The sequence below is a fragment of the Streptomyces sp. NBC_00442 genome (assembly GCF_036014195.1).
In the GTDB taxonomy this organism is placed as follows: domain Bacteria; phylum Actinomycetota; class Actinomycetes; order Streptomycetales; family Streptomycetaceae; genus Streptomyces.
The window spans coordinates 1,309,525-1,540,210 of sequence record NZ_CP107918.1; the positions used below are offsets into that span (position 1 = coordinate 1,309,525).

171 protein-coding genes, 3 rRNA genes, 7 pseudogenes and 1 riboswitch (2 of these 182 running past the window's edge) are annotated in these 230,686 nt (G+C 71.2%); of the genes and pseudogenes, 63 read left to right on the plus strand and 118 right to left on the minus strand.

Features of this window, described 5'->3' with window-relative positions; translation table 11 throughout:
- Window positions 1-1,430 carry the 3' portion of a dihydrolipoyl dehydrogenase gene (gene lpdA, locus OG432_RS05915; RefSeq protein WP_328308441.1) on the plus strand. Its footprint begins 40 nt before the window's first position, so 1,430 of the gene's 1,470 nt are visible here — the last part of the coding sequence; its start codon lies off the left edge, out of view; the stop codon is at window positions 1,428-1,430.
- Window positions 1,431-1,478: 48 nt separating this feature from the next.
- On the opposite strand, the gene OG432_RS05920 is transcribed toward lpdA, so the two are convergent.
- Entirely contained in the window at window positions 1,479-2,033 is a 555-nt protein-coding gene (locus OG432_RS05920) for a DUF1707 and FHA domain-containing protein (protein ID WP_328308443.1), read from the minus strand.
- Window positions 2,034-2,225: 192 nt separating this feature from the next.
- Between OG432_RS05920 and OG432_RS05925 the strand changes: the two genes are divergently transcribed.
- Both OG432_RS05925 and treZ read left to right on the plus strand, forming a co-directional pair.
- Window positions 2,226-3,179 (plus strand): GNAT family N-acetyltransferase, encoded by a 954-nt coding sequence (locus tag OG432_RS05925; RefSeq protein WP_328308445.1) that lies wholly within the window; start codon window positions 2,226-2,228, stop codon window positions 3,177-3,179.
- Window positions 3,180-3,252: 73 nt separating this feature from the next.
- Window positions 3,253-4,995: a malto-oligosyltrehalose trehalohydrolase gene (gene treZ / locus OG432_RS05930; protein WP_328308447.1), complete on the plus strand. Its 1,743-nt coding sequence runs from the start codon at window positions 3,253-3,255 to the stop codon at window positions 4,993-4,995.
- A gap of 36 nt (window positions 4,996-5,031) precedes the next feature.
- On the opposite strand, the gene OG432_RS05935 is transcribed toward treZ, so the two are convergent.
- The 6 genes from OG432_RS05935 to OG432_RS05960 form a co-directional block, all read right to left on the minus strand.
- Window positions 5,032-6,162, minus strand: coding sequence for an aminopeptidase P family protein (locus OG432_RS05935; RefSeq protein ID WP_328308449.1), 1,131 nt, complete (start codon window positions 6,160-6,162; stop codon window positions 5,032-5,034).
- A gap of 99 nt (window positions 6,163-6,261) precedes the next feature.
- Entirely contained in the window at window positions 6,262-7,215 is a 954-nt protein-coding gene (locus OG432_RS05940; protein ID WP_328308451.1) for a hypothetical protein, read from the minus strand.
- Window positions 7,216-7,255: 40 nt separating this feature from the next.
- Complete coding sequence (locus OG432_RS05945; protein ID WP_328308453.1) at window positions 7,256-7,900, minus strand: nucleoside/nucleotide kinase family protein; 645 nt, start codon at window positions 7,898-7,900, stop codon at window positions 7,256-7,258.
- 103 nt (window positions 7,901-8,003) lie between these two features.
- Window positions 8,004-8,120, minus strand: a 5S ribosomal RNA gene (gene rrf, locus OG432_RS05950).
- A gap of 90 nt (window positions 8,121-8,210) precedes the next feature.
- Window positions 8,211-11,335 (minus strand): 23S ribosomal RNA (locus OG432_RS05955).
- Window positions 11,336-11,619: 284 nt separating this feature from the next.
- Window positions 11,620-13,145, minus strand: a 16S ribosomal RNA gene (locus OG432_RS05960).
- The 16S, 23S and 5S rRNA genes sit together here, the layout of an rRNA operon.
- A 607-nt stretch (window positions 13,146-13,752) precedes the next feature.
- Between OG432_RS05960 and OG432_RS05965 the strand changes: the two genes are divergently transcribed.
- Together OG432_RS05965 and OG432_RS05970 are read left to right on the plus strand one after the other, a co-directional pair.
- On the plus strand, window positions 13,753-14,487 hold the full coding sequence (locus tag OG432_RS05965) for a 4'-phosphopantetheinyl transferase family protein (RefSeq protein WP_328308455.1): 735 nt from the start codon (window positions 13,753-13,755) through the stop codon (window positions 14,485-14,487).
- Between the two features lie 329 nt (window positions 14,488-14,816).
- Window positions 14,817-15,515 carry a hypothetical protein gene (locus OG432_RS05970; RefSeq protein ID WP_328308457.1) on the plus strand — a complete coding sequence of 233 codons (699 nt, stop codon included), beginning with the start codon at window positions 14,817-14,819 and terminating at the stop codon, window positions 15,513-15,515.
- On the opposite strand, the gene msrB is transcribed toward OG432_RS05970, so the two are convergent.
- From msrB to OG432_RS05990, 4 genes are all read right to left on the minus strand, one after another.
- On the minus strand, window positions 15,469-15,882 hold the full coding sequence (gene msrB, locus OG432_RS05975; protein ID WP_328308458.1) for a peptide-methionine (R)-S-oxide reductase MsrB: 414 nt from the start codon (window positions 15,880-15,882) through the stop codon (window positions 15,469-15,471). The genes OG432_RS05970 and msrB overlap by 47 nt on opposite strands.
- Window positions 15,883-15,943: 61 nt before the next feature.
- Window positions 15,944-17,338 carry a UDP-N-acetylmuramate--L-alanine ligase gene (gene murC, locus OG432_RS05980; protein WP_328308460.1) on the minus strand — a complete coding sequence of 465 codons (1,395 nt, stop codon included), beginning with the start codon at window positions 17,336-17,338 and terminating at the stop codon, window positions 15,944-15,946.
- A gap of 152 nt (window positions 17,339-17,490) precedes the next feature.
- The gene (locus OG432_RS05985; RefSeq protein ID WP_328315016.1) at window positions 17,491-17,958 is read right to left on the minus strand and encodes an indole-3-glycerol phosphate synthase; all 468 of its coding nucleotides are present in this window, start codon (window positions 17,956-17,958) and stop codon (window positions 17,491-17,493) included.
- Between the two features lie 154 nt (window positions 17,959-18,112).
- Window positions 18,113-18,895 carry a pyrimidine reductase family protein gene (locus tag OG432_RS05990; protein WP_328308462.1) on the minus strand — a complete coding sequence of 261 codons (783 nt, stop codon included), beginning with the start codon at window positions 18,893-18,895 and terminating at the stop codon, window positions 18,113-18,115.
- Between OG432_RS05990 and zapE the strand changes: the two genes are divergently transcribed.
- Window positions 18,894-20,000, plus strand: coding sequence for a cell division protein ZapE (gene zapE / locus OG432_RS05995; protein ID WP_328308464.1), 1,107 nt, complete (start codon window positions 18,894-18,896; stop codon window positions 19,998-20,000). The two genes, OG432_RS05990 and zapE, sit on opposite strands and share 2 nt — an antisense overlap.
- Window positions 20,001-20,066: 66 nt before the next feature.
- Window positions 20,067-20,492 carry an OsmC family protein gene (locus tag OG432_RS06000; protein ID WP_328308466.1) on the plus strand — a complete coding sequence of 142 codons (426 nt, stop codon included), beginning with the start codon at window positions 20,067-20,069 and terminating at the stop codon, window positions 20,490-20,492.
- Between the two features lie 97 nt (window positions 20,493-20,589).
- Here the strand turns inward: OG432_RS06000 and OG432_RS06005 are convergent, their stop codons facing one another.
- Window positions 20,590-21,354 carry a hypothetical protein gene (locus OG432_RS06005; RefSeq protein WP_328308468.1) on the minus strand — a complete coding sequence of 255 codons (765 nt, stop codon included), beginning with the start codon at window positions 21,352-21,354 and terminating at the stop codon, window positions 20,590-20,592.
- A 283-nt stretch (window positions 21,355-21,637) separates the two neighbouring features.
- On the opposite strand from OG432_RS06005, the gene OG432_RS06010 reads away from it, so the two are divergent.
- The gene (locus tag OG432_RS06010) at window positions 21,638-22,519 is read left to right on the plus strand and encodes a polysaccharide deacetylase family protein (protein ID WP_328308470.1); all 882 of its coding nucleotides are present in this window, start codon (window positions 21,638-21,640) and stop codon (window positions 22,517-22,519) included.
- Between the two features lie 68 nt (window positions 22,520-22,587).
- Here OG432_RS06010 and OG432_RS06015 read toward each other — a convergent pair whose 3' ends face one another.
- The 4 genes and pseudogenes from OG432_RS06015 to OG432_RS06030 form a co-directional block, all read right to left on the minus strand.
- On the minus strand, window positions 22,588-22,794 hold the full coding sequence (locus OG432_RS06015; protein WP_328308472.1) for a hypothetical protein: 207 nt from the start codon (window positions 22,792-22,794) through the stop codon (window positions 22,588-22,590).
- 32 nt (window positions 22,795-22,826) lie between these two features.
- Window positions 22,827-23,504, minus strand: coding sequence for an ABC transporter (locus OG432_RS06020; protein WP_328308474.1), 678 nt, complete (start codon window positions 23,502-23,504; stop codon window positions 22,827-22,829).
- A 239-nt stretch (window positions 23,505-23,743) separates the two neighbouring features.
- Window positions 23,744-24,341: pseudogene (locus OG432_RS06025) on the minus strand (ATP-binding cassette domain-containing protein); the annotation flags it as partial.
- Window positions 24,338-25,015, minus strand: a complete 678-nt coding sequence (locus OG432_RS06030) for an AIM24 family protein (protein WP_328308476.1) — start codon at window positions 25,013-25,015, stop codon at window positions 24,338-24,340. The pseudogene OG432_RS06025 and the gene OG432_RS06030, both read right to left, overlap by 4 nt.
- 70 nt (window positions 25,016-25,085) lie before the next feature.
- On the opposite strand from OG432_RS06030, the gene OG432_RS06035 reads away from it, so the two are divergent.
- From OG432_RS06035 to OG432_RS06060, 6 genes and pseudogenes are all read left to right on the plus strand, one after another.
- The gene (locus OG432_RS06035) at window positions 25,086-25,868 is read left to right on the plus strand and encodes an aminoacyl-tRNA hydrolase (RefSeq protein WP_328308478.1); all 783 of its coding nucleotides are present in this window, start codon (window positions 25,086-25,088) and stop codon (window positions 25,866-25,868) included.
- A gap of 446 nt (window positions 25,869-26,314) precedes the next feature.
- Window positions 26,315-26,908: pseudogene (locus OG432_RS06040) on the plus strand (DUF4142 domain-containing protein); the annotation flags it as partial.
- A gap of 106 nt (window positions 26,909-27,014) precedes the next feature.
- Window positions 27,015-28,406 carry a DUF692 domain-containing protein gene (locus OG432_RS06045; RefSeq protein WP_328315017.1) on the plus strand — a complete coding sequence of 464 codons (1,392 nt, stop codon included), beginning with the start codon at window positions 27,015-27,017 and terminating at the stop codon, window positions 28,404-28,406.
- A 162-nt stretch (window positions 28,407-28,568) separates the two neighbouring features.
- Window positions 28,569-29,357, plus strand: a complete 789-nt coding sequence (locus OG432_RS06050) for a DUF4142 domain-containing protein (RefSeq protein WP_328308480.1) — start codon at window positions 28,569-28,571, stop codon at window positions 29,355-29,357.
- A 74-nt stretch (window positions 29,358-29,431) separates the two neighbouring features.
- Window positions 29,432-30,190 carry a TIGR04222 domain-containing membrane protein gene (locus tag OG432_RS06055; RefSeq protein WP_328315018.1) on the plus strand — a complete coding sequence of 253 codons (759 nt, stop codon included), beginning with the start codon at window positions 29,432-29,434 and terminating at the stop codon, window positions 30,188-30,190.
- Between the two features lie 106 nt (window positions 30,191-30,296).
- Entirely contained in the window at window positions 30,297-31,895 is a 1,599-nt protein-coding gene (locus tag OG432_RS06060; protein ID WP_328308482.1) for an alpha/beta hydrolase, read from the plus strand.
- Window positions 31,896-31,958: 63 nt separating this feature from the next.
- Here OG432_RS06060 and hemQ read toward each other — a convergent pair whose 3' ends face one another.
- Both hemQ and hemG read right to left on the minus strand, forming a co-directional pair.
- On the minus strand, window positions 31,959-32,675 hold the full coding sequence (hemQ, locus tag OG432_RS06065; RefSeq protein ID WP_328308485.1) for a hydrogen peroxide-dependent heme synthase: 717 nt from the start codon (window positions 32,673-32,675) through the stop codon (window positions 31,959-31,961).
- Between the two features lie 4 nt (window positions 32,676-32,679).
- The gene (hemG, locus tag OG432_RS06070; RefSeq protein ID WP_328308487.1) at window positions 32,680-34,110 is read right to left on the minus strand and encodes a protoporphyrinogen oxidase; all 1,431 of its coding nucleotides are present in this window, start codon (window positions 34,108-34,110) and stop codon (window positions 32,680-32,682) included.
- A 207-nt stretch (window positions 34,111-34,317) separates the two neighbouring features.
- Between hemG and OG432_RS06075 the strand changes: the two genes are divergently transcribed.
- Window positions 34,318-35,694 carry an FAD-dependent oxidoreductase gene (locus tag OG432_RS06075; protein WP_328308489.1) on the plus strand — a complete coding sequence of 459 codons (1,377 nt, stop codon included), beginning with the start codon at window positions 34,318-34,320 and terminating at the stop codon, window positions 35,692-35,694.
- Between the two features lie 3 nt (window positions 35,695-35,697).
- Here the strand turns inward: OG432_RS06075 and hemE are convergent, their stop codons facing one another.
- A complete protein-coding gene (gene hemE, locus OG432_RS06080; protein ID WP_328308490.1) occupies window positions 35,698-36,765 on the minus strand; it encodes a uroporphyrinogen decarboxylase in 1,068 nt (355 codons plus the stop codon).
- A 91-nt stretch (window positions 36,766-36,856) separates the two neighbouring features.
- Between hemE and OG432_RS06085 the strand changes: the two genes are divergently transcribed.
- From OG432_RS06085 to OG432_RS06105, 5 genes are all read left to right on the plus strand, one after another.
- Window positions 36,857-37,510, plus strand: coding sequence for a DUF3000 domain-containing protein (locus OG432_RS06085; protein WP_328308492.1), 654 nt, complete (start codon window positions 36,857-36,859; stop codon window positions 37,508-37,510).
- A 302-nt stretch (window positions 37,511-37,812) separates the two neighbouring features.
- A complete protein-coding gene (locus OG432_RS06090) occupies window positions 37,813-38,475 on the plus strand; it encodes a helix-turn-helix transcriptional regulator (protein WP_114039865.1) in 663 nt (220 codons plus the stop codon).
- Between the two features lie 78 nt (window positions 38,476-38,553).
- Entirely contained in the window at window positions 38,554-39,837 is a 1,284-nt protein-coding gene (locus OG432_RS06095; protein ID WP_328308497.1) for a ribonuclease D, read from the plus strand.
- 375 nt (window positions 39,838-40,212) lie between these two features.
- Complete coding sequence (locus OG432_RS06100) at window positions 40,213-41,439, plus strand: thiolase family protein (RefSeq protein ID WP_328308499.1); 1,227 nt, start codon at window positions 40,213-40,215, stop codon at window positions 41,437-41,439.
- Entirely contained in the window at window positions 41,436-43,568 is a 2,133-nt protein-coding gene (locus OG432_RS06105; RefSeq protein WP_328308502.1) for a 3-hydroxyacyl-CoA dehydrogenase NAD-binding domain-containing protein, read from the plus strand. The genes OG432_RS06100 and OG432_RS06105 overlap by 4 nt, the downstream gene beginning before the upstream one ends.
- Window positions 43,569-43,782: 214 nt before the next feature.
- Here the strand turns inward: OG432_RS06105 and OG432_RS06110 are convergent, their stop codons facing one another.
- The 11 genes from OG432_RS06110 to ngcE all read right to left on the minus strand — a co-directional run bounded on the left by OG432_RS06110 (window position 43,783) and on the right by ngcE (window position 58,726).
- Window positions 43,783-44,934 (minus strand): hypothetical protein, encoded by a 1,152-nt coding sequence (locus tag OG432_RS06110; RefSeq protein WP_328308504.1) that lies wholly within the window; start codon window positions 44,932-44,934, stop codon window positions 43,783-43,785.
- A 193-nt stretch (window positions 44,935-45,127) separates the two neighbouring features.
- Window positions 45,128-46,624, minus strand: coding sequence for an ArnT family glycosyltransferase (locus OG432_RS06115; protein ID WP_328308506.1), 1,497 nt, complete (start codon window positions 46,622-46,624; stop codon window positions 45,128-45,130).
- Between the two features lie 72 nt (window positions 46,625-46,696).
- Entirely contained in the window at window positions 46,697-48,190 is a 1,494-nt protein-coding gene (locus OG432_RS06120) for an amino acid permease (RefSeq protein ID WP_328308508.1), read from the minus strand.
- Between the two features lie 146 nt (window positions 48,191-48,336).
- Window positions 48,337-50,262 (minus strand): 1-deoxy-D-xylulose-5-phosphate synthase, encoded by a 1,926-nt coding sequence (dxs, locus tag OG432_RS06125; protein ID WP_328308510.1) that lies wholly within the window; start codon window positions 50,260-50,262, stop codon window positions 48,337-48,339.
- Between the two features lie 176 nt (window positions 50,263-50,438).
- Window positions 50,439-51,752 (minus strand): sugar ABC transporter permease, encoded by a 1,314-nt coding sequence (locus OG432_RS06130; protein ID WP_328308511.1) that lies wholly within the window; start codon window positions 51,750-51,752, stop codon window positions 50,439-50,441.
- Complete coding sequence (locus tag OG432_RS06135; protein WP_328308512.1) at window positions 51,749-52,537, minus strand: ATP-binding cassette domain-containing protein; 789 nt, start codon at window positions 52,535-52,537, stop codon at window positions 51,749-51,751. Before OG432_RS06135 ends, OG432_RS06130 begins: the two co-directional genes overlap by 4 nt.
- A gap of 208 nt (window positions 52,538-52,745) precedes the next feature.
- Window positions 52,746-53,849 (minus strand): ABC transporter substrate-binding protein, encoded by a 1,104-nt coding sequence (locus tag OG432_RS06140; RefSeq protein ID WP_328315019.1) that lies wholly within the window; start codon window positions 53,847-53,849, stop codon window positions 52,746-52,748.
- Between the two features lie 133 nt (window positions 53,850-53,982).
- The gene (locus tag OG432_RS06145; protein ID WP_328308514.1) at window positions 53,983-55,182 is read right to left on the minus strand and encodes an ROK family transcriptional regulator; all 1,200 of its coding nucleotides are present in this window, start codon (window positions 55,180-55,182) and stop codon (window positions 53,983-53,985) included.
- Between the two features lie 225 nt (window positions 55,183-55,407).
- Window positions 55,408-56,319, minus strand: a complete 912-nt coding sequence (locus tag OG432_RS06150) for a carbohydrate ABC transporter permease (protein ID WP_328308516.1) — start codon at window positions 56,317-56,319, stop codon at window positions 55,408-55,410.
- A gap of 10 nt (window positions 56,320-56,329) precedes the next feature.
- Window positions 56,330-57,256 (minus strand): carbohydrate ABC transporter permease, encoded by a 927-nt coding sequence (locus OG432_RS06155; protein ID WP_328308518.1) that lies wholly within the window; start codon window positions 57,254-57,256, stop codon window positions 56,330-56,332.
- Window positions 57,257-57,301: 45 nt separating this feature from the next.
- Window positions 57,302-58,726, minus strand: a complete 1,425-nt coding sequence (gene ngcE, locus OG432_RS06160) for an N-acetylglucosamine/diacetylchitobiose ABC transporter substrate-binding protein (protein ID WP_328308520.1) — start codon at window positions 58,724-58,726, stop codon at window positions 57,302-57,304.
- A gap of 485 nt (window positions 58,727-59,211) precedes the next feature.
- On the opposite strand from ngcE, the gene OG432_RS06165 reads away from it, so the two are divergent.
- Window positions 59,212-63,033, plus strand: coding sequence for a GH92 family glycosyl hydrolase (locus OG432_RS06165; protein ID WP_328308522.1), 3,822 nt, complete (start codon window positions 59,212-59,214; stop codon window positions 63,031-63,033).
- A 150-nt stretch (window positions 63,034-63,183) separates the two neighbouring features.
- Window positions 63,184-64,119 carry an FG-GAP repeat domain-containing protein gene (locus tag OG432_RS06170; protein WP_328308524.1) on the plus strand — a complete coding sequence of 312 codons (936 nt, stop codon included), beginning with the start codon at window positions 63,184-63,186 and terminating at the stop codon, window positions 64,117-64,119.
- 123 nt (window positions 64,120-64,242) lie between these two features.
- Here the strand turns inward: OG432_RS06170 and OG432_RS06175 are convergent, their stop codons facing one another.
- Window positions 64,243-65,199, minus strand: coding sequence for a hypothetical protein (locus OG432_RS06175; protein WP_328308526.1), 957 nt, complete (start codon window positions 65,197-65,199; stop codon window positions 64,243-64,245).
- Between the two features lie 349 nt (window positions 65,200-65,548).
- Here OG432_RS06175 and OG432_RS06180 point away from each other — a divergent pair, with 349 nt between their 5' ends.
- A complete protein-coding gene (locus OG432_RS06180) occupies window positions 65,549-65,893 on the plus strand; it encodes a hypothetical protein (RefSeq protein WP_328308527.1) in 345 nt (114 codons plus the stop codon).
- 210 nt (window positions 65,894-66,103) lie between these two features.
- On the opposite strand, the gene acnA is transcribed toward OG432_RS06180, so the two are convergent.
- Complete coding sequence (acnA, locus tag OG432_RS06185) at window positions 66,104-68,818, minus strand: aconitate hydratase AcnA (protein WP_328308528.1); 2,715 nt, start codon at window positions 68,816-68,818, stop codon at window positions 66,104-66,106.
- Window positions 68,819-69,921: 1,103 nt separating this feature from the next.
- On the opposite strand from acnA, the gene OG432_RS06190 reads away from it, so the two are divergent.
- On the plus strand, window positions 69,922-70,260 hold the full coding sequence (locus OG432_RS06190; protein WP_328308529.1) for a hypothetical protein: 339 nt from the start codon (window positions 69,922-69,924) through the stop codon (window positions 70,258-70,260).
- Between the two features lie 112 nt (window positions 70,261-70,372).
- On the opposite strand, the gene OG432_RS06195 is transcribed toward OG432_RS06190, so the two are convergent.
- The gene (locus tag OG432_RS06195) at window positions 70,373-71,263 is read right to left on the minus strand and encodes an aminoglycoside phosphotransferase family protein (RefSeq protein WP_328308531.1); all 891 of its coding nucleotides are present in this window, start codon (window positions 71,261-71,263) and stop codon (window positions 70,373-70,375) included.
- 511 nt (window positions 71,264-71,774) lie between these two features.
- Between OG432_RS06195 and OG432_RS06200 the strand changes: the two genes are divergently transcribed.
- The 6 genes from OG432_RS06200 (at window position 71,775) to OG432_RS06225 (ending at window position 79,693) form a co-directional block, all read left to right on the plus strand.
- Window positions 71,775-73,301 carry a helix-turn-helix domain-containing protein gene (locus OG432_RS06200; protein WP_328308533.1) on the plus strand — a complete coding sequence of 509 codons (1,527 nt, stop codon included), beginning with the start codon at window positions 71,775-71,777 and terminating at the stop codon, window positions 73,299-73,301.
- Window positions 73,302-73,652: 351 nt separating this feature from the next.
- Window positions 73,653-75,077 carry a hypothetical protein gene (locus OG432_RS06205; protein ID WP_328308535.1) on the plus strand — a complete coding sequence of 475 codons (1,425 nt, stop codon included), beginning with the start codon at window positions 73,653-73,655 and terminating at the stop codon, window positions 75,075-75,077.
- A gap of 257 nt (window positions 75,078-75,334) precedes the next feature.
- Window positions 75,335-76,375: an N-acetyl-gamma-glutamyl-phosphate reductase gene (gene argC, locus OG432_RS06210; protein WP_328308536.1), complete on the plus strand. Its 1,041-nt coding sequence runs from the start codon at window positions 75,335-75,337 to the stop codon at window positions 76,373-76,375.
- The gene (argJ, locus tag OG432_RS06215; protein ID WP_328308538.1) at window positions 76,372-77,523 is read left to right on the plus strand and encodes a bifunctional glutamate N-acetyltransferase/amino-acid acetyltransferase ArgJ; all 1,152 of its coding nucleotides are present in this window, start codon (window positions 76,372-76,374) and stop codon (window positions 77,521-77,523) included. Before argC ends, argJ begins: the two co-directional genes overlap by 4 nt.
- 80 nt (window positions 77,524-77,603) lie before the next feature.
- Window positions 77,604-78,494 carry an acetylglutamate kinase gene (argB, locus tag OG432_RS06220; RefSeq protein ID WP_328315020.1) on the plus strand — a complete coding sequence of 297 codons (891 nt, stop codon included), beginning with the start codon at window positions 77,604-77,606 and terminating at the stop codon, window positions 78,492-78,494.
- Window positions 78,491-79,693: an acetylornithine transaminase gene (locus OG432_RS06225; RefSeq protein WP_443058342.1), complete on the plus strand. Its 1,203-nt coding sequence runs from the start codon at window positions 78,491-78,493 to the stop codon at window positions 79,691-79,693. Before argB ends, OG432_RS06225 begins: the two co-directional genes overlap by 4 nt.
- 77 nt (window positions 79,694-79,770) lie before the next feature.
- Here OG432_RS06225 and OG432_RS06230 read toward each other — a convergent pair whose 3' ends face one another.
- From OG432_RS06230 to OG432_RS06240, 3 genes are all read right to left on the minus strand, one after another.
- A complete protein-coding gene (locus tag OG432_RS06230) occupies window positions 79,771-80,298 on the minus strand; it encodes a GNAT family N-acetyltransferase (RefSeq protein WP_328308540.1) in 528 nt (175 codons plus the stop codon).
- Between the two features lie 244 nt (window positions 80,299-80,542).
- Window positions 80,543-80,809 carry a hypothetical protein gene (locus OG432_RS06235; protein WP_328308542.1) on the minus strand — a complete coding sequence of 89 codons (267 nt, stop codon included), beginning with the start codon at window positions 80,807-80,809 and terminating at the stop codon, window positions 80,543-80,545.
- Window positions 80,810-80,875: 66 nt separating this feature from the next.
- Window positions 80,876-81,088, minus strand: a complete 213-nt coding sequence (locus tag OG432_RS06240) for an MbtH family protein (RefSeq protein ID WP_328308544.1) — start codon at window positions 81,086-81,088, stop codon at window positions 80,876-80,878.
- Window positions 81,089-81,275: 187 nt separating this feature from the next.
- Here OG432_RS06240 and OG432_RS06245 point away from each other — a divergent pair, with 187 nt between their 5' ends.
- Entirely contained in the window at window positions 81,276-82,421 is a 1,146-nt protein-coding gene (locus OG432_RS06245) for an alpha/beta fold hydrolase (protein WP_328308546.1), read from the plus strand.
- Between the two features lie 360 nt (window positions 82,422-82,781).
- Here the strand turns inward: OG432_RS06245 and OG432_RS06250 are convergent, their stop codons facing one another.
- The 8 genes from OG432_RS06250 to OG432_RS06285 form a co-directional block, all read right to left on the minus strand.
- Complete coding sequence (locus OG432_RS06250; protein WP_328308548.1) at window positions 82,782-84,485, minus strand: ABC transporter ATP-binding protein; 1,704 nt, start codon at window positions 84,483-84,485, stop codon at window positions 82,782-82,784.
- On the minus strand, window positions 84,472-95,424 hold the full coding sequence (locus OG432_RS06255) for a non-ribosomal peptide synthetase (protein ID WP_328308550.1): 10,953 nt from the start codon (window positions 95,422-95,424) through the stop codon (window positions 84,472-84,474). The genes OG432_RS06250 and OG432_RS06255 overlap by 14 nt, the downstream gene beginning before the upstream one ends.
- 57 nt (window positions 95,425-95,481) lie before the next feature.
- Window positions 95,482-97,272: an ABC transporter ATP-binding protein gene (locus OG432_RS06260; RefSeq protein ID WP_328308552.1), complete on the minus strand. Its 1,791-nt coding sequence runs from the start codon at window positions 97,270-97,272 to the stop codon at window positions 95,482-95,484.
- Window positions 97,273-97,274: 2 nt separating this feature from the next.
- On the minus strand, window positions 97,275-98,330 hold the full coding sequence (locus OG432_RS06265; RefSeq protein ID WP_328308554.1) for an iron-siderophore ABC transporter substrate-binding protein: 1,056 nt from the start codon (window positions 98,328-98,330) through the stop codon (window positions 97,275-97,277).
- Window positions 98,331-98,441: 111 nt separating this feature from the next.
- A complete protein-coding gene (locus OG432_RS06270; protein ID WP_328308556.1) occupies window positions 98,442-99,287 on the minus strand; it encodes an ABC transporter ATP-binding protein in 846 nt (281 codons plus the stop codon).
- A gap of 39 nt (window positions 99,288-99,326) precedes the next feature.
- A complete protein-coding gene (locus OG432_RS06275; protein ID WP_328308558.1) occupies window positions 99,327-100,388 on the minus strand; it encodes a FecCD family ABC transporter permease in 1,062 nt (353 codons plus the stop codon).
- Window positions 100,385-101,443 carry a FecCD family ABC transporter permease gene (locus tag OG432_RS06280; RefSeq protein WP_328308560.1) on the minus strand — a complete coding sequence of 353 codons (1,059 nt, stop codon included), beginning with the start codon at window positions 101,441-101,443 and terminating at the stop codon, window positions 100,385-100,387. Before OG432_RS06280 ends, OG432_RS06275 begins: the two co-directional genes overlap by 4 nt.
- 205 nt (window positions 101,444-101,648) lie before the next feature.
- Window positions 101,649-103,016, minus strand: a complete 1,368-nt coding sequence (locus tag OG432_RS06285) for a lysine N(6)-hydroxylase/L-ornithine N(5)-oxygenase family protein (RefSeq protein WP_328308562.1) — start codon at window positions 103,014-103,016, stop codon at window positions 101,649-101,651.
- A gap of 261 nt (window positions 103,017-103,277) precedes the next feature.
- Here OG432_RS06285 and OG432_RS06290 point away from each other — a divergent pair, with 261 nt between their 5' ends.
- Window positions 103,278-104,225, plus strand: a complete 948-nt coding sequence (locus OG432_RS06290; RefSeq protein ID WP_328308564.1) for a methionyl-tRNA formyltransferase — start codon at window positions 103,278-103,280, stop codon at window positions 104,223-104,225.
- Window positions 104,226-104,255: 30 nt separating this feature from the next.
- Here the strand turns inward: OG432_RS06290 and OG432_RS06295 are convergent, their stop codons facing one another.
- From OG432_RS06295 to OG432_RS06310, 4 genes are all read right to left on the minus strand, one after another.
- A complete protein-coding gene (locus OG432_RS06295; protein WP_328308566.1) occupies window positions 104,256-105,257 on the minus strand; it encodes a proline racemase family protein in 1,002 nt (333 codons plus the stop codon).
- Between the two features lie 20 nt (window positions 105,258-105,277).
- On the minus strand, window positions 105,278-106,186 hold the full coding sequence (locus tag OG432_RS06300; protein WP_328308568.1) for a dihydrodipicolinate synthase family protein: 909 nt from the start codon (window positions 106,184-106,186) through the stop codon (window positions 105,278-105,280).
- Between the two features lie 141 nt (window positions 106,187-106,327).
- Window positions 106,328-106,726, minus strand: coding sequence for a RidA family protein (locus OG432_RS06305; RefSeq protein WP_328308570.1), 399 nt, complete (start codon window positions 106,724-106,726; stop codon window positions 106,328-106,330).
- Window positions 106,723-107,832 (minus strand): acyl-CoA dehydrogenase family protein, encoded by a 1,110-nt coding sequence (locus OG432_RS06310; protein ID WP_328308572.1) that lies wholly within the window; start codon window positions 107,830-107,832, stop codon window positions 106,723-106,725. Before OG432_RS06310 ends, OG432_RS06305 begins: the two co-directional genes overlap by 4 nt.
- Window positions 107,833-107,996: 164 nt before the next feature.
- Between OG432_RS06310 and OG432_RS06315 the strand changes: the two genes are divergently transcribed.
- Together OG432_RS06315 and OG432_RS06320 are read left to right on the plus strand one after the other, a co-directional pair.
- Window positions 107,997-109,649: an AMP-binding protein gene (locus tag OG432_RS06315; RefSeq protein ID WP_328308574.1), complete on the plus strand. Its 1,653-nt coding sequence runs from the start codon at window positions 107,997-107,999 to the stop codon at window positions 109,647-109,649.
- 4 nt (window positions 109,650-109,653) lie between these two features.
- A complete protein-coding gene (locus OG432_RS06320; protein ID WP_328308576.1) occupies window positions 109,654-110,496 on the plus strand; it encodes a PaaX family transcriptional regulator in 843 nt (280 codons plus the stop codon).
- Window positions 110,497-110,524: 28 nt separating this feature from the next.
- Here OG432_RS06320 and OG432_RS06325 read toward each other — a convergent pair whose 3' ends face one another.
- The 3 genes from OG432_RS06325 to OG432_RS06335 all read right to left on the minus strand — a co-directional run bounded on the left by OG432_RS06325 (window position 110,525) and on the right by OG432_RS06335 (window position 114,555).
- Window positions 110,525-111,262: an ATP-grasp domain-containing protein gene (locus OG432_RS06325; RefSeq protein ID WP_443058553.1), complete on the minus strand. Its 738-nt coding sequence runs from the start codon at window positions 111,260-111,262 to the stop codon at window positions 110,525-110,527.
- 135 nt (window positions 111,263-111,397) lie between these two features.
- Entirely contained in the window at window positions 111,398-113,725 is a 2,328-nt protein-coding gene (locus tag OG432_RS06330; protein ID WP_328308580.1) for a bifunctional salicylyl-CoA 5-hydroxylase/oxidoreductase, read from the minus strand.
- 2 nt (window positions 113,726-113,727) lie between these two features.
- Entirely contained in the window at window positions 113,728-114,555 is an 828-nt protein-coding gene (locus OG432_RS06335; protein WP_328308582.1) for an enoyl-CoA hydratase family protein, read from the minus strand.
- A 275-nt stretch (window positions 114,556-114,830) separates the two neighbouring features.
- Between OG432_RS06335 and OG432_RS06340 the strand changes: the two genes are divergently transcribed.
- The gene (locus OG432_RS06340) at window positions 114,831-115,286 is read left to right on the plus strand and encodes an ATP-binding protein (protein WP_328308584.1); all 456 of its coding nucleotides are present in this window, start codon (window positions 114,831-114,833) and stop codon (window positions 115,284-115,286) included.
- Here the strand turns inward: OG432_RS06340 and OG432_RS06345 are convergent.
- The 7 genes and pseudogenes from OG432_RS06345 to OG432_RS06375 form a co-directional block, all read right to left on the minus strand.
- Window positions 115,261-116,703 carry an amino acid permease gene (locus OG432_RS06345; protein ID WP_328308586.1) on the minus strand — a complete coding sequence of 481 codons (1,443 nt, stop codon included), beginning with the start codon at window positions 116,701-116,703 and terminating at the stop codon, window positions 115,261-115,263. The two genes, OG432_RS06340 and OG432_RS06345, sit on opposite strands and share 26 nt — an antisense overlap.
- A 147-nt stretch (window positions 116,704-116,850) precedes the next feature.
- Entirely contained in the window at window positions 116,851-117,882 is a 1,032-nt protein-coding gene (gene argF, locus OG432_RS06350; RefSeq protein ID WP_328308588.1) for an ornithine carbamoyltransferase, read from the minus strand.
- Window positions 117,883-117,973: 91 nt separating this feature from the next.
- On the minus strand, window positions 117,974-119,206 hold the full coding sequence (locus OG432_RS06355; RefSeq protein ID WP_328308590.1) for an arginine deiminase: 1,233 nt from the start codon (window positions 119,204-119,206) through the stop codon (window positions 117,974-117,976).
- Between the two features lie 209 nt (window positions 119,207-119,415).
- Window positions 119,416-120,627 (minus strand): annotated as a pseudogene (locus OG432_RS06360) (polynucleotide kinase-phosphatase); the annotation flags it as partial.
- A pseudogene (locus OG432_RS06365) lies at window positions 120,534-121,280 on the minus strand (3' terminal RNA ribose 2'-O-methyltransferase Hen1); the annotation flags it as partial. The pseudogenes OG432_RS06360 and OG432_RS06365, both read right to left, overlap by 94 nt.
- 47 nt (window positions 121,281-121,327) lie before the next feature.
- Entirely contained in the window at window positions 121,328-122,266 is a 939-nt protein-coding gene (gene mmuM / locus OG432_RS06370) for a homocysteine S-methyltransferase (RefSeq protein WP_328308592.1), read from the minus strand.
- Window positions 122,267-122,268: 2 nt separating this feature from the next.
- The gene (locus OG432_RS06375; protein WP_328308594.1) at window positions 122,269-123,198 is read right to left on the minus strand and encodes an LLM class F420-dependent oxidoreductase; all 930 of its coding nucleotides are present in this window, start codon (window positions 123,196-123,198) and stop codon (window positions 122,269-122,271) included.
- Window positions 123,199-123,446: 248 nt separating this feature from the next.
- Between OG432_RS06375 and OG432_RS06380 the strand changes: the two genes are divergently transcribed.
- Entirely contained in the window at window positions 123,447-123,764 is a 318-nt protein-coding gene (locus OG432_RS06380) for a hypothetical protein (protein WP_328315372.1), read from the plus strand.
- Between the two features lie 366 nt (window positions 123,765-124,130).
- On the opposite strand, the gene OG432_RS06385 is transcribed toward OG432_RS06380, so the two are convergent.
- From OG432_RS06385 to OG432_RS06405, 5 genes are all read right to left on the minus strand, one after another.
- Entirely contained in the window at window positions 124,131-124,622 is a 492-nt protein-coding gene (locus OG432_RS06385; protein ID WP_328308596.1) for a DUF6099 family protein, read from the minus strand.
- Window positions 124,623-124,748: 126 nt separating this feature from the next.
- Window positions 124,749-125,138: a nucleotide pyrophosphohydrolase gene (locus OG432_RS06390; protein ID WP_328308598.1), complete on the minus strand. Its 390-nt coding sequence runs from the start codon at window positions 125,136-125,138 to the stop codon at window positions 124,749-124,751.
- Window positions 125,135-126,292 carry an AAA family ATPase gene (locus OG432_RS06395; protein ID WP_328308600.1) on the minus strand — a complete coding sequence of 386 codons (1,158 nt, stop codon included), beginning with the start codon at window positions 126,290-126,292 and terminating at the stop codon, window positions 125,135-125,137. The genes OG432_RS06390 and OG432_RS06395 overlap by 4 nt, the downstream gene beginning before the upstream one ends.
- Window positions 126,293-126,374: 82 nt before the next feature.
- Window positions 126,375-126,764 carry a cell division protein SepF gene (locus OG432_RS06400; protein WP_328308601.1) on the minus strand — a complete coding sequence of 130 codons (390 nt, stop codon included), beginning with the start codon at window positions 126,762-126,764 and terminating at the stop codon, window positions 126,375-126,377.
- 200 nt (window positions 126,765-126,964) lie between these two features.
- Entirely contained in the window at window positions 126,965-127,375 is a 411-nt protein-coding gene (locus tag OG432_RS06405) for a Fur family transcriptional regulator (RefSeq protein WP_328308602.1), read from the minus strand.
- Between the two features lie 636 nt (window positions 127,376-128,011).
- Here OG432_RS06405 and katG point away from each other — a divergent pair.
- The 3 genes from katG (at window position 128,012) to OG432_RS06420 (ending at window position 132,666) form a co-directional block, all read left to right on the plus strand.
- Window positions 128,012-130,240 carry a catalase/peroxidase HPI gene (gene katG, locus OG432_RS06410; RefSeq protein WP_328308603.1) on the plus strand — a complete coding sequence of 743 codons (2,229 nt, stop codon included), beginning with the start codon at window positions 128,012-128,014 and terminating at the stop codon, window positions 130,238-130,240.
- 754 nt (window positions 130,241-130,994) lie between these two features.
- Window positions 130,995-131,516 (plus strand): regulator component, encoded by a 522-nt coding sequence (locus OG432_RS06415; protein ID WP_328308605.1) that lies wholly within the window; start codon window positions 130,995-130,997, stop codon window positions 131,514-131,516.
- A complete protein-coding gene (locus OG432_RS06420) occupies window positions 131,506-132,666 on the plus strand; it encodes an MAB_1171c family putative transporter (protein WP_328308606.1) in 1,161 nt (386 codons plus the stop codon). Before OG432_RS06415 ends, OG432_RS06420 begins: the two co-directional genes overlap by 11 nt.
- 54 nt (window positions 132,667-132,720) lie before the next feature.
- On the opposite strand, the gene OG432_RS06425 is transcribed toward OG432_RS06420, so the two are convergent.
- Window positions 132,721-133,566, minus strand: a complete 846-nt coding sequence (locus tag OG432_RS06425; protein ID WP_328308608.1) for an SDR family NAD(P)-dependent oxidoreductase — start codon at window positions 133,564-133,566, stop codon at window positions 132,721-132,723.
- 155 nt (window positions 133,567-133,721) lie between these two features.
- The gene (locus tag OG432_RS06430) at window positions 133,722-134,093 is read right to left on the minus strand and encodes a MerR family transcriptional regulator (RefSeq protein WP_328308610.1); all 372 of its coding nucleotides are present in this window, start codon (window positions 134,091-134,093) and stop codon (window positions 133,722-133,724) included.
- 48 nt (window positions 134,094-134,141) lie between these two features.
- Here OG432_RS06430 and OG432_RS06435 point away from each other — a divergent pair, with 48 nt between their 5' ends.
- The 3 genes and pseudogenes from OG432_RS06435 to OG432_RS06445 form a co-directional block, all read left to right on the plus strand.
- Window positions 134,142-135,029 (plus strand): NAD(P)H-binding protein, encoded by an 888-nt coding sequence (locus OG432_RS06435; protein ID WP_328308612.1) that lies wholly within the window; start codon window positions 134,142-134,144, stop codon window positions 135,027-135,029.
- 272 nt (window positions 135,030-135,301) lie between these two features.
- On the plus strand, window positions 135,302-138,766 hold the full coding sequence (locus OG432_RS06440) for a type ISP restriction/modification enzyme (RefSeq protein WP_328308614.1): 3,465 nt from the start codon (window positions 135,302-135,304) through the stop codon (window positions 138,764-138,766).
- 105 nt (window positions 138,767-138,871) lie between these two features.
- A pseudogene (locus tag OG432_RS06445) lies at window positions 138,872-139,099 on the plus strand (transposase family protein); the annotation flags it as partial.
- A gap of 123 nt (window positions 139,100-139,222) precedes the next feature.
- Here the strand turns inward: OG432_RS06445 and OG432_RS06450 are convergent.
- A complete protein-coding gene (locus tag OG432_RS06450; protein WP_328308616.1) occupies window positions 139,223-139,483 on the minus strand; it encodes a hypothetical protein in 261 nt (86 codons plus the stop codon).
- A gap of 108 nt (window positions 139,484-139,591) precedes the next feature.
- Here OG432_RS06450 and OG432_RS06455 point away from each other — a divergent pair, with 108 nt between their 5' ends.
- Together OG432_RS06455 and OG432_RS34915 are read left to right on the plus strand one after the other, a co-directional pair.
- Window positions 139,592-140,206 carry a TetR/AcrR family transcriptional regulator gene (locus OG432_RS06455; protein WP_328315022.1) on the plus strand — a complete coding sequence of 205 codons (615 nt, stop codon included), beginning with the start codon at window positions 139,592-139,594 and terminating at the stop codon, window positions 140,204-140,206.
- Between the two features lie 1,398 nt (window positions 140,207-141,604).
- Window positions 141,605-141,934: pseudogene (locus OG432_RS34915) on the plus strand (DUF6531 domain-containing protein); the annotation flags it as partial.
- Between the two features lie 376 nt (window positions 141,935-142,310).
- On the opposite strand, the gene OG432_RS06460 reads toward OG432_RS34915, so the two are convergent.
- Complete coding sequence (locus OG432_RS06460) at window positions 142,311-143,681, minus strand: class I SAM-dependent RNA methyltransferase (protein ID WP_328308618.1); 1,371 nt, start codon at window positions 143,679-143,681, stop codon at window positions 142,311-142,313.
- A gap of 101 nt (window positions 143,682-143,782) precedes the next feature.
- Window positions 143,783-145,828, minus strand: a complete 2,046-nt coding sequence (locus OG432_RS06465) for an APC family permease (protein WP_328308621.1) — start codon at window positions 145,826-145,828, stop codon at window positions 143,783-143,785.
- Between the two features lie 228 nt (window positions 145,829-146,056).
- Here OG432_RS06465 and OG432_RS06470 point away from each other — a divergent pair, with 228 nt between their 5' ends.
- Both OG432_RS06470 and OG432_RS06475 read left to right on the plus strand, forming a co-directional pair.
- Window positions 146,057-146,725, plus strand: coding sequence for a potassium channel family protein (locus OG432_RS06470; protein WP_328308623.1), 669 nt, complete (start codon window positions 146,057-146,059; stop codon window positions 146,723-146,725).
- Window positions 146,725-147,393, plus strand: a complete 669-nt coding sequence (locus OG432_RS06475) for a potassium channel family protein (protein WP_328308625.1) — start codon at window positions 146,725-146,727, stop codon at window positions 147,391-147,393. Before OG432_RS06470 ends, OG432_RS06475 begins: the two co-directional genes overlap by 1 nt.
- 105 nt (window positions 147,394-147,498) lie before the next feature.
- Here the strand turns inward: OG432_RS06475 and OG432_RS06480 are convergent, their stop codons facing one another.
- The 8 genes from OG432_RS06480 to OG432_RS06515 form a co-directional block, all read right to left on the minus strand.
- Window positions 147,499-148,236, minus strand: a complete 738-nt coding sequence (locus OG432_RS06480) for a DUF3159 domain-containing protein (RefSeq protein ID WP_328308627.1) — start codon at window positions 148,234-148,236, stop codon at window positions 147,499-147,501.
- Between the two features lie 3 nt (window positions 148,237-148,239).
- Window positions 148,240-148,638: an OB-fold nucleic acid binding domain-containing protein gene (locus OG432_RS06485; protein WP_078966308.1), complete on the minus strand. Its 399-nt coding sequence runs from the start codon at window positions 148,636-148,638 to the stop codon at window positions 148,240-148,242.
- Between the two features lie 119 nt (window positions 148,639-148,757).
- Window positions 148,758-149,450 carry a response regulator gene (locus tag OG432_RS06490; RefSeq protein WP_328308634.1) on the minus strand — a complete coding sequence of 231 codons (693 nt, stop codon included), beginning with the start codon at window positions 149,448-149,450 and terminating at the stop codon, window positions 148,758-148,760.
- Window positions 149,451-149,493: 43 nt separating this feature from the next.
- Window positions 149,494-152,037 (minus strand): sensor histidine kinase KdpD, encoded by a 2,544-nt coding sequence (locus OG432_RS06495; protein WP_328308636.1) that lies wholly within the window; start codon window positions 152,035-152,037, stop codon window positions 149,494-149,496.
- Between the two features lie 183 nt (window positions 152,038-152,220).
- Complete coding sequence (locus OG432_RS06500; RefSeq protein ID WP_328308638.1) at window positions 152,221-152,955, minus strand: ABC transporter ATP-binding protein; 735 nt, start codon at window positions 152,953-152,955, stop codon at window positions 152,221-152,223.
- 261 nt (window positions 152,956-153,216) lie between these two features.
- Entirely contained in the window at window positions 153,217-153,999 is a 783-nt protein-coding gene (locus OG432_RS06505) for a DUF3710 domain-containing protein (RefSeq protein ID WP_328308640.1), read from the minus strand.
- A gap of 1 nt (window position 154,000) precedes the next feature.
- Entirely contained in the window at window positions 154,001-154,531 is a 531-nt protein-coding gene (dut, locus tag OG432_RS06510; RefSeq protein WP_328308642.1) for a dUTP diphosphatase, read from the minus strand.
- A complete protein-coding gene (locus OG432_RS06515; protein ID WP_328308644.1) occupies window positions 154,531-155,115 on the minus strand; it encodes a PaaI family thioesterase in 585 nt (194 codons plus the stop codon). Before OG432_RS06515 ends, dut begins: the two co-directional genes overlap by 1 nt.
- Window positions 155,116-155,172: 57 nt before the next feature.
- On the opposite strand from OG432_RS06515, the gene OG432_RS06520 reads away from it, so the two are divergent.
- Window positions 155,173-155,631 carry a DUF3093 domain-containing protein gene (locus OG432_RS06520; RefSeq protein ID WP_328308646.1) on the plus strand — a complete coding sequence of 153 codons (459 nt, stop codon included), beginning with the start codon at window positions 155,173-155,175 and terminating at the stop codon, window positions 155,629-155,631.
- A gap of 13 nt (window positions 155,632-155,644) precedes the next feature.
- On the opposite strand, the gene OG432_RS06525 is transcribed toward OG432_RS06520, so the two are convergent.
- From OG432_RS06525 to OG432_RS06540, 4 genes are all read right to left on the minus strand, one after another.
- A complete protein-coding gene (locus OG432_RS06525; protein ID WP_328308648.1) occupies window positions 155,645-156,655 on the minus strand; it encodes a hypothetical protein in 1,011 nt (336 codons plus the stop codon).
- An 11-nt stretch (window positions 156,656-156,666) separates the two neighbouring features.
- On the minus strand, window positions 156,667-156,963 hold the full coding sequence (locus tag OG432_RS06530) for a DUF4193 domain-containing protein (RefSeq protein ID WP_100575921.1): 297 nt from the start codon (window positions 156,961-156,963) through the stop codon (window positions 156,667-156,669).
- Between the two features lie 394 nt (window positions 156,964-157,357).
- Window positions 157,358-158,596, minus strand: coding sequence for a sensor histidine kinase (locus OG432_RS06535; RefSeq protein ID WP_328308657.1), 1,239 nt, complete (start codon window positions 158,594-158,596; stop codon window positions 157,358-157,360).
- A 5-nt stretch (window positions 158,597-158,601) separates the two neighbouring features.
- Window positions 158,602-159,255 carry a response regulator transcription factor gene (locus tag OG432_RS06540; protein WP_328308659.1) on the minus strand — a complete coding sequence of 218 codons (654 nt, stop codon included), beginning with the start codon at window positions 159,253-159,255 and terminating at the stop codon, window positions 158,602-158,604.
- A gap of 389 nt (window positions 159,256-159,644) precedes the next feature.
- Here OG432_RS06540 and OG432_RS06545 point away from each other — a divergent pair, with 389 nt between their 5' ends.
- Window positions 159,645-159,815, plus strand: coding sequence for a hypothetical protein (locus OG432_RS06545; RefSeq protein ID WP_189390026.1), 171 nt, complete (start codon window positions 159,645-159,647; stop codon window positions 159,813-159,815).
- A 101-nt stretch (window positions 159,816-159,916) separates the two neighbouring features.
- Here OG432_RS06545 and OG432_RS06550 read toward each other — a convergent pair whose 3' ends face one another.
- Both OG432_RS06550 and OG432_RS06555 read right to left on the minus strand, forming a co-directional pair.
- Window positions 159,917-160,717, minus strand: coding sequence for an inositol monophosphatase family protein (locus OG432_RS06550; protein WP_328308662.1), 801 nt, complete (start codon window positions 160,715-160,717; stop codon window positions 159,917-159,919).
- A 9-nt stretch (window positions 160,718-160,726) separates the two neighbouring features.
- Entirely contained in the window at window positions 160,727-161,884 is a 1,158-nt protein-coding gene (locus OG432_RS06555) for a ferrochelatase (protein ID WP_328308664.1), read from the minus strand.
- 141 nt (window positions 161,885-162,025) lie between these two features.
- On the opposite strand from OG432_RS06555, the gene OG432_RS06560 reads away from it, so the two are divergent.
- Together OG432_RS06560 and OG432_RS06565 are read left to right on the plus strand one after the other, a co-directional pair.
- Window positions 162,026-163,267, plus strand: coding sequence for an MFS transporter (locus OG432_RS06560; RefSeq protein WP_328308666.1), 1,242 nt, complete (start codon window positions 162,026-162,028; stop codon window positions 163,265-163,267).
- Window positions 163,233-164,546, plus strand: a complete 1,314-nt coding sequence (locus OG432_RS06565) for a D-arabinono-1,4-lactone oxidase (protein ID WP_328308668.1) — start codon at window positions 163,233-163,235, stop codon at window positions 164,544-164,546. The genes OG432_RS06560 and OG432_RS06565 overlap by 35 nt, the downstream gene beginning before the upstream one ends.
- Before the next feature lie 26 nt (window positions 164,547-164,572).
- On the opposite strand, the gene OG432_RS06570 is transcribed toward OG432_RS06565, so the two are convergent.
- Window positions 164,573-165,658 carry a hypothetical protein gene (locus OG432_RS06570; RefSeq protein WP_328308670.1) on the minus strand — a complete coding sequence of 362 codons (1,086 nt, stop codon included), beginning with the start codon at window positions 165,656-165,658 and terminating at the stop codon, window positions 164,573-164,575.
- A 498-nt stretch (window positions 165,659-166,156) separates the two neighbouring features.
- Here OG432_RS06570 and sepH point away from each other — a divergent pair, with 498 nt between their 5' ends.
- Complete coding sequence (gene sepH, locus OG432_RS06575; protein WP_328308672.1) at window positions 166,157-167,236, plus strand: septation protein SepH; 1,080 nt, start codon at window positions 166,157-166,159, stop codon at window positions 167,234-167,236.
- A gap of 112 nt (window positions 167,237-167,348) precedes the next feature.
- Here sepH and OG432_RS06580 read toward each other — a convergent pair whose 3' ends face one another.
- A complete protein-coding gene (locus tag OG432_RS06580) occupies window positions 167,349-168,197 on the minus strand; it encodes a sulfurtransferase (protein WP_328308674.1) in 849 nt (282 codons plus the stop codon).
- Window positions 168,198-168,407: 210 nt separating this feature from the next.
- On the opposite strand from OG432_RS06580, the gene OG432_RS06585 reads away from it, so the two are divergent.
- The 3 genes from OG432_RS06585 to OG432_RS06595 all read left to right on the plus strand — a co-directional run bounded on the left by OG432_RS06585 (window position 168,408) and on the right by OG432_RS06595 (window position 172,058).
- Window positions 168,408-169,181: a VOC family protein gene (locus OG432_RS06585; protein ID WP_328308676.1), complete on the plus strand. Its 774-nt coding sequence runs from the start codon at window positions 168,408-168,410 to the stop codon at window positions 169,179-169,181.
- Between the two features lie 124 nt (window positions 169,182-169,305).
- Window positions 169,306-170,073 (plus strand): ABC transporter ATP-binding protein, encoded by a 768-nt coding sequence (locus OG432_RS06590; protein WP_328308678.1) that lies wholly within the window; start codon window positions 169,306-169,308, stop codon window positions 170,071-170,073.
- Window positions 170,073-172,058: an ABC transporter permease gene (locus OG432_RS06595; RefSeq protein WP_328308680.1), complete on the plus strand. Its 1,986-nt coding sequence runs from the start codon at window positions 170,073-170,075 to the stop codon at window positions 172,056-172,058. The genes OG432_RS06590 and OG432_RS06595 overlap by 1 nt, the downstream gene beginning before the upstream one ends.
- 206 nt (window positions 172,059-172,264) lie before the next feature.
- Here the strand turns inward: OG432_RS06595 and OG432_RS06600 are convergent.
- The 6 genes and pseudogenes from OG432_RS06600 to OG432_RS06625 all read right to left on the minus strand — a co-directional run.
- Window positions 172,265-173,203 (minus strand): annotated as a pseudogene (locus OG432_RS06600) (AfsR/SARP family transcriptional regulator); the annotation flags it as partial.
- Window positions 173,110-176,226: an AfsR/SARP family transcriptional regulator gene (locus OG432_RS06605; RefSeq protein ID WP_328308682.1), complete on the minus strand. Its 3,117-nt coding sequence runs from the start codon at window positions 176,224-176,226 to the stop codon at window positions 173,110-173,112. The gene OG432_RS06605 and the pseudogene OG432_RS06600, both read right to left, overlap by 94 nt.
- Window positions 176,227-176,429: 203 nt before the next feature.
- Window positions 176,430-177,080 (minus strand): thymidine kinase, encoded by a 651-nt coding sequence (locus tag OG432_RS06610; RefSeq protein WP_328308684.1) that lies wholly within the window; start codon window positions 177,078-177,080, stop codon window positions 176,430-176,432.
- Between the two features lie 50 nt (window positions 177,081-177,130).
- The gene (locus tag OG432_RS06615) at window positions 177,131-178,318 is read right to left on the minus strand and encodes an alkaline phosphatase family protein (RefSeq protein WP_328308686.1); all 1,188 of its coding nucleotides are present in this window, start codon (window positions 178,316-178,318) and stop codon (window positions 177,131-177,133) included.
- Entirely contained in the window at window positions 178,318-178,905 is a 588-nt protein-coding gene (locus OG432_RS06620) for a DUF5998 family protein (RefSeq protein WP_267056834.1), read from the minus strand. Before OG432_RS06620 ends, OG432_RS06615 begins: the two co-directional genes overlap by 1 nt.
- A 38-nt stretch (window positions 178,906-178,943) precedes the next feature.
- Complete coding sequence (locus OG432_RS06625; RefSeq protein WP_328308692.1) at window positions 178,944-181,877, minus strand: bifunctional acetate--CoA ligase family protein/GNAT family N-acetyltransferase; 2,934 nt, start codon at window positions 181,875-181,877, stop codon at window positions 178,944-178,946.
- Between the two features lie 152 nt (window positions 181,878-182,029).
- Here OG432_RS06625 and OG432_RS06630 point away from each other — a divergent pair, with 152 nt between their 5' ends.
- Window positions 182,030-182,311 carry an HPr family phosphocarrier protein gene (locus OG432_RS06630; RefSeq protein WP_100575907.1) on the plus strand — a complete coding sequence of 94 codons (282 nt, stop codon included), beginning with the start codon at window positions 182,030-182,032 and terminating at the stop codon, window positions 182,309-182,311.
- Between the two features lie 272 nt (window positions 182,312-182,583).
- Here the strand turns inward: OG432_RS06630 and OG432_RS06635 are convergent, their stop codons facing one another.
- From OG432_RS06635 to OG432_RS06650, 4 genes are all read right to left on the minus strand, one after another.
- Window positions 182,584-183,252 carry a GntR family transcriptional regulator gene (locus OG432_RS06635; RefSeq protein ID WP_328308697.1) on the minus strand — a complete coding sequence of 223 codons (669 nt, stop codon included), beginning with the start codon at window positions 183,250-183,252 and terminating at the stop codon, window positions 182,584-182,586.
- Window positions 183,253-183,430: 178 nt separating this feature from the next.
- Window positions 183,431-184,195, minus strand: a complete 765-nt coding sequence (locus OG432_RS06640; RefSeq protein WP_328308699.1) for a M23 family metallopeptidase — start codon at window positions 184,193-184,195, stop codon at window positions 183,431-183,433.
- A 14-nt stretch (window positions 184,196-184,209) separates the two neighbouring features.
- Window positions 184,210-184,368, minus strand: a riboswitch (cyclic di-AMP (ydaO/yuaA leader).
- Between the two features lie 213 nt (window positions 184,369-184,581).
- Complete coding sequence (locus tag OG432_RS06645) at window positions 184,582-185,946, minus strand: M16 family metallopeptidase (protein ID WP_328315023.1); 1,365 nt, start codon at window positions 185,944-185,946, stop codon at window positions 184,582-184,584.
- Between the two features lie 17 nt (window positions 185,947-185,963).
- Window positions 185,964-187,301 carry a M16 family metallopeptidase gene (locus OG432_RS06650; RefSeq protein WP_328315024.1) on the minus strand — a complete coding sequence of 446 codons (1,338 nt, stop codon included), beginning with the start codon at window positions 187,299-187,301 and terminating at the stop codon, window positions 185,964-185,966.
- 208 nt (window positions 187,302-187,509) lie between these two features.
- On the opposite strand from OG432_RS06650, the gene OG432_RS06655 reads away from it, so the two are divergent.
- Complete coding sequence (locus OG432_RS06655; protein ID WP_328308701.1) at window positions 187,510-189,972, plus strand: DNA gyrase/topoisomerase IV subunit A; 2,463 nt, start codon at window positions 187,510-187,512, stop codon at window positions 189,970-189,972.
- A gap of 40 nt (window positions 189,973-190,012) precedes the next feature.
- On the opposite strand, the gene OG432_RS06660 is transcribed toward OG432_RS06655, so the two are convergent.
- Entirely contained in the window at window positions 190,013-191,224 is a 1,212-nt protein-coding gene (locus OG432_RS06660; RefSeq protein ID WP_443058343.1) for a CobW family GTP-binding protein, read from the minus strand.
- 296 nt (window positions 191,225-191,520) lie between these two features.
- The gene (locus tag OG432_RS06665) at window positions 191,521-192,681 is read right to left on the minus strand and encodes a citrate synthase/methylcitrate synthase (RefSeq protein ID WP_328308705.1); all 1,161 of its coding nucleotides are present in this window, start codon (window positions 192,679-192,681) and stop codon (window positions 191,521-191,523) included.
- A gap of 119 nt (window positions 192,682-192,800) precedes the next feature.
- Between OG432_RS06665 and OG432_RS06670 the strand changes: the two genes are divergently transcribed.
- A complete protein-coding gene (locus OG432_RS06670; RefSeq protein WP_328308707.1) occupies window positions 192,801-194,033 on the plus strand; it encodes a citrate synthase in 1,233 nt (410 codons plus the stop codon).
- A gap of 123 nt (window positions 194,034-194,156) precedes the next feature.
- Here the strand turns inward: OG432_RS06670 and OG432_RS06675 are convergent, their stop codons facing one another.
- The 6 genes from OG432_RS06675 to OG432_RS06700 form a co-directional block, all read right to left on the minus strand.
- On the minus strand, window positions 194,157-196,667 hold the full coding sequence (locus OG432_RS06675; RefSeq protein ID WP_328308709.1) for a discoidin domain-containing protein: 2,511 nt from the start codon (window positions 196,665-196,667) through the stop codon (window positions 194,157-194,159).
- 62 nt (window positions 196,668-196,729) lie between these two features.
- Window positions 196,730-198,301, minus strand: coding sequence for a glycoside hydrolase family 13 protein (locus OG432_RS06680; RefSeq protein ID WP_328308711.1), 1,572 nt, complete (start codon window positions 198,299-198,301; stop codon window positions 196,730-196,732).
- Window positions 198,302-198,409: 108 nt separating this feature from the next.
- Window positions 198,410-199,285, minus strand: a complete 876-nt coding sequence (locus tag OG432_RS06685) for a carbohydrate ABC transporter permease (protein WP_328308713.1) — start codon at window positions 199,283-199,285, stop codon at window positions 198,410-198,412.
- Window positions 199,286-199,298: 13 nt separating this feature from the next.
- The gene (locus tag OG432_RS06690; RefSeq protein ID WP_328308715.1) at window positions 199,299-200,243 is read right to left on the minus strand and encodes a carbohydrate ABC transporter permease; all 945 of its coding nucleotides are present in this window, start codon (window positions 200,241-200,243) and stop codon (window positions 199,299-199,301) included.
- A 66-nt stretch (window positions 200,244-200,309) separates the two neighbouring features.
- Window positions 200,310-201,734 carry an ABC transporter substrate-binding protein gene (locus tag OG432_RS06695; protein ID WP_328308717.1) on the minus strand — a complete coding sequence of 475 codons (1,425 nt, stop codon included), beginning with the start codon at window positions 201,732-201,734 and terminating at the stop codon, window positions 200,310-200,312.
- Window positions 201,735-201,946: 212 nt separating this feature from the next.
- Window positions 201,947-202,954, minus strand: a complete 1,008-nt coding sequence (locus OG432_RS06700) for a LacI family DNA-binding transcriptional regulator (protein ID WP_328308719.1) — start codon at window positions 202,952-202,954, stop codon at window positions 201,947-201,949.
- Window positions 202,955-203,122: 168 nt separating this feature from the next.
- Here OG432_RS06700 and OG432_RS06705 point away from each other — a divergent pair, with 168 nt between their 5' ends.
- On the plus strand, window positions 203,123-203,530 hold the full coding sequence (locus OG432_RS06705; RefSeq protein ID WP_328308721.1) for a YciI family protein: 408 nt from the start codon (window positions 203,123-203,125) through the stop codon (window positions 203,528-203,530).
- A gap of 8 nt (window positions 203,531-203,538) precedes the next feature.
- A complete protein-coding gene (locus tag OG432_RS06710; protein ID WP_328308722.1) occupies window positions 203,539-204,717 on the plus strand; it encodes an RNA polymerase sigma factor in 1,179 nt (392 codons plus the stop codon).
- 63 nt (window positions 204,718-204,780) lie between these two features.
- Here the strand turns inward: OG432_RS06710 and OG432_RS06715 are convergent, their stop codons facing one another.
- Window positions 204,781-209,088 (minus strand): discoidin domain-containing protein, encoded by a 4,308-nt coding sequence (locus OG432_RS06715; protein ID WP_443058344.1) that lies wholly within the window; start codon window positions 209,086-209,088, stop codon window positions 204,781-204,783.
- Between the two features lie 382 nt (window positions 209,089-209,470).
- On the opposite strand from OG432_RS06715, the gene OG432_RS06720 reads away from it, so the two are divergent.
- Window positions 209,471-211,222, plus strand: a complete 1,752-nt coding sequence (locus tag OG432_RS06720) for a sensor histidine kinase (protein WP_328308725.1) — start codon at window positions 209,471-209,473, stop codon at window positions 211,220-211,222.
- On the plus strand, window positions 211,219-211,896 hold the full coding sequence (locus tag OG432_RS06725) for a response regulator (protein WP_328308727.1): 678 nt from the start codon (window positions 211,219-211,221) through the stop codon (window positions 211,894-211,896). Before OG432_RS06720 ends, OG432_RS06725 begins: the two co-directional genes overlap by 4 nt.
- Before the next feature lie 52 nt (window positions 211,897-211,948).
- Here OG432_RS06725 and OG432_RS06730 read toward each other — a convergent pair whose 3' ends face one another.
- The 3 genes from OG432_RS06730 to OG432_RS06740 all read right to left on the minus strand — a co-directional run bounded on the left by OG432_RS06730 (window position 211,949) and on the right by OG432_RS06740 (window position 214,907).
- A complete protein-coding gene (locus tag OG432_RS06730; protein WP_328315025.1) occupies window positions 211,949-212,941 on the minus strand; it encodes an ABC transporter substrate-binding protein in 993 nt (330 codons plus the stop codon).
- Between the two features lie 252 nt (window positions 212,942-213,193).
- Window positions 213,194-214,102: an ABC transporter permease gene (locus OG432_RS06735; RefSeq protein WP_443058345.1), complete on the minus strand. Its 909-nt coding sequence runs from the start codon at window positions 214,100-214,102 to the stop codon at window positions 213,194-213,196.
- Complete coding sequence (locus OG432_RS06740; RefSeq protein WP_328308729.1) at window positions 214,092-214,907, minus strand: ABC transporter ATP-binding protein; 816 nt, start codon at window positions 214,905-214,907, stop codon at window positions 214,092-214,094. The genes OG432_RS06735 and OG432_RS06740 overlap by 11 nt, the downstream gene beginning before the upstream one ends.
- A 200-nt stretch (window positions 214,908-215,107) precedes the next feature.
- Here OG432_RS06740 and OG432_RS06745 point away from each other — a divergent pair, with 200 nt between their 5' ends.
- Window positions 215,108-215,791 carry a response regulator gene (locus tag OG432_RS06745; protein ID WP_328308731.1) on the plus strand — a complete coding sequence of 228 codons (684 nt, stop codon included), beginning with the start codon at window positions 215,108-215,110 and terminating at the stop codon, window positions 215,789-215,791.
- A gap of 49 nt (window positions 215,792-215,840) precedes the next feature.
- Here OG432_RS06745 and OG432_RS06750 read toward each other — a convergent pair whose 3' ends face one another.
- The 6 genes from OG432_RS06750 to OG432_RS06775 form a co-directional block, all read right to left on the minus strand.
- Complete coding sequence (locus OG432_RS06750; protein ID WP_328308733.1) at window positions 215,841-217,439, minus strand: solute symporter family protein; 1,599 nt, start codon at window positions 217,437-217,439, stop codon at window positions 215,841-215,843.
- Entirely contained in the window at window positions 217,436-217,981 is a 546-nt protein-coding gene (locus OG432_RS06755) for a DUF485 domain-containing protein (protein WP_328308735.1), read from the minus strand. The genes OG432_RS06750 and OG432_RS06755 overlap by 4 nt, the downstream gene beginning before the upstream one ends.
- A 117-nt stretch (window positions 217,982-218,098) precedes the next feature.
- A complete protein-coding gene (locus OG432_RS06760; protein WP_443058346.1) occupies window positions 218,099-218,794 on the minus strand; it encodes a response regulator transcription factor in 696 nt (231 codons plus the stop codon).
- Window positions 218,791-219,981 (minus strand): sensor histidine kinase, encoded by a 1,191-nt coding sequence (locus OG432_RS06765; RefSeq protein ID WP_328308739.1) that lies wholly within the window; start codon window positions 219,979-219,981, stop codon window positions 218,791-218,793. Before OG432_RS06765 ends, OG432_RS06760 begins: the two co-directional genes overlap by 4 nt.
- A complete protein-coding gene (locus tag OG432_RS06770) occupies window positions 219,978-220,493 on the minus strand; it encodes a DUF1453 domain-containing protein (RefSeq protein ID WP_328308741.1) in 516 nt (171 codons plus the stop codon). Before OG432_RS06770 ends, OG432_RS06765 begins: the two co-directional genes overlap by 4 nt.
- 215 nt (window positions 220,494-220,708) lie before the next feature.
- Complete coding sequence (locus OG432_RS06775) at window positions 220,709-222,826, minus strand: DNA gyrase/topoisomerase IV subunit B (protein WP_328308743.1); 2,118 nt, start codon at window positions 222,824-222,826, stop codon at window positions 220,709-220,711.
- A gap of 433 nt (window positions 222,827-223,259) precedes the next feature.
- Between OG432_RS06775 and OG432_RS06780 the strand changes: the two genes are divergently transcribed.
- Window positions 223,260-223,490 carry a DUF7455 domain-containing protein gene (locus OG432_RS06780; protein ID WP_328308744.1) on the plus strand — a complete coding sequence of 77 codons (231 nt, stop codon included), beginning with the start codon at window positions 223,260-223,262 and terminating at the stop codon, window positions 223,488-223,490.
- Window positions 223,491-223,583: 93 nt separating this feature from the next.
- On the opposite strand, the gene OG432_RS06785 is transcribed toward OG432_RS06780, so the two are convergent.
- The 6 genes from OG432_RS06785 to OG432_RS06810 form a co-directional block, all read right to left on the minus strand.
- Window positions 223,584-224,402 (minus strand): S1 family peptidase, encoded by an 819-nt coding sequence (locus OG432_RS06785; RefSeq protein ID WP_328308745.1) that lies wholly within the window; start codon window positions 224,400-224,402, stop codon window positions 223,584-223,586.
- Window positions 224,403-224,531: 129 nt separating this feature from the next.
- Window positions 224,532-226,085, minus strand: coding sequence for an RNA polymerase sigma factor (locus OG432_RS06790; protein ID WP_328308747.1), 1,554 nt, complete (start codon window positions 226,083-226,085; stop codon window positions 224,532-224,534).
- 322 nt (window positions 226,086-226,407) lie between these two features.
- Entirely contained in the window at window positions 226,408-227,292 is an 885-nt protein-coding gene (locus OG432_RS06795; protein ID WP_328308749.1) for a FadR/GntR family transcriptional regulator, read from the minus strand.
- A gap of 160 nt (window positions 227,293-227,452) precedes the next feature.
- The gene (locus OG432_RS06800; RefSeq protein ID WP_328308751.1) at window positions 227,453-229,177 is read right to left on the minus strand and encodes an ATP-binding cassette domain-containing protein; all 1,725 of its coding nucleotides are present in this window, start codon (window positions 229,175-229,177) and stop codon (window positions 227,453-227,455) included.
- Window positions 229,178-229,560: 383 nt separating this feature from the next.
- Entirely contained in the window at window positions 229,561-230,325 is a 765-nt protein-coding gene (locus OG432_RS06805; protein ID WP_328308753.1) for an NUDIX hydrolase, read from the minus strand.
- Window positions 230,326-230,420: 95 nt separating this feature from the next.
- Window positions 230,421-230,686, minus strand: partial view of a glycogen debranching N-terminal domain-containing protein gene (locus tag OG432_RS06810; RefSeq protein WP_443058347.1) — the end only. 1,765 nt of this gene lie beyond the right edge of the window; 266 of the gene's 2,031 nt are visible here — the last part of the coding sequence; its start codon lies off the right edge, out of view; the stop codon is at window positions 230,421-230,423.

Genomic DNA, 230,686 nt, shown 5'->3' on the forward strand with positions numbered 1-230,686 from the left:
GCGACCACCCGACGCGCGGTGCGAGCGACGACCGGGTGGCCGATGTGATCGTGATCGGCGGCGGCACCGGCGGGTACTCCACCGCCCTGCGCGCCGCCGCGCTCGGCCTGAAGGTCGTGCTCGCCGAGCGCGACAAGGTCGGCGGGACGTGCCTGCACCGCGGCTGCATCCCCAGCAAGGCGATGCTGCACGCCGCCGAGCTGGTGGACGGGATAGCCGAGGCCCGCGAACGCTGGGGAGTGAAGGCGAGCGTGGACTCCATCGACTGGCAGGCGCTGGTGGCGACGCGGGACGACATCGTCTCCCGCAACCACAAGGGCGTCGAGGGCCATCTGTCGCACGCGAACGTCGAAGTGCTGCGCGGCGGGGCCCGGTTGACGGGTCCCCGGAGCGTCCATGTGGAGGGCCACGGGACCGTGGTCGCCCGGCGCGGCATCGTGCTCGCCACCGGTTCACGCCCGCGGATGCTGCCGGGCCTCGCGGCGGACGGACATCGCGTGGTGACCAGCGACGACGCGCTGTTCGCGCCGGGACTCCCCCGGTCGGTGCTGGTGCTCGGCGGCGGCGCGATCGGTGTCGAGTACGCCTCCTTCCACCGGTCGATGGGAGCCGAGGTCACCCTGGTCGAGGCCGCCGACCGGCTGGTGCCGCTCGAAGACGCCGATGTCAGCCGGCACCTGACCCGCGGCCTCAAGAAGCGTGGCATCGATGTGCAGTGCGGCGCCCGGTTCCTGGACGCGGCCGTCCTGGGGGACGGTGTACGGGCGTCGGTGCGCACCTCGCGCGGCGAGATCCGCGCCGTCGAGGCGGAGCGCCTCCTGGTCGCGGTGGGCCGCACGCCGGTCACCGACGGCCTCGGCCTGGCCGCGGCCGGACTCGCCCCGGACGAGCGGGGGTTCGTCGCCCCGGCCGACTGGTCGCGGCTCGAAACCGCGGTACCCGGCATCCATGTGGTGGGCGATCTGCTGCCGCCGCCCTCGCTCGGTCTGGCCCACGCCTCTTTCGCCGAGGGGCTGTTGGTCGCCGAGACGCTGGCCGGGGTGGCCTCGGCGCCGGTCGACTACGCGGCGGTACCCCGGGTCACGTACTCCTCGCCGCAGACCGCGTCGGTGGGTCTGACCGAGGCCGACGCACGCAACCGCGGACACGACGTCGTCGTCAACACCATGCCGTTGACCGCCGTCGCCAAGGGCATGGTGCACGGGCAGGGCGGCGTGGTGAAGGTGGTGGCGCAACGGGCCGGGCAGGTCCTCGGTGTCCATCTCGTCGGTCCGAACGTGTCCGAGATGATCGCGGAGAGCCAGCTGATCGTGGGCTGGGACGCCGAGCCCGCGGACGTGGCCCGCCACATCCACGCCCACCCCACGCTCTCGGAGGCCGTCGGTGAAACCTTCCTCACCCTGGCCGGGCGGGGCCTGCACCAGAGTTGAGGACGTGCGCGGGCACGCGGGTGCGTACGGGCCGTCGTGGGCCGCCGCTCAGTGCGTGGCGAGCCGGAAGGCCATCCGGCCGAAACTGACCTGGTCTCCGTCGGCCACCTCCACCACTCCCGTCACCCGGCGCCCGTTGACGCAGGTCCCGTTGGTGGACCCGAGGTCGCGCAACTGCCAGGCCCCCGACTGGAAGACGAGCTCCGCGTGCACCCGCGACACCGTTTCGTGGCTCAGGCGGAGCCCGTTGGCGGGGTCCCGGCCGATCCGCAGCGGATAGGGGCCGGGCGCGGGGAAGAGGAGTTTGGGCAGACGCTCCGACTGCCAGGCCCTGCGCAGCGAGACGGAGAATTCCGACACCCGGCCGACCGCGCCGAACACCGCCTTCGCCCACCGGCCCCGGCTCTCCAAGTCGACGGTGAGCGCGGCCAGTTCGTCGGGCCTGCGGGCGGCCAGGGCGATGTCCATCCGCCGCAGGAACGTGTCCTGAGACAGCTTGCCCTCGGCGGCGCCCTCGCGCAGCACGTCCAGGACCCGGTCGCGTTCCGCGTCGGAGAGCCGCGCGGGCGCCGAGGAGGTCCGGAATTCAAAAGAGGGCGTCACACCGGCGATTGTCCTTCCCCGGGACCGGACGTGTCCAGCAGAAGGCCGCCCCCTCCTGCCCACGACTCCTCCCCCACCGCCCCCACGCTGACCTGCGCCGCAGAGTCACCACCCGCAGCATTTCCCTTGCGGACGCTCCCCTTGGCGCTGTTATGGTCCCCCGACTCGCTCACGCTCCAGGGGGAACCTCTCTTGCCGAACACCGCGTCGGACATCACCGTCCGTCCGCTCGCCGGGCCCGAAGAACTCGGACGCTTCCAGCAACTTTCCTACGTCCTCGACGACGAGTTGGCGGACGACCTGGCCACCGGCCGCCGTATCCCGCGGTGGATGTGGGTGGCCGTGCGCGACGGCCGCGTCCTGGCCCGCATCGCATGGTGGGCGGCGAAGCTCGGCGACGCCCCGCACAACCTCGACTTCTTCGACGTCGACGACGGCCTGCCCGCCGCCGAGCGGCACGAGATCGGCCTGCGCCTCCTGGAGACGGCGACCGCCGCGGTGGTACCGGCGGGCGCCCCGCGCCCCGAGTACGGCCGCTTCCTGCCCAGCGACTGGCGTGCGGACCCGGCCGCCCGTGAGGTCGTCGAGACCAGGCTGAGCATCCTGACCGCGGCCGGCGCGACCCCGCTCGTCGAGCGGCTGCGCCTGGAATGGCGGCCGGGCACCCCGCTCGCCGAACCGTCCGGGCGCCTCGCGTTCCGGCCGGCCACCGACCGCGAGGAGCTCATCTCCCTGATGACGCTGGTCGTGGAGGGCTCGCTCGACGAGCACACCCGCGAGGAGCTGCTCACCATGACCCCGCGCGCGTCCGCGGAGCTCATGTACGAGGAGGAGTTCAGGTCGTACAGGACGCCGCGGGAGTGGTGGCGGATCGCCGAGCTGAAGGACGGCGGCGAGCCGGTCGGCTTCGTGATCCCGGCGCGCAACAGCTACAACCCGATCATCTCCTACATCGGGGTGCTGCCCGCCCACCGCGGCCACGGCTACATCGACGACATCCTGGCCGAGGGCACCCGGGTCCTCGCCGAGCAGCACGTACCCCGGATCCGTGCCGCGACGGACCTGCCCAACGTCCCGATGGCGAACGCGTTCGCCCGCGCCGGATACGTCGTCTTCCAGCGCGTGATCAACATGATCTGGAAGTAGTCACGAATTGCGGGCGTGTCCCTCTTCTCTGTCGCACCATGGTCGCAACCGGTTACGACAGGGGGACACGCCAATGCTGTTCGAAGTGTGGGCACCGCACGCCGACCGGGCCGCCCTTCTCCTGGAGGGCGCCACCCATCCCATGCGTCGCCATCCCGTCCGCGCGGGCTGGTGGCTCGCCGAGGCCGACGCCCACTCCGGCGACCGCTACGGCTACGTCCTGGACGACGGGCCGGCCCTGCCCGACCCCCGCTCGCGCCGCCAGCCCGACGGCCCGGACGGCCTCAGCGCCGTCGTCGTCCATGAGAGCTTCGGCTGGCAGCACCCCTGGCGGGGCGGCCGCCCGCTCCAGCGCTCCGTCCTGTACGAGCTGCACATCGGCACGTTCACGCCCGAGGGCACCCTGGACGCCGCGCTCCAACACCTCGAGGATCTGGCCGAGTTGGGGATCACGCACATCGAGCTGATGCCGGTGTGCCCGTTCCCGGGCCGGCACGGCTGGGGGTACGAGGGCGTCTCGCTCTGGGCGGTGCACGAGCCCTACGGCGGCCCCGACGCCCTGAAGAGGTTCGTCGACGCGGCCCACGACCACGGCCTCGGCGTGGTCCTCGACGTCGTGCACAACCACCTGGGTCCGTCCGGGAATTACCTCCCCGCCTTCGGGCCGTACTTCACGGACACCCATCACACGCCCTGGGGTTCGGCCGTCAACCTGGATGCCGCCGGCTCCGACGAGGTGCGCGCCTTCCTCCTGGAGAGCGCACTGGCCTGGCTGCGCGACTACCACCTGGACGGGCTGCGCCTGGACGCGGTGCACGCACTGGCCGACACCCGTGCGCTCACCTTCCTTGAAGAGCTCTCGGCCGCCGTCGACGTGCTCGCCGCCGAGCTGGGCCGGCCGCTCTTCCTGATCGCCGAGTCCGACACCTGCGACCCCCGCACCACCACCCCGCGCGACGAGGGCGGCCTCGGCCTGCACGCCCAGTGGAACGACGACTTCCACCACGCGCTGCACGCCGTGCTCACCGGCGAATCCCAGGGCTACTACGCCGACTTCGCCCGCGCCCCGCTCTCGTCCCTCGCCAAGACCCTGGCCCGGGTGTTCTTCCACGACGGCACGTATTCGAGCTTCCGGGGCCGCACCCACGGCCGCCCCGTCGACCGCGCACGCACCCCCGCCCACCGCTTCCTCGGCTATTCCCAGACCCACGACCAGATCGGCAACCGGGCCCAGGGCGACCGCCTCTCGGCCACCCTGTCGCCCGGCCTCCTGGCCTGCGCGGCGACGCTGACCCTCACGAGCCCGTTCCCGCCGATGCTGTTCATGGGCGAGGAGTGGGGCGCACGCACCCCTTGGCAGTTCTTCACCGACCACACCGATCCGGAGCTCGCCCAGGCCGTACGGGAAGGCAGGCGGCGGGAGTTCACCTCGCACGGCTGGGCCGCCGAGGAGGTTCCCGACCCGCAGGACCCGGCGACGCGCGCCCGCTCGTGCCTGGACTGGACGGAGCCCGCGGGCGACCCCCACGCGCGGCTGCTCGCCTGGTACCGCGCTCTCATCGCGCTGCGTCGCGACCGGCCCGACCTCACGGACCCCGACCTCGCGGCCGTCAAGGTGGCGTACGACGAGGAAGCCCGCTGGCTGACCTACCGGCGCGGTGACCTGCGGGTGGTGGTCAATCTCTCCAAGGAGGCCGTCAGGATCAAGCTCGGCGGCGGAGGCCGGGTCCTGGCGGCCTGGGAACCGGTCGAGGCACCCGGCGCGGACGGCCTGATGCTGCTGCCGCCGGAGTCCTGCGCGGTCCTCGGGCGCTGAGCCGGTCCGGCCCAACGCCCCGATCGGACACGCCGGTTACTCGACGATGGCCATCGCGCGGTCGGTGTTGTTGAAACGCCGGCCGCCGTCGTCCGTCACGGTGACGATGTCCTCGATGCGCACGCCGAACCGGCCGGGCAGATAGATGCCGGGCTCGACGGAGAAGCACATCCCGGGCACCAGCGGCAGCTCCTCGCCCTCGATCATGTACGGCGGCTCGTGGGTGGTGACGCCGATGCCGTGGCCGGTGCGGTGGATGAAGTACTCGCCGTATCCGGCCTCCGCGATCACCGCGCGCGCCGCACGGTCCACGTCCTGGCAGGTGGCGCCGGGCCGCACCGCGGCGAACCCCGCCTCCTGCGCCTCGCGCACCACGTCGTGGACGCGCCGTTCCTCCGCGCCGGGCTCGCCGACGTGGACGGTACGGGTGGTGTCGGAGCCGTAACCGTGCTTGAGGCCACCGAAGTCGAGCACCACCATGTCGCCGTGCCCGATCGTGCGGTCGCCCGCCTCGTGGTGCGGATTCGCCCCGTTGGGCCCGGACCCGACCACGGTGAAGTCCACTTGCGCATGGCCGTACTTGATGAGCAGGGCGGCCAGATCGGCGGCCACGTCCGTCTCCTTGCGGCCCGCGAATCGCACGGTGACGATCTCCTCGTACGCCGCGTCGGCCGCCGCGCCCGCCGCCTCGAGACGAGCCAGCTCGTGTTCGTCCTTGACGGCCCGCAGCATGGGCAGCGCTTCCGTCAACGAGACGTACGAGGTGCCGGGCAGCTCCTTCTGGAAGCCGAGCAGATGCATCGCCCAGGCGTTGTCGCTGACTCCGAACCGCCCGTCGGCGTCGAGGTGCGGCGCCGTCACGGCGTACGGGTCCTTGCCGTCGGTCCAGTCCCGCAGGGTCAGCGAGCCGGCGCCCGCGGCGTGCGCGGCGTCCGGTGCTTCCAGGGTCGGCACGACAAGTACCGGGTCCCGGTCCTGTGCGAGCACCAGGACGGTGAGCCGCTCGGTGGTGGCGGTCGGCTGGTAGCCGGTGAGGTATACGAGGTCGGGGCCGGGCGCGACGAGCAGGCCGGCAAGACCGGCGTCGGCGGCGGACCGGGTGGCGCGGGCCATCCGGGCCCGGTAGTCGTCGGCCGTGAAGGGCGCGGGGGCAGCGGTGGAGAGCATGGCCTCATCCTGCCCGTACGCCCCTGCGGACGCGAGCGATCCGGGAGCGGGGGGCTGCGTGACGCGCTTCCGAACGGCTGCGGCGGAGCGGCTCCGACCTCAGAGCCCGTCCGTCTCCTCGGCGACGAGCCGCTCCAGGAGTTCGCCGAACTCGTCGCCGACGACGATCCGCAGCCCCTCGCCGTCCCGGTCGCTGAGCTGGGTCAGCATCCCGCCGCGCCACCAGTAGACGTACGGGCTGATCGCCCCCGGTGTGTCCTCGAAGCCGGAGGCGGCGAACGATGCCATGGCGTTGAGGGCGAGGACCATGCCGGAATCCCGGATGACGTGGAAAGCGAGCTGATGCCGGAAGGGCATCGCGACGAGCGCTCCGTCCGGCGGGATCTCCTGTCCTGCGACCTGGCGGACCAGGGTCTCAAGAGCGAGCACCCGGCTCGCCGTGTAGAAGGAGTCGCCGACGACGATGTCGAAGTGCGCTCCGTCATCGCCCTTGACTCGCTCGTGGCTCTCGACGGGCAGCTCCCGCAGGTTGCGCAACGCCATTTCGCGCAGGTCAGGCACCTTGCCGAGGGGTTCGAGCGCCTCGTCGGTCAGCATCATGACGCTCTCGGGGAGATCGAGGGCGAGGATCTCGTAGAGGCCGGGCGCCACACTGCGCGCATAGCCGAAGCTCTGCGGATCAAGGCCGTCGCCGCTGATCACTCGGGGGTAGAGCTGGGCCCGGATCTGGTCGGGCGGCATGGTGTCGAGCGCGGACGGCGCGTCCATCGTGCGCAGCACCATTCCGACGTGCCTGCGGATCAGTTCCGGCCACGCGCGCGGCCCCCGGGGTTCGTTGTGGCAGACGGCGGCGAGATTGCCGAGCCCGAACCGCCGGCCGCCGCTGTCCTTCACCGAGTCCGCGTAGACCGTGACCTCCAGGCCGAGCTCGGCGAACGCCTCTCGGACCAGGGCGCGGAACCGGGCCCCCTCGTCCTGGGAGAAGAAGCCGAACTCGGAGTCCCGTGGAACGTCGCTCGCGTCCCGCCTCGGCCCTCGTCGGAATATCCCCACGTCTGCTGCCTTCCCTTGCACGGTCGCCAGAGTTGCGAGCCTACCCAGTGTGCGCCTGGGTGATGACAAGATCGGCCCGCGTACGGGCGGCGGCCACGAGACGCGCGTTGACCTCGTCGGACTCCCTCACCCAGCGCTCGGCGCCGGGCCGGGTTCTTCCGTGCCGCACATGCCGCTCGACCAGCCGGCGCACCCGCTCCTCGTCGTCGAGGTGGAGGTACCAGATCTCGTCGAGGAGGTCCGGCACCTGCTGCCAGGCACCGTCGTCGTGAAGCAGGTAGTTGCCTTCGGTCAGTACGAGCGGCACCGCGGGATCGACGGCGATGCTCCCGGCCACCGCTTCCTCCAACGACCGGTCGAAATCCGGCGCGTAGACGACGGTGCCGGGGTGGGGCGAGCGCAGCCGACCGAGCAGGGCGGCGTATCCGGCCGCGTCGAAGGTGTCGGGAGCGCCCTTGCGTTCGGCACGCCCGAGACGGCGCAGTTCGGCGCCGGCGAGGTGGAAGCCGTCCATGGGCACCAGCACGGCCTGCCCGTCGAGCCGTCCCACCAACTCGCTTGCCAGCGTGGACTTCCCAGCTCCGGGAGGCCCTACGATGCCGAGGATGCGCCGCCGACCGGGGACGATGAGGCCGCGGGCCCGGCTGGCGAGCCGGTCCAGATCGAGATCCATGTCGAGATCCATGCCCGCATTGTTCCCCATCGTTCCCCAAGATCTCGGAACGCGAAAAAGCCCCGCACCGTGACCGTATTTCTACGATCTGGTGCGGGGCTTTCCCCTAAAATTTGTTCGGCGGCGTCCTACTCTCCCACAGGGTCCCCCCTGCAGTACCATCGGCGCTGAAAGGCTTAGCTTCCGGGTTCGGAATGTAACCGGGCGTTTCCCTAACGCTATGACCACCGAAACACTATGAAGTTGAACTCGACCAGCACACACCCAAAGAGGCATGCGGGAGTTCATTGCTTCAGAACAAACACAGTGGACGCGAGCAACTGAGGACAAGCCCTCGGCCTATTAGTACCAGTCAGCTCCACCCGTTACCGGGCTTCCACATCTGGCCTATCAACCCAGTCGTCTACTGGGAGCCTTACCCTCTCAAGGAGGTGGGAACACTCATCTCGAAGCAGGCTTCCCGCTTAGATGCTTTCAGCGGTTATCCTTTCCGAACGTAGCCAACCAGCCATGCCCTTGGCAGGACAACTGGCACACCAGAGGTTCGTCCGTCCCGGTCCTCTCGTACTAGGGACAGCCCTTCTCAATGTTCCTGCGCGCGCAGCGGATAGGGACCGAACTGTCTCACGACGTTCTAAACCCAGCTCGCGTACCGCTTTAATGGGCGAACAGCCCAACCCTTGGGACCGACTCCAGCCCCAGGATGCGACGAGCCGACATCGAGGTGCCAAACCATCCCGTCGATATGGACTCTTGGGGAAGATCAGCCTGTTATCCCCGGGGTACCTTTTATCCGTTGAGCGACGGCGCTTCCACAAGCCACCGCCGGATCACTAGTCCCGACTTTCGTCCCTGCTCGACCCGTCGGTCTCACAGTCAAGCTCCCTTGTGCACTTACACTCAACACCTGATTGCCAACCAGGCTGAGGGAACCTTTGGGCGCCTCCGTTACTCTTTAGGAGGCAACCGCCCCAGTTAAACTACCCATCAGACACTGTCCCTGATCCGGATCACGGACCGAGGTTAGACATCCAGCACGACCAGAGTGGTATTTCAACGACGACTCCACAACCACTGGCGTGGCCGCTTCAAAGTCTCCCACCTATCCTACACAAGCCGAACCGAACACCAATATCAAACTGTAGTAAAGGTCCCGGGGTCTTTCCGTCCTGCTGCGCGAAACGAGCATCTTTACTCGTAGTGCAATTTCACCGGGCCTATGGTTGAGACAGTCGAGAAGTCGTTACGCCATTCGTGCAGGTCGGAACTTACCCGACAAGGAATTTCGCTACCTTAGGATGGTTATAGTTACCACCGCCGTTTACTGGCGCTTAAGTTCTCAGCTTCGCAACCCCGAAAGGTCACTAACCGGTCCCCTTAACGTTCCAGCACCGGGCAGGCGTCAGTCCGTATACATCGCCTTACGGCTTCGCACGGACCTGTGTTTTTAGTAAACAGTCGCTTCTCGCTGGTCTCTGCGGCCACCCCCAGCTCAGAGAGTAAATCTCATCACCGGTGATGGCCCCCCTTCTCCCGAAGTTACGGGGGCATTTTGCCGAGTTCCTTAACCATAGTTCACCCGAACGCCTCGGTATTCTCTACCTGACCACCTGAGTCGGTTTAGGGTACGGGCCGCCATGAAACTCGCTAGAGGCTTTTCTCGACAGCATAGGATCATCCACTTCACCACAATCGGCTCGGCATCAGGTCTCAGCCTTAATGTGCGACGGATTTGCCTACCGCACGGCCTACACCCTTACCCCGGGACAACCACCGCCCGGGTTGGACTACCTTCCTGCGTCACCCCATCGCTTACCTACTACCACCTTGGGTCAGCGGCTCCACCACTCCCCTCAACTCCGAAGAGATCAGGGCGGCTTCACGGCCTTAGCATTAATGGGCTCGATATTGGGCGTTTCAAAGCGGGTACCGGAATATCAACCGGTTGTCCATCGACTACGCCTGTCGGCCTCGCCTTAGGTCCCGACTTACCCTGGGCAGATCAGCTTGACCCAGGAACCCTTAGTCAATCGGCGCACACGTTTCTCACGTGTGTATCGCTACTCATGCCTGCATTCTCACTCGTGAACCGTCCACCACTAGCTTCCGCTGCAGCTTCACCCGGCACACGACGCTCCCCTACCCATCCATACAGGCGTTGGCCCTATGTGTATGAATGACACGACTTCGGCGGTACGCTTGAGCCCCGCTACATTGTCGGCGCGGAATCACTTGACCAGTGAGCTATTACGCACTCTTTCAAGGGTGGCTGCTTCTAAGCCAACCTCCTGGTTGTCTCTGCGACTCCACATCCTTTCCCACTTAGCGTACGCTTAGGGGCCTTAGTCGATGCTCTGGGCTGTTTCCCTCTCGACCATGGAGCTTATCCCCCACAGTCTCACTGCCGTGCTCTCACTTACCGGCATTCGGAGTTTGGCTAAGGTCAGTAACCCGGTAGGGCCCATCGCCTATCCAGTGCTCTACCTCCGGCAAGAAACACACGACGCTGCACCTAAATGCATTTCGGGGAGAACCAGCTATCACGGAGTTTGATTGGCCTTTCACCCCTAACCACAGGTCATCCCCCAGGTTTTCAACCCTGGTGGGTTCGGTCCTCCACGACCTCTTACAGCCGCTTCAACCTGCCCATGGCTAGATCACTCCGCTTCGGGTCTAGAGCGTGCAACTCAATCGCCCTGTTCGGACTCGCTTTCGCTACGGCTTCCCCACACGGGTTAACCTCGCTACACACCGCTAACTCGCAGGCTCATTCTTCAAAAGGCACGCAGTCACGACGCACTGAGTAAACTCAATGCGCGACGCTCCCACGGCTTGTAGGCACACGGTTTCAGGTACTATTTCACTCCGCTCCCGCGGTACTTTTCACCATTCCCTCACGGTACTATCCGCTATCGGTCACCAGGGAATATTTAGGCTTAGCGGGTGGTCCCGCCAGATTCACACGGGATTTCTCGGGCCCCGTGCTACTTGGGTGTCTCTCAAACGAGCCGTTGATGTTTCAGCTACGGGGGTCTTACCCTCTACGCCGGACCTTTCGCATGTCCTTCGCCTACACCAACGGTTTCTGACTCGCCTCACAGCCGGCAGACTGTGAAAGAGAGATCCCACAACCCCGCATGCGCAACCCCTGCCGGGTATCACACGCATACGGTTTGGCCTCATCCGGTTTCGCTCGCCACTACTCCCGGAATCACGGTTGTTTTCTCTTCCTGAGGGTACTGAGATGTTTCACTTCCCCTCGTTCCCTCCACATACCCTATGTGTTCAGGTATGGGTGACAGCCCATGACGACTGCCGGGTTTCCCCATTCGGAAACCCCCGGATCAAAGCCTGGTTGACGGCTCCCCGGGGACTATCGTGGCCTCCCACGTCCTTCATCGGTTCCTGGTGCCAAGGCATCCACCGTGCGCCCTTAAAAACTTGGCCACAGATGCTCGCGTCCACTGTGCAGTTCTCAAACAACGACCAACCACCCATCACCCCCACCATTCAGTGGAGTTCACTGGGGCCGGCGACCGAAGACACAACCATGACGGCCGTACCTTCAGATACCCAACAGCGTGCCCGGCCCAGCCAGTCGATGTGTCCGCTTTCCACGCCGAAGCAGTACTCGCAAAACTCATCCAACTGAACTGTGCCGAATAGTCAACGTTCCACCCATGAGCTGACCGTGCAGAACATTTGTCTGCAGACGGTGCTGTGCTCCTTAGAAAGGAGGTGATCCAGCCGCACCTTCCGGTACGGCTACCTTGTTACGACTTCGTCCCAATCGCCAGTCCCACCTTCGACAGCTCCCTCCCACAAGGGGTTGGGCCACCGGCTTCGGGTGTTACCGACTTTCGTGACGTGACGGGCGGTGTGTACAAGGCCCGGGAACGTATTCACCGCAGCAATGCTGATCTGCGATTACTAGCAACTCCGACTTCATGGGGTCGAGTTGCAGACCCCAATCCGAACTGAGACCGGCTTTTTGAGATTCGCTCCGCCTCGCGGCATCGCAGCTCTTTGTACCGGCCATTGTAGCACGTGTGCAGCCCAAGACATAAGGGGCATGATGACTTGACGTCGTCCCCACCTTCCTCCGAGTTGACCCCGGCAGTCTCCTGTGAGTCCCCATCACCCCGAAGGGCATGCTGGCAACACAGAACAAGGGTTGCGCTCGTTGCGGGACTTAACCCAACATCTCACGACACGAGCTGACGACAGCCATGCACCACCTGTATACCGACCACAAGGGGGGCACCATCTCTGATGCTTTCCGGTATATGTCAAGCCTTGGTAAGGTTCTTCGCGTTGCGTCGAATTAAGCCACATGCTCCGCTGCTTGTGCGGGCCCCCGTCAATTCCTTTGAGTTTTAGCCTTGCGGCCGTACTCCCCAGGCGGGGAACTTAATGCGTTAGCTGCGGCACCGACGACGTGGAATGTCGCCAACACCTAGTTCCCAACGTTTACGGCGTGGACTACCAGGGTATCTAATCCTGTTCGCTCCCCACGCTTTCGCTCCTCAGCGTCAGTAATGGCCCAGAGATCCGCCTTCGCCACCGGTGTTCCTCCTGATATCTGCGCATTTCACCGCTACACCAGGAATTCCGATCTCCCCTACCACACTCTAGCTAGCCCGTATCGAATGCAGACCCGGGGTTAAGCCCCGGGCTTTCACATCCGACGTGACAAGCCGCCTACGAGCTCTTTACGCCCAATAATTCCGGACAACGCTTGCGCCCTACGTATTACCGCGGCTGCTGGCACGTAGTTAGCCGGCGCTTCTTCTGCAGGTACCGTCACTTTCGCTTCTTCCCTGCTGAAAGAGGTTTACAACCCGAAGGCCGTCATCCCTCACGCGGCGTCGCTGCATCAGGCTTTCGCCCATTGTGCAATATTCCCCACTGCTGCCTCCCGTAGGAGTCTGGGCCGTGTCTCAGTCCCAGTGTGGCCGGTCGCCCTCTCAGGCCGGCTACCCGTCGTCGCCTTGGTAGGCCATTACCCCACCAACAAGCTGATAGGCCGCGGGCTCATCCTTCACCGCCGGAGCTTTTAACCCCTCAAAATGCTTTGAGGAGTGTTATCCGGTATTAGACCCCGTTTCCAGGGCTTGTCCCAGAGTGAAGGGCAGATTGCCCACGTGTTACTCACCCGTTCGCCACTAATCCACCCCGAAGGGCTTCATCGTTCGACTTGCATGTGTTAAGCACGCCGCCAGCGTTCGTCCTGAGCCAGGATCAAACTCTCCATGAATGTTTACCCGTAATCGGGTGCACACATCACGTAAGAGCGGGACGGAACCACCGGAATAAGGCGGCCCGTCCACAGCGTCCTCGCTGTGTAATCGCCTGCCGGCCACAAGGACCGACAGGACTTTTCAAAGGAACCTCGCTCCACCGAAATGGAGACGGGGTTGTCAATCTGGCGTTGACTTTTGGCACGCTGTTGAGTTCTCAAGGAACGGACGCTTCCTTTGTACTCACCCTCTCGGGCTTTCCTCCGGGCGCTTCCCTTCGGTATTTCGTGTTTCCGACTCTACCAGACGCTTTCGTGTCCGATTCCCCGTCGGATCGGGGTTTGTCTTTCCGGCTGTTGGGCCGTTCCGACGTCCCGAACTCTAGCTGATTTCCCCGGCCGATTCATAATCGAGTCTTCCGGTCCGACGAGAAAAATGAATTCGGCATGCCGAATTCGGCCCCGTCGAGGGATCGTGCTGAGTTGGGTGGCCGCAGAAGCTGCGGCGGACGGTTGTCGCAGAACCGTTCCGGCTCTGTGGCAACCCGTGAAACCTTACGCCTCCGCTCACCTTGAGTCAACTTGGCCGTCAACCCCGCGCCGTCCTGCGTTGTAGCGTGCTGCCGTGACCTTGATCCTCGAACCCGGCACCGCTGTCGCGCACGCCTGGTGGTGGCGCACCGAAGGCAGTTCCCCCGATCCCCGCGACCTGGCTCTGCTCAGCGAGAACGAGCGGGAGCGCGCCGCCAGGATCGTGCATCCGCCGACCGCGGTGGGCTTCGTCGCGGGGCGCGCCGCGAGCCGGCGCATCCTCTCCGGACTGCTCGGCGTGGCTCCCGCGGAGATAGGCCTCGGCCGCAGGCCCTGCCCCGGGTGCGGTGACCCGCTCCACGGCCCGCCCGCCGTGCTGTATCCGCAGTCGCCGCTCTGGATCAGCATCTCGCACACCACCGGCTGCGGCATGCTCGCCGTGGCCCGCGTTCCCGTGGGAGTGGACGTCGAGGGCGTACGGGATTTCCCGGTCGAGGAGCTCGCGCCCGCCACCCTGACCGAGTCGGAGCACGAGGTCGTCCTGGGTGCCGAGCAAGGGGGCGCCCGCACGTGGGCCTTTCTTCGCTGCTGGACCCGTAAGGAAGCCGTCCTGAAGGCGGTCGGTATAGGGATCACGACCGATCTCCGCGCCGTCGAGACCCGCCCGGAGAGCGCGGGCCCGGTGGTCGTGGCCGCCGGGGTGCCGGGCACGCCCGCGTCGTGGACCGTGGCGGACCTCGCCGTGCCCGATGCCTGGGCGGCCGCGATCTCCGTACCCGCGCCGTCCGACGGCAGCGTCTTCGAAGTCCGGTTGCGCGAACACGCGTAGCGCGCGGCCAGGCACGGCCGGCTGCCGCGCGGGAGCCGTGACCGGCGCCGCGCGCCCGACGCCCGGCCGAAATCGTCCCTTGCGTACCACCGGCAACGCCTCTTAGGTTCAAGGCACTTGCGGCCTGGGAGGCGCCACGGGGAGCGACAAGGAACCAGCGGACGACACTCGGACCAAGCCGGAGACCAAGAAGGTGCCCGTCCGCGACGAGGACAGGAAGCGCGAGCGGCTCACGATCGACAAGCGGCCGGCATCCTGACCGCGAGCGCCCGTCGGCGGTGTGAGCACGGCCGTGCGGACAGGGCCTTGTGCGCGTTCATCCGGTGGCCATGCCCTGGCAGCCGCTCGACCTGCCCTCTCTCCGGATCGGCCTGCTGCACGCCCTGCTGACCCGCACCCGGCCCCTCGACGAGGTCCGCGAGTTTCACGGTTCGCTGCGCTGGGCCGAGTTCCTGCTGGAGCGCACGGACGGGCTGCTGCGCCCGGCCGACCATGTCGAGATGGGCCGCGAATCGATCTTCGACAGGCTCGGGGACGGTGTGTTCTCGGGCGTGCTCTACGGGAATCCCGACTGGGGCGTGGCGCGACCCGGTGCCCATGCGCGGCGGCGCGAGGTCCCGGTGGACACGGCGCACGCCATGCGGCTCCACGCGGCGGACTTCGTCTCGCGCTGCGCCTCGGAGATCCTCGCCGAGGATCCGGACGTCGTCGGGTTCCTCCCGCTCCTCGCCTATCAGCTGGCGTTCGGCATCACGGCGACCGTCTGGGCGATCTCCATGCGGACCGCCCAGCAGCTGGTCGCCCCGTCCCAACTCCAGGGCCGCGTCGCCGGCTTCACCCAGGCCGCCCCGCCGGCCACGGTTCCGGCCGGGGCCCTGACGGCGGGCGCGCTCGCCGCCCGCCTGGGGAATGTTCCCGTCCTGACCGGCGGTGCGACGACCGCGCTCCTGGCCGCGGCCTGCTTCTGGCTGCCGCTCCGCGTCAGTTCGCCGCGCCGTCCGGAGTCAGCCGCAGCGAGATCGAGTTGATGCAGTAGCGCTGGTCGGTCGGGGTCGCGTACCCCTCCCCCTCGAAGACGTGGCCGAGGTGGGAGCCGCACTTCACGCAGCGGACCTCGGTGCGGACCATGCCGTGGGAGCGGTCGGCGATGAGTTCGACCGCGTCGCTGTCCTTCGGGTCGTAGAAGCTCGGCCAGCCGCAGTGCGACTCGAACTTCTCGCGGGAGGTGAACAGTTCGGCCCCGCAGGCGCGGCAGGAGTAGACGCCCTCCGTCTTGGTGTCGGTGTACTCACCGACGAAGGCGGGCTCCGTGCCGGCCTGGCGCAGCACCTGGTACTCGGCGGGCGTCAGCTCCGCGCGCCACTGCTCGTCCGGCTTCTCTACGTCGTACGCCATGGGGTGCTCCTCGCTCGGTTCGGTGTCGGGTCGCCGGCGGGCTGTGCCGGAGCGTGTCCGGTCAGTTCGACAGGCGGGCCAGGATGGCCGGGCCGAGGTCCGTCACGTCACCCGCGCCCATGGTGAGAACGAGATCACCGGGGGCCGCCATTCCCGCGATGACGTCCGGGACGGTCTCCTTGTCGTGGACGGCGGTGACCGTGGCGCCCGCCGCCTTGGCCGCGTCGATGATCAGCTCGCTGGTGACACCGGGGACCGGGTCCTCGCGGGCCGGGTAGATGTCGAGGACGACGGAGAGGTCGGCCAGCGCGAGGGCCTCGCCCATCTCCTTGCCGAGCTCCTGCGTGCGGGAGAAGAGGTGGGGCTGGAAGACGACGAGGAGGCGGGCGTCCGTGGCGGCTCCGCGCATGGCCTCCAGGTCGGCGGTCATCTCGGTGGGGTGGTGCGCGTAGGAGTCGATGACCTGGACGCCCTTCGCCTCGCCCTTGAGCTGGAGGCGGCGCTTGACGCCGGTGTACTTGCCGAGCGCGGAGGCCAGATTGTGCGCGGGGATGCCGAGGGCGACGCCCGCGGCGAGCGCGGCGACCGCGTTGAGGGCGTAGTGGCGGCCCGGAACCGAGACCGTGAAGGTCAGGAACTTGCCGTTCAGGAGGACGGTCACCTCGGAGGTGAGGCCGCGCGGGGTGATCTTGTGGACCTTCACGGCGGCGGCGTCGGACTCGCCGTACGTCACGACGTTCAGGCCGGCCTGGTCGCGCACGCGCCGCGCCAGCTCGACCGCGCCCTGCTGGTCGGCGGAGATCACCAGGGTGCCGCCGGGGTTGACCTTGCCCACGAAGGTCTCGAAGGACTCGTAGATCTCGTCCATCGAGGCGTAGTTGGCGTGGTGGTCGAGCTCGACGTTGAGGACGATGGCGACCTCGGGGTCGTACTTCTGGAAGCTGCGGTCGCTCTCGTCGGCCTCGGCCACGAAGATGTCGCCCTCGCCGTGCCGGGCGTTGGTGCCGGGGCCTTCGAGGTCGCCGCCGATCGCGTACGAGGGGTCCAGGCCCAGCTCGGTCAGGGCGACGGCCAGCATCGAGGTGGTGGTCGTCTTGCCGTGGGTGCCCGCCACGGCGATGGCGCGCAGGCCGTCCATGAGCGAGGCCAGCGCGTCCGAGCGGTGCACGACGGGCACGGCCAGCTCGGCGGCGCGGGCCAGCTCGGGGTTGTCGGCGCGGATCGCGCTGGAGACGACCACACAGGTGGCGTCGTCGGCGAGGTGTCCTGCGGCGTGGCCGATGTGCACGGTGGCGCCGAGGGAGCGCAGCGACGCGGCGGTGGCGGACTCCTTCGCGTCGCTGCCCGCGACCTCGGCCCCGCGCTGAGCCAGGATCTTCGCGATGCCCGACATGCCGGCACCGCCGATGCCGATGAAGTGCGGCCGTTCCATGGCGGTGGGAATGGCGGAGGCCATGCGGTTCTCTCCCGGGGTGCGACGTACAGAAGGAGCCCCCAGCCTAGTTCCCCCGGGGGCTCCGCTCCGTACACGGCTCCGTGCGGGGCCGTGCGCCGTTCCGCTCGCTGTCCTGCTCGGTCCTGTCCGGTCGTGTCCGGTCCTACTCGGTCCTACTCGCTGTGCGCGAAGAGCTTGAGGACGGGCACGCCCACCTTGTGGCGGGCCCGGGAGGCCCAGTCGCGGTGGAAGAACTCCTCCACGTAGTGCGGGGCGGTCAGCACGATGACCTCGTCGGCGCCCACCTCGTCGACGACGGCCTTGAGCATGTCCAGGGGATGGTCGTCGACGACCTGCCCCACGGCCTTGCTGCCCGCGGCACGCAGCGACTGCACCGAGTGCTGGAGGGCGAGCTCGGCGGGGCCCTGTGCGGCCCTGCCCTCGGGTTCCTCGTTCTCGTGGACGGCATCGTCGAGCTCGCCGAGCGCCACGTCGTCGATCGCGCGGAGAAGGCGGTCCTGATCGCCCCTGGGCTGCATGAGCACGACGAAGGACACCGGCTCGTCGCCGTGCAAAGTGGTGACGAATTCCACGTCGACGGAGGTCAGGGGCTTCTCGATCATCAATACGCTCGTGAACACCACAGACGCCCTTCTGTTCTCTCCATGGCCGCCGCCACCACGACGTGGCGGGTCCGGCCCCTGCGGAAACCATCCTTCCCCGTGCCCACACGGGGTGTGCGTGAGGTAAGTGTGCCCAGCGTGAGCTAACCGGAACGACAAATTCCGCCGATCGTCAGATCCGACGGTAACGCGTGTAGAGGAACCCGGCGTCTTCCAGTACCGACGTCGGGGCGAACCGCTGGGGGACCTGCACCGCGGGCCCTCCGGCGATGCGCTGGGCGTCACCCGCGGTCAGCGTCGGGGACATGGTCAGGCACAGCTCGTCCAGGACCTCCGCGGCCACGAACTGGCCGAGCAGCCGGGGCCCGCCCTCGGTGAGGAGGCGCAGATGGCCGCGGTCGGCGAGGGCCCGCACCGCCCGGCGCGGTTCGACGCCGGGCCCGTCGCCGGCGACCAGCACCTGCGCGCCCGCCCGTTCGGCCGCACGGACCCGGTCGGGATCCGCGGCCGCGCCGGTCAGGACCACGGTGGGGACGAGCGGCGAGGTGAACAGCGGGAGCGAGAAGTCGAGGTCGAGGCTCGCGGTGACCACGGCGATCGCCGGGGCGGGTCCCTGCCCGGCCGCTTTGCGGCGTTCCGCGAACTCAGCCCGCGCCCTGGCCGGCCGGTAGCCCTCCAGGCGTACCGTTTCCGCACCGACGACGACCACGTCCGCCAACGCCCGCAGGGTGCCGAAGATGCGCATGTCGGTCTCGCTGGAGAGGGGCTGCGAGCGGCCTTCGTGCTGGCCTGCCCCGTCGAGCGAGGACACCATGTTGGCCCGCAGCCAGGGGCCGTCCGTGCGGGGATACGCGTACGCGTCGGCCAGTTCGTCGAGCGACCACTGCGCGCTCGCGCCGGATCCGGCGCCCTCGGCCCGCGGTGTCTGGTCGGTCACAGGGAACAGTTGTCGCATGCCGTGCAGTCTGGCACGCCCCTTACAGTGGGGAACTGTGTCGACCAGCCCCATAGCCCAAGCGGCCCCGGTGTCCCTCTGTGCCCGCGCGCCGCACGTCCCCGCCGACCGTCTGGTCGCGGAGATGGTGCCGCCGCCGCGGTTCGACTCGGTTCGCTTCGAGACGTACGTGCCGGACCCGAACCAGCCGAGCCAGGCCGAAGCGGTCACCGTGCTCTCCTCCTTCGCGGCGGGGCTCGGCGGAGCGCACGCCTCCGGTGCCAGGCGCCGGTGGTTCGCGAAGAAGCCTGCCGCGGCGGCCGGCCCGCGCGGCGTGTACCTCGACGGGGGGTACGGCGTCGGCAAGACCCACCTGCTCGCCTCCCTGTGGCACGCGACCCCCGCCGAGCCCGCGCTCAAGGCCTTCGGCACCTTCGTCGAGCTGACCAACCTGGTCGGCGCCCTGGGCTTCCAGCAGACCGTGCAGACGCTCAGCGGCCACCGGCTGCTGTGCATCGACGAGTTCGAGCTCGACGACCCGGGCGACACCGTGCTCGTCTCCTCGCTGCTCCGCAAGCTCGTCGAGCAGGGCGTGGCGCTCGCGGCGACCTCCAACACGCTGCCGGGCAAGCTCGGCGAGGGCCGGTTCGCGGCCGCCGACTTCCTGCGCGAGATCCAGGGTCTCTCGGCCCACTTCCGGCCGCTCAGGATCGACGGCGAGGACTACCGCCACCGCGGGCTGCCCGAAGCCCCTCCCCCGTACTCCGACGAGCAGGTCACCAAGGCCGCGTACGCCACCGAGGGCGCCGCGCTCGACGACTTCCCGCAGCTGCTCGACCATCTCGCGCGCGTCCACCCCAGCCGGTACGGGGCGCTCACGGACGGGGTGCGCGCGGTGTGCCTGACCGATGTGGGGCCGGTGCCCGACCAGTCGACCGCGCTGCGGCTCGTGGTGCTCGCCGACCGCCTCTACGACCGCGAGGTCCCGGTCCTGGCCTCCGGTGTCCCCTTCGACCGGCTGTTCAGTGACGAGATGCTGAACGGCGGCTACCGCAAGAAGTACTTCCGGGCGATCTCCCGGCTGACCGCCCTGGCGCGCGACGCGAAGGGCCTTGTGGGGCAGTAGGTTTGGCGCCGAGGGGGCTCTTGCTGCATCCGTCCACCGCCCCCTCGGCCACAGAAGGGAATCATCATGGCCACCACGCGCACGGCGCACACGGTCTGGGAAGGCGAGCTCGTCAAGGGCTCCGGCACCGTCACCTTCGACTCCTCGGGCATCGCCTCGCAGGCGGTCTCCTGGCCGTCCCGCGCCGAGCAGGCCAACGGCAGGACCAGCCCGGAGGAGCTCATCGCGGGCGCCCACTCCAGCTGCTTCTCGATGGCCCTCTCGCACGGTCTGACGCAGGCGGGCAACCCGCCCACCCGCCTGGAGACCAAGGCCGACGTCACCTTCCAGCCCGGCGAGGGCATCACCGGCATCCACCTCACCGTGCGCGGTGAGGTTACCGGCCTCGACGCGGACGCCTTCCAGGCGGCCGCCGAGGACGCCAAGAAGAACTGCCCGGTGAGCCAGGCCCTGTCCGGGACCACGATCACGCTGAGCGCCGAGCTCGTCTGAGGCCGGCGCCACCGGTGGCGCCGGGCCGCGTTCCCTCGCACGATCGGGGGAACGCGGCCCTCGCGCGCTTCAGGACGCGCCGCTCACGACGCGCCGATCAGGACGCGCGGTTGGTGAGGCCCGAGATGTCGACGGACTGGTCGGCGGGCGGGGTCGCTGTCGGTACCGGCTTGTCGTAGCCGTCGAAGCGTATGGTCGCGTCGGGGGTCTTCGCGCCCGCCTTGGCGATGGTGATCCGGACCGGGTAGGGCGTGCCGGTCGCGGCCACGTCGAGCGTGATGGTGCGGCCCTGCTGGGTGCCGGTGACGGGGATGACCGCGACGCCGTCGACCGTGGTCGGCTTCCCCTTGGTGAGCCCGGTGGCGGGCTGCTGCGTGGCGCCGGCGATGGACTGCCGGAAGGTGTCCAGGTCGCAGACGTCTGTGCTGGTGCGCAGGACCGGGTCGTTGGTGGTCCCCTTGAGGTAGCGGCCGCCGACGAGGGAGGCCAGCGCGCTGCCGCCGCCCGGCACCTCGTTCTTCCAGAACGCCGCGTCCGGCTTCAGCCAGACGTCGCTGCCCCGCTTCACGATCTGGACCGAGCCCCGGGGGCCGAGGCCGACCGAGCCGCGGCAGTTCCCCGCCCTGTCCAGTGTGAGGTCGAAGGAGGTCGAGCTCGCGGCGCCGGACGTGCCGAGGTCGCCCTTGGCCGTCATGTGCAGGGACGTCGCGCCGAGCAGGGCCGCGCGGGAGCGCTGGGCGATCTGCTGGGCGGTGAGGGAGCCGGTGTCGTCCGCGTGCGCGGTGGCCACGCCGGCGAGGGCGACCAGGGCGGCGGTCGAGCAGACCGTCGAGCACACGGCCGCGGTACGGGATCCGGACACATCGCCTCCCGGGGGCGTGCACCACGCCCTGCCTGCGCACGGGCGCGTTCGGGTGGGCCTGCCGTATGGAACGAGCCTAGTCCGCGCCGCCGGATCGCGCGTCGCGGGCCGCCGGGCGCGGGCCCACGGGCACGGCCCCGGGGGGCGGCACGGGCCCGGCGTAGACGCCGAACCCCACCGGGACGAGGGAACCATGCCGGCCCTGTCCGGCATTGGCCGGAATCTCCGGCATGGCGCAGGCACCCTGAACAAATCGTCCTATATGACCAGCTACGTTCCGAACGTGACTATCTCTGTGCGAAAGCTGCTCGCTGTGGCCCTGCTCGGTGCGTCGCTCGCGGGCTGCGGCTCCGACCCGGCCTCGGCCCCGCCCCGGCGGACCGACACGTCCGCTCCCTCCGCGCCCGGCCCCGTCGGCGCGGCCGCGCCCTCGGCGGCCCAGAGCGCCCCGACCATGGCCCCGGGCCCCGGCGGCGTCACCCCGGTCTTCCAGCGGGCGCCCGGCACCCAGGGCGAGAAGGTCGTGGCGCTCACCTTCGACGCCGACATGACGGCCGACCAGGGACCGCGCGCGGCCGGCGGCGAGCGCTTCGACAACCCGGCGCTCATCGCCGATCTGCGCCGTCTGAAGGTGCCGGCCACGGTGTTCATGACGGGCCGCTGGGCCGAGGAGTACCCGGCCGAGGCACGCGCCATCGGAACGGACCCCAACTTCGAGATCGGCAACCACTCCTACAGCCACTACTCCTTCACGTCCGACTGCTACGGGCTGCCCGTGGTCGAGAAGGGGCAGATGCGCGCCGACGTGGAGAAGGCGACGGCCCAGTTCAAGAAGGCCGGGGTGCGCAACGCCGTTCCGTACTTCCGCTTCCCCGGCGGGTGCTACAACGACGAGGTGCTGCGCGAGCTCGCCCCGTTGAAGATGACCGGCGTCCAGTGGGACGTGGTGAGCGGCGACGCCTTCGCCACGGACGCCAACGCGGTGGCCGAGCAGGTCCTCGCCGGGGTCAAGCCCGGATCCCTGGTGGTCATGCACTGCACGCGCAGCGCGGCGCCGGTCACCGACACGGCGCTCCAGCGCGTCGTGCCGGAGCTGCGCAAGCGCGGGTACCGCTTCGTGAAGGTGTCCGACCTGATCCGCGGAGCGGCGGCGGCGCACCACTAGGCGTCGCTCGGGACGGGCGCCGCTCGGGGACAGGCGTCGCTCGGGGAAGGGCGCGGCAGCGGCGCCGGTCAGCCGGAGCAGGCCGTGCGCTGCGCCTCCTGCCACGCGCACACCGGGCAGAGCGTGCTGCCCTTGGTGGACTCCGGGTACTCGGTGGGCGCGCGGCACAGGACGCACTCGGCGAAGGGGCCCTCGTACGCAGCGGGCGCGGGGGCAGCGGCCACGGGCCCCGTCTCGCAGTAGGTGGTGTCGTCGTGCGGCCGTGTCTCGTCCATGGCCCGAGCCTAATCGGCCCCCGGGGGCCGGCTCACCGGCGTCGCGAGCTGAGCGCGCAGACCCCGGCCGCGGCCGCCGCGGCGAGCGCGAGGGCCGCGGCCAGGGGCAGCACCGCCAGGGGTACGGCTCCGGTCCGCGCGCCGGTGACCAGGCCCGTCACCGCGTACTTGGCGGGGGACGGCGTGAGGACCAGGGCGAGCAGCGCGGCCGACGCGGTGAGCGCGAGGGACCAGCCCCGCGCGTGCAGCACGGGCCGGCTGCCGAGCGCGCCGACCGCGGCGCCGGTCAGTACGCACACCGCCGCGGCGAGCAGACCCGCCGCCATTGCGGAACCCGGCGCCACCGCGATCCGCCGGTTCCCGCTCACCGGATCGCTCACGGCGACGACGTACGCCGTGCCCGCGAGGCCCAGCAGGGCCGCCGAGCCCGTCGCGCAGAGCAGGGCGGCGAGGTGGGCGCGGCCCGGCCCCGCCGCCGCCGCGGTGCACGCCCGCGCGGCCTCCGGCTCGTGGGTGACGCAGAGGTGCACCAGCCAGGCCGCCACCGGGAGCAGCCCGGCGGCCGCGTACCCCAGCGAGTCGAGCACGCGATCCCCCGCCCGGACGCCGATGCCGAGGAAGGCGGCGTACAGCAGGAACGGTGCGAGCCAGCGCTGGGAGCGCAGGAGCAGCGCGCTCTGGTAGCGGACGAGCGGCAGGAGCGGGCTCACGGTCTGCGTACCCCTTCGATGTGCCAGGGCGGGCCGGCCGCGAGCAGGGCCCGCAGCAGGTCGTCGGAATGGACGGCCCGGAACGCGCAGCGTGCGCGTTCCGCCGGGTCCGCTCAACTCCTCCGGCGATCCCGGGAGTTGGGGTGGCAGGGGCCCGGTGCCGGCTATGTCGACAAGGACGGACGCCTCCGGGTGGCGGGCGGTGTCGGGGGCCACGGGTACGGGGCGCAGACGCGCGTCCGCCACCGCGTAACGCGCCGTCCCGCTCCCCGGGAGACGTCGGGGGTCGTGGTCGACGAGGACGACCGTGGCGCCCCGTGCGACGCGTTCGCGCACCGCCCGTTCCAGTTCGGCGCGTGCGGCGGTGTCGAGTCCCGTCCATGCCTCGTCGAGGACGAGGAGTCCGGGCTCGGCGAGCAGCGCCTGGGCCACGGCGACCTTCTGGCTCGTGCCCTTGGACAGCTCGGCGAGTGGGGTCGCGGCGTACGCGGCCGCGCCGAACCGCTCCAGCCAGTACCTCGCCCGTTCCTCGGCCGTCCGGCGGTCGAGGCCGTGGACGCGGCCGAGGTGGGTGAGGTAGCCGGACGCGGTGAACGGCAGCGCCGCGGAGAAGCGTTCGGGCACGTAGGCGGTGCGCGGACGGCCGGTGACACGGCCCGCGGTCGGCGCGTCGATGCCGGCGATGAGCCTCAACAGGGTTGATTTTCCGGTGCCGTTGGCGCCTTCGATCCGGACCAGGGCGCCCGCGGGAAGGTCGAGGTCGATGTCGCGCAGGACCCAGGGGCCGCCGATGGAGTACCGGCGGCCCACGCCCCGCAGCGCGCGTGTGGTGCTCAGTGCTGCTGGGCCTTCTGCGGCGTCGCCTCGCTCGGCCGGACGATGACGTAGCCCTCGCCCTGGAGCATCAGCTGGACGGCTTCGCCCGAACCGCCGCGCAGCATCGAGCCGATGGACTGCGAGCGGTGCAGGGAGGTCTGGAGGCTGGCGGTCCAGCCGACGACCGCGTCGGTGTCGACGTAGACCGGCATCTGCGACGAGACCGGGATGACCAGCGGGTTGCCCTCACACATCAGGCCGAGCCGGCCCTGGCCGGTGAAGACGCTGTTGAAGAGGCCGCCGCCGGCGATGCCGGAGCCCTTGACCGTCTTTATCTCGTAGCTGAGCGAGGAGTCGAAGCACAGCACGTTGCGGCCGTTGATGGTGAGGGAGTCGCCGGGCTCGACGTCGACGATGAAACAGTTCTGCGCCTCGTGCGCGAACCAGGCCTCGCCCTGGCCGCTGACCGCCATCAGGGGCAGGCCCTCGCCGGTGACGGCGCGCTTGAGCATGCCGCCGATGCCCTGGCCGCGCCGCTCGAACTGCAGGTTGCCGCGGTAGGCGATCATCGCGCCCTGGCGCGCGAGCATCTCGCCGTTGACGGCGTACTTGATCGACTTGGCGTTCTCCAGGGTCATTCCGGCGGCGGCCGCCGGCTGGGCCATGTTCTCTTGGGCGAAAAGGTCGCTCTTCATGCGCGCATCCTGTCCCGGAACGATTCATTCCGCCAAGAATCACCGGTTCGGTGGCTGGCAGACTGGTCGGGTGAGCACCGAGAACACCCAGGACGCCCCGCAGGACAGCCCTCCCGAGGGCCACGGCGCCCCTCCCGAGGGCCCCTTCCACGACGAGTCCCCGCGCGACGAGGCGCCGCAGTTCGTGCTGCCGCTCGTCGTCCACATCGAGAAGACCGAGCCGCCCGCGCGCACCGACGCACTGGAGACGGCCGCCCGCGCGGTGCTCGTGATCCTCTCCGACGAGCGGTCGCTGGGCGAGGGGGACGACGAGGGCGAGTGGGCGCGGGTCATGCGCGACTGGCAGGACGCGCGGATCCGCAAGGTCGTACGGCGGGCCCGCGGCGCGGAGTGGCGCAAGGCCTCGGCCCTGCCCGGCATCACGGTCACCGGGAAGGCGGCGGAGGTCCGCGTCTTCCCGCCCGTTCCGCTCGACGGCTGGCCCAAGGAGCTGGCCAAGCTCCAGGTGTCCGGCACCGACCTGGACGACCCGGCGCAGCCGGACGCGCCCGACCCGCTCGCGCCGGTGCTCTGGCTCAACCCGGAACTCGCCATGTCCGCGGGCAAGACCATGGCGCAGGCCGGGCACGCGGCGCAGCTCGCCTGGTGGGAGCTGTCGGAGGGCGAGCGGGCGGCTTGGCGCGAGGCGGATTTCGCGCTGTCCGTACGCACGGCGTCCCCTGCGGGGTGGCGCGAGCTGACCGTCGCCGGGCTTCCGGTGGTCCGCGACGCGGGGTTCACGGAGATCGCGCCGGGGTCCTGCACGGTGGTGGCCGACCACCCGTCCCTGCGCGCCCGCCTCCAGCCCAACTGACCCCGCCGGGCGCGCCGCCCCGGTTCGCTTTCGGGTGCGGGCGCGTGCGTGGCCGGTCGCGCAGTTCCCCGCGCCCCTTAGGCATCCGGTGCCGGGCGGTGCGGACGGCCTCGGCCCGTTCGATGCCGGCCCCCAGGATCCGCTGCCAGGAGCCGGCCCTGCGTGGCCGGTCGCGCAGTTCCCCGCGCCCCTCGGGCATCCGGTGCCGGCCCCGCATGGGCACCCTCAGCCCGTCATAGGGGTCGCCCTGGCCCCTTGAGGCCTTGGGGAGGGTGGGAAACCCCCGGGGTCGGGGGCGGAGCCCCGGGGAGTTGGGGGTCGGCTCGTTGAACGGCGCGGCCGACCCACGCGTATCCCCTGGTACCGCCGAGCACCGCCCCCGCTCACAACTACCCACCCCAGGAGGCACCTTGTCGCGTGGAATAGTTCGGTCCAGCCGTTTCGCCCTGCGCCGCGTCAACGGCACCGGCCTGCTCATCGCGGTCCTCGTGGCCACGCTCGGCGCGCTCGCCTTCCCCGTCTGGTCGTACGCCGACCGGGCCGGGACCCCGCAGGCCGACCTCGACTCCGCCTCCACACCCACCGCTTGGGGACCACTGTCCGCGACGGACCGGGATTTCCTCAACAAGGTGCGGCTCGCCGGGCTCTGGGAGGGTCCGGCCGGACAGCAGGCACAGCAGCGGGCGCCCAGCGCCGCGATCAAGGCGGCCGGTGACCATCTCGTCATGGGGCACGCCGCGCTCGACCAGCACGCCCGCGACGTCGCCTCGAAGCTCGGCATCGTCCTGCCGACCCAGCCCAACGCCCAGCAGCAGGGCTGGCTCCGGGAGCTGACGGCGGCGTCGGGGCGTGACTACGAGGTCAAGTTCGCCAACCTGATCCGGGCCTCGCACGGCAAGGTGTTCCTGCTGGTCGCCCAGGTCCGGTCCAACACGCGCAACTCGCTCATCCGCGACCTGGCCACCGACGCCAACAACACCGTGCTCGACCACATGACGATGCTGGAGGGGACGGGTCTGGTGGACTTCGACGCGATGGCCACCTCCACCTGAGCCGGGCCGCGGCCGGGGCCCGGGAACCTCAAATCAAGCTCTGAACGTGCCCCGCACGGGGTTCGGCGCGCCGCCGCCGGGCCATGACCTGTCCATGAAGCACTTGGGCATCGGCATCGGCTGGCGGCCCGACATCGCGGAGGCGGTGGAGGGCCTCGCCGGCATCGACTGGGTCGAGGCGGTCGCGGAGAACCTCTGCCCCGGCCACCTCCCCGACTCGCTGGTCCGGCTGCGCGAGCGCGGCGTCGCCGTCGTGCCGCACGGCGTCTCGCTCGGCCTCGGCGGCGCCGAGCGGCCGGACGCGGGGCGCCTGGCCGGTCTCGCGGCACGGGCCGAGGCGCTCGGCGCGCCGCTCGTCACCGAGCACATCGCCTTCGTGCGCGCGGGAGGCGCACTGACCGCATCGCCGCACCTGGAGGCGGGCCACCTCCTGCCCGTGCCGCGCACCCGGGACGCCCTGCGCGTGCTGTGCGAGAACGTCCGCATCGCACAGGACGCCCTGCCCGTGCCGCTCGCCCTGGAGAACATAGCCGCGCTCATCGGCTGGCCCGACGACGAATTGACGGAGGGTCAGTTCCTGGCGGAGCTCGTCGAACGTACCGGGGTGGGCCTCCTCATCGACGTGGCCAACCTCCACACCAACCACGTCAACCGGGGCGAGGACCCCGTGAAGACCCTGGACGCGCTGCCCCTCGACGCCCTCGCGTACGTCCATGTCGCGGGCGGCGTCGAGCGGGACGGCGTGTGGCACGACACGCACGCCCATCCGGTGACCCGGCCGGTCCTCGACGTCCTGGCCGACCTGGCCTCGCGATGCGCGCCACCCGGCGTACTCCTGGAGCGGGACGAGGCGTTCCCGCCCGCCTCGGAGCTCGCGGGCGAACTCGACGCGATCCGCTCCACCCTCGAAGCGGCGGCTCCCCCCGACCGGCCCGCGTCCGCGCCCGCGTCCGTACGCACGCAGACACAGACACAGACGTCCGCGCACACATCCGCACCCGCCCGCCGGAGCCCGCTTCCCGACACCCGGGCCGAGCACAGCCGGGCCGAGCACGCCCAGGCCGGTCATGACACCCCGGAGACCGCCCGGTCGCGCCAGCGCCTCGCTCTCGCCCAGACCGCGCTGCTCTCCTCGCTCACCGCCGGCACCCCGGCGCCCGCCGGGTTCGACGGGCGCCGGCTGCGGGTGCAGGCCCGCGCGCTCGTGGCCAAGCGCGCCGATGTGGTGGCCAAGGTCGCGCCCGAGCTGCCGCGCCTCCTCGGGGACGGCTATCGGGAGGCCTTCTCCTCGTACGCCGCCTGCCGTCCGATGTGCGGCGGATACCGTCAGGACGCCCTGGACTTCGCCCGGTTCCTGCTCGACGCCGGGCGCCCCGCCGAACCCGACGCCCGCCGGGCGCTGGCCCGCTGGTTCAGCGAGCGGGCCGGCGCGCGGCCGCCGGGGAAGGCGGCGCGGCTCCTTCGCACCCTGACCCGGGCGGCCTGAGCCAAGGTCCGCAACCCGCCAACGTACCGTGTGGGCAAGGGGGTTGGTGGCGCCTCCCGTGCCACGTGACGACTCCCACACCACCCCGCCACGCACTTCACGAAAGCGCCTTCGGGATCAGCGGACTCCGCACTACGGTGCGCACCGCATCGGGAGGCACACATGCGTGGTTTGCGGTCCGGCACGGGGCTCGTCGTCATCGCCCTGACGGCGACGCTGCTCGCCCTGCTCTTCCCCCTCTGGTCGTACGCCGACCGTTCCGGCACGCCCCTGGCGGACGTCGACGCCGGCACGGTGGCGACCCGTTGGGGCCCGCTCTCCGCGGCCGACCGCGACTTCGTGGTGCGGGTGCGGCTCGCCGGCCTCTGGGAGGGGCCGGCCGGACGGCAGGCCGTCGAGCGGGATCCGAGCGCCGCGATCGAGGCGGCGGGGCAGCACCTCGTCGACGGGCACGCCTTTCTCGACGCCCGGGTCCGCGAGGTCGCGGGCCTGCTGGGCATGGAGCTGCCCGGCCGGCCCAACGCCCAGCAGCGGGGCTGGCTGCGCACGCTGACGGCGGACCGAGGCGCCGCCTACGAGCGGGACTTCGCCAACCTCCTGCGCGCCGCGCACGGCACCGTGTTCCCGCTCGTCGCGCGGATCCGGGCCGACACCCGCAACACGCTGGTGCGCGGGCTCGCCGACGACGCGAACACGACCGTGCTCGACCACATCACGATGCTGGAGGCGACCGGGCTCGTCGACTTCGACGCCCTCGCCCGGGACGGCGCCGCGACCGCGCCGCGGAGCCCGACGGGCCCACCGCCGCCCACGCCCGGTGCGGCCGTTCCGAGCGCGGCACCGCTCCGGTCCGGGCCGCCCGTGAGCGCCGGGCCCTCGTTCTCGCTCCCGCCGGCCGTGTCGCGTTCGAAGGACGAGGCGTCGGCCGCCCCCGAGGCCCACACTCCGTAACGAAGCGATAACTCGACGTCCACATTGTGGATATGCCGTGGCGGAGAAGCGTCAACTTCCGTTACAACTCGGCCATGTTCTGGGTCCTCTTCTTTCTGCCGGCAGTCGTCGCGGCCGGGCTGTCCTGCGGCCGGCTCTGTCTCGCCGCCGTCGCCGCCGCCCGCCCTCAGCCGCACGAGGAGCGGGAGCGGGAACTGTCCTGCTACGAGGCGGCGTTCCTCGCCGGCGGGCCCTACCGGGTCGCCGACCTCACCCTCGTCTCCATGCACCGGGCCCGCCGGGTGCTCCTCGCGCACACGGGCTGGGTCACGGTCGTCGACCCCGTGGGGCGCGACGACCTTGAGCGGTCCGTGATCACCGCGATCGGTCCGGGCGGCCAGGAGCGGATAGCGGCGATACGGTCGGGCACGGCGGCGGCCGACGCGGTGCGCGCGCTCGCCGACCGGCTCACGGGAGCGGGGCTCGCCGTGCCCGACGGTGTGCGGTCCGGGGTCAACGCGTCGGTGCGGACGGTCCGCGGCGCCTGCCTGCTCATCGCGGCGCTCGCCGCCACCGCGCTGCTCATGCCGGGCGAAGGGGACACCGGGCGGGCCGAGATAGCCGCCTGGTTCGCGCTCCCCCTCGTCCTCACGCTCGGCTGTCTCGCCATCGCCCGGATGGAGATCCACCCCTACACCCGCTGGGCCTCGCCCAACGGCCAGCGGCTGCTCGGCGGGCTCGACCCGGCGGGCGATCCGCTCACCGCGCTCGCCGTGCGCGGCCTCGGGGCGGTGGACGATCCCGACCTGCGCAGCGCCCTGACGAGCGGCCGCTTCGCGCATCGGAGTCAATGACCGGGCCCGGCGCGGCCCCGCTGCTTTACTTCCACTCATCCGAAGTATCCCCTTTTGATCTGTATGTACTTCCGTAGTACCGCAGCACGAAAGGGATGTACCGGCGATGAGAGCTGTAGCGCTGTACGGGACCCTGGGTTCCCTCGTCCTTTCCGCCCTCGTCGCCGCCCCCGCGGGCGGTGCCGACCCGCTGACCGCCGAAGCACGGGGAGTGGAGGCCGCCGCCCAGCGCGCCGCCGCCGCCCCGATCGCCTTCGGCCGCTGCCCCGCGCAGGAGTCGCTGCCCGCGTCCGTCCAGTGCGGCACCGTCCGGGTCCCGCTCGACTACGCCCACCCGACGGGGCGTCAGATCGGCCTCACCGTCAGCAGGTCCAGGGCGAGCGGCAAGCCCGCCGAACGCCAGGGCGCCCTCGTCTTCAACCCGGGCGGGCCCGGCGCCTCCAGCATGTACTTCCCGATGGTGGCCGAACTCCCCGACTGGAAGCGCCTGGCCGGGGCCTACGACCTCGTCGGCTACTCCCCGCGCGGAGTGGCCCGCTCGGCCCCGCTGTCCTGCCAGGACCCGGGCGACTTCGCGAAGGCGCCGACCCAGTCGCCCTCGCACCCCTCCGCGTCGTACAAGAGGGAGCGGATCGCACAGGCCAAGGCGTACGCGCAGGGCTGCGCCCGCAACGCGGGAGACGCGCTGCGCTTCTACACCAGCATCAACAACGCCCGTGACCTGGACGTGCTGCGGGCCGCGCTCGGCGAGAAGAAGCTGACGTTCATGGGCGCCTCGTACGGCACCTACTTCGGCGCGGTGTACGCGACGCTCTTCCCCTCGCACATCCGCCGGATGGTCTTCGACTCGGCGGTCGACCCGGACCCCGACCAGATCTGGTACCGCAACAACCTCGACCAGTCGCTGGCCTTCGAACGCCGCTGGGAGGACTTCCGCACCTGGGTCGCCAAGCACGACGACGTCTACCACCTGGGCCAGAGTGCCGACGAGGTCCTGGAGAGCTACGAGAAGGTGCGGGCCAGGCTCACCCGTGAGCCGGCGGGCGGCACCGTGGGTCCCGCCCAGTTGCAGGCGGCGGTCCTCAAGGCCGGCTACTACGACGACTATTGGGCGAGCCGCGCCACCGCCCTGTCGGAGTACCTCAAGGGCAACGCGGAGCCGCTGGTCCAACAGGCCGCGCCACGGCCCGAGTCGGCGCGCGACGACGAGAACGGCAACGCCGTCTACACCGCCGTCGAGTGCAACGACGCGGCGTGGCCACGGGACTTCGCCACCTGGGACCACGACAACACGGCGATCGCGAGGGTCGCGCCGTTCGAGACGTGGGACAACGCGTGGATGAACCTGCCGTGCGCCTACTGGCCGGCCCCGCAGCAGAAGCCGGTGGACGTACGGGCCGAGAAGGGGGCGCTGCCGCCGACGCTGATCCTGGCGGCCGAGCGGGACGCGGCGACTCCCTACCCGGGGGCCGTGGAACTGCAGCGGCGGCTGCCGGGCTCGGTGCTCATCACGGAGAAGAAGGCCGGCACGCACGGCATCGCCGGCGGCGCGAACGCCTGCGTCAACGGCTATGTGGAGGACTACCTGGTGAACGGTCGGACGCCGGTGCGGCGCGCGTCGTGCGCGCCGCACCCGGAGCCGAACCCGGTGTCGCTGGACGAGCGGTCGGCCGTCAGGCCGCAGCATGTGCTGCCCGCTCTCTGATCTTCCGGGTCAGGGATGAGCCGGGTCCGCTCGCGTGGCGCGGACCCGGCTCACCTGGTCTTGCTAGGCGAGGCCCGCGACGAGGTCGGCCACGCTCTTGCGGCGTCCCGTGTAGAACGGGACCTCCTCGCGGACGTGCATACGGGCCTCGGAGGCGCGCAGGTGGCGCATCAGGTCGACGATGCGGTGCAGCTCGTCGGCCTCGAAGGCCAGCAGCCACTCGTAGTCGCCGAGCGAGAACGAGGCGACCGTGTTGGCCCGCACGTCGGGGTATCCGCGAGCCATCTTGCCGTGGTCGGCGAGCATCCGGCGGCGGTCCTCGTCCGGCAGCAGGTACCAGTCGTAGGAGCGCACGAACGGGTAGACCGAGACGTAGTCGCGGGCGTTCTCGTCGGCGAGGAACGCCGGGATGTGCGCCTTGTTGAACTCGGCGGGCCGGTGCAGCGCCATGTTCGACCACACCGGTTCGAGCGCGCGGCCCAGTTTGGTGCGACGGAACAGGTTGTACGCGGCCTGGAGCTCGTCGGAGGTCTCCGCGTGCCACCAGATCATGACGTCGGCGTCCGCGCGCAAACCCGACAGGTCGTAGGTGCCGCGGACGGTGACGTCCTTGGCGGCGAGCTGGTCGAACAGCTCCTGGACCTCGTCGGCGTACCCGGCGCGGTCCTCGGGGAGTACGTCGCGCAGCTTGAAGACAGACCACAGGGTGTAGCGGATGACCTCGTTGAGGTCCTTCGCCTTCTTCCCCGCGTTGGGAATCTTTTCCGGAGCAGCACTCATGTGGCTATTGTCCCGCGTCACTCTGGGTGTTCCGCGCCAGGGTCGACGTGGCGATGATCTCGTCCGCCGCCCGCTGGGCGCTGGCGATGCACGCGGGGATGCCCACGCCGTCGTAGACGGCGCCGCAGACCCGCAGTCCGGGCAGCTTGGCGACCTCCGTGCGGATCCGGGCGACCTTGCCGAGATGGCCCACCGGGTACTGCGGCAGGCCGCCGATCCAGCGGTTCACGACGGTGGCGACGGGCTTCGCGGACAGGCCGACGGCCTCGCCGAGGTCACCGAGCGAGACGTCGACGAGGTCGGCGTCGTCCCAGTCGAGGTGGCGCTCCTCGCCGTAGCGCCCGATCGAGGTCCGCAGCACGAACAGGTCCGCGCCGCGCTCCTTGACCCAGCTCCACTTGTGCGTGGAGAACGTGGAGGCCTTGATGGTGCGGCCGTCGACCGGGGGCACGAGGAACCCGGAGCGTTCCGCGACCCCGGCCAGGTCGGCGCGCCGGAAGGCGAGGGTGACCAGCGCCATCGAGGCGTACTCGACCTCCGCGAGCTCGGCGGCGGCCACCGGCGCCTCGGCGCCGAGCAGTTCGGACGCCGACCAGGCGGGCGTGGACAGGATCACGCCGTCGGCGTCGATCAGCTCGGTGTCGGTGCGGATCCGCCAGCCGTCGGCGCTCCGGGTGAGTTCGAGGACCGGCGCATCGGTGCGGATCGTGCCGCCCCGGGCGCGCACCGCGTCCGCGACGGCGCCCGGCAGGGTGCCCATGCCGCCGTCGAGGCCCGCGAAGACCGGGCCGCCCCGCTGCTTGGCGGCGGCCTTCGCCTGGACGTCCCGGACGCCGTCGAGGAGCGAGGCGTGGGTGCGGGCCGCCTCGTAGAGCTGGGGCACCGCGGCCCGCATGGAGATCTTGTACGCGTCGCCCGCGTACACGCCGCCGAGGAGCGGCTCCACGAGGCGGTCGACGACCTCGCGGCCGACCCGCTCGGCGACGAACTCGCCCACGCCGATGTCCTCGCCGACCTCGCTCGGGGCGAGCTCTCGGTCCTGGGCGACCCGGGCCAGGCCCTCGGCGGAGAGGATGTCGTGGAGCGTTCCGGGGTCGGCGGGCACGCCCATCACATGGCCCGTGGGCATGGGCCGCAGGGCGCCCCGGGTCCAGAGGGCGGCGTTCGCCGTGGCCGGCGCCTGGATCCGGTCGCCGAGGCCCACCGCACGGGCGAGGTCCACACCCTCGGGGCGGCGGGCCAGCATCGACTCGGCGCCGAGGTCGACGGGTGCGCCCTCGATCTCGCCGGCGAGCAGCTTGCCGCCGAGCACCGCGCTGCCTTCGAGCACGGTCACCCGGGCCCCGGCCGCGAGCAGCCGGTGGGCGGCGGCGAGGCCGGAGATTCCGCCGCCTACGACGACGATGTGCGGGGCGCGGGCGGGGGCGTTGTCCATGCCTCCACTGTCTCAGACCGGCCCCGGCCTGCCGGAACGAGCCCCGGCGCGCCGCCAGAGGATGATCAACTCCCTTGTCTGGGACGTGAGTTGGGGGTCGGTCCCGGCCAACACCCGGGCGGTCCGGGCTCCGGCGGGAGTGCCGTGGCTCCTCCGTACGTATCGTGACCGGGAGCAGGCGGTCCCTCACGAGCGGAGGCAACACCCATGGCGGCGGAGCGACTGGTGGTCATCGGCGGTGACGCGGCGGGCATGTCCGCGGCCTCGCAGGCCCGCAGGCTGAGGAAGCCCGGGGAGCTGGAGATCGTCGCCTTCGAGCGCTCGGGCTTCACCTCGTACTCCGCGTGCGGGATTCCGTACTGGGTGGGCGGCGCCGTGCCGCGCCACGAGGACCTGATCGCCCGCACGCCCGAGGAGCACCGCGAGCGCGGGATCGATCTGCGGATGCGCGCGGAGGTCACGGAACTCGATGTGCAGGGCCGCCGGGTCAGGGCCCGCGACCTCGCGTCGGGGGCCGAGGAGTGGACCTCGTACGACAAGCTCGTCATCGCGACCGGGGCGCGGCCCGTACGGCCGGACCTTCCGGGCATCGACGCACCCGGGGTGCACGGGGTGCAGACCATCGACGACGGGCGGGCCCTGCTGGAGAGCGTGGAGGAGGCCCGGGGACGGCGCGCGGTGGTGGTGGGTGGCGGCTACATCGGCATCGAGATGGCCGAGGCGCTCCTCGCCCGCGGTTTCGAGGTGACCCTGGTGACCCGCGGGGCGCAGCCCATGCACGCGCTCGACCCGGACATGGGCCGCCTGGTCACCGAGGCGATGGAGGGCTCCGGGATCCGGGTGGTGACGGACGCCGAGGTCACCAAGGTCCTCACGCGGGAGTCGGGCCGGGTGCGCGCGGTGGCGACGCAGTCCGCCGAGTACGCGGCGGACGTGGTGGCGCTCGGCCTCGGTGTGGCGCCGCGTACGGAACTGGCCCGTGCGGCCGGGCTGCCGCTCGGCGACTTCGGCGGGCTGCGCACCGACGTCTCCATGCGGGTGCGCGGACACGAGAACATCTGGGCGGGCGGCGACTGCGTCGAGGTGCTCGACCTGGTGTCGGGCCGGCACCGCCACATCGCGCTCGGCACCCACGCCAACAAGCAGGGCCAGGTCATCGGGTCCAATGTGGCCGGCGGCTACGGCACGTTCCCCGGTGTGGTGGGCACGGCCGTCACCAAGGTGTGCGACACCGAGATCGCGCGCACCGGCCTGTCCGAGGAGGAGGCCCGCGCGGAGGGGCTGCGGTACGTCACGGCGACCATCGAATCGACCAATGTCGCCGGGTACTACCCGGGCGCGGCCTCGATGACGGTGAAGATGCTCGCCGAGCTGCGCACCGGGCGGCTGCTGGGCACGCAGATCGTGGGCGGCGCGGGAGCGGCCAAGCGGATCGACGTGGCCGCGGTCGCCCTGACCGCCCGGATGACGGTGGAGCAGATGACCGCCCTGGACCTCGGGTACGCCCCGCCGTTCTCCTCGGTGTGGGACCCGGTCCTGGTCGCGGCGCGCAAGGCGGTGTCGGCCGTGCGCGCCGCGGGATAGCGGCTACTTGGCGGTCTGCTCGTGGACGTGGGCGACCAGGCGGGTCAGGGAGTCCGGGTCCATCGAGGGCAGCACGCCGTGGCCGAGGTTGAAGATGTGGCCTTCGAGGCCCGCGGCCGCGTCCAGGACCTCACGGGTCTTGGCCTCGACGGCCGCGGTCGGGGCGAACAGGACCGCCGGGTCGAGGTTGCCCTGGAGCGCCTTGCCGGGTCCGACCCGGCGGGCCGCCTCGTCCAGCGGAACGCGCCAGTCGACGCCGACGACGTCCGCGCCCGCCTCGCCCATGAGGCCGAGCAGCTCGCCGGTGCCGACGCCGAAGTGGATACGGGGCACGTCGTAGCCGGCGACCGCGTCGAAGACCTTCGCCGAGGCGGGCAGGATCGAGCGGCGGTAGTCGGCGGGGGCGAGCGCGCCCACCCAGGAGTCGAAGAGCTGCACCGCGGAGGCGCCCGCCTCGATCTGCACCGTGAGGAAGGCGGCGGTGATCTCGGCGAGGCGGTCGAGCAGGTCGGCCCACAGCTCCGGGTCGCCGTACATCATGGCCTTGGTGTTCTCGTGGTTGCGGGACGGGCCGCCCTCCACGAGGTAGCTGGCCAGCGTGAACGGGGCGCCCGCGAAGCCGATGAGCGGCGTGGAGCCGAGCTCGCCGGTGAGCATGCCGATCGCCTCGGTGACGTAGTGGACGTCCTCGGGGGTCAGGTCGCGCAGCCGGGCCAGGTCGGCGCGGGTGCGGATCGGGTCGGCGACGACGGGGCCGACGCCCGGCTTGATGTCGAGGTCGATGCCGATGGCCTTGAGCGGGACCACGATGTCGCTGAAGTAGATGGCCGCGTCCACCTTGTGCCGGCGCACCGGCTGGAGCGTGATCTCCGTGACGAGCTCGGGCCGCATGCACGACTCCAGCATGGGGATGCCCTCGCGCACCTTCAGGTACTCCGGCAGCGAGCGCCCCGCCTGGCGCATGAACCAGACCGGCGTGTGCGGGACGGCTTCGCGCCTGCACGCCTTGAGGAAGGCGGAGTCGTACGTCTTGCTGTTCGGCTGGCCCACAGGGCGGTCGTTGGCGCTCACGACCCAAATCTTCGCATGTGCCCGCAAGCGGCTGCCCCGGGCCGGGTGTCCCTACCGGCGCCGGGCCGCCCTTCCGCCTAGTCTTCCCCGCATGGCTGCCGCTCAGGGACGAACTTCGGATGGCGCTGACGGCAGGGAAGCCGCGGACGGGACCACCGTTCCGATCCCCTTCCGTCAGGCCGTCGACGCACTGCGCACGGCGCGACTGCGCCCCGAGATCGAGGTGGACGAGACACGGCCGCCGCAGCGTCTGGCGCCGCACGCGTACGCCGTGGAGGCGGCGGTGGTGGAGGGCGAGGACGATCTCGCCGACGGCCGGCTCGTCCTGCTGCACGATCCCGCCGGCCACGACGCCTGGCAGGGCACCTTCCGCCTGGTCACGCTCGTACGGGCCGAGCTGGAGCCGGAGATGGCGGCCGACCCGCTGCTCCCCGAGGTGTGCTGGTCGTGGCTGACCGGCGCCCTGGACGCGCGCGGCCTGTCGTACGGGGAGGCGAGCGGCACGGTCACGCGGGCCGGCTCCCACTACTTCGGCGGCCTGTCCGAGCGGCTCCCCGCCACCCAGATCGAGATCCGGGCCTCCTGGACCCCGCGCGAGGGCCGCGGCGGGGTGCCGGACACGGCGGGCCACCTGGCGGCCTGGTGCGATCTGCTGTGCCAGATCGCGGGACTGCCACCGGTGTCGGGCACCGCCGAGGCGGGCGGCGGCGTGGTGACGCTGCCGCAGCGCCGCGACCCGCGCTGAGAGCGCCCGCGAAAGCGCCCCCCTTTTCACCTGCCGTTCTTGTCGCCCCGCGGCCCGCCTCCGGTGGGACACGGGGCGTCTGCGCGCTCCCCCGGATGGTCCCCCGCACGGGTCGGCGCACCCCGGCGATTGGTCGAGGATCGAGCAGGCGTCCGAATTGCCCTAAATGTTTCTCACCAAATCGTGATCATTCTCTAAAGGCCGAGGGGTTTGGTGCCGAAGAGGTTTGTGACCCTAACTGCACGGTTCGCCCCGGCTTCATCCCCGAGCCGGCTTCGTCCCGCACCTTTCCAGGAGGCCTGGTGTCCGTTCTTCTTGAGCAGCCCGCAAGCCTGGTCGCCTACCGCCCGAACAAGCCGACGGCCATGGTCGTCGTTGCCGACCCCCGAGTCCGCTCCACCGTCACCCGGCACCTGTGGGCGCTCGGAGTACGTGACGTCATCGAGGCGTCGTCCATCGCGGAGGCCCGTCCCCGCGTCGGCAACCCGCGCGACATCTGCGTTGCCGACGTCCACCTGCCCGACGGTTCCGGGCTGACCCTGCTGTCCGAGACCCGAGCCGCGGGCTGGCCCAACGGCCTGGCCCTGTCCGCCGCCGACGACATCGGTGCCGTGCGCAACGCCCTCGCGGGCGGCGTGAAGGGCTACGTCGTCACCGGCACCCGTACCAACATCGGCCACCCCGGCCGTCCCGGCGCCGCCCCCATCGGCGCCGCGGCCGCCCGTATGCACCGCCGCCCCCCGGGTGCCCCGAGCCACCCGGGCGGCTACCGCGAGCTCTCCGGCCGTGAGGTCGAGGTGCTCCGGCTCGTGGCGGAGGGCCAGTCCAACAAGGCCATCGGCGTTTCGATGGGCCTGTCCGCTCTGACCGTCAAGTCCCACCTCGCCCGGATCGCACGCAAGCTCGGCACGGGTGACCGCGCCGGGATGGTGGCCGTAGCGCTGCGTACCGGAATCATCCACTGACCGGATTACGACCCTCTCGCGCCCGTCGACGGAACGTTCCGTCGACGGGCGCGGTGCATACACGGATACCCTTGACAGGTGACCGACGCCCATAAGACCGCAGCAGAGACAGCACTGCGAACCACCGGGGGCGCTCCCCCGGACGACGTCGACAAGGCGCCGATTCCCTTGCTGGAGCCCCGAGAGGGCATTCCGCCTGTCGTTGCCACCGAGGAAGCCCTGGCCGAGGTGATCGCCGCCTTCGCGGCCGGCACCGGCCCCGTGGCGGTGGACGCCGAGCGCGCGTCCGGCTACCGCTACGGACAGCGCGCCTACCTGGTGCAGATGCGCCGCGAAGGCGCCGGCACCGCGCTCATCGACCCCGTCGGCTGTCCGGATCTCTCCGCTTTGGGGGAGGTACTTTCGGACACCGAGTGGATCTTGCACGCCGCCACCCAGGATCTGCCCTGCCTGCGCGAAATAGGCATGGTTCCCTCCAGGATCTTCGACACCGAGCTGGCCGGGCGGCTCGCGGGCTTCCCGCGCGTGGGTCTGGGCGCGATGGTCGAGAGCGTGCTCGGGTACGCGCTGGAGAAGGGCCACTCGGCCGTCGACTGGTCGACCCGGCCGCTCCCCGAGCCGTGGCTGCGGTACGCGGCCCTCGATGTGGAGCTCCTGGTCGACCTGCGGGACGCGCTGGAGGAGGAGCTCGACCGGCAGGGCAAGCTGGAGTGGGCGCACGAGGAGTTCGACGCGATCGCCTCGGCACCGCCGGCCCCGCCCCGCAAGGACCCCTGGCGCCGCACCTCCGGGATGCACAAGGTGCGCAGGCGCCGTCAGATGGCGGCCGTGCGCGAACTGTGGACGGCCCGGGACAAGGTCGCACAGCGGCGTGACGTCTCGCCGGGCAAGGTGCTCGGCGACTCCGCGATCATCGAGGCCTCGCTCGCGCTGCCCGCCAACGTGGCCGCGCTCACCGCACTGACCGGATTCGGGCACCGGATGGGGCGGCGCCAGCTGGAGCAGTGGCAGGCGGCCGTCGACCGCGCGAAGGCCCTGCCGGAAGCGGAACTGCCGCAGCCGGGCCAGCCCTTGCAGGGGCCTCCGCCGCCGCGTTCCTGGGCGGACAAGGACCCGGCCGCGGCGGCACGGCTCTCCGCGGCGCGTGCGGCGGTCACGGAGCTCGCCGAGCGGCTGAACATGCCGCAGGAGAACCTGATCACCCCGGACACGGTGCGGCGGGTGTGCTGGGAGCCGCCGGGGGACCGCTCCGAGGCGGCGGTGTCGCTTGCGCTGGCGTCGCACGGTGCGCGGCCCTGGCAGATCGCCCAGGTGACCCCGCTCCTGTCAGCGGCCCTGAGCGAAACGCCACCCAAGCCCTGACGTACCCGGCCCGGCCCCGACGGCTCCCGGCCGGGGCGGGCCCCACGCACCTGCGCGTTCCGCACCACTCGCGCGGTTCCCCGCGCCCCTTGGTTGCTCGGTGCGGGCCGGGGCCGGTATACCCAGCCCCGACATGGGGGTCCCCCCTGGCCCTTGAGGCCTTGGGGGAGATTGAGGACGAGCGCCGTTCAGGCGTGCACGGGGTCCGGGGCGGAGCCCCAGGGGGGATGGCCCGGCAGTGTGACGTTCGCCGCTCCCGCCCAGGGGGCTGGGCAGGCTGGTTACCCACAAGTAGCATGGGTTGGGTGAGCGCGCGCTCAGTCGGCGCGCGAGCCAAGCGCAGCAGTGCCATCCCGCACCTGGAGGAGAGCCATCGTGCCTCGTACCGTCAGGGACGTCGTCTTCGTCGACGGCGTCCGCACCCCGTTCGGCAAGGCGGGCCCGAAGGGCATCTACCACGAGACCCGGGCCGACGATCTGATCGTCAAGGCCATCCGTGAGCTGCTGCGCCGCAACCCGGCCCTCGACCCCGCCGAGATCGACGAGGTCGCCATCGCCGCGACCACGCAGATCGGCGACCAGGGCCTGACCCTGGGCCGCACCGCGGGCATCCTCGCGGGCCTGCCGCAGTCCGTGCCGGGCTACTCCATCGACCGCATGTGCGCGGGCGCCCTGACCGCCGTCACCTCCGTCGCCGGCTCGATCGCGTTCGGCGCGTACGACGCCGTGATCGCCGGTGGCGTCGAGCACATGGGCCGCCACCCGATGGGCGAGGGCGTCGACCCCAACCCGCGGTTCGTCAGCGAGAAGCTGGTCGACGAGTCCGCCCTCTTCATGGGCATGACCGCCGAGAACCTGCACGACCGCTACCCGACGATCACCAAGCAGCGCGCCGACGAGTACGCGGTGCGCTCGCAGGAGAAGGCCGCCAAGGCGTACGCCGACGGCAAGATCCAGCAGGACCTGGTCCCGATCTCGGTGCGCAACACCAACGCCGAGGTGGGCGAGACCGGTTGGGGTCTGGTCACCGCCGACGAGCCGATGCGCCCCGGCACCACCCTGGAGAGCCTCGCGGGCCTCAAGACGCCGTTCCGCGTGCACGGCAACGTCACCGCGGGCAACGCGGCCGGCCTCAACGACGGCGCCACCGCGTCGATCATCGCTTCCGAGGAGTTCGCGCGGGAGAACAACCTCCCCGTGAAGATGCGCCTCGTCTCGTACGCCTTCGCCGGCGTCGAGCCCGAGGTCATGGGCTACGGCCCGATCCCGGCCACCGAGAAGGCGCTCGCCAAGGCGGGCCTCGCCATCGGTGACATCGATCTCTTCGAGATCAACGAGGCGTTCGCCGTCCAGGTCCTCGCGTTCCTGGAGCACTACGGCATCGCCGACGACGACGCGCGCGTCAACCAGTACGGCGGCGCCATCGCCTACGGCCACCCGCTCGCCTCGTCCGGCGTACGCCTGATGACGCAGCTGGCCCGGCAGTTCGAGGAGCAGCCGGAGGTCCGCTACGGCCTCACCACCATGTGCGTCGGCTTCGGCATGGGCGCCACGGTCATCTGGGAGAACCCGCACCACAAGGACGCCGGAGGCAGCAAGTGAGCACCACCACCGCTGAGCTTCTCAAGGGCGCGGCCGAGCTGTTCCCGGACGAGGTCGTGACGTCCGCGCACGTACGCCACCTCGAACTTCCCTACGGCGCCGGGCGCTTCGCGCTCGTCACGCTCGACAACGGCTTCGACCACACCAAGCCGACCACCTTCGGCCCCGGCTCGCTGGCGAACCTGAACGCCGCCATCGACCAGGTCGAGAAGGAGGCGGCCGACGGCTCCATCGTCGGCGTCGGTGTCACCGGCAAGCCGTTCATCTTCGCGGTCGGCGCCGACCTCAAGGGCGTCGAGCTGCTGAAGAAGCACGAGGACGCGCTCGCCATCGGCAAGGGCGGCCACGAGGTCTTCAAGCGTCTCGCGGCCCTCGCGGTCCCGACGTTCGCGTACTACAACGGCGCGGCCATGGGCGGCGGTGTCGAGGTCGGTCTGCACTGCACCTACCGCACCGTCTCCAAGGCGCTGCCCGCGTTCTCGCTGCCCGAGGTCTTCCTCGGTCTGGTCCCGGGCTGGGGCGGCTGCACCCTGCTCCCCAACCTGATCGGCGCCGAGAAGGCCGTCTCGGTCATCATCGAGAACTCGCTGAACCAGAACCGCCAGCTCAAGGGCAAGCAGGTCTTCGAACTCGGCATCGCCGACGCCCTCTTCGAGGGTGCCGACTTCCTGGAGCGGTCCCTCATCTGGACGGCGAACGTCCTCAAGGGCGACGTCACCGTCGAGCGCCCCGAGATCGACCGCGGCGAGGCCTGGGACCAGGCCGTCGCCAAGGGCCGCTTCATCGCCGACTCGAAGGTGCACGGCGCGGCCCCGGCCGCCTACCGCGCCCTCGACATCATCGCGGCGTCCAAGAACGGCGACCTCCAGGCCGGCTTCGACGCCGAGGACAGCGCGCTCGCCGACCTCATCATGGGCGGCGAACTGCGGTCGGGCATCTACGCGTTCAACCTGGTCCAGAAGCGCGCCAAGCGCCCGGCCGGCGCCCCGGACAAGAACCTGGCCCGCCCGGTGACGAAGGTGGGTGTCGTCGGCGCCGGCCTCATGGCCTCGCAGCTCGCCCTCCTCTTCCTGCGCCGCCTGGAGGTGCCGGTCGTCCTGACCGACATCGACCAGGAGCGCGTCGACAAGGGCGTGGGCTACGTCCACGCCGAGATCGACAAGCTGCTCGCCAAGTCGCGGATCAACCAGGACAAGGCCAACCGCCTCAAGGGCCTGGTCTCCGGTGTCCTCGACAAGGCCGAGGGCTTCTCGGACGCCGACTTCATCATCGAAGCCGTCTTCGAGGAGATCGGCGTCAAGCAGCAGGTGTTCGCGGAGGTCGAGGCGGTCGCCCCGGCGCACGCGATCCTCGCCACCAACACCTCCTCGCTCTCGGTCAGCGAGATGGCGTCGAAGCTGAAGCACCCCGAGCGGGTCGTCGGCTTCCACTTCTTCAACCCGGTCGCGATCCTGCCGCTCCTGGAGATCGTCCGCGGCGAGCAGACCGACGACGTCTCGCTGGCCACGGCCTTCGGGGTGGCGCGCAAGCTGAAGAAGACCGCGGTCCTGGTCAAGGACGCCCCGGCGTTCGTCGTGAACCGCATCCTGACCCGCTTCATGGGCGAGATCCAGAACGTCATCGACGAGGGCACCCCGGTCGCCGTCGCCGAGAAGGCCGTCGAGCCGCTGGGTCTGCCGATGTCGCCGCTTGTGCTCCTCGAGCTGGTCGGCCCGGCCATCGGTCTGCACGTGTCCGAGACCCTCAACCGCGCCTTCCCGGACCGCTTCACGGTCTCGGCGAACCTGGCCGCGGTCGTGAAGGCCGGCAAGCGCGGCTTCTACGTGTACGACTCCGGGAAGCCGGAGCTGGACCCGGAGGTCGCCGCCCTCCTCAAGCAGGGCGATGTCGCCCTGACCGAGGAGCAGACCCGTGACCGCGTCCTGGACGCGGTGGCGCAGGAGATCGGTCTGATGCTGGACGAGGGTGTCGTGGCCGAGGCCCAGGACATCGACCTCTGCCTCATCACGGGCGCCGGCTGGCCCTTCCACCTGGGCGGCATCACGCCGTACCTGGACCGCGAGGGCGTCTCGGAGCGCGTGAACGGGAAGAAGTTCCTGGCGCAGGGCGTCGCGAGCGTCCCCGCGTAACCCGCACCGCCCGTACGGCGACGGCCCCGCACCTCGGTGCGGGGCCGTCGCCGTGTGTCAACTCCCGCACCTGGCGGGCGAGGTGACGGGGTGTGAGGTGACGGTGTGGGAGGTGATGGTGAGGGAGGGGATGGTGTGTGAGGTGACGGTACGCCACAGGGCCCGGCACCATGGAGGCGGTGCCGGGCCCTGTGACGTCAGCCGCTGAAGGCGCTCAGATCTGCTGCCAGGCCGTGAAGGCCAGGCCCGGCGCGTCCGTGCGCTGACGGGCGATCCGCATACGGCCGTCGGGGGTGAACACACCGAGCACGACCCGTCCTTCGGCGTCCACGGTCAGCGCGGGCGCCCCCGCGCACACCTCGCCGGTCGGCGTCCAGGAGACCCCGGCCGCCTCCTGCTCGGTGGGGTAGACCGCTATGGCCGGGCGACCGTCGGCGTCGCGCTGGGCGAGCACCATGCAGTCGACGCCGTCGATCTCGTGGCGCAGCAGCGCGACGGGGCCGGTGCCCCTGCCGCCGATGGACGTGGCGGACTCCTCACCGCGCCAGGCCCGCAGTTCGCCCGACGCGGCGTCCCGCAGGAAGAAGGTGATGCGGCCGCCCTCACCGGTCTGGATGCCGTTGACCGTGCCCGTCGCCGGGTTGCCCTCGGTGGGGTCCAGCCACTCGAACTCCGCGTCGCCCTTGGGCCGTTCGTAGACGTGGATGCCGGAGTCGGACGGCGCGTGGATGACCATGCGGCCGCCCTCGGCCGCCACGATCGATATCGAGCGGTCGGCGCCGTTGCCGTTGAGGTCGGCCCAGCCGGCCCACTTGCCGGAAGGCTCCTGACCGCGCGCCGACACCCCGCCGAAGGCGTTGCGCACCACGATCTGCGCGTTGCCCGCGGAGTCCACGCCGACCGCGGGGTGTCCCATCCGCAGGCCCTGCTGCCAGTCGCGCCGCGCGTAGGGCGAGCCGACGACGGCCCAGGTCTTGACCGGGCGGCCCGTCTGGTACTGGATCGCGTGGACCAGTTCGGTCCAGGTGCCGCCGTCCGCGATGGGGGTCTGGCGCAGCGCCGCCATGTGCACGTAGCCGTCGGCGCCCTGCGCGATCGCCAGGTGCGACTGGAGCCCGACACCCGGGGCGACCAGCTCGGGCCCCGTCCACTCCCCGCCCGGCTCCGACTCGGTCCAGCGGGCGACGCCGCCCTCGGCCGGTGCGTACGCCGTGAGACGACCGTCCTTGCCGAGCCGCAGCCAGCCGCTGACCGTCGGGCTGCCGTCCTCGGCCGCCACGACGGGGGTGGCCGGCTTCGGCGCGGTCCGGATGCCGCCGGATTTGGCCGGCCCCTGCTGCGATGCCTGTCGAGACCTCAGTGCCATGGTCCGCGACCACCTTTCCCCACCGGTTCCGCACCAGGCGGCCGGGTCCAGCAAACAAGCGACTTTCTGCGACCATAACACTGCTCACCGACCCCGATTTCCTCTGGTATTTCCGTCCCGACGTGCGGCTTTTCGCCACCTGGTACGGGGCGCCCGAGCCGCTCGGCCCGGGTACGCCCGGTCGGGTGAGAGGTCACCGGGCGCGTACGTAGAACACCGCCCCGTCCACCACACAGCTCCGGTCGTAGCGGGAGGCGAGGAAACGGCGCAGGGTGGGGAGCCGGTCGGGGGCGAAGGGCTTGCCGCGGGAGTCGTCCACGACGAGCGCCGGCGGCCGGTCGGTGAGCTCGGCGCGGAAGTCCCGCCAGGCACCGTCGACGGCGTACTTCTCCCCCACCTGGGGTCCGTCGCGGCCGCCGCTGTAGTTGGTGAGCAGTCCGGCGGTCAGGAAGCGGCTCGCGGGCGTCCGGCCGGCCATCCAGTACGTCTCCGGATGTATGCCCCAGACCAGGACCCGCTCGGCCGGCCCGGTGCGGGCCTCGACGGCCGCGGCGAGGCGCTGGGTGTGGGCGAGGTCGGGGCGGGGCGCGAGCAGTCCCCACGCCACGAACAGGGCGCAGGCGCAGGCCGACGCGGACAGTGCGCCGGTGAGCCGGTGCGTCGGCAGGATCTGGAGCGCGCCGGTGGCGAGCAGGACCAGGGGCGGGATGAGCTGGAGGTAGTAGTGGCCGAAGAAGTGGAAGCCGAGCAGGACCGCCCCCGCCGACGCGGCAAGCCAGAGCCACAGGTCGACCGCGCCGGTCCTGGCGATGCGCAGGACCCGCACCACGGGCGGCAGCAGACCCGCGCAGCCGGCGGCCAGCAGGGCGGTGTTGGTCAACCCCCGCGTCAGGACGTGGAGTTCGGACCCGGTGAAGGAGGCGTACGCGGCCGAGCCGGTCACCGTCCAGAACAGGAAGCGGGACGGTCCGGTGAGCCAGGCCACCGCCGCGATCGGCAGCGCGACCCCGACCAGCGTGCGCAGCACGGGAGTTCGGCGGGGCCCAGGCCGGTGCCACAGGAGCCACAGCACGGGGACGAGGGCGGCGCCGCCGGTCTGCTTGGTGAGGCAGGCCCCGGCGACGGCGAGTCCGGCCCGGGTCCAGGCGCCGCGGCCGGCGCAGAGTACGGCCGCCGCGGTGAAGGGCAGCATGAACACCTCGAAGGTGGCGGCCTGGGCGTCCTCGGGGTTGAGTCCCACCGAGACCAGGAGGTACAGGACGCCGGCGGTCCGGCCCGCGCGGTCACCCCACCGGCTGCGCGCGGTTGCGGCGAGTGCGAGCGCGGTGAGGAGTTGGGCCGCGGCCGCGGCGAGGCGCAGCGGGGTGAGCGAGGTGTCGCCGCACAGAGCGAAGACGGCTTCGTAGAGCCAGGGCAGCAGCGGTGGCTTGCGGTCGACGACCGTGGCGTAGAGGGTGCCGCCGCTCGCCAACTGCCTTGCCTGGACGGCGAGATAGCCCTCGTCCGGGTTCCACAGCGGGTGCCGGAAGGACGGGATGCGAGTGAGGAGCGCGAGGGCGGCGAGGACCGGGATCAGCCGCCGCCAGTAGCGGAACTCGGCGGTGACGGGCGGGTCCGCGGGGCGGTGGCGCTGACTCGGAAGGACGCTCGTGGTGACGGATCGTAGCGAGGGCGACGGGTCGGCGAGCATGCGGGCCACCCTATGCGGCCCCGTATGCCCCGATCGTCAGGGACATACGGGGCCGCCGGGAATCGGCCGCGATTACACGGAGTCGCGGTGGGCGGGGGCTTCGAGACGGCTGTGCCTGCGGCCGTAGAGGAAGTAGAAGACCACGCCGATCACCATCCACACGCCGAACCGGAGCCAGGTCTCGGCGGGCAGGTTGATCATCAGCCACAGGGACGCGGCCACCGCGGCGGCCGGGACCCAGGGCACCAGCGGGGTGCGGAAGGCGCGGGGCAGGTCGGGGCGGGTGTGGCGCAGGATGACGACGCCGATCGCGACGACGACGAACGCGAACAGGGTGCCGATGTTCACCAGGTCGGCGAGTTCGCTGAGGCTGGTGAAGCCGGCCACGATCGCGATGATGACGCCGAGCAGGATGGTCGGGCGGTGCGGGGTGCGAAAGCGCGGGTGGACGTGGGAGAAGAAGACGGGCAGCAGCCCGTCCCGGCTCATCGCGAAGAACACCCGGGTCTGTCCGAGGAGCAGGATCAGACAGACCGTGGTGAGGCCCACGGCGGCGCCGAAGCTGATGACGCCCGCGTAGAAGGGATGCCCGGTGGCCTTGAAGGCGTCGGCGAGCGGCGCGTCCACGGACAGCTCCGTGTAGTGCTGCATGCCGGTGACCACCACGGAGACGGCCACGTACAGGGCGGTGCAGATGAAGAGGGAACCGAGGATGCCGCGGGGGATGTCCCGTTGGGGGTTCCTGGTCTCCTCCGCGGCGGTCGCCACGATGTCGAAGCCGATGAAGGCGAAGAAGACGACCGAGGCGGCGGTGAAGATGCCCATCACACCGAAGTTGGTGGGCGCGTAGCCGGACATCAGCTGGATGAGCGGGGCCTTCAGGTCGCTGCCCGCGGTCTGCGGCTGCGCCTTGGGGATGAACGGCGAGTAGTTGGACGACGTGATGAAGAACGCGCCCGCGATGATCACGATCAGGACGACGGTCACCTTGATGGCGACGACGACCGTGGTGACCCGGGCCGACAGCTTCATGCCGAGGACGAGGACGGCGGTCAGGACCAGGACGAGGGCGGCGGCCAGGATGTCGAAGCCGAAGCCGTGGGCGCCGTCGCGGCCGCTGAGCGACTCGGGCAGGTGCCATCCCGCGTTGTCGAGCAGGGAGCGGACGTAGCCGGACCAGCCGACCGCGACCACCGCCGTGCCGAGCGCGAATTCGAGGACCAGGTCCCAGCCGATGATCCAGGCGGGGAGCTCGCCGAGCGAGGCGTAGGAGAAGGTGTACGCCGATCCCGCCACCGGCACCGTCGAGGCGAACTCGGCGTAGCAGAGCGCGGCGAGCGCGCAGACGACGCCCGCGACCACGAAGGCGATGGACACCCCCGGCCCGGCGTTCTCCTTGGCGACCTTGCCCGTGAGGACGAAGATGCCGGTGCCGATGATGACTCCGACCCCGAAGACCGTGAGGTCGAGAGCGGACAGGGACTTCTTGAGCGCGTGTTCTGGCTCCTCTGTGTCCTGGATTGACTGCTCGATCGATTTGGTCCGGAACAGACCGTTTCTGGCCACCCGTGCACCTCCGCTAGCTCTTCGTCCTCGCCATGATCGGGAGGAGTGGCGGTACGGGTACCGGGCTGAGCGGATTTTTCACGCGAACGGGCCGGACCGATCACCCGTACAGGGGGATTGGTCCGGCCCGTTGGCTTTCGTCACGGTCAGTCGCGGGCGGGCTCCACCGCCGCGCGGCTCTCCTCGTACCGTCCGTCCAGCTTGGAGACCAGGCCGGTGACCTGACGGGCGATGTCGGGGGCGGTCAGGCCGATCTCCGTCATGACCTCGCCGCGCGAGGCGTGGTCGAGGAAGCGCGGCGGAATGCCGAAGTCGCGCAGCGGTACGTCGACGCCCGCGTCGCGCAGCGCCTGGCTGATGGCCGAACCGACGCCTCCGGCCCGGCTGTTGTCCTCCACGGTGACCACGACGCGGTGCTTCTCGGCGAGCGGCGCCATCGCCTCGTCGACCGGCTTGACCCAGCGCGGGTCGACCACGGTCGTCGAGATGCCCTGGGCGTCGAGCAGGTCGGCGATCTCCAGGCACATCGGCGCGAGCGCGCCGACGGAGACGAGGAGCACGTCCGGCCGGACGGCGGCCGTGGCGGGCTCGCGCAGCACGTCCATGCCGCCGACCCGGCCGACGGCCTGGACGGCGGGGCCGACCGCGCCCTTGGAGAACCGCACGACGGTCGGCGCGTCCTCCACCTGGACGGCCTCGCGCAGCTGGGCGCGGACCTGCTCGGCGTCGCGCGGCGCGGCGATCCTGAGGCCGGGCACGACCTGGAGGAGCGACATGTCCCACATGCCGTTGTGCGAGGCGCCGTCGGTGCCGGTGACACCGGCCCGGTCGAGCACGAACGTGACGCCGCACTTGTGCAGGGCGACGTCCATGAGGACCTGGTCGAAGGCGCGGTTGAGGAAGGTGGCGTACACCGCGAAGACGGGGTGCAGACCGCCGGTGGCGAGCCCCGCCGCGGAGACCGCGGCGTGCTGCTCGGCGATGCCCACGTCGTAGACCCGCGTGGGGAAGGCCTTGGCGAACTTGTCGAGGCCGACCGGCTGGAGCATGGCCGCGGTGATCGCGACGATGTCCTCGCGCTCCTTGCCGAGCCTGACCATCTCCTCGCCGAAGACGGAGGTCCAGTCGAGGCCGGAGGACGAGACGGGCAGGCCGGTGTCCGGGTGGATCTTGCCGACGGCGTGGAAGCGGTCGGCCTCGTCGGCGAGCGCCGGCTGGTAGCCACGGCCCTTCTCGGTGAGGCAGTGCACGATGACCGGGCCGCCGAAGCGCTTGGCGCGCTGGAGCGCCGACTCCAGCGCCTCGATGTCGTGGCCGTCGATGGGGCCGACGTACTTCAGGCCCAGGTCCTCGAACATGCCCTGCGGGGCGATGAAGTCCTTGAGGCCCTTCTTGGCGCCGTGCAGCGTCTCGTACAGCGGCTTGCCGACGACCGGGGTGCGCTCCAGGAGGTCCTTGCCCTTGGCCAGGAAGCGCTCGTAGCCGTCGGTGGTGCGCAGGGTGGCGAGGTGGTTGGCGAGGCCGCCGATGGTCGGCGCGTACGAGCGCTCGTTGTCGTTGACCACGATCACCAGGGGGCGGTCCTTGGCGGCGGCGATGTTGTTCAGCGCCTCCCAGGCCATGCCGCCGGTCAGCGCGCCGTCGCCGATGACGGCCACGACGTGGTCGTCCTTCTTCAGCACCTCGTTGGCCTTGGCGAGGCCGTCGGCCCAGCCGAGGACGGTGGAGGCGTGGCTGTTCTCGATGACGTCGTGCTCCGACTCGGCGCGCGCCGGGTAACCCGAGAGCCCGCCCTTCATCTTCAGCCGGGAGAAGTCCTGCCGCCCCGTCAGGAGCTTGTGGACATAGCTCTGGTGCCCGGTGTCCCACAGGACGCGGTCCTTGGGCGATTCGAAGACGCGGTGCAGCGCGATGGTCAGTTCCACCACACCGAGGTTCGGACCGAGGTGTCCGCCGGTCTTGGAGACCGCGTCCACCAGGAAGGTCCGGATCTCTGCCGCCAGCTGGTCGAGCTGCTCCGGGCTGAGCCGGTCAAGATCGCGCGGTCCCCTGATTCGGGTAAGCAGCGACACCCGTGCCTCCTTGCATCCGTGCTGGTCGAGCATGCCGATCCGATGAGTCTAATGTTCCGCCTGCGATGGCGGTCGCAGGGCCGTGCGTTCTACGTCACTCGTATGGGTGACAGACACCCCTGACGCAGCCGTGCCCGGCGCCACAGGGGCACCGGGCACGGCGGGAGCGGGGCAGGTCAGGCGCGGCCCGCGGACTTCTGGGTCTTCCGGGTGACGGCGTCGATGATCACGGTGAGCAGCAGCACACCGCCGGTGATCATCTGCTGAATCGCCGCGGCGACGCCTTCGAGGGCGAGGCCGTACTGGATCGAGACGATCACCAGCACACCGAGGAGCGCGTTCCAGGTGCGGCCGCGGCCGCCGAACAGGCTGGTGCCGCCGATGACGGCCGCCGCGATGGCGTTCATCAGGAGGTCACCGCTGCCGGCGCCCTGGTTGGCGGCGCTGATCTTGGAGGCCAGGAAGAGGCCGCCGACCGCGGCGAAGGTGCCGGAGATCGCGAAGACCGAGGTGCGGACCATGACGATGTTGATACCGGCGCGGCGCGAGGCCTCGACGCTGCCGCCGAGCGCGAAGATCATGCGGCCGTAGGAGGTGCGGCGCAGCACGAAGTCGGTCAGGATCAGCACCGCGAGGAAGATCACCACGGCGAGCGGCAGGCCCTTGTTCTGGTTGAACATGTAGGCCACCGCGAAGGCCACCACGGCGAGCAGGACCGTGCGCAGCACGATCTCGCTGAGCGGCCGCGAGGGGACGCCCGCGGCCTCGCGGCGGCGGCTGTCGAAGAACGCGGACAGGAAGTACACCGCGACGGCCACCACCGCGGCTCCGTACGCCACCGCGACATCGCTGAAGAAGTAGTTCGACAGGTTGTAGAAGACGCCGGAGTCGTGGGTGTTGATGGTGCCGTTGTCGCCGAGGATCTTCAGCATGAAGCCGTTCCAGAACAGCAGACCGGCCAGCGTGACGGCGAAGGCGGGGACGCCGATGCGCGCGAAGATGAAGCCGTGGATGGCTCCGGCGACCGCGCCCGTGAGGATGGCCAGGAGGAGCGCCAGCCATTCGTTCATGCCGTGCAGGATGCTGAGCACCGCGAAGGCCGCGCCCGCCACACCGCTGACCGAGCCGACCGACAGGTCGATCTCGCCGAGCAGCAGCACGAACACGATGCCGACCGCGATCATGCCCGTGCCGACCATGGCGACGGAGATGTCGGAGAGGTTGCCGGCGGTGAGGAAGTTCGAGTTCAGGCTCTGGAAGACGATGCAGATGATGACCAGGCCGACGATGACGGGCAGGGCGCCCAGGTCACCGGCGCGGATCTTGCGCTTCAGCTCGCCGACGTAGCCGCCGAGGCCCTGCTCGCGCACGAGCAGGCGGGGGTCGACGGCCGTCGAGGCGGCGTCCGCGGGGGGCGGCGCGTCGACGGGCGCCGCGGCCGGCTTGCCGAGGTCGGTCGACGACGTCCTGGAGGTCTTGTCGGTGCTCACTTCTGAACCTCCGCGTTGCGCGCCGCACGGCGGGTCACGGCGTTGTCCGTGGCCCCGGTGATGGCGGAGATGATCTCTTCCTGCGAGGTGGTCTTCACATCGAAGACCCCGTTGTTCCGGCCGAGCCGGAGCACCGCGACCTTGTCGGCCACGGCCTTCACATCGGCCATGTTGTGGCTGATGAGGACGACCGCGTGGCCGCGCTCGCGCAGCCGCTCCACCAGGTCGAGGACCTGCGCGGTCTGCTCGACGCCGAGCGCCGCGGTCGGCTCGTCGAGGATGACGAGCTTGGGCTCGCCGAGCATCGAGCGGGCGATGGCCACGGTCTGGCGCTGGCCGCCGGAGAGCGAGGCGATCGGGATGCGCACGCTGGGGATGCGGATCGACAGGGTGGTGAGCAGCTCGCGCGAGCGGCGCTCCATCTCCACCTCGTCGAGGATGCCCCGCTTCTTCAGCTCGCGGCCGAGGTAGAGGTTGCCGACGACATCGATGTTGTCGCACAGCGCGAGGTCTTGGTAGACCGTCGCGATGCCCAGGTTCTGGGCGTCGTTCGGCTTGCCGATCTGGACGGCCTTGCCTTCCCACTCGATGACTCCGTCATCGATGGGGTGCACGCCGGCGATCGTCTTGACCAGCGTGGACTTTCCGGCGCCGTTGTCGCCCACCAGGGCGAGCACTTCACCGGCGTGGACCTCAAGCTCTACGTCGGTGAGCGCCTGAACGGCACCGAACCGCTTGGAGACCCCGCGCAACGCCAACACGGGCGTAGCGGACACGTGAACCATCTCCTTCGCCGCCTGACCGGCGGGGATGCCGCGCCCGGAGGGGAGGGGGGCGCGGAGGTCGAGCAGAAGAGAACAGAAAGAAAGTGAAACGTTTTTCTCCGGGCGCCCCCGCCACAGCGGGGCACAGAACGGCGCGGGGCGCCGGAGAGCGTGTGGCACGCTCAAGTCCCTTGCGTGCAAGGGACTTGGCGCGGCACGGCGTGGGGAACTACTTGACGCCCGCGGTGTCGCACGCGGCCTTGTAGGCGGAGGTGCAGATCTCGGCGGCCGTGTAGATCTTGTCCTTGATCACCGTGTCGTTGATGTTGGCCTTGGTCAGCGAGACGACCGGCACGATGTTCGACGGGACGGCCTTGGTGGTCGGCGAGTCGACCTTCGTCGCGGCGAGCGAGCCGAGGTCCTGGCCCTTGGCGAGCTTGACCGCCATCTCGGCGGCGATGGCGTCCTCCTGCGGGTAGGACTTGTAGACGCTCATGTACTGCTCACCCGCGAGGATCCGCTGCACACCCGCGAGCTCGGCGTCCTGGCCGGTGACCGGGGGGAGCTTGGAGAGGCCGGCGGCCTTGAGGGCGGTGATGATGCCGCCCGCCATGCCGTCGTTGGCGGAGTAGACGCCGATGACCTTGTCCTTGCCGAGGGCGGAGAGCGCGCCTTCCATGTTGGCGTTGGCGTTCTCGGGCTTCCACTCCTTGGTGTCGTACTCCTTCCCGATGTTCACCTTGCCGTCGAGCTCGGCGTGGGCGCCCTTCTTGAAGAGCGCGGCGTTCGGGTCGGTGACGGCGCCGTTCATCATGACGATGTCGCCGGACTTGGCCTTGTCGCCCAGGGCCTGGAGGAGGGCCTTGCCCTGTACGTGGCCGACCTCCTCGTTGTCGAAGGACACGTAGGAGTCGATGGGCCCCTCGGCGAGACGGTCGAAGGCGACGACCGGGATGCCGGCCTGCTTGGCCTTCTTGACCGAGCCCGCGATGGCCTTGGAGTCGACCGAGTCCACGATGAGTGCGTCCACCTTGTTGGTGATCATCGTGTCGGCCTGCTGGTTCTGGGTCGTCGCGTCCTGCTTGGCGTTCGCGTAGACGATCTGGCCCTTGCCGTTGGTCAGTTCCTTGACCTTGGCCTCGATCAGCGGCTTGTCGAACTTCTCGTAACGCGCGGTCTGGTTCTCGGGGAGCAGCAGACCGATCTTGAGGTCGTCGCCCTTCTTAGCGCCGTCGGACGACTTGGTGCCGCCGCCCGACTCCTTGGCGCTGCCACAGGCGGCGAGTGAGACGGCCATCGCGGTGGCGGCAACGGCTACAGCGGCACGACGCATGTTCGTGTTCACTTCAGAAACCTCCCTGACGAGGCCGCGACGTTGCGGCCGAGGTGGCTGGAAGTCAACTCGGCGTTAAGCCCACCGTCAAGGAGTAAATCCTTAACGAGATGACAACGGTGCCATCCGTTATCTAAGTGAAGGCAGGCGTCGAGGCGGGCAGGGCGCTGTCCAAGAGGGTCGAATCCCCCATTTCGCTCAGGACGAGAGCGAGCGCGCCGAGCACTTCGGCGCGGCCGCCCAGCGCCCCCGGAAGGACCGACAACTGCCGCGCCGCGCTGGGGATCGCGTACCGCGACACGGAGTCCCTGATGGGCCCGAGGACGAGCTCCCCGGCCTCCGCGAGGTCGCCGCCGAGCACCACCCGGCTCGGGTTCAGGAGGTTGCACAGATTGGCCACGCCGCTGCCGATGTGGCGTCCGACGTCGGCGATGACCCGGCGGCATCCGGGGTCGCCCTCGCGGGCCATCCGCACCACGCGCTCCATGCTGAGGTCGGCGCCGTGGCTCGATTGCAGCAGCGGCAGCACGTAGCGCGCCGCGGTGAACGTCTCCAGGCAGCCGCGGTTGCCGCAGCGGCACACCGGGCCCGACTCGTCCAGGGTGATGTGCCCGATCTCGCCCGCGGTGCCGCCGGGCCCGCGGTAGATCTGTCCGTCTATGACGAGGCCGGCGCCGACACCGCTCGCGACCTTGATGTATGCCAGGTCCCGCACCCCGCGGCCGCTGCCCCACACGAGCTCGCCGAGCGCGCCCAGGTTGGCGTCGTTGTCGACGTACACCGGCACGCCCAGGCGCCCGGAGAGCTCCTCGCTGGGGTTGATGCCGGTCCAGCCCGGCAGGATCGAGGTCGAGCCGAGCGTGCCGGACTCCACGTCGATGGGTCCGGGCACGCCGAGGCCCACTCCGATGACCTTGTCCTGGCCGATGCCGGTGGTCGCGATCAGCCGCTTGACCAGCTCTTCGGCCCGGCCGAAGCCCTGCGCGGACGACGCGTCGACGTCGAGCGGCTCGGCCTCCTCGGCGAGCACCTGGTGGGCCAGGTTGCCGACGGCCACCCGCAGGTGCGTATGGCCGAAATCGACCCCGATCACGATGCCGGCCGACCCGCTGAGCGAGACGCTGCGGGCCCGGCGCCCGCCCGCCGAGGTGGGAGTGACCTCGACGGTGCCGCCTTCCTTCAATTCCCGCACGATGTTGGAGACCGTGGCCGCGGACAGGCCGGTCGTTCGGGCGATCTCGGCCTGGGTGAGCGAGCCCGCCATCCGCACGGCGCGTACGACCCGCTCAAGGTTGGCCCGGTGCAGTGACGTCTGCGACCCCGGAGTCTCCATCGACTCATCCACTCCCGCCGTAGGCGGACGGCACGACGGCCGCCCCCGCACGGGGCCGCAGCAGTGAGGCCCCGTCTTTTCTCCAACATGTGAACCCTAAGCTCAGCCTTCTGGGTGGTCTCCCGTCAAGACCTGAGCAGATGCGGAGCGGATCGGGAACGCGCGACCGCCCGTGGGCGCGGGCCCACGGGCGGTCGGGAGGAGAAGGCGCGGTGCCGGGCGGCGCTACTTGAGCGCCCCCGCGGTCAGGCCCGCCTGGACCTGCTTCTGGAAGACGACGTACACGGCGAGCACGGGCAGCATCGCGATGGACAGGCCCGCGAAGAGCGCGCCCCAGTCGCCCTGGTAGCCCTGCTGCACGGCGAGGTCCGCGAGGCCCTGGGTGAGCACCCAGTTCTTGGTGTCGCCCTGGTTGAGCACCAGGGGCAACAGGTACTGGTTCCACTGGCCGAGCACGTTGAAGATGCCGATGCTGATGATGCCGGGCTTGGCCATCGGCAGCATGATCTGGAAGAAGGTGCGGGTGTGCGAGGCCCCGTCGATCAGGGCGGCCTCTGCGACGGTGGTCGGCAGCGTCCGGAAGAACGCCGTCATGAAGAAGACCGTGAACGGCAGCGAGTACGCGATGTAGATCAGGACCAGACCGGGCAGCGTGTTGAGGATGCCCAGGTTCTTCGAGACGAAGAAGAGCGGGACGAGCACCATGACCACGGGGAAGGCCATGCCGCCGACGAACAGGAAGTAGATGAACCGGTTGCCGGGGAACTCGAACCGCGCCAGCACATAGGCCGCCATCGAGCCGAGCAGCATGGTGCCGACGGTCGAGAAGCCCACCACGAACGCGGTGTTGAGGAAGTAGCGCCCGATGTTGGCCTTGCTCCAGGCCCGCGACCAGTTGTCGAAGTGGAGCTCGGTCGGCAGCGACCAGGGGTGGGTCAGGATGTCGCCGGAGGTCTTGAACGAGCTCCACAGCGCCCACAGCAGGGGCACGCCCACCATGAGCGCCCAGACCAGGAGGAACGCGTGCGAGAAGGCGTTGAGCACGCCGCCCTCGCTGCTGCGCCACTTCCAGCGGGCGGCGCTCGCCGTGGGCCGGGACGACTTCTCGCCGTCCACCTTCAGGGTTTCGGTCGTCATCGCGCCATCCCTAGAATTCGATGCGGTCACGGCGCGAGAGCCGCATGCTGAGAATGGCGAACACCAGGGTCACGATCAGCATCGCGACACCCATGGCGGCGGCCATTCCGTACTGACTGTTGTCCCGGAACGCCGTCTTGTACAGCAGCAGCGGGACCACGTCGGTGGATTCGTCGGGGCCGCCGACATTGACGGACATCAGCTGTACGTAGATGAAGGCGTCCATGGCGATGATGCCCATGTAGACCCAGGCGGTGGCCACCGTGTCCCGCAGCAGCGGCAGCGTGATCCGGAAGAACGTCTTGGCGCGCGAGGCACCGTCCAGGAGCGCCGCCTCGTAGATCTCCCCCGGGATGGAGGCCATGCCGGCGGAGAACAGGACGACGTAGAAGCCGACGTTCGCCCACACCATGACGACCATGATGCAGATCAGCGCGATGCTGGAGTCGCCGAGCCAGGACTGCTGGAGCGAGCCGAGACCGACGGTGGAGAGCAGCGAGTTGAGCATCCCGTTCTCGGGATCGGGGTTGTAGATCTGCTGCCACAGGATCGCGATGATCGTGATCGAGAGGACCTGCGGGAAGAAGAAGATCACCTTGTAGAGGCCGGAGCCCCGCACGCCGGCGACCCCCGCAGAGCCCCTGCGGCGGCCGCCGACGTTCAGCATGAAGGCGAAGAAGAGACCGAAGGCCAGCGTGACGACCGGCACGCAGAGCAGCAGAAGAACGTTGTGCCACAACGCCTTCCAGAAAAGGTCGTTGTGGATCAGCTTCTGATAGTTGTCGAGCCCGATGAAGTTCTTGTCGGGGGTCAGTCCGCTCCAGCTCGTCATCGAAATCTGGAAGTCCTGGAGGAACGGCGAGATCACGAGGACCCCGTAGAGCGCCAGGGGAATTGCCAGGAACCCGATGATGAACCGGTACTTGCCGTGTCGCATGTCGCCGGTCGCTCTCGTCTCAGCCAGTAGGGTCGAGCGTCCTCGTCAGAGGTGCTTGAACTTCGGGACGGACGAATCCTTCTTCGTGTCGTCCGAAGCCTTCTGGGCCTTGTCGATCCATTCGGCCGCCTTGATCTTGCCCGAGAGCAGATCGAGAGTGAGGTTGCCGATGGTCTCGTTGTTGAGCTTCTTGTACCAGTCCTGGAGCCTGGAGTTGAGGACGTTGGGCCCGGCAGCCTTGAGGGCGGCGTTCGCGGAGGTCAGACCCGGCGTCAGGGAGAGGCCGTCGGCGGCGCCCTGGACACAGGTCAGGGACTTGATGGCGTTGGTGAAGTTGGTGGTCTGCTTCTTGCTGAGCATGATGCGCAGCAGTTCCATGCCACCGGTGGGGTTCTTGCCGTCCTTGGCGACGATGAAGGGCTCGCCGGCGGCCGCGTAGAGGGAGCCGAAGGGCAGCTTGTCGCCCGACCCCGAGCCGATGAGGGAGCCGACCGCGAGGTCGAAGTCCTTCGGCATGGTGGGCGCGGCCTCGTTCTCCACCCAGGAGCCGTCGGCCACCATCGCGGCGCGGCCCTGCGTCCAGGCGGTCTGCATCTGAATGTGCGTCATGCCCTCGGAGCCCTGCAGGAAGTAGCCCTGCCCCGCGAGCTCCTCGTAGTACGAGATGACTTCCTTGACCGCGTCGGTCTTGAAGGCACCGTCGTCGAGGTTGTCGATCGCGTTGAGGGCTTCCTTGCCGCCGACCTTGCCGATCTGGTGCAGCAGGTCGAAGTGGACGTAGTACGGGTACTTGCCCGGGTACGTGAACGGGGCGATGCCCGCGGCCTTGATCTTCTTGCACAGCGCCAGCATGTCCGAGAAGGTCTGGGGGTAGGTCCAGCCCTTGTCCTTGAACAGCTTGTTGGAATAGAAGGTGCCGTAGACGGTGAACGCGTAGTTGAACGCGTACACCTCCTTGGACCCGAACTGGCCCTGTTCGATCGTGCCGGCGATCAGGACGTCGCGGACCTTCTTCGCGGGGTCGTCGATGGTCGGCGCGTCCAGGAGCGGGGTGAGGTCCTGGAGCTTGCCGGTCTTGGCGAGGGCGGCGGTGTCGAGGTTGTCGGCGCCGGAGTTGTCCATGAAGTCCGGCGGGGTGCTGCCGGCGAAGCGCGGCTGGAGCTTCGGGCCGATGGCCTGCGTGCCGGTGTGCTTGACCGTGATGCCGTACTTGGCGTTGTAGTCGGCCTCGGCCGACTTGATGTAGTCGTCGCCGAAGCCGCCCTTGAAGACGAACGCCTCAAGCGCCGTGCCCTTGTTGACGCCGAGCGGGTTGTCCGCCGACTTGGTGCCCTGGGACTTCGGCTTGGTGGTGCTGTCCCCGCTGTCTGAGCTGGCACATGCGCTCAGCAGTGACGTCGCCGGCACCGCCAGCAGGCCGATTGCCATGGCCCGCTTGAGTGCGTCACGGCGGTTGATCTCGGATCCCATGCTCAAGTCCTCGCCTTCTCCAGGACTCATGCGGTGCAGCGGAATCCGCCGGCGCCCGCGAACAGTTGAAGCGTGAGTGATGCCGTACATCCATCGCGGAGGCTGCCCGGTCACGGGCCGACCGGCCCGCACGCGGTTCCCCCCGCCCGCGTTCAGCGGGTTGCCCGGACGCCGACAGGTATAGTCCACTTCCCGTCAACTGAGCAAGATCGAAAGCAGGGTTGGCCGTCAGTCTTTCCCGAGTTGAGACCTCGCGGATATATCCGTTGGTACGTACCAGTGCGGATGAGGGTGCTCCTTTTGACGCGCATTACACACCTTGACGGTCGCATTGCCCCCTCGATTCCGGCCACCCATTCCTTCTCAACGCCCTTGACACCACCCGGCACTTGCCGCGCTACTGGATCCTGCGTTTTCACCCTGACAACGTTGTCCACCTCGCATCTGCCGGTCATCACCGGCTTGCGTCGACGGAAAGGGCCCACATGCTGCCCAGATCCCGGTACCGACGAGGACCGGCGGCCGCCTTCGCGGCGGCCTCGTTCCTGCTCGTAGTGACGGCACAGTCGGCGGTCGGCGCGCCGTCGGCATCCGCCCGGCCGCCCGCCGACGGCCGCTTCAGCACCTCGTTCGAAACCGGCCAGCCCCAGCCGGACTGGATCAATTCCGTCGATACGGACCGCACCGGGAACAAGCGGGCCTCGGGCGTCGACGGGGGCTTCGCCGCCGGCATACCGGGCAATGTGACCGACAAGGTCACGGCGGTGCGGGCCAGCGCCGAGAACACCGACGGCGGCGAGGTGAAGGAGAACCTCCTCGACGGTCAGGCCGGCACCAAGTGGCTGGCCTTCCAGCCGACAGCTTGGCTCGAATTCGATCTGTCCGAACGAGTGAAGACGGTCGCCTACGCGTTGACTTCCGCCAACGACGCGCCCGAACGCGACCCCAAGAACTGGACGTTGCAGGGCTCGCTCGACGGCAAGGACTGGAAGACGCTGGACAGCCGCGCCGGTGAGAGCTTCAAGGACCGCGGCCAGACCACGACGTACGACGTCGCGAACACCACCGCCTACGCGCATTACCGCCTGGAGATCACCGCCAACGGCGGCGCGCCCATCACCCAGCTCGCCGATGTCCAGTTCTCCGACGGCGTCGCCGCCCCGGTCCCCCCGGACATGCTGACCGTCACCGGCCGCGGCCCCGGCGGCTCCCCCACCGCCAAGGCGAACGCGGGCTTCACCGGCGTCCGGGCGCTGCGCTACGCCGGCACCCACAAGCCCGGCGGCCGCGCCTATTCGTACAACAAGGTCTTCGACGTGAACACGCGCGTCGGCCGCGACACCGAACTCGACTACAAGATCTTTCCGTCGATGGCGGAGACCGACCTCACCTACCCCGCCACCAACGTCTCCGTGGACCTCGCCTTCACCGACGGCACCCATCTGAGTGACCTCAAGGCCCTCGACTCGCACGGCGGACTCCTCACCCCGCAGGGCCAGGGCGCCGCCAAGACCCTCTACGTCAACCAGTGGAACCAGGTCTCCTCGGTGATCGGCTCCGTCGCCGCGGGCAAGACGGTGGACCGGATCCTGGTGGCGTACGACTCCCCCCGGGGCCCGGCGAAGTTCGAGGGCTGGATCGACGACCTCTCGATCGCTCCGAAGAAGACCGAGAAGCCGCTCGCCCACCTCTCGGACTACGCGCTCACCACGCGCGGCACCAACTCCAGCGGCGCGTTCTCGCGCGGCAACGACTTCCCCGCGACGGCGGTTCCCAACGGGTTCAACTTCTGGACGCCGGTCACCAACGCCGGCTCGCAGGACTGGCTCTACGACTACGCGCGGCGCAACAACGCCGACAACCTGCCCACCCTCCAGGCGTTCAGCGCCAGCCACGAGCCGAGTCCGTGGATGGGCGACCGGCAGACCTTCCAGGTGATGCCGTCGGCGGCGGCCGGCACCCCCGACGCCTCCCGGACCGCCCGCGCCCTGCCCTTCCGGCACGAGAACGAGACCGCGAAGCCGTACTACTACGGCGTCACGTTCGAGAACGGCCTCAAGACGGAGATCACGCCGACCGACCACGCGGCGATGATGCGGTTCACCTATCCCGGAGACGACGCGAGTCTCGTCCTCGACAACGTCACCAACCAGGGCGGCCTCACCCTTGACCCGGCGACCCGCTCCTTCACCGGTTACTCGGACGTGAAGAGCGGCCTGTCGGCGGGCGCCGGACGGCTCTTCGTGTACGGCGTCTTCGACGCGCCCGTCACCGCGAGCGGCAGGCTGCCCGGCGGCGGGGGCGCCGACGTCACCGGCTACGCGCGCTTCACACCCGGCAAGGACCGCACCGTCACCCTGCGCCTGGCGACCTCCCTCATCAGCGTGGACCAGGCGAAGGCGAACCTGGCCGCCGAGATCCCCGCGAAGGCCCGCTTCGACACCGTCAAGGACCGGGCGCGGCAGGCCTGGGACAAGATCCTCGGACGCATCGAGGTGGAGGGCGCCTCGCACGAGGAGCTGACCACCCTCTACTCCTCGCTCTACCGCCTCTACCTCTACCCCAACTCCGGTTCGGAGAAGGTCGGTTCGAAGACCCGGTACGCCAGCCCGTTCGCGCCGAGGGCCGGCGAGGACACCCCGACCCACACCGGGTCGAAGGTCGTCGACGGCTCCGTGTACGTCAACAACGGGTTCTGGGACACCTATCGCACGACGTGGCCCGCCTATTCGCTGCTCACCCCGACGAAGGCCGGCGAGATGGTCGACGGCTTCGTGCAGCAGTACAAGGACGGTGGCTGGATCTCGCGCTGGTCCTCGCCCGGGTACGCGGACCTCATGACCGGCACCAGTTCGGACGTGGCCTTCGCCGACGCCTATGTGAAGGGCGTGAAGTTCGACGCCGAGGCCGCCTACGAGGCCGCCCTGAAGAACGCCACGGTCGCCCCGCCCTCCTCCGGCGTCGGCCGCAAGGGCATGGACACCTCCCCCTTCCTCGGCTACGCCCCGACCTCCACCCCCGAGGGGCTGTCCTGGTCGATGGAGGGTTACGTCAACGACTACGGCCTGGCGAAGATGGGCCAGGCGCTGTACGAGAAGACCAAGAAGCCCCGCTACAAGGAGGAGTCGGCGTACTTCATGGGCCGCGCCCAGAACTACGTGAAGCTCTTCGACAGCAAGGCGGGCTTCTTCCAGGGCAAGGACGCGAACGGCCAATGGCGTGTGGACAGCGCCAAGTTCGACCCGCGCGTGTGGGGTTACGACTACACCGAGACCAACGGCTGGGGCTATGCCTTCACCGCCCCGCAGGACTCGCGGGGCCTGGCCAACCTGTACGGCGGCCGGGCGGGCCTCGCCAAGAAGCTCGACACGTATTTCGCGACGCCGGAGACGGCCTCTCCCGAGCTGGCCGGCTCCTACGGCGGCGTCATCCACGAGATGACGGAGGCGCGGGACGTGCGGATGGGCCAGTACGGCCACTCCAACCAGGTCGCGCACCACGTCACGTACATGTACGACGCGGCGGGGCAGCCCTACAAGGCGCAGGAGAAGATCCGCGAGGTCCTGCGGCGGCTCTACAACGGCAGTGAGATCGGGCAGGGTTACCACGGCGACGAGGACAACGGCGAGCAGTCGGCGTGGTACGTGTTCTCGGCGCTCGGCTTCTATCCGCTGGTGATGGGCAGCGGCGAGTACGCGATCGGCTCGCCCCTGTTCACCAAGGCGACCGTCCATCTGGAGAACGGGCGCGACCTGGTCGTGAAGGCGCCGAAGAACAGCACGGCCAACGTGTACGTGCAGTCCCTGAAGGTCGACGGGAAGGCCTGGAACTCCACGGCGCTGCCGCACGGTCTGCTCGCGCGGGGCGGCACGCTCGACTTCACGATGGGCACGAAGCCCTCGTCGTGGGGCACGGGCAAGTACGCGGGGCCGGTCTCCGTCACCCAGGACGACAAGGTGCCGACGCCGCCGAGCGACGCGATCACCGGCTCCGGTCCGCTGTTCGACAACTCCTCGGTCACGTCCGGCGAGTTCACGTCGGCGCAGTTGCCGGTGGCCGGGCCGACGCGCGCGCTCCAGTACACGCTCACCTCGGCGGACCGCACCAAGGCTCCGGCGTCCTGGACGCTTCAGGCCTCCACCGACGGCACGACGTGGAAGGACATCGACCGGAGGTCGGGCGAGTCGTTCGCCTGGGACCGCCAGACCCGGGCCTTCTCGGTCCGCTCCCCCGGTTCGTACGCGCACTACCGGCTGGTGAGCGGGGGCGGCGGGGCGACACTCGCGGAGGTCGAACTGCTGTCCTGAATGCGTCGCACGGCGTTCGCACACTCCATCTCCCTTGTGTCCCAAACCGGTTGGGTTGTGAAGATGCCGTGCGGCAGTCGCGGTGATGCGGTACGACTCATGGGGTCGTACCGCATTCAACCGTGATGCGTTTCACCGAAGGAGCACTACGTGGCCCAACTCAAGGTCCGTAAGAGTGGCAAGGCGCTCTCCCGCTTCGCCGTCGCCGCGATAGCCACCGCCCTGGTCGCCGCGGGCGCCGGCGCGGCGTCGGCCGGCGGCTCCGCCCCCGCGCACCCGCTGCCGAACATGCCGGTGCTCACCGTCCCGCACGCCAGGAGCCTGGCGGTCGCGGCCGATCCCGACCCTGCGGCGAACCCGGTCTTCCCGCTCCTCGGCATCGACAACGCCGGGGACGCGTGGGCGTACGGGCCCAACGGCAGCGGCGGCCTCACGGCGCGCACGCAGGAGGGCAGCCTGCCGAACGTGCGCGACGACGCGTTCGTCGACAACAACGCGGACGGCTACCTCGACGGCGAATGGACGTGGAACAACGACGGGACGCTGCACTACCTCGTCGACTACAACACCCCCGACCAGCTGATCGGCGGCGGCTGGAACATCTACGACAAGCAGCTGTCCCCCGGCAACCTCGGAGGGGCCCAGGGCTACGACATCGTCGCCCGGGACAGCGCGGGCGTGCTGTGGCTCTACCTCGGCTACAGCGACGGCACCGTGACCAGTCGCGTCCAGGTCGGCGGGGGCTGGCAGGTCTACACCCAGCTCGCCGGCAAGGGCGACCTGGACGGCGACGGCAAGGCCGACATCGTGGCGCGCGACACGGCCGGCGTGCTCTGGTTCTACAAGGGAACGGGCGACTACCACGCGCCCTTCGCACCGCGCACCAAGATCGGCGCCGGGTGGAACATGTTCAACTCCCTGGTCTCCACCGGCGACGTGGACCTGGACGGCAGGACCGACCTGCTCGCCCGGGACACCAACGGCGGCCTGTGGCTCTACAAGGGCACCGGCAACGCCGCGGCCCCGTACGAGCCGCGCGTACAGATCGGCACGAACTACAACATCTACCGCTTGATGACGTCCTGACGCCTCGTCACCGCGCACACAGGCGAACGGCAGGGCCGCACCCCATCAGGTGGGGTGCGGCCCTGCGGGCCTGCGGGCCGGTGGGGGCGAGGGCCCTCGGGCAGGCACCCCCCGTCGTGGGCGTCAGAGCGCGCTGAAGCCGCTCTCCCCCGGTCGGCGGCAGCCCGTGATCGCCGCCAGGGGGATTCCCCCGATGAAATCCATTTCCTGGGTGGGGCCGACAGGACCGATGACGGCCGCGGTCGCGGTCTCCAGGGACGTGCTGTCGGCGTAGACCGTCGGCTTGGTCAGAATCTTGCTCCGCGCGGGCGGCGCGGCGAATTTGTGCCAGCCGCTGACCTGGATCTGGTAGAGGTGCCGGTCGTTGCTGGCGTACCCGCCGCAGTCCTCGTCCAGCGCCGTGGAGACCAAGGTCGGCTTGGGGCTGCTGACATGGGCCCGCGCGTAGGCGATCGGATCCTCGAGGAACAGGGCGAGTTCGGTCGCGATGGACGTGCTGTTGCGGGACCTCATACCGTTCGCCTGACGGATGGCATCGGGAGAGCGCCCATCGGCCCGGAAGAAGACCAGGCTGGCCGATCCGGCGAGCGTGTACCCGTGCGCGGGGGTCTCGGAGTGTGCCTGCCCCGGCTCCGCGGCGGCCGATGTCTGCCCGGCCGAGTTGGTCCGGCCGGCGCCGGAGGTCTGCGCGGCACCGCCGAGCCTCAGCTTGTCGGGCTTCTTCGGCACGGGCGGCGGCTCCTTGGGCGCGGTCTGCACGGCGACCGGGCGGCCGCGACCCTCGTGGGTGGCCTTGTCGTCGTGGACGGTGGAGCGCTGCACCGGTGCGAGCGAGGTGGCGATCTCCTGACGGTTCTCCTGGTGGTTCTCCTGGTGGCCGCAGCCGGCGCCGTGCTCGTGCTTTTCCTGGGCCCAGGTGTGGTCGGCGCTGCGGAGCATCTGGACGACCGCGGCGTTGCCCGCAGCCGCCTGCAGGCCGAGCAGGCCGTGCGGCGCGGGCGGGGCGGATGCCGGCCGACCGGCGGGGATACGGCTGTTGCCCGCCCCGGTGCGGGAGCCGGTCTTCTCCTGATCGTGCACGGGAGCCCCTCTTGGTTGGAGATCGTCAACTTCCCTGGATACGTAGCGGGGAGCCGCCGGCGCAAGGCACAAGCGGGCAGCACGCGGTGACCGGACGGGCACATCCGATGCTGCGATGATCCGCGTGCGGGTCGGCCTGCGGCGGCGAAGCAGCAGAGGCCGACACATACCGGCCCCCGTTGAACCGGCATGATTCCAGGGTGAATTCGCCGACGACTGTGTCGTGGAGCCGTATCGAGGCCTGGCTCGCCCGGAACGCACCTCGTGCGAATCCTTGCTGCGGCACGACGGCACGGGCCATCACGGTCTGCTGCCACCGTTCTGGTCCCTGTTGGGTACGCAGGGGATCGTGAGCGCCTGGCAGATACGTACGAGGATCGACACGGCCGGGCCCGCGGGAGCCGAGGAGGACGATCCGGAGGCGGAGTACGGGCCGTGGTGGAATGCCCAGTGGATCCCCTTCGCTCTCGACGGTTCAGGGGACTGCCTCATCGTCGGCCAACGCTCCCATCGCCTGAACGGCAGGATCCGCGTTGCCGATCATGAAACCGGCTGCTCCTTCCGCCGGCACCCCAGGTGGGCGTCGCTGCCGGCCCTCCTCGGAGCGACAGCTACCGCCCTGGAGTCCGGAAGCGCCCTGGACGGTTGCTCGCCTGTCGTGCTCCACGCGGGCGAACCGGGCTGGGACCTCTGACGCTTGGGCGGGGGCACGCAGCAGCGCCGCCCCGGCCGAACAGGCACTGATGAGGGGCGCGGCATGGCGCGCCATGGCCCCGGTGGTCCCGCGACCGCCACATTTCTCGGCCCTGGTACTCCACGGACTCGCAAGGAGCCGCCCTCTTCGCGCGCGAGCGCCCTGCCCCCTCGCGCGAAAGGCAGGGGCAGGGCGCTCGTTCACATCAGGTCAGGAACCGGCAAGTTGGCGCAGCACGTAGTGCATGATGCCGCCGTTGCGGTAGTAGTCCGCCTCGCCGGGGGTGTCGATGCGGACGACCGCGTCGAAGTCCACACCGGTGTCGGTGGTGACCTTGACGGTGCGCGGGGTCGAGCCGTTGTTCAGTTCCTCGACGCCGGTGAAGGAGAAGGTCTCCTCGCCGGTCAGGCCGAGCGAGGCCGCGGTCGCGCCCTCGGGGAACTGGAGCGGCAGAACGCCCATGCCGATGAGGTTCGAGCGGTGGATGCGCTCGTACGACTCGGCGATGACGGCCTTGACGCCGAGGAGCGCGGTGCCCTTGGCGGCCCAGTCGCGGGACGAGCCCGAGCCGTACTCCTTGCCGGCCAGGATGACCAGCGGGATGCCGGCGGCCTGGTAGTTCTGCGAGGCGTCGTAGATGAAGGAGACCGGGCCGCCGTCGACGGTGAAGTCGCGGGTGAAGCCGCCCTCGGTGCCCGGCGCGATCTGGTTGCGCAGGCGGATGTTGGCGAAGGTGCCGCGGATCATGACCTCGTGGTTGCCACGGCGCGAGCCGTAGGAGTTGAAGTCACGGCGCTCGACGCCGTGCTCCGTGAGGTACTTGCCGGCCGGGGTGTCGGCCTTGATCGCACCGGCCGGGGAGATGTGGTCGGTGGTGACCGAGTCGCCCAGCTTCGCCAGGACGCGGGCGCCCTCGATGTCGGAGACCGGGGTGGTCTCCATCGTCATGCCCTCGAAGTAGGGGGGCTTACGGACGTAGGTGGACTCGGAGTCCCACTCGAAGGTGTTGCCGGTCGGGATCGGCAGCGACTGCCACTGCGCGTCACCCGCGAAGACGTCCTGGTAGGACTTGTTGAACATGTCCTCGCCGATGGCGTTGGCCACGACGTCGTTGACCTCGGCCTCGGTGGGCCAGATGTCCTTGAGGAAGACCGGGTTGCCCTCGGTGTCGGTGCCGATCGCCTCGGTGGTGATGTCGACCTTCATCGAACCGGCGATGGCGTACGCGACGACCAGCGGCGGGGACGCCAGGTAGTTCATCTTGACGTCGGGGTTGATCCGGCCCTCGAAGTTGCGGTTGCCGGAGAGCACCGAGGTGACCGCGAGGTCGTGCTCGTTGATCGCCTGCGAGATCTCCTCGTCCAGCGGACCGGAGTTGCCGATGCAGGTGGTGCAGCCGTACCCGACGAGGTTGAAGCCCATCTTGTCGAGGTACGGGGTGAGACCGGCCTTGTCGAAGTAGTCGGTGACGACCTTCGAGCCCGGGGCGAGGGTGGTCTTGACCCACGGCTTGCGGGTCAGGCCCTTGTCCACGGCCTTCTTCGCGACGAGGGCCGCGGCGACCATGACGTACGGGTTCGAGGTGTTGGTGCACGACGTGATGGCCGCGACGGTGACCGCGCCGTGGTCGATCTCGAAGGTCGTGCCGTCGGCGAGGGTGACCGGCGTCGGGCGGCTGGGCACGCCGTTGGTGGTGGCCGGGGCGTCGGAGGCCGGGAAGGACTCCTTGCCCGCCTCGTCGTCGTCCTCGACGTAGTTGCGCACGTCCTGGCCGAACCGCTCGGCGGCGTTCGCGAGGACGATGCGGTCCTGCGGGCGCTTGGGGCCGGCGATGGACGGGACGACCGTGGAGAGGTCGAGCTCCAGCTTCTCGGAGAAGTCGGGCTCGGCGGCCGGGTCGAGCCAGAGGCCCTGCTCCTTGGCGTACGCCTCGACGAGCGCGACCTGCTGGGCGTCGCGGCCGGTCAGACGCAGGTACTTCAGCGTCTCCTCGTCGATCGGGAAGATCGCGGCGGTGGAGCCGAACTCCGGCGACATGTTGCCGATGGTGGCGCGGTTGGCGAGGCTCGTGGCCGCCACACCCTCGCCGTAGAACTCGACGAACTTGCCGACGACGCCGTGCTTGCGCAGCATCTCGGTGATCGTGAGGACGAGGTCGGTGGCGGTGGTGCCCGGGTTCAGCTCACCGGTCAGCTTGAAGCCGACGACGCGCGGGATGAGCATCGAGACCGGCTGTCCGAGCATCGCGGCCTCGGCCTCGATGCCGCCGACGCCCCAGCCGAGCACGCCGAGGCCGTTGACCATGGTGGTGTGCGAGTCGGTGCCGACGAGGGTGTCCGGGTAGGCCTGGCCGTTACGGACCATGACCGTACGGGCCAGGTGCTCGATGTTGACCTGGTGGACGATGCCGGTGCCCGGCGGGACGACCTTGAAGTCGTCGAAGGCGGTCTGGCCCCAGCGCAGGAACTGGTAGCGCTCCCGGTTGCGTCCGTACTCCAGCTCCACGTTCTGCGCGAACGCTTCCTTGGTGCCGAACTTGTCGGCGATGACGGAGTGGTCGATGACCAGCTCGGCCGGGGAGAGCGGGTTGACCTTCGCCGGGTCGCCGCCGAGCTCCTTGACGGCCTCACGCATGGTGGCGAGGTCCACGACACAGGGCACACCGGTGAAGTCCTGCATGATCACGCGAGCCGGCGTGAACTGGATCTCCTCGCTGGGCTGGGCCTGGGAGTCCCAGGTGCCGAGCGACCGGATGTGGTCGGCGGTGATGTTCGCGCCGTCCTCGGTGCGGAGCAGGTTCTCCAGGAGAACCTTCAGGCTGTAAGGGAGGCGCGCGGAGCCCTCGACCTTGTCCAGCTTGAAGATCTCGTACGACTCGTCGCCCACGCGCAGCGTGCTGCGGGCGTCGAAGCTGTTCGCCGACACGACAGTCTCCTTCATTGATGTGCGCGTTCCACCACAATCCTGCCGCCACGACGTGTTGTCGATCCGCTGAGGTAAGGCTAAGTTAGGTAACCCTTACCGAGCGTCGGCTGCGGTGCGCCTCGGTAGATATCTCGATGTCGAGATAACTCTAGTACATGGCCGCGGGTAGGTCATGCGCGGGCGAGCCTGACCACTGTCATCCCATCGAGGCGTTTGACAGCGAACCCAGTCGTTTCGGCTTCCTTGCCGGCGAACCTAGTCGTACGAGGGGACGTACTGGGGGTGCTGGGCGGCCGTACCGGTCGGGGCAGATCCAGCGGAGCCGTACGTCGAGCTGTCGTACATGGATGCTGTGCGCGCGTGTCGGCGTCGTCCACTGCTGGACTGCGTGGCGGCGCGGTTCGAGGACATGCCCGCGGTACGGCCGTTTCGCTGGTCGCGTGGTGAGCGTCACTTCCCGGGCTGGTACTGGGCTGCGACGACCCGGCGGCACGTCGGTTTCGAGTCGTGACTGACTCGGCGATGGTCGTCGCCGTCCGTGCCGATGAGCGGATCGGGCCACGAGACGCGGAAGCGTTCGAGGTGACGCGCCGGGCCTGCCGTCAGGCCGGGTGAGGCTTCGAGCGGGTCGGGGTTCCGGAGGAAGTGCTGCCGGCGACCGTGAGGTGGCTGTCGCGCTACCGGCATCCCCGGTGCCGGCGTGGGCCGGTCGTGGACCGGCTCCGGCAGGTCTTCGCGATACGGGTCCCGTTGATGGCCGGCGCGGATACGGACGGTGACCGCCTTGAGACGCTCCCCGCCCTGTTCCATCTCCTCCGGTTGCGCGAACTGACCGCCGAGGGCCTGGCGGGCGGGCTGCTGGAGCCGTCCACCGTCGTGCGCCTGGCGGGACGGGAACGTGCGGTGACGGGGGCCGGGGAAGAACGGCGGGTGCCTGCGTCGGCCAGGATCGCGGAGTTCCCGCAGACCTCTGCGGAACAGGCCCGTTGGTGGGAGAGGCACATTCTGGAGGTCCTGGACGGCTTGGCGCCGGATGCTCCCGCGGGGACGGTGCCGCGGCGGTCGGTGGACCGCCTGGGCCGGGGCCTGGAGAACGGACCGCTGTGGTCCCTGCCCGAACTCCGGGCCTGCTCGACGAGTGGATCGTCAGCTGGCGCCGCCGGCACTCCGGGGTGGCGGAGAAGAAGGGGCTGTGGGAGATCCACTACGACCCCTACGACGTCTCCCGTGTCTGGGCACGCGACCGCCGCAGCGAGGCCGCCCGGTGGATCACGGTGTTCGGCGAACATCTGCACCGCGTCGGCGTCCCGTTGAGGCTCGTGGACGGCTACGAAGCCTCCGTGTCCTACAGGATGCTCCGCCACTACGTCCGTCAGTACTGCCCTCCACGGCGCAACGCCGCAAAAGGAAGCCCCCGCTCCACCCAGGGTCGCTTTCAGTAATTTCCAGAATCGAGCCGGGATGTGCCGCCTCAGCCGATCTGTTCACGTTGGCGCTGTGTCGGTGGGGGGCGACAAGCGATCGCCTCTGCCACGGCCTGCGACCGGGGCGGCATCACTTCGTCGACTCCAGAATGCGGTCGAGTGTCCGGAGCCCCATTCTGCTCATCGTCGGATTGCTCTCCACGTAGTACCAGACGAGCCCCATCGCCTGTTCGAAGGCCCACGCCTTGCCGCGCTCCCACTCCAGATCGCCGCAGGCCAGTGTCCGCCGGAGCACTTCCCGTGGGCCCGGTTGCAACAGGTGCCAGCCGCTGACCAGATCCAGCGCTGGGTCGGCCGGGCCGAAGCCGCCGGTGTCGAGCACGCCGCAGAGCCGGTCTCCCGTGACCAGTACGTTGCCGGGAATCAGGTCGCCGTGGCTCATCACGTCGGCAGCCGTACGCGGCAACTCCCGGAAGCGGCTCCACAGTCGGCGCAGCCGGGGCACATCGAGCAGCCCCTGGCTCGCCTCGAAGCACTTCTCCATCCAGGCGTCGTGGTGAGCGAGAACGCCGCCGCGATTGTCGCCGCTGAACTGCCGACCCCGCGTCTCGGCTCCCCGCAGGGCCGCGATGAAGGCCGCAAGGTCCCCGGCGAAAGCGTCCGACCCACTCGGGTCGGCATCGAAGGCGAGCGCTCCCGGCAGCCACGTCTGGACCGACCACGGCATGGGATGGCCCGCTCCGGGCTTTCCCAGGGCGACGGGTTCCGGAACGGGGAACCGAGACACCTGTGCCAGCTCCGCGCTCGCCTGGGCTTCCCGTTCCAGAACGGCCAGTGCCTCCGCGGCATCGGTCAGACGCAGCGGGAAACGCGCGGAGAGGTCGTCCCCGATGCGGAAGATGGCGTGGACCGTGCCGGTCGACGACACGAGCCGGATCGCCTTGCCGCTCCACTGAGGGAACTGTTCCTGGATCAAGGTCGCAACGATGTCGGTGGTCACGTCCACGTGGTCATCGTGCATGGTCAATCTCGCAGGGCCTTCCACTGGTCCAGTTCGAAACGACGGAAGCAGTCCAGATCAACTTGGACGGGACACGAGAGGCACCGACAGAGAGCGATCGTTGGCCATCGAACCCAGTCGCTCAAGATCAGGGCATCGCAACCGACCCACTTCGCCGTCAAAGGACACGAGCCGAGCAGGATGGGACGCGGAGTGCCAGGGTGCCCCGGGATGGCGGGGCGGGGCGGGGCGGGCCGAAGGTGCGGGTGGAGCCCCGGCCGGGCGCCGTCCCCCCCTGACGGAACGACACCTCCGCCAAGCCGGCCACGCGCAGGAGGCGTCCGGTACGTGCGCAACACCCGACACATCCGATACATCCGACACGCCCAAAGTATGTAAAACATCTCACCCCGGACGGACCACTCCATTTGCCGCCCCCGTACGGAAAGCGCAGGATCGGAGGTGACGGGTCCTCACCCCGATGGCCCAGCCCGGCGCGAGCGTCATCTCATATCTGAGATAACCTGCCCCTATGGCAGACGACTACCTCGTACGCATCGGCAAGCTCATCCGTGACGCCCGGCAGCACCGGGGCTGGACACAGACGCAGTTGGCCGAGGCTCTGGGCACCAGCCAGAGCGCCGTGAACCGCATCGAGCGGGGGAATCAGAACATCAGCCTTGAGATGATCGCGCGCATCGGGGAAGCGCTCGACAGCGAAATCGTCTCGCTCGGCTACTCGGGCCCCATGCACCTGCGGGTCGTGGGCGGCCGCCGCCTCTCGGGCTCCATCGACGTCAAGACGAGCAAGAACGCATGTGTCGCGCTGCTCTGCGGCTCGCTGCTCAACAAGGGCCGCACCGTACTGCGCCGGGTCGCCCGCATCGAAGAGGTCTACCGGCTTCTGGAAGTCCTCAACTCCATTGGTGTGCGCACCCGTTGGATCAACGAGGGCGTCGACCTGGAGATCGTGCCGCCGGCCCGGCTCGATCTCGACGCGATGGATGCGGACGCCGCCCGCAGGACCCGCTCGATCATCATGTTCCTCGGCCCCCTGCTGCACCGCATGGACCGCTTCCGGCTGCCGTACGCCGGCGGCTGCGACCTCGGCACCCGCACCATCGAGCCGCACATGATCGCGCTGCGCCGGTTCGGCCTGGACATCACGGCCACCGAGGGGATCTACCACGCCGAGGTGGAGCGCACCGCGCCCGACCGCCCGATCGTCCTGACCGAACGCGGCGACACCGTGACCGAGAACGCGCTGCTCGCGGCCGCCCGCAACGAGGGCGTCACCGTCATCCGCAACGCGTCGTCCAACTACATGGTCCAGGACCTCTGCTTCTTCCTTGAGGCGCTGGGCGTACGCGTCGACGGCATCGGCACCACCACGCTGACCGTGCACGGCATCGCCGACATCGACGTGGACGTCGACTACTCCCCCTCCGAGGACCCGGTCGAGGCGATGAGCCTGCTGGCCGCGGCCGTCGTCACCGAGTCGGAGCTGACGATCCGCCGGGTCCCGGTGGAGTTCCTGGAGATCGAGCTCGCGGTCCTGGAGGAGATGGGCCTCGACCACGACCGCAGCGAGGAGTACCCCGCCGACAACGGGCGCACTCGCCTGATCGACCTCACCGTGCGGCCCTCCAAGCTGGAGGCGCCCATCGACAAGATCCACCCGATGCCGTTCCCCGGCCTCAACATCGACAACGTGCCGTTCTTCGCGGCGATCGCGGCGTCGGCCCAGGGCCAGACCCTCATCCACGACTGGGTCTACGACAACCGCGCGATCTACCTCACGGACCTCAACCGCCTCGGCGGCCGCCTCCAACTCCTCGACCCGCACCGGGTCCTGGTGGAGGGCCCCACCCGCTGGCGCGCCGCCGAGATGATGTGCCCACCGGCCCTGCGCCCCGCGGTGGTGGTCCTCCTCGCCATGATGGCGGCCGAGGGCACGTCGGTGCTGCGCAACGTGTACGTCATCAACCGCGGCTACGAGGACCTGGCGGAGCGCCTCAACTCGGTGGGCGCGCAGATCGAGATCTTCCGGGACATCTGACACGCGCAAGCCGCCGCATCCCCTTCGCCTGCCCGTCAGCGGGACGGGGAGGGAGGCGGCGGCCCCTGGCCCCGCGCCGCGGCCTACTTCTGCGCCGCGGCGCACCTCTGCGCCTCGGCGCACCTCTCGCACCGGGACGTGCGTCTCCGCATCGCCTCATATCCGCATCTCCCCATCCCCCCGGCGCTGTTCGGCCGCAGCCGCGTCCCCTGCATCGACCCGACCCCGATCCCCTGCCCCCTCGGCGTCCCAACGCCGCCCAAACGCCCTTGACCTGGCCTCTTCTCCAGGTGATAGTTGCGCGCCGAAGCGAATCGAGCGGTCGGCGGATTCATCAGGGGTGGGGAAACCATGCAGGCCGAGTACGAAGAGGTCATGTCCGCGTACGGGGAGGCGGAGGGGAACCTTCGGGCGGGACGCTTCGCCGAGGCGCGGCGCGTCGCGCGTCGCGCGCTGGCCGAGGAGGGGCCCGACGCCCGGCTGTTCCTCGTGGTCGGCCGGGCCCACGCCGCCGAGAACGAGGACGATCACGACGACCGGGCGGAGGCGGCCTACCGCGAGGGCCTGGATGCCTTCCCGGACGACCTCGACCTCTTGGCCGCGTACGCCGAACTGTGCCTGGCCAGCGACTACATGGACCGCCCCGCCCGGCACCGGCGCGGTCCCGAACTGGCGCGCCGTGTAAGCGAGTTGGCGCCGGGATCGCCCCAGGCGCTGCGCGTCGAGCGGCGCGGGCCCGGCGTCCGGGGCCCGAAGCCGCCGTCGGCGTCGCGGACCCAGCTGCACGACGCCCGCCACGTCCTGGCCGCCGTCGGCGACCCGGCAACGGCCGCCGCGCGGGCCAGGACCCAGGCCCAGGCCCGCCCCGAGGACGACCGCCTCGCCGTGCTCGCCGAGACCCTCACCGCGCTCGACCGCCCAGGGCGCGCCCCGGCGCGCTGGGTGGTGCGGGCACCCCTGCGCACGGCACTGCTGCGCGGGGCCTGGTGCGTGGCCCTGCTCCTTGCCGTCCCGGCGCTGCACCTCTCCGCCTGGACGAGGCTCGCCGTCTTCGTGTTCCTCCCGGCGAGCCTTGCGGTCAACGCCCTCCTGCGCCGCGCCCGAGACCGAGCGGCCGCCCGCCCTCCGGCGCCCCCGGCCGACATCCCTGCCGCCCCGGCCTTCCCCGCCCTGCCGCCCGTCCCCGGGTACAGCCGCCGCGAACTGACGGCCGGCATCGCGATCCTCGCCGGCGTGGTGGCGGCGGCCGCGGTGTCGGGCATCTGGAGCTACCGGCAGTACGCCGCGTACCCGCACTACACGGTGTCGGCGCCCGACCGCCTCCAGGGGTTGGCGCGCCAGGACACGAGCCCGGCCCGCGTCCGCATCGAGAACGTGATCGACCCGATCATGGCGGGCAACGGCGGCCGGACATTCACCTACGTCTACGGGCCGGATCCCGACCGGCCCGCGCTCATGCTGTGGGGCGCGACAGGCGACTTCCACGATGCGACCGCCGACACACTGAGCAGCATTCAGCAGGTCGCCGGCGCGGCCGGCTACGTGGTGCACACGACGTGGACCGCCGATCCCGGCCGCCTCGGGGGATCCATGCGGTGCATGACGTACGACGTGGCCAACAGCCCGATGGTGAACTGCACATGGCTGGACAAGGGCAGCCTGGGCAGCGTGTACTTCGCCGACGAGGGCCGGCCCCGGGAGGCGGCTGCGGCGCTTGCCAGGTCGGCGCGGGAGGGCGTCCTGCACCTGGGGTCCGGCAGCGGCTCGGAGATCTGACCCGAGGCGAAAGCCGTCGAGCGCGCCCACGTTCGGTGTCGGCTCGGGCCGCTTCCCGCCGCCCGCCGCTCGTCACGCGGGCGCGGAGTCGCGACGCCGCCGCCGCTCCGAACGCCGGTGCCGACGCGTTCGCACGCACTGAGCCGTCCACGGCCGAGTACGCGAGCCGGACCCAGTTCACGTTAGGTTAGGCTTAGCTAAGTTGCACGGGCGGGCCTTCGTGCTGCTGCGTCTGCGAACACACAGAATGGACGAACATGACCGTACGGGTCGCGGTGGCCGGTGCCAGCGGATACGCGGGAGGGGAACTGCTCCGCCTGCTGGCTTCGCACCCCGGCGTCCAGATCGGCGCGGTGACCGCGCACAGCAGCGCGGGCCGCCGGCTCGGGGCCGTACAGCCGCAGTTGGCGGGGCTCGCCGACCGGGTCCTGCTCGACACCCGTGCCGACGCCCTGCGCCGCCACGACGTCGTGTTCCTCGCCCTCCCTCACGGCCAATCCGCCGCGCTGGCCGCCGAGTTGGAGCCCAGCACGCTCGTCGTGGACTGCGGCGCCGACTTCCGGCTGCGCGACCCCGCCGCCTGGGAGCGGTTCTACGGCTCCCCCCACGCCGGCACCTGGCCGTACGGGCTGCCCGAACTGCCCGGCGCGCGCGAGGAGTTGAAGGGAGCCGCGCGCATCGCGGTGCCGGGCTGCTACCCCACCGCCGTCACCCTGGCCCTGTTCCCCGCCCACGCCGCCGCGCTCGTCGAACCCGAGGCCGTCGTCGTCGCCGCCAGCGGCACCTCGGGCGCCGGGCGCTCGCTCGCGCCGCACCTGCTCGGTTCCGAAGTGATGGGCTCCATGAGCCCGTACGGGGTCGGCGGCGGCCACCGTCACACCCCTGAACTCGTCCAGAACCTGTCCCGCGCCGCCGGCGAACACGTGACGGTGTCCTTCACCCCGACCCTGGCGCCCATGCCCCGCGGCATCCTCGCCACCTGCTCGGCCCGGCTGCGCCCGGAAGTCGCCGCGAGCGGGCGGGACGACGAGGTGCGGGCGGTGTTCGAGACCGCGTACGCCGACGAGCCGTTCGTCCGGCTGCTGCCGCCCGGCCAGTGGCCCTCCACCGGCGCCGTCCTCGGCTCGAACACGGCCCAGGTGGGGATCGCCGTGGACCCCGACGCCCGCAGGCTGATCTGCGTGAGCGCCATCGACAACCTGACGAAGGGCACCGCCGGTGGTGCGGTGCAGAGCATGAACATCGCCCTCGGCCTGCCGGAACGGCTGGGCCTGCCCACGAATGGAGTGGCTCCGTGAGTGTGACCGCCGCCCTCGGATTCCTTGCCTGCGGAGTGCGCGCCGGCCTCAAGGAATCCGGAGAACCGGACCTCGCCCTGGTCGTGAACCGGGGGCCCGTGCGCGCCGCCGCCGGTGTCTTCACCTCCAACCGCGTCCAGGCCGCGCCGGTCCGCTGGTCGCGCCGTACGCTCGACAGCGGCCGGGTGTCCGCCGTCGTGCTCAACTCCGGCGGGGCGAACGCCTGCACGGGACCCGGAGGCGCCGACGACACCCGGCTGATGGCCGAGCGGACCGCGCTGGCCCTGGAGATCGACCCGGACGAGGTCGCGGTGTGTTCCACGGGACTGATCGGGGTCCGCCTTCCGATGGACCGCGTGACGGCCGGCATCACCGCCGCCGCGGACCGGCTCTCGGCCCGGGGCGGCGAGGACGCGGCCGTCGCGATCAAGACGACGGACTCCGTCCACAAGACCGCGGTGGCCGCGGGCGACGGCTGGACGGTGGGCGGCATGGCCAAGGGTGCGGGCATGCTCGCCCCGGGCCTCGCCACCATGCTCGTCGTCCTGACCACGGACGCCGTCGCCGACGCGGCCGTCCTCGACTCGGCGCTCCGCGAGGCGGTACGCACCACCTTCGACCGGGTCGACTCGGACGGCTGCATGTCCACCAACGACACCGTGCTGCTGCTCGCGTCGGGATCCTCCGGCGCGACCCCCGGGCGGGCCGTGCTCAGCGCGGCCGTGCACGCCGTCTGCCAGGACCTGGCAGGCCAGTTGATCGCGGACGCCGAGGGCGCGTCCAAGGAGATCGAGGTGTCGGTCGTCGGTGCCGCGTCGGAGGCCGACGCCGTCGAGGTGGGCCGTTCCGTGGCCCGCAACAACCTTCTCAAGTGCGCCCTGCACGGCGAAGACCCCAACTGGGGGCGGGTGTTGTCCGCCATCGGCACGACATCGGCCGTCTTCGACCCGGACCGCCTCGATGTGGCGATCAACGGCGTGTGGGTGTGCCGGGACGGCGCCGCGGGCGAGTCCCGCGACAAGGTCGACCTGACGGGCCGGCACATCACCGTCGTGGTGGACCTGCGCTCCGGCGACGCCTCGGCCGCCATCCGGACCAACGACCTGACGGCCGAGTACGTCCACGAGAACAGCGCGTACAGCTCGTGAGCCGGGCAGGGACGGCGGCGCCGGAGATACCCGCCGCGCGGACGGCGGCGCCCGAGAAGCCGGCCGCGGTGCCGGCCGCGGTGCCCAACTCGCCCGACGTGCCGTGGACCGAGGAGCTCCAGGGCCGCACGGTCGTCGTGAAGTTCGGCGGCAACGCCATGGTGGACCCGGCGCTGCACCACCACTTCGCCCAGGACGTGGTGGACCTGTGGCACGCGGGGCTGCGGCCCGTCGTGGTGCACGGCGGCGGTCCCCAGATCAGCGCCCTGCTGGACCGGCTCGGCCTGGAGGTGCGCTTCGAGGCCGGGCTGCGGGTGACCACGCCGGAGACGATGGACGTCGCCCGCATGGTGCTCACCGGACGTGTCCAGCGGGAACTCGTCGGGGCCATCAACGCCCACGGGCCGCTCGCCGTGGGCCTGTCGGGCGAGGACGCGCACACGATGACCGCCGTGCGGCGGGCCGCCGTGGTGGACGGCCGGCCGGTGGACATCGGCCTGGTCGGTGACATCGTCGCCGTGGATCCCTCCACGATCGGCACGCTCCTCGAACAGGGCCGCATCCCCGTCGTCTCCCCCATCGCGCGCGGCGAGGACGGCCAGATCTACAACGTCAACGCCGACCTCGCGGCCTCGGCGCTGGCCGTCGCCCTCGGCGCGGACCGGCTGATGGTCATGACGGACGTCGAGGGTCTCTACGCGGACTGGCCGCACAGCACCGATGTCGTCGGCCGGCTGACCGCGGCCGAACTGGCCGCCCTGCTACCGCGGTTGGCGAGCGGCATGCTGCCCAAGATGGAGGGCTGCCTGCGGGCGGTCCGAGCCGGGGTGGGCCGCGCGCAGGTCATCGACGGCCGGGTGCCGCACGCACTGCTGCGCGGCCTGTTCGCCGAGGACGCACCCGGCACCACGGTGGTGCCGGACGAAGAGGGCGGGCCCCCGGGGCCCGTCGCCCAGGAGGACGGCGCGTGACCGCCGACAGCACGACCACGCTCACCGAGCGCTGGCGCGCGGTGATGATGGACACCTACGGCACCCCGCCGCTTGCGCTGGTCAAGGGCGAGGGCAGCACGGTGTGGGACGAGGCGGGCCACACCTATACGGACTTCACCGGCGGGATCGCGGTCAACGCGCTCGGGCACGCCCACCCCGGCCTGGTCGCCGCCGTCGTGGCTCAGGCGACGCGCCTCGGCCACGTGTCGAACCTGTTCGTCGCGGAGCCGCCGGTCGCCCTCGCCGAGCGGCTCCTGAACCTTCTGGGCAGGCCGGGCCGGGTGTTCTTCGCCAACTCGGGCGCCGAGGCCGTCGAGGCCGCGTTCAAGATCGCCCGCAGGACCGGGCGCCCTCATCTCGTCGCGGCCGAGGGCGGTTTCCACGGGCGCACCATGGGGGCGCTCGCCCTCACCGGCCAGCCGGCCAAGCAGGCGCCGTTCACGCCGCTGCCCCCGGAGGTCACCCACGTCCCCTACGGCGACGCGCAGGCACTGCGCGCCGCCGTCACGGAGCGCACGGCGGCGGTCGTCCTCGAACCGGTGCAGGGCGAGGCCGGCGTGCTCCCGGCCCCCGCGGGCTATGTGCGGGCCGCCCGCGAGATCACCCGGGCGACGGGCACCCTGCTGGTGCTCGACGAGGTGCAGACCGGGATCGGCCGCACCGGCCACTGGTTCGCGCACCAGGCGGAGCCGGGCGCGGACCCCGACGTGATCACCCTCGCCAAGGGCCTCGGCGGCGGCCTGCCGATCGGCGCCACGGTCGCCTTCGGCGCCGCCGCGGACCTGCTGACCCCGGGTCAGCACGGCTCCACCTTCGGCGGCAGCCCGATCGCGTGCGCGGCCGGCCTTTCCGTCCTCGACGCGATCGAGAAGGAGGAGCTGCTCCCCCACGTCGCGCGGGTGGGCGACCGTCTGCGCGGGGGCGTCGCCGGGCTGGGCCACCCCTTGGTCCGCGAGGTGCGGGGAGCGGGGCTGCTCCTGGGCATCGTGCTCGCCGAGCCGCTCGCGGCGCGGGTCCAACGGGCCGCGCAGGACGCCGGGTTCCTCGTGAACGCGGCCGGACCCGCGGTCGTACGCCTCGCGCCCGCCCTCAACGTACCCATGGAGCGGGCCGACGCCCTCGTGGCGGCGCTGCCCGCGATCCTCGACGCCTCGTACGCCGCCGGGGGCGCGGCCTGATCCAGCGCGGGGCGGGAACGTGGAAGGGGCGGGTTCCGTGGTGGACCCGCCCCTTCCACGTTCCCGCCCCGCGGGCTCTACAGCGTGCGGGCCAGGACGCGTGCGCCACGGCCGGGGTCCAGGGTCCGCGCCCAGGCGGCCGGGGCGAGGTCCGCCCGGGAGAGCACGAAGCCGTGGCCGAGGAAGAGCCGGCCGCTCCCGGTCGTCGCGGTGAACAGCATCGTCAGCGCGCGGCCGCGCGCGCGGGCGAACGCGGCCTCCAGCAGACGGCCGCCCATCCCTGAGCCCTGCCGGTGCTCGGCGACGCAGAAGTTGTAGAGGACGCCGTCCGAGGAGTGCCGGCTCAGCCCGAGGCTGCCTTCGACGGTTCCGTCGGCGGCCTGGGCGACGAGGAAGTCGGACGCCCGGGAGAGGTACAGGGCCAGGGGGCGTTCGCGAAGCGCGCCCGTGCGGACGAACGGCCGGGAGAGGGCGGCCAGCGCGGGTCCGTCGCTCTCGCGCGCCGGCCGTATCAGGAATCCCGCCGATTCCCGCCGTCGCGCGGCGGGGGCCGGGTGCGACAGCAGCGCGGTGAGGGCGGCAGGGGGCAGGGTGGCCGTGGTCAAGGCGTTCCTTCTTCGGGTCGTACCGTGCGCGGGCGCGGGGCGTTCCCGGACCAGGTCCGGGACGGCGGCGGTGTGCCGGCCGGCCCTGCGCGACGATGGGAGCAGGGGTGCCTACCTGGCCCGGGGGGCGAGTCGGGTGCGCGGCAGACCCACAACTGCCGAGTCGGGTGCGCGGCGGACCCACAACTGGGTTGCACGGAAATGATGGTGACGTACTGTCACATACGAGCTGGCCCTGCGCCACTCACCCGCACGGACGCCCGGGATAGGCGTCGGTCTCCGGGGTCCCCGCCTCGCGCAACCGGCGTATCACCTCGTCGAGGACCCTCCCGTCCGCCGCGTCCACGTCGTCCCCGTCGTACGGGATGTTGAACTCCCGGTCGAAGATGACGGTTTCGAAGGGCCGTCGGGACACGCCCGTGGCCCGGTGCCAGAGCACCCAGCGGGTCGGGGCGTCGGGCGACTCCCACAGCGGGGAGAGACGTTCCAGGGTGTCCGTCAGGTCGCTCACAGCTTTCCTTCCTCCGTTGCTTCCGGGCCTTCGGGCGCACCGGCGGCGGCGCCGGTGCGCCCGCGGTCAGGCGTCCGCGGCCGTCGCGAGGGAGCGCGGGCGCAGGTCGGTCCAGTTCGACTCGACGAACTCCAGGCACGCGTCGCGGCTCGCCTCCTCCTTCGCGACCGTCCACCCTCCGGGGACCACCGCGAAGGACGGCCACAGGGAGTGCTGGCCCTCGTCGTTCACGAGGACGAGGAAGCGGCCGTCGGCGTCGTCGAACGGGTTGGTGCTCATGCGGGGGTCCTCCTGGAGCCCGGGAGCGGCCCGCGGCCCGGGTGCGGGCGCACTTCCGGGCGGCAAGGGCCGCGCCCATGGGGGTGGTTGGTCTGGACGAGGTCGGCCATCCGGCGAGCCACGCTTAGGTTAGGCTCACCTTATCGTGAGCCTAGCGTTTCCCCTTCGTCCTCACAAGGAGGCACCGATGCACGCATCCCGACCACGGCCGGGGAGCCCGGACACAGCCGGCGTCACGTCCGGTTCCCCGGCCGGCCAGGAGAGCCCGTTCGGCGCCTTCGGCCTGCCCGGTGCGCCCGGCACCGATGCGTTCCGGTCGGCGGCGGCTCCCGCTTTCGTGCCGTCCGGCGACGGTGGCTGGACCGCCCTGTTCCGGTGGCGGGGCGGCCCGGCGGCCGTGGAGTTCGAGAGCTGGTCGGATCCGGTGCCGCTGACGCGGTGGCGCGACACGGACTGCTGGTACGCCGAGGTGCGCATGCCCGCCCGGCTCCGCGTGACCTACCAATTCCGTACGGACGACGGCTCGTACGCCGATCCGTACAACCCGGTCGGCGCCGGCGGCGAGCGGTCCGTCGCCGCCACCCCGGACGCCCCGCCGCAGCCGCACTGGCCGGCCGTCGACGCGTCCGACGTGCTGCCCCTGCCCCGCGCCCGCGTCCGCTGGGCCAGTGCGCGCCTTGGTGGACGGCGCACCGTACGGCTCCATCCGGTGGGCGGCGGCGGGCCGGTGGTGCTGCTGCTCGACGGGGACGACTGGCTCCATCTGCACCCGGCGATGACCGCGTTCGACGCCGCCTACGACGCGGGCGAGATGCCCCCGGCCACGCTGGTCTTCGTGCCGGCCAAGGACCGGCTCGCCGAGTTCGGGTGCCGCCCCGCGTGGTGGGAGGCGGTACGCGACGAGCTGCTGCCGTTGCTCGCGGAGGCCGATGTGCCTCTGGACGTGACGACGTTGGTGGTCGCCGGGCAGAGCCTGGGCGGCCTGAGCGCGATGTACGCGGCGCTGGAGTTCCCGGAGCTGGTGAACCGCGTCGCCTGCCAGTCGCCGTCGTTGTGGTGGTCGCCCGGGGCCGAGGAGCTGGCCGATCCGCTGGGCGCTCCCGTCGGCGGCGCCATCGCGGCGAGGCTGCGCGAGCGTCCCGCCCCGGCGGGGCTGCGGGTCGCCTTCGACCTGGGCGAGCACGAGACGCGCATGCGGCCGCATTGCGAACTGGTCGAGTCCCTGACCGAGCGGGCGGGTGCCACCGTACGGATCTCGCGGTCGGCGGCGGGCCACGACCGGGCGGGGTGGCGGCAGGCGCTGCTCAGGGATGTCGCCTGGGCGTTGGCCTGACCGGCGGCCACGCCCGGGGGTGACACCGGGTCCGGGGACCGGCAACCCCCTTTACGTCTGCGGACCGTGCCCGGCTGGTCGCGCAGTTCCCCGCCCCTCAACCCGCCTTCGTGTGCGGACCGTGCCCGCGTCCCGCGCAGGTCCCCGCGCCCCTGAAAACCCCGGTTCGCCTGCGGACCGTGCCCGTTTCTCGCGCAGGTCCCCGCGCCCCTTGGGTACTCGGTGCCGGGCAGCATGCACATCCTCGGCCCGTCATGGGGGTCCCCCTGCCCTTAATGCCTTGGGGAGATCGAGGACGAGCGCCCTCAAGGCGCGAACGGGGTCTGGGGCGGAGCCCCGGGGGCCTGGCGGCGATCCCGGCTACCGCGTCACCGCCAGGCCGTACGCCTCGTCGTTGGCCAGCAGCTTGCGGTGGGTGCCCTCGGCCGTGACGACTCCCTCGTCCACGACGATGACCCGGTCGGCGGCGTCGAGCAGGGCCGGACTGCTGGTGATCACGACGGTGGTGCGGCCCCGGCGCAGCTCGGCGATGTTGCGGGCGATGAGCTGCTCGGTGACCGCGTCGACCGCCGTCGTCGGGTCGCGCAGCACGAGGACGTCCGTGTCGGCGGCCAACGCCCTTGCCAGGGACAGCCGTTGGCGCTGCCCTCCCGAGAGGTTGGAGCCGCGGTCGCGCACCTCGTAGTCGAGTCCCTCGCGGTGCAGGGCCACGACATCGGTGAGCAGGGACGCCTCGACCGCCTCGGGCAGCGTCCGGCTCGTGCCCGACGGGTCGATGTTGGAGCGGAGCGTGCCGGCGAAGATCTCCCCGTCGTACGGGTTCACCAGGATGTGCTCGCGGACCGAGTCGACCGAGAGGCCCGCGAGCTGCCGCCCGCCGACCCGCACCACGCCCTCGTAGGCCTCCGGTGGGACCCGCACCGCCAGGATCGAGGCGAGGTCGGCCGCCGCACGCGGCTGATAGGCCGCGATCGCCGTGAACTCACCCGCGGGGACGCGGAACTTCAGCCCCCGCAAAGTCCCGTACCGGACGCAGTCCAGCTCCAGGTCACCGCCCGGCTCGGCGCGCTCCGCGCCCGCGGCCGCCACCGGTGGCGCGGACAGCACCAGGGCCATCCGCTCGGCGGACGCGCGCGCCATCATCACGTACTTCGGCATGTCCGAGAACTGCTTCAGCGGCTCCATGATGAACTGCGCCAGGCCCACGGCCATGACGAGCTGGCCCACGTCGATCCGCCCGTCGAAGGCGAGCCAGCCGGCCGTCAGGGTCACCGAGACCGCGAGGATCGCGTTGAGACCCAGCGCGGTGCCCGCGTAGACGCCGTTCACCCGGGCGACGGTGACCGACTGCTCCTTCGCCTCCGTGCTGACCTTCCGGTAGGACCGGAACGCCGCGTGGTTGCCGCCGAAGCCGTGCAGCGGGCGCAGGCCGGTGATCAGGTCGGCGACCTTCGCACCCGCGCGGGCCACCCGGGCCTGCTGCTCCTTGGTGCTGCTGCCGATCCGCCGGGACATCAGGCTGAGCACCGAGAGGATCGCGACGGTCCCCGCCATGACGAGCAGCCCGAGCCCGGGGCTCGCCATGCCGAGCGCGACCGCGGCGATGAGCAGCGAGATCATCGAGCTGATGAGGATCGGCACCACCTCCACGATGTCGGCGGTCTGGTCGGCGTCCTCGGTGGCGATGGTCAGCACCTCGCCGGATTTCAGACCGGTGTCCCGGGCCACCGGCTGGAGGCCGCAGGCCGCGACCCGCACCCTCCAGCGGTGGGCCTCGGTGGTGTTGGCCCTCTGCAGGATGCGCATGCCGAACCGCCACGACAGGGACACCGTCGTGATGATCACGGCGAGCGCACCGATCGACAGGCCGAGCGACGCGCTGCTCCGCTCGCGCATCGTGTGCTCGACGATCAGCCCGAGCGCGATCGGGAAGGCGGTCTCACCGGCCTGGTAGAGGCCCATCAGGAGGGTGCCCCAGACCATGGCGCCGACGTTGCGGCGTATCGCCGTCCGGAGGACGGCGGATCCCGGGCGGCGGGATCGCTGGGCGTCAGGAGTTGTCATCAAGGTGGCGGGCAATCGCTTCCGGGGTTCGCAGGGTCAACAGGTCACGGATCGTGATGACGGGGCCGAATTCCCGGCGCAGGAGCCCGACCAGCCGTACGGCCAGCATGGAGTGCCCGCCCAGGGACTGGAAGTCCCCCACCGCGCTCACCTCGTCGTCGTCCAGGTCCAGGGTCTCCGCGAAGTACGCGCAGACCACGGTCTCCGTCCCGGTCTCGGGGCCGCGTTCACCGGCGGTGGTCAGCGCGCCCAGCGGCCTGGGTTCGGGGAGGGCCTTGGTGTCGGCCTTCCCGTTCACCGTCAGCGGGATGGCGTCCACCTGGGCGTAGTGCGTCGGGCGCAGGAAGTCCGGAAGTCCGGAGCCGACCTCGGCCGCCACGTCCGCCAGGTCGGCGCCGTCGAGCACGAGGTACGCGGCAAGCCGGTGGGCGCCGTCGACCTGCGGATCGGGCTGGGCCACGGCGGCGGTGAACCGGACCGCCGGGTGCGCGGCGAACGCGGCCTCGACCTCGCCCAGTTCGACCCGGTGCCCGCGGATCTTGACCTGCTGGTCGGTGCGGCCCAGGTACAGCAGGTTCCCGTCGGGGCGACGGATCACCAGGTCCCCGGTGCGGTACATCCGCTCGCCGGGCTCGCCGAAGGGGGACGCGACGAACCGGTGCGCGGTCTGCGCGGGCCGGCCGAGGTAGCCGCGGGCGATGCCGACGCCGGACACGTAGAGCTCGCCGGGCGCCCCGTCCGGGAGCGGCCGCAGCCACGGGTCGAGGACGTACACGTCGGTGTTGTCGATCGCGACGCCCACCACCGGGTCCTGGCACTCGAAGGTGCCGACGCCCAGGGTGTTGATGGTGTATTCGGTCGGGCCGTACAGGTTGTAGCCCACGGTCCCCTCGGTGCCGGCGAGCCGCTGCCACAGACTCGGGGTGACCGCCTCGCCGCCGAGCAGCACCAGCGCGGGGCGCCGGCCCGGGGTGTCGAGCAGGCCCTCCGCGACCAGTTGCTGGGCGTAGGTCGGGGTCACGTTGACGACGTCGATGCCGTGCGCACCGCAGTACTCGACCAGGGCGGGCGCGTCGCGTCGCAGCTCCTCGTCGCAGATGTGCACCTCGTGGCCGTCGGCGAGCCACAGGAGCTCCTCCCACGACATGTCGAAGGCGAACGACACGGTGTGCGCGATCTTGAAGGTGCGGTTGCCGTGCTCCGCCAGCACCGGTTCGAAGATGCGGCGCTGGTGGTTGATCAGCATGTTGGTGAGGCCGGCGTACTCGGTCACCACGCCCTTGGGCCTTCCGGTCGAACCGGAGGTGTAGATCGTGTACGCGGGGTGGCGCAGGCGGTGCGGGTCGTCCGGCTCGAACGTCGTGAACGGCTCGGCCTCCGGCAGGGGCCGGTCCAGTTCGATCAGCTCGCCGGTCAGGCGTGGTGACACCGCGCCGACGGTGAGCACCACGTCGGGGCGGGCGTCCTCGACGATCGCGGCGATCCGCTCGTCCGGGTGGTCCAGCTCAAGGGGAACGTACGCGGCTCCCGTGCGCAGCACCGCGAACAGCGCCACGATCGAGTCGAGGGAGCGCGGGATCGCGAGGCCGACGGTCCGCTCGGGTCCGATGCCCCGTGCGGCCAGCACGCCCGCCAACTCGCGGCTGCGGCGCCGCAGTTCGGCGAAGGTCATGCTCCGGCCGTGCGAGACGAGCGCGGTGCGGTCGGGGGCCTTGTCGGCCGCCAGGTCGAACCGGTCGACCACGGTGTCGGTGCCGATGTCGGTGCGGCCGGCGGGCTCGGGCGGGGCACCGAGGCCCGGGAGCGCGCCCACCGGTCCGGTCGACGCCGCGAGGTCCGCGAGGACGCGCACATAGTCGTCGAGGAGGCGGCGGGCGCTCGCGCCGTCGCCGTGGCGGTGCTCCAGCTTGACGGTGAGGCGCTCGCCCGGGGTGACGACCCAGGTGAACGGGTAGTGGGTGGAGTCGTCGGACCGCACCCCGGTGATGCCGTGCCGTGCGTTCATGTCGGCGAACGCGTCCATGTCCAGGAAGTTCTGGAGCACGAAGAGGTTGTCGAACAGGGCCTCGTGGCCGGCGGCCCGCTGGATCTCGCCGAGCCCGAGGTGCTCGTGCTCCATGGCCTCGACGCGGGCGCTCTGCACGTCCGTCAGGTACTCCCGGACGGTGGCGTCCGGCCGCGGCCGCGTCCACATCGGCACGGTGTTGAGCAGCACGCCGACGATGCCCGACAGGCCCTCGCCCTCGCGGCCGGAGACGGTCACGCCGAACACCGCGTCCGTGCGGCCCGTGTGGGCGCCGAGGAGGAGCCCGAACGCTCCGGTCAGCACGGAGTTGAGGGTGACGCCGTGGGCCTTGGCCGCCTCCCGCAGCAGGTCCGACCGTTCCTGGGAGAGCGTGTGGACGAGTGCGGGCGGCAGGTCGTCGGAGAGGACCGGCGCCGGCCCCGCGAGCAGGGTCGGGCCGGTGAGCCCGGCCAGGTGCCCGGCCCAGAACCGCTCCGAGACGGCCTGGTCCCGTGCGGCGATCGTCCGGGCGTACTCCTCGAACCCGGGGGTGGCCCGATCGGTCACCGGCTTCCCGCCGGTGAGGACGGCCTCGTACGCGGCGAACAGGTCGCGCAGCACGATCTCGCGGGACCAGCCGTCCCACAGCAGCAGGTGGTAGCTGAGGAGCAGGCCGTCGCGGCCGTCCGGCAGCCGGATCACGGTGAGTCGCACCAGCGGCGGTTCGGCAGGGTCGAAGCCGGTGGCGCGGTCGCGGACGCGCAGCGCCTCCACCTCGGCCTCGGTGGACAGTTCGACGGTGTGCACGTCGATCCGCCGGCCCGCCGTGAGGACCTGGACCGGGTTGCCGTCGTCGTCGGTGACGAAGCCGGCGCCGACCACCGGGTGCCGGGCGATCACCGCGGTCATGGCCTCGGCGAGCGCGTCGGTGTCCAGGCGCCGGTCGAAGGCGAAGTAGCTCTGTGCGACGTAGTGTCCGGCCGAGCCCGCCAGCTGGGCCTGGAAGTACAGGCCCCGCTGGAGCGGGGTGACCGGCACGGTGCGCTCGGCCGTCACGGCCCGGTCCGCGATGGTCTCCACGGCGCGCGCCCAGTGCGCGGTGATCGCGTCGGGGATCTCGTCGGCGAGGGTGAAGGCGGCGTGCAGGCTGCCGGTGGCCGCGTCGGTCCAGGCGTTGACCTCGACGGCGTACGGGCTGCCCTGATCGCCGCCGGTGATCCTCGGGACGTCCGACTCGCCGCCCCGGCCGAGGTAGTTGAACAGCACCTGCGGGCGGGCCGTGAGGAGCGGCGCCGTCTGCGGGTTGAGGTGGCGCAGCCGGCCGTAGGCGAGGTGTCCCGCCTCGTCGGGCTGACGCTCGGCGAGCTCGCGGGCGGCGGCGACGGGATCGGTGTGGGCGGTGAGCCTGACGGGCGCGATGGCGGTGAACCAGCCGACCGTGCGGCTGTAGTCGTGGTGCTCCGCCAGGGGGAAACGGCCGTGCCGTTCCAGGTCGACCGCGAGGTCGGCGGGCGCCTCCTGAATGTCGGTGAGTGCGGTGCGCAGGGCGCCGCAGAGCAGCTCGGTCAGGGCGACGCCGAGGGCGGCGGGCGCGGTACGCGTCACCCGGTCGCTGACGTCGGGGTCGAGCACCACCGTGGTGTCGCGCAGGGCGCCCACCGACGGCAGCAGCGGGGGCGCCTGAAGGGTGTCGGTCCAGTGCCCGAGGCTGTCGGCGTCGGCGGCCGAGCGCAGGGTCGCCGTCTCGGCGTACTCGGCGTAGGAGGTGGTCGCCGGGGCGAGGGGCTCGCCGCGCAGCGCGGCCGCCATGTCGTCGAGCAGGATCAGCCAGGACACCGCGTCGACCGCGATGTGGTGCGCGGTGATCACGAGGGTGCCGGTCGCCCCGAGCCAGGAGAAGGCGATGACATCGCCCGTGGCGGGGTCGAGCGCGGACGCGGCCTCGTTGGCGGCCGCGTCGGCGTCCGCCGCGCCGGTGTGGACGAGGACGGCGGCGCGGGCGGGTTCGGTGCGCAGGCTCCACACGCCGTGCTCGGTGGTCAGCCGCATCCGCAGGGCCGGGTGGGCGGCGAGGACCGCGGTGGCGGCCCGCTCGATGTCCGCGGGTGTGGTGCCCGCGGCCGGCCGGAGGGTCCGGGCCTGGGCGAACCGGTCGAGGGAGCCGCCCAGTTCACGCTGGCGCAGGATGATCGGCGTGGCCGGCAGCGGGCCGTCCTCGCGGCGCGCGGGCCCGGCCGGGGCCGGGGCCGTCCGCGGGGCCCGGGTGGCGAGGAGTCCGGCCAGCGCTCGCGGCGTCTTGTGCAGGAACACGTCGCGGGGCGCGATCGGCAGGCCGAGCGCCCTGGCCCGGTTGACGACGGTGATGGCGACGATGCTGTCGCCGCCGGCGCCGAAGAAGTCGGTGTCGGGATCCGCTCCGGGGTGGCCCAGGGTCTCGGCGAAGACGCCGACGAGCGAGGAAAGGACGGAGCCGGTGACGTCCGGCGGCGTCTCGGCGACGGCCACCGGCGTCTCGTCAGGCGCTTGCCGCGCGGCCCGCGCGGCAAGCGCCTTGCGGTCCAGCTTGCCGTTGACGGTCAGGGGCAGCGCGTCGAGGGTCAGGACCCGGCCCGGCACCATGTGCGCGGGCAGCGTCGCGCCGAGGAGCGCGGAGAGCTCGCCGGGCAGCCGGCCCACGACGTGCGCGACGAGGTGGTCACCGCTGTCGGCGACGGTGACGGCCACGTCGGTGACGCCCGCGAGGGCGCGGATCACCGACTCGACCTCGCCGAGCTCGATGCGGAACCCCTTGAGCTGGACCTGGTCGTCGGCGCGGCCGGTGAACTCCAGCTCGCCGTCGAGGGTGCGGCGCGCCAGGTCGCCCGTGTGGTACATGCGGGTGCCGTCGTTGGTGAACGGGTTGGCCACGAACCGGCCGGCGGTGAGGCCCGGCCGGCCCAGGTAGCCGAGCGACACCTGGTCGCCCGCCACGTAGATGGCGCCCTCCCGGCCCGGCGGCACCGGCGCGAGCCGGTCGTCGAGGAGATGGGTGACCAGACCCGGCAGAGGGCCGCCGATGGGGCTGACGTCGTCGCCGGGGCCGAAGTCGTCGTCGGTCAGCACCCGGTGGGTCACGTGCACGGTGGTCTCGGTGATCCCGTACATGTTGACCAGCTCGGGCGCGGCGGTGCCGTGCCGCTCGACCCAGCCGCGCAGCCGCCCGAGGTCGAGGGCTTCGCCGCCGAAGACGACGCGGCGCAGGGCGGTGAGGGGTTCGTCCGCGAGCCGGTCGGCCTCGATGAACTGGTAGAAGGCGGAGGGTGTCTGGTTGAGCACCGTCACCGCGCGCTCCTGGACCAGGCGGCGGAAGTCCACCGGGGAACGCGTCAGCCCGTAGTCGGGGACGAGGAGTTCACCGCCGTGGACCAGGGCGCCCCACAGCTCCCACACCGCGAAGTCGAAGGAGTACGAGTGGAACTGCGCCCACACGTCGGAGGGGCCGAAGTCCATGTCCGTGCGGGTGTTGGCGAGCAGGGTCACCACGCTGGAGTGCGGGACGACGACGCCCTTGGGCCGGCCGGTCGAGCCGGAGGTGTAGATCACGTAGGCGGGGTCGTGCCAGCCGGCGCCGGCCGCGGTCACCGGCTCGTCCTCGTACGGACGCTCCCCGTACGGCAGTTGATCGCCCTGCACCAGGACGCGGGCCGGGACGCCGGCCCTGTCCAGGAGGGCCGTGAAGCGCTGCCGCTGGTCCGGGGCGACGAGGACGACCTGCGGCGCGGCGTCGGCGATGACGTACGCGAGGCGCTCGTCCGGGTAGGCCAAGTCGAGGGGGACGTAGGCGCCGCCCGCGCTGACGATCGCGACGAGGGCGGTCACCTGCTCGATGGTGCGCGGGACGGCCACGGCGACCCGCCGGCCGGGCCGGACTCCGGCGGCGCGCAGGGTGGCGGCCAACTCGTCCTTGGCCGCGGCCAGTTCGCCGTAGGTCAGGGACCGGGTGGCGCCGTCGAGCGCGCACTGGGTGACGGCGGTGGCGGCCGGGTCGCGGCGGGCCGCGGTGTCGAACAGCTCCCCGAGGGTGGCCGGTGTGATGGCCGCCGGGTCCCGGGTTTCGGCGGGCACCAGGGCGGCGGCCGGGGCGTCGGGCCGGTCGAGCAGAGCGGTGAGGGTGTCCGTGAAGCGGCGCAGGATGTCCTGGGCGCCGCTCTCCCGCAGCAGTGCGCCGTCGTAGATCAGCTTGAAGCGGGGCCGCCCGTCCAGGGCGCGCTCCACGACCAGGGTGAGCGGGTAGTGCGGGGCGCCCTCGTTGACGAGGTCGGTGACGACGAGCGTGTCGCCGGGGCGGCGCAGGGCGGTGACGTCGGTCGCCACGTCGAACACCACGAGGGTGTCGAAGAGGGGGCCGACGCCGGCCCGGCGGGCGGTCCGGGCCAGCGAGACGTGCTGGTGCGCCACGACCGCGCCCTGGTGGTCGCGGACCGAGGACAGCAGATCGCGTCCGGTGGTTCCGGAGTCCCAACGGGCGCGCAGCGGAACGGTGTTGATGAACAGACCGACCATGTCGGCGATGCCGGGGACGTCCGCGTCGCGTCCGGAGACGGTGGAGCCGAACACCACGTCCGGCGTCTTCAGGAGGGAGCCGAGCGTCAGGGCCCAGGCGCTGTGCACGGCCACGCTCAGCGTGACGTCGGCGGCTCGGGCGGCCGCGTCGGCGTCGTACGCCGTCTCGCCGCGGACGTCGGCGAACCGCTCGGACGGGGTGTGTCCCGCGGCGACGAGGGAGGGGCCGGGCAGCTGGGCCAGCTCGGCGGCCCACACCCGGTCGCTCTCGTCGGCGTCGCGGCCGGCGAGCCAGCCGACGTAGCCGGGGAAGCCCCCCAGCGGATACGCGCTGCCCGGCGCGTGGTACTCGGCGAGCAGCGTGCGCAGCATCGGCGGCACGGACCAGCCGTCGGCGATGAGGTGATGCACGGTCTGCACCAGGACGCCGCGGCCGGCCCCGGCGTCGCGGAACAGCGTGAACCGCATGAGCGGACCGGTGGCCAGGTCGAAGCCGGCCCGGCGGTCCCGTTCGGCGTGCTCACGGATCTCCTCGTCCGTGATCCCGGCGCGGTCGACCGTGGTGAAGGGCGCCTGGGCGCCGCCTTCCAGGACGGAGACGACGCGGCCGTCGGCGAGCGCGGTGAACCGCGCGGCGAGGTTCGGATACAGGGCGAACAGGCGGGTCGCCGCTGCCTGGAGGCGATCGGCGTCCAGGTCGCCTTCGAGCGTGAGGAGTTGCTGTTCGACGTAGTTGCCCGCGGAGTCGTCGTCGTAGATCGAGTGGAAGTACAGGCCTTCCTGGAGCGGGGTCAGCGGCAGGACGTCGCGCAGCTCGGGTCCGTCCAGGGCGTCGACGTCGTCCTGGGTCAGCCGCACCAGCGGGAAGTCGCTGGGCGAGTGGCCGCCCTGGTCGAGCGCGGCGAGACCGGCGAGGGCGGTGCGGTAGTAGCCGCCGAGCCTGTCCACGTCCTCGTCGGTGAACACGCCCTCGGGCCAGGAGACGGTGGTGACGAGTTCGTAGTCGCCGGTCGCGGCGGGTTCGGCGATCGCGTTGAACTCCAGGGCGCGCGGCAGCCGCATGCGCGGGTCGCGCTTCTCGCCCAACTGGCCGGTGGCTGCGACCGGTTGCCACTCCTGGTGGCTGCCCGCGTCGAAGCGGCCCAGGTAGTTGAAGAGGACCTGGGGGGCGGGGGCGGGGAAGGCGGCGCCGGCCAAGTGGCGCAGGGCGCCGTAGGACAGGCCGTTGGCCGGGACGCGCGCGAGGTCCTCCTTGACCGCCTTGAGCGCGGCGGCGAGGTAGCCGGGCGCGGTGAAGTCCTCGGCGGCGCCCGGGTCCACGGTCACCGGGAAGAGCGTGGTGAACCAGCCGACGGTCCGCGAGAGGTCCGGCTCGGCGCCGGCGGCGGGCGTCACATGGCGGGCTTCGCGTCCGTGGCCTTCGAGTTCGATGTGCGCGAACGTCTGGTCCTGACCGAGGTCGCGGCGCCGGCGGGCGAGGGCGACGGCGAGCGCGGTGAGCAGCACGTCGTTGACGCCCGCGTGGAACGCGGCGGGGACCTCGCCGAGCAGCGCCGCGGTGAGGCCGGCGCCGACCGTGAAGGTGCGTTGCCGTTCCCGCTCGACGGTGTCGGCGCCGGTCGGCTCCCGCCTGCCGAGCGGTGCGTCCGGTCCCGGCAGGGGGCGCTCGAAGTGGGCGCGGTCCCGGTCGAAGGGCGTGCTTTCCAGGAGCTGCGTCCAGCGCCGGAACGAGGTGCCGACCGGAGGCAGTTCGATCGCTCGGCCCGCGCGGGTCCTGTGCCAGGCCGTCGCCAGGTCGTCCATCAGGACGCGCCAGGACACGCCGTCGATCACGACGTGGTGGACGACGACGACCAGCTGGCGGGCCGTGCGGCGCCAGACGGCCCGCAGCATCACGCCGTTGTCCGGGTCGAGGCCCTCCGTGGCGAGGGCCACGCACGCGTCGAGGGAGCCCTCGCTCTCCTGCCAGTGGGCCCCGGCCCCGTCGGCCTCCGGGATGTCGAAGCTCCAGCGCTCCCCGCGCACGAGGCGGGCGCGCAGCATGTCGTGCCGGGACAGGACGGCGCCGAGCACGGCGTCGAGGGTGTCGGCGGTGAGGTCGGCGGGGGTGTTCAGGACGACCGACTGGACGAAGCCGTCGATCGCGTCGGTGGTCTCGCCGAGCCACCGCACGATGGGCGAGGCGGTGACGGGTCCGGTGGCGATGTCGTCGTGGTCCACGCGCGCCGCGTCCTCGCGGCTCGCGACCGCCGCGAGGGCGCCGAGGACGCTGTTGGCGAAGATCTGCCCCGCGCTGACGTGGAGGCCCGCGTCGCGGAGCGCGCTCAGGAGGGAGATCGCGAGGATGCTGTCGCCGCCGAGCGCGAAGAAGTCCTGGTCGACGCCGACTTCGTCGAGGCGCAGGACGGTGGCGACGGCCGCGCACACGGCTCGCTCGTCGTCGGTGGAGGGCCGCACGAAGGAGCCCGTGCCGATCTCGGGCTCGGGCAGCGCGCGCCGGTCCAGCTTGCCGTTCGCGGTGAGCGGGAACGCGCTCATCACGACGACGTGGGCGGGCACCATGTACTCGACCATGTGGCCGGCGGCCCAGTCCTTGACGTCGTCCGCGCGCAGGTTCTCGCTGCCGGCGGCGGGGATCACGTATCCGACGAGGTAGGTGCCGCCGGCGCTGTTCTTCTTGGCGACGACGCAGGTGTGGCGCACCCCGGGGTGCTCGGCGAGACCGGCTTCGACGTCCTCGAGTTCGAGGCGCATGCCGCGGATCTTGACCTGGTTGTCGGCCCGGCCGAGGAAGTCCAGGGAACCGTCGGGGGCGTAGCGGGCGAGGTCGCCGGTGCGGTAGAGCCGTGAGCCGTCGGCCGCGAAGGGGTCGGCCACGAAGCGCGACGCGGTGAGGCCGGGCGCGTTGACGTAGCCGCGCCCCAACAGGAAGCCGCCCACGTAGAGTTCGCCGCCGACGCCGACCGGGACCGGGCGCAGTTCGTCGTCGAGGACGTACAGCCGGGTGTTGGGGTTGGCCCTGCCGATCGAGGTCGACAGGCGTTCCGCCGCGCCCCGGTAGATGACGTGGGAGACGCCGATGGTCGTCTCGGCCGGCCCGTAGCCGTGGTACATGGGGATGCCGAGCCGGGTGCGGAAGCGTTCGTACAGCTCCGGGGTGAGCACTTCGCCGCCGCACCACACGTGCCGCAGGCTGTCCAGCCGGTCGGAGTCGCCCGCGATCTCCAGGAGGACGTCGAGCATCGACGACACGAGATAGGTGAAGGTGACGCGCTGTTCGGCGATGACGCCGAGCATGTGGTGCGGGTCGCGTTCGCCGCCGGGGCGCAGGATCACGAGCCGGCCGCCGCAGACCAGCGGCAGGAAGATCTCGTTGATGGATATGTCGAAGGAGAGGGGCGCCTTGAAGAGCGAGGCGTCGTCGTGGCCGAAGTGCAGGATCTCGTCGACCTGCCACAGCAGGCGCTCGCTGATCGCCTCGTGGCGGATCATCGCGCCCTTGGGGCGGCCGGTCGAGCCGGAGGTGAAGATGACGTAGGCCAACGCGGCGCCCGGGATGGCGAGTTCGGGGTCCGCCGCGGGGAGCGCGCCGTGCCGCCAGTCGTCGAGGTCGACGGCGACGGCGGCCGGCTCGGCCGGGTCGTGGTCGCCGGAGCCGTTGAGCTGGAGCGCGACCCGCGCGTCCTGGATGACGACGGCGCGGCGCGCGGCGGGCCACTGCGGGTCGAGCGGCACGAAGGCGCAGCCGGCCTGGACCACACCGAGCAGGCCGATCACCATGTCGGCCGAGCGGTCCAGCGAGATGCCGACGACCTGCTCGGCGGTGAGCCCGTGCTCCAGCAGACGGTGGGCCAACTGGGCGGATTTTTCCGCTACTTGACGGTACGTCAGAGAGCGCCGCTCGTCGACGACGGCGACCGCGTCCGGCCTGAGGCGGGCCTGTTCGCGGAACATCTCCACGATGGTCGGCCGTTCCCGGGCGGCGTCGGTGTCGTTCCACCGGGCGAGGGCGCCGAGCCGTTCGCGCACACCGGCGGGGCCGATGGCGGCGAGGGGGCGGTCCGGGAAGTCGGCCAGGTCGTCGAGGGCGAGCTGCGCCTCGGGGACCGGGACACCGTCGGGGACCGCGATACGGATGCCGTCCGGCGTGGCCTCGCCGACGTCCCAACCGCCGCTCGCCGCACCGCCGTCGCCGATCCATCCGAGGATGTCGGAGAACGGCGTGCCGGGAGCGAGCTCAAGGCCCTCGGGGCTCCGGCCCGTCGCCCAGTACGCCAGGCCGACGGCCGCCGCTTCGGCAAAGATCCGGTCGCCGGAGACACCCGAGCGCCGCCGCACGTCAGCCAGGCGTGCGGGGGACAACAGCACGAGACGAGCGCTCGGTTCCATCATTGAAGACTCAACACCCTTCCAAGGCACGAAGGTAACCCTAACCTAAATTAGGGTTACCTAACTACCCTCGCGCCAGGCCCTCCAGAGCCGGGCATAGCGGCCGCCCAGGGCCACCAACTCCTCGTGTGTGCCCTGCTCGACGACCTGTCCCGCGTCAAGGACGGCGATCCGGTCGGCGGCCATCGCCTGGGTCAGCCGGTGGGCCACGAACAGGGTGGTGCGGCCCGCACAGGCGGCCTGGACGGCGCGTTCCAGTTCGGCGGCGCCCTCGCTGCCCGCCTCGGCCGTCGACTCGTCGAGCACCACCACCGGCGCCCTGCCCAGCACGAGCCGGGCCAGGGCGACATGGGCGACCTTCATGCCGTCGAGCCGCTCACCGCCTTCGCCGACCGCCGTGTACAGCCCCTCGGGCAGCGCCTCGACCCACGCGTCGGCGCCCACCGTGCGCAGCGCGTCCATGAGTTCGGCATCGCTCGCCCCCGGTGCGGCCAGGCGCAGGTCGTCGGCGAGCGGGCCGGAGAACACGTGGGTCTCCTGGGTGAGGACGCTCACCAGTGCCCGCGCGCCGACCTCGTCCAGATCCGCGAGATCGGTCGGCCCGATCCGCACCGAACCGGAGCCGGGCGTCTCGATGCCGGCGATGAGCGCGGCGAGGGTCGTCTTGCCGGCACCGGTCGCACCCACCAGGGCCAGTGACCCGCCGGCCGGGATCGTGAGGGCGACGTCCCGCAGGACCGGCTCGTCGGCCCCGGGGTAGGAGAACGTCAGCCCCCGCACCGTCACCGGGTACGACGCGCCGTCCCGCGGCGCCGCGTCCGCGTGGCCCACCAGGCGCTCCGCCGCCGGCTCGGTCAGCACCCCGACGAGCCGGGTCAGGCTCGCGCCCGACTTCTGCGCCTCGTCGAACGTGAACATGATCGCGCCGAGCGGCGTGAACAGACGGTGGAAGACCAGCGGCGCCGCCGACACGTCGCCGAGGCTCGCGGAACCGCTCTCCAGGAGGACGAAACCGACCACGAGGATCAGCACCAGGCCGATGAACTCCGCGCGGTTCTCCCGGCCGACGAACCGTCCGAAGAAACGGAACACCTCGATCCCGTGGTCCCGTACCCGCTTGGAGTCGTCGGCGACCTTCTCGCGGAACGTGCCCTCCAGGCGGTACGCCCGCACCGTGTCGATGCCGTTCAGACCGCTGATCAGCGCCTGCGCGCGATCGGCCTGGGCCAGCCGCTGCCTGCGGTAGAGCGGGGCCGAGCGCGGCAGGTACCAGCGCAGGGCCAGCGCGTACGCGGGCAGCGCGCAGGCTCCGGCGAGACCGAGCCGCCAGTCGAGGCCGAACATGCCGATCGTGGCGACGGCGACGAGGACGCCCGCGGAGAACACGGTGGGGACGGCCGAGCGGATGCCCTTGGACAGGACGGCCACATCGTCGCCCACCCGGGACAGCACATCGCCGCGGCCCACCTGTTCGACCCGGGCGACGGGCATCCCGAGCACGGCCCGCACGGCGCCTTCGCGCAGCTGGGCGAGGAGGTCGGCGCCGAGCCGCCCGATCAGATAGGTGGACATGGCGGTGGCCGCCGCGCCGAGGAGCGCGGCGGCCACCATCACCACCCCGGTCGTGAGCAGGGCGGAGCGCGGTTCACCCGACACCACCGCGTCGACCACCCGGGCCAGCAGCAGCACCGGAAGCATCTGGAGCGCCGCCCCGGCCACCGTGCTGAACACGGTGGCAGCCGACAGCCACGGCATCGCGCGGCAGTTCGCCACCACCCAACGGGCCGCCTCGCGGCCGCCGGTGGTGCGCAGGGTGGTGGCCGGGGTGACGCTCGTTTCGGTGGCGCTCACGCCTAGCCGACCGACGTGACGAGCTGGTCGATCGCGTACGGCAGGGAGAGCAGCGTGGCCTGCGACATCGCCGCGCCGGCCGCCGGGCCCTCGCTGTCCAGGAGGTAGGACACCTTGCCGGCCTTGGTGACCTTCAGGTTGGAGAAGAGCTTGTCCTTCTTCAGGGCGTCCGTGTCGGCCTTGTCGTTGATGGCGAAGACACGGTCCACGTCGACGAGGTCCATGCGCTCCGGGGAGAGCTGCGTGGAGAAGTTGGAGCCGGCGATCTTGTCGATCTCGGTCTGGCCCTTGAAGCCCATGCCGGTCAGGAGCTGGCCGCGTACGTCGGTGGTGGTGAACGGCGTGACCGAGTTCTTGTACCAGGACAGCGCGACGGCGGTCTGGTTGGCGAATTCGGGGTGCGCCTTCTTCACTCCGGCGAGCTTGTCCTGGATGCCCTCGACCATTCGCTTGCCCTCGTCGGCCTTGCCGAGCGCCTTCGCGATCTGGAGGGCGTTGTCCTGCCAGGGAGCGCTGAACGGCTCCTTCTCGGTCTTGGTGCGGCCGACCGTCGGGGCGATCTGCGACAGCTTGTCGTACGCCGCCTTGTCGATCTCGGAGTAGACCGCGACGATCAGATCGGGGCGCAGGGCCGCGATCTTCTCGAAGTTGGGCCCGGCGTCACCGTTGTTCATGACGACCTCGGGCTTGGCGGCGCCCCACTTGTCCTTGACCCAGGGCCACTGCGTGTTGACGTCGGGGCTCCGGCCGGAGGGGTTGGGGTACTGGTCGACCATGCCGACGGGCTTGATGCCGAACGCGAGGACTTCCTGGTCGTCGGTGTAGCCGACCGTCACGACCCGCTTGGGGGCCTTGTCGATCTTCGTGGACCCGAAGGCGTGCTCGACCGTGACCGGGAAGGCCCCCGAGGCGGCGGGGGTGTTGGCGGCGTCGCCCTTGTCCGAGTCCGACGCGTCGGAACCGCACCCCGCGAGAAGCCCGACGCCGAGGGCCGCGGCGGCCGCGGTCGCCGCCAGGCGCCGCCAGGGCTTCATACGTGTCGTTCGGTCGAGGAGCATTGCGCGATCCCTTACTTTTCGTACGGTCCACTGCGGCCCCGCATGAGGGCAGGCAAACCTTAACCCATGTAAGTAAGGTTAGCCTAACCTGAGTTCAAGAAGGGGTGTGCGTCAGCCGCCCAGGCCCGGCACGTGGGTGCGGCCGATGGGCACGATGAGCGGCCGCTCCCCCACCGGGTCGTCGACCACCCGGGCCCGCAGGCCGAACGCCTCGAAGAGCAGCTCGGAGGTCACCACCTCGCGCGGGTGGCCCTGCGCGAGGACCGAACCGGCCTTCATCACGATGAGGTTGTCGCTGTAGCGCGTCGCCAGGTTGAGGTCGTGCAGCACCATGACCACCGTGCAGCCCGACTCGTGCAGGTCGTCGACCAGGTCGAGTACGTCGATGGCGTGCGCGAGGTCCAGATAGGTGGTGGGCTCGTCGAGCAGCAGCAGGTCGGTGCCCTGAGCGAGCGTCATCGAGATCCAGGCGCGCTGGCGCTGCCCCCCGGAGAGCGAGTCGACGGGCCGGTCGGCCAGATCGGAGATCCCGGTGAGGGCCAGCGCGCGCTCGACGACGGACACGTCGTCCGAGGACCACTGGCGCAGCCAGCTCTGGTGCGGATGGCGGCCCCTGGCGACGAGGTCCGCCACGGTCAGGCCCTCGGGCGCCACCGGCGACTGCGGCAGCAGGCCGAGCCTCTTCGCCACCTCGCGGGTCTTGAGCCGGGCGATGTCCTCGCCGTCGAGGACGACGGAACCCGAGGTGGGCTTGAGCAACCGCGTCAACGTGCGCAACAGGGTTGATTTTCCGCACCCGTTGGGGCCGATGATCGTCGTCAGCACGCCCGACGGGATCGTCACGTCGAGGGCGTCGATGACGGTCCTGTCGCCGTACCCGACCGTGACGCCCCTGGCCGCGAGGCGCGGCACATCGGCGACCCCGGCCCCGGCCCCGGTCATGTACTCAACGGCCATGACTCCCCCTTTCTTAGGCTTGCCTAACCTTTCTACCATCTAACGGCGATTCGCCCGCACCAGGAGGTAGATGAGGAACGGGCCGCCGATCGCCGCGGTGACCACGCCGACGGGCAGGGTGACGGGCAGTGCCGTACGGGCCACGAGGTCCGAGCCGGTCAGCAGGATCGCACCCACTCCGGCGGAAGCGATCAGCGGCGGCGTCGGATGCCTCGTCAGACGCATCGCCACCTGCGGCGCGACCATCGCCACGAACGGCACGGGCCCCGCCGCGCTCACGGCGAACCCGGCGAGCAGGACCGCGCACAGCAGCAGGACCGCGCGGACCAGCGCGTGCCGGACGCCCAGGCCCGCGGCCACGTCGTCACCGAAGTGCAGCGGCTTGAACTGGAAGGCCACGCAGGCCACGACGACCACGACCGCGAGCGTGCCCCAGAGCGCCACCCACACGTCGCTCCACGACCGGTTGTCCAGCGAGCCGACCAGCCACGCCTGCGCCCTGGCCACGTCCTTGATGTCGGCGGTGACGAGCAGCCAGGTCGTGATCGCCTGCATCACGGCGCTCACCGAGATGCCGATGAGGATGAGCCGGAAACCGTCGACACCGCGCCGCCACGCCAGGAAGTACACGAGCAGCCCGGTGGCGAGACCGCCCAGGAGCGCGGCCCCTGACAGGCCGACGGAGCCGACGACGGCGGTCGCGGCCCCGCCCGACACCGTCACCAGGAACACCGCGACCGCGCCGGCGCCGCCGGTGATCCCGAGGATGTCCGGACTGGCCAGCGGGTTGCGGGCGATGGACTGGGTGAGCGCCCCCGAGACCCCGAGGGCGACGCCGACGACGAGGCCGGCCAGGGCCCGCGGCATGCGCAGTTCCATGATGACGAAGTGGTCGACCTGTGCACCGCCGCCGAAGAGCGAGGCGACCACCTTGGACAGCGGGAGGGGGAAGTCCCCCAGGGAGAGGGAGAGACAGAACAGGAAGAAGGCCGCCGCCGCCAGGAGCAGCGTGACCCCCACGACCCTGGGACGCCAGACGAACGACATCCCGCCGACCCGCACACCCGGCGCGACCGCCGGCTTCACCACCGTCGTGTTCATGCGCTCTTGAACTTTCCCCGCCACACCAGGACCGCGAAGAAGGGGGCGCCGAGGAGGGCGACGAGGACGCCCGCGTCCAGCTCCCCCGGGCGCACCACGACGCGCCCCACGATGTCGCAGATCAGAAGGACGGCCGCGCCCAACAGGCCCGCGTACGGCACCAGCCAGCGGTAGTCGGGCCCCGCCAGGTACCGCGCCATGTGCGCCACCATCAGCCCGAGGAAGGCGATGGGACCGCACGCCGCCGTCGCCGCGCCCGCGAGCAGAGTGATGGCGACGATGCCGGCGGTCCGGATCATCGAGATGTTCACGCCGAGCCCGCGCGCCACGTCGTCCCCCAGGTTGAGCAGGTTGACGGACGGCAGGATCGCCAGGGCCAGGACGAGGCCGACCACGATGAAGGCGGTCATCGGCCAGATGACACGGAACGGGACACCGGCCACCGAGCCGGCGTTCCAGAACCGCAGGGCGTTCAGGGCCGCCTTGTCCGAGAGGGCGACCGCCGTCGTCATCGCCGCGAGGAACACCGTGACGCCCTGCCCCGCCAGGGCGAGGGTGAGCGGGTTTCCGGCGCCCCGGCCGATGCTGGACAGGCCGAACACGACGCCCCCGGCGAGCGCGGCACCGAGGAAGGCGAACCACAGGTACTGGAACGGGTCGCTGAGCCCGAAGACGGATATCGCCGTCACGACGGCGAACGAGGCGCCGGTGTTCACGCCCAGCAGGCCGGTGTCGGCGATGGGGTTGCGGGTGAATCCCTGGATCAGCGCCCCGCCGACGCCGAGCGCGATGCCCGCGACGATCGCGAGGACGGTCCGGGGCACCCGCACGGTCTGCACGATGAGCCGGATGTCCGTCGCCCGCTGATCGTGGTCCCCGCCCGCGAACAGGCCGTGCCACACCTCGCCCGGGGTCAGCGCCCGCGCGCCCACGGCGATGGAGAGGACCGAGGCGATCACGAGGACCGCGACGACGGCGGCGAGCCCCCCGATTCTCCGTTGCCGTGCCCCGTCGATCCGGGACCGCGCCGGTCGTTCCACTGCAGTCGTGCCCATGACGATCGAGGCTACCCGGGCGCGCACGGCGGACGGCCGGGGCATCCGGCCCCCGCCGGAGGGCGGTTCACCTGCGGTGCGGCGCGTACCGGGGAGCACAGGCCTTTCCTTTCTCACGCGTGGCGCGGACGCGCCGCTGCCGCGCCCGGACGGAGCGAAGAACGTCCGACAGGCACGGCAGCGGCGGGGGGAACCGGGGCCTGTCCTAGCGGGCCGGCTGGCCCACGGCGCCGTCGGCCCGGTCGGCGACGGACCACGCCGCGCCGGCCACGCCGTCCGGGGCGCGGTCGAGGATCGAGTCGAGGATCTCGCCCACACGTATCGCGGTGTTGGACAGCAGCGAGGAGGTGATGCCGTGGGTGTGCTCGGTACCGCCCTGCAGGTAGATGCCGCAGCGCAGTTCGGGGTCGGTCGCCACGCGGTAGTCGCGCTCCATGCGCACGCGTCCCTGCTCGTCACGGCGGCACAGCCCCGCGACGTCGCCGAGCAGAGCGAGCCCGTCCGCCTGGAGGTACCCGGTGGCGCAGACGACGACGTCGGCGTCCACCACGCTCTCCTCGCCGGTCACCAGGGAGGTGACGGTGGCGCGCACCCCGTCGGGCGACTCCTCGACACCGGTCAGGCGCGAGACGTTCAGGAAGCGCAGCCGCTCCTCGCCCATCACCTTCTCCTGGTACGCCTGGCGGTACAGGTCGTCGATGAGGTCGATGTCCACCACGGAGTAGTTGGTGTTGCCGTGATAGTCCATCAGGCGCCGCTTGACGTCCTCCGGCGCCGTGAAGTACTCGTCCACGGCCTGCGGGTCGAAGATGCGGTTGGCGAAGCTGCTGTCGTCCGCCGGGCTGTAGCCGTAGCGGGAGAAGACCGCGCAGACCTCGGCCTCGGGGAAGCGGCGGTGGAGGTAGGCGACGTTCTCCGCGGCGCTCTGGCCGGCGCCGACGACGACGAAGCGCCGGGGCTCGGTGCCCTCCAGGGCGTCGACCTTCTTCAGGAGGTCCGAGTTGTGCCAGACGCGGTCGGTGCGCCCGATGCCCTCCGGCATGACGGGGCGGAGGCCGGTGCCGACGACGAGGTTGCGGGCGCGGTGCACGACGACCTCGTCGCCCGAGCGGGCCGTCACGTCGACGTACTCCACCACGCCGTCGCGCAGGACGGGTTCGACGGAGACGACCCGGTGGCCGTAGGAGACCATGTCGTCGACCTTCGCCGCGGCCCACTCGAAGTAGTCGTGGAACTCGACCCGGAGCGGGAAGAGGTTCTTGTGGTTGACGAAGTCGATCAGGCGCCCCTTGCTCTGGAGATAGCAGAGGAAGCTGTACTCGCTGGTGGGGTTCCGCAGCGTCACCAGGTCCTTCATGAACGACACCTGCATCGTCGCGTCGTCGATGAGCATGCCGCGGTGCCACCCGAAGTCCGGCTGCTGCTCGAAGAAGTGAGCGGTGACCGCCTCCTGCCTTCCGACGCGCGCGTTGTGCTCGCTCAGCGCGATCGCCATCGCCACGTTCGACGGGCCGAAACCGATGCCGATCAGATCGTGGATCACCGGAGCGTCGCCAGGAAGAGCCTGTGACATGTCACTCCCATTCGTGCGGGACAGCCGCCCGTGGGGCGTCGTGTCGGGGGTGGGGAAAAGGGGGAGTCCAGGCGCCCCGATGACCGGCAGCGAGTGGAACTTAGGTGAGGCTAACCTGATTCAGGCCGTACTGTCGACCGGACAAAAGTGCAGATATGGACCACCCCAGGGTCAATCGCCCCGGAATGAGGGGTCGTTGCACTGTTAGGTAAGGCTTGCTTTACTTGCCTCTGATTGTTTCGCTCTCTGAGGAGGAACCCCATGCGGGTCGTCATGTTCGGTTATCAGACCTGGGGCCATCGCACCCTGAAGGCGCTCCTGGACTCCGAGCACGACGTCGTGATGGTCGTGACGCACCCCAAGAGCGAGCACGCCTACGAGAAGATCTGGAGCGACTCGGTCGCCGAACTCGCCGAAGAACACGGCGTTCCGGTCGTCATCCGCAACCGGCCCGACGACGAGGAGCTGTTCCAGCTGCTCAAGGAGGCGGACCCGGACATCATCGTCGCCAACAACTGGCGCACCTGGATACCGCCCCGCATCTACACGCTGCCGAAGCACGGCACCCTCAATGTGCACGACTCGCTGCTGCCCAAGTACGCCGGCTTCTCGCCGCTGATCTGGGCCGTCATCAACGGCGAGTCCGAAGTCGGCGTCACGGCGCACATGATGGACGAGGTGCTCGACGCCGGGGACATCGTGCGCCAGGAGGCCGTCGCCGTCGGTCCGCGGGACACCGCGACCGACCTCTTCCACAAGACGGTCGACCTGATCGCCCCGGTCACCATCGGCGCGCTCGGCCTCATCGCCTCCGGGCAGACGGAGTTCACCCGGCAGGACCGCACACAGGCCAGCTTCTTCCACAAGCGGGCCGAGGAGGACATCCGGATCAACTGGGACTGGCCGGCCGAGGTCCTGGAGCGCCTGGTCCGCGCGCAGTCCGCGCCGTATCCGGCCGCGTTCACCTTCCACCGGGGCAAGCGCCTCGAAGTGCTCTCGGCGTTCGTGTCCGAGGGCCGGTACGGCGGCACCCCCGGGCGCGTCTTCTACCGCGAGGGCGACGGCGTGGTGATCGTCGCCGGCGCCGACGCCCGCACGGGCCGCAACCACGGCCTGGCCATCACCCGGGTACGGACCGAGGACGGCCAGGAGCTGCCCGCCGCCGAGTACTTCACGTCGATGGGCGGCTACCTGACCGCACGCCCCTGACGGCGCCGGCGCCCGGTCACGGCGGCCCGCTCACAGCAGGAAGCCCTCCGGGAACGGGTCGGCCGGGTCAAGGAAGTACTGGGCCGTGCCGGTGATCCACGCCCGTCCGGTCACCGTGGGGACCACGGCGGGGAACGGGCCGGCCGTCGTCTCGGCGACGAGCCGTCCGGTGAACCGTGTACCGATGAAGGACTCGTTGACGAAGTCGCGGTCCAGGGGCAGCTCGCCGCGGGCGTGCAGCTGCGCCATGCGTGCGGACGTGCCGGTGCCGCACGGCGAGCGGTCGAACCAGCCCGGGTGGATCGCCATGGCATGGCGCGAGCGCGTCGCGTCCGAGCCCGGAGCGGCGAGGTAGACGTGTTTCACCCCGGCGATCTCCGGGTTCTCGGGGTGGACGGGCGGTTCGGCCGCGTTGATGGCGTCCATGATCGCCAGACCGGCGGCGAGCAGCTCGTCCTTGTGGTCTCGCGCGAACGGCAGGCCGAGCGCTGCGAGTTCGACGAAGGCGTAGAAGTTGCCTCCGTACGCGAGGTCGTAGGTGACCGTGCCGAGCCCCGCGACGCGGACCTTGCGGTCGAGGGCGGGGCAGAAGGCGGGGACGTTGGTCAGCGTGACGGACCTCGCCTCGCCGTCCTCCACCCGCACGTCCACGCTCACCAGGCCGGCCGGAGTGTCGAGCCGTACGGTGGTGACGGGTTCGGTGACCGGGACCATGCCGGTCTCCACCAGCACGGTCGCCACCCCGATGGTGCCGTGCCCGCACATCGGCAGGAGGCCGGAGACCTCGACGAAGAGGACGCCGTAGTCCGCGTCGGGCCGGGTGGGGGGCTGGAGGATCGCCCCGCTCATCGCGGCGTGACCGCGCGGCTCGTACATCAGGAGCGTACGGATGTGGTCCAGGTGCTCGGCGAAGTACAGCCGGCGCTCGGCCATCGTGGCACCGGGGACGACGCCGAGCCCGCCGGTGACGACGCGGGTCGGCATGCCCTCGGTGTGCGAGTCGACCGCGTGGTAGACGTGTCGGGTCCGCATGAATCCGCCTTCCTCGCGGGCTAGTTGTGACCTTCGGCGAGCGCCTTCTCGGTGGCGGCGCGCACCACCGCGTCCTGCTCGGCCGTCAGCGGCTCCCTGGGCGGACGGGTGGGGCCGCCCGGCCGGCCGGCCAGGTCCATGGAGAGCTTGATGGCCTGGATGAACTCGGTCTTGGAGTCCCAGCGCAGCAGCGGGTGCAGCGCCCGGTAGAGGGGAAGCGCGGTGGCGAGGTCGCCGGCGACGGCCGCGTGGTAGAGCCGGGAGCAGGCGCGGGGCAGCGCGTTGGGATATCCCGCGATCCAGCCCACGGCGCCCGCCGTGGCGAGTTCCAGCAGGACGTCGTCGGCGCCGGCCAACAGGTCGAGATCCGGGGCGAGTTCAGCGATCTCGTACGCCCTGCGCACATCCCCGCTGAACTCCTTGACGGCGACGATGCTGCCGTCGGCGTGCAGGCGGGCGAGGAGGGCGGGCGTCAGGTCCACCTTCGTGTCGTACGGGTTGTTGTAGGCGACGACGGGCAGGCCCGCCTTGGCGACTTCGGCGTAGTGGGCCCGGACGGAACGCTCGTCGGCGCGATAGGCGTTGGGCGGGAGCAGCAGCACGGAGCCCGCCCCCGCGGCCGCGGCCCGCTCCGCCCAGCGGCGCGACTCGGCGCTGCCGTACGCCGCCACGCCGGCCATGACGCGCTTGCCGTCGCCCGCGGCCTCGACGGCCGTGTGCACGACGCGTTCGCGCTCGTCGTCGGTGAGGGTCTGGTATTCGCCGAGCGAGCCGTTCGGCACGACTCCGTCGCTGCCGCTCTCGATCAGCCAGCGCACGTGCTGGGCGTAGGCGGTGAAGTCGACGGAGAGATCGCGGCGCAGGGGCAGCGCGGTCGCGACGAGGATTCCGTGCCAGGGGCGCGGGCGGCGAGGTGCTGCTGACGTCATGGTCCAACTCCCTAGTGTGGTGTGTGACATTTTACTGACCCGTCGCACGCGCCCACAAGGGTCTTGACCGCATCGCGCCCCGGCCCGGGAGTCGCCGCGGCACACGCGCGCGCCGGGTGCACCGGGCGCCCCCGGTCCGGTTCAGTCCAGTACGGCGAACCCGTCCAGTTCCACCAGGGCCTCGCTGTCCCAGAGCCGGACCGCGCCGATCACGGCCATCGCGGGATAGTCGCGCCCCGCCAACTCCCGCCAGATCGCACCCAGTTCACGCGCCCGCGCCCGGTAGTCCGCGACGTCGGTGGCGTACACGGTGACCCGGGCGAGATCGCCCGGGGCGCCCCCCGCCGCGGCGAGCGCCGCCAGGAGATTGGTGAGCGCGGTGCGGAACTGGTCGGGCAGCGTGGCGCCCACCACCCTGCCGTCGCCGTCGAGCGCGGTCTGCCCGGCGAGGAACACCAGGCGCGACCCGGTGGCGACGACGGCGTGACTGAAGCCGGTCGCCGGGGACAGGGCGGCGGGGTTCACGCGGTCGAGGCTCACCGGTACAGCTCCTTCGCGATGATGGTGCGCTGCACTTCGCTGGCACCCTCGTAGATGCGGGGCGCGCGGACCTCTCGGTAGAGGTGTTCGAGCAAGTGTCCGCGTTGCAGCGCGCGGGCGCCGTGCAGCTGGACCGCGGCGTCGACGACGTACTGCGCGGTCTCGGTGGCGAACAGTTTCGCCATGGCCGAGCCGCGCGCGATGCCGGCCTCTGACCGGTCGTGGGCGGCGGCCGCCGCGTACACCAGGAGCCGTGCGGCCTCGGTCCGGGTCGCCATGTCGGCGACCTGGTGGGAGACGGCCTGGAGATCCTTGAGCGGGCCGCCGAACGCGGTGCGCGTGGCGGTGTGCGCCAGCGTGGCGTCGAGCGCCGCCTGCGCCATGCCGACGGCGAACGCGCCGACGCTCGGCCGGAAGAGGTTGAGCGTGTGCATCGCGACACGGAAGCCCCGGTCCCGCTCCCCCAGCATGTCGTCGGCGCCCACCGGCACGCCGTCGAAGGCGAGGCTGCCGATGGCGTGCGGGGCGAGCAGGTCGAGGGGCGCGCCGCTCAGGCCCGGCCGGTCGGCGGGGACCAGGAAGGCCGTCACGCCGCGGGCCCCGGCGCCCGGCGTGGTGCGGGCGAAGACGGTGTAGAAGTCGGCTTCGGGGGCGTTGGAGATCCAGCACTTCTCGCCCGTGAGGCGCCAACTGCCTTTGTCCTGGGCCGCGTTGAGGCCGAGCGCCGCCGCGTCCGAGCCCGCGTCCGGTTCGCTGAGCGCGAAGGCGGCGACCGCGCGGCCGGCCGTCACCCCGGGCAGCCAGCGCTCGCGCTGCGCCGGCGTCCCGTAGGCCGCGACCGGGTGCGCGCCCAGGCCCTGGAGGGCCAGCGCGGTCTCCGCCTCGGTGCACGCGTACGCCAGCGACTCACGCATCAGGCACAGGTCGAGCGCACCGGAATCGAAGAGGCGGGCGAGCAGCCCGTGCTCGCCGAGTGCTTCGAGGAGTGGCCGGTTGACCCGGCCTGGCTCACCCTTGTCCGCAAGGGGGCGCAGCCGCGCCCCGGCGAGCACCCGTAGTTCCCCGCACCATTCCAGCTGGTCGGGTTCCAGCGCGAATCCGGGCATGGCCATCCCTCTCCCACTCGGGTTCCGACTGTCCCACTCGGCCCGGACGACGACGCAGACCGACACCGACCCGCACAGGGACCGGCACCCACCGCTCTATCGCGAACTGTTGACTGTCGTCATCCAAACGATACGCTCCACAGGCGACAAGGGGGCGATCCCATATGGAGCTGAAGACCTCAGCGCACGCCGACACCTTTTCCCGCGACCACCTGCCGCCCACCGACCAGTGGCCGGAGCTGGTGTTCGGTCCGCCGGTGCCGAGTTACCCCGAGCGGCTCAACTGCGGGGCGGAACTTCTGGACGCCACGATCGAGCGCTTCGGCCCCGACCGCCCCGCCTTCCGTACCGGCGCGGGCGAGGTCTGGAGCTACCGGGAGCTGCGCGACCGGGTCGACCGGATCGCCCACGTCCTGACCGGCGAGCTCGGCGTGGTGCCCGGCAACCGGGTGCTGCTGCGCGGCCCGACCACGCCGTGGCTCGCCGCCTGCTGGCTGGCGGTGATGAAGGCGGGCGCGGTCGCCGTCACCGTCCTGGCCCAGCAGCGCGCCCACGAGCTGGGCGTCATGTGTTCCATCGCGCGGATCAGCCACGCGCTGTGCGACGCCCGCGTCCTCGACGCCCTGGAGCAGGCCGGGGCGCCGGGGCTGCGCATCACGGCGTACGGCGGTGACGGGCCCGGGGACCTCCTGCGCCTGGCCGAGCGGGCCCCTGCCGAGCGGTACACGGCCGTGGACACGTCCGCCGACGACGTCGCCCTGATCGCGTTCACGTCGGGCACGACGGGGCGCCCCAAGGGCTGCATGCACTTCCACCGCGACGTGCTCGCCATCGCCGACACCTTCGCGCGGCACGTCCTGAAGCCGGCCTGCGACGACGTCTTCGCGGGCAGCCCCCCGCTCGGCTTCACCTTCGGGCTCGGCGGCCTCGTCGTCTTTCCGCTGCGGGCCGGAGCGTCGGCGCTGCTGCTGGAACAGGCCGGCCCCAAGCAGCTGTTGCCCGCGCTCGCCGAGCACCGCGTCTCCGTGCTGTTCACCGCGCCGACCGCCTACCGGACGATGCTGGAGGAGCTCGACGGCCACACGGGCCACGACGACCACGGCGGCCACGACCGCTACGACCTGAGCGCCCTGCGGCGCTGCGTGTCGGCCGGCGAGAACCTGCCGGCGGCGACCTGGCAGGCCTGGCACGAGCGGACCGGGCTGCGCATCATCAACGGCATCGGCGCCACCGAACTCCTGCACATCTTCATCTCCGCGGCCGACGACGACATCCGGCCCGGCACCACCGGAAAGCCCGTGCCGGGCTGGCAGGCACGCGTCGTCGACGCGCGGGGCGAACCCGTCGACGACGGCGAACCCGGCCTCCTGGCGGTGCGCGGGCCGGTCGGCTGCCGCTACCTCGCCGACGACCGGCAGCGCGCGTACGTACGGCACGGCTGGAACATCACGGGTGACACCTACGTGCGCGAGAGCGACGGCTGGTTCCGGTACGTGGCCCGCGCCGACGACATGATCATCTCGGCCGGGTTCAACATCGCGGGCCCCGAGGTCGAGGACGCGCTGCTGCGCCACCCCGACGTGACGGAGGCCGCGGTGGTGGGGCGGCCCGACGAACGGCGGGGCCATGTCGTCGTCGCCTACTGCGTGGTGAGGCCCGGGGTGGCACGCGGCGAGGAGACCGCGGCGCTCCTTCGCGACTTCGTCAGGTCCGAGCTCGTCCCGTACAAGTGCCCGCGCGAGATCGTCTTCCTCGACGCCCTGCCGCGCACCCCCACCGGTAAGCTCCAGCGCTTCCGGCTGCGGGAACTAGAGTGACGGCGTGGCCGAGCTGCACACTCCCCGATCCCTCATCGTGACGCTTTACGGCGCCTACGGGCGCGAGAGCGCCGGGTCCCTCCCCGTCGCCGAACTGATCCGACTGCTCGCGGCGGTCGGCGTCGACGCGCCCTCCGTGCGCTCGTCGGTGTCCCGGCTGAAGCGGCGCGGGCTGCTCGTGGCCCGGCCCACCGTGCTCGGCACGGCCGGCTACGCCCTGTCGGACGACGCCCGCCAGCTCCTGGACGACGGCGACCGGCGCATCTACGCCCCTCCCGCGCCCCGGGCCGCCGACGGCTGGGTGCTCGCGGTGTTCTCCGTTCCCGAGACGGAACGCAGCAAGCGGCACGTACTGCGCTCACGCCTGGCGGGCCTCGGCTTCGGCTCGGCGGCGCCGGGCGTGTGGCTCGCCCCGGCCCGACTGCACGACGAGACGAGGCACACCCTGGAACGCCTCCACCTCACCCCGTACGTCGACCTGTTCCAGGGCGAACACCTCGGCTTCGCGCCGACGGCCGAGGCGGTGGCCCGCTGGTGGGACCTGCCCGCCATCGCCCAGCAGCACGAACGGTTCCTCGACCGCCACGAGCCGGTGCTCCGCGCATGGGAGGCGCGGCCACCCACCGCTCCCCCCAGCACGGAGACCGCGTACCGGGACTACCTCCTCGCCCTGGACTCCTGGCGCCGCCTCCCGTACGCCGACCCGGGCCTGCCCGCCGAACTCCTCCCCCGCACCTGGCCAGGAGCCCGCTCCGCCGACGTGTTCGCCCGCCTGCACGGGCTGCTGCGGGACGCGGGGGCGGCATTCGTACGCGGTTCGCTGCCGAGCCTCGAACCGCGCTCCTGAACGCGGCCGTCGACGGCGATGCCGGCCGTCAGCTGCCCCCGGGCGTACGGCCTGTGTCCCGGCAGAACGCGAGGTCCCGCCCGGTCGCCCGCGCTCTGGGGCCCGACGAGCGCAGGACGACGTCCAGGACACGGTCGGGGTCGGCGGCGTAACAGTTGCTGAACCAGGCCATGTTCGCCTCGACCACCGCCCATGGGGCGGCGGTGCCCGGCGCGGGCGCGGTCAGCAGCCCGATGTCCACCACCACGGCGCTCGGCAGCGTGTGTCCGCAGGTGGTGAGGAGGTCGTCGGCGAACTCCCGTACCGCGTCGTGCAGCCGGTGGCCTTCCAGGGGAGCGGCGTCGAGGCGGCCGAAGGTCGCGTACTGCGCGCCGGTGTGCACCTGGCCGTCGAGGAGGAACAGGCGGAACTCGGTCGCCCACGTCACCACGGAGCTGACCAGTACCTGCGTGTCCGGCCCGAGGTCCGGTCCGCTGGGGAGCCGGCCGCCATCGGCGTAGACGGCCGCGGGGAAGCTCTTGTCGCTGGGCGGCTTGATGAACGCCGGCCCGGTCAGGTGGCGTGCCTCGGCCAGGGTCGTCGTGGTGACGCGACGGCGGGTGAAGGCACGGGGCAGCGTGGCGAGCCACGCATCGGCCGGCTCCAGGAGCGCGATGCCGAGGTCGTCGACCACGCGCGCGGCGTACGCGGGGCCGCCGTAGTAGTGGCCGCCGCGCCTTCCCCGCAGGGCGCCCGCGGCGCCTGCCGCAAGCAGCTCCACATCCATACCCCGCCGCCGCGCCGACGCCGAGAGCAGCTCTCGCGTCGTGGTGTACTGCGGCGCCAGCGCCAGGAAACCGTTGTTCTTCACGTTCGCCGACGATGTCACAGGCCCCGCGGACCGGTTCGGGCCGTCCGGGGCTCAGTTCAGTCGGAGGCGGGGGCGCGGGGCGTCGGTGCGGCCCGTGGGAGGGGGGCGGCTGCCTGCCCGGTAGGGCAGGGGCCAGGTGGCGCCGGGGCCCGTGTAGGCCTGTTCGGCGGCGGCGTGCAGGGTCCAGTGCGGGTCGAACAGGTGGGGGCGGGCCAGCGCGCACAGGTCGGCGCGGCCCGCCAGCAGCAGGGAGTTGACGTCGTCCCAGGAGGAGATGGCACCGACGGCGACGACCGGGAGGCCGAGCTCGTTGCGGATCCGGTCGGCGAACGGCGTCTGGTAGGAGCGGCCGAATTCGGGGCGTTCGTCGGGGACGACCTGGCCGGTGGAGACGTCGATGGCGTCGGCGCCGTGCGCGGCGAACGCGCGGGCGATCTCGACGGCGTCCTCGGCGGTGGTGCCGCCGTCGGCCCAGTCGGTGGCGGAGACGCGCACCGTCATGGGCCTGTCGGCGGGCCAGACGGCGCGGACCGCGTCGAAGACTTCGAGGGGGTAGCGGAGCCGTCCGGCGAGGGAACCCCCGTAGGCGTCGGTGCGTTGGTTGGTGAGAGGGGAAAGGAATCCGGAGAGCAAGTACCCGTGGGCGCAGTGCAGTTCGAGGAGGTCGAATCCGCAGTCGGCGGCGCGGCGGGCCGCCGCCGTGAACTGGTCGCGGATGTCGGTGAGCCCCGCGCGGTCCAGGGCGTGGGGGATCTGGTTGACGCCGGGCCGGTAGGGCAGCGCCGAAGCGGCGGCGACGGGCCAGTTGCCCGCGTCGAGCGGCTGGTCCATGCCGTCCCACATGAGCTTGGTCGAGCCCTTGCGCCCGGAATGGCCGAGCTGGACGCCGAGGGCTGTGCCGGGTGCCTGGGCGTGTACGAACGCCGCGATCCGCCGCCACGCGTCGGCCTGCTCGGCGGTGTAGAGGCCGCCGCAGCCGGGGGTGATGCGGCCCTCGGGGCCGACGCACACCATCTCGGTCATGACCAGGCCGGCGCCGCCCAGCGCACGGGCACCCAGGTGCACCAGGTGGAAGTCCCCGGGGACGCCGTCCACCGCCGAGTACATGTCCATGGGTGAGACGACCACGCGGTTCTTCAGTTCGAGGCCGCGCAGCCGGAAGGGGGTGAACATCGGCGGGGTGCCCGGCGGACAGCCGAATTCCCGCTCGACGGTGTCGGTGAAGCCGCTGTCGCGCAGCCGCAGATTGCCGTGGGTGACCCGGCGGCTGCGGGTGAGGAGGTTGAAGGCGAACTGCCGGGCGGGCTGGCCGAGATAGCGGTCCAGCTCCTCGAACCAGCGCAGGCTCGCGGCGGCCGCGCGCTGCGTCGACTCCACGACGGGCCGGCGCTCGCTCTCGTACGCGGCCAGGGCCGTCGGCAGATCGGGTCGCTCCTCGATGCACGCGGCCAGCGCGAGGGCGTCCTCGACGGCGAGCTTGGTGCCGGAGCCGATGGAGAAGTGGGCGGTGTGCGCCGCGTCGCCCAACAGCACCGTGTTGCCGTACGACCAGCGGTCGTTGACGACCGTACGGAAGGCGGTCCATGAGGAGTTGTTGCCGCGCAGGGGCCGTCCGCCGAGGGCGTCGGTGAAGATCTTCGCGCAGTGTTCGGCGGACGCCCGCTCGTCGAGCGTGTCGAATCCGGCGGCCGTCCACACCTCCTGGCGCATTTCGACGATGACCGTGGAGGCGTCGGCGGAGTAGGGGTATCCGTGCAGCTGCATCACGCCGTGCTCGGTCTCGGCGATCTCGAACCGGAAGGCGTCGAAGGCGAAGTCGGCGGCGAGCCAGATGTAGCGGCAGCGGTGCGTCGTGATGCGGGGTGCGAAGTGACCGGCGTGCGCGGCACGGGTGAGGCTGTGCACCCCGTCGGCGGCGATCACCAGGTCGTAGGCGGTGGCGAGTTCGGCGGCGGGCGGCGCGTCGGCGCGAAAGCGCAGGTCGACGCCGAGGGTGCGGCAGCGCTCGTGCAGGATCTCCAGGAGCCTGCGCCGGCCGAGCGCGGCGAAGCCGTGGCCGCCGGAGGTGAGCGTGCTCCCGCGGTGCACGATGTCGATGTCGTCCCACCGGACGAACTCCTCGCGCAGCGCCCGGTAGACGGCCGGGTCGGCGTGCTCGATCCCGCCGAGGGTCTCGTCGGACAGCACGACCCCGAAGCCGAAGGTGTCGTCGGGCGCGTTGCGCTCCCACAACGTGATGGACCGCGCCGGATCGAGCCGCTTGAGCAGCGCCGCGGCGTAGAGCCCGCCGGGGCCGCCACCGATGACGGCGATCCGCAGCGGGGTCTCGACGGCGCGGGCGGCGGGCTCGGGGGCGTTGGCCGTGGGGGGTGGGGGCATGCCTAGCGGCCCTGCCATTTCGGGGGGCGTTTTTCCGTGAACGCGGCGTGGAATTCGGCATAGTCCTCGCCGTTCATCAACAGGGCCTGGGTCGCCGCGTCCAGTTCGACGGAGGCCGCGAGCGGCATGTCGAGTTCGGCGGTGAGCAGCGCCTTGGTCTGCGCGTACGCGAGGGCGGGGCCGTCGGCGAGGCGGCGGGCGAGTGCGGCGGCGCGCTCGTCCGCGCGGCCCTCGTCCGTCAACTCGCTGAGCAGGCCGATGCGTTCGGCCTCGGGGGCGCGCACCGGCTCGCCGAGCATGAGCAGCCGGGTGGCGTGGCCGAGACCGACGACGCGGGGCAGCAGATAGGCGGCGCCCATGTCGCCGCCCGACAGGCCCACCTTGGTGAACAGGAACGCGAAGCGCGCGGTGGGATCGGCGATGCGGAAGTCGGCCGCGAGGGCGAGCACCGCGCCGGCGCCCGCGGCGACGCCGTGGAGGGCCGCGATCACCGGGAAGGGGCACTCGCGGATCGCGCGGACGACCTGGCCGGTCATGCGGTTGAAGTCGAGGAGCTCGGCGGTGTTCATGGACAGGGTGGCGCCGATGATGTCGTCGACGTCGCCACCGGAGCAGAAGCCGCGCCCCTCGCCGGCCAGGACCAGGGCGCGCACGGAGCGTTCCCTCGACAGTTCGGCGAGCAGGTCGCGCAGGTCGGCGTAGGCGCCGAAGGTCAGCGCGTTCAGTTTCTCGGGCCGGGCGAGGGTGACGGTGGCGACCCCGTCGGCGATCGAGAGCCGCAGATGGCGCCAGTCCTCGGTGCGGGGTGCGGAGCTGGGAAAGGGGCTCATCGGGGGCTGCGGCCTCCTTCGGCGGGGCGGCGGGCCGCCGCTGCTTCTGCTGCCTGCCCCACGAAGGTATCACTCCTGTGTGACTGTCGTCACGAGTACGCGATACGCCTCGTCGGGCGGCCCAGAGGCCAAGGTCCCGCGCTCCGATGCCCCACGGCCCGGCGTCCCCCGACCGGCTCCCCTATGACCTCGCGCCGCGTCTTCGTACCGTAGAGGGCAGGACGACTCCCCCTGCCTCTCCACGAGCTCCTCGCCACCCGAACGGAAACCTCCCCTTGCCCGAGCCTTCCGGCCCCGACGGCGCCGCGCCCTCCGTGTGGCGCATCGCGCTCCCCCACACCGCCGCCGCGGTGCCGATCGCCCGCGCCCTGATCCGTACGGCGCTCGCGGACATCGACGCGGGCGTGGACGACGGCGCGCGCGCCGACAGCGACACGGCCGAGCTGCTCACCGCGGAGCTCGTGGCCAACGCCGTCGAGCACACCGCGGGCGAGGCGCCGATAGAGCTGGTGGTGGAGCTGCTCGCCTCGGGCTGTCAGGTCGAGGTGCACGACGGCTCGCCGGTGCCGCCGGGCGATCTGAGCGGACCGGAGCCCGGCCCGCACCCCGATCCGTGGCAGGAGCACGGCCGGGGCCTGCTCCTCATCCGCACCTTGAGTTCGGCCTGCGGCCACCGCCCCACCGCGCACGGCAAGGCGGTCTGGTTCACGCTGCCGGGCCGCCCCCGGTGACCAGCCGCGAGCGCGCGCGGCCGTAGAAGGCGTACAGGAGCGATCCGGCCAGCAGGAACACGGCGAACTGGAGCCAGGTGGTCCAGCCCGTTCCGTACATCAGATAGAGGCAGAAGCCGACGCCCAGGACCGGGCTGACCGGGTAGAGCGGCACACGGAACGAGCGCTTCAGGTCCGGCTCGGCGCGGCGCAGCGCGATCACGGCGACGTTCACGACGGCCATGACGGCGAGGGTGCCGATCGTGGTCAGGTTCACCACGGCGTCGAGCGACGCGAACGCCGCGGGCACCGCGAAGACCAGGGCGACGATCCAGGTGTTGGCGGCCGGCGTCGCGGTCTTCGGCGAGACCCGCTCGAAGACGCGCGGGACCAGCCCGTCGCGGGACATCGACATCAGGATGCGGGTCTGGCCGTACATCACGGCGAGCACCACCGAGGCGATCGCGACGACCGCGCCGAACGCGATGACACCGCCGCCGAACGCCGACCCGGTGACCTGGTTGACGATCAGCGACAGCGCGGCGGGCTTGTCGCCGACGGCGTCCGCGCCCAGCCCGCCGATCGCGGCCACGGCGACCGAGCAGTACAGCAGGGTGACCAGGCCGATGCAGATCATGATCGCTATCGGGATGTTCTTGCGCGGGTTCTTCACTTCCTCGCCGGCCGTGGTGATGGCGTCGAAGCCGATGTACGAGAAGAAGGCCAGTGAGGCGCCGGCGGTGACTCCGGCGGCGCCGTGGGTGGCGAACGGCGAGAGGTGGCCCGCCTCGAAGGCCGTGAACGCGATCGCCAGGAACAGCAGCAGGATCCCGATCTTGAGGACGGCCATGGCGGCCGTCGCCCGCGCGCTCTCGCGCACGCCGCGCACCAGGAGCGTCGCGGCGAGCAGGATGACGACGACGGCCGGGAGGTTGACCACGCCGCCGTCGCCGGGCCCGGCGCTGAGCGCGGAGGGCAGCTGCCATCCGACGAGGCTGTCGAGGAGTTCGTTGAGGTACTGGCTCCAGCCGACCGCGACCGCGGAGACCGAGACGCCGTACTCCAGGAGCAGGCACCAGCCGACCAGGAAGGCGGCGCGCTCGCCGAGCGTGGCGTAGGCGAAGGAGTACGAGGAGCCGGAGACGGGGATCGCGCCGCCGAGCTCGGCGAAGGCGAAGGCGGTGAACACACAGGTGATCGCGGCCAGCACGAACGAGAGGACCACGGCGGGGCCGGCCTTGGCGACGCTGTCGGAGAGCCCGACGAAGATGCCGGTGCCCACGATCGCGCCGACGCCGAAGCACACGAGCTGGAAGAGCCCCATCGTGCGGCGCAGGCCGTGTCCTTCGAGGTCGGCGCCGGATTCGGCGATGAGCTGCCGCGGCGGTTTGATCCGCAGGCGGTCGGCCGGGCTGGTGGCGGGGTGGGGGCGCCGCATGACGGGGGTCTCGTTCCTGGTCGTACGCACCGCGGCCGGGCAGGGGCCGCGCACAAAGAAAGCGGGGCCCGAGCGTGCGAGCTCGGACCCCACCAAGAAGCGACATAGTAGCCACCCCACCGCATGTGCACCCAATCGGGCACATCCCTATGCGGCACCTGCGCGGGCGGCCCCGGGCCGGTCGCCGAGCGTGGCCACCATGATCGCCTTGATGGTGTGCAGCCGGTTCTCCGCCTCGTCGAAGACGACCGAGTGCGCCGATTCGAAGACCTCGTCGCTCACTTCGAGCTCGGCGAGTCCGAACTGCTCGAAGATGTCGCGGCCGACCTGGGTGGAGAGGTCGTGGAAGGCGGGCAGGCAGTGCAGGAACTTGACGCCGGGGTTGCCGGTGGCGCGCAGCACGTCCATGGTCACCGCGTACGGGGCGAGCGCCTTGATCCGCTCGGCCCAGATCTCCTGGGGCTCGCCCATCGAGACCCAGACGTCGGTGGCGACGAAGTCGGCGCCCGCCACGCCGTCCTCGACGGACTCGGTGAGGGTGATGCGGGCGCCGCTCGCCGCCGCCGCCTCGCGCGCCTGCGCGACGATCTCCTCGGCCGGCCAGTACGCCTTCGGCGCGACGATCCGCATGTCCATGCCGAGCAGGGCTCCGGTGACGAGGTAGGAGTTGCCCATGTTGAAGCGGGCGTCCCCCAGGTAGGCGAAGACGACCTCGGTCAGCGGCTTGTCCGTGTGCTCGGTGACGGTCAGGACGTCGGCGAGCATCTGGGTGGGGTGCCAGTCGTCGGTCAGGCCGTTGTAGACCGGCACGCCGGCGTGGGCGGCGAGGGTCTCGACGGTGTCCTGCCCGTCACCGCGGAACTCGATCGCGTCGAACATCCGGCCGAGGACCCGGGCGGTGTCGCGCGGGGACTCCTTCTTGCCGATGTGCGAGCCGGCCGGATCGATGTACGTCGTCGACGCCCCCTGGTCGGCGGCGGCCACCTCGAAGGAGCAGCGGGTACGGGTCGAGGACTTCTCGAAGATGAGCGCGATGTTGCGGCCGCGCAGCCGCTGGACCTCGGTGCCCGCCTTCTTGGCGGCCTTGAGGTCGGCGGCGAGCGTGACGAGCCCGAGGAACTCCTCGGCCGTGAAGTCCAGCTCCTTGAGGAAGTGGCGGCCTGCGAGGTCTATCGCCATGGTGGCTGCTCCTGGGGGACGGGTCGGGGGGCGTGCTGGGGCGTCCGGCGCGACCGGACCTAGCTGGAAGTCTATACGTTTGAGCGCATCACTATACGGCATCGCGTTCGACCGGACAGCTCATGCACCGCGGGCCTCCCCTCCCCCGGCCCAGTTCGCTGCCCCGGATCTCGATCACCTCGATGCCCTCCTTGCGCAGATGCGTGTTGGTCGTCACATTGCGCTCGTACGCGACGACCACCCCCGGCTCGACGGCGAGCACGTTGCAGCCGTCGTCCCACTGCTCGCGCTCCGCGGAGTGCACGTCCTGGGTGGCGGTGAGCACCCGGATCCGGTCGAGGCCGAGGGCCGCCGCGATCGCCCGGTGCATGTGCTCCGGCGGATGGTCGGTGACCTTGAGCTCCTGCTCGCCGGCGCCCGGCTCGATCGTGTACGAGCGGAGCATGCCGAGGCCCGCGTACTGAGTGAAGGTTTCTTCGTCGACCATCGTCATCACCGTGTCGAGGTGCATGAACGCCCGGCGCTTGGGCATGTCGAGCGCCACGATGGTCTGCGCCGAACCCGCCGCGAACAGCCCGCGGGCCAGCATCTCGACGGCCTGCGGGGTGGTCCGCTCGCTCATCCCGATCAGCACCGCCCCGTTGCCGATCACCAGGACGTCACCGCCCTCGATCGTCGAGGGGTAGTCGCGCTGACCCTGCGACCAGATGTTGAACGGGCCCGCCTCGGCGCCCCTGAACAGCGGGTGGTGCCGGTAGATCGCCTCGAAGTGCACGGTCTCGCGCTGCCGGGCCGGCCAGCGCATCGCGTTGATCGAGACACCGTCGTAGATCCATGCGGAGGTGTCGCGGGTGAAGAGGTGGTTGGGCAGCGGACCGAGCAGGAAGTCGTCCAGGTCCATCGCGTGGAAGCGCACCGACGTGGGCTCCGGATGGCCCTCCAGGAACTCCCGTTTGGTCATCCCGCCGACCAGCGCCTCCGCGAGATCCGCGTCCGGCAGGTCGTCGAACGCCGCCCGCAGATGGTCCGTCGCGAGCGGCCCGTACTCCTTCTCGTCGAAGACCCGGTCGAGGACGAGCGCGCGGGCCTGCGGGATCCCCAGCGACTCGCGCAGCAGGTCCCCGAAGAGGTGCACTTCGACCCCTCGGTCGCGCAGCACGTCGGCGAACCCGTCGTGCTCCTGTCTGGCCCGGCGCACCCACAGCACGTCGTCGAAGAGCAGCGCGTCCTTGTTGCTGGGCGTGAGCCGCTTCAGCTCCAGGTCCGGCCGGTGGAGTATGACGCGGCGCAGCCGCCCTGCCTCGGAATCGACATGGAATCCCATGCCCCCATCCTGTCCCGCCCCGGCCCGCCTCACCCGGCAAACACGGCCGCCGCGGGGCGGGACGGGGAGCGGGACGGCGGGGGGCGGGCCCGCCGTCGAAGCGGCCGACGGGCCGCACGCGGCCCGCGGCCGGCCGGATCGGGCCCGGTGGCCGGCCGGCCCGGGGCCCCGCTCACCGCCGCGGGGCGGCCGGGTCCGGGCCCGCAGGCTCAGAGGCGGGGGTCGACCGGTTCCGACTCCAGCGCCAGCACCGCGAAGACCGCCTCGTGGATCCGCCACAGCGGCTCACCGTCGGCGAGGCGTGCGAGCGCTTCGAGGCCGAGCGCGTACTCGCGCAGCGCCAGCGAGCGTTTGTGTCCGAGCGAACGCTGCCGCAGCCGGTCGAGGTTGTCCGGGCGCGTGTACTCGGGACCGTAGATGATCCGCAGGTACTCGCGGCCGCGCACCTTGATGCCGGGCTGGACGAGCCGGCCCCGGCCGTCGCGGGCCAGCGCCTGGAGCGGTTTGACGACCATGCCCTCGCCGCCCGCGCCGGTGAGCTCCAGCCACCAGTCCACGCCGGCCCGCACCGAGGCCTCGTCGCCGGTGTCCACGACCAGGCGGCGGGTGCGCTGGACCAGTCCCGTCGCATCGTGCTCGGCCAGCCGGTCGAGCCGGGCCAGCTGCTCGTCGTGGGGCACCCCGGCGAAGCTGCGGCCGTGTCCCGCAAGGATCTGGAAGGGCGCGATCCGTACACCGTCGAGCCCGTCCGTGGTCCAGCAGTAGCGCCGGTAGGCCTGGGTGAACGCTGCGGCGTCGGCGGCGCGTTCACGCTGGTGGCCAAGGAGCTCCGCCACCTCCACACCTCGGGCCGACGCTCTTTCGAGCGCCTGGACGGCAGCCGGGAACACGGCCCCCGACGCGGCGCCCACCGCGGCGTACTGCGAGCGCAGCAGCCCCGACGCCTTCAGCGACCACGGCATCAGCTCGGCGTCCAACAGCAGCCAGTCCGTGGCGAGTTCGTCCCACAGCCCGGCTGCGGTCACCGCCGTCCGCAGCCGCCCGAGAACCTCCTCGGTGAGGGCCGCGTCGTCGAAGAACGGCCGTCCGGTCCGGGTGTGCAGCACCCCGGTCGCTCCGCCCGCGCCGAACCGCTCCCGTGCCACCTCCGTGTCGCGGCAGACCAGCACCACCGCCCGCGAACCCATGTGCTTCTCCTCGCACACGACCTGGGCGACGCCGTCCTTCCTGTACTGCGCGAACGCTTCCGCCGGGTGTTCGAGGAAGCCGTCCTGCGCCGAGGTCGCCGTCGGCGCCATCGTCGGAGGCAGGTAGGTGAGCAGCCTCCGAGCCGCTCCATCGCCTGGCGGGCCAGGCCGCCGCGCCGCGCGAGGTACCGGCTGGTGATCAGCTTCCGCTCGGGGTGGTCGGCGAGCCAGCCGTCACCGGCCCGCAGCAGCTTGTCCACCTCGTCCGGCGCGACCCAGTAGTGCTTGGCGTCGTCGAGCACGGGCAGCAGGACGTACAGCTGCCGCAACGCGTCGGCCAGTCGCAGCTCGCCTTCGAGGACGAGGCGCACATACCGCGAGTCGCCCCACTGCGGGAACTGCCCGTCCAGCGGTATGGGTTCGGCGCTCACCGTGTCCCATCCGAGCGGCCCGAACAGCTGGTGCACGAGGTCCGCGCCGCCGCGCGCGGGCAGCGACGGCACCTCGATGCGGAGCGGCATCGACATCGCGGCCCGCTCCGGCATCGCCGCGCACACCCCGCGCAGTGCACTCTTGAAGACGGTCGACATGGCGACCGACATCAGCGACGAGGCCGCATAGGGACGGTCGTTGACGTACTGCGCGAGCGCCGTGTCCGGTGCGCCGCCGCGGCCCTTCCCCTGCCCGCGCCGGACCAGCGCGATCGGATCCACCTCCAGGAGCAGCGCGGCCGTGCAGCGCTCGGCGGTCGCCTCCGGGTAGAGGACGTGCGCGGTGCCGTGGGAGGTCGAGAAGCGCTGCGCGTTGTCGGGATGCTTGTGCAGCAGGAAACCGAGGTCGGTCGCGGGGCGCTCAGGGGTGCCGGTGGTGGTGATTGCCAGGAACACGCAGCCGAGTATTGCCTGGTCCAGGCCGCGCGCACCAAGGGTTTTCGCTACCCACGCATGCCGTGGATCCGCGCCGCCACCTGGGCGATCAGGGCCGGCCCGACCCGGCAGCACCCTCCGACGAGCCGCGCCCCGGACGCCGTCCACTCATCGGCCCGCGCCGCGTCGAAGCTCACGTCGCCCGTCCAGCGACGGCGCTCCGCGTCCCACCGCTCGCCGCTGTTGGGGTAGACCACCACGGGCTTGCCCGAGGCCGATGCCGCGAGCGGCACCGCCCGGCCCGCGTCAAACGGGGTGCAGCAGTTCGCCCCGACGGCGATGACCTGGTCCCGTCCTGCGGCCAGACCGAACGCCTCGGCCAGGTCCTGCCCGGCCCGCGTGCACCCGCCCTCGATGCTGTACGAGAGCCACACCGGCACCCCGCAGCCCTCGACCGCCCGCAGCAGCGCCTCCGCCTCGTCGATGTCGGGCACCGTCTCCAGGGCCAGCACATCGGGCTCCTCGGCCACCAGCGCCTCGATCCGGGGCCGGTGGAAACGCTCCAGCTCCCGCACGCTCAGCCCGTACCGTCCCCGGTACTCGCTGCCGTCGGCCAGGAAGGCGCCGTAGGGACCGACGGACGCCGCCACCCAGACGCCGTCCGCCGATCCTCCGGCCGAATCCTCCGCTTGCGTCAACTGGCCCGCGGTACGGGCTAGTTGAATGCTGGAGGCCATGAGACGTCCGGCCTCGTCACGGCTCAGGCCCCGGCGAGCGAACCCTTCGAACGTCGCCTGATAGCTGGCCGTGGTCAGGACTCGGGCGCCCGCCCCTACATACGCCGCGTGTGCGGTCCGGATCTGCCCCGGGTCGTCCGCCAGCAGCCGGGCCGACCACAACGCGTCGCTCAAGTCGCAGCCCTGGTCGCCCAGTTGGTTGGACAGACCGCCGTCAAGGACCACCGGCCCCCGCGCGAGGGCCGCGGCGAGCGTCCGGGCGGGCCGCACGGTCAGGCCCCGGTCAGCTGGGTCAGCACCTGCGCCGAGATCAGTTCGAGATGGTCCAGGTCGTGGAGGTCGAGCAGTTGCAGGTAGATGCGCGACGAGCCGGTCGCCTCGTACTTGCCGATCTTCTCGACGACTTCGGCGGGCGAGCCCGCGAGGCCGTTGGCCTTGAGTTCCTCCACGTCCCGTCCGATGGCCGCCGCGCGACGGGCCACCTCCGCGTCGTCCTTGCCGACGCAGACCACCAGCGCGTTGGAGTACACGAGGTCGTCCGCCCTGCGCCCGGCGGCTTCGGCGGCCGCCCTCACCCGGGTGAACTGCCGTTCGCTGTCCTCGATGGAGGCGAACGGGATGTTGAACTCGTCGGCGTACTGCGCGGCCAGGCGCGGGGTGCGGGTCGCCCCGTGCCCGCCGATGAGGACGGGCACCTTGGCCTGCGCGGGCTTGGGCAGCGCGGGTGAGTCGCTCAGCTGGTAGTAGGTGCCCTGGTAGTCGAAGGTCCGGCCCACCTCGGTGGCCCAGAGCCCGGTCACGATGGCCAGCTGCTCCTCCAGCCTGGCGAACTTCTCCTTCGGGTAGGGAATGCCGTACGCCTTGTGCTCGTCCTCGAACCAGCCCGCGCCCAGGCCGAGTTCGACCCGGCCGCCGGACATCTGGTCGACCTGGGCGACCTGGATGGCGAGGACGCCCGGCAGGCGGAACGTACCCGCGGTCATCAGCGTGCCGAGGCGGATGCGGTTGGTCTCGCGGGCGAGCCCGGCCAGGGTGATCCAGGCGTCGGTCGGGCCCGGCAGCCCGTCGGCGGTCCCCATCCGGAGGTAGTGGTCGGAGCGGAAGAAGGCGTCGAAGCCGAGGTCTTCGGTGGCCTTGGCGACGGTCAGGAGGGTGTCGTAGCCGGCGCCCTGCTGGGGTTCGGTGAAGATGCGAAGATCCATGGCTCCATCCTGCACCGTGGAGCCGCCGTCAACCCTGCCTCCACGACTCCCGTGACGAATGCCCGGTCGGGTGAATATTGGCCTTTCTGGCGGTTCACGCCCCCTCTGACCAGTGACGTTGAGGCCCAACGGTCGTTGGCTCGGGCGGAGCCGGAGTGCCCGGCCCGCGTGTCGGCGGCCGTGGCCGGTACGTCGACCGATTCTCCGCCCTCCGCCCCTGCCGGAGGGCTCGGGCCGAGGAGGCCGCCATGTCCCAGGAAGCCGTGCCGGAACAGACTGTGCCGCAGCAGTCGGCGGCGCACTCCGCATCCGAGCAGAAGGGTGCACCCAAGGGGCTGTTGCAGCAGATGGAGGAGCTGATGGCGGCGCTGAGCGCGGACCTGACCCAGCTGGACGCCGACCTCCAGTCCACCACCGCCGACCGCACGCCGCACGCGAACGGAGCGGGCGAGGCCCCGCAGACGGACGAGTCCAGCGAGACGCCGCGGGCGGGCAGGAACGAGGAGCCCCAGGAGCACCCGGAACACGAGGGCCGCCAGGAGCAGCAGAGCAGTCCTCAGCCGTAGGAGTGGCGGGACAGGAGTGGGGAGCGGCCGGCGGTCGGTCGGCGATCCGGCGATGCGCCGGTGCTGGACTTGGCGGGGGTCTCCGCAGTCGCCGCGGCATCGGCCCGGCACCACCTGCAGGCGATCGCGGCGCACCCCCACGACGCCCCGCTCTCGGCGCGAGCCCCGCGCGCCCTGCCGCGCGGCGGGACCCCCGACAGTGCCGACGCGTTCCTGGCCGCCTGCCGTGCGACGCGGCACGTTCGGCCCCACCGGCCCACCTCGGCCCCACAGGCCCGTCTCAGGGCCGCTCCCCAGGACCCGGCCCGCAAGAGCTGCCCGCGCGGAGGCGCCGCGGAGCCGGGACGGACCCGGCTCCGCGCCCCTTCAGGGCGGACCCGTCGTCGAGTCGCGGAGCACCCCGGTCGATCTCTCCTCGCTCCGCACGGTCAGGCGGCGCAGCATTCCGCGGACGCGGTCGGTGGATTCGTCGGCCGCGTCGATGGCCTCCATGCACTGCCAGTACAGGCTCTCGTCGTCCGTGGCGCAGGCCACCGAGACCAGAGCCATGGCGACGTCACCCAGAAGCTCCGCCAGGGAGGTCAACGCGCTCGCCGCGTCCCCCACTTCGGACAGCTGAGTGGCTCTGACTGCGGCCCGCCGGAGGCCGGGGTGGTCCAGGACCGCGCAGCCCCGGCTGCCGGCTTCGCCGAGGCCGCGGGCCTCGCCTCTCAGCTCCGGCGGACCGGTGGCAGCGAGGTGGCCGCCGATCGACTGGGCGAGTGCCTGCGCCTGCCAGGCCTCCGCCACGATGTCGAGCACCGCCCGACTCTGGGTCAGTGCGTGCCGGCTGACTTTTAAGAGCCTTACCGCATCCATCCGATGCCCCCGTTTCCTGTGCCGGACCCGGCATTCGTGTCCACTACCTAGAGTGAGCTTGCCCGGCCCGGAAAGCCAGAGGAAATCGGAAATCTGTGCACAGCAAGGCGATTGTGAGCATCTCGGTCACTCAAAAGAGTGACTCTCCGTGTTCGTGGGCGAGTTGGGCGGGCCGAGCGGGGGCTTCGGACGTTCAGGGACCGGAAAGCGCACTTCGTTGCGGTCGATCTTGGCGGCGAGCGCCGCGAGGGCGTCGATGCCGAGGACCTCGCAGAACTGGAGCAGATAGGCCAGGACATCGGCGACCTCGTCCGTGACGCGGTGGGCCTTGTCCGGGTCGCTCATCACCCGGTCCGACTGTTCCGGCGTGAGCCACTGGAAGATCTCGAGGAGTTCGGATGCTTCGACGCTGAGGGCGGCGACGAGGTTCTTGGGGGTGTGGTACTGCTGCCAGTCGCGGGCGGCGGCGAATGCGGCGAGCCTGCGTTGCAGGGCCGCTACGTCGAGTTGGGTCACGGCTGCAGGTCTACCACTGTCGCCCCGTGGGTTTCCCGGGCCCCGTCCGCGCTGCCGACCGCGGCGAGGAGCCGGATGTGGCCCCTCGCGCACATCTCGGCCGCGAGGGCGATGAGTTCGCGGGTCTGACGGGGGTCGAGTGCGCGGTCGAGCCCGTCGGCGAGGACGGTAAGGGTCTGCATGGCCGGGGGCACTTCGGCAACGGTGTCGACGGCGAGGACGCCGGGACCCGTGAGCAGGACGAGGGCGAGCGCGAGATAGCGCAGTTCGCCTTCGCCGAGTCGTCCGACGGGGGTGCCGTGCCGGTTTCCGCCGCGCGCGAGGACGGCACGTACCGTACCGTCGGCGAGTTCTTCGGCGGTCAGGCCGGTGACGGTGCCGTGGCAGCCGGCACGGGCCGCGGTGACGAGACGGCCGTGGCGGATGCCGCATTCGGTGCGGGTGCGGAGCAGGACCTCGGCGAGGTTGTCGCAGCCGCGCCGCAAGCGGCCGCCCGCGGCCCCCTGGGTGGGCACGACGGGGGCGCGCATGCCCTGCGGCTGGGGGTCGCAGGGAAACACCGAGCGCAGGGCGACGACGACTTGTTCCGCCGCCGCGAGGACGTGCCGTTGGCCCTCCGTCTTGCCCGCGACGCGCAGCGGCAGCAGCGCGGTGCCGAGACGGTCGTCGGGAAGGGGGGCACGGGTGACGGGGACCGCGCCCGCGGTGTGCCAGGCCGCCTGGACGGTGGAGCGGCTCGGGTCGCGCAGCGCGGTGCTCAGGAGGGTCTGTCCCTCACTGGTCAGACGTTCGCCGACGACGCGGAGTTCCGGTTCGGCCTGCACGGCGAGGTCGAGGCGGACCGGACCGGCCGGACCGTCGACGGTGCAGCCGATACGGAAGCCGCGCCGCCCCTGCGCGTCCGCGTCGGCGCGCTCCGGCACGCAGCCGACGGGATCGCGGAAAACGGCCCCCAGCGCGGCGCCGGAGCCGAGTCTGGCGAGCGCCTCGAACGCCTCGATGACGCTGGACTTGCCGCTGCCGCTCGGCCCCGTGAGCAGGGTGAGGGGGCCGAGCGGGATGGCCGCCCCCCGGTGCGTCCTGAAGGCGGACAACCGTAATTCGGTGACGGTGGGTCGATCGGGCCGGCTGTTTTTGTCACTGTTGGTGGTCATGGCTCGGACCGTACGCAGCCCGAAAACTGACGAACCGTTCCGCCTCGTCGACCTTCCTACGAATGAGGGACGGGGACGGGGATCAGGGCTGTGGGAGGGCCGCCGCGGCGACGCCTTCCACTTCGGTGCCGACCGGCGCGAGCAGGAAGACGTTGCGGTCGACGCGGTGCATTCCGCTGCCCAGGCCGAACACGACACCGGTGCTGAAGTCGAGGATCCGCTTGGCGACTTCGGGGTCCGCGCCGGTCAGGTCGAGCAGGACCGGGATCTGGGCCATGAGGTAGTCGGCCACCTCGCGGGCGTCGGCGAAGATCTGCACCCGCAGGACGACGAAGCGCCGCTGCTCGGCCGTGGCGTAGTCGCCGGGGATGGTCTCGTGGTCGACTCTGGACGGCCATTCGTTGCGGCCGCGCAGCGGAACGACCTGGGCGAGGCCCTCCCACTGTTCGTCGGTGACGTCGTACCTGCTCACCGGACCACCTCGCCCACGTGCTGTATTTGCATCCGGCCATGATGACGCCGCTCACCCGTTCAGCCCAACTTCGACACGGCTGCGGGAGTGTCGGTCATGACTCGTTTCACTCAGGGCGCCCCACCCGGGCGCCACCGGGCCGCCCGTCGGCCACGCGCGGGAGCTGCCCGTCGGCCACGCGCGGGAAAGCCGCCCGTCGGCTACGCGCAGGACGGGCACAGCCCGCGGTAGGTGACCTCGGCCCGCGACAGCGTGAAGCCGAAGCGCTCCTCCGTGGGGAGGTCGGCCAGGCGGTCGCCGCCCGGGTGGACGTCGCGGATGGTGCCGCAGCCGGAGCACACCAGGTGGTGGTGCGGGCGGTGGGCATTGGGGTCGTAGCGCTTGGCGCGGCCATCGGTCGAGAGCTCCATGACCTCGCCGAGCGACACGAGCTCGCCCAGCGTGTTGTACACGGTCGCCCGGGAGATCTCGGGCAGCAGCTCGGCGGCGCGGCCGTGCACCTCGTCCGCCGTCAGATGGACGTGGTCGCCGTTCAGGACCTCCGCGACGACACGCCGCTGGGACGTCATCCGCCAGCCGCGCCCTCGCAGCCGTTCGAGCAGGTCACTCATGCCGTTCACCTGTCCACGGTTCGGGGTTGGATGGATACGCGCAGTGTGCCGGAGGGGACGGCCGCGTTCCGAAGGGATATGGATTTGGTGTTTTTCTTGACTTGGATTTGGTCCATCGTAGGATCGATATCACCGATAGCCTAGGGACAAGAAGGCTCCAGCACACCACCACTGCGACACATCACCAGGAGACGCATTCGTGATGGGGGATCGCCGCCGCGAAGGCGCGGGACACCGGGCCGCGGGCGCGTGCCGTCCGCCGCGCGCCGCAGGCCGGACCGCCGCAGGCCGGACCGCTGCCGGCCGCCCCGGTCCCGGCCGCCCCGGCTGTCACCGGGCCCCGGTCGGACGGTCACCCCACGCTCACCGCGACGGCTTCCGGGACGCGTGATCATGTGGGCCGTAGTCTTTGCCAAGTCGTGTACACGGCCCTCCACTTGCCCGGCTCTCCGGCTGCGGGGCGCGCCGCGTCACGGCCCGTCCCGGCCGCCCGCCGAGCCGGGGCCCCGCCGGCCACGTCCGCCCGTGCGAGCGCGCGACGGAGGAGACCGGCACCGCCCGCCGGGGCCCGCCCCGGCAGGCCCACAAGCCCGCAGTTCCTGAGCACCGTGATCCACCGAGCCAAGAAGGATTGCCATGTCCGAGAACCCCGATGCAATCGTCACCGACCCCAAGACGGAGGGCACGACCGGTTGCCCGGTCCTGCATGACCGCGCCCCGCACCCCACCCAGGGCGGCGGAAACCGTCAGTGGTGGCCGGAGCGGCTCAACCTGAAGATCCTCGCCAAGAACCCCGCGGTGTCCAACCCGCTGGGCGAGGAGTTCGACTACGCCGAGGCCTTCAAGTCCCTCGACCTCCCCGCCGTCAAGCGGGACATCGCCGCGCTGCTCACGGACTCGCAGGACTGGTGGCCCGCCGACTTCGGCAACTACGGCCCGCTCATGATCCGTATGGCGTGGCACAGCGCGGGCACGTACCGCATCAGCGACGGCCGTGGCGGCGCCGGTGCCGGTCAGCAGCGGTTCGCCCCGCTCAACAGCTGGCCGGACAACGTGAGCCTCGACAAGGCCCGCCGCCTGCTGTGGCCGGTCAAGAAGAAGTACGGCCAGAGCCTGTCCTGGGCCGACCTGCTGGTCCTCACCGGCAATGTCGCCCTGGAGTCGATGGGCTTCAAGACCTTCGGCTTCGGCGGCGGGCGCGCGGACGTGTGGGAGCCCGACGAGGACGTGTACTGGGGCCCCGAGACCAACTGGCTCGACGACAAGCGCTACACCGGCGACCGCGAGCTGGAGACCCCGCTCGGCGCGGTCCAGATGGGCCTGATCTACGTCAACCCCGAGGGCCCCAACGGCAACCCGGACCCGATCGCCGCGGCGCGTGACATCCGCGAGACGTTCCGCCGCATGGCGATGAACGACGAGGAGACCGTCGCGCTGATCGCGGGCGGCCACACCTTCGGCAAGACGCACGGCGCCGGCCCCTCCGAGTCGGTGGGCAACGACCCCGAGGCCGCCTCCCTCGAGCAGCAGGGCCTCGGCTGGAAGAACACCCACGGCACCGGCGTGGGTCCCGACGCGATCACCAGCGGCCTCGAAGGCATCTGGACGGACACGCCGACCGCCTGGGACAACAGCTTCTTCGAGATCCTCTTCGGCTACGAGTGGGAGCTGTTCAAGAGCCCTGCGGGCGCGCACCAGTGGCGGCCGAAGGACGGCGCGGGCTCGGACACCGTGCCGGACGCCTTCGACGCGTCGAAGAAGCACGCCCCGACGATGCTGACGACCGACCTCGCCCTCCGTCTCGACCCGGCGTACGAGCAGATCTCGCGGCGCTTCCTGGAGAACCCCGAGGCGTTCGCCGACGCCTTCGCCCGCGCGTGGTTCAAGCTGACCCACCGCGACATGGGCCCCGTCGTGCGCTACCTCGGCCCGGAGGTGCCGGCCGAGGAGCTGGTGTGGCAGGACCCGCTGCCGGCCCGCTCGTACGACCTCGTCGACGCCCAGGACATCGCCTCCCTCAAGGAGCAGATCCTCGGCTCGGGCCTCACGGTGGCCCAGCTCGTCTCGACGGCGTGGGCCTCCGCGTCGTCGTTCCGCGGCAGCGACAAGCGCGGCGGCGCCAATGGCGCGCGCGTGCGTCTCCAGCCGCAGATCGGCTGGGAGGTCAACGAGCCCGACGAGCTCGCGGCGGTCCTGCGCACGCTCGACGGCATCCGGTCGTCCTTCAACTCCGCGCAGAGCGGCGGCAAGGAGATCTCGCTGGCCGACCTGATCGTGCTGGCCGGTGCGGCGGGCGTCGAGAAGGCCGCGAAGGACGGCGGCACCTCCGTCGAGGTCCCCTTCACGCCGGGCCGCGTGGACGCCTCGCAGGAGCAGACCGACGTGGAGTCCTTCTCCGCGCTCGAGCCGACGGCCGACGGGTTCCGCAACTACCTGGGCAAGGGCAACCGCCTGCCGGCCGAGTTCCTGCTGCTCGACCGGGCGAACCTGCTGACCCTGAGCGCCCCCGAGCTGACCGTCCTCGTCGGCGGCCTGCGCGTCCTGGGCGCCAACCACCAGCAGTCGGCGCACGGCGTCCTCACCGAGAACCCGGGCTCGCTCACCAACGACTTCTTCGTCAACCTGCTCGACCTGGGCACGACGTGGAAGTCGACGTCCTCGGACGAGTCCACGTTCGAGGGCCGTGACGGCTCGGGCAACGTCAAGTGGACGGGCACCCGCGCCGACCTGGTCTTCGGCTCCAACTCCGAGCTGCGCGCGGTCGCGGAGGTCTACGCGAGCGACGACGCGAAGGAGAAGTTCGTACGGGACTTCGTCAAGGCGTGGGACAAGGTCATGAACCTGGACCGGTTCGACCTCGTGTGACCATGTGAGCGTCCGACCGCGTGACCCGGCCCTTCCCGGCCCGCCGCCCGCCCCCGACCACCACCCCGGGGGCGGGCGGCGCCGTGTCCGGCCCGGCAGGGAACCCCCTCGCGCCCAGGTCCGTCCGCGGGTACGAATCCGGGGCGCGGGGTACGAGGTGCGGGCGGAACCAACGGCAGGATTGCGCCAAACACGGGCGGGAGGCCGGGCTCGTACGTTCGACAGGGCGGACGGCTCATTACGCTGGGGTGGCAGAAAGTCGGTCAGGGCCGGAAAGCGGTCCCTGCGCACGGGGGTTGGAGACATGAGCGGGAACGCCAGGGCCGACGCCGACGCACACCATCCGCCGGCCGCGCCGCGACGTCTCGGCGGTATGCCCGGCGCTTGTCACCGGGGCGTTCGAGCGCCCGTCCCCGGAGCCGCCGGGAGGCGCCGGGAGAAGGCACCCCGGGCCCTGCCCACCAGGAGCCGGCGCGAACGCGCCGTCGGACGCCCCGGAACGGACGGACGCGCCAGAACGGACGGACGCGCCAGAACGGACCGACACCTCGGAGCGGGCCGGCACCTCGGAGCGACCGGACGCATCAGAACGGACCCGGCTCACCGCCCCGTCTTGTGAGGCATGTGAGGCCCGCCCCGTGGTCCCGACGGACGGCCCCCGAAGACACCCGCTTGTGCACGTGGAGAGGGCCCTTCCAGCGTGCTGTGCCCGGCGACAGTGGAAGGCGCGACAGTGGAAGGCGGCAGAGAGCCAGTGCGGACAACCGGCGCGTACGAGGAATTGCAACGCAGGTGCCTCGCGATCCTGCGTGATCTCGGCGTGGAGCGTTCCCTGCCCTTCGACGCCGTCTGCGCGCGGGTGGAGGAGCTCCGGGGCCGCCGCCTGGTCCTGCGGGAATTGCCGGAGGAGGCCGCACTGAGCGGGGTCTGCGGACTCTGGCTCGGCACCGACACCGCCGACTACATCTTTTACGAGGCCAGGACCGCGCCCTTGCACCGCGAGCACATCGTCCTGCACGAAATCGGCCATGTGCTGTGCGATCACCGCCGTGACGTCGCGGCCACGGCCGACGGCCCGGCCGGTCCGCCGGACGGCGACCTCCAGCCGCAGCTCGTCAAACGCCTCATGGCGCGCAGCAGTTACACCACCCGCGAGGAGCAGGAAGCGGAGATGATCGCCAGCCTGATCCAGAGTTCGGGGAAGCCCAGCCGTCTGGCGGGCCCGATGGGACGGCTCGGCGCCTTCCTGGGATTGACGGTCGCCGGTGACGAGTGATCGTGTGGTGCGTGAACTGGCGGACTTCATCGGCCTGTTCGGCGTCCTCGTGCTGTGGGCCGCCCTGCTCTGGCGGGCCCTTCCGGCGTTGCGCCGTCCCGCGCAGCGCGGGCTGTGGCTCACCGTCCTCACGGCGACCATCGCCATCACCCTGTTCCAGCCCAGGGTCGTCCAGTGGCTCATGAGCGCCGGGGCGGGCGCCCACCTGGTGTCGCTGACCCGCAATGTGCTCGGCGTGCTGAGCGCCGGCCTCGTCCTCCTGTTCGTCGTCGACTCCACCCGCTCGCGCCGGCTTCAGGCCACCGTGGTCGCGGGCCTCGCCGCGGCGATGGGTTCGCTGCTCGTGCTCGACCGGTTCGGCATCGATCAGTCGGGTTCGCTGATGGCCCTGCAGGGGCCGGCCGACCCGTCGACCCTGTACTGGCTGATCCTCGTCGCCGCACACCTGCTGGGCGACGCCGTCGCCGTGGTCGTCTGCTGGGACTACAGCAGGCGCGCCGACGACCGCGATCTCGTATGGTCCCTGCGGCTGTTCGCGGCGGGAAGCGTCCTGGCCATCGTGTTCTGGAGCGGCTACCTGTTCAACCTGTGCTTCCACACCGCCGGTACGCTCCCCTACCTCTCCCTGGTCATCAGCGTCCACGGCCTGTTCCGCGCGGCGTCGCTCCTCGTGCCCACCGCGACCGCGTGCGCCAGGTCGGCGTCGGACCTGCGCACGACGTGGGCGCTGTGGCCGCTGTGGCGCGATCTGGTCGTCGCCGTACCTCAGGTGACCTTGACCAGACCGCAGCGGTCCCGGGTCCAGGACGTGCTGCGCCCCCGCTCCCCGCTGTCCCTCCAGGCACACCGCCAGACCATCGAGACGTACGACGCGATGCTGGAGCTTCAGCAGTACGTCAGGCCCGACGCGTACGAACAGGCGCTCCTGCGGGCGCGGCACGCGGGCATGTACGGCGACCGGCTGACGGCTGCCGCGCTCGCCGGCGCCCTCGACCAGGCACGGCGCGCCAAGCTGGCGGGCGCGCCGCCCTCCGCGCCGCGCCCGCTGCCCGGCGTCGACCGCGGCAGCACGGTGACCCTGCTCGCGATCGCCCGGATGTGGCCTGCCGTGTCGGGCAGCGGCGCCACGGGTGCGGTGCGATCGGGGTGACGTTCGCGCGCGTCACGTCCGCGCCGGGGTGACACCCGCGCCGGGCCGTGGGCCTCAGAGCGCGGCTTCGTCCCGCGGTGTGATCCGGAAGTCGAACGCGAGGGTCCCGGGGTCGAGGGCGGTGGCTCCGCCGTCGATGGTGAGCACGGAACCGTTGACGTAGGAGGATGCCGGGGAGAGCAACCAGCTGATGGCTTCGGCGACTTCGCGCGGCTCGGCCGGGCGGCCCATGGGCAGGAGCCGGGTGGCTTCGGCGTACGCGGCCTCGGCGCCCCCGCCCCCGAGGCCGGCCTCCTCGGCGAAACGGCTCATGCGCCGGTCGGCCATCTCGCTCCGCACCCAGCTGGGGCAGACGATGTTGGAGCGCACTCCCACGTGCCCGTAGTCGACGGCGACGGAACGGGCCAGCTGCAACAGGGCCGACTTGGACACGGCGTACGGTGCGTTGCCGCGGCCGTTGCGCAGCGCGGACACGGATGCGACGGAGACCACCGCGCCGCGCGTGTCGATCAGGTGCGGCATGGCGGCGCGCAGGAGCAGCAGCGGTCCCGTGACGTTCGTCCGCATGACCTCGTCCCAGTCGTCCAGGGACATGTCACCGACCGTTCCGCCGCGCCCGATACCGGCGTTGAGGACGACGCCGTCGAGCCGCCCGTAGGTGTCGAGGGCGGCGCGCACGAGACTGTCGGCGGCCTCGGGGGTCCCCACGTCACAGGGGTGCGCCAGCGCTCCGCTCTCCCGAGCGAGCCGCTCCAACGGTTCGACCCGCCGCCCGCCGGCCACCACGCAATGCCCCCCTTCCCGCAACAACCGGGCGCTGGCCTCCCCGATCCCGGACCCGGCACCGGTGACGATGACAACTCGCTTGTCGTTCCTTGCGGCAACTGACGTGTCGTTCATTGCGGTTCAGCCTTCTGATCGAGTGCGGTGCGTACCAGGGATCCGTTCGCATCGTAGATCGGGAGGCGGGACGCTTGGATGATCTTGAGACGGGGTGGCTGGTTCTGGGGGCCGACGAGGCCGCGCGGCACAAGCTCCCCAGGGGGCAGGTCGGCTCAGGCTTCGCGGACGAAGTGCGCGCAGTCCGGACAGTCATCGAGATACCGATGCCGGCACTCGACGGTGTGCCGCAGGAACGTGATGGCTTGTTGCGCTCGGGCGATCTCACCTTCGAGCGCGGCGATCTTCGCCCTCACCACCGCTTGTGCCGCCTGCTTCCTCGGCGTCATGGCCGCTATGACGTCCGGCAACGACAGACCAACGCGCCGCAGCTTCAGCACGGTGCGCGCCTGCTCCAGAGCGCTGTCGTCGTAGATGCGGTGACCATTGCCGTCGCGGCGCACGGTGAGGGCCCCCACATCCTCCCAGTGCCTCAACACGTGCGCTTCGACGCCGAGTTCCGCGGCTGCGTTTCCGATCGTCCGCATCACACACGCCTTGCCTTCATGTCGACCTGAACCCCTAGCGTCTCGATCATGCCTGACACCCATCGCCCCACGGGCACCCATCACCATGCATCGGTCCTCGTCACCGGCGCCGCCGGAAGCCTCGGCCGTGAGGTTGTCGACCGCCTCCAGGAACACGGCGCACGCGTGCGATGCCTGGTGCGCCGTCACACCACCCGTCCGCGCCCTGGAGTCGAGCCGGTGATCGGCGACCTCACAGACCCCACGGTGCTCCGCGACGCGCTCCGGGGCATGGACGCGGTCCTTCTCCTGTGGCCGCTGCTCGATTCCGCCCCCGCCCACGAACTGGTCGCGGAGCTCGTCGCGGCGGCGCCCCGCGTCGTATACGTGTCCTCGACAGCCATAGACGACGAAGCCGCCCAGCAGAGCGATCCCATCGTTCAGGTGCATGCCGACATGGAAGTCCTGCTGCGCGATGCCGGGCTACGCCCCGTCGTGCTCCGCAGCGACACGCTGGCCTCCAACGCCCGCGGGTGGGCGGCACAGTTGCGGGCCGGCGACGTGATCGCGGGTTCGGACATCGCGCGCACGGCCGTGGTCGACGAACGCGATGTCGCCGATGCGGCGGTAGCCGTCTTGCTCGCGCCCCACGACGCCCGGCCGACTCTCCCCCCGTACGTATTGACCGGACCCGAGGTGCTGAGCCGAGCCGACCAAATCGCCCGACTCGGCGCCGTCCTCGGACGCCGACTGAGCTTCCAATCGCTTCCCGCCGACCTTGCCCGATCCCGCATGCTCGCGGACGGTCGTCCCGAACGACTGGTGGAGGCGCTGCTGGCCGCATCGGCGAACCGACCGGAGTCGCACCGCGTCACCGACCATGTCGAACGCCTCACTGGCCGGCCGGCCGGCACCTTCGCCCGATGGGCCGTCGACCACGTTGCCGACTTCGGGTGACGGGAGGGCGACAGCACGGCCCGAGAAGGTCGAGCGAAGCCAGAACCTCGGCGCCGTTGCGCGCCGCCTTCAATACCCCTTCCACGGACAGAGGTTGGTCCGGGGCCTCACGCCACCCCCTCACATCGGAGGGCGGCACCCGGCTTCGCTCTGGACCGGGGTCGCCCCCCGGACTCGGCGCCTCGGGGCGAGAGGCACTCTCGACGAGAAGTGATGATGTGATTACCGTGAGTTGAAGAAGCGGTGGGGGTGTGCTGACCTCGGGGGGCGGGATGCAGCGCAAGGAGCGGTTGCGGAGCATCGTCAGCGAATTCGGTGCGACATGTAAGCAGGCGTTGCTGCACGGGCAGAAGGAAGCCGCGATTCGCCGGGCAGTCGAAACGCTTCTCGTCGATGCGGCAGGGGTGTTGGGACTGCGAGCGGTCGTCCATGCCGAGGTTGCCATCGCCGCGCACCGGATACGCCCCGACCTAGCCGTACGGGTGGGAGGATCACCTCGCAACATCGTCGGCTACGTCGAGCTGAAGAGCCCCGACAAGAGCACGATCCATCCCAGCGGCCTGAACAAGCGGGACCGTCGCCAATGGGAGGGCATGGCCAAACTGCCCAATCTGATCTATACGAACGGTCAGACATGGATCATGTACCGCTCAGGTCGGCAGTACGGCGACACCATCCACTTCGAGGGCGATCTACGCAGCGCCGGCTCCCGGCTACGACTGCCGGTCGCCGGCGAGGCCGCCTTCGAGGCGATGCTTGTCGCATTCTTCGGCTGGCAGCCCCATCCCCTGACGTCAATGCGGGAGATCGTCACCCAGGTCGCCCCTCTGTGCGCGCTCCTGCGTGATTGTGTTCATGATCGCCTCGACGCCGAAGCGAGCCTTCCGCGCCACCAGCGTCCGTTCACCGACCTGGCCGCCACGCTCGAAGTCGACCTCTTCCCGACCACGGACGACCGGGACAAGCACGCGACCTTTGCCGATCGTTACGCACAGTCCGTCACCTTCGCTCTCCTGCTGGCCGGTTCCGACACGGCTGGCGGGAACGACAAGGCACTTGTCGGTATGAGCCTGCACGAGATAGGCAGACGGCTTGGAGCCGAACACTCCGTCATGGGCCGCGCCTTGCAGATCCTCACCGACCAGGTCGAGGGAGAATTCCGCGACAGTCTGGACATGCTCGTGCGCGTCATCGACGCCATCGACTGGGGAAGTGCTCTCGCCGGCGAACCCGGCTTCCACGTCCATCTCTACGAGCACTTCCTGCAGGAGTACGACGCCGAGCTGCGCAAGGACTCCGGCACCTACTACACCCCGGCCCCGCTGGTGACCGAGATGATCCGCCTGGTCGACGAAGTACTGGCGACCACTCTGGACTGCCCGGACGGCTTCGCCGACCCCGGTGTGTCGATCATCGACCCGTCCATGGGAACCGGGACCTTCCTCACCGGCATCATCGAACTCGTCGCCCGCAAACAGTCCGAAGGTGGCAACGAAGGCTTCCGTGCCGAATCCGTGCAAGAACTCGCGGGCCGACTGATCGGGTTCGAAAAGCAGATGGGCGCCTTTGCCGTCGCTCAGATGCGTGTGGGGCAAATGCTCCGGCACCTCAACGCCCGGGTCCCGCTGGGCGACATGCGCCTGCACTTGGCCGACACTCTCGCCGATCCCTGGCGACCCAGTGAACTCTTCGACCGCTATGGCGCCTTGTGGGGGCCCTTGCGTGATGACGCCGAGGCAGCCAGCACTATCCAGCGCACCGAACGCATCACCGTCGTCATCGGCAACCCTCCCCACCGCGAACAGGCAGAGGGCCAGGGCGGGTGGATCGAGAAGGGCTCACCGGGCCGCGGTGCCCCGCCCCTTGACGACTTCCGGCTACGCGGCGCAGCAGGCGTGTACGAGAACAAACTGAAAAGCCTGTGCACCTACTTCTGGCGCTGGGCCACCCACAAGGTCTTCGACCAGGACGGCGATCACCGCCACGGCATCGTCTGCTTCGTCAGCACCGGCGGCTTCATCCGCGGTGCCGGCTTCCAGGGCATGCGCTCCTACCTGCGGCGCACCTGCACCGAGGGCTGGATCATCGACCTCACACCGGAGACCAAAAGACCCCCGCTCAACAGCCGCTTCTTCCCCGGAGTCCAGCAGGAGTTGGCCATCGCCATCTTCGTCCGCCGGCAAGGCGAGCGAGAAGAGGACGTGGCCCCGATCCATTATGTTGCCGTTCATGGCTCCAGGCAGAGCAAAGAGGAGCAGCTGCGCAACCTGCACATCGACGGTCCCGGCTGGCGCGCGGCCCGACCTGTCGAGTCCGTCCCTTTCACACCCGCTTCCCAGAGCGGTTGGGACACTTTCCCCGCCCTCACCGAGCTCATGCCCTGGTGCAAGCCGGGCATCAAGCCCAACCGAAACTGGGTCATCAGTCCGTCCAGAACCGTCCTGCGCCGACGCTGGAACCGACTCGTCCAAGAACGCGACCCTGCCACGAAAGAGGAGCTGTTCAAAGAGACCCAAGACCGCACCCTGGACAAGGAAGCCCTCCAGATCCCGGGTCATCCCCACCCGCCGAATCGTCTACGCATCGAGCAAGGACCCTGCCCCGCTCCGATACGCATCGCCCGCAGAGCCCTGGACCGCCAATGGCTCATACCCGATGGCCGCGTCATCGACCGCTCGCGCCCCGAGTTGTGGCAGACCGACATCGATGGCCAAATCTTCGTAGTCGAGCAGCACACCCAACGCCTGCAGACAGGGGCGGGACTACTCTTCACGGCCCTGATCCCCGACATGCACTACTTCAATGGAAACGGCGGACGTGTCCTACCACTCATGCACGCCGATCGAACTCCCAACGTCACGCCAGGGCTATTGCCACACCTCGCCAACTCCTACGGCCTCCAGCAAGTTCTCCCCGAGGAGCTGCTCGCCTACGTCGCCGCTGTAACGGCCCATCCCGGCTTCACCGAGCGCTATGCGGACGACCTCAACTCCCCCGGTGTACGTATCCCCCTGACCTCCGATCGCGGCCTCTGGCGCGAGGCCGTCGGCGTGGGGTACCACGTGTTGTGGGCCTCAACGTTCGGTACACGCTGCATCAACCCCGAGGACGGCCGCCCGGCAGGCACATCGAACTGGTGGCGGCGCCTGCACCCCGAGATCACGTACGCCCGAGAGGTCGCGTCCGACACGCTCCCATCGGCCGTCACGTACGACATCGAAGGCCAGCACCTTGTCATCGGAAGCGGCATCTTCACCGGCGTCACTCCACGTATGCGCAACTACTCCACGGGCGGGCGCAATGTACTCGACAGTTGGCTCGCGTACCGCAGCGACCGCACCCCCGGCAAAGTAACCAGTGAACTCGACCGTGAGCGACCCGAGCGCTGGGAACCCGGCTGGAGCCGGGAACTGGTCGAAGTCCTGGCCGTGCTCAGTCATTTGACGACTGTGGAGCCTCAGCAGGCGCAGATCCTCAGCCGTATCGTCGCCGCGCCCATGATCGACGTCACTGAACTCACCCGCCGACACATCCTCCCGGTACCTGCACGCGCCCAGCACGCCCACATCGGACCGGATCATGCGTTCCTGCCCGGCATGGACGCGGTCGATGGCCAACCGCGAGGTCCTGTCGAGCCTCTGTCCCTCCCGGACGCCCCCGCGGAGACCCAGCCACCCACGTCGCACCCGACCGCACGTCCCGTCCCGCGCGCTCGGCGGCGTCGCGGCCCGGCCTGACCGATGAGCAATCCGCGTGCGATTGCACCCCGACGAACCGGCTGCGGCTGCGCTTCATCCTCCGCGGCGGCTCCCCGCACGACGGAGGCGCGAGGGGACGTCGAGGCAGGAACCGGGCTGATCATGCCGCACCGCCGCACTCCCGGCGAAGAGTTGCCCGGCTGGAAGCAAGAGCACAACCGCTCACACAAGCAGGTCCGTGCCCGAGTGGAGCACGTCTTTGCCCGGATGAAGACCTGGCAGACCCTCCGGGACTGCCAGCTCAGGGGTGACGGCGTCCACCATGCCAGGCGCGGCATCGCCCGGCTGCACAACCTCAACCTCACCGGATAGACGACCGGCCGCAGTCGCAGCGACCGCATCAGCGGCAACTCAGAGATCGTCTACGGGACGTCTCTCAACCGGACCAGCCACGCCAAGAGCCTTCCACGCAGCGGTGGTCGGCCTCAGGCCCGCTCACGGACGTCGGTGCGCCCGCCTCCTCGCATAGTGACGGCGCGCCGCTGCCGCCAGCAGGGCCGCACCTGCAAAGCCGACCAGGAGGGTTCCCCACTCAGGCACACGGGCTGCCCGCAGAAGGCCGGCGACACCGAAACTCGTACCCCACCCGGCCTCCGTGATGGCGGAGCCGAACCCCTGGATGACCAGGATGGCGCCGAACAGCCAGAACAACCCCTCGCCTGAGCTGTTGTCCGGCTTCTTGAGCTGCTTCCCCATGACAGGCTCCCCCTCCGCAATACACACATCGTTCCGATGCGGTCGCATCACATCGTGCAATGCAGCCGAATATGATGCAAGTGCATCGGAAACCAGGAGGGGATGAGTGTGCCCAGGCAGGTCGACTACGAGGACCGACGCCGACGGATCGCCGAGGCGGTCTGCACCCTGATCGCGCGTTCCGGCATGGAAGCCGTCAGCCTCCGCGACGTCGCCGCTCAGGCAGACGTGTCCATGGGCTCCGTCCAGCGGTGCTTCCGCACCAAGGAGGACATGCTGCTCTTCGCGCTGGAGCACGTCTCCCAGCACGTCAGCGAACGCGCCAACCAGCGCATCACCACAGCCTCCGCCCCTCAGGCCGCAGCCACTCTGCTGTCACACACCCTGGCCGAACTCGCCCTGCTGGATGAGGAATCGACGACGCAGGCGCACGTCTGGCTGGCCTTCGTCGCCCACGCACCGGCCAGCGAGAAACTGGCCGCCGTCCTGCACGACACTTACGCCAAGCTCCATGACCTCATCGCGTGGCTCATCCGCTACGGCCAGGACACCCAGGAAATCCCACAGCATCTCGACCCCACCCGTGAGGCCCACAGCCTCCTCGCTCTGGCCGATGGCCTCACGGTCCACGTGCTTGCAGGCCACCACTCTCCGGAGATGGCGCTGGCCATCCTTCACCGCCACATTGACCACGTGCTGCAAAGCGCACCCAGCCACGGATGACGCGCCCAGCCCCGATGCCCGGCGTAAGCGAAGACCCTCCTCGCCGAACTCGCCCCCACCGCAGCCGTGCTCGCTCCCGCACCCCCGGCGCTGCCTCTCACAGCGATCGCACTTCGGCTCCCCACCGCGACCTCAGCCTCGGGGCACCATCGCCGAGCCGCACCCTTCCGACCCTCGTACGGGAAACCAAATTTCGCAGGTGAATGCCTGAATTTCCTGGATGATCATCCACTCGAACGTCGATGAGTGCGATTGCTAGCGTTCTGTCGATTGAGCTCGGCGTGAATTGATCGGAGGGGGAAAGCGAAGGAGGGACGTGCGACCTGCGTGTTCGGGGGGATTCAGGTTGCCGCTCGGGGTGTCCAGTCGATGGACGCAAGCAATCCAGTGGAGTGAAGGTGCCCGGAAGCCGACTTCCGGGCAACGCGGGGGCACGTGCTTCCAGATGCTGCGGTCATGCCTGTCTCACCCGTCTCACCCGTCTCGCCCGTCTCACCAGCTGGAATTCCCGACATCAGACGCTCGTCCCGGAACTCCCCCCTCGACCATTCCCCATAGCATTTCTGGAGAGGTTTCATGACGCCACGAGGGTTCCACAGACGAACGAGATTGGCTTTGGGCTTATTGACGGCGTGGACGCTGTTGCTGTCGGGCGCGCCACCGGCCCTGTCGCTTCCGAAGGGGATTCAGGTCTCTTCCGCATCGGGTGCGGCACGCGCAAAGGGCGCCCCCAAGCCCACGCCGGCGCAGAAGCCCATGTCGCTTGCCGAGCGCAGGAAACAGGTGCGGGAGGACAAATCCAAGGCCGCCCAACGCACCCTGGGCGGCCCTGCGGGGAAAAATGAACAGAAGCCAGGTGCAGCCCCTCAGGCACCCAAGCCCCGGAAGCAGGGGAAGGCAAGCTCCGGCATCGCCGCGGCGGCGACTGCTTCCATCGTGCGGGCAGAACCGGATGACTTCCGCGTTCTGGGGCCCGAAGGCTCCACGCGGGGAGTCAGCCAGCAGTGGGTCGGGACCAGCCAGTGGTTCAGCGGGCAGGTTTTCATGGGGGAAACAATCACCCTGTCCACGGCAATGCTGAATTCCGAATCGAAGTACGTCAACGGCAAATACGTGGACACACCGCATCAGGTCAAGGTGACCTGGAAGGTTTCATGCGGCAAGGACACCACGATCGACAAGGGCCAGACCGTCACGGCTCCATCCACAACGTACCACTACAACAACAAGACCACCCCGGTTCCGTACGTCAGTACACAAGTGACGCTCACCCCGGAGCTGTGCCCCAATTCCATGCCAGGTGATTCCGTCTACGCGACCGGCTTCACCGCTACGGCCATCGGAGAAGTACTGGACGACTCCAACCCCGAGCCGGGTGACCGGACCGGAAAAGTGACGATGCGACTCTTGTTCGCCGCGCCGATCCCCGATGCCTCGACCGACGGTTGCCTGACGGACTGCTCCCTGACTGGCTTCGCGCAGCCTCAGACGATACGGAACGGAACGGTGAACACCGCGACCGGAGCGTTCTCGCTCACGTCCACCGACCTGACCCAGGCGAAGGTCGGCGGCGGTTGGACCGCGGCCCGCCACTACTCGTCCCAAAGGGCGGCCGACGGGTCCTCTGCCGCCGGCTCCATGGGGCCAGGCTGGAGCCTCCCATGGGAAAGCACATTTCAGCACAACAAGGCGGCCAGGAACGCGGTCTTCACATCACCTACGGGTTCCGTCCATACCTACCCCTACTTCGTCGGCGGGGGAGGGTCGTGTTGCGATGCACCGAACACGAGTCGCTCGGACATGAGCCGACATCCCTGCCCCATTCATGTCGCCGATCTGACGGCGCCGGCCTGTGGACGCTCGCGGTCTCGGACGAGGCCTGCGTCTTCCATCTCGCCGGCGCCGATGCCCTCAGCCCCCACTCGTTGGGCGGGCCCATCGCCCGCCCAACGGCATCGCGCCCCCTTGCCGCCCAGACGAACCACGACGGGATATCCGCACAGCAGCAGGCCGCCCTTCCAGCCCGGATGTCATACCGGTCGGAAGGGCGGCCTTCTACTGCTGCCGACACGTCAGCACACGAGCTGGGCGTGCAAGTCGGGCGTCAGCGGCCCTTTTCGACCGGCTCAAGAATCGCCACGCACTCCACATGATGCGTCATGGGAAACAGATCGAACGCCCGCAGCGTCCGCGGCTTGTAGCCCGCCGTCGCGAAGTACGCCAGGTCGCGGGCCAACGCCGCCGGGTCGCAGGCCACGTAGGCGATGCGGCGGGCGCCCAGGGCTGCCAGGTGCTTGACCGTCTGCTTGCCGGCGCCCGCGCGGGGCGGGTCGAGGACGATCAGGTCGGCTTCGGTGATCTTCGTGCGGGGCAGGACCTGTTCGACCTTGCCCTGCTCGATGCGGACGCGGGGCAGGTCGGCCAGGTTGTGGCGGGCGTCCTCGACGGCGCGCTTGGAGGACTCGATGCCCAGCACCGCGCCCGTCTCGCCGACGCGCTCCGCGATCGCGCCCGCGAACAGGCCGACGCCGCAGTACAGGTCGAGGGCCATCTCGCCCTTGCGGGGCATCAGGCCCTGCATGACCGCCTTCACCAGGGTGTCGGGGGCCTGCGGGTGGACCTGCCAGAAGCCGCCCATGCCGACGCGGTAGGTGCGGCCGTCCGCGCGCTCGCGGACGAAGGCCCGGCCGTGGACGCGGTGGACTCCGCCGTCCTTCTCCTCGACGCGCAGGACCGATACGGGCTTGTCCAGTTCGACCAGGGGAAGGCGGCCGCCGGGGTTCGGGGTCAGGACGACCTGGCGGTCGTGCGAGCCCGAGGACGCGATCGCCTCGAGCGACGCCAGGGAGGGCCACTCCCGCTTCTCGATGCCGAGCTCCGAGACGCCGGGGGCGGCGATCATGCAGTGGTCGACGGGTTCCACGTCGTGCGAGCGGTGCTTGCGCAGGCCCGCGCGGCCCTCGTCGTCGATCGCGTACTGGACGCGGGTGCGCCACGCCGGGACCTGGCCCGCGGGGAGCTTGTCGCCCTCGGCCGGCACGACCGTGCCGTCCCAGCCGGCCTCCTCGGGGGTGAGGCCCGCGAGCCGCTGGAGCTGCTCGGCGACGACCTCGCCCTTGAGGCGGCGCTGGGCACCGGGCTTGGCGTGCTGCCAGTCGCAGCCGCCGCACTTGCCGGGGCCGGCGTAGGGGCACGGGGCCTCGACGCGGTCCTTCGAGGGCTCCAGGACCGTCACCGCGTCCGCGCGCAGGAAGCGGGAGTCGGCCTCGCCGTCGGTGACGCGGGCCACGATCTTCTCGCCGGGCAGGGCGTGGCGTACGAACAGGACGCGGCCCTCGGCGGTGCGGGCGATGCAGTGACCGCCGTGCGCGACGGGCCCGACCTCGACCTCGTACTCCTCCCCGACCAGCGACGACACCGACGGCTCGGTTGCCGACGGCTCAGGTGCCGACGGCTCGGGTGCGTTCTGCTGCATGGGTGGGTGACTCCAGGGGTGAGGGGAGAAACGGCGGGCGGCCGGGTGAACAGCCCACCAGTCTACGTGGGTGTCACCCGGCCGCCCGCCACGAGCACCGCTCAGCTCTTGTTGCTGGGCTCCTTGGGCCGGGCCACCGGGCCGCGGCGCACCGCGCCCGGCGCGTTCCAGTCCGCCCGCCTGCGGGCCCGCTTCTTGGCGGCCTCGGAGGACTCCAGCTGGTAGGGGACGGACGTCACCATCACGCCGGGGGTGAACAGGAGGCGCCCTTTGAGCCGCAGCGCGCTCTGGTTGTGCAGCAGGTGCTCGTACCAGTGCCCGACGACGTACTCGGGGATGAACACGCTGATCGCGTCGCGCGGGCTCTCGCGGCGCAGGCCCCGTACGTACTCGATGATCGGGCGGGTGATCTCGCGGTAGGGCGAGTCGAGGATCTTGAGCGGTACGTTGATGCCGCGCCGCTCCCACTCCTCCTTGAGCGCCTTCGTCTCGGCCGCGTCGACCGAGATGGAGAGCGCCTCCAGCTGGTCCGAGCGCATCAGCTTGGCGTAGGCCAGGGCGCGCAGGGTGGGGCGGTGGACCTTGGAGACCAGGACGATGGAGTGGACGCGCGAGGGGCGCAGGCTGTCGTCGCTCGGCTCGTCGGGCGCGGCGATCTCGGTCGCGACGCGGTCGTAGTGCTTGCGGATCGCGGTCATCGTTCCGTAGAAGATGACCATGCCGAGCAGCGCGACCCAGGCGCCGTGGGTGAACTTGGTGGCGAGGACGACCACGAGGACCAGGCCGGTGAAGAACGCGCCGAACGCGTTGATCGCGCGCGAGCGGACCATGTGGCGGCGCTTGGCCTGGTCGGTCTCGGTGGCCAGGTGGCGGTTCCAGTGGCGGACCATGCCGGTCTGGCTGAGCGTGAACGAGACGAAGACGCCGACGATGTAGAGCTGGATCAGCCGGGTGGAGTCCGCGCCGTAGATCACCACGAGCAGGACCGCGGCGCCGGCGAGCAGCACGATGCCGTTGGAGAACGCGAGGCGGTCACCGCGGGTGTGCAGCTGGCGCGGCAGGTAGCGGTCCTGGGCGAGGATCGAGCCGAGCAGCGGGAAGCCGTTGTAGGCGGTGTTCGCCGCGAGGAACAGGACCAGCGCGGTGGCCGCGGCGAGCACGATGAACAGGAAGCTGCCGTGTCCGAAGACGGCCTCGGCGACCTGCGAGATCACCGGGTTCTGGACGTAGCCGGCACCGAGCGGGGAGCCGTTGTGCAGCAGGTCCTCGGCGGGCTTCTCGGCCATGCGCACATGGGTCGACATGGCCAGCGCGATGATGCCGCAGAACATGGTGACGGCGAGGCCGCCCATCAGGGCGAGCGTGGTGGCGGCGTTCTTCGACTTGGGCTTGCGGAAGGCGGGGACGCCGTTGCTGATCGCCTCGACGCCGGTGAGCGCGGCGCAGCCGGAGGAGAAGGCGCGCAGCAGCAGGAAGACCATGGCGAAGCCCGCGAGGCCCTGGTGCTCGGCCTTGATCGTGTAGTCCGCGGTCGGCGCCTTCATGGTGTCGCCGAGCACGATCCCGCGGAAGGCACCCCAGGCGATCATGAGGAAGACGCCGGCGACGAAGACGTACGTCGGGATGGCGAAGAGCTTGCCCGACTCCTTCATGCCGCGCAGGTTCAGCAGCGTCAGGAGCACGATGACGGCGACGGCGCAGAGCACCTTGTGCTCGACGATGAACGGGATCGCGGAGCCGAGGTTCTCGATGCCCGAGGCGATGGAGACGGCCACGGTCAGGACGTAGTCGACGAGCAGGGCGCTGGCCACCGTGAGTCCGGCCTTCGGCCCGAGGTTGGTGTTGGCGACCTCGTAGTCGCCGCCGCCGCTCGGGTAGGCGTGCACGTTCTGCCGGTAGGAGGCGACCACGGTGAACATCAGCACCACGACCGCGAGGGCGATCCAGGGGCTGAAGTGGTACGCCGACACACCCGCCACGGACAGCACGAGGAGTACTTCTCCCGGCGCGTACGCAACGGACGAGAGCGGGTCGGAGGCAAAGACGGGAAGTGCGATGCGCTTAGGGAGGAGCGTTTCTCCCAGCTTGTCGCTGCGCAGCGCCCGGCCGATCAGGATCCGTTTGGGCACGTCGGTCAGTTTGGACACGCAGAGGATCGTAAGCGCTCTGTCTGAATAAGACGCACCCGCCTCCCCCCGGGCCGTGTCCGCCAGAGGGGCACTGCGTGAGTGCGTCCCCGGGCGGGCCGCATAAGCTCATCAGGCGGCAACGTGGATTTCTGTTGCCACGCCGTTGCCCGGCTAGCCGAGAAGGAAGTAGTGAGCAGGGTGTTTGCGCAGGTCATCGGGGCGACCAGGAGTGCGGGGTAAGGGGACGTGCACATCGTCATCATGGGCTGCGGGCGAGTGGGAGCCGCTCTCGCGCAAGCTCTGGAACAGCAGGGGCACACCGTCGCCGTGGTCGATCAGGACCCGACGGCCTTCCGCCGCCTGGGTTCCGGTTTCGGCGGGCGGCGGGTCACCGGCGTCGGTTTCGACCAGGACACCCTGCGCGAGGCGGGCATCGAGGAGGCCGGCGCGTTCGCGGCGGTCTCCAGCGGCGACAACTCCAACATCATCGCGGCCCGGGTGGCCCGTGAGATGTTCGGCATCGAGAACGTGGCGGCGCGGATCTACGACCCGCGGCGCGCGGAGGTCTACCAGCGTCTGGGCATCCCCACGGTCGCGACGGTCAGCTGGACCGCGGACCAGATGCTGCGCCGGCTGCTGCCGTCCGGCGCGGAGCCGTTGTGGCGCGACCCGAGCGGTGGCGTGCAGCTGGCCGAGGTGCACACCTCGACGGCGTGGATCGGCCACAAGGTCAGCAAGCTGCAGGAGGAGACCGGCGTGCGGGTCGCGTTCCTGACCCGGCTGGGCGAAGCGGTGCTTCCGACGTCCCGGACGGTGTTGCAGGAAGGCGACCTGGTGCACGTGATGATGCGGACCGACGAGGTCGAAAAGGTCGAGGCGGCGTTCGCCCAGGGCCCCGAGGAGGGCGGTCACTGATGCGTGTGGCGATTGCCGGGGCCGGTGCGGTGGGCCGTTCCATCGCGGGCGAGCTCCTGGAGAACGGGCACGAGGTGCTCCTGGTCGACAAGGCGCCCACCGCCATCTCGGTCGAGCGGGTCCCGCTCGCGGAGTGGCTGCTCGCGGACGCCTGCGAGATCACCTCGCTCGACGAGGCGGCGCTCCAGCGCTGCAACGTGGTCATCGCGGCCACCGGCGACGACAAGGTGAACCTGGTCGTCTCGCTGCTCGCGAAGACCGAGTACGGGGTGCCGCGGGTGGTGGCCCGGGTCAACAACCCGAAGAACGAGTGGCTGTTCAACGAGTCGTGGGGCGTGGACGTGGCCGTCTCGACGCCGCGTCTGATGTCGGCGCTCGTCGAGGAGGCGGTGAGCGTCGGCGATCTCGTACGGCTGCTGCGCTTCAGCCACGGCGACGCCAACCTGGTCGAGCTGACGCTGCCGCCGGAGTCGGCGCTCGCGGGCACGCAGGTCGGGGACGTGGCCTGGCCTGAGGACACCTCGCTCGTCACGATCATCCGGGGAACCCGGGTGCTCACGCCGAGCCAGGAGGAGACCCTGGAGGCCGGCGACGAGCTTCTGTTCGTGGCCGCGCAGGCCCGCGAGGAGCAGCTGGAGGACCTCCTCTCGGTGCGCCGCCAGAGCTGATCGCGCAGGACCACGGCCGAAGGGCCCGCGACCGTCGTGGTCGCGGGCCCTTCGGCTTCGGCTCGGTCGTGCGGCTCGGTGGTGCGGCTCGGCCGTGTGCGGGACCTACACCCCGGCTTCGCCGCGGGCCGCGGCCTTGCGGGCCTTCTCGGCCGCTTCCTCCGCCTCCATCTCGGCGAATACGTCGATCGGCGCCGGGGCCTTCGCGAGGAAGACCCAGGTGAGCCAGACGGCGAGCAGGAACGGCGGGATCTTCAGGGCGATCAGGACCCAGCCGAGCTGGGAGGTGTTGGCCCACCAGTACAGCGGGAAGAGGATCGCGCACTTGGCGAGCAGGATCAGGCCCCAGGCCCAACTGGCCTTCGCGTAGGCCTTCTTGCGGCCCGGGTTGCGGGTGCGCCAGGACAGGTTCTCCTTGAAGACCGGGCCGAGGATCAGTCCGATCAGCGGGACCCCGCACAACGTGGTGACGATGTAGGCGAGGGCGAGGCCCAGCGTGTAGAGCATGCCCGGCAGGTAGAAGTCCTTGGCGTTGCCCGTGATCATCGCGAAGACCACGCCGAAGGCCACGCCGAAGACGCCGCTGAAGGCGTGCTTCATGGTGTCCTTGCGGACCAGGCGGACCGCGACGAGCAGCAGCGACACCGCGAGGGCGGCGATCGCCGAGACGTGCAGGTCCTTGTTGATCGTGAAGATCGTGACGAAGAGCAGTCCCGGAAGGACCGTCTCCACCATGCCGCGGACCCCGCCGAACGCGTCGAAGAGCGCGGCCTCGGTCACGGCCTTCGCGTCGGCGGGCGGCGCGGGGGCGGGGGTGGTGGTCGGCTTGTCGACTGACGTCACCGGCTACTCCTGTCCGAGCGGTCGGAGTTCGTATTTGGGGTTGAACAGGACCCGCCGGCCGTGGCTCATGGAGATCCGGCCCGAAGCGATGAGCTTGCGGCCCGGCTCGATGCCCACGATCGAGCGCCGTCCCAGCCACACCACGTCCAGCGGGGCGGTGCCGTCGAAGAGCTCGGCCTCGAGCGCCGGCACACCCGCCCGTGGACGCAGGGTGACCGTCCGCAAGGTACCAGTGACTTTGACTATCTGGCGGTCGCTGCACTCGGAGATGCGGGTGCACCCCGTGGCCTGCGTGTCCTCCTGCAGTTCCGCGGAGTGCAAGTCCTCCTGCGAGGTGGACAGCCGGTCGAGCATCCGGCGGAAGCGCCCCGCGGGCTTCTCGGTACGAAGGTCAGCACTCATACAGAAAGGGTACCGGTGGCCACCCCCGCCGGATCGAAGAGTGTGGGCAGCACGGATTCCGCGGCCCTACCGCAGCGGTGTGAGGCGTTCCGGTCACCGGGGCGCCGCGGGAGGGCGGATCAGCGTTCGAAGCGGTAGCCCATGCCCGGCTCGGTGATGAAGTGGCGCGGGTGCGAGGGGTCGAGCTCCAGTTTGCGGCGCAGCTGGGCCATGTAGACCCGCAGGTAGTTCGTCTCGGTGCCGTAGGAGGGGCCCCAGACCTCCTGGAGCAACTGCTTCTGGCTGACCAGGCGGCCGGTGTTGCGCACGAGGACTTCGAGCAGGTGCCACTCGGTGGGCGTGAGGCGTACGTCGCGGCCCGCGCGGTTGACCTTCTTGGCGGCCAGGTCGACGGTGAAGCCCTCGGTCTCGACCGTCACCACGTCGTCGGCGCCGTCCGCGCCGCCGACCGGTTCCGCGCGGCGTACGGCGGCGCGCAGCCGGGCGAGGAGCTCGTCCATGCCGAAGGGCTTGGTGACGTAGTCGTCGGCGCCCGCGTCGAGCGCCTCGACCTTCTCGTCGGAGGTGTGGCGGGCGGAGAGCACCAGGATGGGGACCCGGGTCCAGCCGCGCAGCCCGCGGATGACGTCGACGCCGTCCATGTCGGGCAGGCCGAGGTCGAGCACCACCACGTCGGGGTGGCGAGCGGCGGCGAGCTGGAGGGCGCTCGCTCCGTCGGGGGCCGCGTCCACCTCGTACTTGCGTGCCTTGAGGTTGATCACGAGCGCGCGCACGATCTGCGGCTCGTCCTCGACCACGAGCACCCGGGTCATCTGGGATCCCTGCCTTCCGCGGTTGCGGTCTGAGCGGTTCGGTTCATGCGGCGCCCCCTGCGGTGAGGCCGGAGGTGGCGTGGGCGGGGCCGGGGGCGGCGCGGACGGTGAGGACCATGGTGAGGCCTCCGCCGGGGGTGTCCTCGGCGGCGAGCGTGCCACCCATGGCTTCGGCGAAGCCCCGGGCGACAGCGAGGCCGAGGCCCACTCCGGCGCCGCGCGGGGCGTCGCCGTAGCGCTGGAACGGCGCGAAGATGCGGTCCTTGGCGGCGTCCGGGACGCCGGGGCCGCGGTCGGTGACGCGGATCTCCACGCGGTCGGCGAGGGCGCTCGCGGCGACGGAGACGGGGCGGCCCGGCGGGCTGTACTTGACGGCGTTCTCCACCACGTTGGCGACGGCCCGCTCCAGGAGACCGGGGTCGACCTCGACCATGGGCAGCGTCTCGGGAACGTCCAGGACGACGCTGTCCTCGGGGACGCCGCCGAGCGCCATGGGGACCACCTCGTCGAGGTCGATCTCGCGGATCAGCGGGGTGACGGTGCCGGTCTGGAGGCGGGACATGTCGAGGAGGTTGCCGACGAGGTGGTCGAGCCGGTCGGCGCCCTCCTCGATGCCCTGGAGGAGCTCGGCGCGGTCCTCGTCGGACCAGTCGACGTCGTCGGAGCGCAGCGAACTCACGGCGGCCTTGATCGAGGCGAGCGGGGTGCGCAGGTCGTGGCTGACGGCGGCGAGCAGCGCGGTGCGGATGCGGTTGCCCTCGGCGAGCTTGCGCGCCTCCTCGGCCTCGCCGAGCAGGCGCCTGCGGTCCACGACGACGGCGGCCTGGGCGGCGAAGGCGCCGAGCACGCGCCGGTCCTCGGCGGGCAGGACGCGCCCCGACAGGGCGAGCGCCATGTGGTCGCCGACCGGCATGTCGACGTCCGCGTCCTCGGGGCGGGCCACCGGGTGCGGGCCGACGCTGCCCGCGCACGTCCAGGGCTCCACGTCGCCGGCCCGTTCCAGGAGGGCGACGGACTGCATGGCGAAGGTCTCGCGGACCCGTTCCAGGAGGGCGTCCAGGCTGGTCTCGCCGCGCAGGACGCTGCCCGCGAGGAAGGAGAGGATCTCGGATTCAGCGCGCAGCCGGGCGGCCTGGTGGGTGCGGCGGGCCGCGAGGTCGACGACGGACGCCACCGAGACGGCCACCAGGACGAAGATGACGATGGCGACGATGTTCTTCGGGTCGGCGATCGTGACCTGGTGGACGGGCGGCGTGAAGAAGTAGTTCAGGAGGAACGAACCGAACGCGGCCGACGCGAGCGCGGGGAGCAGTCCGCCGAGCAGCGCCGCGGCCACCGTCAGGGTCAGGAAGAGCAGCATGTCGTTGGCGAGCCCGAGGCCGGCCTCGACGTTGGTGAGCAGCACCGTCAGCAGCGCGGGGCCGATCACCCCGGCCGCCCAGCCCCACACGATGCGGACCCGTCCGAGCCGGGCGCCGCGCGCGACGGGCAGACCGCGGCCCTTGGCGACCGCCTCGTGCGTGACGATGTGGACATCGAGGTCGGGGCCCGAGTCCCGGGCCACGGTCTGTCCGACGCCGGGGCCCAGGATGTACTGCCAGGCCTTGCGGCGGCTGGAGCCGAGCACGATCTGTGTGGCGTTGACGCCGCGGGCGAAGGCGAGCAGCGCTGCGGGGATGTCGTCGCCTATGACGTGGTGGAAGCTCCCGCCGAGGTCCTCGACGAGGGTGCGCTGGACGGCGAGCTCCTTCGGCGAGGCGGAGGTGAGCCCGTCGCTCCTGGCCACATACACCGCGAGGACCTCGCTGCCGGAGCCCTTGGCGGCCATGCGGGCGGCCCGGCGGATGAGGGTGCGTCCCTCGGGGCCGCCGGTGAGGCCGACGACGATGCGCTCGCGCGCCTGCCAGGTCGACTTGATGTCGTGCTCGCCGCGGTACTGCTGGAGGTACTCGTCGACGCGGTCGGCGACCCAGAGCAGCGCCAGCTCGCGCAGCGCGGTGAGGTTGCCGGGGCGGAAGTAGTTGGAGAGGGCGGCGTCGACCTTGTCGGACTGGTAGACGTTGCCGTGCGCCATGCGGCGGCGCAGCGCCTGGGGCGACATGTCGACGAGCTCGATCTGGTCGGCGCGGCGCACCACCTCGTCGGGCACCGTCTCGCGCTGGCGTACGCCGGTGATCGACTCCACGACGTCGCCGAGGGACTCCAGGTGCTGGATGTTGACGGTGGACACGACGTCGATGCCGGCGGCGAGCAGTTCCTCGACGTCCTGCCAGCGCTTGGTGTTGCGGGCGCCGGGCACATTGCTGTGCGCCAGTTCGTCCACGAGGGCGACGGCGGGGCGCCGGTCGAGGACCGCGTCGACGTCCATCTCGGTGAAGGCGGCCCCGCGGTGGTCGATCGTGCGTCGCCGGACCTGTTCCAGGCCGTGCAGCATCACTTCGGTGCGGGGCCTGCCGTGGTGCTCGACGAGGGCGACGACGCAGTCGGTGCCGCGCTCGACGCGGCGGTGCGCCTCGGAGAGCATGGCGTACGTCTTGCCGACGCCCGGCGCCGCGCCGAGATAGATCCGAAGCTTGCCGCGTGCCATGGCCCCATTGTCTTTCAGAATGCAGATGCGTACGCTGCGTCGACCTTACGGCCAACAATTGCGGCAAATGGGGTGGGGGTGGGGCGGGGGGCGCGTATTGACGCGATTCTGACGCGCCGGCCGGTCCGAGCGCGCGGGCCGGGCGGGGGGACCGCGGGCCGGGGACCGACGGGTGGGCCGTGATCAGCCGTGGTCGGTGATGTGCCCGTCGTTGAGCTCCAGGACGCGGTCGGCGAGGCCCAGGAGCTGGCTGTCGTGGGTGGCGACCAGGACGGTGACGCCCTCGCTGCGTACGACGGCGCGCAGCAGCTCCATCACCGCGAGACCGGTGTCGGCGTCGAGCTGGCCCGTGGGCTCGTCCGCGATGAGCAGGGACGGGCGGTTGGCCAGGGCGCGGGCGATGGCGACGCGCTGCTGCTGCCCGCCGGAGAGCTCCCCGGGACGCTGGGCCGCGTGGTCGCCGAGGCCGACGAGGGAGAGCAGCAGGGCGGCGCGCTCCTCGCGCTCGCGCGGGTCGGCCTTCTTCAGCCGCATCGGGACGCCCACGTTCTCGGCGGCGCTGAGGATGGGGATGAGGCCGAAGGACTGGAAGATGAAGCCGATGCGGTCGCGGCGCAGCTCCAGGAGGCCCTGCTCCCCCAGGCTTCCGACGTCGGTGCCGTCGACGGTGATGGTGCCGCCGTCCGGCCTGTCGAGGCCGCCGAGGAGGTTGAGCAGCGTCGTCTTGCCGGAGCCCGAGCGCCCCTTGAGGGCGACCAGTTCACCGCGCGGCACCTCGAAGGAGACCCCGCGCAGCGCGTGCACGGCGGCGGCGCCGCTGCCGTACGAGCGGTGCAGGCCCTCCACCGTGACCATGGCGCCGCTCGGCAGGCCGTCCGCGACGGCCGTGCCGCCCTGTCCGCTGGTGCTCCGGGTCATGCCAGTGTCCCCCGTACGTTCGTGTGCGCGGCCGGCCGCCAGTATGTGCGGGGCGCACCGGGCCGGGCAATGGAACGAAGGCGGTCTGCCCGGATCGCCCGCGCGGGGAAGGCCTTTCGGGCAACGCGGAGCCGGAATCCGCGGACGCGCGGCGCAGGACGGGGCGGCAGCCGGGCCAGGAAGGGTCCGGGGACGCCGATGGGCCGCGCCCCCGTGCGGGGGTGCGGCCCATCGGTCATACGGGCGTTACGGGCATACGGGTCAGCGGATCTCGGTGACCTCGGGGCCGCGCTGGAGCTGGCCCATGCCGCCGGAGAAGCGCGAGCCCTCCTGGTCCTCCTGCTGGACGCCCTCGGGCACCATCTGCGCGTCGTTGGGCAGCTTCAGGACGATCGGGTCGCGGGGCGCCATCGGGCCCTCACCGCGCACCACGACGGTGTCGCGGAAGATCGTCTCCAGGAGCCCGGCGGCCTGCGGCTGCACCGCGCCCTGGCCGGAGATGACCCCGCGCAGGAACCAGCGCGGTCCGTCCACACCCACGAAGCGCACCAGCTGGACGCCGTTGGTCCCGTCGGGCAGCTGTACGGGGACCTGTGCCCGCAGCTCCCAGCCGAGCGGGCCCTCGACCTCGTCGATGATGCCGCCCTGCTGGGTGATGCCGGTGGCGATCTCCTCGCGGACCTCGCCCCAGATGCCTTCCTTCTTCGGTGCCGCGAAGGCCTGCAGCTGGACCGCGCTGTCGTTCAGGACGACCGTGGCCGCCACGATCGCGTCGCCCGCGACCTCGACCCGCAGCTCCATGCCCTCGACCCCGGGGACGAAGAGGCCGCCGAGGTCGACCCTGCCCTCTCCGGGCTCGGTCACCTCGGAGACGTCCCAGGGTCCGTCCGGACGGGGCGCGGGCGGCAGGTTCACCCTGCGCACCCCGGCTCCGTCGCCGGCCTCGCTGTCGTCGGCCTCCGTGCCGTCGACGACCTGCTCGGCCTCGCCCGGCGCGTCCGCCGCGTCGTCCGCGGATCCACTCTTCTTGCGACGTCCGAACACGTCACTGTCCTTCCCGGTCGGATACGACCGAAGCGTATCGATTCCCACCCGTTGTGCCGCCATCGGCGGCCGAACCGCCCACGGCGGCGTGACCGCCGGTGGACCCGAAGCCCCCCTCGGCCCGCGCCGAGCCGGGAAGCTCCGCCACCTCGTGGAAGCGCACCTTCTCGACCTGCTGGACAACCAGTTGGGCAATGCGGTCGAAACGCTCGAACCGCACGCTCTCGCGCGGGTCGAGGTTGACCACGATCACCTTGATCTCTCCACGGTACCCGGCATCCACCGTCCCCGGGGCATTCACCAGGGCGACACCGCACCGGGCGGCGAGCCCCGAACGGGGGTGCACGAAGGCCGCGTACCCGTCGGGCAGCGCGACGGAAACACCGGTCGCCAGAACCGCCCGTTCACCCGGGGCGAGCTCGGCGGCGTCGGTGGTCACCAGATCGACCCCGGCGTCGCCCGGGTGCCCGTACGCCGGAATCGGCACCTCCGGGTCGACACGGCGGATGAGGACGTCCACGGGTTCGCGCATCACGGGTTCACCTCGAAGGCGCGGGCGCGCCTGACCTGGTCGGGATCGGACATCGCGGCCTGGATCTCGGCCGGGCGTCCGTTGTCGATGAAGTGGTCCACCTTCACCTCGATGAAGAGGGCCTGGGCCCGGACCGCCACGGGCCCCTCGGGGCCGCCGATGCGGCCGGTGGCCCGGGAGTAGATCTTGCGGCCGGCCACGGCCGTGACCTCGGCCGCCAGGTGCAGCACGGTGCCGACCGGGACCGGGCGGGCGAAATCCGTCTCCAGGCGGCCGGTCACCGCGATGACCCGGAGCAGCCAGTTCAGCGAGCCGAGCGTCTCGTCGAGCGCGGTCGCGAGGACCCCGCCGTGGGCGAGCCCGGGGGCGCCCTGGTGGGCCTCCCGCACGGTGAACTCGGCGGTGACGGTAACTCCCTGCCCGGCGCGCGCGGCCAGGTGCAGTCCATGGGGCTGTCCGTCGCCGCAGCCGAAGCAGTGCCCGTAGTGCGCACCGAGCAGCTCACCGGGCGCGGGCGCCTCGGGGTGCCGCACCGGCGCCGTGGCGTCGGCCGGGGGCGTCAAGGACGCAGATGTAGCAGTCACAGGCGCAGACCTTACCCGCGGTCAGGGAGCGGGTCGCGCCGTGCCAAGCTAGCTTTCATGCAGCCCCATGCCCCGCAGTACGCAGAACGCCTCACCGCACCCCGCTCCTGGTGGTTCATCTCCGTCCTGGTCGGCGTCGCGTGCGCGCTCATGCTGCTGCCGGTGGGCACGCTGCCGATGCTGGCCGGTCTGGTCGGCGGCACCGCGGTGTCGTGGGTGGTGGTGAGCTCGTACGGGTCGATCAGGATCCGGGTGCTCCCGGACACCCTGGTCGCGGGCGAGGCCCGGATCCCGGTGAAGGCGCTGGGCGAACCCGAGATCCTGGACGCCGACGAGGCGCGGGCCTGGCGGCTGCACAAGGCGGATCCGCGCGCGTACATGCTGCTGCGGGCGTACATTCCGACGGCGCTGAAGGTGGAGATCACGGACCCGGCGGACCCGACGCCCTACGTCTACCTCTCGACGCGTGACCCCGAGGCCCTGAGGGCGGCGCTGAACGCGGCCCGCACGGCCTGAGGCGCTCGGCCGCTCAGCGGCCGAGTTCCTTGGGGATGCCGCCCGGCGGCAGCGGGTCGTGCGGCTGTTCCAGGGCCGGCAGGTCCGGCAGCGCGTCCCAGGGCACCTGACGCCGGCGCAGGTCCTTCCGCACGTGCCCGGCGAGCTTCTTGGTGTCCCGGCGGTTCATCACGGCGCCGACGGCCGCGCCGACCATGAACGGCGTCAGGTTCGGCAGATTGCGGACCATGCGCTTCATGATCTGCTGGCGCAGTTCGCGCTTCATCTGGCCGCCGAGCGCGAAGTTGAGCGTCGCCGGCTTGGTCACGTCGATGCCGCGCTCCTCCGTCCACGACGTCAGATACGCCATCGACCGCTCTTTGAGCGTGCCGGGCGGGCGCATTCCGTAGACCTCGTGCAGCTCGGCGATCAGCTTCAGTTCGATGGCGGCGACGCCCGTGATCTCCGCGGCGAGCTCGGCGGGCATCGCGGGCGGGACGGGCAGCATCGCGGCCGCGCCGATGCCCGCGCCGACCGTGGAGGTGCCGTTGGCGGCGCCCGCGATCAGCTTGTCGGCGATCTCCTCCGGGCCGAGCCCGGGAAACTGGGCGCGCAGGGTCGCCAGGTCCCGCACCGGGATGCGGGGGGCGACGTCGATGATCCGGTCGGCAAGGTGGCCGAGCGAGGCCTTCACGCCCTCGCCGCTCTTGCGTACGCCCTTCTTGAGCACCGGCACGCTCCTTTTCAGGGCGGGAACACCCTTGTCGAGAGCGCCCCTGCGCAGGGCGTCCAGGCGTCGGACCCCGGCCGCGGGTCCCGCCTCGTCCTCCGTCCGCGGCGCCGTGACGGCTGCTTCGAGCGAGGCCTGGTGGCCCCGCTCCGCGTCACGTGCACCGTCGACGGCGCTCACCGCAGGGAGGCCGGCCGGCTCGGCGGAGGCTTCCGCGCCTTCTGCCGGGCCTGTGCCGCCCTGTGGTGCCTCGGTGGAGCCCGGGGCACCCTTCCTCCGGAACGGTCGCTTCCGGGGCGGTTCAGCGCCTGTCATGGCCGGCCTGCTCAGTCGCAGTCGCGGCAGATGGGCTGGCCGTTCTTCTCGCGGGCCAGCTGGCTGCGGTGGTGCACGAGGAAGCAGCTCATGCAGGTGAACTCGTCGGCCTGCTTGGGCAGGACGCGGACGGCGAGCTCTTCGTTGGACAGGTCCGCGCCGGGCAGTTCCATGCCCTCGGCGGCCTCGAAGTCGTCGACGTCGACGGTCGAGGTGGACTTGTCGTTGCGCCGTGCCTTCAGCTCTTCAAGGCTGTCGGAATCGACGTCGTCATCGGTCTTGCGTGGGGTGTCGTAGTCCGTTGCCATGTCGCTCTCCCCCTCTTGGGTAGTTGCGGTGTCTCAGCGCACGTAACGCGTGAGAGGCCGGACTCGTGCCCGACCTGAGGCGGAGATTTTGCCTCACATCAAGGTCTGTTACTCAATCGACACCCAACCGCACTCCTTCAGAGTGCTCGTCTTGGATGGCGATCGGGACCGTACACGGTCCTAATGTCGCACTTCACCAGTGCCACCTCGTGTACTTCCCGTGATCCCACCCCCCGGAAACCCGGACTTTTACCGGGATTCCAGGGGATTTAACGATCACGGAGAGTAGGTGGCCGGAAGTTTGCCTTTGTGACTGATCACACACGAAACTCTCAGGAACAGGTCCAGAAAATTCCGCGCAAAGCGAACTGTCACCGCAGCTCCGAGCAGCGTCTCAGACCGGGAGGGTGACACGCATCACGAGGCCGCCGCCTTCGCGGGGCTCCGCGATGATACGGCCTCCGTGAGCCCGCGCCACCGACCGGGCGATGGACAGGCCCAGTCCGACGCCCTTGTCGCTGCCGGTGCGCTCGGTGCGCAGCCGCCTGAACGGCTCGAAGATGTTGTCGATCTCGTACGCCGGGACCACGGGCCCCGTGTTGGTCACCAGGAGCGTCGCGTGCCCCTCCCTGAGCTCGGTGACCACCTCGACCCAGCCGTCCTCGGGGATGTTGTACCGGACCGCGTTCTGGACCAGGTTCAGCGCGATCCGCTCCAGGAGCACGCCGTTGCCCTGGACGACGGCGGGGCTCCGCTCGCCGCGGATCTCGACGCCCTTGGCCTCGGCCTCGTTCCTGGCCTGGTCCAGGGCGCGGGAGGCCACCTCGGCGAGGTCGACGGGCTTGCGGTCGACGATCTCGTTGTCGCTGCGGGCGAGCAGCAGCAGCCCCTCCACGAGCTGCTCGCTGCGCTCGTTGGTGGCGAGCAGCGTCTTGCCGAGCTGCTGGAGCTCGACCGGGGCGCCGGGATCGGAGAGGTGCACTTCGAGCAGGGTGCGGTTGATGGCGAGCGGGGTGCGCAGCTCGTGCGAGGCGTTGGCCACGAAGCGCTGCTGCGCGGTGAAGGCGCGCTCCAGGCGGTCCAGCATCTCGTCGAAGGTGTCGGAGAGCTCCTTGAGCTCGTCGTCGGGGCCGTCGAGCTCGATGCGCCGGGTCAGGTCCGTGCCGGCCACGCGGCGGGCGGTACGGGTGATCCTGCCGAGCGGCGACAGGACGCGGCCGGCCATCGCGTAGCCGAAGGCGAAAGCGATGACGCTGAGGCCGACCAGGGCGAGCAGGGAGCGGCTGAGGAGGTTGTCGAGGGCGTGCTGGCGCTGTTGGGCCATGCAGACGCCGATGGCGTCGTTGATCTCCTGGAAGGTTCCCGACGCGGGCAGCTGGCAGCTGCTGCTGGACAGCGCGATGCCCTGGCCGCCCACGATCTTGAAGGGGGCGCTGCCGGCGTGCAGGGCCTGGGCGGCGAGCAGGTAGATGATCGAGAGGAGCAGTATCCCCGCGATCATGAACATGCCGCCGTAGAGCAGGGTGAGGCGTATGCGGATGGTGGGCCTGAGCCAGGGGAAGGGCGGTTCGGCCGACTTCGGGGCCCAGGTGGGCTTGGGGGGCGCCGTGGGGGGCGCCGGCGTGGCGGCCACCGCCGTCAGATCCGGTAACCGGAGCCCGGCACGGTGACGATCACCGGGGGCTCGCCGAGCTTGCGGCGCAGGGTCATGACGGTGACCCGTACGACGTTGGTGAACGGGTCGGTGTTCTCGTCCCAGGCCTTCTCCAGGAGCTGCTCGGCCGAGACCACGGCGCCCTCGCTGCGCATGAGGACCTCAAGGACGGCGAACTCCTTGGGCGCGAGCTGGATCTCCTTGCCCTCCCGGAACACCTCGCGGCGGTTGGGGTCCAGCTTGATGCCCGCCCGCTCCAGGATGGGCGGCAGGGGCACGGTGGTGCGCCGGCCGAGCGCGCGCACGCGGGCGGTCAGCTCGGTGAAGGCGAACGGCTTGGGCAGATAGTCGTCCGCGCCGATCTCCAGGCCCTCGACCCGGTCGCTGACGTCGCCCGCGGCGGTCAGCATCAGGACGCGGGTGGCCATGCCCAGTTCGACGATCTTGCGGCAGACGTCGTCGCCGTGGACGAGCGGGAGGTCCCGGTCGAGCACGACCACGTCGTAGTCGTTCACTCCGATCCGCTCCAGGGCCGCGGCGCCGTCGTACACGACGTCGACGGCCATGGCCTCCCGGCGCAGTCCGGTGGCCACCGCATCGGCGAGCAGCTGCTCGTCCTCGACGACGAGTACGCGCACGGCGCATTTCCTTCCCTAGGACCCGCGTCGTGCGCGGGCACATCTGTGCACTGAACCAGTGACTGTCCGCTTCCATCCTGCCCCTTACGCCCATAAACCGGCGGTAAGGCGCTGCCCGGCCGGTGCCCGCCCCGACCTGCGTCTTCCGGCCGGGACACGGCAGGCACGGCGCCGGGACCTGTGCCGGGACGCGTGCGGGGACGCGGGGTCGGCGCGGGAATGAACTGGATTGGCGCGGCAGTTGAGGTTTCTTTGAGAGTGGGCTTGGGGAAGACGTCTGCACACCCCGCGATCACGCCCCGGCTGTGGCCTGCCACACCCTGACGTCGTGGTCGCTACCCACCGTCGGCACATCCCCGTGCCACCGACCCACGACGAGGGGGCGCACCATGGACGCTTTCACCGCAGGACTTCTGCAGCGCATAAGGACCACGGAAACCGACCTCACACGGGCGCGCGAGACCGGCGACGACTTCCTCGCCGACGTCGAGCAGGCGGAGCTGGACGACCTGCGTCGTCTGGCCGCCGAGCACGGCGTAGAAGTAGCCGTAGCGCTCTGATCCCATCCACCGGGAAACCCCGGCGCCGCACCGCGGCGCCGGGGTTTCGTCATGCCGGGGGCGCCGGGCAGGCCCGCCCCCCGGGGCCGCGGGCGCCGGGCTCAGTCGTGCCAGGCGCCGTGCTCCTCCAGGAGCGCCTGGAGGGGGCCGAAGACCTCCGGGGACGCGGCGACCGTGAGTTCGCGCGAGGGGGTCTCCCCCGGCCGTCCGCCGGTGAGCGCGCCGGCCTCGCGGGCGATCAGGTCGCCCGCGGCCAGGTCCCACGGGTTCAGGCCGCGCTCGTAGTACCCGTCGAGCCGGCCGGCCGCCACGTCGCACAGGTCGATCGCCGCCGAGCCGCCGCGGCGGATGTCGCGGAACCGTGGGATCAGCCGCTGGGCCACGTCCGCCTGGTGGGCGCGGACGGAGTGGACGTAGGCGAAGCCCGTGCCGATGAGGGACTGCGCGAGCGGAGCCGGGGGGCGGCAGCGCAGCCGGTGCTCGCCCTCGAAGGCGCCGCCGCCGAGGACGGCGTGATAGGTCTCGCCGCGCATCGGGGCGGCGACCACGCCCGCGACCCGCTCGCCGTCCAACTCGGCGGCGATGGAGACGGCCCACGTGGGCAGCCCGTACAGATAGTTGACGGTTCCGTCGAGCGGGTCGATGACCCAGCGCACCCCGCTGGTGCCCTCGCTGGAGGAGCCCTCCTCGCCGAGGAACCCGTCATCGGGGCGGCGCTCGGCGAGATAGCCGGTGATCAGCTTCTCGGCGGCGATGTCCATCTCGGTCACCACGTCGACGGGGCTGGACTTGGTGGTGGCGACGGCGAGGTCGGCGGGCCGGCCGTCGCGCAGCAGCGCGCCGGCCCGCCGGGCGGCCTCCATGGCCAGGTCCAGCAGGTCGCGGTGGAGGGGGTCGGTCATCGGTGCTCCTTACGCGTACGGGCTGTCGGCGCCGGCCGCCGCGGACTTGGCGGCGCCGCGGGCGGCGGGGCAGCAGCCGACGGGGCAGAGGTCGTGCGAAGGGCCCAGGGCGCCGAGCGCGCACCGCTGCGGCCCCGCCCCGCGCTCGGTGGCGGCCCGCTCGACGACGAGCTCGCGCACGGCCGCGGCGAAGCGGGGATCGGCCCCGACGGTGGCGGAACGGGCCACGGGGAGCCCGAGCTCGGCGGCCTTGGCGGTGGCCTCCGTGTCGAGGTCGTACAGGACCTCCATGTGGTCGGAGACGAAGCCGATGGGGACCATGACGACGGCCGGCGCGCCCTCGCCGTGCACGGCCTCCAGGTGGTCGCAGATGTCGGGTTCGAGCCAGGGGGTGTGCGGGGCGCCGGAGCGGGACTGGTAGACCAGCCGCCAGGGCCGCTCGACACCGGTCTCGGCGCGCACCGCGTCGGCGATCGTCCGCGCCACGTCGAGGTGCTCGCGCACATAGGCGCCGCCGTCGCCGTGCTCCTCGACGGGGCCGGAGGTGTCGGCGGCCGCCTCGGGGATCGAGTGGGTGGTGAAGGCGAGGTGGGCGCCCGCGCGCACGTCCTCGGGCAGCCCGGCGAGCGCGGCGAGGACGCCGTCGGTCATGGGCCGCACGAAGCCGGGGTGGTTGAAGTAGTGCCGCAGCTTGTCGACCCGCGGCACGGCGAGCCCCTCGGCCTCCAGCGTGGCCAGTGCCTCGGCGAGGTTCTCGCGGTACTGGCGGCAGCCCGAGTACGAGGCGTAGGCGCTGGTGGCGAGGACCGCGATGCGACGGTGGCCGTCGGCGGCCATCTCGCGCAGGGTGTCGGTGAGGTAGGGCGCCCAGTTCCGGTTGCCCCAGTACACCGGCAGGTCCAGGCTGTTCTGCGCGAAGTCCTTGCGCAGGGCGTCGAGCAGCGCGCGGTTCTGCTCGTTGATGGGGCTCACTCCACCGAAGAGGAAGTAGTGCTGCCCCACCTCCTTGAGCCGCTCCCTCGGGATGCCGCGGCCGCGCGTCACGTTCTCCAGGAACGGGACCACGTCGTCGGGGCCTTCGGGGCCGCCGAAGGAGAGCAGCAGCAGGGCGTCGTACGGGGCGGCGGCCGAGGCCGCTCCGCGAGCTTCATCGTGCAGTTCGGACATGACTCGATCCTGCCATCCGCCACTGACGGACGGCCCACCGAGCCCGGTGGACGGAGCCGGAAAAGGCGGTGCGCAGGTCCACTTCAGCGTCGTAAGCTTTAGGAATTAATTACACGCGTCACGCCGGATCCGGAGCCCCCGTTGCCCAGTCCCTATCGCGCGATCTTCGCCGCCCCCGGCACCAAGGGGTTCTCCGCCGCCGGTCTGCTCGGCCGGATGCCGCTGTCGATGATGGGCATCGGCGTGGTGACGATGATCTCCCAGCTCACCGGGCGGTACGGCCTGGCCGGCGCGCTCTCGGCGACGCTCGCCATGTCGGCCGCCGTCATCGGCCCCCAGATATCCCGGCTCGTGGACCGGCACGGCCAGCGCAGGGTGCTGCGCCCGGCCACCCTGGTCTCGGTGGCCGCCGTGACCGGTCTGCTCGTCTGCGCCCAGCGCGGCGCCCCCGACTGGACCCTGTTCGTCTTCGCCGCGGGCGCCGGCTGCGTGCCGAGCGTCGGCTCCATGGTCCGGGCCCGCTGGGCCGAGATCTACCGCGGCGACGCCCAGAACCTGCACACGGCCTACTCGTGGGAATCGATCGTCGACGAGCTGTGCTTCATCCTCGGGCCCATCCTGTCCATCGGGCTCTCCACCGCCTGGTTCGCCGAAGCCGGCCCGCTGATCGCCGCCTGCTTCCTGGTGGCCGGGGTGCTCTGGCTGACCGCCCAGCGCGGCACCGAGCCCGTACCGCACCCGCACGAGCACCACAGCGGCCGCTCCGCGCTGAGTTCGCGCGGGCTCCAGGTCCTGGTCGCCACCTTCGTCGCCACCGGCGCGATCTTCGGCTCGGTCGACGTGGTCACGGTGGCCTTCGCCGACGAGCGGGGCCACAAGGCGCTGGCCAGTCTGGTCCTCGCCGTGTACGCCCTCGGCTCGTGCCTGGCCGGAGCCGTGTTCGGGCTGCTGCGCCTGCGGGGCTCCGCCTCGACCAGGTGGCTGGTGGGCGTGTGTGCGATGGCGGTGAGTATGATCCCGCTCCAACTGGCCGGGAACCTGCCGTTCCTTGCCGTGACGCTCTTTGTCGCGGGTCTGTTCATCGCGCCGACGATGGTGACGACGATGGCCCTCGTCGAACAGCACGTACCGCGCAGCAGGCTCACCGAGGGCATGACCTGGACCAGCACCGGGCTCGCGGTCGGTGTGGCGCTCGGCTCCTCCGCCGCCGGTTGGGTGGTGGACGCGGCGGGCGCACAGGCGGGGTACCTGGTGTCCGGCGTGTCGGGAACGCTCGCGGCGGTGGTGGCGTTCCTGGGGTACCGCCGGCTTCGCAGGCCGGTGCCGCATCGGGAGGGGCTCGGAGCAGATGAGCGGAGCGAACGGCAGCAGCACCTGGCGTAACTGGGCGGGCAATGTCACCGCCCGGCCGGCGAGGGAGGCCACCCCGGCCTCCGTGGCCGAACTGGCCGCGGAGGTACGCAGGGCCGCCGAGGACGGCCTGACGGTGAAGGCGGTCGGCACCGGCCACTCCTTCACGTCGGCCGCCGCGACCGACGGCGTGCTCATACGCCCCGGCCTGCTGACCGGCATCCGCGAGATCGACCGCGCCGCGATGACCGTCACCGTGGAGGCCGGCACACCGCTGAAGCGGCTCAACGCGGCGCTGGCGCGGGAGGGTCTCTCGCTCACCAACATGGGCGACATCATGGAGCAGACGGTCGCCGGAGCGACGAGCACCGGCACCCACGGCACCGGCCGCGAATCGGCGTCGATCGCCGCCCAGATCACGGCACTTGAACTGGTGACCGCCGACGGCTCGCTCCTGACCTGTTCCGCGAAGGAGAACCCCGAGGTCTTCGCCGCGGCCCGGATCGGGCTCGGCGCGCTCGGCATCGTCACCGCGATCACCTTCGCCGTGGAGCCGGTGTTCTGGCTCACGGCCCGCGAGGAGCCGATGGCCTTCGACCGGGTCACCGCCGACTTCGACGAGCTGTACGCGGAGAACGAGCACTTCGAGTTCTACTGGTTCCCGCACACCGGCAATTGCAACACCAAGCGCAACAACCGCAGCGCGGGTCCCGCGGCCCCGCCGGGGAGGGTGCGGGCCTGGATCGACGACGAGTTCATGTCCAACGGGCTCTTCCAGGCGGTGTGTTCGCTCGGCCGGGTCGCGCCCGCGACCATCCCGGCCATCGCCAAGGTCTCCAGCAGGGCGCTCTCCGCCCGCTCCTACACCGACATCCCCTACAAGGTGTTCACCAGCCCGCGCCGGGTGCGGTTCGTGGAGATGGAGTACGCCCTGCCGCGCGAGGCCGCCGTCGGGGCGCTGCGCGAGGTGAAGGCACTGGTGGACCGCTCGCCGCTGCGCGTGAGCTTCCCCGTGGAGGTCCGTACCGCGCCCGCCGACGACATCGCGCTCTCCACCGCCTCGGGCCGGGAGAGCGCGTACATAGCCGTGCACATGTTCAAGGGCACGCCGTACCAGGCCTACTTCACGGCGGTCGAGCGGATCATGACGGAGCACGCGGGCCGACCGCACTGGGGCAAGCTGCACACGCGGGACGCGGCGTACTTCGCGGAGGCCTACCCCCGCTTCGGCGAGTTCACCGCGCTGCGCGACCGGCTCGACCCCGAGCGCCGCTTCGCCAACGCCTATCTGCGGCGCGTGCTGGGCGACTGACCGGGGCCGTCCGGAGACCGCGCTCGCTACGGGGCCGAGCTCGCGCCGGACTTCGGGTCCGGCGTGACCGGGTCGGCGGATCCGCTGCCCGAGCCGGAGCCCTGCGAGCCGGACGGGGTGGGGGTCGGGGTCGGCGTCGTGCCGCCCTTGCCCGAACCGGACCCGGAGTCCGCACCCGAGTCCGAACCGGAGCCCGATCCATGGGAAGTGGACGGGGACGGCGACGGCGAGGGGTCGCCCGAGCCGGAGCCGCCCCCGGTCCTCCCCGGCTCGTCGGTGCCGCCCGGCTGCGACGAGCCGCCGGTTCCGGGGGACGGCCGATCGCGCTCACCCGGGTCCGAAGGGGCCGGCGGGGCCTGCTTCTTGGCGCCGCCGGTGAACACGGACTGCAACGTGGTCCCGTTGCCGTTTCCGCCGACCTCGCCGCCGGAGAGGAGTTCGTACGCCGTGATGCCGCCCATCGACACCCCGAAGACGACGGCCGCGGCCAGCACCGGGCGCTTCCATCCGCGCATCCGGGTGCCGTGGACGCTCGCCTCGTTGAACTCCTTGGCGGGTGCCGCGCCCGGCGGCAGCCCGGCCCCGTCGACCGACTTGAGCAGCTGGGTGCGGTCGGCGGCCGCCCGGGGAAGCATCCGCGTGCGGTCCGCGTCGACCTGGCCGAGGAGCTGCGTGCGGTCGGCGTCGAGCCGTCCGAGGAGCTGCGTGCGCTCGGCGTCCGCCAGTGGCAGGGCCGTCGTCGCGTCGTGGGCGTTCGCGCCGCGGGCGTTCGCGTCCCGGGTGTTGTCGTCCTGAGCGTTGTCACCCTGAGCGTTGTTGCCCTGGGATCCCTTGTAGGGGGAGAGCACCGGTACCTGGCGCGAGCCGACCTTCGCCTGGACGGTCACCTCGCGCAGCTGCTCACCGGTCCTTCTGAAGAAATGCTGGAAGACAGTGCCTCCGCAGGTGGCGACCACGCTCACGACACCCGCGCCGATGAACGTCCCGTACACCCCCAGGGTGGAGGCGAGCACCGCCGCGGCGACCGCCGCGAGCGCGCTGCCCGCGACTTGGGGCACGCTCAGGTCGATGCGCTTCCTGTCTTCGGTTCCGGTATCCGGCTTGTCACCCATCCCCAGCCTCTGTTCGCCCTTCTCGTCGGTCTTGCACCTAGAAAGGACATTTGAGCGAAAGGAATAGTTCCGATTCCGGAGATTGTGTGAAGCAGGACACGTGGGAGCCGTGCGCGGGCGCGCCACAGGGGCTTCAACTCCCGTACCCCGGGACAACTTCGGCGGCGTGCCGGTCCACCCAGGTGGCCCGAATGGAGTACTGTGGCGAGCCCTGGGCCCCGGGTCCCACACGGGTACCCGGGACTGCGGGAGGGGGCCGAACGCGGCACTCGAACCGGCGGCGCCGCGGCACCGCACGGGCGCCTGCTGCACAGAGTGACCACCTCGGTCACTCTGCGTTGCGAAGAGGTAACCGTGCCATAACGGCGTTCCAGGGCCCATGCCCGACACGCCGGGCAACTCGGCAATGTTGTGGCAGGCTGCACCCGGGCAGGCCACACTCGACTAGCGGAAGCAGCGACGCACGTGACGTCGGCAGGCACCACCCGGGAGGTCCCCATGCCCGAACTGCGTGTCGTGGCCGTCTCCAACGACGGCACACGACTGGTGCTCAAGGCTGCGGACAGCACGGAGTACACGCTTCCGATCGACGAGCGGCTCCGGGCCGCTGTGCGCAACGACCGAGCGCGCCTCGGACAGATCGAGATCGAGGTGGAGAGCCACCTCCGCCCGCGCGACATCCAGGCGCGCATACGAGCCGGTGCCTCCGCCGAGGAGGTCGCCCAGTTCGCCGGCATCCCCGTCGACCGCGTACGCCGCTTCGAGGGCCCCGTGCTCGCCGAGCGCGCCTTCATGGCGGAGCGGGCGCGGAAGACCCCCGTGCGGCGTCCGGGCGAGAACACCGGCCCCCAGCTCGGCGAGGCCGTCCAGGAGCGGCTGCTGCTGCGCGGCGCCGACAAGGAGAGCGTCCAGTGGGACTCCTGGCGCCGCGACGACGGCACCTGGGAAGTCCTGCTCGTGTACTTGGTCGCGGGCGAGCCGCACTCCGCGAGCTGGACCTACGACCCGCCGCGCCGGCTCGTGCAGGCCGTCGACGACGAGGCGCGTTCGCTGATCGGCGAGTCCGACGACACCCTCGCCACGGTGCCCGAGCCGAGCTTCCCGTTCGTGCCGCGGATCGCCCGGCTGCCCAGGGACCGGCCGCTCGACCGTGCCCTCGACCGCTCCCTGGAGCGGCCTCTGGACCGCGCCCTCGACCGGCAGTTGGAGCGCCCCGCGCCGCCCGAGCCGGTGACGGCCGAGGAGAGCGACTCGCTGACGAGCCTGCTCGAAGCGGTGCCGAGCTTCCGGGGCGACCTGGTCGTCCCCGAGCGGCCCTCGGCCGCGCCCGAGCCGGCCGAGCCCGAAGCGGACACCGAGCCGGAGATCGAGGAGCCGCCCGCGCCGGCGGCCTCGGCGGGCGCGGGCTCCGCGTACGCGGACGTCCTGATGCCGCGCACGGTCGCCGGCCACCGCGACCGGCTCACCGGCACGACGGACCGTCAGGCCGAGGCCGACGGCGTACGTCCGGGACGGCGGGCCGCCGTGCCGAGCTGGGACGAGATCGTGTTCGGCACGCGCAGGAAGAAGCAGGACTGAGCGTTGCGCGCGGGGCGGCGGCGGGTGACCGGCCCGCCTCCGGGTGCGGGCCGTGCTCGCTTCTCGCGCAGTTCACCGCGCCCCCGCCGGGGCGCGGTGACGTGGTGGTGGGCTACTGCGGGTCGGGGCCCGTCGCGACCGGGCGGGATTCGTCCGACGACCACTGGGACCACGAACCGGCGTACAGCGCCGCGGGAATCCCCGCCACGGCGAGGGCGAGCACCTCGTGCGCGCCGGAGACGCCGGAGCCGCAGTAGACGCCGACCTCGGTGTCGACTGCGCCAAGGGCCTTGAAGCGGGCGGCCAGTTCACCGGCGGGCAGGAAGCGGCCGTCGGGACCCACGTTCTCGGTGGTCGGCGCCGACAGGGCGCCCGGGATGTGCCCGCCCACCCGGTCGATGGGCTCGACGTCTCCGCGGTACCGCTCCGCCGCGCGGGCGTCGAGCAGCACTCCGGAACGGGCCAGCGCGGCCGCCCCGTCCGCGTCGAGGAGCACCACACCGCCCGGCTCGGGCCGGAAGTCGCCCTCGCCGGGCACGGGGACGTCGGTGGAGAGCGGGCCCGTCCACGCGGCGAGTCCGCCGTCGAGTACTCGTACGTCCTCGTGGCCGGCCCAGCGCAGCAGCCACCAGGCGCGGGCCGCGGCCCAGCCCTGACCGCCGTCGTAGACCACGACCGGCGTACGCGTCGACACACCCGCGCCGCGCATCACCCGGCCGAATTCGGCCATGTCCGGGAGCGGGTGCCGGCCGCCGGATCCGGGCGGCCCGGCCAGCTCCGCGTCGAGGTCGACGAAGACCGCTCCGGGCAGGTGCCCCGCCTCGTAGGCGGCCCGGCCGTCGAACGGCGCGGCGCCCGATGCCTTCGCCATGGTCAGCTGCCAGCGGATGTCGAGCAGGACCGGCGGCCGGTGGCCCGCCAGTTCGGTCGCGAGGTCGGCTTCGGTGATGAGGTGATTCATGGGGTCATCCTCGCGCAGAGTCCCCCGCGACGTAACGCCCAGGAAACGGGTGAGCGACCCCAAAGCGGGCAAGCTCCTGCGGGAACGCGCCAAAAGCGGCGCGGCCGGGGCGCTCCGCGGTGCTGGTGGTGGAACCATCGGCCCGGGTGCGGGGGTTTGTGCACCGCACCTGCGAGCAGCAGTTTCTCGACCGCCGAGGAGAGAGTGACGATGACCCAGTCGGAGACCCGGCGCATCCCTGGCACACCCTGCTGGGTGAGTCTCATGGTGCACGGTCTGGCCGCGACCCAGGAGTTCTACGGCGCACTGTTCGGCTGGGAGTTCAGCCCCGGCCCGCAGCAGCTCGGCCCCTACGTCCGCGCTCTGCTCGACGGCCAGGAGGTCGCCGGGATCGGCCAGTTGCCGCCCGACCGTCATCTGCCGATCGCGTGGACCACCTACTTGGCGACCGACGACGCGGACGCGACGGCCGAGACGATCCGGCACTGCGGCGGGACCGTCGGCGTCGGCCCGCTCGACGCCGGCGAGGCCGGCCGGATGGCGATCGCCTCGGACCCGGCGGGCGCCGTGTTCGGCATCTGGCAGGGCGGCGCGCACATCGGCGCCGCCGTCGCGGGCGCGCCCGGCACCCCCGCCTGGAACGAGCTCGTCACGCGCGAGACGTCGTCCGTCGCCAAGTTCTACCAGGCGCTGTTCCCCTACGACGTGGAGCCGGTCATCTCGGCCGACTTCGACCACGTGACCCTGCACCTGGAGGGCCGGCCGGTGGCCTCGCTCCAGGGCGTGGGCAACGCGCTGCCGCGCGACAAGGGTTCGCACTGGATGACGTACTTCGAGGTGGCCGATGTCGACGAGGCCGCCGCGCGGGCGTCCGACCTCGGGGGCCATGTGCTGCGGCAGCCGCGCGAGGAGGCCGGCGGGCGGGCCGCGACGGTCGCCGACCCGGAGGGGGCCGTGTTCACCGTCGTCCGGTCGCTCGGCTGAGCCGGCCGCTTCGCGGTCGGGCGGTGTCCATACCGTTTCTCCATGTAGAACGCGCATAGCCGCGTCCTTCACGCTGACCTCGCAGTTCTCGTCTCGTACGACACCTTGTGAGGGGCATCGCAGCGTGAGCAACGAAGAGGCAGTCCGGCTCGAACAGGTCAGCAGGTGGTACGCGTCGGGGTCGTCGGCGGCGGTGCGCGCCCTCGACCAGGTCACCGTGGGTTTCGAACGCACCACGTTCACCGCCGTGATGGGTCCTTCGGGATCGGGCAAGAGCACCCTTTTGCAGTGCGCGGCCGGACTCGACCGTCCCGACGCGGGACGGGTGGTCGTGGACGGCGTCCATCTCGGCCCGCTCGGCGAGAAGGACCTCACCGAGCTGCGCCGGGAGCGGATCGGCTTCGTCTTCCAGGCGTTCAACCTGCTCGGCGCGCTGAGCGCCGAACAGAACGTGGGGCTCCCGCTGCGGCTGGCCGGCCGCAGGCCCGCCGCCCGCGCGGTGCGGGCGGCGCTCGCCCAGGTCGGCCTCGAGGAGCGCGGCGGGCATCTGCCCGCGCAGATGTCCGGCGGGCAACAACAGCGGGTGGCGATCGCGCGCGCCCTGATCACCCGGCCGAAGGTGTTGTTCGCCGACGAGCCGACCGGGGCCCTGGACACCGGCACGAGCAGGACCGTTCTGGAGCTCCTTCGCTCCCTGGTGGACGAGGAGGGACAGACCACGATCATGGTCACCCACGATCCGGTCGCCGCCTCGTACGCGGACCGGGTCGTCTTCCTCGTCGACGGCCGCCTGACGGACACGCTGCTCCGGCCGACCGCTCGGCGGGTCGCGGAGCACATGTCACGGCTCGAAGCGGCGCCTACGCCGGCGGCCGCGGGCGGGGGCCGGTGATGGGAACGCTCTCCCTGCTCCTTCCGGTCGCGGTCGCCACCCTGCGCAGGCGCTGGACGGGGTTCATCGGCTCCTTCGTCGCCCTCACCCTCGGCGTCGCCCTGATCGGCGCCACCGGGCTCCTGGTGAGCACCTCGGCAGGCCTGGAGAACGACGATCCGTCGGCGCCGTCCCTGAAGAAGCTGCTCACCTTCATGGCGGGGATGTCCGGCTTCGTCTCGGTGTTCGTGGTCGCCTCCACCTTCGCCTTCGCGGTCGCCGGGCGGCGCCGGGAAACGGCGCTGCTGCGGGCGGTCGGCGCGACGCCCCGCCAGATCGGGCTGCTCGTTCTCGGCGAGGCGGTCGTCGTCTCGCTGGCCGCCTCGGTCTGCGGGGTGGTCCTCGGCCTGGTTGTGGCGCCGCCGTTCGCCGGCTGGCTGGTCTCCCAGGGCGCCGCACCCCGGGGCTTCAGCGTCGACATCGGCGCGGGGCCGCTCCTGATCGCCGTGGGCATCGAGACCGCGGTGGCCGTGGCGGGCGCCTGTGCGGCGGCCCGACGCGCCGGCCGGGTCCGGCCCGTCGAAGCGCTCGCGGACGCGGCCGTCGACGGCCGCGTGATGACGCTCGGCCGCTGGCTCTGGGCCGTCGGCCACCTCGTGCTCCTCGCCGGCGTACTGGCCCTGTTCGCGACTATGCCGGCGATGATGCGGCGCGACCCGCAGCTGCGTGACCCCCAGAACCTGCCGGTCTTCTCGCTCCTGATCGACGTCATGGCGATCGTGGCGGTCGCGCTGTTCGCGCCGCTCCTGATCCCGCCGCTGGTGCGGCTGCTGACCCTGCCGGTACCGCTGGCGCCGGGCGCGGTGGGGCTGCTCGCCCGGCAGAACGCGCTGGGCGCGGTGCGTCGTACGGTCTCCACCGCGACTCCGATGTTCCTCGTGGTCGGCCTGACCGGCACGGTGGTCGGCTCGACCCTGGCCTTCGGGGAGGCACGGAGTCTGCAGTCACGGGCATCGCTCGCTGCCCAGTACGTGGTCGAGCCCGCGTCGGGCGCCACGCTGTCGTCCGCCGCGGTGCGGGACCTGCGGGCACTGCCCGGCGTCCGCACCACCACGGTCCGCTCGGCCCTGCTCGCCGGCCTGGACCTCGACGGCGTCAACTCCCTTACAGCGTCCGCCTCTTCGGGCACCATCGCCGCGACGGTCGTCGACGGGAGCCTCGCCACCGCCTGGAAGCTCCCGACCGAGGCCGGCTCGCCCGACCGGCTCTCGGGGGCCACGGTCGCCGTCTCCGGGGCGCTGGCCACGGCCAGGGGCTGGCGCGTCGGGGACCGCCTGACCGCCACGTTCGCCGACGGCGCCCCGGTCTCCGTGACGCTGGTCGCCCTGGTCAGGACGCCGCTCAGCACGGCCGAAGTGCTCCTGCCGTACGCCACGGCGGCCCGGCACCTCACCGGCGACGCGGGACCGAGCGCCGCCTATGTATCCACCGGGCAGGGCGTTCCCGCGCCCCGGCTGGACGGCGCCGACGGGGTCGAAGTCACCGCGGCCGCCCAGTGGGGCAGCGCCGACAGCGGTCCGCGGGCCCGCTCCGACTGGATCGCGATGACGGCGATCCTGGGCCCGGCCCTGCTCTACGCGCTCATCGCGATCGTCAACACGATGACGATGTCCACCGGAGACCGGCTGCGGGACTTCTCCGTCCTCCGGCTGACCGGGGGGAACGACCGGCAGGTCCTGTCCATGGTCGGACTCGAGGCGCTCCTCACCGCGGCGACGGCGACCGTGCTCGCCCTGCTCGTCACCACGGGTACCCAGGCCGCCACCCTGATGCTGATCAACCGCCGTGTCCTGGCGGGCGGTTCGCCGCTCTCGCTGAGCCTGCCCTGGCCGGCGATCGGCGCGGCGGCGGCGGCCGGCCTCACCCTCGCACTCGTCTCCAGCCTCCTGCCGGCCGGGCTCGCGCTGCGCGCACGCGCCCCGCGGCCGGCCGGAGCCCGCCAGTGACCTGCGGCCCGAACCGCCACCGGAACCACACGTCCGGCGGGACGGGCCGGCGCCGGATCGGGAGCGGTGACGGGCGGGCGCGGCGCGACAGCGGGGGCGGCTGCCGGGGGCGCCGGGTCCTGTGCGACAGGTCCCAACGTGCCGTGCAGCAAAGCCTCATGAGTGCTCGTCAGGTCGATTCCCGGATCCACGCCCAGCTCGTCGGCGAGCACGGTGCGGCCCTCGTGGAAGACACGGAGCGCGTCGGCCTGGCGCCCGCACCGGTAGAGGGCGGTCATCAGCTGGGCGCGCATCCGCTCGCGCAGCGGGAAGTCCGCGACCAGGCGGGTCAGTTCGGCGACGATGTGCCGGTGGCGGCCGAGTGCGAGATCGGCCTCGACCCGGGCCTCCAGCGTGGCGGCCCGGCTTTCCTCCCACTGCGGCGCCTCCTCGTCCGCGAGGAACCCGGTGACGTTGCCGAGGAGGGGCCCCTGCCAGAGATCCATCGCGCCGTGGAGCAGGGCGCCCGCTTCCTCGTAGCGGTGCTCCGTGAGCGCCTGCCTGCCGAGCCGGTCCAGACGCTCGTACTCGACGACGTCCACCCGGCTCTCTCCGGTCACGAGGACGTAGCCGGGCGGGCGCCGTTCCAGGGTGACCTCGGGTTCGAGGAGTTTGCGCAGTCGGGAGACGTACGTGTAGATCTGCGCGCTCTTCGTGGCGGGTGGGTGGGGGCCCCACAACAATTGGCTGATCCGGGTGTCCGGCACCACACGGCCCCGGGCGAACAGCAGCGCGGCCAGGAGGGTGTGCATTTTCGTGCCCGCGAGAGGGACCCGCAGGCCCCCGCGGCTGGCCTCGACCGGGCCGAGCAGATGGAAATACATGGTTCCCCGTTCGCATGGGTGTGATGGTGGTGGCGCGCCACACCCTGGCGGACGGCTGTGTCCCGCCGATTTTCGTTCGATTTCGCCCCGCCCGTCGGCGGCCGCCCGGCCTCGCGGACCGGCCCGGCGCCGGGCTCCCGGCCGCCCGTTGTGGCTCGGCGCGGCGCCGGGCTCCGGCGCCGCCGCGTTCACTCCCCCAGGATCCCCGTCAGCCGACCGGCCGTCGGCGCCGCCCCGTCCGGGCCGGCCAGCCGGATCAGCTGCCCGGTGCGTTCCACCCATGCGTGCGCCCCCACCGCCTCGAACGCCTTCCGGGCGCGCTCGAACCGTTCCGCCGCGCCGGTTCGGCCGGCCAGGAGGTCCGTGCAGCCGAGGTCCGTCTCGATCCGGCCGCGCAGCCAGTCGTCCGCCAGCTCGTGCGCGATCGCCAGCGCCTGCTCCAGCGTCCGCCGTGCCTGCGTCAGGTCACCTTGGCGCCACAGAATCGCGCCGAGCAGCCGCAGCGCGTACGTCTCCCCGACCCGGTCGCCGCCGTCGCGGGTCAGCGCGACGGCCTCGCGGCTGGACCCCGCGGCGGGGCCGGGCCGGCCCGCCTTGAGCAGCGCCTCGGCGAGCCAGTGCAGGCTCTGCGCCTCGGCCCGCCAGAATCCGCCCTCGCGGCTCTTGGCCACGGCCCGTTCGGTGAGCTCGATGGCGTGCGTGACATTGCCGCGCCGCGTCTCGATCTGGGCGAGCAGCCCCATCGAGTGGATCGCGCTGCGGACCTCGCCGATCCGCAGCAGCACCTCCATCGCCGGCCGGCAGTGGGCATACGCGCTCTCCATGTCCCCGCGGAAGTGCGCGCAGATGGCGAGCAGCCGCCTCACCCGTGCCGCACCCGACTCGTCGCCCTCGTTCTCGAACAGGCGCAGCGCCACCTCCAGCGACTCCTCGGCGGATGCGTACCGCCGCCGGTGGATGGCGAGGGAGCCGAGCGAGCGCAGCATCATCGCCTCGCCACCCCGGTCACCCGCGCGGCGCGCCGCGGCGAGGGACTGCTCGGCGCACGTCTGCCAGTCCTCCAGATAGTGGCGGGTCTCGAACAGCGCGGTGGCCGGGGCCGTCAGCAGCCAGCTGAAACGCGGACCCGTCGACCGGGCGGACCCGACGGACGGGGCGGCCCCCACAGCCCCGACGGACACGACGGACGGACGGGACTGCGCGGACTGGCCGGACTGGCCGGCCTGCACGCATTGTCCGGCCTGCGCGCATTGTCCGGACTGCGCGGACTGCGCGACGATCCCCACGATCGCGGCGCGCTCGGCCTCGAACCATTCCGTCGGTTCGGCCAGGAGTTCCTCCACCAAGGACGCGGGCAGGTCCCGGCGACTGCCCTGCTGGGCCCCGAGCCCGCCGAAGCCCTCCATCCTGCGGTGCGCCTCCTCGGCGAGCGCCAGCCAGCCGCCATGGGCGCGCTCCAGCGCCTCGGCGCGCTCCTGCTCGCTCTCCTCGGCCAGCGCCAGTTCCCAGGCGTACAGCCGCAGCAGGTCCTGGAAGCGGTAGCGGGCCGGGGCTCCGGCCGGGCCGGAGACGACCTCCAGGAGCTGGGCGTCCACGAGCTGCTCGATCAGGTCCTCGGCCTCCCACAGGTCCGTGTCCAGGAGGCAGGCCCCTACCCACGCCGCGAAGTCGGGCACGGTGAGCAGACCGAGCCTGCGGTACATCCGGGCGGCGGCCGGGTCCAGATCGCGGTAGCTGAGCCGCAGTCCCGCCCGTACTCCGCCCTGACCGGGGCTGAGTTCGTCGAGCCGGCGACGCTGGTCCTCCAGGCGGCCCACCAGGGAGCGCAGCGACCAGTGCGGCCGGGCCGCGAGCCGCGCCCCGGCGATCCGCAGGGCGAGCGGCAGCCGGTCGCAGAGCTCGCCGAGCCGGGCCGCGGCGACCGGGTCGGCCGTGAACCGGCCGGGCCCGGCCACCTGCGCGAGCAGCGCGGTCGCCTCGGCCTGCGCGAGGGTGGGCAGGGTCATCCGCAGCACGTCGTAGTCGCCGGTCAGGCCGTCGAGGGCGGTCCGGCTGGTGATCAGTACGCAGCAGCGGCCGGCGCCGGGCAGCAGGGGCTGAATCTGGTCGTAGGAACCGGCGTTGTCGAGAAGGATCAGCATCCGCTTGGTGTCGAGGACGCTGCGGTAGAGCGCGGCCCGGTCGGCGGGGTCGGGCGGGATCTGTGTGCCGGGCACGCCGAGGGAGCGCAGCAGCCGGTCCAGTGCGGCGCCGGGGGCGACCGGGTCGTCCTTCTCGTCGTGCCCTCGCAGGTCGATGAAGAGCCGCCCGTCGGGGAAGCGGGCGGCGGCCTGGTTGGCCCAGTGCACGGCGAGCGCGGTCTTGCCGACGCCCGCCACTCCGGCGACGACGCCCACGGCGAGCGGGCGGGAGCCGTAGCTGTCCTCGATCATCCGGTCCAGGCGGGCGAGTTGGTCCATCCGGCCGGTGAACGCGGCCACGTTGGCCGGGAGTTGGGAGGGAACGACGCCGATGGGCGCGGGCGGGGTGTCGGTGGCCGCCGGCCGGCCCAGTTCCGGCGCGTCCCGCAGGACGAGGTCGTGGAGCGACCGGAGCGCCCGGCCCGGCTCGATGCCCAGCTGGCCGACCAGAACGGCCCGTCCCTCGCGGAAGACCTCCAGCGCTTGCGCGCGGTGTCCCGACCGGTACTGGGCCAGCATCAGGAAGGCCCGCGCCTGCTCACGCAGGGGGTTCTCCCGTACCAGCGCGGACAGTTCGTCGACGAGCGCGCGGTGCCGGCCGAGCCGCAGGTGCAGTCCGGCCCTCTCCTCCCGCAGGTCGAGCCGGAGTTCTTCGAGCCGGGCCGCCGCCGACTCGGCGGGTTCCCCCTCGATCCCTTCCAGGGCCCGGCCGCGCCACAGACCGAGCGCCTGCTCCATCAGAGCGCTCGCCTCGGCGGCCCGCCCGCGCCGGGCGGCGTCCCTGGCCCGGCTCGCGCACTCCTCGAACTCCCGTGAGTCCAGGCGGTGTTCGGCGAGGGAAAGGAGGTATCCGGGGTGCGAGGTGACGATCAGCTCGTCGGTTCCCGCCGCGTCGCGGAAGATCTTGCGGAGCGCTCCGACACAGATGGCGATCTGATTGCGGGCGGTGGCCGGTTCGTCGCCCTGCCAGACGGCGTCGATCAGACTGCCGACGGAAACCACCCGGTCCGCGGCGAGCAGCAGCGTCGTCAGGACGATGCGCTGCCGGGCACTGCCGAGCGCGACCCGCACCCCGTCCACCCGGACGTCCAGGGCCCCGAGCAGCCCGAACACTATCTGGCGCACACGCCCCGCTCCCCCAGCCCCGCTCCCCCGACGTCAGGCGACCATTGTGCGCACCTGGGCCGAAGGACGCCACCACGTTCGGGCGGGCGGCGCGCCGGTCGCCCCCGCGGTACGGGCTTCCCGCGAACCCGGGGCGGTCCGGGCCGCGGGCCCGTGGCGGTCGGCCGATCCCCTGGACGCGTGGCGGTCCGATCCTCGGGCGGTCAGGGCGACGCGACCGGCAGCACGTCCGGGGACAGGGCGGCGGCCCGCTCCGACGCGCTCGTCATCCGCCTGCGGTGGTGGCGCCGGCACAGCACCTCGTAACCGATCTCGTCCGCGGCCTGGTTGACGTCGCCGACGACGACCTGGGCGCCCTCGACGACCATCCGGCCCCCGATGGTGCGGGCGTTGTGGGTGGCGCGGGCGCCGCACCAGCACAGCGCCTCGACCTGGAGCACCTCGACCCGGTCCGCGAGTTCGACGAGCCGCTGGGAGCCGGGGAACAGTTTGGAGCGGAAGTCCGTGGTGATGCCGAAGGCGAAGACGTCGAGGTCGAGGTCGTCGACGACCCGGGCGAGCTGGTCGATCTGCTCGGGCGCCAGGAACTGGGCCTCGTCGGCGATGACGTAGTCGCAGCGGCCGCCCTTGGAGAGGTGGGCGACCAGGTGGCCGTAGAAGTCGAAGCCGTCGGCGGCCTCGACCGCGTCGGTCACCAGGCCGAGCCGGGACGACAGTTTGCCCTGGCCCGCCCGGTCGTCCCGGGTGAAGATCATGCCCTGCAGGCCCCGCGTGGAGCGGTTGTGCTCGATCTGAAGAGCGAGGGTGCTCTTTCCGCAGTCCATCGTTCCGGAGAAGAACACCAGCTCGGGCATGGGGAGGTGACGGCCTTTCAGGTCTGGGCGGGGCAGGGGCGGGTGGGGCGCTACGAGCGTACTTCGAGGAGCGGGACGAGCTGCTCCACCGGGGTCATCGAGCCGTGGTTGCCCACCATCAGGGACTCGTGGGGCTCGCGCCGCGAGGCGATGATGACGACGTCGTCGTGGGCGGCGGCCACCACGTCGCCGATCCGGCCGTACACCCGCTCGTCGATCCGCGGGCCGAACCAGCCCGCGGCGATCGCCTCGTCGCGGCTCGCCACCCAGAACTGTTCGCCGAGCACCTCGCGCCAGCAGGTCAGCACGTCGGACGCGGCGCCCGGAACCGCGTACACATGGCGGGCGCGGCCCTCGCCGCCGAGCAGGGCGACGCCGGCCTGCAGCTCCCAGTCCTCGTCGAAGTCGATGCGGGACTGTTCGTCGAAGGGGATGTCGATCATGCCGTGGTCGGCGGTGACGTACAGGGCCGCGCGGGGCGGGAGTTGTTCGGCGAGGCGCTGGGCGAGGCGGTCGACGTACATCAGCTGGCCGCGCCAGGCGTCCGAGTCGACGCCGAACCGGTGGCCCTTGCCGTCGACCTCGGAGTAGTACGTGTAGACCAACGAGCGGTCGCCCGCGGCGAGTTGGGCCGCCGCGAGGTCCATGCGGTCCTCGCCGGAGAGCTTGCCGCGGAAGGTGCCGCCGCTCAGCGCGATCTTGGTGAGCGGGGTGTGCTGGAAGTCCGGCGCGGACACCTGCGCGGTGTGCACACCGGCCTGGTCGGCGAGGTGGAAGACGGTGGAATAGGGCTGCCACTGGTGCGGGTCGGTCCAGGGCTTCCAGCGGAGCTGGTTCATCAGCTCGCCGCTGTCGGGGTTGCGCGCGGTGTAGCCGGGCAGGCCGTGCTCGCCGGGGGCACGGCCGGTGCCGACCGAGGCGAGCGAGGTGGCGGTGGTCGCGGGGAAACCCGCGGTTATGGGGCGCCCCGTGCCGCCGCGCGAGGTGGCGAGCAGGGAGTGCAGGAACGGCGCCTCGTCCGGGTGGGCCTTGATCTGCTCCCAGCCGAGGCCGTCGATGAGGAAGACGCAGTTGCGGTCGGCGGGGGTGAGCTCGGCGATGCGCTGCTCGAACCCGGGGACGCCCTGGCCGGCCACGAGGGTGGGCAGCAGATCGGCGAGCGATCCGGTGCCGTACGCGGGGACGGGCGCGCTGTCGAGGGCGAGGGGTTCGGGATCCTGCCAGGCGGGCTGGGCCATCAGCGGCCGGTCGCCGCGGTCGCCTCGGACAGCGCCTGGGCGAAGGCCAGGGTCTGGCGGACGGTGTCGGGGCCGTCACCGGCCTCGCTGACGCGCAGGCTCAGGTCGTCGGCGGTGGAGTTGCCGGTGTAGCCGTGGTCGGCGTCGCAGTTGGGGTCGCCGCAGGCGGCGGGCTCCAGGTCGAGCCGGGACACCGCGCCCCAGCCGATGGTGAGGACGACCTCGCGGGGCAGGGTGCCCGGGGTGTAGGACTCGGGATTGGCGACGACGCGGCTCACCACCACCGAGGAGATCCTGGCGAGCTTGACGGACTCCGTCGAGGTGGTCGCGTACGGCGTGGGGGAGCTGGTGTCCGCGTTCTGCTCGTCGGTGTGGCTGACGATGAAACGGTTGTCCGTGAGCACGAGGACCGTCACATGCCGGCGCACCTCGTTCGCGTCGAACGTCGTCTCCTGGTGCACCAGGTACGACGCGATCGGCTCGCCGCCGACCGCGGCCTCCACCGCCTCGGCCACGAGGGCCGGGTAGTAGCCGCTGCGCTCGATCGCCGCGCGGAGCCCCTGGGTCGTCGTACCGGTCTTCGCCATGGGGTCCATCTTAAGCTGCCGCCGGGGGCCGGCGGCCCTCAGTAGCTGGGCAGGCGCCTCGGGCCGAGATCACCCAGGGCCGGGGCGGGGGCCAGGCGCACGCTCGCACCCAGGACCGCGAGGCCCCTCTGGGCGACGATGACGGGCTCCAGTCCGACGGCGACCACCTCGGGATGGTCGTCCACGAGCCGCGACACGCGCAGGAGCAGCTCTTCCAGGGCCGCGGTGTCGACGGGCGCGGAGCCGCGCCAGCCGAACAGGAGCGGCGCCGTCCTGATGGTTCTCAGCAGCTCGGCCGCGTCGCGGTCGGTGGCCGGGATCAGCCGGTGGGAGGTGTCGCCGAGAAGCTCCGACGCGGCCCCGGCCAGGCCGAAGGAGAGCACCGCGCCGACCGCGGGGTCGATCGAGGCACGGACGACGGTGTCCACGCCGCGCGGGACCATGGCCTGCACGACCGGGCCCAGCTCTTCGGGCTTGCCGAGCGTGGCCCTCAATTCGGCATATGCACGGGCGAGTTGGTGCTCGTCCGCGAGGTCGAGGCGGACGCCGCCGAGGTCGGGGCGGTGGCGCAGGTGCGGGGCGGTGGTCTTGAGGGCGACGGGGTAGCCGAGGCGGCCCGCGGCCTCGACGGCGTGGGCCGCGTCCGGCGCGGGCAGCGTGGGGTGGACGGCGATGCCGTACCGGGCGAGCAGCTCATCGCCGTCCGCGGCGGTCAGGGTCGTGCCGCGGGGGTCGGGGTCCGGCCCGAGCAGGCGCTCGATCAGCGCGGCCGCTCCGGCCTCGTCGATGTCGTCGTACTCCCCCACCTTGCCGGGCTCGGCCGCGTCCTGCCGCCAGCGGGCATAGCGGACGGCTTCGGCGAGGGCCCGCACGGCTCGCTCGGCGGCGGGGTAGGCGGGAATACGGGTTGCCTCACGGGGCGGGGTGGCGTTGTGGCCCGGCTCCGGGCCCGTTCCCGGCCGACCGCCGGTGGGTGGGCTGGGGGCGCTGCCCCCGGACGCCCGCTCCTCGAACGCCGGAGCGGCTGGATGTGTGCCGGGGCGGGGAGGTCGCGAGGGCGTGTACGTCGTGGGCTGGGGGGACGGTTCGATGGGGCCCGCCGGGCGCGGGGCGGTGCGGGTTGCCGCCGCGAGCGCTTCGGCCAGGCCGCCGATCTCCACGTGGACCACCATCACCGGCTTGGCCGGGCCCGTGGCGGCCGCCTCGCGCAGGGCGTCGGCGAGGACCTGGCCGTCACCGGACTCCAGCGCCCCGTTCTCGCCGACCCAGGGAATCGCGGTCACCACGACCGCGTCGCAGGTGTCGTCGGCGAGGGCGGCCGCGAGCGCCGCGCGGAAGTCGGCCGGGGTCGCCGCCGTCGTCAGGTCGAGGGGCCTGCGGGGGCGCAGCCCTTCGGTGAGACAGGCGTCGTACGTCAGGAGACCGAGCGATTCGGAGTTGCCGAGGATCGCCACGCGCGGGCCCGCCGGCAGGGGCTGGCCCGCGAGGAGCAGGCCGGCGTCGACGAGTTCGGTGACCGTGCCGACGAGGATGACGCCGGCCTGGCGCAGCAGCGCCGAGACCGTGGCGTCCGGCACCCGGGTCACCGGAACGGCGTGGCCCGGCGGGGTCGTGCCGCTGTGCCGTGCGCCCTTGACCACGACGACGGGTTTCGCGGCGGCCGTGCGGCGGGCCAGGCGGGTGAACTTCCGCGGGTTGCCGATGGATTCGAGGTAGAGCAGCACGACATCGGTGTCGGGGTCCTCGTACCAGTACTGGAGGAAGTCGTTGCCCGAGACGTCGGCGCGGTTGCCGGAGGAGATGAACGTGGACAGGCCCGCGCCGCGCCGGTAGAGCCCGGACAGCAGGGCGATGCCGATCGCACCGGACTGGGTGAACAGGCCGATCCGGCCGGCGGGCGGCGCCTCGGGCGCCAGCGACGCGTTCAGCCGTACGCCGGCCGCGGTATTGATGATCCCGAACGCGTTGGGGCCGATCAGGCGCATCCCGTACGAGCGGGCCTGGCGCACCAGCGCGCGCTGGCGCTCCCTGCCGGGCGGACCGCTCTCCGCGTAGTCGGCCGAGAGGACGACCAGGCCCTGGACGCCGTGTTCGCCGCAGTCGGCGACGGCGTGCGGCACCCGTTCGGCGGGCACCGCGATGATCGCCAGGTCGACCGGCTCACCGATCGCGCCGACGGAGGGGAAGGCGGGGACGCCGTCGAGCTCGCGCTGCTCCTCGGTGAGCGCCTGGTTCACCGCGTGGAGCCGCCCCGTGAAGCCTGCGTCCAGGAGGTTGCGCAGCACCGCCCGGCCGACGCCCCCGGGGGCGCGGCCGGCGCCGATGACCGCGACGGAGCCGGGCGCGAGCAGGCGCTGCACGGAGCGCGCCTCGGCGCGCAGCTCACGGGCGCGCTGCACGGCGAGCGACTCGGCGGTGGGTTCCAGGTCGAGGGTGAGGTGGACCGAGCCGTCCTCGAAGGAGCGCTTCTGCTGGTAGCCGGCGTCCGTGAACACCTTGATCATCTTGCTGTTGGCGGGCAGCACCTCGGCCGCGAACCGCCGGATGCCGCGCTCGCGGGCCACCGCCGCGATGTGTTCGAGCAGGGTGGAGGCGACGCCCCTGCCCTGGTGGGCGTCCTGGACGAGGAAGGCGACCTCGGCCTCGTCGGCGGGGGCGGAGGCCGGCCGCCCCTGGGCGTTGATCCGGTCGTAGCGGACGGTCGCGATGAACTCGCCGCCGACGGTCGCGGCGAGCCCCACGCGGTCGACGTAGTCGTGATGGGTGAAGCGGTGCACGTCCTTGGCGGAGAGCCTCGGGTAGGGCGCGAAGAAGCGGTAGTACTTCGACTCGTCCGAGACCAGCTCGTAGAAGGAGACGAGCCGCTCGGCGTCCTCGGAGGTGATGGGCCGGATGCGCGCGGTGCCGCCGTCACGGAGCACCACGTCGGCCTCCCAGTGGGCCGGGTACGCGGGGTCGGACGCCGTCGTCATACGGAAAGCGTACGGGTCGCGGGGCCGTACGGGGCGGGGGAAGGTGGCAAGGGCCGATCGGCGGCGCACCCGGGCCTAAAGTCGGCAGGAGCACCGTGCACCACATGAGAGACTGGTCTAGACAACCGTCAGAGATTTCGAAGGGCAACACCATGGCTGAGCGCCGCGTCAACGTCGGCTGGGCCGAGGGCCTGCACGCCCGCCCCGCGTCCATCTTCGTCCGTGCCGCCACGGCCGCCGGAGTCCCCATGACGATCGCCAAGGCCGACGGCAACCCGGTCAACGCCGCGTCGATGCTCGCGGTGCTCGGCCTGGGCGCGCAGGGCGGCGAGGAGATCGTGCTGGCCTCCGACGCCGAGGGCGCGGACGCCGCGCTCGACCGTCTGGCCAAGCTGGTCGCCGAGGGTCTTGAGGAACTCCCCGAGACCGTCTGAGCCGGCCGGCAGCACATCGGAGGACCGCGGGACCCGGATCCGGGCCCGGCGGTCCTTTCGTCTTCCTGCGCGCCCGCACGTTCCGGGCGCCGGAATGCCGCCGCTCCCTCGGTGTCGGCTGTTCATATACGGCTTGCCCGGGTACGGCTTGTCGTCCGGGTACGGCCTGTCCGAGTACGGCCTGTCCGAGTACGGCCTGTCCGAGTACGGCCTGTCCGAGTACGGCCTGTCCGGGTACGGCCTGTCCGGGTACGGCCTGTCCGGCGTGGCCCTTACGCGCGGGCGTCCGCGGTGCTGGCGCCGTGCCGCGGCGGCGCGGGGCGGCGCAGCCGGTGGGCCGGCAGGGAGCGCTCGGCGTGCTGGGCCGTGAGGGCACGGGCGCGTTCGGCGTCGTGCCGGGCCACCGCGTCGGTGATCGCGCCGAGCAGGGCCCATGCCTCGGCCGGGCGGGCCGGCGGTTCGACGACGTACATCCAGGCGACCTTGTGCCGCAACTGCGCGAGCAGCGCGATGAGTCCGGGGCTCGCGGAGGCCTGGGCCAGCGTCTCGTGGAACCAGCCCCACAAGGAGCGCGGATCCTCCCCCCGGCCGCGGCCCGCCCGCCCCTGACCCAGCCTCACCAGGCCGCTCAGCACCCGGAGATGGGCCTCGTCGCGGCGTTGGGCGGCCCGCGCCGCGGCCAACGGCTCCAGGAACAGGCGCAGTTCGAGGAGGTCGGCGGCCTCGCGGTCGGTGAGTTCGGCGACATGGGCGCCGACGTGTCTGCGGGTGGTGACGAACCCCTCGGACTCCAGCGTGCGCAGGGCCTCGCGGACCGGGACGCGGGACACCCCGTAACGGCGCGCGAGGGCTTCTTCGGCGAGTCTGCGGCCGGGCTCGAAAACGCCCGAGACGATGTCGTCGCGGATCGCCGCGCCGATGGAATGCGCCGGAACACGCACGTCCGAACCTCCGCCTGGATTCCCGCCGGATCGCGGTCGGGCGACGCCCGAGCGGCGACTGTATCGACGCCGTGTTACTTCCGGATGACGGCCGGGACCCGCGGACGCCTTCGGGCCAACGGCGAAGACCCCCGGCGCGATGCCGGGGGTCTTCGGTGTGCGCGGAGGCCGAGGCGCCTCAGACGCTCACGCCGTGCGACCGCAGGTAGGCGATCGGGTCGATGTCCGAGCCGTACTCCGGGCCGGTGCGGGCCTCGAAGTGGAGGTGCGGGCCGGTGGTATTGCCGGTGTTGCCCGAGAGGGCGATCTGGGTGCCGGGCTCCACGGACTGGCCGACGGAGACCTGGATGACCGAGAGGTGGCCGTACTGCGTGTACGTGCCGTCGTGCATCTTGATCACGACGTTGTTGCCGTACGCGCCGCCCGCGCCGGCCTCCACGACGGTGCCCAGACCCACGGCGTGCACCGGGGTGCCGATGCCCGCGTGGAAGTCGATGCCCGTGTGGCTGCCGGAGGACCACAGCGATCCGCCGGTCTTGTAGCCCGTGGACACATAGCTGTTGGCTATGGGGGCGACAAACGTGTTGAGGCGCTTGCGCTCGGCCTCGCGCGCGGCGCGCTCCTTGGCCTCGCGGGCCTCCTGGGCGCGCTGCTCGGCCCTGCGCTTGGCCTCGGCTTCGGCCTCCGCCTTCGCCTTGGCCTTCGCGGCCGCCTGCTTCTGCGCGTCGGCCTGGGCGCCGAGCTGGTCGGCGAGGGTGTCGCCGATGACGATGGCCTGGGTGAGGCCGGTGTCGGTGGTGGTGCTCGGGGCGGCGACGGCCGGGGAGGCGAGGGTGCCTACGACTCCGGCGGTGGCGAGGGTGGCGATGCCCGCGATGTTCGCGCTGCGGCGCGTCATCCGGCTGGGCGCGCGATGTTTCCCGGTGGCACGGGTGAACGCCATGGAGCGGCGGTGTCCTTTCCTTCCATCTCGCCTACCGGGTTAGCTGACGGGTTCGGAGCAGGAAGGTCTCCTACGGGCTCCCCCGCGGGCGGGGGCGTCCGATTCACCCCAGGGACTGAGTGGGTCCCCGGCTCCCCTGGCTCGCGCCATCGGGGACTCGGCGATCACTGTCCGGTGCCGCGGCTGCGACGGGTGGTGACGGACAGCGCGATTGACGCTAGACGGCTGATCTTTCAATCACCAAACAGACGCCGGTTTTTGTTGCGCACGCCACATGACAGACAGGCAACCTCTCCAATAAACCGGACATATGGGGGGACCCCGGAGGCGCGTGCGCCACCGGGGTCCCGTATGCCCCGGAAGTACGGGGCTCGACGACGCGTCAATCAGCCCGTGACGACGCTCACTTCACCGATTCCGAGCGCCCGCACCGGCTCCGCGATCTGCGCCGCGTCGCCCACGAGCACCGTGACGAGCCGGTCGGCCGGGAAGGCGTTGACGACGGCCGCCGTCGCCTCCACGGTGCCGGTCTCCGCGAGCTGCGCGTACAGCTGGGCCTGGTAGTCGTCCGGCAGGAACTGCTCGACCTGGTCGGCGAGGGTCGCCGCGACCGCCGCCGCGGTCTCGTACTTGAGGGGCGCGACACCCACCAGGTTCTGCACGGCGCTCTCGCGCTCCGCGTCCGTCAGACCCTCGGCGGCGAGCTTGCGCAGCACCTTCCACAGGTCGTCCAGGGCGGGCCCGGTGTTCGGGGTGTCGACCGAGCCGCTGATGGCGAGCATCGCGGCGCCGCCCTCCGGCCCCGAGCGCAGCACCTGGCCGAAGGAACGCACCCCGTAGGTGTAGCCCTTCTCCTCGCGCAGCACGCGGTCCAGGCGCGAGGTCAGGGTGCCGCCCAGGCAGTACGTGCCGAGCACCTGGGCCGCCCAGACCCGGTCGTGGCGGTCGGGGCCGATGCGACCGATGAGCAGCTGCGTCTGGACCGCGCCGGGGCGGTCCACGATGACGACCCTGCCCCTGTCGTCGGCGGTGATCGGCGGGACGGGGCGCGCCTTCGCGGTGTTGCCGGTCCAGGCGCCCAGGGTGTCCGCGAGGATCGCGTCGAGGTCGGTGCCCGACAGATCGCCGACGACGACGGTGACGGCCGTGGCGGGACGCACGTACGCCTCGTAGAAGGCACGCACCGCGGCCGCGTCGATCGCGGCGACCGTCTCCTCGGTGCCCTGGCGGGGCCGGGAGATGCGCGCGGTGGCGGGGAAGAGCTCCTTGGAGAGCTGCTTGGCGGCGCGGCGGGCCGGGTTGGCCTGCTCGTGCGGGATCTCGTCGAGCCGGTTGGCCACCAGCCGCTCGATCTCGGCGTCGGCGAACGCGGGGGCGCGCAGCGCGTCGGCGAGCAGCGAGAGCGCCTTGGGCAGTCGCGAGACGGGCACTTCGAGGGAGACCCGGACGCCGGGGTGGTCGGCGTGCGCGTCGATGGTGGCGCCGCAGCGCTCCAGTTCGGCGGCGAACTCCTCCGCCGAGTGCTTGTCGGTGCCCTCGGTCAGGGCGCGCGCCATGATCGTGGCGACGCCGTCGAGGCCCTCGGGCTCGGCGTCGAGCGGGGCCGCGAGGAAGATCTCGACGGCGACGACCTGCTGGCCGGGGCGGTCGCAGCGCAGCACGGTCAGGCCGTTGTCGAGCGTCCCGCGCTCGGGGGCCGGGAAGGCCCACGGCTTGGCCGCGCCCGCGGTGGGCTGCGGGTGGAACTCCATGGTCACGACAGCGTCCGTCACTGGCCCGCCTCTTCCTCTTCGTTGCCTGCCTCGGGTGCCGCGGTGGGCTCGTACACCAGGACCGCCCGGTTGTCGGGGCGCAGCGTCGCGGCGGCGATCGCCTTGACCTCGTCCGCGGTGATCTCCAGCACGCGGTCGACGGCGGTCAGGGCGAGCTGCGGGTCGCCGAACAGCACGGCGTAGCGGCACAGTTCGTCGGCGCGGCCGGCCACCGTGCCGAGCCGGTCGAGCCATTCGCGCTCCAACTGGGCCTGGGCGCGCTCCATCTCCTCGGCGGTCGGGCCCTCGGCGGCGAACCGCGCGAGCTCCTCGTCGACCGCGGCCTCGATGTCGGGGACCTCGACGCCCGCGGACGTCTTGACGTCCAGCCAGCCGAGCGAGGGGGCGCCGGCGAGGCGCAGCAGGCCGAAGCCCGCGGCGACCGCGCTCCGGTCGCGGCGGACCAGGCGGTTGTGCAGCCGGGAGGACTCGCCGCCGCCGAGGACGGTCAGCGCCAGGTCGGCGGCATCGGCCTCGCGGGTGCCGTCGTGGGGCAGCCGGTAGGCGGCCATGAGGGCGCGCGCGGGGACGTCCTCCTCGACGACCTCGCGCAGCTGCCCGCCGATGGTGCCGGGCAGGGCGCCGTCGCGGGGCGGCTGCTTGCCGTCGTGGGAGGGGATGGAGCCGAAGTACTTCTCCACCCAGGCCAGCGTCTGCTCGGGGTCGATGTCGCCGACCACCGAGAGCACCGCGTTGTTGGGCGCGTAGTACGTACGGAAGAACTGCCGCGCGTCGTCGAGGGTCGCCGCGTCCAGGTCGGCCATCGAGCCGATCGGAGTGTGGTGGTAGGGGTGGCCCTCGGGGTAGGCGAGCGCGGTGAGCTTCTCGAACGCGGTGCCGTAGGGCACGTTGTCGTAGCGCTGGCGGCGCTCGTTCTTGACGACGTCGCGCTGGTTGTCCATCGACTCCTCGTCGAGGGCGGCCAGCAGCGAGCCCATGCGGTCGGCCTCCAGCCAGAGCGCGAGCTCCACCTGGTGGGTGGGCATGGTCTCGAAGTAGTTGGTGCGCTCGAAGCTGGTGGTGCCGTTGAGCGAGCCGCCGGCGCCCTGCACCAGCTCGAAGTGGCCGTTGCCGTGGACCTGCTGGGAGCCCTGGAACATGAGGTGCTCGAAGAGGTGGGCGAGGCCGGTGCGGCCCTTGACCTCGTGGCGCGAACCGACGTCGTACCAGAGGCACACCGCGGCGACCGGGGTCAGGTGGTCCTCGGAGAGCACCACGCGCAGGCCGTTGGCCAGTCGGTGCTCAGTCGCTGTCAGGCCGCCGGAGCCGGCCTGCGCTGTGGCCGTGTGACCCATGGGCATGTACGTCCCTTCGTTCGCGATGTGCAGTACCGCAGTGTGAAGTACTGGCGGAGGAAGTCCTGGGTTGAGAAGTCCTGCCACTGTATGCAAGCGCGCGGGCACCTGGCGAAGTTCCCGGGTCGCGGTCGGCGTTGTCAGTGGGACGGTCCACAATGGTCGGCATCAGTGATCCGATCCGGTACGTGAAGGAGCAGCAGCCGCGATGGCCCGCCGCAGCACGAAGACCCCGCCGCCGCCCGACGACTTCGAGGAGCGGATCCTCGACATCGACGTCGTCGACGAGATGCAGGGCTCCTTCCTCGAGTACGCGTACTCCGTGATCTACTCGCGGGCCCTGCCGGACGCGCGGGACGGAATGAAGCCCGTCCAGCGCCGCATCGTCTACCAGATGAACGAGATGGGCCTGCGCCCCGACCGCGGCTATGTGAAGTGCGCCCGGGTCGTCGGCGAGGTGATGGGCAAGCTGCACCCGCACGGCGACGCCTCCATCTACGACGCCCTGGTGCGCATGGCGCAGCCGTTCTCGATGCGGCTTCCGCTGGTCAACGGGCACGGCAACTTCGGCTCGCTCGGCAACGACGACCCGCCGGCCGCGATGCGGTACACCGAGTGCAAGATGGCCGACGCCACCTCGCTGATGACGGAGTCCATCGACGAGGACACCGTCGACTTCGCCTCGAACTACGACGGCCAGGAGCAGGAGCCGGTCGCCCTCCCGGCCGCCTATCCGAACCTCCTGGTCAACGGCTCGTCGGGGATCGCGGTCGGCATGGCGACCAATATGCCGCCGCACAACCTGGGCGAGGTCATCGCGGCCGCCCGCCATCTGATCCGGCACCCGCAGGCGGACCTGGAGGCGCTGATGCGCTTCGTGCCGGGTCCCGACCTGCCGACCGGCGGACGGATCGTGGGCCTGGCGGGCATCAAGGACGCGTACGAGTCGGGCCGCGGCACCTTCAAGATCCGGGCCACGGCCTCGGTGGAGAACGTGACGGCGCGCCGCAAGGGCCTGGTCGTCACCGAGCTGCCGTTCACGGTCGGCCCGGAGAAGGTCATCTCCAAGATCAAGGACCTGGTCGGCTCGAAGAAGCTCCAGGGCATCGCCGACGTGAAGGACCTGACCGACCGTTCGCACGGCCTGCGCCTGGTCATCGAGATCAAGAACGGCTTCGTCCCGGAGGCCGTCCTGGAGCAGCTCTACAAGCTGACGCCGATGGAGGAGTCCTTCGGCATCAACAACGTGGCCCTGGTGGACGGTCAGCCGCTCACGCTCGGCCTCAAGGAGCTCCTGGAGGTCTATCTCGACCACCGCTTCACCGTGGTGCGCCGGCGCAGCGAGTTCCGCCGCACCAAGCGCCGGGACCGGCTGCACCTGGTCGAGGGTCTGCTGGTGGCCCTCGTCGACATCGACGAGGTCATCAGGATCATCCGGTCGAGTGACAACTCGGCGCAGGCGAAGGAGCGGCTCATCGAGCACTTCTCGCTGAGCGAGATCCAGACGCAGTACATCCTGGACACCCCGCTGCGCCGGCTCACCAAGTTCGACCGGATCGAGCTGGAGAGCGAGCGCGACCGGCTGACCGGCGAGATCGACGAGCTGACGGGGATCCTGGATTCGGACGGCGAGCTGCGCAAGCTGGTGTCGGCCGAACTGGCCGCGGTGGCCAAGAAGTTCAGCACCGACCGGCGCACGGTCCTGCTCGAGTCGGCCGGCTCCCCGGTCGCGGCCGTGGCCCTGGAGGTCGCGGACGACCCGTGCCGGGTGCTGCTCTCCTCGACGGGCCTGCTGGCGCGCACCGCGCACGGCGAGCCGTTCGTGGCGGGCGAGGACGACAAGCGCGTCAAGCACGATGTGATCGTCTCCGCGGTGCCCGCGACCCAGCGCGGCGACGTGGGCGTGGTGACGTCCGGCGGTCGGCTGCTCAGGCTCGCGGTGATCGACCTGCCGCGGCTCCCGGACACGGCGTCCGCGCCCAACCTGTCGGGCGGCGCGCCGATCTCGGAGTTCCTCTCCTCCCTGGAGCCCGACGAGAGGGTGGTGTGTCTCACCACGCTCGACGAGTCCTCGCCGGGTCTGGCGATCGGCACCGAACAGGGCGTCGTCAAGCGCGTGGTGCCCGACTATCCGGCCAACAAGGACGAGTTGGAGGTCATCACCCTCAAGGACGGTGACCGGATCGTGGGCGCGGCCGAGCTGCGCACCGGCGAGGAGGACCTGGTCTTCATCACCGACGACGCCCAGCTCCTGCGCTACCAGGCGAACCAGGTGCGGCCGCAGGGCCGGGCGGCGGGCGGCATGGCGGGCATCAAGCTGACCGACGGCGCCAAGGTCATCTCGTTCACGGCGGTCGACCCGGCCGGCGACGGGGCGGTGTTCTCGGTGGCGGGCTCGGGCGCGACACTGCTCGGCGACGCCGCGGTGTCCGCGAAGCTGACCCCCTTCGACCAGTATCCGCGCAAGGGCCGGGCCACCGGCGGGGTGCGCTGTCAGCGGTTCCTGAAGGGCGAGGACAAGCTGGTGCTCGCCTGGGCGGGCCCGGCCCCGGTGCGCGCCGCCCAGGCCAACGGGGCCCCGGCACAGCTCCCGGATCCCGACCCGCGCCGTGACGGCTCGGGCACGCCGCTGGTCTCCCCCGTGGCGGTCCTTGCGGGCCCGTCGTCGTAACAACGGCGGCGGGGCGACGGGGGCGCCCAGCGGGCGTCAACTAGCCGACAGCGCCGGGGAGTTCATCGAACTCCCCGGCCCCGCGGGTTTCCCGGGGTGCTTCCCCGTCCTCCCCGACCTCCCCGTCCTCCGGCTCCGGCTCCGGCTCCGGCACATAGCGCAGGACGCCCCACATCGCGTGCTCGGCCGGGGGCCCGTCCGTGGCCGCGGCCACGCATCCGGCGAGCTGCTTGTCGAGGGCGGGTGCGTCGATCCCGGCGCCGATGAGGACGAGCTCGGTGCGGCGCTCCTGCCCGGGGCTCCACGCCTCGGGGTAGAAGCGCAGGAACCGGCCGACGGCGTGCAGGCTGTACCGGTTGCGGGGGTCGGCCGCGCCGAAGTCGACGAACCCCTTGATGCGGTAGAGGCCGTCGGGCCGGGTGTCGAGGAAGTCCATCAGGCGGCGCGGGTCCAGGGGCGCGTCCGAGGTGAAGGCGACGGATGCGTACCCGGTGTGCAGATGCGTGCCGTGGCCGTGGCATCCGGCGTGGTGCTCGTGGTCATCGGTGCAGCCGCCGGGCGCCTCGTCGTCCAGGAGGTCGTCGAAGGCGAGCTGGCCGACCCGCTCGGCGAGGGGCCGCGCGTCGAAGAAGAGCTCCGGGTCGACTTGGCCGTACGAGGACTCGACGACCGCGGCGGTTCCCGCGAGACGGGTGCGCAGCCGGGCCAGGTCCGCCGCGTCCACCCGGTCCGTCTTGTTGAGCACCACCAGGTCGGCGACGGCCAGATGACGATCGATCTCGGGGTGCCGCTCGCGCGTCGCGTCGTACTCCGCGGCATCGACGACCTCGACCAGACCCCCGTACACGATCCGCCGGTTCTCGCTGGCGAGCACCATCTTCACCAGCTCCTGCGGCTCGGCGAGGCCGCTCGCCTCGATGACGACGACGTCGATGCGCGCGGCGGGCCGGGTCAGCCGGTCCAGGTAGACGTCGAGTTCGCTCGCGTCGACGGCGCAGCACAGACAGCCGTTGCCGAGCGAGACGGTGGAGTCGCCGAGCTGTCCCGCCACCGTCATGGCGTCGATCTCGATGGAGCCGAAGTCATTGACGATCGCCCCGATGCGGGTACCGCGGCAGGCCCGGAGCAGATGGTTGAGCAGGGTGGTCTTGCCCGAGCCGAGGAACCCGGCGAGGACGATGACGGGGATCTGCTTGCTCGGGCTGTCCACGGGCCTCTCCGCACTCTCGATTCGCCGGTTCGCGCCCCACATTCTCCCGCACCCCCCTGGGGCTCCGCCCCAGACCCCGTATCGCCGCGGTGGGCGCCACCCGTCCGACGCCGGGCGCCCTACAGGGGCGCGGGGAACTGCGCGAGAAGCGAGCACGACCCGCAGCCGAAAACGGGGTTAGGGGCGCGGGGAACTGCGCGAGAAGCGAGCACGACCCGCAGCCGAAAACGGGGTTAGGGGCGCGGGGAACTGCGCGAACGGCCCCCCACCGGCCCGCACGGCCCGCACCCGAAAGCGAACCGGGTCATCGCAACGCACCGCTCAGAGCGACGCACCGCTCAGACCACCGGCACGGCCCGCACCGGAGCCGGCCCCACATAGCGCGCCGCAGGGCGAATGATCTTCGAGTCCGCGGACTGCTCCAGGATGTTGGCGCTCCAGCCCACAACCCGCGCGGCGCAGAACGTGGGCGTGAACATCTCGCGCGGCAGCCCGCACAGCTCCATGACCACCCCGGCGTAGAACTCCACGTTGGTGTGCAGCTCGCGCCCCGGCTTGAGCTCGGCGAGGATCGCCTCGACCTGGCGCTCCACCTCGACGGCGAACGAGACCAGCGGCCCGCCGAACTCCTCGGCGATCCCGCGCAGCATGCGGGAGCGGGGATCCTCGGTGCGGTAGACGGGGTGCCCGAAGCCCATGATCCGCTCTCCGGCCAGGACGCGTTCGCGGATCCAGCCGTCGATGCGCTCCGGCGTGCCGATCGCGTCGAGGGTGTCGAGGGCGCGGCTGGGGGCGCCGCCGTGCAGGGGCCCGGAGAGCGCGCCCACCGCGGCGACCAGGCTCGCCGCGACGTCCGCGCCGGTGGAGGCGACGACTCGGGCGGTGAACGTGGACGCGTTGAAGCCGTGGTCGACGGTGGAGATCAAGTACTGCTCGACGGCGCGGACCCGCTCGGGCGCGGCCTCGCGACCGGTCAGCATGTAGAGGTAGTTGGCGGCGTACGCCAGGTCGTCGCGCGGCTCGACCGGTTCGAGGCCCTGGCCGAGCCGGTGCAGAGCGGTCAGCAGGGTGGGCACGGCGGCGCACGCGGCGAGCGCGTCCTCGGCGCGCCGCTCGGCGTCCAGGTCGTACACCGGCCTGAAGCCCCTGGCGGCGCCCAGCAGGGAGAGCGCGGTGCGCAGCCCGGCGAGCGGCCCGGACGGGGCGCCGGTACGGGCGATGCCGGCAAGCGCCTCGCGCACGCCGTCGGGCAGGTGGCGCAGCCGGGCGGTGCGGGCGGTGAAGGCGGCGCGGCCCGCGGCGTCGGGCAGTTCACCGTGGACCATCAGGTGCCAGACGTCCTCGAAGGTACGGCTCCGGGCGAGCTCGACGGCCGAGTACTGGCGGTAGTGGTAGAAGCCCTCGCGCCCGCGGACGTCGCCGAGTTCGGTGTCCGTGACGACGACGCCCGCGAGCCCGCGGGGTACCGCGGCGGCGGGGGCGGTGGTGGTGCCGGCCATGTGGCTGCCTCCTTCAGTTCCTCATATTGACTTGACTGTCTATGCTTGACTCCAGACCTGTCAATGTTGATTGAATCAACGTGGATCGGGATGGATGACCCGACGGATACGGTGACCCCATGACGGATCAGGCACGGCTCACCACGCGCGAGGCGGCACAGCGGCTCGGCGTGAAGCCCGAGACGGTCTACGCGTACGTCAGCCGGGGACAGCTGAGCAGCGAGCGCGCCCCGGGCGGCCGGGGCTCCACCTTCGACGCGCGGGAGATCGACGCGCTCGCCCGGCGCGGCGCCCGCCGGGAGCCGGCCACCGGCGCGTCCGGCGCAGACCTGACCTTCCGCACCGCCCTCACCCTGATCGACAAGGACCGCTACTACTTCCGCGGTGTCGACGCGGTCGACCTCGCCACCGCCTACGGCTTCGAAGAAGTGGCCCAGTGGGTGTGGACCGGGGAGCTGGCGCACGGCCCGCGCTTCACCGCGCCCCCGCCGTTCCTGGACGCGGCCCGGCGCGCCGTCGCGGCACTGCCCGCGCACAGCGGAGCGATGGACCGGCTGCGGGCCGCGACGGTCGCGGTCTCGGCGGCGGACCCGCTGCGTTTCGACCTCTCCCCGGCGGCGGTACTGGGCTGTGGCCGCACCTTGATTCCGACGCTCGTGGGCGCCCTGCCGACGGCGGACGCGCGGCGCCCCGCCGAGGGCCGCCTGGCGCGGCAGCTGTGGCAGCGCCTGACGCCACAGGAACCTGACGATACGTCAGTTCGCTTGCTGGACACGGCACTCGCGCTGCTCATCGATCACGACCTGGCCGCCTCCACGCTCGCCGCCCGCGTCGCCGCCTCGGCCCGCGCCCATCCGTACGCCGTCGTCGGAGCGGGGCTCGGCGCCCTGGAGGGGCCGCTGCACGGCGCCGCGAGCGGGCTCGCCCACCGCACCCTCGCCGACGTGCTCGACCGGGGCGGCGCCGCCCCGGTCGTCGCCGACCATCTGCGCTCGGGACGGTCCGTGCCGGGCCTCGGTCACCGGCTCTACCCGGGCGAAGACCCGCGCGCCCAGGCCCTGTTCGCGCTGCTCGGGACGGCCCCGCGGGCCGCCGACGCGCTCGCCGCGGCCCGCGACGTCGTCGCGACCACGGCCCGCCACACCGACCTGCACGCCAACGTCGACCTGGCTCTCGCCGTCATGAGCGTGGCGTTCGGCATGCCCGCCGAGGCCGGCGAGACCGTGTTCGCGGTGGCCCGCACGGCCGGCTGGATCGCCCACGCCCTGGAGGAGTACGCGCAGCCTCCGCTCAGACTGCGCCCGAGCGGCCACTACACCGGCCCGCGCCCGCCCAGACCCCTGCCCTCCTGAGACCCCGAGTACCCCGGGGCGGCCGCGCAGCCGCGCGCGGCGACCCCGGGGTGTTCAACAATCTCGGCCATCGGGTCCCGGACCCGGCCGGGCGGGATCCCGACCCGGCCGGGCGGCGCACCGTCAGGGCGCGTACGCCTCGAACTCGCCGATCTGCGCGGCGGGCCAGCCGGTGTTGGCGGTCACCGTGAGCCGCAGATAGCGGGTGCTGGTGTTCGCCGGCAGGGTGACGGTGGCCTTGTTGCCGGTGGCCGGGTCGAAGGTGTAGCCCCGGCCCGCGACGAGCTGCCCGTACGAGCCGTTGTCGGTGCTGCCGAGCACGGAGAGCGTCTGGGTGCGGGCGCCCCAGGCGGTCGCGGGCGGCAGTTTCAGGACCAGCTTGCCGACGGCCCGTGCCGAGCCGAGGTCGACGGTGATCGACTGCGGGAAGGCGTTGTTGGCGCTCTCCCAGTAGCTGTTGGCGTCGCCGTCGACGGCCTTGGCCGCGTCGTAGACCTGGGTGTGCGAGGTCTCGGTGACCGGGCGGCCCTTGGCGAGGTCGGGGTCGGCCGGCGGGCTGCTCGGCGGCGGCGAGCTGGGCCCGGTGGGCGGCGGGCTGCTCGGGGGTGTGGTGGTGCCGCCGTGGTCGTAGTTGGGCTTGGGCCACTCGCCGCAGTAGGTGGCGGGCAGCTTGCCGTTCCAGCCGGAGTTGCCCGCGCCCTGGGTGAGGGCGAGATTGCCGCCGAGGCAGCTGTAGACCGGCTCGGAGAACCCGAGGTTCTTCGCGGTGACCCCGGTCATGCTGAGCTGGGCCGGGTCGTTGAACTGGAGGGCGAAGGTGCCGGTGCCGTCGATGTTGACGTTGCTGAAGTTGACGCCCTTGGTGGTGCCGGACACGAAGTGGATCGCCGCGTAGGAGCTGTCCAGGATGTCGGTGTCGGTCACGTTCACCGTCGCCTTGTCCATGGTGCTGTTGCGGGAGTCGAACCAGACCGCGCCGATCGGGAACGGCCAGCCGAGGTCCGCGTTGCCGGCCCGGATGGTGGTGTTGCGGGCCAGGGTGATGGTGCCCTGGACGTCGGTGCCGGTGCCCGGGTTGACGCCGTCGAACCGGTTGCCGACGTGCAGCCCGCCGCCGTTGGTGACGGTGTCCGCGACCACGTTGTCGGTCGCCGCGTTGTCCCTGCCGCCGTAGAGGGCGATGTTGTTGGCGAGGACGGGCGCCACCACCGTGTTGTTCTTGAACGTGTTGTTGGCGTCGGTCACGGCGTCGGACCACATGGCGAGCCCGTCGTCACCGGTGTTGCGCAGGAAGGTGTTCTCCACCGACGAATGGGTCACCCCCCAGTGGAAGTTGACGCCGTCGGCCGTCTGGTCGAGGATCCGGCTGTTCTTGATGTGGAAGTCGTCCATGGGGCCGTCCATCCAGGCCCCGACCTTGGTGTGCTGGAGCCACACATCGTCGACGGTGGAGTTGCTGAGCGCGCCGCCGATGCCGTTGACCTGGTCCTCGTCGACGCGCTCGGTGATCTCGCCGATCAGCGCGAAGTCCTTGAGGACGACGTTGCGGCTCGGCCCGCCCGACTCGTAGGGGCGGATGCCACCCTTGTAGCCGCCGCCGCTCACGTACTTGCCGTAGATCCCGGCGGCCCGGGTGCGGTCGGTGGAGCTGCGGCCGGTCAGGACCGAGTACCAGGGGCCGGCCCCCGCCAGCGTCACCTGGTCCACCACCACATGGTCGGTGAGCTTGAAGGTGCCGGAGGGGATGTAGACCGTCTTGCCCTGCGCCTTGCCCGCGTCGACCGCCTGCTGGAAGGCGGAGGTCGAGTCGGCGGCGCCGCTCGCGTCCGCGCCGTAGTCCGCCACCGACAGCGAGCCCGCGGGGCGGGCCACCGGGTCGGGGACGAGCTCGAAGTCGGCGAGGTCGACCACGGCCCACGGCGTCGCGCTGGTCGAGGGCAGCGTGACCCGCACCTTGGAACCCGCGGGCAGGGTCTTGCCCAACAGGGTGCGCGTCTCGTCGTAGAAGTGGTGCGGCTTGTCGCCCGGCTGGTTCTGGAAGGGGTAACTGCCGTAGAACCAGCCGTACTTGGACGTGAAGGTGAGGTCCTTCAGCTTGGCTCCGCCGGAGCTGAGCTCGACGGGCGCGCTGATGCCGGTACCCGCCGCGTTGTCCGGGACGCTGTAGCGGACGTCGACGGCGTTGGCCGGCTTGGTGAGCGTGAACTCGACGTACTGGCCGGGCGCGCTCAGCTTGACCGCGCTGCGGCCCGAGGCCTCCGAGGGCAGCGAGGTGTAGGTGCGGTCGGGGCCGATCACCGTGCCGTTGGTGGCGGCGGCCTCCGCCTCCAGCTCGGTGAACGGCACGGTGGCGCCACGGCCCGCGACGGCCAGCGGGGACAGCGGGGTGGATTCGGCGGCCGACGCCGAGGCTCCGGAGCCGAGTCCGACCGCGCCCAGCGCGACGACACAGGCGAGCGCGGCGACCGCGGCGGCGGCCCGCCCGGCCGGCACGGTGCGCCCGGCGGCTGCGTTTCGCCGCCCGGTCCGTGCGGGGCGCCCGGAAAAGGCGGCGCGTGCGGCCGCCGGTCCGTCCGGCGGTGGGGGTGGTGGCTCCTGACGTACGGCATCGCGTGCGGCTCTCATCATGCGCATGACAGACCCTCTTTTCGTGGGGGGAGCGGGGATGGGAGAGGAGCGGGATGGTGCGGACGGGGTCAGGCGCGCAGCCAGACCGCCGTGTCCTTGGGGAGGAGCCCGTCGGCGAGGGGGCCGCTGGCGAGCAGGAGGGAGCGGTGGCCGGGAAGCGGGACCGGCCGGTCGCCGAGGTTGACCACACAGAGCAGGCCGCCCTCGCGGGCGAAGGCGAGGACGTCCCGCGGGGCCTCCAGCCACGTCAACGTGCCGTCGCCGAAGCCGGGTTGGGTGCGGCGGACCAGGAGGGCCCGGCGGTAGAGGGCGAGCATGGAGGACGGGTCGCCGCCCTGGCGGTCGGCGGCGTACCGCGCCCAGTCGGCCGGCTGCGGCAGCCAGGGGGTGGCCCACGGCTCGGCCGTCCAGGGCAGCGGGACCCGGCAGCCGTCGCGGCCCGGGTCCACGCCGCCGGAGCGGAAGTGCATGGGGTCCTCGATGCGGTCGAGGGGGATGTCGGCCTCGGGCAGGCCCAGTTCCTCGCCCTGGTAGAGGTAGACCGAGCCGGGAAGCGCGAGGGAGAGCAGGGCCGCGGCGCGGGCTCTGCGGGTGCCGAGCGCCAGGTCGGTGGGGGTGCCGAAGCGCTTGGCCGCGAAGTCGAACCCGGTGTCGGTACGGCCGTAACGGGTAACCGTGCGGGTCACGTCGTGGTTGCACAGGACCCAGGTGGCGGGCGCGCCGACCGGGGCGTGCTCGGCGAGGGTGTCGTCGATGGAGGCGCGCAGCCGCGCCGCGTCCCACGGGCAGCTCAGGAAGCTGAAGTTGAAGGCGGTGTGCAGTTCGTCGGGGCGCAGATAGCGGGCGAAGCGCTCGCTGTCGGGCAGCCACACCTCGCCGACGAAGACCGCCCCGTACTCGTCGGCCACCGCCCGCCAGGAGCGGTAGATGTCGTGGAGTTCGTCGCGGTCGATGTAGGGGTGCCGGTCGGCGCCCTCGACGAGGTCGGCGAGCCCGGGATCCTTGGCGAGCAGCGCCGCCGAGTCGATGCGTACGCCGGCCACGCCCCGCTCGAACCAGAAGCGCAGCACGTCCTCGTGTTCCCTGCGCACCGCCGGGTGGGCCCAGTTGAGGTCGGGCTGCTGCGGAGTGAACAGATGGAGGTACCACTCGCCGTCCTCGACGCGGGTCCAGGTCTCCCCCGCGAACTGCGACGGCCAGGTGTTGGGCGGGAGTTCGCCGTGTTCGCCGCGGCCGGGCCGGAAGTGGAAGAGCTCCCGTTCGGGGCTGCCGGGCCCGGCCGCGAGGGCGGCCCGGAACCAGATGTGCTGGTCCGATATGTGGTTCGGCACTATGTCGACGATGGTGCGGATGCCGAGGGCGCGGGCCTCGACGATGAGCTTCTCGGCCTCGGCCAGGGTGCCGAACGCGGGGTCGATGGTGCGGTAGTCGGCCACGTCGTAGCCGCCGTCGGCGAGCGGGGACAGGTACCAGGGGGTGAACCACAGGGCGTCGACGCCCAGTTCGGCGAGGTAGGGCAGCTTGGCCCGGACGCCCGCGAGGTCGCCGGTGCCGTCGCCGTCTCCGTCGGCGAAGCTGCGTACGTACACCTGGTAGATGGCGGCCGAGCGCCACCAGTCGTCGCTTTCGTGGGCTGCCACGGGAGGATCCTTTCGGGCAGGTGGGATCCCGCCGCCGGCCCCCGTCGTTCAGCGGGGGCATGGTGGGTGGGGCCGGCGGCGGAGTGCGGGGAGAGCGGATGCGGGGCGTCAGCCCTTGAGGCCGCCCGCGGTGAGACCGCTCATGATGTTGCGCTGGAACACGATGAAGATGAGGAGTGTGGGGATCGACGCCATGGCGAGGGCCGCCGTGAGCCAGTTCTCGGGGACACCCTGGGCGAGCGAGTAGATGCCCACGTTGAGGGTCTGCTTGGTGGGGTCGGGCAGGGTCAGCATCGGCCAGAGGAAGTCCTTCCAGACGCCGATCACCGCGAAGATGGAGACGACGCCCAGGATCGGCCGGGAGATGGGAAGGACCACCGAGCGCAGCGTGCGCAGCGGCGAGGCACCGTCGATGGACGCTGCGTCCAGGAGCTCGCGCGGGATCGAGTCGAAGAACCGCTTGAGCAGGAAGATGTTGAAGGCGTTGGTGACGGACGGCAGCCAGATCGCCCACGGGGTGTTGAGCAGGTTCCGCCGGAAGATCGGCACGTCGAGGACGGTCAGGTACTGCGGTACGACCAGGACGGCGGCCGGGATCATGAGGGTGGCCAGCATCATCGCGAGGATCGCCTTGCCGAACACCGGGCGCAGCTTGGACAGCGAGTAGGCGGCGGCCACGTCGAGGACGAGCTGGAAGGCGAGCGCGCCGAACGCGTACCAGAGCGTGTTGAGCAGGAGCTTGGCGAAGTCCATCACGCGCCAGGCGTTGCTGAAGTTGTCGGTGTGCACACCGTGCGGGACCAGGGTCGGCGGGATCCTGGTGAACTCCTCGGTCGATTTCAGCCCGTTGACGGCCATCCAGTACAGCGGCCCGATGAAGACGAGCGTGAACAGGAGCATCACCAGGCCGAAGACGGTCCAGTAGACGACCTTGCCCCGGGTGCGGCCGAGGGTGGCCGGTGAGATGAGTGTGCGGGTCGACATGGGTTCCCCCGGTCTACTGGTCGCTGTCGCGGCTGAGGCGGACGTACGCCGCCGAGAAACCGGCGAGCAGGACGAGCAGGACGAGGCCGAGGGCCGCGGCGCCGCCGTAGTTGTTGAAGTTGAAGGCGTACTGGTAGATGAGGTAGACCACCGTCGTCGTGGAGCCCTCGGGGCCCGCGCCGTTGGTGAGCAGGAACGGCTCGGTGAAGACCTGCATCGTCGCGATGATCTGCATCAGGAACATCAGCGAGAGCACGAGCCGGGTCTGCGGCACCGTGACGTGCCAGATCTTGCGCAGCAGCCCGGCACCGTCGAGTTCGGCCGCCTCGTACAGCTCGCCCGGGATGCCCTGGAGGGCGGCGAGGTAGACGAGGGTGGCGCTGCCCATGTTCATCCAGGTCGCGGCGATCACCACGGAGAGCATGGCGGTGCCGGTGGACTGGAGCCATTGCTGCGCGGGCAGTCCGAACAGTTCGAAGATCCGGTTGAACAGGCCGTAGCCGGGGTCGTAGAAGTACTTGAACAGCAGCACCGAGGCGACCGGCGGAAGCATCACCGGCAGGTAGACGAGGAGCCTCAAGTAGCCCTGGCCGTGCCGGAATTCATTGAGCAGAACGGCGACGAGGAACGGCAGCACGAAGCCGAGGACCAGGGCGAGGCCGGTGAAGAGCAGGGTGTTGCGCCAGGCCTGCCAGAACGCCGGGTCGTGGAAGACGTAGGTGAGGTTGGACCAGCCGGCCCAGGTGGTGCGGCCGTCCTTCGTCTTCTGGAAGGCGAGGACGAACTCCCGCACCATGGGGTACCAGGAGAAGAACGCGAAGCAGAGCACGGCGCCGATCAGGAAGCCGTGCGCGGTGAGGTTGCGCCGCAGCGCTCGGGCGAATCCGCGCTGCCTGGGCAGCTCGGCGCCCGGGTGCGGCCGGGTCGCTTCCCGGGTGGGCAGTGTGGAGGCCGACATCGTCACTCCTGAATCCGGGGCGGGCGGGGCCGGAGGGTGTGGCTCCGGCCCCTGCCGCCGTGCGCGCTACTGGTTCGCCAGGACCTGGTCGACCTGCGTCTGGGCGGTGACAAGCAGCTTGGAGATGTCGGCGTCCTTGTTGGTGAGCACCGCGGACATCGCGTTGTCGAGCACCTTGTAGACCTCCTGCGCCTTCGGCGGCTCGGCCTTGCCCGGGATCGGGTTGCCGAGGTAGGGCGCGAAGTTGGCGACCGGCATGGTGGCGTTGTCGGTGCGGGACTTGAGGTCGTCGGCCTTGACGGAGCCGGTGAAGAAGTTGGGCTGCGGCACCCCGACGGGCAGCTGGTCGGCCTTGGTGCGGGCCCACGCGAACTGGCCCTTGCCGGGGCTGAGGTTCTTGAAGTCGAGCCAGGCGATCGCGGCCTTGATCTTGTCGGGCGAGCTGCCCTGCTTGATCATGTAGCCGTTGCCGCCGGTGAGGGTCGCCTTGCCGCCGGGGATCGGGCCCATGCCGAAGTTCTCGTACTTGGCGCCGAGTTGCTGGACCATGTACGCGATGTCGTCGGGTGCGGCGAGGAACATGCCGAGCTTGTCGGCGGTGATCTGCTTCTGGAGGTCGCCCCACTTCAGGAGCTGGGTCTTGCTCATGCTTTGGTCGGTCCAGCGCATGTCGTGCAGCTGCTGGAGGACCTGCTTGCCGGTGGCGTTGTCGAAGGCGGCCTTGCCGTCGCTGCCCACCACGTCGCCGCCGAGGCTGTACATCGCGGCGGTGAAGTGCCAGCCGCCGGTGTTCTCGGCGCTGTATTCGCCGTAGCCGTACACGCCGCCCCCGAGCTTGGCGATCGCCCGGGAGTCGGTGCGGACCTCGTCCCAGGTGGCCGGCGGCTTGTCGGGGTCGAGCCCGGCCTGCTGGAACAGCTTCCGGTTGATCATGATGCCCATCTGATAATTGCTGGTGGGCAGGCCGTACATCTTGCCGTCCTTCTTGTACACCCCCATCACGGCCGGGTCGATGCTGTTCAGGGCGGGGACGGACTTGTCGGTGACGTAGGCCGAGATGTCGGCGGCGCCGTCGTTGTCCAGGACCTGCTGGAGGTCGGTGAAGTAGGAGTAGAAGACGTCGGGCTGCGACTTCGCCTTCAGGGCGGCGGTGAAGCGCGGCGGCTCCTCGCACTGTCCGGGCGTCGACCTACCGATGATCTTGACGTTCGGGTACGTCTTGTTGAACGTCGCGACGTCCTGCTTCCACTCCTTGAGCTCGGCGGCCTTCGCGGCCGGCGGCATGCAGTCGATGGTGAGGTCGACCTTGGTCTTCGGGTCGAGCGGGGCCGCGGGGTCACTCGATCCGGTGCCGGGCTTGCTGTCGCCGCCTCCGGTGTCGCTGCTGCTGGTTCCGCAGGCGGCGAGGGCGGTGAGGGCGAGGGCGCCGGCCAGGGCGGTGGCGGCGGTGCGGCGTATCTGTCGTGCGGGGCTGAACGAGGTGCGTCTCATCGGAGGACCCCTTCGGGAGGAGCGTGGAAGGCCCGTCGCTGACGGCAGCGGGGCGCGGCACACTCAACCATCGGCGACGCGAGGACGCAATATCTCGCGCTGATTTCGTAAAACTTCGACAGCCTGTTGTCCGCAAGGAGTGTGGTGGGCGCACACAACAGCGCGCCGGGCGGCAACGCCCGGCGCGCTGGATGACGGATACACGCAAGCGGCTAGCGCGGCACCTGCGCCGTCGAGCCGCGCACCACCAGCTCGGGCTCGAAGAGCAGCTCGCCCGGGGGCACCACACCGCCCTGGATCTGCGCGGAAAGGAGCTCGACCGCGGCCCGGCCCATCGCCTCGATGGGCTGGCGCACGGTGGTCAGCGGGGGCTCGGTGCAGTTCATGAACGCCGAGTCGTCGTAGCCCACGACGGAGACGTCGCGCGGCACGTCGAGGCCCCGTCGGCGCGCGGCCCGTACGGCACCGAGGGCGAGCGGGTCGCTGGCGCAGATGATGCCGGTCACGCCGCGCTCCAGGAGGCGCGAGGTCGCGGCCTGGCCGCCTTCGAGGGAGAACATGGCGCGCTCCACGCGGTCCTCGGCGAACTCGGTGCCGGCCGCGACGGCCAGGGCGCGTGCCGCGTCCAGCTTGCGCCGCGAGGGCACGTGGTCGGGCGGCCCGAGAACCAGGCCGATGCGCTCGTGGCCCAGGGAGGCCAGGTGGCGCCAGGCCTGCTCCATCGCCACGGCGTCGTCGCAGGCGACGACGGGGAAGTCGAGGTGCTCGATGGCGGCGTTGATGAGCACGACCGGCACCTTGCGGTCGGCGAGCTGCTGGTAGTGCCCGTGCGGGGCCTCCATCTGCGCGAAGAGGCCGCCCGCGAAGACCACGCCGGAAACCTGCTGCTGGAGGAGCAGGTCGACGTAGTCGGCCTCCGAGACGCCGCCCTTGGTCTGGGTGCACAGGACGGGGGTGAGCCCCTGCTGGGCGAGGGCCCCGCCGATGACTTCGGCGAACGCCGGGAAGATGGGGTTCTGCAGCTCGGGCAGGACCAAGCCGACCAGACGGGCCCGTTCGCCGCGCAGCTGGGTGGGGCGCTCGTAGCCGAGCACGTCGAGCGCCGTGAGCACGGCCTGTCGGGTGGATTCGGAGACTCCCGGTTTGCCGTTGAGCACCCGGCTGACCGTGGCCTCGCTGACTCCAACCTTCTTCGCCACCTGAGCAAGTCGTCGCGTCATGAACGCAAGACTAGCGCAAGCCATGCAAGCCGTTTGCGTAGCTGACGTGCCCAAGAAAAACCGCGAGAGTTCGGGCAAGGATGTCGAGAAGCCGGGACCGGCTCCGTCCCCGTAGTGAACGCGACCACGAGACGACCGCACCGGGTCGTCCGGCCGAGGAGGACCATCATGGCGAAGTACCTGTTGCTCAAGCACTACCGCGGCGCACCCGCCCCCGTGAACAACGTGCCGATGGACCAGTGGACCCCGCAGGAGATCTCGGCGCACGTCCAGTACATGAACGACCTGGCGGCGAAGCTGGAGGAGACCGGCGAGTTCGTCGAGGGGCTGGCGCTCGCTCCGGAGGGTTCCTGGGTCCGGTACGACGGCGAGGGCCGCCCGCCCGTCACCGACGGGCCGTTCGCCGAGACCAAGGACCTCATCGCCGGCTGGATGGTGATCGACGTCGACAGTCACGAGCGTGCCGTGGAAGTGGCCGGAGAGCTGTCGGCGGCGCCCGGGGCGGGCGGCCGGCCGATCCACGAGTGGCTGGAGGTCCGCCCGTTCCTGACCGCGCACCCCAACGTCACGGAGTGAGCCCGCCCATGGACGAGGCCCTGCTGCGCAGCCTCACCCCGAGCGTGCTCACCGTCCTGGTCCGCCGCGGAGCGGACTTCGCGGCGGCCGAGGACGCGGTGCAGGACGCGTTGGTGGAGGCGGTCCGCGCCTGGCCGGCGGATCCTCCGCGCGACCCCAAGGGGTGGCTGGTCACCGTGGCCTGGCGGCGCTTCCTCGACGCGGCGCGCGCGGACAGCGCCCGCCGCCGGCGCGAGGAAGCCGTGGACGAGGAGCCGGCGGCGGGGCCCGCGGCCTCGGCGGACGACACGCTCCGGCTCTACTTCCTGTGCGCCCACCCGTCGTTGACGCCGTCGTCCGCCGTCGCGCTCACGCTGCGCGCCGTCGGCGGCCTGACCACCCGCCAGATCTCTCAGGCCTACCTGGTGCCCGAGGCGACCATGGCCCAGCGCATCAGCCGGGCCAAGCGCACCCTGGCCGGCCGGGGGGCCTCCCCCGGCGGGACGGCGACGAACGCCCGGGGGACGTTCGACCGGCCCGGCGACGTCGCCACCGTGCTGCGCGTCCTTTACCTGGTCTTCAACGAGGGCTACTCGGGCGACGTCGACCTCGCCGCCGAGGCGATCCGGCTCACCCGGCAGCTGGCGGCCCTGGTCGACCACCCCGAGGTGGCGGGGCTGCTCGCCCTCATGCTGCTCCATCACGCCCGTCGCGCCGCCCGGACCGCGCCCGACGGCAGCCTGGTGCCACTGGCCGAGCAGGACCGCGGCCGGTGGGACACCGGTGCCGTCGCCGAGGGCGTCGTGATCCTCCAGGCGGCCCTCGCCCGCGACCGGCTCGGCGAGTTCCAGGCGCAGGCCGCCATCGCGGCCCTGCACGCCGACGCGGCCACCGCCGAGGAGACCGACTGGGTGCAGATCGTCGAGTGGTACGACGAGCTCACGCGCCTGACCGACAATCCCGTGGTGCGGCTCAACCGCGCGGTGGCCGTCGGCGAGGCCGACGGGGCGCGCGCCGGTCTGAAGGCGCTCGCGGAGCTCGACGCCTCGCTGCCCCGCCACACGGCGGTGGCCGCCCACCTCCACGAGCGCGACGGCGACCTGGCGACGGCGGCGCGCCTGTACGCCGAAGCGGCCCGCGAGGCGACGAGCCTCGCCGAGCGCGACCATCTGACGCGGCAGGCCGCCCGGCTCAACTCCCTTCTCTGACGAGGCTGTTGACGTGCGGGTGCCGCCCCGGTCCCCCGGGGCGGCACCGCGCGACGCCCGCCGCTACGGGTTGACGTCGATCGTGAACGTGGAGGTGGTGTTCCTGATGTCCTGAGCGTTGCCGCTCAGCTTGAGGTTGGTGAAGGTGACCTCGCCGACGGCGGGGCCCTGCCCGGGTTCGGGCAGCTCATTGGCCCAGATGCCGATGCCGGACTTGGCGTCGAAGGCGTCCCCGCTCTTCTTCGCCCCGCTGATGCTCACGTTGGTGAGCACACTGTCCTTGATGGGGTACAGGGGCGTGCTGCCGTTGTACTTCGTCTGGAACATGATCCCGGAGTACGTGGGATCGGTGATGTCGAGGTCGGTGATGCGGATCCCCTGGAACGCGTACTCGGCGGAGTACATCCACAGCGCGCCGAACGCCTGGGCGCCCCAGAAGTGGCCGCCGGAGCGCACCAGGGATATGCCCTGGAAGGTGGTCGGATCCGTCCCGAAGCCGAGGGCGGGGATGGAGCCGAACTTCAGCGTGCCGATGGTCAGTCCGGGATACGTCAGCATGTCGGCCGCGTACAGGTTCCGGAAGGTGTTGGCGGTGCCTCCGTAGACGGCGAATCCGGCGGCCCGCCAGGTCAGCAGGGCGCTGAGGTTCTCGAAGACGTTGCCGGTCTCGTCGGCGTTGTTGATGTCGGTGGCGGGGAACAGGGCGAAGCTGTCGTCGCCGGTGGAGCGGGCCTCCACATTGCTGATGGTGTTGTCGCTGCTGCCGTTGGTGAGGTTGATCCCGTCCGCGTACAGGTCGCGGACCCGGGTGTTCTTGATCGTGATGTGGTCGGTGTTGGTGCCCCAGTACAGGCACATCATGTGTTCGGCCCACACGTTGTCGATCGTCATGTTGGCGACGTTCGAGAAGTTGAAGACCTTGCCGGGGCCGTCGTTGCGCGAGGTGTAGTTGCCGAAGAAGCCGAACCCGGTGAAGGAGGAGCCGTTGGCGGAGGACTGGACGTCGAAGCCGGCGTCGGTGTTCTCCTGGTCGGGCGGGGTGGCGAAGCGGCTGAACCAGGGGCCTGCGCCGACCAGCTTCACGGCCTTGCCGTAGATCTGGAACTTGTTGCTCGTGGTGTAGGTGCCGGGCGGCAGATAGACGCCGACGAGCTTGCCGGTGGTGTCCATCCGCACCTTGTCCAGGGCGTTCTGCACGTCCTGCTGCGCGGTGCCGGCGGGCACGACGTAGGCCGCCGGGTCGGGGTTGGGGATCTGGGCGACCTGCTCCAGATTGATGAAGTCGATCGCGTAGGTGGAGGTGTTCGTGGCGTCCTTCTGGAGGCGGATGGTGCTGCCCGCCTTCACGGTGTCGCCGAGGAGGATGTTGGCCTCGTCGTAGATGTGGCGCGGGCCGCCGGAGCCCGGCGAGTTGTTGGGGCTCGCCTCGGCGCCGTACTGCCACATGTACTTCGAGCTCAGGTCGATGGCCTTGCGGAAGACGCCGTCGACGTAGATGTCGAGGTTGGCGCTGGTGCCGCCGCCGCCCGCCGCGTCCGGGATGGAGAAGCGCGTCACCAAGCTGTTGGTGTCGGCCCGTGTCGTGAACTGGACGTAGTTTCCGGTGGAGTTGAGCGTGACCGCCTTGCGTCCCGACGCCTCTCCCGCGAGGTCGCCGATGGTGCGGTTGGGCCCGACGACCTGGGCGCCCCCGCCCGTCACACCGTCCTCCGCCTCATAGGTGTCGTACGGCATGTTGGCGCCGCGCCCCACGAAGAACGCCTGCTGGCTGGTGTTGTTGGCGCGCTTGACCGGGAGTTCGTTGGTGTCGTCCGCTATCACCACCTTCGCCGTGTACTTGCCGTTGGCCGCCGTCCAGCTGCCGAGGTTCACCGGGGACGCGGTGGCGCCGGCGCCGAGCGTCCCGGTGTAGGCGCCGGTGAGGGTCTTGACCGTGGCGCCCTTGTCGTCGAGGAGGGTCAGGGTGATGCCGTGGCTGCCGCCGGCCGAGGCCAGCGTGCCCTGGTTCTTCAGTGTCACCGAGAAGGCGACCGCCTGGCCCGCCGAGGGGGCGCTCGGCGACCAGTTGACCCCGGAGGCGATCAGGTCGGAGGAGGCGACCGGCTTGATGACCAGGGGGCTGCCCGTGAAGGTGTTGTTGGTGTCGTTCTGTTCGATGACGGTGTTGTCCGGATCAACGACCGCGCTCAGCGGATAAGTTCCCGCGTCGTGCGTGCCGATCGAGGCGCTCACCGTCTGCGATGCGCCGGCCGCCAGCGCGCCGACGTCGGCGGTCGCCGCCTTCGAGCCGCCGAGCTGGAAGGCGACGCCGGTCGCGGGCGCCGCGCCGGTCCCCTTGTTGTGCACGGTCGCCGACAGGGTCACGGCGTCCGACTCGACCGGCGCGGAGGGCGACGCCGTCAGCGCGGTGACCTCCAGGTCCGGGTTGGGCGCGGGCACCCCGACGACCTGGAACTCGGCGATCTGGCCGCCCGTCGCGCCGGTGTTGGAGGTGAACTTCAGCTGGACGTCGGCGACGCGCGCCGCGACCGGAAGGGACACCGTGTTCCCGCTCGCCGGGTCGAAGGTGTAGTCCTTGGCCGCGACCAGCGAGGTGTACGACGACGCGCTCTGCTCACGCCCGAGGACCTCGATGTTCTGGGTGCGCCTGCCCCACCCGCTGTCCGGGTTGAGCTTGAGGACCACGGCGCTGGTGTCGGCGTTGGCGCCGAGCTTCACGGTGAGCGTGCTCGGGTAGCCGCCCGCCGCGCTCTCCCAGTAGGTCGCCGTGTCGTTGTCGTCGGCGTTCGCGGCGACGAAGGTGAAGGTGGACGAGGAGGCCGTGATCGGCTTGCCCACGGCGAGGTTGGACCCGTCGCCGGTGGAGGTGCCGTTGCGGGTCACGGTGTTGCTCGCGCCGGACTGGTTGCCCGCCGCGTCCTTGGCCCGCACGTAGTAGGAGACGGTCACGGTGACCGGCCGGCTGTCGGTGTACGTGGTGACGTCGCCCGCCACGCTCTTGAGGAGCTGGTTGTCGGCGTAGATGTCGTAGCCGCTGACGCCCACGTTGTCGGAGGACGCGGCCCAGGTCAGCTTGATCTGGCCGGCGGCCGGCTCGGTGTACGCCAGGTTCCCGGGCGCGGTCGGCGCCTGGGTGTCGCCCGAACTTCCCTTGCGGGTGACGGTGTTGCTGTTGGGAGACTGGTTTCCCGCGGCGTCCTTGGCCCGTACGTAGTAGGCGACCGTGGCGCTCGCGGGCTGGCTGTCGGTGTACGTGGTGACGTTGCCGGCCACGCTGGTGCGCAGCTCGCCGTTGGCGTACACGTCGTACCCGGTGACGGCGGTGTTGTCGGTGGACGCGGCCCAGGTCAGCTTGATCTGGCCGGTGCCGGGCTCGGTGTAGGCGAGGTTCGCGGGCGCGGACGGCGGCTGGGTGTCACCGCCCGCCGGGCCGTAGATCTCCAGCTCGGAGAGCTGCCCGCCGGGCTGCGCGGTGTTGCCGGAGACGAGCACCCGTAGGTAGCGCGTGGTGGCCGCGTCGAGGGCGATCGGCACGGTGAGGCCGTTGCCCGCGGTGAACGCGTACCCCTGTGGGGCGGTCAGGTCCGTGAAGTCGGTGCCGTTGGCGCTTGCCTGGATCTTGAGGGTCTGGGTGCGGTCCCCCCAGCCGTCCGGCAGCTTGAGCACCACCTTGTCGACGGGCACGGTGGCCCCGAGGTCGGCCTGGATCCACTGCGGGAAGGCGTTGTTGGCGCTCTCCCAGTAGGTCGCCTTGTTGCCGTCGTTGGCGTTGGCCGCGCCATAGGTCTGGGTGGTGCTGCTCGCGGTGAGGGTCTTGCCGAGGGCGAGGTTGGTGCTGCCCGGTCCGTCGGCCGCGTGCACTTCGAGCGAGGAGAGCTGGGCGGCCTGCCAGCCGGTGTTCGCGGTGATCTCGATCCGTACGAAGCGGGCCCGCGCGGCGGCGATCCCTATCTTCACGGTGTTGCCCGAGCTCTGCGTGAAGCCGTAGGAGGCGGAGCTCACCAGGGTGCTGAAGCTCGTGCCGTCCGCGCTGCCCTGCACGGAGAGGGTCTCCTTGCGGTCGCCCCAGGACGTGGGGAGCTTCAGGACGACCTCGCCGATGCTGCCGGTGGCGCCCAGGTCGGCCTGGACCCACTGCGGGAAGGCGCTGCCGGCGCTCTCCCAGTAGGTGGACTGGTCGCCGTCCGTGACGTTCTTGGCGGTGTACGGGCCGTTCGCCCCGGATGCCGCGGCCGGCTTCCCGGCGGCGAGGTCGGGGCCGGCCGCCGCGGAAGCGGCGAGGGCCGGCCAACCGATCATGAACAGGCTGGTGGCGACCAGCGCGGCGAGCATCCTCATCCGCGTGCGCCATCTCCAACGGTGCGTTCTCATGTGTCCCCGATCTGCCCGACTGGGTTTCTGCCGACTGGATGGGTGCCGGCTAGGGTTTCTGCATGGAAGAGTCACGAATTTTGCGCTGAGCGGTGAGAGAGTTGCAGAGATGTGCCGAGGCGTCCATCCCTGCGACCACCCCTCCATGTCGGCGTCCGGCGGCGCACGGTGAACCGGAACGATCGCTTTCCTCCCTGTCACCGGCGCGTGCTGCGGCTTTGCCGACAGCACGACAGGCGGCCGCAAGATATCCGTAAACAACGCAAGCGAATTTCGTCGCTCGGGCGGCATGTGTCGCGGCGTGGCGGGGCGGCTGCGGAGACCGCACGGTGATCCCGGCGGGATTTCGGGAAGCGGCTCGGGCCGTCTAACCTGCCTACCCATGACCGCCCCACCCACGAGCGCCGCCCCCCGGCGGCGCCGCCTCGGCTGGCCGCGGCGCGTCTTCTCCCAGGTGCTCCTGATGCAGCTGGCCATCGCCGCCGGGGTCGCCGTCCTCGCGACCGGGCTCTTCCTGGCCCCGCTCGGCGCCCAGCTCGACGACCAGGCCATGCGGCGCGCGCTCGCCATCGCGTCCGCCACCGCCGCCCAGCCGCAGGTCGCCGCCGACCTGGTGTCCTCACGGCCGTCCCCCGAAGGACCGGTGCAGGCCGAGGCCGAGCGCGTCAGAGAGGCGACGGGCGCCGAGTACGTGGTGGTCATGGACACCCGGGGAGTGCGCTGGTCGCACCCCGACACGGGGCAGATAGGCCACGTCGTCTCGACCGACCCGTGGGACGCGATCGCCGGCCACGAGGTAATGGAGATCGACAGCGGCACCCTGGGCCGCTCGGCCCGGGGCAAGGTCCCGCTGCGGAACGCGAGCGGCACCATCGTGGGAGCCGTCTCGGTGGGCATCACGTACGACAGCGTGCGGGCCCGGCTCCTGCACGCGATCCCGGGCCTGCTGGCCTATGCGGGCGGCGCGCTCGCTGTGGGCGCGCTCGCCGCGTACCTGATCGCGCGGCGCATCCACAAGCAGACCCGCGACCTGGCGTTCTCCGACATCTCGGGGCTGCTCGCGGAGCGCGAGGCCATGCTGCACTCCATCCGCGAGGGCGTGGTCGCGCTCGACCGCGACGGCCGGATCAGACTGCTCAACGACGAGGCGCAGCGGCTCCTCGGCGTCGGCCCCGAGGTCGCCGGCCGCACCCTTGAGGAAGCCCTCGGCGCGGGCCGCACGACGCAGGTGCTCGCCGGCCGGGTCGAGGGCACCGACCTGTTGACGGTGCGAGGCCACCGTGTCCTGGTCGCCAACCGGATGCCGACCGAGGACGGCGGCGCCGTGGCGACGCTGCGCGACCGCACCGAGCTGGAGCGCCTGGGCCGCGAACTGGACTCCACACGCGGCCTGATCGACGCCCTGCGCGCCCAGGACCACGAACACGCCAACCGTCTGCACACCCTGCTCGGCCTGCTCGAACTGGAGCTGTACGAGGAGGCCGTCGACTTCGTCACCGAGGTGGTCGGGGTGCACCGGGCCACCGCCGAGCAGGTCACCGAGAAGGTCAGGGATCCACTGCTCGCCGCGGTGCTGGTCGGCAAGGCGACGGTCGCCGCCGAGCGTGCGGTCGCCCTGAGCCTGTCCCCCGCCACCGCGCTGCCCGACCGGCTCGTCGATCCGCGCGGCCTGGTCACGGTCACCGGCAACCTCGTCGACAACGCGCTCGACGCGGCGGCCGGGTCGCCCGGCGCGGCGGTGGAGGTGGAGCTGCGCGCCGAGGGACGCACCGTCGTCGTGCGGGTCCGCGACAACGGTCCCGGTGTTCCCGCCGAGCTGCGCGAGCTGGTCTTCACCGAGGGCTGGACCACCAAGGAGGCACCGGCGCACGGCAAGCGCGGGCTCGGGCTCGCGCTGGTCGGCAGGTTCGCGGAACGGATGGGGGGCAGCGCGCGGGTCGGCACGGGCCCCGAAGGCGGCGCGGAGTTCACCGTCGTACTGCCCGACGCCCTGAGTGAGGACCTGGACCACGGCCCGGCGCCCGACCCTGATCAGGAACCGAATCCTGGGCCCGGCCCGGATCGGGGCCCGCATCCTGGGCCCGGCCCGGATCAGGGCCCGGGGCGGCCGCGGATCGTGGAGGATGCGCGGTGATCGACGTACTGGTCGTGGACGACGATCCCCGGGTCGCCTCCATCAATGCCGCGTACACCGCAAAGGTTCCCGGCTTCCGGGTGGTCGCCCAGGCGCATTCGGCCGGCGAGGCGCTCACCCGGATCGCCGCGCAACCGGTGGACCTGGTGCTGCTCGACCACTATCTGCCGGACGAGAACGGGCTCGCGTTCGTGCGGGAGCTGCGCCGGCTCGGCCACCACACCGACGTGATCATGGTGACGGCGGCACGCGACGTCGCCACCGTCCAGGCCGCGATGCGCCAGGGCGCGCTCCAGTACCTGGTCAAGCCCTTCACCTTCGCGGGCCTGCGCACCAAGCTGGAGGCGTACGCCGTGCTGCGGCGCACCCTGGACGGCGGCGGCGAGGCCGAGCAGGTGGAGGTGGACCGGATCTTCGGAGCGCTCTCCGTCCCCGCCGAACCCGACCTCCCCAAGGGCCACTCCCCCACCACCGCCGACCTGTTGCGCGGCGTTCTGAAGGCGGCCGAGGGCCCGCTCTCGGCGCAGGAGATCGCGGAGCGGGCCGGGGTGAGCCGGCAGACCGCGCAGCGCTATCTCAAGCTCCTCGAACGGGCCGGCCGGGTGCGGCTCGGCCTGCGCTACGGCGAGACCGGCCGCCCCGAGCACCGCTACGCGTGGGTGGCCTCCCTGTAGGGACTCCTCGGCCGGGGCGGGGTCAGCCCTGCGGGACCTCGACGGGTCGGGGTCAGCCCTGCGGGACCTTCTTCACGAACTCCGTGGTGAAGGTCTGCGACAGATCCACCGTGGCCGACTTGAGGTTGGGGTTGAACGCCTTGAGCACCCTCTCGACCGTCTCCGGGCCGTTCTCGGGCATCACTCCGTCCTTGGTGAACATGGGCAGGGTGCTCTTGATCGCCTGCGCGTACAGCGTCTTGCCGCCCTGCGCGTAGTCCGCGGGCATCTTCGCCGCGATCTCGTCGGCGCTGTGCGCGGACATCCAACGCAGCGTCTTCACCAGGGCGTTGACCAACTTCTGCACCGTCTGCCGGTGGCCGTTCACCCACTGCGTGTTCATGTACAGACTGGACGAGGGGTAGGGGCCGCCGAGCGCCTGCTGCGAGCCCTCGGGCGTCCGCATGTCGATCAGCACCTTGCCGAGCTTCTGGTCGACGACGGCGGCGACCGTCGGGTCGGTGGTCATGCCGCCCTGGATGGAGCCCTGTTTGAGGGCGGCGACGAAGGTCTGCCCCGCGCCGACCGCGACGGGCGTGAACTCGCTGGTCTTCACCCCGTCCCGCACGGCGAGGTACTTGGTGAGGAAGTCCGTCGACGAGCCGAGCCCCGTGACGCCGAGCTTCTTGCCCTTGAAGTCCTTGGGGGACTTGAGGGTCGCGGCGGCCCGGTCGGCGACGATCTCCACCTCGCCCGGCGCGTGCGAGAACTGCACCACCGACTCCACCTTCTTGCCCTTCACCTGAAGATCGAGGGTGTGGTCGTAGAAGCCGACGGCGCCCTGTACGTCGCCGGAGATCAGGGCGGTCTCCGCCTGGACCCCGGCGGGCTCGGTGAGCAACTGCACGTCCAGGCCCTCGGCCTTGAAGTAGCCCAGCCGCTGGGTCAGCATCGCGGGCAGATAGATGACCTTGTCGAGCCCGCCGACCATCACCTTGACGGTGGCCTGCCCGGACGCGCTCTTGGCGTCCGATGCGGAGTTGCCGCCGCATGCGGAGAGCCCCATCAGCAGAGCCACACAGAGCCCCCCGGCCAGGAGGACCGAGGGCGCGTTGCGGATGCTGTGGGTGGGGTTGGAGTGGGCGTTGAGGTGGTGTTGAGGTTGGGGTTGGGGCTGGCTACGCATGGTCGTCACGTCCCTGTGATCACTGTTCGGGGTACGGATACGGGTACGGGTACGGGGTGGGCGGCGGGGGCGCGGGGGCGGTGCGCGGGGCCGATGCGACGGCCGGCGGAAAGACCGGCGCCCCGGCCCGTGTCAGCGCTCGGCGCCGGGCTCGGCCGGGCGCCAGCGGAACAGCCGCCGCTCGGCGAACGTGAGCAGCCCCTCGGTGAACAGGGCGACGACGGCCAGGATGGCCATCGCGGCGTACACCCCGGCGGCGTTGAAGGTCCCCTGGGAGGCTGCCACCAAAAGCCCCAGGCCCTTGGTCGCGCCGATGTACTCGCCGACGATCGCCCCGATCAGCGCGAACCCGAAGCTGACGTGGAGGCTGGTGAAGATCCAGGAGGTGGCGGAGGGGATGACCACCTGGAAGGTGACCCGGCGGTTGCTCGCCCCCAGGATGCGGGCGTTGTCGACCAGGTTCCGGTCGACCTCGCGCGCCCCTTGGAAGGCGTTGAAGAAGACCGGGAAGAAGACGAGGACGACGGCGGAGGCGACCTTCGAGGCCGGCCCGAGACCGAACCAGATCAGGAAGACGGGCGCGAGCACGATGCGCGGGATGGCGTTGAGGACCTTGATGTAGGGGCCGAGGACATCGGCGAGGAAGCGGATCCGGCCCAGCGCGATGCCGAGCACGACACCCGCGACCACTCCGGCGACCCAGCCGAGGAGCGCCTCGTAGAGCGTGTACCAGATCTGCTCCCAGAGAGATCCCTGCGCCGTGCCGTGCAGGGCCCACTCCCGCATCTGGTCCCAAATCGCCGACGGCATCGAGAAGTTGAAGGCGTCGATGACATCGGCGCGGGCCAGGAACTCCCAGGCCCCGAAGACCAGGGCCAGGAGCAGGACGCGGCTGCCGTGGACCAGGAGGCGGCGGTTGCGCGCGTCCCGGGCGCGCGTGGCCGTACGGGCCAAGGGTTTGGTACCGGCCGTGGGCTGGGTAACGGCCGGGCCGGCGGTGCCGGGGGCCGTCGGCGACGCCCCGTGCGTGTCAGGCGACATCGGTGGCACCCCGTTCCCTGGTGATGCGGACCTCTTCGCCGAGTGACTGCCAGATCTCGCGGTAGAGGTCGAGGAAGCGCGGTTCCAGACGCACCGATTCGACCTTGCGCGGGCGCGGCAGGTCGATGTCGAAGATCCGTTTGACGGTGGCCGGGCCCGCCGTCATCACGACGACCCGGTCGGCCAGGGCGATGGACTCCTCCAGGTCGTGGGTGACGAACACGACGGAGGCCCCGGTGCCGGACCACAGATCGAGGAGCTCGTCCGACATGAGGGCCCTGGTCTGGACGTCGAGCGCCGAGAACGGCTCGTCCATCAGCAGGATCCTGGGGTCGTTGACGAACGTCGCGGCGAGGGCGACACGTTTGCGCTGGCCGCCCGAGAGCTGGTGCGGATAGCGGTCCTCGAAGGCCGTCAGGCCGACCCTGGACAGCCACGCGCGGGCCATCTCCTTCGCCTCGGCCTTCGGTACGCCGCGAAAGCGCGGGCCGGCCATCACGTTGGAGAGCACGGTGCGCCAGGGGAAGACGGCATCCTGCTGGAAGACGAAGCCGACCTTGTCGCCGATGCCGTCGACCGGTTCCCCGGCGACCAGGACCTCGCCGTCGGTGGGCTCCTCCAGGCCGCTCACCAGGGTCAGCGTGGTCGACTTTCCGCATCCGGTGGGACCGACGACGGCCACGAACTCGCCCTGCCGCACGCTGAGATCGAGGTCCCGTACGGCGGTGTGCAGCGCCCCGGACGGCGTGCGGAACGCCTTGCCCGCACCCCTCAGTTCGATGGCGGGAACGGTGTCTGTGTTCATGGAGCGGGACCGTAGGCGCGGGCCGCGTCCCGGCGTCAGCCTTGTGGGCACTGGACGGACTTGTGCGCGCAAACCCCTGTTGTGCTCGTTTTGCGCGCGATACAACTGCGGGGTTCGGAGCGCGGGAAACACCGGGACGGCCCAGCCGGGACGGCCGGTCCGGTCCGGCCGGTCCGGCCGGCCTCGGGGAGGAGAGCGACGTGATCGATGTCCTGGTCGTGGACGACGACTTCCGTGTTGCCGAGATCAACGCGTCCTATGTCGCGAAGGTTCCCGGGTTCCGGGTCGCGGCGCGCGCGCACAACGCATCGCAGGCACTGGCCGCGCTGGAACGCCATCGGGTCGATCTCGTCCTGCTCGACCATTTCCTGCCCGACGAGACCGGGCTCAGCCTGGTCCGACGGATGCGCCAACTGGGCCACCACACCGACGTGATCATGGTGACGTCGGCGAGCGACGTGGCGACGGTCCAGGCCGCGATGCGCCACGGGGCCCTGCACTACCTCGTGAAGCCGTTCGCCTTCGCGGCCCTGCGGGCGAAGCTCGACTCGTACGCGACCCTGCGGCGCACCGTGGACCGGGCGGCGGGAAGGTCCGGCGCCGAGCCGCCGGCCCAGGACCAGGAGCAGGTCGACCGGATCTTCGCGGCCCTGCGCACCGGGCTGCCCAGCCGTCACTCGGTGCCGACGGCGGAGCTGATCCGCGATGTCCTGCACGACGCCGAGCATCCGCTCTCCGCCCACGAGGTCGCCGACCGCACCGGTCTGAGCCGCTCGACCGCCCAGCGCTATCTGCGCCTCCTCGAACAGTCCGGCCGCCTCCGGCTCACCCTGCGCTACGGCGAGACGGGGCGCCCCGAACACCGGTACGCCTGGGCGGTGTGAGCGGTGTGAGCGGTGTGAGCGGTGCCGGGTGCTGCCGGGTGCCGGGTGGCTATACGGCTCCCGCTCCGGTCAGGGCCCGCACTTCCGCCTCCGCGTGCTTCGCCTCGTCCGGGGCCTCCTGCGAGGTCACCGTACCGAGCCAGCCCGCGAGGAATCCCAGCGGAATGGAGAGGAGCCCGGGGTTCTGCAGGGGGAAGAACTGGAAGTCCACGTCCGGGAAGAGCGATTCGGGGCTGCCGGAGACCACGGGTGAGACGAGGACCAGGATCAACGCCGGGACCAGACCTCCGTACACCGACCACACGGCGCCCCGGGTGGTGAAGTTGCGCCAGAACAGGGAGTAGAGCAGCACCGGAAGGTTGGCCGAGGCGGCGACCGCGAAGGCGAGGCCGACGAGGAACGCCACATTGAGGTCGCGGGCCAGCAGGCCGAGCGCGATGGCCACCGCCCCGATGCCCACCGCGGCGACCCGCGCGACCGCGACCTCGCTGCGCTGCTTGGCGTGCCGGCGCCTGAGCGAGGCGTACAGGTCGTGGGCGACGGACGCCGAGGACGCCAGGGTGATGCCCGCGACCACGGCCAGGATCGTGGCGAAGGCGACGGCGGCGACCACGGCGAAGAGCACGGTGCCGCCGGTGGAACCGGCTCCGCCTCCCAGGTCGTAGGCCAGGAGCGCGACGGCGGTGTTGCCCGCCGGGTTGGATGCCTTGACCTGTTCGGTGCCGACCACGGCGGCCGCGCCGAAGCCGAGCACGATCGTCATCAGGTAGAACCCGCCGATGAGGCCGATGGACCAGATGACCGAGCGCCGGGCGGCCCGCGCGGTGGGCACGGTGTAGAAGCGCGAGAGGATGTGCGGCAGTCCCGCCGTGCCGAGGACCAGGGCCAGGCCGAGGCTGATGAAGTCGAGCCGTGCCGTCCAGTCACCGCCGTACTTGAGGCCGGGAGCGAGGAACTCCCTGCCGTGGCCGCTGTGTTCGGCCGCCGAGTTCAGCAGCAGGTTGATGTCTCCGTGGAAGCGCAGCAGCACGAGCACGGTGAGGGTGATCGTGCCCGCCATGAGCAGGACGGCCTTCACGATCTGGATCCAGGTGGTGGCCCGCATCCCGCCGAGCGACACATAGACCACCATCAGGGCGCCGACCCCGATGACCGTCCAGTCCCGCGCGGCGCCGCTGGTGCCGCCGAGCAGCAGGGCGACGAGGCTGCCGGCGCCGACCATCTGGGCCACCAGATAGAGAACGGACACGGTGACCGAGGAAGTTCCCGCCGCGATCCGCACGGGACGCTCACTCATCCGCGCGGCGACGACGTCGGCGAGAGTGAACTTGCCGCAGTTGCGGACGAGTTCGGCGACGAGGAGCAGCACCACGAGCCAGGCCACGAGGAAGCCCACGGAGTACAGCATGCCGTCGTAGCCGAAGAGCGCGATCAGTCCGGAGATGCCGAGGAAGGAGGCGGCCGACATGTAGTCGCCCGCGATGGCAAAACCATTTTCCATGGGGGAGAACAGACGCCCTCCCGTGTAGAACTCCTCGGCCGAGCCGTGCCGGTTGCGGCTCACCCAGGTGGTGATGGCGAGCGTCGCCGCCACGAACGCGCTGAACAGCAGCAGCGCCAGCGTCTGATGGTCTTGGCCGACGATCACTTGTTGGTCTCCCGTGTCGATCTCTGTGCGTCGTCCTGCCGGACCGTGCCGGCCTGCCCGGTCCGCCGGCCGTTCTGGTTCTGCTGGTTCTGCTCGAACACGACCCAGCGCAGCTCCAGCGCGGCCCGGTCCCGGCGCAGCCGGGCGTGGCGCGCGTAGGCCCAGGTCAGCAGGAAGGTGGTGAGGAACTGGGCCAGCCCTGCGATCATCGCCACGTTCACCGCGCCGGCCACCGGGCGGGCCATGAGGCCCGGGGCGCCGACCGCGGTGATCACATAGGCCAGGTACCAGGCGAAGAAGGCGAGGGAGGCCGGGACGACGAACCGGCGGTAGCGGCGGCGCACTTCCTGGAACGCGGCGCTGCGGTGCACTTCCAGATAGATCTCGGACGGGCTGAGACGTTCGTCCTCGCCGGCCCGCTGCTGGGCGGGCACGCTCGCGGCCACCGCCCCGTCCCGCTCGTCCCACCCTGAGGCGAGCGCGTCATGCCAAGGGTCGTCGATCCGCGCCGCCGCGAGATCACGCCCTTCCTGCTTCTCCACCGAACAACTCTCCTTGCCCACGGGCCCGTTCGGCCAGGTTCTCAAGGATGAGTGGAGTGAGCGAGCCGAAGGCTCTCCTACGGCACCGTTTCACCCCATTAGGTGATGGAGCGGGTATTACGGAAGCGGTCTGCCGGGCGGATCGGCCCATCCGTTCCGATAGGCGTACCGCACGGCCTGGGCCCGGTCGCGTACCCCGCACTTGCCGAAGATGTTGTTGATGTGGGTCTTCACGGTGGCCGTCGAGATGTGCAGGGCCTTGGAGATCTCGGGGTTGGTCATTCCCTCCGCGACGAGCCCGAGCACTTCGCCCTCGCGAGTGGTGAGCCCGTCGGGCAGTTCGCCCGGAGTGGGGGCCGGCGGCTGTGCCGTCACCCGTTCCAGGAGGCGGCGCTGGATGGACGGGGCGAGGCCGGCCTGACCGGACAGCACGTCCTCTATCGACTTGACGATCTCCTCGCCCCCGGCGTCCTTGGTCAGATACCCCCGGGCGCCGGCCTTCAGGGCAGGGAAGAGGGAGTCGTCGTCCGCATACGTCGTGAGGATCACCACCTCGGTGCCGGGGTGCTCGGCGCGGATGCGGCGGGTGGCCTCCACCCCGTCGCAACGCGGCATGCGCAGGTCCATCAGGACGATGTCCGGGGCCAGTCGGGCCGTGAGGGCGACGGCCTCCTCGCCGTCTCGCGCCGAGCCGATGACCTCGATACCCGGCAGCAGCCCGAGCAGCATCACGATGCCTTCGCGCACCACGGACTGGTCGTCGGCCACGACCACCTTGATCACCCCCCGTGTCCCGGGGCCGCCCCCGGTCATGCGGGCACCCTCAGTCTCACCACGAACCCCTCCTCCTCCGGCCCGGCCTCCAGGATGCCGCCGAGCAGTTCGGCGCGCTCCCTCATCCCCAACAGACCGTAGCCGGAGCCACTGACAGCGAGCTCCCGCGCCGGCTCGCGGCCTCCCGAGTCCCTTACTTCCAGGGCCACTTCGTCCGGCAGATACTCCAGCCGCACGGCGACGGCCGCGCCCGGTGCGTGCTTGCGCACATTGGTGAGGGCCTCCTGCGCCACCCTGCGCACGGTCTGCGACGCCTCCGCCGGCAGCGCCCTGCGCTCGCCCTTCACCTGGACCCCGGTGCCCGCTCCGAGCCCGCTCCCGGCTCCCGCCCCCTCGATCAGGGTGTGCAGGAAGTCCTCGACCGGGGTCATCTCGCCGCGCAGCGCCGACAGCGCCTGGCGGGTCTCGGCGAGGCCTTCCCTCGCCATGCCCCGGGCGGCCACCACCCGCTCCAGGATCTTCTCCCTGAACTCACCGGGCGGCTCCCGCTCGATCAGCAGCCGCGCCGCCTCCAGGTGAACCAGCTGCGCCGAGAGGCTGTGGGCGAGGACGTCGTGGATCTCGCGGGCGATCCTGGCCCGCTCGTCCAGCGCGGCCGATTCCGCCTCGGCCGCCCTCGCCGCCCGCTCCTGGGCGAGGAGCCGCTGGGCACTGCCCCGGGCCTCCGCATCGAGTCGCAGCACATATCCGGCGAGCCCGAGCCCTGCCACGGTCACCACCGTGGTCAGCCAATTGTCCTGGTTGACCAGCGAATACGCCGCCAGGGCCACCGTGGTGCAGGGCACGGCGGCCCCGAGCGGCAGCCGCTCGAGCGCGGTCACCGCGCAGCCGCAGAACATGACCAGGGCCAGCACCGGCCAGCCCGCCGCCCTGGCCCCGGCCGCGCCGCCCATCACCAGGACGAGCGCGGCAAGCGACGGCCAGAGCCGATGGTCGTAGGTGAAGCGGTAGAACGCCCGGCCCAGGAGGGCGCAGCCGACGACGAGCGCGACGCCGCCCACCCACGCCCAGTCCCCCGGCCCGCGCTCGTTGGCCAGGGTCGACCAGAGCAGGGCGGTGAACACCACGGCCCGGATTGACCGGGCGAGATTGCGTCTGGCACGCGTGAGGCCTTCGCGGGCGAGTGCTTCCCGCGAAGGCCAGCTGAGCCAGGTCCCCAGGGTCACACGCGGTCCTTCCACATCTGCGGGGCGGGGCTTGCGGCAGCGGTGCCGTACGGCGCGAGAGCCGGCTGGGCCCGCCACATCTGGATGCCCCCGCGGACGATCAGCGAGGCGGCGAGCGCCAGCAGGATGGCGCCGGTGCCCATGTGGATCCCGGCCAGGGCGCCGAGAGCGGCGAGCCCGACGCGCAGGGCTATGCCGAGGACCCAGATCCCGGCGGTGGCCTTGGTGCCGCGGGACCACACCGTGCCGTCGGGCTCGGTCCACATCCGCGATGTCCAGGCCCAGCCGACGCCCATGAGCACACCGGTCACGAGCTCGGCGCAGAGCAGCGTGAGGGATCCGGCCTGGTGCTGGTGGTCGATGAGCCCGCCGTCCTTCACGGCGAAGAACGCCAGCACGGCGGGCACCAGCCACCACGTGCGGCCGGATCCCGCGACCTGCTGCGGCTTGAACTGGCGGACCAGGATCAACGCCACCACCGCGACTGCCACCAGCACGTTGAGCGCGGACATCGAAGCCTCCGAAGGGCGAGAAGACGAAGCGGACGAGAAGCCGGGCACCGGCTCTCCGTACATCTACGACGCTACGGAAACGACCTGGTCAGACACATCGAGCCAGGGGTGGATCGCGGGTGGAGGTTGGCTCTCCACCCGTGGGTGGAGACGGCGAACGCCGGGCCGCGGGAGTGCCGCGGGCCGGCGTTCGTCAGGGCTCAGGAGGCCGGGGGTCAGGCGTCGATGCGTGAGCGGTCGAGGGTGGCGGCGGAGCTGGTGATGAATTCCTTGCGGGGGGCGACCTCGTTGCCCATGAGGAGGTCGAAGACCTGCTCGGACGCGTCGAGGTCCCCGATGTTGATCCGGCGCAGGGTGCGGAAGCGGGGGTCCATCGTGGTCTCCGCGAGCTGGTCGGCGTCCATCTCGCCCAGGCCCTTGTAGCGCTGGATGGTGTCCTTGTAGCGGATGTTCTTGCGCTGGAACTCCAGCAGCGTGCTGCGCAGCTCGTTGTCCGAGTACGTGTACACGTACTTGTCCTGGCCCTTCTTGGGCTGGACCAGTTCGATGCGGTGCAACGGCGGCACCGCCGCGAAGACCCGGCCCGCCTCGACCATCGGCCGCATGTAGCGCTGGAACAGGGTCAGCAGCAGGATCCGGATGTGCGCCCCGTCCACATCGGCGTCCACCAGGAGGACGATCTTGCCGTAGCGGGCCGCGTCGATGTCGAACGTACGCCCCGAGCCGGCCCCTATGACCTGGATGATCGCCCCGCACTCCGCGTTCTTCAGCATGTCGGAGACCGACGCCTTCTGAACGTTGAGGATCTTTCCGCGGATCGGCAGCAGCGCCTGGAACTCCGAGTTGCGGGCCAGCTTCGCCGTGCCGAGCGCCGAGTCGCCCTCCACGATGAACAGTTCGCTGCGCTCCACGTCGTCACTGCGGCAGTCCGCCAGCTTCGCCGGCAGCGAGGAGGACTCCAGGGCCGTCTTACGGCGCTGCGCCTCCTTGTGCTGACGCGCCGCGATCCGGGTCCGCGCGGCCGCGACGATCTTCTCCATCACCGCACGGGCCTGCTGCTTGTCGTCCCGCTTGGTGGAGGTCAGGAACGCCTTCAGCTCCTTGGCGACGACGTTCGCGACGATCCGGTTCGCGGCCGAGGTGCCCAGGACCTCCTTGGTCTGGCCCTCGAACTGCGGCTCCGCCAGGCGCACCGTGACCACCGCGGTCAGGCCTTCGAGGGCGTCGTCCTTGACGACGTCGTCCTCCGCGACGCGCAGCAGCTTCGCCGAGCGCAGCACCTCGTTCACCGTCTTCGCCACCGAGCGCTCGAACCCGGTCACGTGGGTGCCGCCCTTGGGCGTGGCGATGATGTTCACGAACGACTTCAGGTTCGTGTCGTATCCGGTGCCCCAGCGCAGCGCGATGTCGACGCCCAGCTCACGGGTGACCTCGGTGGGCGTCATGTGGCCGCGCTCGTCGAGGACCGGAACGGTCTCCTTGAACGTGCCGGACCCGGACAGCCGCAGCACATCGTTGACGGCCTTGTCCTGCGCCAGGTACTCGCAGAACTCGCTGATCCCGCCGTCGAAACGGAACGTCTCCTCGGTCTTGCCCTCCCCCTCCAGGCCCCGCTCGTCCCGCACCACGATCGTCAGGCCCGGCACCAGGAACGCCGTCTGCCGAGCCCGCTGGTACAACGTGTCCAACGAGAGCTTCGCGTCCTTCAGGAAGATCTGCCGGTCCGCCCAGTAGCGCACCCTGGTGCCGGTGCGGCCCTTGGGCACGCGCTTGCCCTTGCGCAGTCCGCTGCCCGGGTCGAAAGGCGCGTCCGGGCCCTGCTCGGTGAAGATGCCGGGCACGCCCCGGCGGAAGCTGATCGAGTGCGTGGTGCCCCGGTCCACCTCGATGTCGAGACGGGCGGAGAGGGCGTTGACCACGGAGGCCCCGACGCCGTGCAGGCCGCCCGAGGCCGCGTAGGAGCCGCCGCCGAACTTGCCGCCCGCGTGCAGCTTGGTCATCACGACCTCGACGCCCGACAGGCCGGTCTTGGGCTCCACATCCACCGGGATGCCCCGGCCGTTGTCCCGCACCTCCACGGACGCGTCGTCGTGCAGGATCACTTCGATGTGGTCGCAGTACCCACCCAGAGCCTCATCGACGGAGTTGTCGATGATCTCCCACAGGCAGTGCATCAGACCACGGCTGTCCGTCGACCCGATGTACATGCCCGGCCGCTTGCGGACCGCTTCGAGCCCTTCGAGTACGAGCAGATGCCGGGCGGTGTAGTTGGAGCCGTCGCGGTCTGCCCCGCTCAGCAGCGCAGTGGACGGAACGGACGTCTCGGCGGTCACGCAGTTCGCTCCTCGCTGAATTTCAATTGCGCCCCGATGGGTAAGGGGTCGGCGTCGGTCGCCGGTCAGAGGGTACCGAGGCCTGGTAGAGCCGTTGTAACGCCACCCTCGCGAAACGTCATGCTAGTCCAGCGTCGCAAACATGTTCGATACCCCGTGGGGGTGATGCGGATATCACGTTCCCAATCAGGCATGAACCATTTAGGCTCCGGGCACGTCCTCATGAACAACCGGCAACCCCGCCGGGAGGGCCAAACAAGACAAGCAACGCGAAACCCGTAAAGCTCCGCAATACGGCTCATTCGCCGCCAACCGGCAGCAGACAGCCACCTTGACCAAGAACTTTCGAGGAAAAGCCACGAGCGGGAACGTTTTCGGCCTGGTTGGATGTTGACCCTGGTACGACAGCTCGTCGAGCTAGAGAAGAGGCGACGTGACTACTGTTCTGACCCCCGCGAGCCCCCTGACGGCCGCCGACCGTTGCGACCGCTGCGGCGCACAGGCCTACCTTCGCGTAGTCCTCACCAGCGGCGGCGAGCTGCTCTTCTGCGCTCATCACGGACGTAAGTTCGAGCCGGAACTGAAGAAGATCGCCGCTGACATACAGGACGAGACGGACCGCCTCACGGCGGTGCCCGAGTCCACGAGCGACGAGGATCACTGAGACCTCGCACCACGACGAGCCAGGGCCGGTCCAGGACCGGCGACGGGCGGCACTCCCCGTGCAGGGGGAGTGCCGCCCGTTCTCGTGTCCGCGTCAGACGGCCGTGCCGGAGGGCCACTGCACGGCCGACACCCTGGTGTAGACCCCCGGGTAGCCGCGCTGCCCACAGCCGTTCCCCCAGGACACCAGGCCGATGAGCTTGCCCCCGGCCACCAGCGGCCCCCCGCTGTCACCCTGACAGGCGTCGTAGCCGCCCCTGGGATCGCCCGCGCACACCATGGTGGCCCGCAGGTACGTGCTGTCGGAGTTCGGCGGGTAGGGGCCCTCACAGGCCGCGTCGCTCAGCACCGAGACGGACGCCGCCCGCAGGGCCGTCGGGTAGCTGCCGGCGCCCGTGGTGTCGCCCCAGCCGTAGACCGTGGCCCGGGTGCCGGGCTGGTAGCCCGGATCCCCCGCCGCGGCCGCGGGGATCACGTACGAGGCCGGCAGCGGCTTGGCCAGGGTGAGCATCGCCATGTCCCCGGCGTTGGTCGCCGGATCGTAGCCCGGGTTCACCCATGTGGCCTTCACCGGGATCTCCTGTCCTTCATTGGTCCGCAGCTCCGTGCGGCCCGCGATCACCTTGAGGTCGCGCACCTGGGGCACGTCCATGCCCAGCACGTCGCTGCGCAGGCAGTGGGCGGCCGTGAGGACCGTGGTCGGCGAGACCACCGCTCCCCCGCAGAACTGGCCGGCGCGCGTACCTCCGAACCGGTCACGGCTGGACAGCGCCACCGCCCAGGGGCTGTCCGAGATCCGGACCTGCTGTCCGCCGATGACGACCTCGTCGGCGCCGGCGGGCGTCGGCGCCCCCAGGGCGGTGACCGCAAGGGCGGCCACTCCCGTGACGGCTCGGCTGATGGAGCGGCGCATACGCTCTCCTGACTCTCGGTGACGCGGGCACACCCAGCGTCATTCAGGGAGCGGTGCGGCGCACCCTCGGGTACGCGCGAGGGCCCGGCCTCCAGGGAGACCGGGCCCTCGCCGACGTACGACCGGGGTCTAGTCGAGGTAGTCGCGCAGAACCTGCGAACGCGACGGGTGGCGCAGCTTCGACATGGTCTTGGACTCGATCTGGCGGATCCGCTCGCGGGTCACGCCGTAGACCTTGCCGATCTCGTCCAGCGTCTTCGGCTGGCCGTCGGTGAGACCGAAACGCATGGAGACCACGCCCGCCTCACGCTCGGACAGGGTGTCCAGGACCGAGTGCAGCTGCTCCTGGAGGAGCGTGAAGCTGACCGCGTCGGCCGGCACGACCGCCTCGGAGTCCTCGATCAGGTCACCGAACTCGCTGTCGCCGTCCTCACCCAGGGGGGTGTGCAGCGAGATCGGCTCACGCCCGTACTTCTGGACCTCGATGACCTTCTCAGGGGTCATGTCGAGCTCCTTGGCCAGCTCCTCCGGGGTGGGCTCGCGGCCCAGGTCCTGGAGCATCTGGCGCTGGACGCGCGCGAGCTTGTTGATGACCTCGACCATGTGCACCGGGATGCGGATGGTGCGGGCCTGGTCGGCCATGGCGCGGGTGATCGCCTGACGGATCCACCAGGTGGCGTACGTGGAGAACTTGTAGCCCTTGGTGTAGTCGAACTTCTCGACCGCGCGGATCAGACCCAGGTTGCCCTCCTGGATCAGGTCCAGGAAGAGCATGCCGCGGCCGGTGTAGCGCTTGGCCAGGGAGACCACCAGACGGAGGTTGGCCTCCAGGAGGTGGTTCTTGGCGCGGCGGCCGTCCTCGGCGATGATCTCCAGCTCGCGCTTGAGCTTCGGCGCCAGCTTGTCGGCGTTCGCCAGCTTGTCCTCGGCGAACAGGCCCGCCTCGATGCGCTTGGCGAGCTCGACCTCCTGCTCGGCGTTGAGCAGCGGGACCTTGCCGATCTGCTTGAGGTAGTCCTTGACCGGGTCGGCGGTGGCTCCCGCGACGGCGACCTGCTGCGCGGGCGCGTCGTCCTCGTCCTCGTCGGACAGGACGAAGCCCTTGCTCTCGCCCTCGGGCTCCTCGTCGTCGCCCTTGCCCGGCGCGGCCTCGTCGATGAGCTCGTCGCCCTCGACGGCTTCCTCGTCGTCGCCCTTCTTGGCGGCGGTCTTCTTCGCCGCGGTCTTCTTGGCCACCGTCTTCTTGGCGGCGGTCTTCTTGACGGCCGCCTTCTTGGCGACAGCCTTCTTGGGGGCGTCCTCGGCCTCGTCGGCCGGCACGTCCACGCTCTCGGACGGGGCCGCGGAGGCGGCGACGGTCCTGGTGGTGGTCACGGTCGTCTTGGCCGCGACCGTCTTGGTGGCGGTGCGCTTCGCCGGGCTCTTCGCTGCGACGCTCTTGCGTGTGCGCTTCGGTGATTCCGCGGCACTGACCATCAGCGTCACACCCTCTTCCTCGAGGATCTGGTTGAGGCTGCGCAGAACATTCTTCCACTGGGTCGGCGGAATCTGGTCGGCTTCGAAGGCCCGACGCACGTCATCGCCGGCGATCTGTCCATCAGCCTTTCCCCGCTCGATGAGCGCCATCACAGACTCGGACTCGGCGATCTCCGGCGGGAGCGTACGGGATGTGCTGGCCGACACGAACAACCTCTCGAAACGATGGAAAACGGCTTCCGGCCCCGCCCAGGATCGGACCGGAGCCGACGACCACCGGCTGGGGATGTGCCGGGGGCGCGGGCTGAGCCTCGGAGCTGCACAGCGCCACGCGTGGCCGCTGTATTCCTTCCTCGGCTGTTACCTCTTAAGTCATCGCATGGCTCCGAGGAGTGTTACGCGCAATCTTCGTGGCCCGAGTCACACCCCAAACGCGACCAAGGGGGCACAAGGGACAGATACCCCGTATTCGAGCCCGCCGGACCCCTCTGCGGGATCCGGCGGCCCGATTGGCGGAGCGGGGCTCCGGTCAGTGCTCGCGCGGGGCGGGGACGACCCGCTCCACCTCCGGGTGAACGGTGAGCAGTTGACGTACGGCCGTCTCGGCGGCAATGGGGTCGCCGTTGGCGAGCGCGTCCACGATCCGCCCGTGGTGCGCGAGGGAGGCGTCCGAGGGGCGGTCACAGCCCGTAATGGGGGCGCCGGAGACCTGGAGGGCGGCCGAGACGATGCCGGAGAGGTGCTCGAGCATCCGGTTGCCGGCGAGCTGGACCAGGAGGGAGTGGAACTCGGCGTCGGCCCGCGAGAACGTGAGCGCGTCACCCTGGGCGAAGGCATGGCCCATGATCTCCACCATGTCGCCGAGTCGCTGCTGCATGTCCTCGCGGCCATGGCCCGCGGCCAGGCGGGCGGCGAGCGGCTCGATGGTCCAGCGCAGCTCGGCGAGCTCGCGGCGCTGGTCGTCACGCTGGGGGCCGAAGGCGCGCCACTCGATGATGTCGGCGTCGAGCAGGTTCCAGTCGCTGACCGGACGGACCCGGGTGCCGACGTTGGGCCGGGCGCTGACCAGACCCTTGGCCTCGAGCACGCGCAGGGATTCGCGGACGACCGTACGGGAGACCTCGAAGCGCTGGCCGATCTCCTCGGGGACCAGGGGGCGGTCCGCGCCGAGGTCGCCGGAGACGATCATCTGCCCGAGCTGCTGGACGAGTTGACCGTGCAGGCCGCGGCCGCGGCTGCCCGCCGTCCTGCGGCCCACGCGGCCGAGCTCCCCGTCCCCGCCGTCCCAGGCAGGGGCGCCGAGCCGGTCGGTCGGACGCGCCTCGCCGTAGGGGTAGCGGTCGAGGTCGGCCGGGGCGGAGAGGCCGGCTTCGGCGGTGCGGGCGGTCATCATGGTGTGCGCAAGGGTGCTCATGCACCCTTTGTCGGCGGGACTCCCGTGGCCCTTGAGGTCTTTGGTGAAAAGCACACGAAAGGGTGATCACCGCCACCCCCGCAATTGACGCTTTATCGGAAAGAAGCGGGCAATCCCCTGGGAGTTGTGGGCAGATCCCCACGCGCCGCCCGGGAGCGGCTCACCAACGGGCCCTGGCACGCAGGCCGGTGAGCAGGTAGGCGCAGACCAGAACGGTGAGCGACAGCGCGAGCGCGGCTCCGACCGGTTCGGCGACCAGGTGGAGCCCGGCGACGAGCAGGTGGTCCAGGGCGTGCGGCCAGCGCACCCAGGCCAGGTCGCGGAGCCGGTCGGGAAGCCCGGCGACGGAGCGGACCGAGTGTCCTTCGACGGCCTTCCGCAGGAGCGGTACGACGGCGACGGGCACGGCGAGCACCGCGGCGAGCCCGGCGGACGTGGCCCGGAAGATCCCGGCGGCGAGCAGCCCCGCCCAGGCGCAGCCGACGGTGAGTCCGGCCCAACTCGCGCCCATGGCCGGCCATTCCCGGGCCGGCCCCGCCACTCCCCTGCCGTACACCAGGCGCAGGACCTGGTAGTCGAGGGCGACCGCGAGGGCGCCGATCAGGAGCGCCGCGGCCGCCGTCACGAAGAGTTTGGCGAGGAGCAGCCCGAGCCGGCGCGGGATGGTGCCGCGGTCGGCGGCGAGCGCCGGGTAGCGGTATTCGTCACCGAAGGACAGTGCGCCGAACAGGCCCGCGCCGAGAGCGGCGGGCGGCAGCGGCAGCAGCCCCGGCCACGCGGCGAGCAACCGCGACGGCGGGGTGTGCCCGCCCCGCGCGAGCAGCACGGCGAGGAGCGCCGACAGGGCCAGAACTCCCGCTGCCAGCAGGAAGGTTGTCCGGACGCCGAGGAGCCTGCGCAGCTCGTAGCGCAGAGGGCGCAGCGGGGTGCGGGCGGGCGTGCGGGTGATGGGCAGCGGGTGGGAACTCCGGGGCGGGGCGGTCCGTTCTCGGGGTGGGACGTGGACGCCGGGTCCGGCGTCCCCGACCTCGTCCGCAAGGCGGTGCAGCAGCACGCCGTTGCGGAAGGCCGTCTCCCCGACCTCCGCCGTGCTGCTGCCGTACACGGACAGGTGGTTGCCGTCCTCGGCGACCACCTCGACGGAGCGCTGGGCGGCGCGCGCCTCGCGGGTGACGAGGGCGCCGAGCCGGGCGGCGTGCGGGGTGGCGACGGCGACGCGCGGCCGCAGCCGGGTACGGGCGAACGCGGTGGCGTCCTGGTCGGCGACGAGCCGGCCACCGTCGATGGTGACCACACGGTCCGCCACCCGGGCGGCTTCCTTGGGGTCGGCGAAGGTGCACAGGACGGTGCCGCCGTGCTCGGCATGGCCGCGCAGCAGGCCGTGGAGCCAGGCGTTCTCCCGGGGCGACAGGCCCTCCGCGGGCTCGTCGAGAAGGAGGGTGTGCGGGTCGCCGAGCAGGGCGGAGGCAAGACCGAGCCGGCGGTCCATGCCGAGCGAGAGGGTGCCCAGGCGTTGGTCGGCGAGGCCGGAGAGCCCGACGACCTCCAGCATCTCCTCGGCGCGCGCCACCGGCACACCGGCGACGGTGCACATGAGCTTGAGCTGACCCCGGACGGTGCGGGCGGGATGACCCGGCACATCGCCGAGCAGCGTGCCCACTTCTCGGGCGGGGTGGGCGATCGCGTGCAGGGGGCGGCCCCTGAAGTAGGTGACGCCCCGGCCGGGTTCGAGTTCGAGCATCAGGCGCAGGGCGGTGGTCCGACCCGAACCCGGCGCGCCCAGGAGGGCGGTGAGCTGCCCGGGTCTCGCCTCGAACGTGAGGTCGTCCACAACGGGCGGAAGATCGGGACGGGGGGCGCTGGTGAGTCCGATTGCCTGGAGCATCGCTTCTCTCGCGGTAGGTGAGACCGCTCGGCCGACTGGGCGGGCACCCCAGCAAGATAACGCGACATTTAGGACTTTTGGCGCAGGGTTGGGGCGACGCGATCCCGAATGTCAGGCCTTTGGACGCGACTTCGGGCCCGACGTGTCCTGACGGCCGCCGCCACGGTTGCGCCGCCGTACCGTCGGCCCGAGTGGCCCGAGTGGCCCGAGCGGCACGGTCGGCCCCAGTCGCTCGGGCGGACCGGGCGACGCGATCGACAGGGTCGGCTCGGGCGGCAGCGTCGGCTCGGGCGGCTCAGTAGCGCGGTTGGCCCGGTGGTGCGATCAGTTCGGGTGGACCGGGTGACTCGGTCGGTGCGGGCTGCGCGCCCGGCCCGGCCGCCTCAGACTTCGGGCCTCAGCATCGGCGGGTTGAGAAGTGTCGCGCCGCCCGCCCGGAACAACTGGGCCGGGCGACCGCCCTGGCGGGTCGTGGTGCCGCCGGACGGCACCAGGAAGCCCGGCGTGCCGGTCACCTTGCGGTGGAAGTTGCGCGGGTCGAGGGCGACGCCCCACACCGCTTCGTACACCCGGCGCAGCTCGCCGACGGTGAACTCGGCGGGGCAGAAGGCCGTCGCGAGCGACGAGTACTCGATCTTCGAGCGGGCTCGCTCCACCCCGTCCGAGAGGATCTGGGCGTGGTCGAAGGCGAGCGGCGCGGGCTGCTCGCCGTCGCGGCCGAAGCCGCCGTCCTGGCCGAGCAGGTCCTCGACGGGTGCCCAGCGTGCGCTGTGCGCGTCGCCTCCCGCACGCGGCGCCGGCAGGTCCGGAGCGAGGGCGAGGTGCGCCACGCTGACCACGCGCATCCGGGGGTCGCGGCGGGGGTCGCCGTAGGTGGCGAGCTGTTCGAGGTGGGCGCCGTTGGCGAGCGCCGGAGCCGACGGGTCGGAGGCACAGAGCCCGGTCTCTTCGCCCAGTTCGCGCGCCGCGGCGGTGGAGAGATCCTCGTCGTCGCGGACGAACCCGCCGGGCAGCGCCCAGCGCCCCTGGAAGGGTGGCTCCCCACGGCGCACCACGAGCGCGCAGAGCGCGTGGCGGCGCACGGTCAGCACGACCAGGTCGACGGTCACGGCGAAGGGCGGAAAGGCCGACGGGTCGTAGGGGGGCATGCGCCGATCATAGTCGTCTGCCTGACGATAAACACTCCCTTCCATGCCTTCCGCACCGTCTTCCCCCGCCGTGCCGCCCGGAGTGCCCACCTTGCTCAACCCCCCAACTGGAGCCGTTCGGCGGCCTGCTCGACCATGCCGACGCCGAGCCTGCTGACCCGTACGGTGAACGGTTCCCCCGCCACGCTGAGACCGGCGAGCCGGATCGCGCCGAGCGGGGCCGACCGCATCGGGTGCAGCGCGACCGATCCGGCCGGGGCGTCCGGGCGGACACCGGCCAGGGTGGCGAGCAGGTGGATCCCCGCCGCGGCGGCCACCGCCGCCGGGCGGCAGGCGGCCGGGTGCGGCACGGGCACGCTTC

What these genes read in the sequence shown, in the direction of transcription:
- OG432_RS06140 (WP_328315019.1), bottom strand. Translation starts at nt 53,849, where the DNA reads ATGCGTCGTGCCGCTGTAGCCGTTGCCGCCACCGCGATGGCCGTCTCA.
- OG432_RS06710 (WP_328308722.1), top strand. Translation starts at nt 203,539, where the DNA reads ATGGACGAGGCCCTGCTGCGCAGCCTCACCCCGAGCGTGCTCACCGTC.
- murC (WP_328308460.1), bottom strand. Translation starts at nt 17,338, where the DNA reads ATGGCCTCCGCCATTCCCACCGCCATGGAACGGCCGCACTTCATCGGC.
- OG432_RS06460 (WP_328308618.1), bottom strand. Translation starts at nt 143,681, where the DNA reads ATGCAGCAGAACGCACCCGAGCCGTCGGCACCTGAGCCGTCGGCAACC.
- OG432_RS06665 (WP_328308705.1), bottom strand. Translation starts at nt 192,681, where the DNA reads ATGGCCGGCACCACCACCGCCCCCGCCGCCGCGGTACCCCGCGGGCTC.
- OG432_RS06770 (WP_328308741.1), bottom strand. Translation starts at nt 220,493, where the DNA reads ATGTCCGCGCTCAACGTGCTGGTGGCAGTCGCGGTGGTGGCGTTGATC.
- argF (WP_328308588.1), bottom strand. Translation starts at nt 117,882, where the DNA reads ATGGCGATAGACCTCGCAGGCCGCCACTTCCTCAAGGAGCTGGACTTC.
- OG432_RS06685 (WP_328308713.1), bottom strand. Translation starts at nt 199,285, where the DNA reads ATGTCGACCCGCACACTCATCTCACCGGCCACCCTCGGCCGCACCCGG.
- OG432_RS06045 (WP_328315017.1), top strand. Translation starts at nt 27,015, where the DNA reads ATGAAGCACTTGGGCATCGGCATCGGCTGGCGGCCCGACATCGCGGAG.
- OG432_RS06345 (WP_328308586.1), bottom strand. Translation starts at nt 116,703, where the DNA reads ATGCGGCGCCCCCACCCCGCCACCAGCCCGGCCGACCGCCTGCGGATC.
- OG432_RS06695 (WP_328308717.1), bottom strand. Translation starts at nt 201,734, where the DNA reads ATGAGACGCACCTCGTTCAGCCCCGCACGACAGATACGCCGCACCGCC.
- OG432_RS06255 (WP_328308550.1), bottom strand. Translation starts at nt 95,424, where the DNA reads ATGATGGAACCGAGCGCTCGTCTCGTGCTGTTGTCCCCCGCACGCCTG.
- OG432_RS06135 (WP_328308512.1), bottom strand. Translation starts at nt 52,537, where the DNA reads ATGGTTCACGTGTCCGCTACGCCCGTGTTGGCGTTGCGCGGGGTCTCC.
- OG432_RS06205 (WP_328308535.1), top strand. Translation starts at nt 73,653, where the DNA reads ATGCAGGCCGAGTACGAAGAGGTCATGTCCGCGTACGGGGAGGCGGAG.
- OG432_RS06355 (WP_328308590.1), bottom strand. Translation starts at nt 119,206, where the DNA reads ATGGGATTCCATGTCGATTCCGAGGCAGGGCGGCTGCGCCGCGTCATA.
- OG432_RS06060 (WP_328308482.1), top strand. Translation starts at nt 30,297, where the DNA reads ATGAGAGCTGTAGCGCTGTACGGGACCCTGGGTTCCCTCGTCCTTTCC.
- argC (WP_328308536.1), top strand. Translation starts at nt 75,335, where the DNA reads ATGACCGTACGGGTCGCGGTGGCCGGTGCCAGCGGATACGCGGGAGGG.
- OG432_RS06670 (WP_328308707.1), top strand. Translation starts at nt 192,801, where the DNA reads ATGACGGATCAGGCACGGCTCACCACGCGCGAGGCGGCACAGCGGCTC.
- OG432_RS06395 (WP_328308600.1), bottom strand. Translation starts at nt 126,292, where the DNA reads ATGACCACCAACAGTGACAAAAACAGCCGGCCCGATCGACCCACCGTC.
- OG432_RS06485 (WP_078966308.1), bottom strand. Translation starts at nt 148,638, where the DNA reads ATGAGTGCTGACCTTCGTACCGAGAAGCCCGCGGGGCGCTTCCGCCGG.
- msrB (WP_328308458.1), bottom strand. Translation starts at nt 15,882, where the DNA reads ATGGCGTACGACGTAGAGAAGCCGGACGAGCAGTGGCGCGCGGAGCTG.
- OG432_RS06785 (WP_328308745.1), bottom strand. Translation starts at nt 224,402, where the DNA reads ATGCGCCGCTCCATCAGCCGAGCCGTCACGGGAGTGGCCGCCCTTGCG.
- OG432_RS06570 (WP_328308670.1), bottom strand. Translation starts at nt 165,658, where the DNA reads ATGGGTGACAAGCCGGATACCGGAACCGAAGACAGGAAGCGCATCGAC.
- OG432_RS06690 (WP_328308715.1), bottom strand. Translation starts at nt 200,243, where the DNA reads ATGTCGGCCTCCACACTGCCCACCCGGGAAGCGACCCGGCCGCACCCG.
- OG432_RS06450 (WP_328308616.1), bottom strand. Translation starts at nt 139,483, where the DNA reads ATGGGGAAGCAGCTCAAGAAGCCGGACAACAGCTCAGGCGAGGGGTTG.
- OG432_RS06735 (WP_443058345.1), bottom strand. Translation starts at nt 214,102, where the DNA reads ATGTCGCCTGACACGCACGGGGCGTCGCCGACGGCCCCCGGCACCGCC.
- OG432_RS06660 (WP_443058343.1), bottom strand. Translation starts at nt 191,224, where the DNA reads ATGTGGGGCGCGAACCGGCGAATCGAGAGTGCGGAGAGGCCCGTGGAC.
- OG432_RS06715 (WP_443058344.1), bottom strand. Translation starts at nt 209,088, where the DNA reads ATGAGAACGCACCGTTGGAGATGGCGCACGCGGATGAGGATGCTCGCC.
- OG432_RS06525 (WP_328308648.1), bottom strand. Translation starts at nt 156,655, where the DNA reads ATGACAGGCGCTGAACCGCCCCGGAAGCGACCGTTCCGGAGGAAGGGT.
- OG432_RS06265 (WP_328308554.1), bottom strand. Translation starts at nt 98,330, where the DNA reads ATGCTCCTCGACCGAACGACACGTATGAAGCCCTGGCGGCGCCTGGCG.
- sepH (WP_328308672.1), top strand. Translation starts at nt 166,157, where the DNA reads ATGCCCGAACTGCGTGTCGTGGCCGTCTCCAACGACGGCACACGACTG.
- OG432_RS06705 (WP_328308721.1), top strand. Translation starts at nt 203,123, where the DNA reads ATGGCGAAGTACCTGTTGCTCAAGCACTACCGCGGCGCACCCGCCCCC.
- OG432_RS06015 (WP_328308472.1), bottom strand. Translation starts at nt 22,794, where the DNA reads ATGGACGAGACACGGCCGCACGACGACACCACCTACTGCGAGACGGGG.
- OG432_RS06165 (WP_328308522.1), top strand. Translation starts at nt 59,212, where the DNA reads ATGCTGCCCAGATCCCGGTACCGACGAGGACCGGCGGCCGCCTTCGCG.
- OG432_RS06380 (WP_328315372.1), top strand. Translation starts at nt 123,447, where the DNA reads ATGTCCCAGGAAGCCGTGCCGGAACAGACTGTGCCGCAGCAGTCGGCG.
- OG432_RS06475 (WP_328308625.1), top strand. Translation starts at nt 146,725, where the DNA reads ATGCGTGTGGCGATTGCCGGGGCCGGTGCGGTGGGCCGTTCCATCGCG.
- OG432_RS05945 (WP_328308453.1), bottom strand. Translation starts at nt 7,900, where the DNA reads ATGGATCTCGACATGGATCTCGATCTGGACCGGCTCGCCAGCCGGGCC.
- OG432_RS06720 (WP_328308725.1), top strand. Translation starts at nt 209,471, where the DNA reads ATGACCGCCCCACCCACGAGCGCCGCCCCCCGGCGGCGCCGCCTCGGC.
- OG432_RS06270 (WP_328308556.1), bottom strand. Translation starts at nt 99,287, where the DNA reads ATGGCCGTTGAGTACATGACCGGGGCCGGGGCCGGGGTCGCCGATGTG.
- OG432_RS06335 (WP_328308582.1), bottom strand. Translation starts at nt 114,555, where the DNA reads ATGAGCCCCTTTCCCAGCTCCGCACCCCGCACCGAGGACTGGCGCCAT.
- OG432_RS06545 (WP_189390026.1), top strand. Translation starts at nt 159,645, where the DNA reads ATGGACGCTTTCACCGCAGGACTTCTGCAGCGCATAAGGACCACGGAA.
- hemG (WP_328308487.1), bottom strand. Translation starts at nt 34,110, where the DNA reads ATGGACAACGCCCCCGCCCGCGCCCCGCACATCGTCGTCGTAGGCGGC.
- OG432_RS06740 (WP_328308729.1), bottom strand. Translation starts at nt 214,907, where the DNA reads ATGAACACAGACACCGTTCCCGCCATCGAACTGAGGGGTGCGGGCAAG.
- OG432_RS06430 (WP_328308610.1), bottom strand. Translation starts at nt 134,093, where the DNA reads ATGCGGACGATCGGAAACGCAGCCGCGGAACTCGGCGTCGAAGCGCAC.
- OG432_RS06150 (WP_328308516.1), bottom strand. Translation starts at nt 56,319, where the DNA reads ATGACGACCGAAACCCTGAAGGTGGACGGCGAGAAGTCGTCCCGGCCC.
- OG432_RS06650 (WP_328315024.1), bottom strand. Translation starts at nt 187,301, where the DNA reads ATGGGTCACACGGCCACAGCGCAGGCCGGCTCCGGCGGCCTGACAGCG.
- OG432_RS06625 (WP_328308692.1), bottom strand. Translation starts at nt 181,877, where the DNA reads ATGACGACGGCGTCCGACCCCGCGTACCCGGCCCACTGGGAGGCCGAC.
- OG432_RS06630 (WP_100575907.1), top strand. Translation starts at nt 182,030, where the DNA reads ATGGCTGAGCGCCGCGTCAACGTCGGCTGGGCCGAGGGCCTGCACGCC.
- OG432_RS06050 (WP_328308480.1), top strand. Translation starts at nt 28,569, where the DNA reads ATGCGTGGTTTGCGGTCCGGCACGGGGCTCGTCGTCATCGCCCTGACG.
- OG432_RS06580 (WP_328308674.1), bottom strand. Translation starts at nt 168,197, where the DNA reads ATGAATCACCTCATCACCGAAGCCGACCTCGCGACCGAACTGGCGGGC.
- OG432_RS06250 (WP_328308548.1), bottom strand. Translation starts at nt 84,485, where the DNA reads ATGACAACTCCTGACGCCCAGCGATCCCGCCGCCCGGGATCCGCCGTC.
- OG432_RS06145 (WP_328308514.1), bottom strand. Translation starts at nt 55,182, where the DNA reads ATGGAGACTCCGGGGTCGCAGACGTCACTGCACCGGGCCAACCTTGAG.
- OG432_RS06325 (WP_443058553.1), bottom strand. Translation starts at nt 111,262, where the DNA reads ATGGATGTGGAGCTGCTTGCGGCAGGCGCCGCGGGCGCCCTGCGGGGA.
- katG (WP_328308603.1), top strand. Translation starts at nt 128,012, where the DNA reads ATGTCCGAGAACCCCGATGCAATCGTCACCGACCCCAAGACGGAGGGC.
- OG432_RS06520 (WP_328308646.1), top strand. Translation starts at nt 155,173, where the DNA reads ATGCAGCCCCATGCCCCGCAGTACGCAGAACGCCTCACCGCACCCCGC.
- OG432_RS06805 (WP_328308753.1), bottom strand. Translation starts at nt 230,325, where the DNA reads ATGCCCCCCTACGACCCGTCGGCCTTTCCGCCCTTCGCCGTGACCGTC.
- OG432_RS06300 (WP_328308568.1), bottom strand. Translation starts at nt 106,186, where the DNA reads ATGACGTCAGCAGCACCTCGCCGCCCGCGCCCCTGGCACGGAATCCTC.
- OG432_RS06795 (WP_328308749.1), bottom strand. Translation starts at nt 227,292, where the DNA reads ATGAGCACCCTTGCGCACACCATGATGACCGCCCGCACCGCCGAAGCC.
- OG432_RS06565 (WP_328308668.1), top strand. Translation starts at nt 163,233, where the DNA reads ATGAGCGGAGCGAACGGCAGCAGCACCTGGCGTAACTGGGCGGGCAAT.
- OG432_RS06085 (WP_328308492.1), top strand. Translation starts at nt 36,857, where the DNA reads ATGGCTGCCGCTCAGGGACGAACTTCGGATGGCGCTGACGGCAGGGAA.
- OG432_RS06115 (WP_328308506.1), bottom strand. Translation starts at nt 46,624, where the DNA reads ATGCTCGCCGACCCGTCGCCCTCGCTACGATCCGTCACCACGAGCGTC.
- OG432_RS06055 (WP_328315018.1), top strand. Translation starts at nt 29,432, where the DNA reads ATGTTCTGGGTCCTCTTCTTTCTGCCGGCAGTCGTCGCGGCCGGGCTG.
- OG432_RS05990 (WP_328308462.1), bottom strand. Translation starts at nt 18,895, where the DNA reads ATGCGACAACTGTTCCCTGTGACCGACCAGACACCGCGGGCCGAGGGC.
- OG432_RS06435 (WP_328308612.1), top strand. Translation starts at nt 134,142, where the DNA reads ATGCCTGACACCCATCGCCCCACGGGCACCCATCACCATGCATCGGTC.
- OG432_RS06585 (WP_328308676.1), top strand. Translation starts at nt 168,408, where the DNA reads ATGACCCAGTCGGAGACCCGGCGCATCCCTGGCACACCCTGCTGGGTG.
- OG432_RS06000 (WP_328308466.1), top strand. Translation starts at nt 20,067, where the DNA reads ATGGCCACCACGCGCACGGCGCACACGGTCTGGGAAGGCGAGCTCGTC.
- OG432_RS06700 (WP_328308719.1), bottom strand. Translation starts at nt 202,954, where the DNA reads ATGACGCGACGACTTGCTCAGGTGGCGAAGAAGGTTGGAGTCAGCGAG.
- OG432_RS05970 (WP_328308457.1), top strand. Translation starts at nt 14,817, where the DNA reads ATGCCCTGGCAGCCGCTCGACCTGCCCTCTCTCCGGATCGGCCTGCTG.
- OG432_RS06595 (WP_328308680.1), top strand. Translation starts at nt 170,073, where the DNA reads ATGGGAACGCTCTCCCTGCTCCTTCCGGTCGCGGTCGCCACCCTGCGC.
- OG432_RS06760 (WP_443058346.1), bottom strand. Translation starts at nt 218,794, where the DNA reads ATGACCGGGGGCGGCCCCGGGACACGGGGGGTGATCAAGGTGGTCGTG.
- OG432_RS06310 (WP_328308572.1), bottom strand. Translation starts at nt 107,832, where the DNA reads ATGCCCGGATTCGCGCTGGAACCCGACCAGCTGGAATGGTGCGGGGAA.
- OG432_RS06800 (WP_328308751.1), bottom strand. Translation starts at nt 229,177, where the DNA reads ATGCTCCAGGCAATCGGACTCACCAGCGCCCCCCGTCCCGATCTTCCG.
- OG432_RS06375 (WP_328308594.1), bottom strand. Translation starts at nt 123,198, where the DNA reads ATGGATCTTCGCATCTTCACCGAACCCCAGCAGGGCGCCGGCTACGAC.
- OG432_RS06610 (WP_328308684.1), bottom strand. Translation starts at nt 177,080, where the DNA reads ATGCCCGAGCTGGTGTTCTTCTCCGGAACGATGGACTGCGGAAAGAGC.
- OG432_RS06385 (WP_328308596.1), bottom strand. Translation starts at nt 124,622, where the DNA reads ATGGATGCGGTAAGGCTCTTAAAAGTCAGCCGGCACGCACTGACCCAG.
- OG432_RS06275 (WP_328308558.1), bottom strand. Translation starts at nt 100,388, where the DNA reads ATGAACACGACGGTGGTGAAGCCGGCGGTCGCGCCGGGTGTGCGGGTC.
- OG432_RS06285 (WP_328308562.1), bottom strand. Translation starts at nt 103,016, where the DNA reads ATGTCACAGGCTCTTCCTGGCGACGCTCCGGTGATCCACGATCTGATC.
- OG432_RS06290 (WP_328308564.1), top strand. Translation starts at nt 103,278, where the DNA reads ATGCGGGTCGTCATGTTCGGTTATCAGACCTGGGGCCATCGCACCCTG.
- OG432_RS06530 (WP_100575921.1), bottom strand. Translation starts at nt 156,963, where the DNA reads ATGGCAACGGACTACGACACCCCACGCAAGACCGATGACGACGTCGAT.
- OG432_RS05935 (WP_328308449.1), bottom strand. Translation starts at nt 6,162, where the DNA reads ATGCTCTCCACCGCTGCCCCCGCGCCCTTCACGGCCGACGACTACCGG.
- OG432_RS06655 (WP_328308701.1), top strand. Translation starts at nt 187,510, where the DNA reads ATGGCCCGCCGCAGCACGAAGACCCCGCCGCCGCCCGACGACTTCGAG.
- OG432_RS06030 (WP_328308476.1), bottom strand. Translation starts at nt 25,015, where the DNA reads ATGAAGAGCGACCTTTTCGCCCAAGAGAACATGGCCCAGCCGGCGGCC.
- ngcE (WP_328308520.1), bottom strand. Translation starts at nt 58,726, where the DNA reads ATGGGATCCGAGATCAACCGCCGTGACGCACTCAAGCGGGCCATGGCA.
- dut (WP_328308642.1), bottom strand. Translation starts at nt 154,531, where the DNA reads ATGCGCGAACCCGTGGACGTCCTCATCCGCCGTGTCGACCCGGAGGTG.
- OG432_RS06110 (WP_328308504.1), bottom strand. Translation starts at nt 44,934, where the DNA reads ATGGCACTGAGGTCTCGACAGGCATCGCAGCAGGGGCCGGCCAAATCC.
- hemQ (WP_328308485.1), bottom strand. Translation starts at nt 32,675, where the DNA reads ATGAGTGCTGCTCCGGAAAAGATTCCCAACGCGGGGAAGAAGGCGAAG.
- OG432_RS06280 (WP_328308560.1), bottom strand. Translation starts at nt 101,443, where the DNA reads ATGGGCACGACTGCAGTGGAACGACCGGCGCGGTCCCGGATCGACGGG.
- OG432_RS06440 (WP_328308614.1), top strand. Translation starts at nt 135,302, where the DNA reads ATGCAGCGCAAGGAGCGGTTGCGGAGCATCGTCAGCGAATTCGGTGCG.
- OG432_RS06315 (WP_328308574.1), top strand. Translation starts at nt 107,997, where the DNA reads ATGGAGCTGAAGACCTCAGCGCACGCCGACACCTTTTCCCGCGACCAC.
- zapE (WP_328308464.1), top strand. Translation starts at nt 18,894, where the DNA reads ATGCCGTGCAGTCTGGCACGCCCCTTACAGTGGGGAACTGTGTCGACC.
- OG432_RS06555 (WP_328308664.1), bottom strand. Translation starts at nt 161,884, where the DNA reads ATGTCCGAACTGCACGATGAAGCTCGCGGAGCGGCCTCGGCCGCCGCC.
- OG432_RS06730 (WP_328315025.1), bottom strand. Translation starts at nt 212,941, where the DNA reads ATGGGGCTCTCCGCATGCGGCGGCAACTCCGCATCGGACGCCAAGAGC.
- OG432_RS06495 (WP_328308636.1), bottom strand. Translation starts at nt 152,037, where the DNA reads ATGGCACGCGGCAAGCTTCGGATCTATCTCGGCGCGGCGCCGGGCGTC.
- OG432_RS06155 (WP_328308518.1), bottom strand. Translation starts at nt 57,256, where the DNA reads ATGCGACACGGCAAGTACCGGTTCATCATCGGGTTCCTGGCAATTCCC.
- OG432_RS06405 (WP_328308602.1), bottom strand. Translation starts at nt 127,375, where the DNA reads ATGAGTGACCTGCTCGAACGGCTGCGAGGGCGCGGCTGGCGGATGACG.
- OG432_RS06675 (WP_328308709.1), bottom strand. Translation starts at nt 196,667, where the DNA reads ATGCGCATGATGAGAGCCGCACGCGATGCCGTACGTCAGGAGCCACCA.
- treZ (WP_328308447.1), top strand. Translation starts at nt 3,253, where the DNA reads ATGCTGTTCGAAGTGTGGGCACCGCACGCCGACCGGGCCGCCCTTCTC.
- OG432_RS06490 (WP_328308634.1), bottom strand. Translation starts at nt 149,450, where the DNA reads ATGACCCGGGTGCTCGTGGTCGAGGACGAGCCGCAGATCGTGCGCGCG.
- OG432_RS06550 (WP_328308662.1), bottom strand. Translation starts at nt 160,717, where the DNA reads ATGACCGACCCCCTCCACCGCGACCTGCTGGACCTGGCCATGGAGGCC.
- OG432_RS06620 (WP_267056834.1), bottom strand. Translation starts at nt 178,905, where the DNA reads ATGGCGAAGACCGGTACGACGACCCAGGGGCTCCGCGCGGCGATCGAG.
- OG432_RS06295 (WP_328308566.1), bottom strand. Translation starts at nt 105,257, where the DNA reads ATGCGGACCCGACACGTCTACCACGCGGTCGACTCGCACACCGAGGGC.
- OG432_RS06640 (WP_328308699.1), bottom strand. Translation starts at nt 184,195, where the DNA reads ATGGCGTTCACCCGTGCCACCGGGAAACATCGCGCGCCCAGCCGGATG.
- OG432_RS06500 (WP_328308638.1), bottom strand. Translation starts at nt 152,955, where the DNA reads ATGACCCGGAGCACCAGCGGACAGGGCGGCACGGCCGTCGCGGACGGC.
- OG432_RS06200 (WP_328308533.1), top strand. Translation starts at nt 71,775, where the DNA reads ATGGCAGACGACTACCTCGTACGCATCGGCAAGCTCATCCGTGACGCC.
- OG432_RS06615 (WP_328308686.1), bottom strand. Translation starts at nt 178,318, where the DNA reads ATGGCCCAGCCCGCCTGGCAGGATCCCGAACCCCTCGCCCTCGACAGC.
- OG432_RS06240 (WP_328308544.1), bottom strand. Translation starts at nt 81,088, where the DNA reads ATGAGCACCAACCCGTTCGACGACGCCGACGGCCGCTTCCTCGTCCTC.
- OG432_RS06425 (WP_328308608.1), bottom strand. Translation starts at nt 133,566, where the DNA reads ATGAACGACACGTCAGTTGCCGCAAGGAACGACAAGCGAGTTGTCATC.
- OG432_RS06330 (WP_328308580.1), bottom strand. Translation starts at nt 113,725, where the DNA reads ATGCCCCCACCCCCCACGGCCAACGCCCCCGAGCCCGCCGCCCGCGCC.
- OG432_RS06075 (WP_328308489.1), top strand. Translation starts at nt 34,318, where the DNA reads ATGGCGGCGGAGCGACTGGTGGTCATCGGCGGTGACGCGGCGGGCATG.
- OG432_RS06645 (WP_328315023.1), bottom strand. Translation starts at nt 185,946, where the DNA reads ATGGAGTTCCACCCGCAGCCCACCGCGGGCGCGGCCAAGCCGTGGGCC.
- OG432_RS06195 (WP_328308531.1), bottom strand. Translation starts at nt 71,263, where the DNA reads ATGCACGATGACCACGTGGACGTGACCACCGACATCGTTGCGACCTTG.
- OG432_RS06245 (WP_328308546.1), top strand. Translation starts at nt 81,276, where the DNA reads ATGCACGCATCCCGACCACGGCCGGGGAGCCCGGACACAGCCGGCGTC.